Raw genomic sequence first — 230,686 nt, forward strand, 5'->3', positions numbered from 1 at the left:
AGTAAGGTAAATGCCTGATTGCTGGTAGCGGATGATTAAATCTTCCAATTCTTTTTCCGACGATTGACCAACGTTGAAATCCCCATCTGTAGCAAGGATAACACGGTTGTTACCATTGGGTATAAACTGATCTTTTGCCAATTTGTAAGCAAGCTGAATGGCACCAGAACCAGGGGTATCGCCTCCTGCAGTAAGAGAATCAATGATATTTCGCATGTGCGCTTTATGTGCGCCACCAGTAGGAGGGAGTACAATGCCAACACCGCCACCATAAGTGGCAATGGTTACCGTATCACAATCACGCAAATTATTGACCAGCATTTTAAATGCCGATTGCAATAATGGAAGCCTGTTAGGTTTATCCATTGAGCCGGAAATATCTATCAGGAAAACGAGATTGGAAGGAGGGATGTCATCAAGTGGTAAACTCGGTGCTTCAAGTTGAAGGAATAATAATTGATTGTTTTTATTCCATGGGCAACTGGTATGTTTATAATTAAAACGGAATTGTGTTTTATCGGTAGAGTGCTGTTGTTCTGGAATAGGCAGGCTGAAATAGTTAAGCATCTCTTCAATCCTGACCGCATCTTTGGGAACAAACATTTGGTTTGAAATAAACCTTCTTACATTGCTGTAAGCCGCATTGTCGATGTTGAGAGAAAAACCGGTTTCCGGAAAAGTGGCGGCAGTTATAAACTCATTTTCAACCAGGTTGCTGTAACTCTCGCCAAGAGATGAATAAGGGGTGTTATCACCATTTACCGCATTGGTAACAATTGAAGAGCGATTGTTTTTATACAGTTTAAGTGTACCTGGTATTGTTTTGAGTGTTATATGCAGGTACGACTTACTTCCAGCAAAAAGATTAAGTGTTTCATAACCCTCGAAAGACAGATTAATGGAGTCGTTCTGTTGTTTAATGGAAATACCAAATGCCCCGCTATGCCCTGTTGTAAATACTTGTCCTGGTTTAGACTTCAGTTTTATTTTTACACCATCGAGTAAGGTTCCAAATTCGTTTCTTACTTCCCCACGCAAATAGTATTGCGCAGCTACGGGTAGCTGAATGGCAAATAGGCAGCATGATAATATCCAAATGGGGGTACGCATTTGGCAAAAGGGGTTTCTACTACAATATAACGCTTAATAGGCGGCCTTTGTATATAGAATCCGTTAAAGCCTTGTTATGCTTCGGTCTTAAGCTGGTAAATTTCTTTGATATTTCTACCGAGGCCGTCATAGTCTAGTCCATACCCTAATACAAACCTGTTAGGGATGGTAAAACAACAATAATCGATATTGATGGGGTATTTCATTGCATCTGGCTTGTGCAAGAGTACAGCTACTTTAAGTGAAAGCGGTTGCTGGTTGAAGAGCTGGGGCAGAAACTCGCTCATGGTTTTACCTGTATCGATAATATCTTCAAGGATAACAACATGACGGTTATTGATTTCAGTATCTAAACCTATTGCAGTAATAACTTGTCCGGTTGATTTAGTGCCCTTATAAGAAGCGAGTTTAATAAAACAGATTTCCGCTTCAATGCTCAGTTCTTTAAAAAGATCTGCTGCGAACATGAATGATCCGTTAAGGATAGCAATAAATAAAGGCTTTTTACCGGCATAGTCTTTGTCGAGTAAAGCAGCCAGCTCCTTAACTTTTTCACGTATCAAATCTTCAGGTAAATAGGGAACAAATTCTTTATCGTGAACAGTGATCACATTCATGCGGAATTATTTTGTATTTTTTGTTTTTGCTTTCGGTGCTGCATTTTTTATCTCAGCAGGTGAACGCAGGTATAGTTTTTGACCTGCACTGATTTGACTGTCTTTTTTGAGTTTATTGTACTCCATCAGGCTTTCCAATCGAATACCTTCTTTCTGTCCTATGGCATGTAAGGTTTCACCCGGAGCCACTTCATGGATATCAGAAGCACCTCTTTTTTGTTTCTTCTCAATGAAAAGCAATTGATCCGTTTCAAGGATATCGCTTTCTGGTAATTCATTAAAGTCGAATAATTTGCTTAGACTGATATCATACCTATGTGCGAGTGCCAGTAAGGAAGTACCTTCTTTTGCATAGATGGCTTTGGTATGATTAATGGTGAATACGCCTTCCGGATAGGGTGATGATTTTTTATCAGCAACCGTAGGTGTATTTTTCTCTGTAACAACGGTATCATCAGTAGCTTCTGGGGTTACCTCGCTAGCTGTTTGTGCAGGAGTAACTTTAACTGGTTCTTTTGCTTTAACTTCTTCCGTCGTTTTTATTTCGCTTGCTTTATCTGTCAGAGCTTTGTCTTCCTTTTCTTTTATTTCTGCAGGCTTCAGCTCAGCAGGGGCAGGTTTGGCAGGTTCCGCAGTTATAGTGGTTGATTGCTGTGGAATAGGTGCATTCCTGTTATCTCTGATGGCCAGTGCCAGCATCGTGTATTGGTGTAACTTATAATCCTCAATAACCCTAAGTAGTTTCTCCGGATAGGTAGAACTGGTGGCATAACCAGCGCGTTTTAGTCCATAAGCCCATCCGGTAATATCTGTTGGTTCCAGTTTAAAGAGGAAGGCGTAATGAGGCCTGTTTTTAAGAAAATCTGAATGGTCTTTATACGATTGTTCAACTGATGGATAAACCCTAAAGCATTCTCCTTTTGCATCGTCATCCTGGTAAGTTTTATCACCTGTCCATTCAGTTTTACATTTTATACCAAAATGGTTGTTGGCATTTTTGGCAAGTGGACTTTCACCAAATTTAGACTCAAGTATACCCTGCGCCAGTTTAATAGAAGCGGGTACGCCAGTCCGAAGCATTTCTTCGATAGCCAGGTCTTTATAGCTATTGATATATGCTTCTGTTTTTTCTTTCACAGTTAGATCCTGTGCAAAAACCATTGTTTGCATAGAAGCATAAACTGTGATCAATAATATCCATTTTTTCATTGTTCTTTTCCCTGGTTTTTGTTGCATCAAATTTGTCCGCAAACATTTCCTGTTCAAGCAAGTAATGTTCAGCGTTTTTTCAGGCTTCTTTCTTTTTTATCATTAACAAACCGTCTCTGATAGTTAATAATACCTGTTCTGTTCTTTCGTCATTACGCACATGTTCATTAAATGCGTGAATGGCTTTGGCATTTTTCCCGCTAATGGGGTCTTCCAATACTTGTCCATGAAACAGGACATTATCTGCCAAAATGATTCCATTTTTACTGAGTTTCGGAACTATTTGTTCATAGTACCCGATATACCCTGTTTTATCGGCGTCGATAAAAACGAGGTCCCATTCGTAAGGTAAACGGGGTATTATTTCCGCCGCATTACCGATGTGCAAATTTATCTGATGGTTTCTATTGCTTTTGCTAAAATAATTCCGCGCTGTGCTGGCATCCTCCTCCCGACACTCCAGTGTATGCAATTCTCCGTCTGGTGTAAGTCCTTCTGCCAGACAAAGTGCGCTATACCCTGTAAATGTACCTATCTCTAAAACGTACTTTGGGCGCATAATAGTGCTCAGAAAGGATAAAAATTTCCCCTGTACCTGTCCGCTAAGCATATGGGCCAGCGGATGTTCCTTTTGGGTGAAGGCGGCAATCTCCTGTAAGAGTCCCTCTTCCGAAGCGGTAAATGCCTGTGCATAAGCCTCTGCTTCGGGGGAAATAATCAGGGGGGTATTCATATTACAAAGATACGAAAACCCATCTGAAGGGTAGAAGGCGGCAGATTTTAGCTTTTTACTGCCATAGAAAAGGTGTAGTTTGGGTTTAGAGTAAGGTGTTAGGGGTTAGGGGTTAGGTGTTAGGTGTTAGGAAGACATTGCAGCGTCTGGTACCGCACCCTAATACCTAACACCTAATACCTAACCCCTAACCCCTGTATTTACATTCATCTATTTAAAATATAAATGACATGTCACTACCTGAATTTCCAAATGGATTTGATTCATGGCAAAAAACGCATTTTGAAGTAGTAGAAGTGTTGTGTTATATCCGTTCCTTAGAGGAAGCGGAACAGCCAAAAAGTTTTGCCGAAGTGGTTGACCAAACGGCCAGTGAAGAAATGTATCAGCTTGCATTTGACCTCACTAATAAGTACGAGGCCGTGTCTAAGGGTAAAACAAGAACCCGCAGTCTTTTTGATGATATTGAGGAGTTTGTATGGGGTGAGGTAAAGAAAGAGGCTTAATCTACCTGCGGAAAGAATTGTTTAGTGATGGCAGTCTTTTCCTTGTTTATATAAGCCAGAAAAGCAGTAGCAACTGGTGATAATTTTTTCCCTTTTAGCCAGATGAGTTGCCAGGCCGTTTGAATGGGCAGGCCTTTTACGGGGATGATTTTCATATCTCCATTCTTCAACTCATTCTTAATACCGATCAGGGGCATTATAGAGTAACCCAGTCCAGCGAGCACAGCCTGCTTTACAGCTTCATTTGAAGTAAGTTCCATTTTTTTACGAAAAATGAGGTGGTGTTTTTCGATAAATCTTTCCATGGTTTGCCTTGTGCCAGAACCATTTTCCCTGAAAATCAATGGCAGTTCTTCGAATATTTTTTTTACGGGGCCTTTGGCATTTATCTTAGAACCACGGGCACCTACTAGATATAGTTTATTGGGTAATAATTCGATTCTGTTTAATTGAAGGGTGTCGGGGATGATGGAAACCAGTGAAAAGTCGACCTCATTTCTGTCAAGACTTTCAATCACTTTTGCTTTATTGGTTACATCCATTAGTAGGTCTACGCCTGGATGTTGTTTCATAAATCCGGTCAGGAAATAAGGCATCACATATTTGCCTGTTGAAACAACAGAAATTTTAAGCCTGCCTGAAATCTGTCCCTGATAGGCCTGTGTCTTATAATTGATGGCATTTACTTCATTAAGTATAGCCTCGGCAGCACTGGCAATTTCTTTTCCAAAATCTGTTACGTATAATTTCCTGCCTACTACTTCGGTAAGTGGTATATCAAACTGATCCTGAAAATTTTTTAGCTGAATGGAGACCGCAGGTTGTGTAAGGTATAGTTCTTCTGCAGCCTTTGTAACACTTTGTGTTTGCGCCACTTTCAGGAATATCTGCAATTGGTTGAGCGTATAATTCATAAAAATAATTTATGGATAATATTGTAAAGATAAATAATAATATATAATCAGTTCCGCTCATTTTTGCGTCATCAATCACAAAAACCAATCAAGTATGACAAGAATCACAATTGCAAAAGGAGATGGAATTGGTCCTGAAATTATGGACGCTACGCTGGAAATTCTCATGGCAGCCGGTGCACAGATTGAAATCGATGAAATTGAAGTAGGCGAGAAAGTGTACCTGGCCGGAAATAATGCTGGTATCGCCAAAGAAGCATGGGATACCATTCGCAGGAATAAAGTTTTCCTGAAAGCCCCGATTACTACGCCACAGGGAGGCGGGTATAAAAGTTTGAATGTAACCACCCGTAAGTTCCTGGGTCTTTATGCAAATGTGCGTCCATGTATGAGTCTTCACCCCTATGTGAAAACAAAACATCCAAAAATGGACATCGTGATCATCCGCGAAAATGAAGAGGACCTTTACGCTGGTATCGAGCACCAGCAAACGGATGAAGTAGTTCAGTGTTTAAAACTGATCAGCAGACCAGGGTGTGAGAAAATTGTACGTTATGCTTTTGAATATGCAAAACAGTATGGTCGCAAAAAAGTAACCTGTTTTACCAAAGACAATATCATGAAACAAACAGATGGTTTGTTTCACCAGGTATTCGATGAAATTGCGAAGGAATACCCCGAAATAGAAAACGAGCACTGGATCATCGATATAGGCGCTGCAAAAGTAGCCGACACACCAGAATATTTCGATGTGATTGTTATGCCGAACTTATATGGAGATGTACTATCTGATGTTGCCGCACAGATTACGGGTTCTGTTGGACTTGCTGGCTCTGCTAACATCGGAGAATCATGCGCTATGTTTGAGGCAATCCACGGCTCTGCACCCAGGAGAGCAGGACAGAATGCCGCCAATCCATCAGGTTTATTGCAAGGTGCGATAATGATGTTGAATCATATCGGTCAGCCAGCAATCGCTGAAAAAGTTCAGAATGCCTGGTTGAAAACAATAGAAGATGGTATTCATACCTACGACATCTTCAAAGAAGGGGTAAGTAAGCAACAAGTGGGTACAAAGGAATTTGCACAGGCTGTGATTGCTAACCTCGGTCAGAAACCTGTTCAACTGAAAGCAGTTGAATACAATGAACAGGCTGTATTAAACCTGCCAAAGTATACACGTAAAACACCTTCTAAAAAAGAACTGGTTGGCGTAGACCTCTTCGTTCACTGGGATGGGTACAAAGCCGATGATCTTGCTGCGAAGATTAAGCAGGTAGAAGTACACGGTGTTGAATTATCTATGATTACAAACAGAGGTATTAAAGTATGGCCGGAAGGTTTTGATGAAACATTCTGCACCGACCATTGGAGATGCCGCTTTAAACCAGCTAATGCTGCCGGTGTAACTAAGCAGCAAATCATCGAGCTATTGGAAAAAGCAGAAGCGCATGGAATCGATACCATTAAAACCGAAAACCTCTACACTTTTAATGGTAAACAAGCTTATTCACTTGGACAGGGGCAATAAACAAAATCAATAATATGGTACAATTACAATTAATCAAAGGCAGTTTCGATAAGTCAGAAGCACTTGAACTTATCTCGCAGATGGTACATGTGAAAATCAAGTACCATGAAAATAAAATCAAAGGAAGCGAGAAGGAAGAAGATATCAAGATGCGTGAAAAAAGAATCAAACAATTGCAACATGAGTTTCATGAACTCAGGACACAACTGATGTCTGTGGATCAAACCATAAACATCGAATCTGGAATCGGGATAGCTTAAATAATCAATATGAAAAACACAGAAAATATAGTGCTAATCAAAGGCGAGTTTACACCAGCCGAAGCAAAAGAAGTATTGTTTGCAATACTCAACAACAAAATCAACTTCCATCGCATGAAGAACTTCAGCGCAGAGGAACGTTTCGGTAAAGCAGATCCATCATCAAGTAAAAGATTGCTCGAGCTTGAACAAAGCAGGGAAATGATTAAAGACTACCTCTCTGCCATGGAAGCAGGAGGTAATATGGTTGTTATGGAGTCGATGGTTCAGCTTTCAGCAGGTGATAAAATGAAATCGCCCGAGCCAACAGATGAAGTTCCAAAGACCTCTGTAAATACTGAAGCAGATTTAATTCAGCTTTGGTAGTGGGGTGCTGGGTACTAGGTGCTAGGTATTAGGTGTTAGGTGTTAGGCGTTAGTGTTATTTTTTAAAGACTAATTTAAAATACCCAGTACCCAGTACCCAGTACCTAAAACCCACTACCTAAAACCTAACACCTAATACCTAACTCCTAACCCCTCTAACCATTGCTTCTTCGTGAAATCAATAATAATCCCAGGAAGGTAATTAGTCCGTTGATGATCAGGAGTTCTAATCCGATCTCAAAAGAACCGAAGAGTTGTTTCTGGAATTTATCTACCAGGAGACAGAGTAACGGAGAAGCAATACATATTAACGGAACAAGCTTATCGTTTACCGCTCGTTTCATCAATATGCCAAAGGTGAATAGGCCGAGTAATGGACCGTAGGTATAAGCAGCCACTTTAAGTATTACGCCGATCATACTGCTGCTATCGATCCATTTGTATACCATTACAAAGAGTAAGAAAATGCCGGCAAACACCAGGTGAACACGTTGTCTTATTTTTTTCTTTTGCGCATCGGTCCAGTCGTTACGACGCTGTAGTCCGATAATATCAATACAGAAAGAAGAAGTTAAAGCGGTGATAGCTCCATCAGCACTTGGGAAAAGGGCAGATATCAGTGCTATGATAAAAATTACCGAAACCATTTTTGGCATGTGTTGCAATGCAATGGTAGGGAACAGTTTATCGCCAGTTGCTGCAATACCCTGGGCATCTGCATAGAGGTGCAATAAACCACCCAGGAACAGGAACAATCCTATTACTGCCAGCATGATAAAGCCAAGCGTAACCACATTTTTTTGTGAATCTTTCAGTGTCTTAACCGAAATATTTTTCTGCATCATTTCCTGATCCATACCAGTCATGGTAATGGTAACAAACGCACCAGCAAGAATTTGTTTCAAAAAGAAAAAACGGCTTTCAGGTTCGGTAAAGAAAATTTTGGAATAACCTTTATCGCCCATGGCCGCAAAGCTCTCACCGATACCCATATTGAGTTGACTCAGTATATAGACCACACAAATAACCAGACCAATCAGCATACAGGAAGTTTGTAAAGTGTCGGTCCAAACAATGGTTTTCACCCCACCTTCATAAGTGTACAATAAAATCATCAGCAATATAATAAGGGTGGTTGCCCAGAAAGGTACATGAAAGCTTTCGAGGATAGCATCCTGTAATATGCGCACTACCAGGTACAAACGAGCTGTGGCGCCCAGTGTACGTGATAGAATGAAAAAAGAAGCACCTGTTTTATAGGAAGCAAACCCAAGCCTTGAACTCAGGTAATTATAAATGGAAGTAAGGTTAAGTTTATAATAGAGTGGAAGTAATACAAAAGCAATCACCATATAACCAATAAGGTAGCCAAGGGTAATTTGCATGTAGGCGAATGATTCTTTGGCTACGGCACCAGGTACACTTACAAAAGTTACACCGCTTAGAGAAGTGCCAATCATACCGAAGGCAACCAGCATCCAATTACTGTTTCTGTTCCCAATAAAGAAAGATTCATTATTACTGTTTTTACCTGTATACCAGGCTACTACAAGCAGAATAAGGAAATACAGTATTACAAAAGAGAACAGGAGTAATGGCGACATAATAGTAGATTATTTAGTAGCGAAATATCAATCGTTCAGGGTAAAGATAGGGGTACTTTGCGGTTTATTGCGGGATTTTAAACCGAAAACTTTACAATTTTTACACCGTCTAATTTAGCTTGTAATCTTAAAGCTGCTTACATTGCGCCATAAATTGACCTTAATGCAGTTAAAGCGTATTGCAGTTTTTTGCGGTTCAAAGAATGGAAATAACCCACTTTTTCAGGCTGATGCCAGTCGCTTGGGAAAGCTGATTGCTGAATCAGGTATCATACTTATATACGGTGGAGGGAATAAGGGACTAATGGGAGCAGTGGCTAATGGTGTGATGGATCATGGAGGAAAAGTAATAGGCGTGATACCCGAAATATTATTAGAATGGGAGCATCAGCATGAAGGCATTACTGAATTACATGTTGTAAAAGACATGCATATCCGCAAGAAGATGATGTATGAATTGTGTGACGCTGCGATTGTATTACCAGGGGGAAATGGTACACTTGATGAATTGTTTGAAATGCTTACCTGGAATACGCTTAATATCCACAATAAAAAAATTATCCTGCTGAATACAGCAGGATATTATCAGTATCTTGTGGCACATATTGAGCAGATGGCACAGGAAGGTTTTTTATATGAAAACTGGCAAGACCGCCTAATCGTGGCAGCTTCAGCCGAAGAAGCTATCGCTTTTTTCGGTTAAGGTACATGCCAAATCCCGCCCTGAAAACAGGCAAAGGATCATTGAACTGATCACGGTACGGTGAATTGATATTTTGCAGCACATCAATCATCAGGGTAACATAGGAGTATTGTCCACCAACAACCCTGTTACCATAACCAATACCTACAAGCAGGCTTTCTGCATTATAGTTATAACGGGCTGTTTGATTGGTAATCACATTCTTTTGAGAAGAATTAATCCAGTTGTATTCCGGTTGCACTTGCAGGTGTAAGAAATTTACCGGCCAGATGCGGAAAAAAGTACCGGCACCATAATTGAAATTGCGAAAACGGGTGTTGCTGAAATCCGATGCATTTTGTGAGAAATAGTTAATGTTTAACGATACACCTGCATCGAGCCATTTGTTCAAACTATAACCCAGTTCCGGGTTTACACCAATATTAAAAAAGCGATTGCCAAGCGAAAGGTTTAAGCTAGATCCAAAAAACATATTTTCACGCTTAAAACCCTTTGGCTGATCATCTGTTTCAGATTGCTGTGCAAACAGAATGGTGGTAAACAATATTAGAAAAGTCGATAAAACGCTTTTTTTCATAGTCACTGGTGTTTATGCAAATGTACGTTTCATTTGAGATCGAATATTTTACCCGCATTTAAAATATTGTTAGGGTCAAATGCTTTCTTTATTTCGCGCATAATGAACAGATTAGCATCGCGGAATACTGTTGTCATATAAGGCTTCTGAATAAGACCAATGCCATGCTCCCCGCTGATGGTGCCTCCCAAACTTTTCACCAGTTCAAATAATGCTCTCAGGGCTTCAGTCATTTCAGCGTTACCATGGCTGTTTTTAATAGTAGGGTGGTTGATGCGGATATGTAAATTACCATCTCCTGCATGACCATAACAAACCGCATGAAAGCCATATTGTTTGCCGAGTGCTTTTACTCCTTTTATCAAAGCAGGTAATTCGGCCCTTGGCACAACCGTATCTTCTTCAATTGTATAACCACTTGTTTTTACTGCTTCGGCAACACGGCGGCGTAATTTCCAGAGCTCTGCTTTCTGTTGTGCATCATCGGCAAAAAATACCTCGCCTGCTTCAAAGCCAGTAAGTAATTCAGCAATCGATTCCATCTCACTCATCAATACCTCCATATTATTGCCATCTACTTCGATAATCAGGTGGGCTGCAATACTGTCGTCTACAGGCACGGCTGTACTGTCAACCATTTTGCTGACAATTTTCAAAGCATCAATCTCCACCAGTTCCAATGCACTAGGCACAAAACCCGCTCTGAATATGGCACTTACTGCTTCACTTGCTTTTTCCAATGAAGCAAAAGGAACCAGCATCAGTAAATCATATTTTGGAAAAGGAATTAGCTTGAGTACAATTTTGGTAACAATGCCAAGTGTACCCTCACTACCCACTACCAGTTGTGTAAGGTTATAACCAGTAGAGTTTTTCAATACATTGGCGCCGGTCCAGATGATTTCTCCATTAGGTAATACAACTTCGAGGTTTAGTACATAATCTTTTACCACGCCATATTTTACAGCTTTAGGTCCGCCACTGTTTTCGGCAATATTTCCACCAATAAAACAACTGCCTCTGCTACTCGGATCAGGAGGGTAAAAAAGGCCCTTTTCTTTCACAGCATTTTGCAATACTTCTGTAATTACGCCTGGCTCTGTTATTACCTGCAGGTTACGTTCATCAATAGAAAGTATACTGTTCATTCTCTCTGTAGATAATAATACACCTCCTAAGTGTGGCAGTGCACCGCCACTTAAACCAGTTCCGGCTCCTCTTGGGGTTACCGGAATGAGGTCTTTATTACAGATTTTCATGATAGCCGAAATTTCCTCAGCAGTACGTGGTTTTATCACTACTTCCGGCAGGTATAATAAATGCTCGGTTTCATCGTGCCCGTAATGGTTCAGGTTTTCTTCATCTGCCAATACATATGCATCGCCCAATATTGTTTTGAATTGCTGGATATGTTCCTTACTAAGGGTTCCCGCTGCCGACATACACTAATAATTTTGGTAAAAATACTTGTTGGAGGGGAGACAAGTGCAGGATTTTGCGTTTTTAGAAGAAATTTTTATAAAAACTTCAATTTTAGCAGCAGACATTTAGGCATTTTAGGAAGGGTTGTTCTGTTTTTTGAATATCCATCAAAATTTTAACGATAAGCTTAAGAAATAGCAACGTGTAGAACTTACATAAAATATTTTGGGAATAGGTTTATCCAGTATTTTTGCCTTACTAACTAACGATTGTTCGTATATGATTGAATCTATGACCCAGCTAAATCTTCAGCAATTAGTTGCGTTGGGATTAAAACCAATGCAAAATGTTCATTATCAATTAAGTCCGGAACTGTTAACCGAGCAAACCTTGCTTCGCAGTCAAGGCACGTTAAATGATACGGGTGCCTTGTGTATTGAAACGGGAGAATTTACCGGTCGTTCGCCGCAAGACAAATTCATCGTAAAAGATGTTATTACGGCTGATACGGTTCACTGGAATAATTTTAATATTCCGATTGAAGAAAAATATTTCTTTCAGCTCAGGGATAAAATGTTACAGTACCTGAATGGCAGGGAAGATCTTTGGATCAGAGATGCTTATGCCTGTGCGGACCCTGCTTACCGGGTAAATATTCGTGTGATTAATGAAAACCCCTGGAGCAATTTATTTGCTTACAATATGTTCCTTCGTCCAACGGAGCAGGAACTGGATCAATTTGCGCCTGAATGGCATATCATACAGGCACCCGGTTTTAAAGCGGATCCTGCTGTTGACGGAACCAGACAACATAATTTTGCGATTGTTTCTTTTACCCATAAAACCATTCTCATCGGCGGTACTGGCTATACAGGTGAAATGAAGAAGGGTATCTTTACTATTCTCAATTATGTATTGCCACAGGAAAAGAATGTATTGAGCATGCATTGCAGTGCCAATATGGGTGAAGCTGGTGATGTTGCCATTTTCTTTGGGCTTAGTGGTACTGGCAAAACTACCTTAAGTGCAGATCCTAATCGTAAACTGATTGGAGATGATGAGCATGGGTGGACAGCCAATAGTGTCTTTAATTTTGAAGGTGGGTGTTATGCCAAGACCATTGATTTAAGTGAAGATAAAGAGCCGGAAATATTTCATGCGATTCGTCCGGGTGCACTGGTGGAGAATATTGGATTTGTAGCAGGTACAAACCAGATTGATTTTTCTAGTAAAAAAATTACGGAAAATACCAGGGTAAGTTATCCATTGCATTTTATCAGCAATGCTGCTTCGCCAAGTATTGGAGGGTTACCTAAGAATATATTTTTCCTTACCTGCGATGCTTATGGGGTATTTCCTCCCATCAGCCGCTTAACACCTGGTCAGGCTATGTACCAGTTCATCAGTGGGTATACTGCTAAGGTTGCGGGTACGGAGGCTGGTGTAACCGAACCGAAATCAACCTTTAGTGCCTGCTTTGGTGCACCATTCCTGCCATTACATCCTGGTAAATATGCAGAGATGCTTGGACAAAAAATGCGTGAGCATGATGTAAATGTTTGGATGATTAATACCGGATGGAGCGGTGGTTCCTATGGAGTTGGAAGCAGGATGAAACTAAGTTATACACGTGCAATGATTACTGCTGCATTAAAAGGTGAGCTGGATAATGTAGCATTTGAAGCACATCCGATTTTCGGAATGATGATGCCAAAAACTTGTCCTGGAGCACCTGAGGAAATATTAAACCCAAGAAATACCTGGGCAGATAAAGATGCTTATGATGAAAAGGCAAAAGATCTGGCACAACAGTTCATTAATAATTTTTCAAAATACGCTGCTGGTGTTAGCGAAGAAATTTTGCAGGCAGCCCCTAATGTTTAACTGATTATATATCGCCTTAGGCGATATCAACTTGGTCTCTTCGATTGCTTTGTCTGTTTGAATGGAATCCCGTCAATTATGGCGGGATTTCTGTTTTTATAATGTGGAACGAGTTGAGGAAGTATTATAATGTACGACCATGATACTGCTGCCAAAGACGATAATAGTATTCTTTTTTGCTCATTAATACTTCATGCGATCCTTGTTCAACAAGCTTGCCATTTTGCAAAACAACGATGGAATTACAGTTTCTGACTGTAGATAAACGATGTGCAATAATGATGATCGTTTTCCCTTGTAACTGAAACCATAGAAGTGTATCCTGTACCTGTTGTTCACTTATAGGATCGAGATTACTGGTAGCTTCATCAAGAATCAAAATTTCCGGATCTCTGTACAAAGCCCTTGCTATAGCTAAACGCTGTCTTTGTCCGCCAGATAAATTATTCCCCTGTTCATTCAGTGTACAGAAATATCCATCTTTTAATTGCGTGATAAATTGATGTATTCCCAGCAGTTCACATAATTGAACAACGCGGGCTAAATCGGGAGACGAATCTCCGATAGCAATATTATCTAAAACAGTTCCATTGAATAGGTCAATTTGCTGTGGAACAACGGCAATTAATTTTCTCAATGTATGATTGCTGATGTTTTGAATATCGATACTACCGATAAAAATATTGCCCGATTTTATTGGGTATAGATTTTGCAATAATGCAGACAGTGTTGATTTTCCGCTTCCTGTTTCTCCGACAATTGCAGTGGATTGTCCTTTTATGATTTCCAGGTTAAAACCTTCAAATACCACCGATCTTGTACCGTACCTGAAATAAATATTCTTGAAATAGATATTGGCAATCTGATTGCGGTTGAACTGAATGGCAGTGTTTTTTTGTTGTTCAGTTTCCAGATCAATGATTTCAAATAGTCGATTGGCTGCTATTAAAGCATCCTGTATTTGTTTATTTGCACCAATCAGAGCAGATGCAGGTCCGGTGAAGTACCCGATTAAAGCGTAAAAAGATAAAAGTTCCCCAGGTGAAAGTTCATGACTAATTACATAATAACTTCCGGTCCACAGCAGGCCAATGGTGAATATGCGCGTAAAAAATTCCGTACCCGTTCCAATGTATATGCTATAAATACTGCTATTATATACACTTTGTAGTAATTGGAAAAATCGTTCCGAAGTTTTATCATGCGTCACATCTTCGAGTCCGAATTGTTTAATGGTTCCAATAGCATTCATGCTTTCTACCAGTTGCGACTCCAATGCGGCAGCTTCTTCCATTAGTTTTCTTTGCCATTTTTTATTTACCTGATTGCTGATAAAATAGAAGATCAGGTAAATAGGGATAATGGCAAGCATTAGTAAAGCCAGTTTCCAATAATAAATAAACATAACAGCCAAACTGAATAGAATGATAAGTCCATTTACTACAATATTCAGCGCTACACTATTGATGAATTCCCTGATTTTTACCGCATCATTTACCCGACTAATGATTTCACCGATACGCATGGTGTCGAAAAAACGCTGGGGTAGTGATAACAAGTGTTTATAATAGCCCAGTATCAACCTCGCATCAATCAATTGTCCCGTGCGTAGTCCAAAAACTGTTTTGTAGCCTCCGATAATCAGTTGAAATATCAGGATAAATACCATTGCCAGGCTAAGTAGGTTTAACAGTCTTAGATTTCCTTCAACCAGTACATGGTCGATAATTTTCTGAAGATAGATGGATGTCGAAAGACCGAGTATGGTATAAATAATGGCACCTATAAGTGCCTGTATCATGATGAAACGATGTGGTCTGATAAGTTCCCAGCATTTTCTCAATGTACTTTTTTGTCTGTCGTTACTTATAAAGTTTTGGTCTGGTAACATGAGCACTATCACACCACTCCAGGATTCCTGAAATTTATCTATTGTAACTTTATGCAATAATCCATCGGCAGGATCCATATAAAAAATCTTGCTGGCCTTGGCTTTATAAATTACCACATAATGGTGTAATCCATCTTTTAATACCAGATGCGCAATGGCAGGAAGCGGAATCTTTGCAAGGCTTTCCGAATGACCTTTAGCACCTTTTGCCTGGAAGCCCATTTTTTCTGCTGCTTCTATTAGTCCGAGTACGTTGGTGCCTTTTTTGTCTGTCCCTGCATATTGTCTGATACGGCTTACAGGAATGTTGTGATGGTAATATCGGGCAATCGAAGCCAGACATGCTGCACCACAATCAGTGATATCTCTTTGTTTTATGCGAATGTTACGGGTACTCATGGTGCTGTAGGTTCAAAAAGGGTAGGGGCTGTTGGATTAAGCCAGTTGTCGATTTGATCGAAAAGCAGTTGCCAAACTGTTCGCTCTGTTACTATAAATCTCGCTTGCAACGTCAACCCTTTTTTCAGCATACCCCTATATCCATTTTTTAGTAATAATTGCTTTTGGTTGAAACTGCACCTGACTTTGAAAATGGGTTTATTGTCTATTATACTGAAGTCGTTGTCTATGGATACTACTTTTCCTGTTAGTATACCAAAGTAGTTGTAGTCGAATGCATCTATCTGAAACTGGACTTTTTGATGCATTTGTATTAAGCCGATTCTTGATGCACTAATCGGGCATTCTGCCACTAATTCAGTTTCAGGTGAAATGGTACATAATGATTCCCCAGCCTGTATATACCTTCCAATATAGTGATGCTGGCTATTTTGTACAATACCACTCAGTGGGGCATATATTTTGTGTTGTTGTTTTTCTGTTTCAAGAACATGCATTTGAACCTGAATTTGTGAAAGCTCCTGTTTGTAGCGGTTAAGTTCTTGTTGCCAGTTCGATTGCTGATTAAACTGAAAGACTTCAAATTCGGATCTGCGTTTTTGAATTTCTTTTTCTTTATCGAAATATTCTTTCGGGGCTATTGCTTTGCTTGATAGTAAGGTGTAATTTATTTCCAGTTCCTTTTTTAATTTATTTATATCATCTTCCTTTTCCGCAAACTGTGCCAGAAACCGGCTTAGCTCTAGTCGATACAGGGGTGTTTGTAATGCTGATGGTTCAATGCTTTCCTTGCCGGTGAGTTTGGTTAGGTCCGCAATGAAATCCTGTCGTTGTTTTTGTTCATAATGATTCAGGATTATCTTGGGAGTAGTAGTTCGATCCTCTATAACTGCAAGCAACTGCCCTTTTTGAATAAAATCTCCTTCTTTGATTAGTATTGATTCGAGTATGCCGCCGATAGAAGGCTTTATATCTGTTCTTTCTGTTTGAGGTCGTATGATGCCAGTACTTTTTATGGATATAGTTGTTTTGATAAATTGAAGGGAGCCAATAGCAGAGACTACCAGTGTAAGTGTGACTAAATAAATGGCCTTGCTTTTTTTCCATAGGGTCGGTTGATGATTATGTATTGATAGGGTTTGGATTGGTATCATTTGTTTTGAATGAATAATAAAAGCGAATGGTCTTAATTAAGACAGTTAATCCAATTAAGATTGTCATGAACAGATGTTTAGTTGGTGGAGGTATAAATCCATAGATATACACCAGCTTTCCTTTTATAGATAACCAGGGTGGGGATTGCAAATCGATACTCCAGCAGAAATGCTGTTTCACCTGGACATCTAATACTGCATGTTCGCGTAAATATGCAGCGCAATAAGTTGATAAAAGATTGTCTGTTCCAATAAGCAATTTCATAACCAGGTATCCCGCAAATATTGACTTGCACCAGGATAGGATAATTTTTTTCTGAGTTTTTAAAGTTGAATGGGAAGTATGGTTGAGTGCATAAAATATAGGAATACTATACAATGCTTGCCATGCCAGGCAATCTGTGATCAGCAATAACCAGCCACCGTTGAATGTCTGTACTACCCAATTTCCTTCGAGGGAAAGGTCTGGCGACATGATATAAGTACTTATAAGATCATAAGCATTCAATATTGTCATCCATAAAATAATGTACACTTTTTGCTTCATTTTATTAAGAGGGTAAGGTGCAACCACCTTACCCATTTGTTTATTGATGAATAATGGTGTCACGTTTTACGCCATTAGAAATAATGATAGTATCTCCGTGGTGTGTATTCAGATTGTATATATTGGTTGTGTTACCAGTGCCATTTGTAGTATTGGTCTGATTGCCTACACCGTTTCCACAGCTACTAAGCAATAAGCAAGCTCCGATGGCAATAAGCCAGATAAAACCACCATCTGTTTCCTCTAATTCCTGTGCATTTAGCTCAGTTAATTGAAATTGAGATAATTCCATAATGCTTCTTTGTTTAAATGGTTGCAGATTATTTTTTGCCAGGTAAGGGCACTTGTAATGAACCATGTGCGCTTGAACTGTTTTGAACAGAATCCTGACTGAAGTGGCTCGTGTTATTATTATGATCTCCATTGAAACTGTTCACCTGATTACCGCTTCCATTTCCACATCCGGATAGCAGGGCGCAGGCAGCTATTACAAGAAACCACACAAAGCCTCCATCTGTTTCTTCCATATCTGACTGAGACATAGGTATAAGTCCAAAGCGGTTTAATTCTATTGTTTGCATACAAGGTGTTTTAATGGTAAATACTCGTCTGATGTTCGTTGTACATCCGAACAGGGCTTACAGTAAATTTTCCCTTCGACGGCCTCTTTTTCTTTGGGTTAGACCGTACATCATGATCCCGCAATTAGCAGCTGCTGAATGACTGGCTATAGTCGATTACACGACCATTTTAATTGATAGCTGATAGCGCAATGAATAACTACAACCTAATTTGGTGTAGCCTTTACTTTCTGTAGTTGGGGGGAGCGATCATTGAATGATCTTTTATTAATCCATTGTGCTGTTAAGCGTGTGGATGAATGTGGATGTAAAATTAGCTTGAGGGAGAATTCTATGCAATCAAGATTATACACAGATTGAGAAAGAATGAGATGTTGGGTGCGACTGAGGTTAAATAATCAACGAGCGGCGTAGTGAAATCGAAATCGATTGGTGCGAGTGAAGTGGAGTAGGTAGGATAGCTGATTGAGGGGAAGGCTAATGGGAATAATCATATCTTTTAAATGCCACTGAGGGCACAGAGAAACACTGAAACGATTCTGTGCTTCTCTGTGCCCTCAGTGGCATTCAATTAAATGTAACCTATTTAAAAAAGCCCAAATAGCATACCATCAACTTTGCTGATGATTTCTCCAAAATGCTCTTCACTTTCTGCGAACTTATTTTTATCGCAATCGATCACCAGTAATTGGCCTTCTTTGTAGCCATCGATCCATTTATTATAATATTCATTCAGGCGTTTTAAATAATCAAGCCTGATATTTTCCTCATACTCACGACCACGCTTCTGAATCTGGGCCACTAGTGTAGGAACAGATGCCTTTAAATAAATCAGCAAATCAGGTGGTTGTACCATGGTCTTCAGGGTTTGGAAGAACTGGTAATAATTATCGAAATCTCGCTTACTCATCAAACCCATTTCATGCAGGTTAGGCGCAAAAATATTAGCATCCTCATAAATGGTTCTGTCCTGTATCACCGTTTCAGTACCATGGTGAATATCCAATAACTGATTTAAACGACTGTTTAAAAAGAAGATCTGTAAATTGAAACTCCATCTCGGCATGTCTTCATAAAAATCCATCAGGTATGGATTATGATCAACATCCTCAAACTGAGGAATCCAGCGATAATGCTTGCTCAGCATTTCAGTTAGCGTAGTTTTACCGGCGCCGATATTTCCGGCAATAGCCACATGTTTTGGTTTCTTGATTTTCGCCATAAAAATGAAAATACGAAAGTTGAGAGAATTAGGCAGAGAATTTTCAGGGAAGATGATGGTTTGGGGCCGTAGTCCATGGTCCATAGACCATAGTGAATGGTCAATGGTCAATGGTCAATAGTCTTTGGTTAATTTACTATTACTATGGACTATGGACCATGGACCATAGTCTAAGGTCTATAAACCTAATAATCCATCCCTACAGCAGATCGTACCAGTTTTAGGGTAGCTGATGCGCTTTGCCTTGCTTTTTCTGCTCCTTGCCTGATGATTTTTTGCAACAGATCGGGGTTGTTTTGAATATCTGAGGCTTTGGCCCTGATCGGTTGGATAAAGCGAATCATATCTTCTGCCAACTGCTTTTTCAAATCGCCATAGCGAATAATACAATTGCCAGCACTGCTATTATTGAAATCGTCTTCGAATTTTTTTACCGTATCAGCACTACTCACCAGTTTCATAAGTGTGAACAGGTTTTCTATGTAATCAGGTTTTATGGAATTAGGCTCCGATGGTCCCTGATCGGTCTTGGCTTTCATGATTTTTTTCCGGATGCTATCATCTTCATCAGCCAGATAAAGTGTATTCATCTGGTTCTCACTCTTGCTCATCTTTCCAACGCCATCCAGACTTAATATTTTGACCAGTTCCCCTCCATAATTAAATGCATAAGGTAAAGGCAATACATCGCCATAACGATGGTTAAACCTTTCGGCATAATTACGGGCCATTTCCAAATGCTGTTCCTGGTCCTTACCCACGGGCACTTTTACAGCCCTGTGAATCAGTATATCGGCGGCTTGTAAAACCGGATAGGTAAGCAAACCAGCATTTACATTATCTGGCTGTAACCGCACTTTTTCTTTGAATGTAACCGTCTTTTCAAGCTCACCCTTATATGCCATCATATTAAGGTATAAGTATAGTTCGGCAATCTCGGGTACATCACTTTGTACATATAAGGCCACTTTTTCAGGATCTAATCCACAAGCAACATTCTCAGCAATTACCCTGTAAACACTATTTTTTAATTCGCGTGTGTCGGGGTGGGTGGTAAGACTATGCCAGTTCGCTACAAAAAAATAACAGTTAAACTCATCCTGCATACGAACATAGTTACGCATGGCTCCAAAATAATTTCCCAGGTGCAAAAAGCCAGTTGGGCGAATTCCACTTAAAACAACCTCTTTTTCCATCCGGCGAAGATAAGAAAGAGAAACTATAAGCTGCAAGACGCAAGCCATTGCGGTCCGGGAAAAAAAGCTTCTAGCTTCTAGCTGCTAGCTACTGGCTTTTTTAGCTATTAATTTAAGTATCCACAAGCATAAATATGGTAATTAAATATTTATTCTAAGTAGGTTTTACAAAACAAATTCGCAAGCCCTGTCATTTATTCAAATAATTGCAGAAAACCTAAAATATGCACCAATCAAGGCTAGCAGCTAGAGGCTAGAAGCGCGCAGCCTATTTTCCCTTGACAGTTTTGGCCGCAAGCTACAAACTGCAAGGCTTAAAAATTTTCCACTTTTTACTGTTGCCTGTAACTTGCCCTTAGTTTCAAAGATTGAATTTTCTATATCCTTATCAGGGAGGATATTTGTAAAGAAAAAAGGGAAAGGTACATAAACCATAAAACCACCTCCCCAAAATCAAAATTTAAAAACCAAACACAAATCCGACATCAGCCATCCGACATCCTCCATATTATCCACCCCCATCGAGTTCCTCAAAGGCGTTGGTCCGCTACGGGGTGATTTATTGCGAAAGGAACTCGAGATATTCACTTTTGGTGACCTGTTGGATCATTTTCCTCATCGCCATATTGATAAGACAAGGGTCAATAAAATTGCAACCATTAATTATCAAACAGATTTTGCACAGGTAGCAGGAATTTTACAACAGTTTGAAATATTGGGTGAAAAGCGAACCAAACGTTTAGTCGCTTTGCTGAAAGACGATTCCGGCAGCATTGAATTAACCTGGTTCCAGGGTATTAATTGGGTGCAAAAAAATCTGGTGCCGGGACAGAAATACCTTGTTTTCGGGCGAACAGGTTTTTTTAATGGGAAACCTCAAATGGTTCACCCGGAAATTGAACCTTTTGTTGCTGCCAAAGCCGATGGTAAGGAATATCTTGAACCCGTTTATCCAGCCACTGAAAAATTAAAAGCCCGCAGTTTAAATGGTCGTCAAATAGGGAAACTCACTTATCAGTTGTTTTCCCAAATTAAACCAACTGATATCCCAGAAAATCTTCCTGAACATATCATAACTGCACATGGACTAATCAATCGCTATGAGGCCTATGTGAATATTCATTTTCCTGTTTCACAGGATGCGTATAATCGTTCTCTCAAGAGACTCAAATTTGAAGAGTTGTTTATTGCGCAGGTAAGACTTAACCTGATACGATTAGAGCGACATAAAAGCAGCAGGGGAGTACTGTTCGAAAAAGTGGGTGATTTGTTCAATCAATTTTACAATCATTTTCTTCCTTTCCAACTTACCGGTGCACAAAAAAGAGTAATCAGAGAAATTAGAACGGATACCGGACGGGGTTATCAAATGAACCGTTTATTACAAGGTGATGTAGGAAGTGGTAAAACAATTGTGGCTTTACTAAGCATGCTGCTTGCTGCAGATAATGGATACCAAAGCTGCCTGATGGCCCCTACCGAAATACTGGCCCAGCAACATTATACTGGCCTTAAGGAATTGCTGAAAGAAATGCCTGTTGAAATTGCCCTACTTACAGGTAGTGTAAAAGGAAAGGAAAGGAAAAGAATCCTGGCCGGACTACTAAACGATACAATACATTTTGTGGTGGGAACACATGCGGTTATTGAAGATGTTGTTCAGTTTAAAAACCTGGGACTGGTTGTTGTAGACGAACAACATCGTTTTGGCGTAGCCCAAAGGGCAAAATTATGGGAGAAAGCCGCGATACCGCCACATGTGTTGGTGATGACGGCTACCCCAATACCCAGGACCCTGGCTATGACCGCCTATGGCGATCTTGATTATAGTGTAATGGATGAATTACCACCGGGCAGACAACCTATCACTACTGTTCATCGTAATGAAATAGCAAGGGCAAGTGTAATGGATTTTGTAAAAACAGAAATTCAAAAAGGCAGACAGGCTTATTTTATATACCCACTGATTGAAGAAAGTGAAAAATTAAGTTATGAAGACCTGATGCAGGGCTATGAGCAGGTTAAAAGTTTTTTTCCTGAACCAAAGTATCGTATAAGTATGGTGCACGGCAGGCAAACTGCAGATCAGAAAGAAACAAACATGCAACGTTTTGTATCCGGCGACACACAGATAATGGTAAGTACCACTGTAATTGAAGTAGGCGTAAATGTTCCCAATGCCTCGGTTATGGTTATCGAAAGTGCCGAAAAATTCGGATTATCGCAATTACACCAGCTTCGAGGAAGGGTGGGAAGGGGTAGTGAGAAAAGTTTTTGCATTTTATTAACGGGTGCCAAAGTAAGCAAAGAGGGCCGTGAACGGATCAATACTATGTGTGCCACAAATGATGGTTTTAAAATAGCAGAAAAAGACCTTGAACTGCGTGGCCCTGGTGATATTGAAGGCACCAGACAGAGCGGTGAATTGAATTTTAAAGTAGCTAGCATAGTGCAGGATAAGGACTTATTGGAATTGGCCCGGACAGCCGCAGAACAAATTTGTGAGGAAGATCCGGACCTGAATATGGCAAAGAATTTGCTGTTAAAACATTACTTGAAGTCACAGAAAGGTAAAAATGCCTGGAGTAAAATATCCTGATGTGAACTTTAACATGGCAGGAATCGTTTATTATAGTAACTTATTAAAAAATTGAGGATTGGCAGCACTGAAGAAAATAGTTGGTGTAGTGGTATTGCTTATGTCAGGAATAATGACCTTTGCACAGAATTATCTGGAATTTGTTGAAAACAAGGGGCAGTGGGACAAGAAAATACGCTTTCTGGCTAATACAGGCATTGGATCCGTGGCGCTCCAATCTGATGGATACCGGGTTTTACTTTATAATGAATCAGATTTAAGCAGGTTGAACCCTCATGCTGGTACGCACCAGCATAATACGCCAACTCCTACAGTAAAAACTTCCTCAAATGTGGACATTCCCCGAAATCCTGAAGGAGGTGGGGGGACATCTGAAAACGGTATTTTAAGAGGGCATACTTACCAGGTTAAGTTTCTTAATGCAAACCCCAATGCCGAAGTGGTTCCTGATAAAGCACTTTCCGCTTATAACAACTATTTTATCGGAAATGATTCTACGAAATGGGCGCCTAACTGTAAGATATACCAGGCAGTTACGTTTAAAAATATCTATCCCAATATTGATATCCGTTATTACACAACAAGCGGGGTTTTAAAGTATGACCTTATTGTACATCCAGGAGGTAATATCGATGATGTAAACCTTTATTTTGAAGGTGCCGACGGACTTAAAGTAAAAGATAAAAAGCTGCTGATCAAAACATCAGTAATGGATGTTCAGGAGATGGAACCTTATAGTTATCAACTACTACGTAATACTAAAAAGGAAGTTCCCTGCAGTTTTGATGTGAAAGGTAATATTGTTCGTTTTAAGCTGAATGGAGCTTATAATAAAGATGCTACATTGGTCATAGATCCATCTATTGTTTTTATTAGTTATTCCGGTAGTACGGCAGATAACTGGGGTTTTACTGCAACCTATGATGCGCAGGGTAATTTTTATGGTGGTGGTATCGTATTTCAGTCAGGTACATTCCCGGTAAATAATGGTGCATTCCAAAGAACTTTTCAGGGCGGTGTACGAGAAGGCGACTTACCTGCTAACGATATTGCAATTATCAAATTTGATCCCTCCGGATTCAACAGGATTTATGCTACCTATCTGGGTGGTACAGGGAATGAGCAACCGCATAGTCTGGTTGTTGATGGACAAGGAAATTTATTTATAGCCGGACGTTCCAGTTCTGGAAATACCTATCCTACGCGTGGACTTGGTTTATACGGTAGTGGTGGTGGGGCTGATATAATTATTACTAAATTAAATGCCTCTGGCTCTGATATTCTTAGTTCAATTCGTATAGGGGGGACTGGTGATGAAGGTGTGAATGTACGTCAGAACTATACACCGCCTTTTGTAGCAGAAAGTACCCGCAGAAATTATGGGGACGATGCACGCAGTGAAATCATACTTGATGCGGCAGGTAACCCTATTCTGGCATCTGTAACCCAGTCTGTGAATTTTCCAATAACAGCTTCCGCATTTCAAACTACTCCGGGAACAGCTACTCCAACACGTTTTCAGGATGGAGTAGTAATTAAATTAAATGCAGATCTTAGTGCAGTTCAATTCAGTTCATTTCTGGGTGGAAATGGAGATGATGCCGCTTTTGTACTTGCCCTGCACCCACAAAATGGAAATATCTATGTGGCCGGTGGAACCATGAGTAATAATTTACCAGGTGATAAATCCGGCGTATTATTTCCAACTTTTCAAGGTAATGTAGATGGCTTTGTATCAATTATTTCACCAGATGGTTCTCAAATTCTTAAAACAAGTTATTTCGCAACAAACGGTATAGACCTGATCTATGGAATTCAATTTGACCGAAATGGGTTCCCTTATATCATGGGAACAACTACTGTTGCCTGGCCTGTAATAAATGCACCTATAAACGCGAATAATAGTCAGGCAACCGGTAAGCAATTTATTTCTAAACTACAGCCTGATTTATCTGGCTTTATATATTCAACCAATTTCGGAACGGTTACGGGTAGTGTACCCAATATTTCACCAACCGCTTTTCTTGTTGATCGTTGCGAAAATGTCTATGTATCCGGTTGGGGAGGAACCTTACAAACAGGGATGCCCTCATCTGGTACAAGGGGATTGGTTACTGCAGGAACAGATCAATTTAAAACATCAACAGACGGGGAGGACTTATATTTCTATGTAATTGAAAAAGATGCCCGGTCTATTTTATTTGCTTCATTTTTTGGCGCCTCAGCATTAAATGCAACAAACCCTCCTTCACCAGACCATGTTGATGGAGGAACAAGTCGTTTTGATCGCAATGGGACTATCTATCAATCAATTTGTTCCTGCTCCGGCAATTCAGATGGCTCTGGAATGGTAACGGGTACTGCAGGAGCCTGGGCAAGAAATAACCAGAACCAATCTAATGGGGGACGCTGTAATCTATTGGCCATAAAATTATCATTCGACCTTGCAGGTGTTGGTGCGGGTATTCAGACATCTATAAACGGCGTGCCGAGAGATACAGCAGGTTGTGTACCATTAACTGTCGATTTCCGTGATACCATCGCTCAGGCAAAAGCTTACTGGTGGAATTTTGGGGATGGTACACCTGATATTCGTACCACCACTCCATCTATATCACATACGTTTAATAATATCGGACTTTACAGGGTTAGATTGATAGCAGTTGATTCCAGTAAGTGCAATCTTGCCGATACAGTTTATATCAATATGAGGGTAAGAGGCGATGAAGCTGCATTATCATTTACGGCAACAAAAGTGCCGCCTTGCGAATCATTAACTTTTGAATTTAATAATACTTCTGTTGCTCCCGCGGGTAAACCATTCACCAATCAAAGTTTCAGGTGGGATTTTGGAGATGGAACAACCAGGATTGCAGGTACTGGCATTGTAACTCATACCTATGCCGCTGGTGGTACGTTTGATGTAAAACTGGTCTTAATTGACACCAATTACTGTAATCACGCAGATAGTATTATTCAACAGATTCGCATTTCGCCAAATGTAGATGCAAGGTTTACTACACCTGCAATTGGTTGCGCTCCTTATAATGCTGTATTCAATAATACATCATTAGCCGGACAACAATTCTTCTGGGATTTTGGCGATGGAAGCACATCTACGGCAACGAGTCCAACCCATTTATATGCAACCCCGGGTTCTTACACTGTACAATTAATTGCAGTAGACAATGCAACCTGTAACCTGCGCGATACAACCACACAAACCATTACGGTTAGTGGAAGTCCGACAGCAGCTTTTACCTATTCACCTAACCCAACAGAACCCAATACACCAGTTGTATTTAATAATGGCACGGTTGGCGGAACAAGTTTTAAATGGTTATTTGGTGATGGGGATAGTACCATTACCACCGACCCGGATATACAGGTGCCACATCAGTATAATAGAACCGGAACTTATAATGCATGCCTAATTGCGTTTAATGCGGCTGGTTGTAGTGACACAACCTGCCAATCAATAAGCGTAACCGTAAATGCAAATGCTGAAGTGCCCAATGCATTTTCACCAAATGGCGATGGCACCAATGACCGCATATTCGTGAGGGGTTTCGGAATTGGTAAAATGACCTGGCGCATTTATAACAGATGGGGGGTACAGGTTTATATTAGTAATAACCAGACAGAAGGCTGGGATGGTACATACAAAGGAAGGTTGCAGCCTCAGGATGTGTACCATTATACTTTACAGATTGAATTTACGAGTGGAGATAAGGTATCCAGGAAAGGAGATATTACATTACTTCGATAATTGCCAGTTATGCATAGTGTGTTGAAAACAGCAGGGATTATTTTGTTATTGATCATTGGCGTCAATGTTAATGGGCAAGGTTTGCATTTTTCCCAGTATTATAATGCACCATTATTAGTTAATCCGGCCAATACTGGTTTTAATCCGGATTACGATTATCGTATTGGAGGTAATTATCGCAATCAATGGGCAAGTGTGGGTAATCCATATCGTACCATGAGTGCCTGGGGCGATACCAAATTATTCACCAATCGATTTGAAAATGGATGGATGGGGCTTGGCGCAGCATTATATAGCGACAAAGCAGGAAGCGGGAACCTTGTTTCTACCAATGCTTATGCTAGCGTAGCATGGCACCAGATGATCGGCTATAATAGTTTATTAAGTGGTGGGTTTAGTCTTGGATTGGTGACCAAAAGAATTGATATTACAAAACTGAGTTTTGATAACCAATGGAACGGACAATTTTTCGATATCAATGTTCCTTCAAATGAACCATTTGCTTATAGCCAAACTTCCTACGTAGACCTGCAGGTAGGGATGAATTATGCTTATTTTGCTTCTGATAATTTATACCTGAATGCTGGTGTAAGTGTAATGCATCTTAACACGCCGCAAGAGAGTTTCTTTTCTCCGAATGTGGCTGATACACGCGTTAACAGGAGGTATACCGGCTTTGTAAATGCCAGTATGAAAATTGAAGATAGATGGATTGTTAATCCAAATATTTATGTGAGTAAAATGAGTAATGCATGGGAAACCGTAGTTGGTTTTAATGCAAACAGAGATTTGAGTGGCGATGGTGCACAACAACTTATTCTTGGTGTTTATTATCGCCATAAAGATGCAGTGATTCCTCTGGTTGGTTATCAGGTAAATGATACCCGTTTTACGTTTAACTACGATGCAACTACCTCTAACCTGAGTAGTATAAATGGTGCCCGAGGGGCCTATGAAATATCCATAGTAAAGAGTGGCATTTTCACCAATGGTGGAAGAGGGGTGAAGTGCCCTACGGTTAGGTTTTAAGACAATAGACGATAGTCCATAGACCATGGACCATGGACTATGGACTATCGTCAAGCATTAAATTTCGATGTCATCATCATCATCGTCAGCATCCCTTGTTAGGGTATAATCTTCATCTGACAGGTATTGACTATATTTCTTATTAACAGCATCAGACTGCGCTTTGCCATTAATGTAGAGCTTATGGTCCTTCACCTGTATTTTATAACTATCATTTTTGTTAATAAGCCCGTCTTTATCTAAGGCATCAACAAATGATTTCATTCTTACTAATTGTTTTTTTGCGGTATTAATACCTTCTTTAGCTTCAGCCAAACCTTTTTCTACTTCTGTTTTTATTTTTTTAAAGTCAATATCATGCTTGAACTTTTCTGACTTAAGTTCCTTTTTGGCTTTAGCCATTTCCAGGTCTATTTCTTTGAAATCAATTTCTTTTAATGCCGCCGCAACTTCTTTCATAGCCTTTTGTACTTCCACCTGGATTTTGTCTAAGTCTACTTTTTTTATTTCTTCCATGGCCTTTTTGATTTCCACATCCATTTTGTCGAGGTCTATTTTCAGGTCTCGGTTCATTTCAATGGAAGCTTTATCCAATTCCCTGATGGCTTTATCAAGATCGTGAATCTTGTAGTCGCGATCATCTTCATATTTAAACTTGTATTTCTTTTTTGGTTTGAGGGTATCCTGCATAAAATAATCACCATCTGGTGTATCTGCTGTGTTGTTGTTGTCGGATACCTTCCATGCAGTAAAGCTGATGGTTAACAAGGCCAGTACGATGCCTGTTGCCCATTTGTTGAATAAGATTGTTTTCATAATGTTGAATTAGTGATTGACGAATTATTTCGTAGTAAACGTACGATAATATTCGTAAATAGATAAAAAATCTGGATAATCGGTTGTTTTTTAACATTTGTGGTTGTTTGGGTGGGTGAATTGTCTGGTGCTGTCAGCGCTTATTGTTTTATATTGCAGCACTTCAAACGAACCTATATGAAATATCATTCATTGGATCCTAACATCTTCATTACCAATAGAGAACGATTCATTAAGGCTATGTTGCCCAATAGTATTGCCATTTTTGTAAGCAATGATGAATGGCCAATGAATGGTGATGCCCTGCATAAGTTCAAGCAAAACAGTAACCTCTTTTGGCTAAGTGGCATAACACAGGAAGATTCAATGGTCATTTTATTCCCAAACTGTCCGGATCCTAAATACAGGGAAGTACTGGTTTTGGTTCGCCCTAATGAATTGAAAGAAAAATGGGATGGCAAAAGGCTGAGAATTAATGAAGCAACCGCTATTTCCGGAATTCAAACCATCGTATGGCTGGATAGTATTGATGCATTATTACAAACCTGGGTTCATTTGGCCGATAATGTTTACCTGGATACCAATGAAAATGATCGTAAGGCCTCACTAATCAGAAGTCGCGATTATCGTTTTGTTGATGAAATGAAAGCGCGTTATCCTTTACATCAGTATCATCGTTCAGCAAAAATCATGCGTTCGTTGAGGGCCATTAAAACAAAAGAAGAAGTAGCGGTTATCCAGCAAGCAATCAATATAACTGAACATACTTTCCGTCGCTTGCTTGGGTTTATTAAACCCGGTGTAATGGAATATGAAATAGAAGCCGAAATCTACCACGATTTTTATAGTCAGCGGGCTACAGGTCCAGCATACGGAAGTATTATAGCCAGTGGTGACCGGGCACGCATACTACATTATGTGTCGAATAACCAGGAATGTAAGGATGGGGAAATGATTCTGATGGATTTTGGAGCCGAATACGGTGGTTATTGTGCAGATCTGACGCGTACTATACCAGTTAATGGAAAATTCACACGCAGACAAAAAACAGTTTATAATGCCTGTTTACATTTGCATAACTATGCGAAAAGCATCTTAAAACCGGGGATAACGATTGTAGATTATACCGATAAAGTAGGAGAGGAAGCAACACAGCAGTTCTTGAAAATTGGCTTGCTCAAAAAATCTGATGTAAAGAATGAAAACCCTGAAAACAGGGCATATCGTAAATATTTATATCATGGTATTTCTCATCACCTCGGCATTGATGTACATGATTTGGGTACCAAAACCGAACCAATAAAAGCGGGTATGGTTTTCACCATAGAACCGGGCATTTACATCGAAGAAGAACAAATGGGTATACGTATAGAAAATAATTTCTGGATCACCAGGAATGGCAATATTGACCTGATGAAAAATATTCCGATTACAGTAGAAGATATAGAAGCATTGATGAAGAAGAGGTGATAGCAGTTAGCAGTTAGGAGTTAGGTATTAGGTGTTAGGGATTAGTTATAAATTTAATAAACCCCTCTCCTAATACCTAACACCTAATACCTAGCACCTAACACCAGTAACGCATAAACCTATTGATTCGCCTCGTAAGTTTTAGGCAATAAAAAAGTTCCATGAAACAAATTCCGAATTTATTCACCCTGCTTAACCTGATTTTCGGATGTTTGGCCATTGTTTGTATTACGCAAACTGGACTAACTATTACCAGTTCTTCTGCAGGTGAGCCTATTGTTGAAGTGCCGGAACAAATGCAATGGGCCAGTCTATTACTTGCCCTGGCGGCTGTAATTGATTTTTGCGACGGTTTTGTGGCCAGACTTCTCAAAGTACCTTCCGATTTGGGTAAGCAGTTAGATTCTCTGGCTGATGTGGTGAGTTTTGGTGTGGCGCCGGGATTAATTGTATATCAATTTCTAAGGCTATCTATGGCACAGGAACCCGATGGACTTGACACTTCCATTATTTGGCTTTTCCCTGCTTTTTTATTGCCCTGTGCCGGCGCATACCGTTTGGCCAGGTTTAATATTGATACGCAACAAACCTATGGTTTTAAAGGGGTACCGATTCCGGCCTCTGGTTTATTGTTTGCTTCATTTCCACTGATTTACTGGAACACAAGTGAATCATGGGTGATTAATCTGATGCTCAATAAATGGTTTTGGTATGTATTGGTTATCGTGGTTAGCTATCTCATGGTATCTACTTTACCTATGATGGCACTTAAATTCAAAAATATCAGCCTGAAAAAACTGGCACCATTTCTTATTATTGCTGCTGTCGCAGTAGTTGGGGCTTTCTTATTTGGGTGGCTTGCAGTTCCGCTTAGTTTTATTGCTTACGTAGTTTTATCTTTGCTCCTTAAACAAACAGAATCATGACCTATAACGTGCAGATTAAAGTAATGCCTTTAAAAGACCTTCTCGACCCTCAGGGTAAAGCAGTGTTGGGCGGATTAACAAATCTTGGATTAGGATCGGTTACCGATGTAAGGGTTGGTAAACATATTACTTTACAGATCGATGCTGCTACAGAAGCTGAAGCAAAACAAATAGCCGAAGATGCCTGCAAAAAACTACTCGCTAATCCAGTGATGGAGTTTTACGAAATAGAAATGATACAATAATTTGATAATGTCAGATGTCAGATCTCAGATTCCAAATCTGCCATCTGCCATCTGACATCTTACATTCGATTATGCTCTACCTCGTTCCTACACCACTTGGGAATTTAAAAGATGTAACCATTCGGTCTATTGAAGTGTTACAGCAGGTAGACGTAATACTATGTGAGGATACACGCACTTCTTCCCGGTTTTTAAATCATTACCAGATTCAAAAACCGCTTTCTCCTTATCACCAGCACAATGAACATAAAATTGTTGCTCACCTCGTTGATCAGATGAAAGCCGGAAAACAGTTTGCACTCATAACAGATGCCGGTACACCTGGAATTTCTGATCCCGCATTTTTATTGGTGAGGGCTTGTTTACAGGAAGGTATAAAAGTAGAATGTTTACCAGGCGCTACTGCATTTGTACCTGCATTGGTTAACAGTGGCATTCCTTCTAACCGCTTTGTATTCGAAGGATTTCTCCCTATAAAAAAGGGGCGTCAAACGCTCTTTAAACAATTGGCACTGGAAACCCGCACCATGATTTTTTATGAAAGTCCTGTTCGACTGGTTAAAACACTAGATGAAATGGCTGGTTATTTTGGTGATGACAGGGCCTGTTCCGTTAGTCGGGAGCTTACTAAAATGTATGAAGAAAATTTCAGGGGCACTATCAAAACAGTAGCCGATCATTTCAGGGCGAAAGCCGTGAAAGGTGAAATTGTTATTGTAATTGGTGGCATAGAAGAATAAGCAATCACCCTGCATTTTTCTACACTAATACCATACGCTAATCTCATCCAGTTTTTTTCTGGATAAATCTGGCACAAAACATTCTTCTATCGGATATCCCACAGGAATAAGTAAATAAGGCTTTTCATTCTCCGGCCTGTTTAAAATTTTACTGAGAAAATTCATAGGAGATGGGGTATGCGTAAGCGCAACCAATCCTGAATGATGGATTGCGGTTAATAAGAACCCGCAAGCGATTCCACAACTTTCGGTTACATAGTAATTTTGTCGTTTCTTTCCCCTGCTATCGATCTCATAACTTCTCCTAAAAACAATTATTAAATAAGGAGCTGTTTCCAAAAAAGGTTTTTGCCAATCAGTTTGCAAAGGAGCCAGGTCTTCCAGCCACTCTTCGCTCATGCGTTGGTCATAACTCTCTTTTTCTTCCATTTCTGCTTCCAAACGTATCTGGCGCTTTATTGCCGGGTCTTTAACTATACAAAATGTCCATGGCTGCTTATGTGCCCCCGAAGGAGCTGTAGAGGCCGACAATAGTATATTTTCAATGATGGAAGGTTCGATTGGTTTATCTGAAAAGTCGCGAACTGTACGTCTTTTATCCATCCATTCATAAAATTCCCGGGCTCTTTGTTTAGTTTCCCCTGCATTATATGTTTCTTTATGATAAGCAACAAATGGAAAGCCATTGATTATCTTTGAAGTTGCCATAATTCTTTTTTTCTGAAATTAGCATAATAAACGATTCTATCACACATGAAAAAATCATTGTACTTTTTATTGCTCGTAACATCATTCATTGTTAAGTCATCGATGCTTCAGGCACAACCCGATCGTTGGCAGCAACGCATCAAGTACCAGATCAATGTTAATATGGATGTTAATACAAACCGCTTTGCCGGTACTGAGAAAATTGACTATTGGAATAATTCTCCGGATACTTTAACCCGTATTTTCTTTCATCTATACTGGAATGCATTTCAGCCCAACAGCAGCATGGATGTTCGAAGCCGTGAACTGGGTAAAACCGTATTGCGCGAACCTTCCCGCTTTGGTGACGGACTCGATTGGGATCCCAGGGTAAAAGACAGGATCAGTAAACTTACACCTGATGAAATCGGCTATCAAAATGTGGCGACCGTTAAAATCGCTGGTGTTGCACAGGAACTCAAAGTGCATGAAACAATTCTGGAAGTAGTGCTTGCAAAACCCATCATGCCTAAATCAAAGATTCAGTTGGATGTTCAGTTTGAAGCACAAGTACCAAAGCAAATCCGCAGAAGTGGCCGTGATAACGCTGAAGGTGTACGCTATAGCATGAGCCAGTGGTACCCAAAAGTGGTAGAGTATGATTACCAGGGTTGGAATGCAAACCCTTATATAGCGAGAGAATTTTATGGCGTTTGGGGAGATTTTGACGTAAATATTACCATCGACAAAAATTATTTTGTTACTGCTGGAGGCGATCTGGTAAATGCCAATGAAATAGGCAGGGGATATGAAGCACCTGGCGCAAAACCAGTTAGTCCTTCAGGAAGCACCGTTACCTGGAAATGGCAGGCATATAATGTGCATGATTTTATGTGGGCAGCAGACCCTTCCTATCAAATGATTACAAGAAAAACGCCAAACGGTCCATTGCTTCGAATAGTATTTAAAGGAACTGATACGCTGGATGCACGTTGGCAGAAAGTAGCCGATTCTACTGCATTGGCTTATCCGATTATTGCCAAAACCTTCGGCCCATATCCTTATAAAACCTACAGTTTTGTACAAGGTGGCGATGGTGGAATGGAATATCCAATGGCAACACTTATTAAAAGTGCAAGCATTGGAACTGCCATTCATGAATGGATGCATAGCTGGTATCAGATGATGATGGGGACCAATGAATCTTTATATCCCTGGATGGACGAAGGATTCACAGATTATGCGACATCTCGTGTAATGGCTGAAATGCGCGGTAGATCAGGCTTTGCTGCGGAGGGGTCTTACCGTAGTTATTTTAACCTGGCAAAAAGTGGAATGGAAGAACCCGCTAGTACACATTCAGACCATTACAATACCAACTTCGCCTATAGTGCAGCCGCTTATAGTAAAGGGGCAGTATTTATGGCACAACTTGGATATATAGTGGGAGAAAAAGTACGTGATCAGATTCTGCTGGATTATTATTACCAGTGGAGGTTTAAGCACCCCAATCCCAATGACTTTATTCGTATAGCCGAAAAAAGAAGTGGGATGGAGCTTGATTGGTATAAAGAATATTGGATCAATTCAACTAAAACAATTGATTATGCGGTTGGTGATATCAATGTAGAAAATAATAAAACCATGCTGTCGATAAAACGTATTGGTAAAATGCCGATGCCGATAGATGTGCTGGTTACTTATAAAGATGGATCACAGGAAATGCATAATATTCCACTAGATCTGATGTATGGCGTTAAACCGGCTGAAAATGATATTCCCCGAACTGTACATGAGCCATGGCATTGGACGCATCCTGAATATAAATTCTCCATCAGTAAGGGGATTCAGGAAATCAAATCCATAGAGATTGATCCAAGTATGCGGTTGGCAGATTTAAACCGAAACAATAATAAACTGGTGATACCAGATTAATCATCTTCGAAAAAGCATCCTCCGGGATGCTTTTTTAATATTCCATCTTTCTAAGGCTAGGTGCTTTGAACCAGGTAGTAATTACAACGAGTAAAGTCATACAGCCACCAAAAACAACCGAAGGAACCACCCCCAGAAGTTTTGCGGCAACGCCACTTTCAAATTGACCAAGTTCATTACTGCTGTTAATGAACATGGAGTTAACACTCATCACCCTTCCCCTCATTTGATCAGGTGTTTTTAATTGAAGTATGGTACCTCTTACTACCACACTGATGCCATCCAGAATACCACTTAGCATTAATACAAAGAAGGATAACCAAAACCATTTAGACAATGCAAATGTGATGATGCAAATACCAAATCCACCTACGGCAAGTAATAGTTTTTTCCCCTGCTGTTTTTTTAGCGGGAAAATGGTCAAAAGAATTACCACAAGTATGGCCCCAATATCAGAAGCCGCATTTAGCCATCCAAAACCAATTGGTCCGATTTTTAAAATATCCTTTGCAAATACCGGGATCATGGCTACGGCACCTCCAAATAGCACCGCAAATAAATCCAGACTTAAAGCACCTAATACTTCTTTAGTTTTAAAAACAAATCGCAACCCTTCTTTTACACTATCCAGCGTTTTTTTCTCACCCGGTTCATTCAGGGATGGTTTGGGTTTTATGCGGTACATGAAGGAAAAACCGATGGCAACCAGGGAGCAGATGATGATCAGGGATCCTGTATTTCCCAGCAATGCAATCATAAAACCAACTGTTGCATGTCCGGTTACTGATGCGGTGAGCCAAATGCCCTGGTTCCAGGTGGTTGCATTCTGTAGTTGTTCCCTTGGAACAATTGATGCCACCATTGTTCCAAAAGTAGGACCGGTAAATGCCCGAATGATTCCCGTAAAGAAAATGATTACATAGATACTGAAAGCAATCCAATGATTACTTAACTGATCGGATGTATAATTGGTTGATAAGAGCAATAAAAACAGGGCACAGGTAAAATAAAGACTAACACCGCGCAACAGTAGTTTGCGCTTTTCGCTGATATCAATTACGTGCCCGGCATATAATGATAAGGATACAGCCGGAATTACTTCAGATAACCCAATTAATCCGATAGCAAAAGGATCATTGGTGAGCTCATATATCCACCAACCAACAAGTGTACCCATCATTCGCAGTCCCATGATAAATAGAAATCGTCCCACCATCAGGTGGCGGTATTCTGCAATACGCATTGCTGCAAAGGGGTCGTAGCCTGAACTTTTGGTAGTCATCTGCTGTGCTTTAAAGAGCCTTTATTTAGCTGCTATGGCAGACTGAAATAATGTTGGCCACTTTCATAATCTTTTTCCAATGCTTCCAGTACAACATTCAAATGTTTTTCATTGCCCAGAAAATCTGCATTGCTGGCATCAATGAAAATAGTTTTGATATTATGCTGTTTAATATAACTGGTATAGGTTTCCTGGATATTGAATAAGTATTCATCCGGAATCGCCTGTTCGTATTCTCTGTTTCTGCGCTTGATATTCTGCTGTAATTTTTGCACCGGTGCGTGCAGATAAATCAGTATATCAGGGAATACCAATTGCTGGTGTATGATGTCGAATAATTTCTGGTATAACCTGAATTCTTCCTCTGGCAGGTTTACTTTGGCAAAAAGCAGGCATTTTGTAAAAAGGTAGTCTGATACGGTAATATGTTGAAACATATCTTTGGTATGCAGCATATCTTTTAACTGTTTGTAGCGCTCGGCCATAAAGAACAGTTCCAACGGAAAAGCGTATTGTTGGGGGTTATCATAAAATTTGGGAAGGAAGGGATTATCCGCAAACTCTTCCAATATCAGTCTGGAATTAAGTTTTTTAGCTAATAAATGCGCCAGTGTGGTTTTACCTGCTCCGATATTTCCTTCTACTGTAATGTATTGATACTTCATAGTACTTGCTGCGATACCGTCAAAATTAACAGCAGGGCTTAAGTCGATGATTATTTTTTTTGCACATTTAAGGTATCTGAGCATGCTTCCAGCAATTCTGCGATGGTTTTGCCTTCTATGGGATGTACCAATGAAGGGGCAATTTCAGCCAGTGGCATTAAGGCGAAACGCCTTTGTGTCAATGCCGGATGTGGAACAGAAAGCAAGCTGCTTTCAATTATCAGGTCGTCGATCAGTAAAATATCCAGGTCGATGACACGCGGGCCCATCTTTTGGGTCCTGATTCGCCCCATTTCCAGTTCTATTTCCAATAATTTCCGCATAAGCTGGTCGGGAGAGAGGCTGGTTTGGAACATCAGGGCCTGGTTATAAAATGCCGGCTGGTCTGTAAATCCCCATGCGGCAGTTTCATAAATAGCCGATCGTCTGGTAATTTCGCCACAATATTGTTGTATGTACTGCTCGGCCTGCGCCAGGTTAAATGATCTGTTGCCCATATTGCCGCCTGTCAGCAAATACACTGTATTCATAAATTGGAGATATTAGCGGGTTCAAATATCTTTAAATTCACGTAGTCTTGGTGATAAATACCTGAAACTGACAACAAAAAGACAACTGGTTTGTAAACAAAGTATATGAAGACATTTTTCAAAATATTTTTTGCCTCCCTCTTAGCCCTTATTGTGTTTACCGTAATAGGGGTGTTTATACTGATTGGCTTTATCTCAACTGCTACAACAGCAGAAGTACCGGTGGTTGGTTCAAAAGCCGTTTTGGTACTCGACTTATCGATAAATTTCAGGGAACAGGCAAAAGAAGATCCTTTCGGAACTATTTTATCTAACGTAGAAGCAAATAAACCATCTTTATTTGATGTGGTTAGGTTATTAGGAGAAGCTAAATCTGATTCTGCGGTAAAAGGTGTTTATGTATTGGCCAATGACAATGCAAATGGTTTTTCCTCAAGTGAAGAACTAAGAAAAGCCTTGCTCGATTTTAAAAAGTCGGGAAAGTTTGTTGTTGCTTATGGTGAAACGATGACGCAGAAGGCCTATTATGTTGCCAGCGCTGCTAATAAAGTATATGTACATCCGCAGGGTGGATTAGAATGGTCAGGTTTTTCTTCTAATCTTTTTTTCCTGAAAGGCATGCTTGAAAAACTTCAGATTGAACCACAGATTTTTTATGCGGGTAAATTCAAAAGCGCTACTGAACCTTTACGTGAAACAAAAATGACGGAAGCAAACCGTCTTCAAACTGCGGTATGGCTGGGTGATTTATATGGCGCTTTTCTGAAAGCTGCAAGTACTGCCCGTAAAATTGATACTGCCGTACTTCATCAATTGGCAAATGAAGGAGATATTCAAACTGCACAGGATGCAGAAAAATACCAGTTGGTTGATGGTTTGAAATACGACGATGAAGTAAAAAAAGAACTGCTGGAACATCTAAAGAAAGGAGCTGGAACAAGCATCAATTTTGTTACCATCAACGAATATGCCGCTGCTACTTCACTCGAAAATTATTCCAGTGGGGGTAAAATAGCCATCATATACGCACAAGGAGATATTGTAAGTATGGAGGGGGATGATGAACAGGTTAGCAGCGATTTATATAAAAACGTAATTCGCAAAGCAAGACTTGATAAAACCATTAAAGCGATTGTACTTAGGGTTAATTCACCCGGTGGTAGTGCATTGGCGAGTGATGTGATCTGGCATGAGATATCGCTAGCCAGAAAAGCTAAACCAGTGGTGGTGAGTATGGGTGATGTTGCTGCATCCGGTGGATATTATATAGCCTGTAATGCCGATGCCGTTTTTGCAAATGAAACAACCATCACCGGATCTATAGGTGTGTTTAGTATCGTACCAAATTTCGAATCATTCTTAAAGAATAAGCTAGGTATTACAACCGATCGGGTACGCACCGCACCGTATGCAGATATGGGAGCTGGCGACAGGCCGCTGACCGCTATGGAGAAAAAGTTTTTTCAGGCATCTACAGATTCTATATACCATACATTTAAGAGCAGGGTAGCTGATGGCAGGAAAAAAGACATAGTTTATATTGATAGCATTGCGCAGGGGCGCGTTTGGACAGGTAAGCGGGCATTGGAGATAGGATTGGTAGATAAAATAGGAACGCTGCAGGATGCAGTAAAGCATGCTGCAAAACTGGCTGGCATAGAAGATGATTATCGTTTACGTGAATACCCTGAAAAGAAAAATTTCATTGAGCAGATTATGGGTAACTATAAACGATCCATAAAAACCAACCTTATTAAAGACGAAATAGGCTTGGAGCAATGGCAGTTGATGCAACAGTTCCGACAAGTAAAGCAAATGGTTGGTGAACCTCAGGCAAGAATGCCCTATTTCTTAACGGTACATTGAGGGGAATAGTCGTTCATCGAAATGAAAATTTGAAACTTCTTTTAACCTGATCCGGTTATAGTCTTTGTGAGCAGGATTCAATAGGAAATTTTTCTCTTGTGGAACAATGACAGACGGGCATGCTATAGCCAGGGTATTTTTATCCTGAATTATTTCGCTACCCATCCACTGGGTGTATTCAAAATCATGGTGCCAGCTCTTTTTCAGGGTTTTAGTTTCAATGCTATAAACCGGGGCATCATCAGGTAGGGTTAATTGCATTAATTTGAATAATTGTAACACATCGAAACTGCCAGTATTTACTAAAACTTCAAGTAATGCAAGTGAAATAGAACTGCTGGTGTATAAAACGGCCGTACCTGCATTGTTCCATCGGCCACCTTTTAGTTTGGCACCTGTTCCTGATAAATCTTCGGCAAATTGGTGATGTGCAAACCGGTATAGTATCATGCGTATACCCCTTGTTGAATGCGTACCAGTTGGTTAATGGTTTCCTGTATGCCTCTATTAGTAACCAATGATTCAAAGTTGAGGAGATGCCCCATGACCGGTTTATCTTTTTTCAACCAATTATAAAATGCTTCCGGCGAGTTAAAGGTGTTGAGGCCTGTTTCGATAAGCTCTTGTAATTGTAATATTCGGTCGGTATAAATGCCTTCAAATGAATGGTTTGTTTTAGCATAACGCTGTAATGTTCGTTCTGATAAGTGCAAAATGCTTGCCCATTCAGCCTGTGTAAATGGAACCATGTCGGCAATTCTTTTGAATTTGCGATAAGTGAATGAAGCTACATCCGTTAAATACACGGCAACAGGCTCTTCAACTTTTTGTGTGCCCGCAGCAGGATTTTTTTTCGCTTTCGCCATAGGTAACATTTGTCACACAAATATACGACATTTGTCATAAATCAAAGAATTCCCTTTTCTCTTCCTTCAGAATAGGATAGATTTGTTTTTCAAGCAAAAGCCTATGTCTGTAAAGTACAGCCAGTTAAGGGCCATGATGGCCATCACCAAAGGAAGTTTGAAGGCGGTTTTCCGTAGTCCTTCTGCAGTTATTTTCAGTATTGCTTTTCCCTTGATATTTATCCTCGTGTTCGGGTTTATTGGTGGGGGAAGCAGGGTATCATTAAGTATTGCTTTTGCCAATGGTACGGATACGCTTAACCCTGTTTATCCTGCATTGAAAAAAATTGCCGGACTTCGTATTATTGACAAATCAGGCCAGGCATTAAAAGAAGACCTGGAAAAGGGACGGGTTACAGCGGTGTTAGACATACAGAAATCGGGACTTGCAAGTCCTCCGTATACCATTAATATTTCCAGTTCAGAAGCCGTAAATCCGCAGAACCTGCAGGTTTTACAGTCTATTTTAAATGCTGTGATTGCCGGTATCAATCAACAAACTTATAGCAATACACCTACTATTGCGATGGTGAATAATCGTATCGAAAAGATACCTGGCAGGGTTTACAGAACGATTGATTTTATTTTACCGGGTCAATTGGGTTTTTCCTTATTAAGTGCGGGGGTATTCGGAGTAGCTTTTTTGTTTTTTAATCTCCGCCAGCAATTGGTATTAAAACGATTTTATGCAACCCCGATTCGTCGTCCATATATCGTGTTGGGAGAGGCTTTTAGCAGGGTGATTTTTCAGATGATGACTGCCGTAATCATTATCGGGGTAGGGCATTTTGCATTTAAGTTTACCCTGGTTAACGGAATGGAAACATTTCTCACCATTATGTTGCTTAGTTTTATTGCGCTTATTCTCTTTATGGGATTTGGATTTATTGTGAGCAGCCTGGCAAAAAATGAGAGCAGTATTCCTCCTTTTGCAAATTTGATTACCCTGCCTCAATTTTTGCTGGCAGGTACATTTTTTTCAATAGATGCATTCCCTTCCTGGCTGCAACCTTTGTGCAAAGTTTTGCCCTTAACGCATTTTAATAATGCCATGCGCAGTATTGCATTTGAAGGAGCTGCTTTGTCGTCTTGTAGCAAGGAGTTGATGATTCTCGGAGCCTGGACGATTGTGGTATATGCTGTGGCTTTCAAAACCTTTAAATGGGAGTGATATGAAACTGTTGAAGTTAGGGTTGATCAGTCTGGTGGCTTTGTTTGCTCTGGCAACTTTAATCGGAGCATTATTACCATCTCAGGTATTGGTTTCGCGCGCAACTGATATTAAAGCTGATCCGGATTCAATCATGACTCAACTGCAGGATATTTATCAATGGAAGCATTGGGTTGAAGGCATGAATGATTCTTCCGTGCATATACAATCATCCGGGAAGGCAATGATCGGAAGAAGTCAGGTTTCAATAACTCATATCGGCGATACTGTTGTGGTAAGCGAATGGATAACAGGTTCAAGATCGAAGCAATTAAGCACTATGCAGGTGATTTATCAACCTGCCAGACAAATAACCATTGTGCAATGGCAATTTGAACAAAAAGTTGGTTGGCTACCCTGGGAAAAACTGGGGACGATGATGAATGATAAGATTTTAGGGCCAATGATGGAGAAGAATCTCGAGCAATTAAAGACCTATCTGGAAGCTCAAACAGGCAAATTTTAGTCGGTTTCTGCCATTTTATCCCCATTTTTAAAAAAATAATTGCGGTTATTTGCGTTTTTTAAAAAATAGTTGCAGTTTTATACTACAGTTACAACTAATGTTTGTTAGTTTAGGTAAACATTAGATTCAGTTTTGACAACTTCTTATAGGGTATATGGGAGTTGTTGGTTGTTAAATGAAAAAAGCCATCCCGCTTAGGCAGGATGGCTTTATCATTTATAATAGCTTATTGTTAGATGATCAGCAAAGCATCACCATAACTAAAGAAACGATATTTGTCTTTGATGGCTTTTTTATAAGCTTCCATCGCCAAATCATAACCGGCAAAAGCACAGGTCATAATCAGCAGACTTGTTTTAGGAAGGTGGAAATTGGTTACCAGGCTATCTGCCACATTAAAATTATAAGGTGGGTGAATAAAATGGTTGGTCCAACCTTCACTAGGTTTCAGTAATTTTTGTGCGGTAAAGCTGCTCTCCATGGCACGCATAGTAGTAGTTCCGATAGAACAGATTCTATGTCCGCCTTCTTTGGCTTTGTTTACAATTTTGCAGGCTTCTTCAGAGATAGCATAGTATTCAGCATCCATTTTATGTTTACTGAGGTCTTCTACTTCAATAGGGCGGAAAGTACCAAGACCAGTATGCAGTGTTACTTCTGCGAAACGAATACCCAGGATCTCACAACGCTTGATCAGTTCTTTACTAAAGTGTAAACCAGCGGTAGGAGCTGCAACCGCACCTTCATGTTTTGCATAAACGGTTTGATAGCGTTCCTTATCTTCTTCATCAGGTTTGCGTTTGATGTATTTTGGAAGTGGGGTTTCACCTAAGAACTCAAGCATTTTTTTGAAGCTTTCGTCATCATCATCCCATAAGAAACGGATGGTACGTCCGCGGCTGGTGGTATTGTCAATAACTTCTGCAACCAATTCTTCGTTGTCACCGAAGTAGAGTTTGTTTCCTACACGAATCTTTCTTGCGGGATCAACGATAACATCCCATAAACGGTTGGGCTTATTTAACTCACGCAAAAGGAACACTTCAATCTTGGCACCGGTTTTTTCCTTTCTTCCGTACATACGGGCAGGAAATACTTTGGTGTTATTTACTACAAACACATCTTTGTCGTCGTAATATTCCAGGATATCGCGAAAATGTTTGTTCTCCATGTGACCACTTTTACGGTCAACTACCATCAGACGACTGTCTTCTCTTCTTTTGGTTGGATTTTGTGCAATGAGGTTAAGGGGTAAATCGAACTTAAATTGAGATAATTTCATGTTACGGCATGATTTTTTATGAAGTCGGCAAAGGTACTGATTTTTTGCCGTTTTTGGTGCAAATAATGAAAAATTACCCCATTTTCAATCCCGGAATGGCTTCCAGCAATTGTTGGGTATAGGCAGATTTTGGATGGTAGTAAACCTGTTCAGCATCACCTGATTCAACTATACTTCCAGCTTTCATTACCATAATTCTATCACTGATGTACTTAACTACCGATAAGTCGTGTGAAATAAAAATGGCCGTAAAGGAAAAACTGCTTTTCAATTCATTCAATAAATTCAGTACCTGGGCCTGAACACTTACATCCAATGCCGAAACGCTTTCATCGCAAACAATAAAGGATGGCTTCAATGCTAGTGCCCGGGCAATGACAATTCTTTGTCTTTGTCCACCACTGAATTCATGTGGGTAACGGTTATAATGGGCGGTACCAAGCTGTACTTTTTCCAGTAAATCCATTACCTGCTCTTTTTTTTCCGCAGCCGATTTTACCATTCCGTGCACTTGTAATGGCTCACCAATGGCTTCTCCAATGGTCATACGAGGATTCAGCGATGAATACGGATCCTGGAATATCAATTGCATATCGCGCCTGAAAACCATTCTTTCCCGGGCTGTCGCATGCGTAAGGTCATGCCCCTTATAAAGAATTGTTCCGGAACTAACCGGGGTTAGTCCTAATAAGCTACGCCCAAGTGTAGTTTTGCCACATCCTGATTCTCCAACCAAACCAAGTGTTTCTCCTTCTTTAACGGTGAAGCTTACCTGATTAACAGCTTTGAAATAGTCGATCGGTTTTCCCAGGAAATTCTTTTTTGTAGGGTACCATACACAGAGGTCCTGAACGGTTAACAGGTTGTTGTCGCCAGGTTTAACGATAGAAATATCCTGACTGGTGTTGACCACTTTTTTTTCCGTTAAATCTCCTGTCATGAAATCACTCACTACGGGTAATTTTTTTCCTTTAGGATGTAATGCTGGTCTGCATGCAAGTAAAGCTTTGGTGTATGGATGGGAGGGATGTTGGAGCACTTCAGTTGTACTTCCTTCCTCCAATAATTTTCCTCTGTATAATACAGCAATATGATCAGCAATTTCAGCCACAACGCCAAGGTCATGGGTAATAAAAATCACCCCCATTTCGTGATGAAGCTGCAGTTCTTTGATCAGCTTTAAGATATTTTTCTGCACAGTTACGTCCAGAGCAGTTGTAGGTTCATCACATATCAATAGCGAAGGGTTGCAACTCATCGCCATAGCAATCATCACCCTTTGTTTCTGACCTCCACTAAGTTGATGTGGGTATCTGCTACCGATTTTTTCCGGATCAGGTAATTGAACCTGACGGAAGAGTTCGGTTACTTTTTTTGTGATATTTTTTTCCTCAATATCCAGGTGTCTGCGAATGGCTTCCGCCACCTGCTCACCACAGGTTATAACGGGGTTGAGAGCGGTCATAGGTTCCTGAAAAATCATCGCGATTTTTTGTCCCCTCAGATCCTGCATGGCTTTCTCCGAAATGGTTAAAAGGTCTACGGGAGTTTCATCGTTATAGAATAATATTTTTCCGGATGGATAATTAACCTGTTTCCCCTTAAGCAGCCTTAAAATAGAGAGGGCAGTAACGGATTTGCCAGAGCCAGATTCACCAACAACAGCTACTATTTCTCCCCTGCGAACGGTCAGGTTTAAACCGTCGAGGGCACGGTGATTACCGCTGGGCGAGGTAAAATCTACGCATAGCTGCTGGATGGATAGGATGGGATCGGCCATATCGCCACAATATAAGCCCGAATGGCCGAATCTGGCTCAGCCTGTTTTTGGATTTATGTGGAGAGATATTTTACACTTTGCTGGCTTTTATTGGTGGCCTTTCACCTAATTTTGCGCCAAACAGTTGTTAGTTTGACCAGGGTCGGCAGCAACTGTAAAAAACCGATCATGATTCGAAAAGCCTGGTGGAAGATATTAGCCTTTCTGTTACTTATGTATACCTGTTCCTATGGATTCCTGGTAGAAGTTCCCAGGCTGGATGACAGGTTACAGGAATCCATTCGAAATTTCTTCTTCCATGTACCCATGTGGTTTTCCATGATGATTCTACTTGGTGTATCTGTGGTATATGCCATCAAATACCTTCGTGGCGGAAAACTGGTGCATGATCAGTATTCAATGGCCTTTGCCATTACAGGCACAATTTTTGGATTTCTTGGTTTAGCAACGGGAGCAATATGGGCCAATTACCAATGGGGTAGTCCATGGAGCGGAGATCCAAAACAGAACGGTGCTGCAATTGCTATGCTGATTTACCTGGCATATTTTGTTTTGAGGGGCAGTATGCAGGAAGAAGAGAAGAAAGCCAGGATTGGGGCTGTGTATAATATTTTTGCCTTTTTCATGCTATTTCCTACACTTTGGATATTACCCAGATTAACAGAGTCGTTACACCCAGGTGGAGAAGGTAGTGAAGGTAATCCCGGATTAAACGGAAAAGATATGTCGGCTACTATGCGGACTGTTTTTTATCCTGCAGTAATTGGTTGGACATTACTTGGCGTATGGATCAGTACACTGCGTATTCGTTATGAAATGATTAAAGAACAAAGATTAACCCATGAATAAAATATTTCAGAGAACAGCAATTACGTTCGTAGCATTATTGCTAACCACCGTAGTGTCAGCACAACAAACCGAGAATGCTGATTTTATGCGCAGTAATGGGAAAATCTATGTAGTAATGGCAGTAGTGGTCACCATCGTATTAGGTCTGTTCATTTATGTAGCCAACCTGGATCGCAAAATCAGTAAACTGGAAAAAGGCAGATAGTCCATGGTCCATAGAATATGGTCTATCTGCTACACAATAAACGTCAAAAAACAAAAACGATTAGCTCATGTCAGAACACAAACCGTATAGCTTTTTTCAAAGTGTTGAAAGAAGTTTTGATAAAGCGGCCAAATTCACCAAGTGGGAGAAGGGATTGCTGGAACAGATCAAAGCCTGTAATAGTATTTACAGCATGCGTTTTCCGGTAAAAATGGATGATGGCCGCATTGAAGTAATTGAAGCCTATCGCGTGCAACATTCACAACATAAATCTCCCTGTAAAGGAGGTATTCGTTTTAGTGAAGAAGTAAACCAGGATGAAGTAATGGCGCTGGCATCTCTGATGACCTATAAATGCGCTATTGTGAATGTACCATTTGGTGGTGGTAAAGGGGGTATTAAAATTAACCCACGTAGTCACAGTGCGTATGAGTTAGAAAAAATTACCCGTCGTTATACAGCGGAACTGGTAAAGAAAAATTTTATTGGTCCTGGTATCGATGTACCCGCACCAGATTATGGTACCGGTGAACGCGAAATGGCCTGGATCGTAGATACTTATGCTTCACTGAAGCCGGGTGAAATCGATGCAGCAGGTTGCGTTACCGGTAAACCAGTAACACAAGGAGGTGTGCGTGGTAGAAAAGAAGCAACAGGCCTGGGTGTATTCTATGGCATCCGCGAAGTATGTAATATGCCTGATGTAATGCAGAAATTAGGACTTACCGTTGGAGTAGAAGGAAAAACTGTGGTGGTGCAAGGTTTAGGTAATGTTGGATACCATTCTGCTAAATTTTTCCGTGAGCATGGTTCTAAAGTTGTAGCAATTGCAGAATATGAAGGAGCTATTTATAGTGCAGATGGATTAAATGAAGATGAAGTGTTTCTGCACAGAAAAAAAACAGGCTCAATCCTGAATTTCCCTGGAGCAACCAATCTTGCTACAAGCACTGATGCACTTGAATTGGAATGCGATATCCTGATTCCTGCTGCATTGGAAAATGTTATTAATGCAGAGAATGCACCAAGGGTAAAAGCAAAAATTATCGGGGAAGCTGCCAATGGTCCGTTAACGCCAGAAGCTGATGAGATCTTCGCGGCAAAAGGAATACTCGTAGTGCCAGATATGTATCTGAATGCAGGTGGTGTTACAGTTTCTTATTTCGAATGGCTAAAAAACCTGAGCCATGTTCGTTATGGCCGTATGGAAAAGAGGTTTACAGAAAACATGAATAACCATATCCTTGGTCAGATTGAAGGACTCACAGGAAAACAGGTAAATGATAAAGAACGTTCTTTCATATTACATGGTCCGGAAGAAGTTGATCTGGTACATAGCGGTTTGGAAGAAACCATGATTACTGCTACCAGAGAAATCATGGAAATATGGAAAAGCAATCCTGATATTCCTGATATGCGTACAGCAGCTTATGTATGCGCAATCAATAAAGTAGGTACTTCTTACTCTGAACTGGGTATTTTCCCATAACAGGTTTGAAGTGGATATAACGATAATAAAAATGGGGAGCTTTAGCTTCCCATTTTTATTATGTACCTGTTACAGATAATCCGGTAAAGCATCTAAGGATAGAATTTCATTTTCTTTTACTGTCCAACCCCTTGTTTCATTACCATTGGTAATCACCATAAAGCTTGCCTGCAGAGCAGATTGGTACCTTAGCATTTGGTGGAATACCGATTCTTCAACAGGGGTATTCATTTCCTTACATTCTATCAATAACCAGGGTTGGTTATTTTTATACACGAGGATATCAAATCGTTTACGGAGTTCGCCAACCGTTATTTCTTTTTCAACAGCAATAAGTGCTGCGGGATATGCTTTTACCTGTAATAGGTATTGAAGCAGGTTTTGCCTGACCCATTCTTCGGGGGTGAGGCGTACCCATTTCTTTCGCAATGGATCAAAAATATGTTCCCTGCCTTCTTTTTGTTCTATCTTAAAAGGGTAGGAAGGATAGTTTATTTTGATCATAATGCTTGCAGGTGGGATTGTTTTTTTGTATTTTAGCCAATTAACTTGTTCAAAGATACCGAGCAGGTTGACCAAAATAAATATATTATGAAGACGAAAGCCGAAATTGTGAACAACTGGTTACCCAGGTATACCGGTGAAAAGCTAGAGAACTTTGGTAAATATATTTTACTCACAAACTTCAGTAATTATGTTACCATGTTCGCCAAATGGAACAAGGTAAAAGTGGTAGGAGCAGACAGGCCAATGCAATGTGCCACTGCAAATGGCATAACCATCATCAATTTTGGCATGGGTAGTCCGGGTGCGGCAACCATTATGGATTTATTAACCGCCATTGCTCCGGAAGCGGTATTGTTTTTAGGTAAATGTGGTGGTTTAAAGAGAAGGAATAAACTGGGCGACCTGATTCTTCCTATTGCTGCAATCAGGGGTGAGGGCACATCCAATGATTACTTCCCACCAGAAGTTCCTGCAATGCCGGCATTTGCACTGCAGAAAGCTATTTCAACGACTATACGCGATTATAAAGTAGACTATTGGACAGGTACCGTTTATACCACCAACAGACGTGTTTGGGAGCATGATGATGCATTTAAAGCATATCTCACAAAAGTGAGGGCCTATGCCATCGATATGGAAACTGCAACAATTTTTACCGTAGGCTTTTTCAATAAAATTCCAACAGGAGCTTTGTTATTGGTGAGCGACCAGCCCATGATTCCGGATGGAGTTAAAACAGAAGCCAGTGATAAAAAAGTAACTGCGGACTATGTTGAAAGGCACCTGAAAATCGGTATCGACTCACTGAAACAACTCATCAATAAAGGGCAGACGGTTAGACACCTGAGGTTTTGATAGTAGATGTCAGATGTCAGATGTCAGATTTGATAGATGGTGCCCAGAATAAAATCTGATATCTGAGATCTGCAATCTGCCATCTTCTTTAGTCTTTCCAGAGAAAAGGAAACAATATCACAGCAAGAACAACAACCAGTATATCAAAGCCGGCGAGCATTGCGATCATTTGCCACCAGCCTGCCTGGATAACATCAGAAAAACCTGTTCCGGCAATTTTCATCAGTAACAATAACTGGGGTATTATTAAGGGAAATCCCATGATGGCTACCATGGCAGATTGTTGTTGTGCTTTTGCGGCGATTGCTGCCAGAAAAGTAAATACAAGGCTCAGGCTGATTCCTCCCAAACAGGCGATAAAAGTAAATTGTAAGAAATTGTAGAGGGGGTTACCAAGCAGTAAAGAAAAAATGAGCAGGCTTAGTAAGCTCATCACCAGCATAAGTATGAGGTTGAAGAGGAGCTTAGCCAGCACAAAATCTACTGGTCCGGCAATGGTATAAAAATATAACATCCTACCCCGGCCTTCTGCCAGAAAACTTTTAGCTACCGCATTCACGCAAACGAAAAGCTGTATTACCCAAAACAGGCCGTTCCAGACTGTATCTTCCGGCTGCCCCATCGATAGATAAACAACGAAAATGGTAGAAGCTACATAGAGTAAAATCCCATACAAAGTGTACTGTTGCCTCATTTCAAGCAACAGATCTTTTTTTACCAGCGCTAATATGGGACTGCCTGTTTTCAAATAGTTATTTTTTGATAAATGTGGGTACTTTAAACGTAAAGATAATTATTCGTACTGTCCTTTAAAAAATCAGTTATGAGCTACGAGCCATTGTTGTCCAAGGAAATTTAACCGCGAACTGTAAGTCTCGCGTATGATGGAACACAGATCTTCATGATTTTCAAGATCTATCATGATAAATCCTGAAAATCATGAATATCCGTGTTCTATTAATAACTCTTTGTGCAATAGCAGCAATCAAATATTTATTTAACCAACTGATCCAAAATAATCTAATTCGCGGGCTCCTCATTTATTCCATTAAAAGCAGAAAGTCAAAAATGGCACCCATAAGGCATGTAGCTTGCAGCTTGCAGCTTGAAGCCAAATTTATCCTTGCTGGTTCGAATCATGGTAGCATTTTCTACACCTCGGTTCATAGGTTTCTTTTTCTCCAAGCATCACCTGGTTTTCGCCTCCCACTTTCCTGTAAGAAACATTCGCAATATTGCCACATTTCATGCATATAGCATGTAGTTTGGTGATATAATCAGCAATGGCCAACAAATTCGGCATTTGTCCAAATGGCTTACCAAGGTAATCCATATCAAGTCCTGCAACAATCACACGAATACCTCTTAAAGCAAGGGTTTCACAAACATGCATAATTTCGGCATCAAAAAACTGGGCTTCATCAATACCTACCACATCAACATCTTGTGCCAGCAGTAAAATTGTTTGAGAATTTTCGATCGGGGTGCTTTGAATGCTGTTTGCATCATGACTTACAACCTGTGTTTCATCATATCGCACATCGATTGCAGGTTTATAGATTTCAACTTTAAGGTTGGCAATCTTGGCCCTTTTCAGCCTTCGGATCAGTTCCTCTGTTTTGCCACTGAACATGCTTCCACAGATCACTTCAATCCATCCTCTTCTTTCTCCTGATAAATTTGGTTCTATAAACATGTTAATATAAATATAAACGGGCGGGGCAAATTACTTTAAACGAACCTTATTTTCATATTTTTGTTTAAACCGAACCCGGAACTTCGTTTCCATGAGCAAATAGAAACAGTATGAAGGAATTCCTAAAGAAGATAATTATAGTGCTACTGCTCATGGGTTTTACAAATATGGTAACCGCCCGTCCGGGTTGTCATTTTTCATCGGGTTCACTAGCCGATGATGCAGGTGATTTGCGCTTCAATAAGACTGAATCCTTTACTTTACTTGAGTTTTTATTAGAGCAGGTTCATGGATTGCCAGATAATATTCCCAATAATGAGGAGTCGGGTGCTCATTACAGCCTTTTCAGGGTTGTTCAGAAAACCGCTGTTCCCAGAATTGGGATAGCTGCTGCACTAAAGAAAGCAGTGCAGCCCAAGTTGAAGGAAACATCCCCACAAAGAACTACGCAATTATATTACCCTACTCCAGGGTTAGGACATTTCCATGGATTCTTATTTAGGTTAACCCCATTCTGATCATCCTCATTTTTATCGATTGATTGCCTGTCCTACACTGTATAACAGTGTGGGTGTACTTGTATTATATCATCAACAGACATCAAATAGAAAATGAGTATAAAATTACCCCTTGCGTTTTTTCTTTTTATCATACTTGCGTCCTGTAAGAGCAAGAAAAATCAAGAAATAGATCAAAATGCCCATGCAGCTTTGCCTGTTTTGGCCATTCAAAAAAAAGATACCATGCTGCTGACCGAATATGTTTCGGAAATTCAGGCAGTTAGAAATGTTGAAATACGTGCCCGTGTGCATGGATTTCTGGAAAATATTTATGTAGACGAAGGTCAGGAAGTTAAAAAGGGGCAATTGTTATTTCAGATCAATGACCTGGAATATGTAACGGAAGTAGCTAAAGCCAAAGCAAATGTTTCCAATGCAATGGCAGAAGCAAAAGCTGCTGAGCTTGAGCTAGACCGGATTAAAATGCTGGTAGATAAAAAAGTGATTTCTGCTACCGAATATGAACTTGCTTCCGCTAAGTTAAGGGCAACCAAGGCCAAAGTGGAAGAAGCTAATGCAGAACTGGCCAGTGCTCAAAATAAATTGTCGCTAACAAGCATTAAATCGCCTTTTGATGGAGTTATTGACCGGATCCCTTTAAAAATGGGAAGTCTGATTGATCCCGGCGCATTACTTACTACAATATCTGATATACATGATGTATTTGCCTATTTCCATGTATCAGAAAGTGAATACCTGCGTCTGCGAAAAGACCAATCAAATTCATCGGCAAGAAATGAAGCAATACAATTAATACTTTCTGATGGAACTACCTATCCTCAAAAAGGGAAGATAGAAACCATGGATGGAGAAATCAATGAAAATACCGGCGCAATTGCATTTCGGGCCAGGTTCCCAAATCCGGCAAAGCTTTTAAAACATGGCGCATCGGGTAAAATTTGTTTAACCAGTGTAGTAAAGGATGCCATGTTGATACCTCAAAAATCTGTTTTTGAAATACAGGATAAAAACTATGTTTTTGTTGTAGGTAAAGACAATACCGTAAAAATGCGAGGCTTTACTTATCACCATCGGGTGGCTGACTTTTTTATTGTTGAACAAGGTATTCAACCAGGGGAGATGATTGTGTATGAAGGAGTGAAAAACATTCGTGATGGGATGAAGATTACCCCTCAAATGATTACCGAAGCCAACTTTATTGCTTACTCCAAATAGTCAGTCAAATGTTTGAAATATTTATTAAGCGACCGGTGTTGTCGCTGGTGATCTCATTATTGATCACCCTTCTTGGTTTACTGGCATTATTTACATTGCCTGTAACACAATTCCCGGATATTGTTCCCCCATCGGTAACAGTAACTGCAAAATATACAGGCGCCAATGCAGAAGTATGTGCGAAAGCTGTAGCAACGCCATTGGAAAGAGCGATTAATGGAGTGCCTGGCATGACGTATATGTCGTCTGTATCTAGTAACAATGGTACTACACTTATTTCTATTTCATTTAAAGTAGGTACCGACCCTGACCAGGCCGCTGTGAATGTACAGAACAGGGTAACCACTGTACTTGATGAGTTACCCGAAGAAGTAATCAAAGCAGGGGTAACGACAGAAAAAGAGGTAAACAGTATGCTGTTGTACCTCAATATCATGAGTGAAGACACCACTGCTGATGAACAATTCATTTACAACTTCGCCGATATTAATATACTGCAGGAACTAAAGAGGATTGATGGTGTTGGATTTGCTGAGATCATGGGTTCACGCGAGTATGCAATGCGTGTATGGCTCAAACCAGACCGCATGCTGGCTTACCAGCTTTCAACCCAGGATGTAATTAATGCACTGCGTGATCAGAATGTGGAAGCAGCTCCTGGTAAAACAGGAGAGAGTTCTGGTATGAACCCAGGTTCACTACAATATGTATTAAGGTACACTGGAAAAAAATCGGCTGCAGATCAATATGAAAATATTGTTATCAGGGCCGAGTCGAATGGTTCTGTACTTCGGTTAAAGGATGTTGCCGACATAGCATTTGGCTCTATGACCTACAGTATGGAATCAAAAACCGATGGAAGACCTTCTGCCTCTATCATGCTTAAACAAAGGCCAGGATCCAATGCTCGCGATGTAATTGATAATGTAAAGAAAAGGATGGAAGAACTGAAAGCAAGTTCCTTTCCTCCCGGTATGAAATACAATTTTGCCTATGATGTATCCAGGTTCCTTGATGCTTCCATTCACGAAGTAGTAAAAACCCTGTTTGAAGCATTTATCCTGGTATTTATTGTAGTGTATATTTTTCTGCAGGATTTCAGGTCAACTCTTATCCCCGCCTTGGCAGTTCCGGTAGCACTGATTGGTACACTTTGCTTCATGCAGTTATTAGGGTTCTCTATCAACCTCTTAACATTGTTTGCATTGGTATTGGCAATCGGTATTGTTGTTGATAATGCCATTGTGGTGGTAGAAGCGGTGCATGTTAAAATGAGTGAGTATCATATGTCAGCAATGGATGCAACGATTGCTGCAATGAAAGAAATCAGCGGAGCGCTGGTAGCTATTACACTGGTAATGTCGGCTGTATTTATACCTGTTGCATTTTTGTCTGGTCCGGTAGGCGTTTTCTACCGGCAGTTTTCGTTAACACTGGCGATATCGATTGTGATATCTGGCATAAACGCAGTTACATTAACGCCCGCATTATGTGCGATTATGTTGAAGCACCAAAAGTTATCGCCACGGAAAAATCTGTTAGATCGCTTCTTTGCAGCTTTCAATAAAAGGTACGATGCTACATCCGGTAAATACCAGCGAATATTAAAGGCTATCGCAGGTAAAAGAATAATTACACTGGCATTACTCGTGGTATTTTTTGTGGCAACATGGGGCATATCTGCAGTGTTGCCCGGTGGTTTTATTCCAACAGAAGATCAAGGGATGATTTATGTGAATGTTACCACGCCTCCTGGGTCAACAGTAGAACGTACGGAAACAGTAATGAAGCAGGTACAGCAATCAATTGCTGATGTAAGTGCCATCGAAAATGTATCTACACTTTCAGGATATAGTCTGGTTACTGAGGTTGCTGGTGCTTCTTACGGAATGGCCATGATTAATTTAAAACCCTGGAAAGAACGGGAGGAGTCGGTAACTGAAATTATTGACTTACTAAGATTAAAAACGGCACATATCAAAGATGCGGATATTGAGTTTTTCCCACCACCTACTGTGCCTGGTTTTGGTAATGCAAGCGGGTTTGAAATGCGTATTCTGGATAAAACCGGATCGGGTGATTTGAAAAGAACGGCAGATGTAGCACAGGCTTTGATTGATACACTTAAGCAGACAAAAGTCATAGGTTCAGCATTTACGAGTTTCGATCCATCCTTTCCACAATACCTGATTCATGTAGATCAGGATATGGCTGCCAAGAAAGGGGTAACAATTGAGAATGCAATGAGTACACTGCAAACTTTGATTGGTAGTTATTATGCAACCAATTTTATCCGGTTTGGACAGATGTATAAAGTGATGGTTCAGGCCTATCCGCAATACCGGTCGAAGCCGGAAGATATACTTCAACTCTATGTAAAAAATAATAGAGGTGAAATGGTATCGTATTCCACTTTTATCAGGTTGGAAAGGGTATTTGGTCCGGAACAACTTACCCGATACAATATGTATACTTCTGCCTTAATCACGGGAGATGCTGCGCCAGGTTATAGTAGCGGAGATGCGATTAATACACTGAAGGCAGTAGCTGATCGTGCCTTACCCAGGGGGTATAGTTATGAATGGTCTGGAATGACCCGAGAACAGATATTATCGGGAAACCAGGCTGTATTTATTTTTGCGATCTGTTTATTATTTGTTTATCTCCTTTTAGCGGCACAGTATGAAAGTTTTCTATTACCACTTGCAGTGATTTTATCATTGCCAGCCGGGGTTTTTGGCGCTTTTCTTGGACTAAAACTATTTGGTCTGGAGAATAATATTTATGCGCAGGTGGCGCTGGTAATGCTTATCGGATTGTTGGGTAAGAATGCAATACTTATTGTTGAATTTGCCATTCTACGCAGGAAGCAGGGTTTACGCATTATTGATGCTGCGCTGGAAGGTGCTGTGTCGAGGCTCAGACCTATTCTCATGACCTCCTTCGCGTTTATTGCCGGATTAATTCCGCTTTGCATTGCTTCAGGCGCAGGAGCTATGGGTAATCGATCTATCGGTACAGCAGCAGCCTCGGGAATGTTGATCGGAACCTTGTTTGGGGTACTGGTTATTCCCGGACTTTACTACCTGTTTGCCATTCTTGCTGAAAAAACAGGTCGTAATAAGCAACCTGTAGTTGCTGTGACAGACGAGAATGCAGAACAATATATGGATCAATAAAAACAAATTCATGAAACAAATTCATCGATATAAGCATCATTTTATTGGGATTATTTTTCTGGGGATGATTGGATGTGCGGTACCAAAAACCACACAAAATTTTAAAGAACTAACATTGCCCCATACCTATCAAGGCAGCAAGGATACATCGAGACTGTTAGATATGCAATGGAAAAACTTTTTCCATGATACTGTTTTATTGCATCTCATAGAAATTGCAGTGAACAATAATTTCGATCTGCAAAAGGCAATACAGCGTATTCAAATGGCCCGGGCTCAAATGAATATAGCAGCCAATGCAAAATTGCCATCGCTTGAAGCTGTGGCTTCATTAGGGTTCAATAAATACGGCAAATACACTATCGATGGGGTAGGTAATTTTGATACCAATCTGTCGCCCAATATCACTAAAGACCAACGTATACCTGTAGTAACTCCTGATTTATTATTGGGCCTGAGGAGTAATTGGGAGTTGGATGTTTGGGGAAAGTTGAACGACAGAAAAAAAGAAGCTTTTTCTAATCTGATGGCAACAGATAAGGAAAGGCAGTGGTTGGTAACCCAACTGGTGGCACAGGTAGCAAGTATGTATTACGAATTGACAGCCCTGGATAGTGAAATGGATATTTTGCAAAAAAACATCCACTTGCAGGAAGATGCACTTAGTGTGGTTAAAATTCAAAAAGCGGGAGGAAGAGCGAATGAACTGGCGGTTCAGCAATTTGAGGCCCAGTTATACAATACCAAAAGTTACACTGCATTAATCAGACAAAGTATTGTAAAAACAGAGAATGAACTCAATTTCTTACTTGGAAGGATTCCTCAACCAATCAAAAGACAAAAATCAGTGTTTGACCTGAAATTGAGTATGAGGGTTAAAATGGGGGTTCCTTCAGATTTATTGATGAATCGTCCTGATTTACGTGCGGCCGAATTCAAACTATTGGCAGCAGGGGCAGGGTTAAGTGCCTCACAAAAATCCTTTTTACCATCATTCAATATATCGCCCTATCTGGGTTTCAATTCTTTTAGTGCTGCACATTTAATAACACCTGGCTCGGTTGCATATGGGCTGATTGGCAGTATTACCGGCCCAGTATGGAATAGGGGCAGATTAAAAGGAATGTTAAAAGAATCGGAAGCCAAACAGCGTGAAGCCTGGTATGAATACCAGCAAACTATGTTAAGGGCTTTTCAGGAAGTAGAAACAAGTATGGGAGCAGTGGTGAATAATGAAGAGGTTTATGATTATAAAAAGAAACAGGCCCAAACGCTGGAATCCGCAGTAGTAACGGCTCGTGAGCTTTATGTAACCGGATATGCATCTTACCTGGAAGTAATTACGGCACAGCAGGGGTTATTGGAATCACAGCTTCAATCGGTGTTGACCTATAAAACCCTGCTACAATCTCAAATTGATTTATACAGGTCGCTCGGTGGCGGGTGGCAATAAATGAGGGGGAGAAATACTAAAACCTTCTAAAAATCGTTAGTAACTTGTGTTTCTCCCCCCAAAAACTCATGCCATGGAAAGAGTAGGAACTTTAATCCATAAACTGAAAGAGCAGTTTGAACAAGATGCAGATCCGGCAAAACTGTTGGTAAATACCCGTTTATTACTGGCAGAATTACAAACGGTTTTGCAGCAGCAACCCGTGTCTGTAAGCGGTAAAGTCTCTGTAGTAATGCCCTCTGCTTATATGTCTGGTATTAGTCAACCTGTTGCACCAGTGGAAACTCCAGTCGCAGCTATGGTAACACCAGAGCCCGAACCGTTAATTGAAGAGCCGGCTAAAGAAAATAAAGAAGAAGAAACGGAAGAGACTATTCCCTGGATGATGAATATGTCTGTGGAAATACCCACTATGGTGCACCAGGATACCCAAATGGAGAAAGAAGTGTTTGAATTGAATGAAGTACTCATTGCGCAACAGGAACAACCAGAGCTGAACGAAAGATTGAAAGAAAATAAAATAGAAGTAGCCACAGTTTTACAAAGCGCACCCGTTCGCGACCTTAAGAAAGCAGTAGGTATCAACGACCGTTACCTTTTTGTAAATGAACTGTTTCGAGGTGATGAAAGCATGTATGAAAGAAGCCTCAAAACCATCAATGCCTTTTCTATTTACCCCGAAGCCCAATATTGGATCGAAAGGGAATTAAAAGTAAAGCTTGGGTGGAACGAAGGTTGTGAAGCTGCAAGACTTTTTGATCAGTTGGTAAGAAGACGTTTCGCCTGAATATAATCAACGATAGCGGCCGTTGCCCCTGCCTGTGTTTGTACATAATTTCCGGCTCTATCACCTGCTTCTTTCAATAAATGTTGGTTGGATAGCATGAGCTTTAGTTGCGCTTCCAATTCTAATGCATCATTGATACTAAATGCAGCACCTGTTTCTACCAGGTCGATGGCTTCCTGGTATTTATCATAAACAGGCCCGAATACGATGGGTTTACTGAATACCGCAGCCTCTAATGCATTGTGAATACCATCGTCACCAAACCCGCCTCCTATATAAGCGATGGTAGCATAATGGTATAGTTTACTCAACATGCCCATATTATCCATAATCAGTACATTTTTATTTTGACCTGCTGCATTATTTGCAGCGTATACTGAATAACGAATACTATTTGTGTAAAGCTGCTCACATTCTTTTAACCTGTCTTCGTCGATATCGTGTGGTGCTATAATGAAACGAATATCTGCATAGGTATTGGCAAAATGATCCAGGCTTTCATCGTCATCTGTCCAGGTACTTCCGGCAACAATTACCGGGTGGTCGCCACAAAAAGAATCGATGGCTGATATCGGGGCAAACCTTCCAGCAATTTGTAAAACCCTGTCAAAACGGGTGTCTCCTGCCACAGAAAAAGCATCGGTAATATTCAACTGTTTGACTAGTTCAAATGCCGATTGGTTTTGTAAAAACAAGTGGGTGAATTTCTGGAGCATTTTTTTATGAAAACCACCATACCATTTAAAAAAGGGCTGGTCTGGTCGGAATATCCCCGAAACCAGTAATAGAGGGATGTTCCGTTGTTTAATCTCATCCAGGTAATAAAACCAGAATTCATATTTCACAAACAAAACAAGTGAAGGTTGCACAATATTCAGAAAACGGACAGCATTATAGGGTCTATCCATGGGCAGGTAACAAACATGGTCTGCAACGGGGTCGTTTTTCCTGATTTCATATCCCGAAGGGGAGAAAAAACTCACCAGGATAAAATGTTCCGGATATGCTTGTTTTAAAGACTCCAATACAGGCTTCCCTTGTTCAAACTCTCCCAGTGAGGCACAATGCATCCAGATAACCGGTCGCTGATTGGTATGAAAAATGGTAGACAGGTTGCGGAACTGGTTTTTACGACCTTTTATCCAAAGTTTTGCCTTAGGGTTATAAAAAGATAATAACCATGCGGCTTTAGGGTAAAACCAAACAAATATGCGATAGAGTAAACGCAAAGGCAGTTTTTATTGGTACAAAATAACAACATAAACTTCTTGTTTATTCCATTAATAGCGGATAACCTACAATACCCACCGGTCTAAACTTGTAGCAATTGCTGTCCGGGGAGAATAGCTATTAGCCATTAGCTGTTAGCCACTGGCTTTTTTTGCTATGAATTCAACCATTCACAAGCATAAGTGTAGCGTATGATGGAACACAGATCTTCATGATTTTCATGATTTATCATGATATATCTTTAAAATCATGAAAATCTGTGTTCTATTAATAACCGATAGTACATATACCGCAACCAAATATTTCTTTAATCAATTGACTTTAAATATTCTCTCCCTCTTTAATCCCATTAAAAGCAGAAAGCCGTAAATAAGCACCCTTCAAGGCTTGTAGCTTGCAGCCTGCAGCTTGAAGCCTAATTTCCCAGGTCAGTCATGATTCTATACCGGGGCTTAAACTGAACTTTTTTGCAGTAATTTCGCCTCCTAAAGTGAATAGCGTATGAGACCCATTCAGATGGTGGATACAAAAAGGCAGTACGAGCAGATAAAAACGGAAGTAGACGCAGCTATCCAGGAAGTGTTGGATGGTGCTGCATATATCAATGGAAAAGCGGTGCAGGATTTCGCACAGGGACTAAACAACTACCTGGGAGTTAAACATACCATTCCATGTGCCAATGGTACTGATGCACTTCAGATTGCTATGATGGCTCTGGGACTTCAGCCGGGAGATGAAGTAATTACCCCTTCATTTACTTATATCGCTACTACCGAAGTAGTGGCATTACTCAGGCTTACCCCTGTATTTGTGGAGGTGGATCCCAAAACGTTTTGTATGGATCCCGATTCACTCCGCAAAGCCATTACACCAAAAACAAAAGCCATTGTACCTGTTCACTTATATGGACATGCCGCACCAATGGAAGAGATTATGCAGATTGCTAAAGAGCATAATCTCTATGTTATAGAAGATAATGCCCAGGCAATCGGATGCGATTTTACCTTCAGTGACGGAACCACCAAAAAAACAGGCACTATCGGCACAATTGGTGCCACATCTTTTTACCCTAGTAAAAACCTTGGTGCTTATGGTGATGGGGGAGCTATTTTTACCAATGATGATGCGCTGGCTCAACAATTAAAAATGGTGGCTAATCATGGCCAACAGAAAAGGTATTACCATGAAGTTGTAGGGTGTAATTCAAGACTCGATAGTATACAGGCAGCTATATTGAATATCAAACTTAAAAAACTGGATGAATATAATGCTGCAAGACAATCCGTAGCTGCTTTCTACAATAAAGCATTTAAGGGTAATGAGCATATTATTACACCGCATGTTGCAGATTACAGCAAACATGTTTACCATCAATATACCCTGGTATTAAATAATGTAGACAGGGATGGATTGGTTGCGCATCTTGCAGAACATAAAATTCCATCTATGATTTATTATCCTGTACCCGGACATAAACAGGATATGTTCAAATCATTCGGGTTGCCTGACTACCAGTTAACAACAACAGACTGGTTAACCGAAAGGGTTATTTCATTGCCGGTTCACACCGAAATGGATACGGAACAATTGACATATATTACGGAAACGGTTTTAAATTTTGTAAACAGATAAGGTATGAAGATTACAGTTGTTGGAACGGGATATGTTGGTTTGGTAACAGGCACTTGTTTTGCTGAAACAGGAAATAAAGTGGTTTGTGTAGATATTGATGAATCGAAAGTAAGCAGGTTGTCAAATGGTGAAATCACTATTTACGAACCCGGGCTTGAAAAGATATTTTTACGCAACCTAAAAGAAGGTCGCCTGAAATTTACCACCGATCTGGCTGCAGGGGTTAGTGATGCAGAAATCATTTTCCTCGCATTGCCAACACCTCCAGGTGCAGATGGTGCCGCTGATTTGAAATATGTATTGGGTGTGGCTGATCAGCTTGGGAAAATATTAAATGGATATAAAGTTATCGTAGATAAAAGTACTGTGCCTGTGGGAACTGCCGATAAGGTTAAGCAGGCCATTGCGGCAAATTATAACGGAGCATTTGATGTGGTGAGTAACCCGGAATTTTTACGCGAAGGTGTTGCTGTGGATGATTTCATGAAACCAGACAGGGTAGTGGTTGGTACAGATTCTGAAAGAGCAAGAAAGATTATGGGGGATTTGTTTGCTCCATTTGTACGTCAGGGTAATCCGATCATTTTTATGGATGAACGCTCTGCAGAATTAACCAAATATGCAGCCAATTCATTCCTGGCCACTAAAATATCTTTCATGAATGAAATCGCTCAGCTCTGTGAACGTATGGGAGCTGATGTAGATATGGTTCGTCGTGGTATAGGAAGTGATGACAGGATTGGTAAACGCTTTTTGTTCCCTGGTATAGGATATGGTGGTAGTTGTTTTCCCAAAGATGTACAGGCATTGGTACGTTCTGCGGAAGAAGTCGGATATGATTTTAAAATTTTGAAATCAGTTGAGCTGGTAAATGCAAAACAAAAACTCCACCTTGTAGAAAAAATTAAGCGTTACTATAATGGTAATCTGAAAGGGAAACAATTTGCTGTTTGGGGACTGGCTTTCAAGCCGAATACAGATGATATAAGAGAAGCTCCAGCTATTGATATGATTGAATTATTGTTGGATGAGGGCGCAAAAGTGGTATCCTTCGACCCAGAAGCGATGAACAATGTTAAACAGGTATTGGGCGATAAAATAGGGTATGCGGAAAGCCAGTACGAGGCATTGGACAGTGCAGATGCATTGATTATTGCAACAGAATGGAGTGAATTCAGAACGCCAGACTTTGAAGCTATTGAGAGCCGCTTAAAAACCAAAACCATATTCGACGGAAGAAATTTATTTGATGTAAAGCAAATGAAGGATATGGGTTATTATTATGAAAGCATTGGAAGAAGTTAAAGTTTGATTGTTCTTCTTTTATGCATTTCAAAAAGCAAAAATTATGTCAAAGAAAAGAATACTGATAACCGGGGCCGCAGGTTTTTTAGGATCGCATTTATGCGACCGTTTTGTGAAGGAAGGGTATCATGTTATTGGTATGGATAACCTGATTACAGGTGATATGCGCAATATTGAGCACCTGTTTAGTTTGCCGGATTTTGAATTCTTTCACCATGATGTAACAAAATTTATTCATGTGCCCGGGCAACTGGATTATATCCTGCATTTCGCTTCGCCGGCAAGTCCGATCGACTACCTGAAAATTCCTATTCAGACATTGAAAGTCGGCGCTTTGGGAACACATAATTGTCTGGGTCTCGCAAAAGATAAAAAAGCAAGAATACTGGTAGCCTCTACCAGTGAAGTATATGGAGACCCGCTGGTGCATCCACAAACGGAAGAATACTGGGGTAATGTAAATCCTGTTGGTCCAAGAGGCGTATATGATGAAGCCAAGCGATTCATGGAATCTATTACCATGGCCTATCATACCTATCATGGGGTGGAAACAAGGATTGTACGGATATTTAATACTTATGGTCCCCGTATGCGTTTAAATGATGGCAGGGCACTGCCAGCCTTTATTGGGCAGGCATTAAGGGGAGAGGATCTTACTGTATTCGGCGATGGTAGTCAAACCCGCTCTTTTTGTTATGTAGATGATCTGGTTGAAGGTATTTACCGATTGTTGATGAGTGATTATAGTCTCCCGGTTAATATTGGCAACCCCAATGAAATATCCCTACTCGATTTTGCGGAAGAAGTGCTTAAGTTAACGGGTTCAACCGTAAAGATTATTCATAAACCTTTGCCGGTTGATGATCCGAAACAGCGCAGGCCAGATATAACCAAGGCAAAAGAAATTCTGGGTTGGGAACCTAAGATTAACAGAGCAGAGGGATTGGCAAAAACCTATGCTTATTTCAAAGCATTGCCGAAAGAAGAATGGTCGAAACAACCTAAAGAGTTCAACTAAGCATGCCGAAACCACAAATACTTGTTACGGGAAAAAATGGACAGCTTGGATGGGAGATAATGCAACTGGCTGATGAGTATAGTCAGTATGATTTTATTTTTCCAGACAAAACCGAACTCGACCTATCCAATCCATCTTCAATTAAAGAAGCAGTACAAAAGTACCAGCCAGATTATTTTATCAATTGTGGTGCATATACAGCAGTAGATAAGGCTGAGACAGAACAGGATTTAGCTTATCAGGTAAATGCATTGGCTCCGGGCATTATTGCTGAAGCATGTAATAAGATAGGTGCAGTATTGATCACCATTTCTACTGACTATGTTTTCAATGGAAAAGGTACAAAGCCCTATAAGCCAGATGAAGCTACTGATCCTGTTAATTATTATGGTTATAGTAAACAGGTGGGAGAGCAATTGGCTTTAATGAATAATGCATCTACCATTGTTATTCGAACATCCTGGGTATATAGTACCCATGGAAATAATTTTGTGAAGACAATGCTTCGTTTAATGAAGGAAAGGGATAGCTTAAATGTGGTAGCTGATCAGATAGGTTCACCAACTTATGCATTTGACCTTGCAAAAGCTATATTGCAGATCGTAAATGATGTAAAAAACGGTAACAGACATTTTGGATTATTTAATTTTAGCAATACAGGAGTTACCAACTGGTGCGATTTTGCAAAAGCCATTCGCGATGAGGCAGATCTTTCCTGTGCCATTAATCCGATAGCTAGTTCCGAATATCCAACACCAGCCAAAAGGCCAGCCTATTCGGTAATGGATACAGCTAAAATTCAAGACTTGTATGGCGTTGCATTGCGGAGCTGGAGAACAGCTTTGCACGAATGTGTGGGAAAAATGAAAGCCTGATAATTTTTATAGTAAGCCACAGATGCACAGATTTATCTGTGCATCTGTGGCTTACTCATTTCACAATGCAATATGCCGCTTGTCAAATCCTGATAATCCGGCTATAATGGGAATTGTATTTTTGTCTTATGGAAATACAAAACAGTACAATCGAGGATATTGATGTGATTTTCGACTTATACAGAATGGCCGCAAACTATATGAAAGAGCGATTCTGGGTTCATTTTCCTGAATTCAACCGAAATATGGTTATCCGGGAAATTGAAGAAGGACGTCAATGGAAAATGATGATTGATGGTGAGCTTGCCTGTATCTGGGCTATTACGTTTAATGATCCGGAAATATGGGAAGAAAAAGATGCGGATCCTTCAATTTATATTCATCGCATTACAACAGTGCCCGCATTCAGGGGCAGACATCTTGTAAAAGAAATAGTAGCCTGGGCAAAGACTTATGCGAAAACAAAAGGTAAAAAATTCGTACGCTTAGATACAGTAGGAGAAAACCAGCGATTAATACAGCATTACCAGGATAGTGGGTTTAAATTTCTAGGACTCGTTACCTTAAAAGATACCAGTAAATTACCCGACCATTATAAACTCGATAAAGTGAGTTTGTTTGAATTGGAAGTTTAAATTAAGCTGCAAGCTTCTAGCCATTGTTGTTCGGGGAAAATTGGCTTCAAGCTTCAAGCCGCAAGCTACAAGCCTTGATGGGTGCTTATTTTAGACTTTCTGCTTCTAATGGAATTAAAGGTGGGAGAAAATTTAAAGTCAGCTGCTTAAAGAAATATTTAGTTGCCGTAAATGCACTATCTGCTATTAATAGAACACGGATCTTCATGATTTTCAAGATCTATCATGATAAATCCTGAAAATCATGAAGATCGGTGTTCCATCATATGCAACACCTACATCTCGCGGTTAAATTTCCCCGGACAGTAATGACTAGAAGCTGTTTTCCCCGGACAGCAATGGTTTAATTTCTATATTGAAAGCACTGCTTTTTGATCATTGTCCGGAATGAATATTATTTTACAGGTTTCCAGTATGGCGTTTCATTTCTTTTAGGTGCAGTGGTTAATTGTATTTTTTCTTTACTGTTAATATTCATCAGCCATATATCATATTTGCCCTTGGCTCCGGAAGTAAAAGCAATCCACTCGCCATCTGGTGACCAGGAAGGAGAATAATCTTCAATAACATCATTGGTGAGATTGATTGTTTTGCTGCCATCTGCATTCGCCAGAAAAATATCATACCATTTATTTTCTGTAGAACCGTAAAAAGCAATCTTTTTGAAATCAGGAGAAAAGCAAGCACCGGAATCAAAGCCTTTTTTAGTGGTGAGCCTGGTTAGTTTTTTTCCATCTTTACTGATCAGGTGAATATCGCCATTACTTACCATCCCAGAATCAGTTTTATCGTTTACCATCATAGTGAATATGATTCCCGAACCATCTTTCAACCAAACCGGGCATTCGATATATGATTTTTGATATGTAACTCTACGCTGGTTGCTGCCATCGGCATTCATCAGATAAAGTTCCCTTTCTTCACCATCACGGTCAGTAATAAAAGCAATTTCTTTTCCATCCGGCGACCAGGCAGCGGCCCGCTCTGCCGCAGGATGTTTGGTAAGGTTAACAGGATTCTTCCCATCAGCATCCATCTTCCAGATATCTTCATTACCATCCCTGTTACTATAAAAAAGAATATAGCTTCCATCCGGCGACCAGCCCAGACCGTAGTCGGCACCGGGATGATTACTCAGGTTCTGCTGGTTCTTACCATCTGCATCCATGGTATACACTTCCCAGTTGCCATCGCGGGTACTTGTAAATAATAATGTACCCGTAACCTTGACCGGTTTATTTGTAAAAGAAAAAAGGATGAAAAGCAAGCTTGCAAATAAGTGCCTGGTTTTTAATAAACTACTCATTTGATATTGGTTTAACAACCAGTTAAGTTACACATATTTCAACCTGTATTATATTTTTCTTACAGGATTATAGTGTAAAGACATCACCAAAAAGGGCAATCCGGAAACCAGCCGCAATTATTTTACTGTATGGGGCACTCTTTTTGATTAACAAAGGATTAGTATGGTTAAAATGAATAAAATAAATTTTCTTTTTGTCGCTGGCAGATAATCCTAAAAAACGTTGCATGCTTTCTATAACAAAGGGATGGGGAATTTCTTTGATATCTCTGTTATTAATTTCCGATGCATCAAAAAAAGTGGCATCAATAAAAGCATAATCTACGGTTCTTATCAATGAATCAATATTATGGTGCCATTTTTCCCACTTGTCAATGTCAGGGATAAATAAAGCCGTTTTGTTTGGTCCTTTAATCTGGTAACCAACTGTTTCTGAATATTCATCCCTGTGTGGTACAAGCAGGGGGATGACTTCTAAAGAAGGCTGTAGTTTTACTGCGGTTTTATTGGTAAGTGTTTTAACTGAAATATTCTTTTGGGTAACCAGTTGACTCCATGGGCCATTATCGGTTAAATATTGTTTCATCCTTGGCATACAATAAACCGGAACGTTTTGTGCATTTGAGGCTTCTTTGCCCAGGTACATTAAACCCGTATAATGACCTATATGTGCATGAGTAAGGAAAATGCCATCTGGAAGATCGGAATCCTTGGCTGCGTAATTCTTAAGTAAGCGTAGTTGAGCACTAATATCAGGTGTGGCTTCAAATAAATAACTTCTTTTTAATTGCTTATCGAAGACACCCAAGGAAACTACTTTTCGTGTCTTGTCTGGTTTGTAGAACAAATCTTTACAACAATCTTTGGTACAACCGATTTGTGGAGAACCAGCATCCTGAACGGTACCCAATACAACAAGTGAAGTTTGGGCATGCAAACTTCCCATCAGTAAAAATGAGAGTGTTAGTAACCATTTCATTTATGTAAGGTAGAAAATTGTAACAGAATCGTATTTTTTATCATCTTATGATGTACAACCAATTTTACCCTAACTATTTAAACCTCAGTAGCAGCTTTTACAAACCGGTTCCTGTATTCAATAGGTGTTAATCCTGTTATTTTTTTAAAGATGTCTCTAAAAGCCTTTGTATCTGTGTAGCCAACATCAAACATAACCTGGTTTACATTTTTTCTGGTGCTTTCAAAATGTTTTTTGGCAGCTTCTATTCTTACCCGTTGCAGGTATTCGATAGGGGAGTTATTAGTGGCTTGTTTGAACCTTCTTTCAAATGTTCTTCTTCCGGTATTGATTATTTCGGCAAGCTGTTCAATGGTAATTTTCTCTTCATAATTTTTTTCGATAAAGTCCTGCACCTGCTGAATCTCTGTATCTGTATGATTGCGTTGTCCCCTGAAAATGGCAAACTGCGACTGACTGTTACGTCCGATATCCAATGCAAAATATTTGGAAATCATTACCGCAGTTTCTTTATCAGCGTACTTCTCAATAAGGTACAAAACCAGATTCCATAAACTGCTGGCGCCGCCACTGCTGTATATATTTTCATACTCTGTAATGATCGCCCCATCTTCCACGGATACTTCGGGATATTTTTCTCTGAACTCGTTGATATAGGCCCAATGTGTAGAACATTTTTTGCCGTTCAATAACCCTGTTTCCGCAAGCAGAAAAGCGCCGATACAAAGACTGGCCAAACTGCTTCCTTTCTGATACAATGCCTTGAAATAGGGGATGGCTTCTGCATTGGCTTCAATACCCCTGCTGGTATCTCCATAAGTGGGAGGTATGATCAGGAGGTCTGTTTTTTCAACATCTTTTAGTAATCTGTCTGTTTGTATTGTATACTCTCCATTGTTGGCAGGAACATGCTTATTCAGTCCAACATATTCCACTTCAAAAACAGGTTGTTTGCCAAATGCGGTGAGGAATTCATTGGCTGTATTAAAAGACCTGAATGGAGGTGTTATGGCTTCAATGACTCCATATTCAGGTACAAAAACGGAAACACGCATATAATGAGGTATTAAATCCGGTTATAAAATAATGGTTGTCATAATCCACCCTTAAACTTGTCGTTTTCGTGTACCAGAACTATCTGATACATGGTACATCTTTGTGTTAGATGTCAAACCTAAACTTACAGAAATGAATACAAACACAAAAATTACCGTTTCGGCAGAGGTTGCCGTACCTGTTCAAAAAGTATGGGATGCCTGGAATAATCCGGCGGATATTAAATTGTGGAATACTGCTCACCCTGACTGGCATTGCCCCAGCAGTGAGAATGATCTCCGCACAGGAGGTTCTTTCAAGCACAGGATGGAGGCACGCGATGGTAGTTTCGGATTCGATTTTGGTGGCGTATATGATAATGTGAATCCAAACAAAGAAATCAGTTATACCATGGCTGATGGAAGAAAGGTAACCACTCTTTTTGAAGAGCAGGGTAACCATGTAATTATTACTACCACATTCGATGCTGAAACCGAAAATCCCGCGGAGTTTCAACAACAGGGTTGGCAGGCAATTCTCAACAATTTTGTTCAATACGTTACCAATAAATAATCACCTTAAATATTTTACCATGAAACGGAATAAAATAATCTTTTGGATCGCTACTATTATCATTGTTCTCTGGGAGGGCGTGATGCCTTTGTCAACCGTATTGTTTATGCCTGATTATGTTACCCTTGGCACAAAACCACTCGGCTATCCAGACTATTTCGCTTACGCACTTATCTTTTGTAAGGTGCTTGGTGTGATAGCGATTTCCTTTACATCGCTACCCGATAAATTGCGGGAATGGGCTTATGCAGGACTGACCTTCAATCTTCTTTTTGCAGTAATAAGTCATATAGTAGTAGATGGCAACATCGCATATATTCTGATGCCAGTTGTTGTTGGAGCAATTCTATTTGTCTCCTATTATTTTAAACCACAAACAAAACAACATGGCTAAAACCAATTATTTAACTATTGATCAGTATCATGCTGCATTCAGTGGAGAGAGTCTGAAAAGAATGCAGCGAATACGCGACATCATTAATAAAACCGTACCGGAAGCAGAAGAGTGTATCAGTTATCAGATTCCTTGTTTTAAATACAAGGGCTACCTGATATACTATGCAGCATTTGCCAACCACATTACTTTATCCAATCCGTTTAGTCAGGCTTTTCTGGATACTTTTAAAGAAGACCTAAAAAATTATAAAGTAAGTAAAGCTGCGATTCAATTTCCCAATGATCAACCCCTTCCTGAAAAAATGATAAAGCGCATGATATTGTTTCGGAAAAAAGAGAATGAGTTAAAAGGGGCTAAATGAGTATTTCAACTGCATATAAAGGAAGTGGTATTTTTCTCACATTCAGTGGCGACTGCAGGCAAGCGTTTATGCTTTATCATACCTGTTTCGGGGGAGAATTAGTGATTGATGCATATACCCAAAATATAGAGGGGTACTCCGTACAACCTGTAATCAGAGCAGTATTGCATTCTCCTAAACTGGTTATACAGGGGTCCGATCTGGTATATAATGAAGGAAGAAGAGTAGGTAATTATATGGCTGTATTAATAGCCTGTAATAGCTGTGAGGAAAGAACGCGTTATATAGAGCAGCTTTACGGTTATAACCATAGCATAAATTTAACCAACAGCACTGAACCACTTGTTGAAATTGTAGACAGGTTTGATGTACGATGGATGTTTAGTATTTAGCATGTAGAATGGAAATCTGTGTGCTGTTTTTTGAAAAGTTAGCCGCAGGTGCTTATTTCATTTTTTCATTTGCTCTTTTTTCGGCTGTACCATAGCGTAATCCAACTGGCTCCAAATAGTACAAGAAAATGTGCAAGCAAACCGGCTGATTGATGGGAGAGGAGGGTTTGTGTTGTTCCTGTTTTTTCCACCATATTGAACAGCGCCACGTTCCCGCTTTTAAGTCCGGCCAGATTTTGCATCACATTCAACGAGAAGTGAATTCCTGTAGACATAGCAATTCCGCCAGACCAGGAAGCAGACAATACAAAGACAAAAGACCAGATAAAAGGGCCCATGAACGAAATCGCTATTCCCCATCCGTTCAGTATATGATAGAGGGCAAACAATAATGCGAGAAGGAGTTGGGTGATGATGATGCCATAGGCTTTTTCTAATTTGTGTAGCGGGTATGTTCTAAAGCCGATTTCCTCCATCAAGGCAAGGAAAAAAACAGGGATTAGATTAAATAGTATAGCAGTGTAATCAACAGCTTTAACTGAGGTAAGCTGATATCCGGCCGTAAAACAAATGACAGCCACTACAAACAGGAATAAGCCTGTTCCAATCAGTAAACCATAGATAAACCGGGTCGCTGTATTTTTTTGCCATTGCAGTCCAATAGTTGCAAGCGATCGCTTTTCAAATCGTACAAAGAGGAAGGTCGCGATGAAGGAAACAACTGTTCCCAAGAAACCGTAATAAAGCCCCGAATTCTTTATAGACAACATCGAACCAACCATGCCAACAAGCATGAGTAATAATATAAAAATGACCAGGAAAGCAAGGCTTTTAATCAATGCCCCTGTTTTACTCCGGCCTTCAGAAAACTCCGGTTGATGCGCGTTTTTTTGCATGGGTTACGATTTCTTACAAAGTAATTATCTTCGTAGTTCTCACACGGCCGTCATAATGAAATGGCGGTAAAAAGACATAAAAAGTCATATCAATGCAGGATAAACAAGCCGTCGCAATCGCAAAATTGGTGAAAGAAAGACGTGTCGAAAGAAACCTTACCCAACAACAATTGGCTGATTTAACCGGTCTTAGTCTCCGTTCTGTTCAACGCGTTGAGAAAGCTGAAGTTACTTCAAGAGCGTATACATTGGAAGTGGTGGGCAAACAACTACAGCTTGATGAAGCATTCCGGGAGGTAATGGCAGAGGCTGTTACAAATACGCCAGACTATGCTCCATTAGTGAATCGCATTCCGGTAAAAAGACTTACAAGGGCACAAAAGATCATATTCTCCATTAGTGCTGCACTGCTTATTATGTTACTGATTACTGCTTATATTTTTCAATCGGTTACTTTTCCTGAAACGGGGTTTGAACTGTTGGTGCTCTTAATGTGTGCACTCTTGGTGTATACTGCGGTATTATATTTTGTGTGGCGCTAAGCAACGGTCAATATTGGACATGATGTTGTTAAAAATCCAGTTGATAAAACCGGGAAGGCTTCTCCGGTTACCCGGTCTTGAATTATGCCAGCCACTTTATAATTGTACTTATATTTATCCTTCAATTGCCCAAGTATGAAGAAATGGATATTACCACTGGTTTGCTTATTCATGATCGGTTGTCTGCAATCATTTGCTGCGGGTGGAAAAAAAGCCAAGCCTATTCTCACAGGCGCTGAGCAGACGAAAAAGTACCTGCCTTTGTTAAAAGGTAAACGTGTAGCCATGTTGGCAAATCCTACCACGATCATTGGTAAAACACATTTAGTAGACAGTCTTCAGAAGCTGGGAGTAAATATTGTAAAAGTATTTGGTCCGGAACACGGGTTTCGTGGTAATGCGAGTGCGGGGGTAGAAGTGTCAGATGAAAAGGACGCAAAAACAGGTATTCCAATTATTTCACTTTATGGTAAAAAAAATAAACCCAGTAAAGAAGACCTTGCTGATGTTGATCTGATGATTTATGATATACAGGATGTTGGTGTGCGGTTTTATACCAATATCAATGCACTGGTTCGTTTAATGGACGCCTGTGTGGAGAATGATAAAGAACTGCTGATTCTCGATCGCCCGAATCCGAATGCATACCTTGTTGATGGTCCGGTACTGGATATGAAATACAGATCGGGTATTGGCATGTTTCCTATACCTATGTCGCATGGACTTACCGTCGGCGAGTTTGCCCAGATGGCAAATGGGGAGGGGTGGTTGAAGGATAAAGCAAAATGTAAACTTCAAATTATACCTGTAGCCAATTATGATCATGAAATGCCTTATACACTTCCGGTTAAGCCATCTCCTAATCTGAATACACAGCAGGCTATTATGTTATATCCTTCAACCTGTATGTTTGAAGGTGTTTACCTGAATCATGGTCGTGGTACGATGTATCCATTTACAGTCCTGGGTAGTCCAGAATTAAAAGGGATCTATTCTTTTTCCTATACACCCACCAGTATAAAAGGCATGGCGGAAAGGCCTTTGTTTATGGATCAGGAATGTTTTGGGCTTGATCTGCGTAATTACGATGTAGAAAAACTCAGGAAAAGCAAAAAGATTAATATCAGTTGGATCATGGAACTCTATAAAGCCCATCCATTCAAAGAGAAGTTTTTTGAACGACTAAGTGACCAGATGAACTCTATTGAAATACAGATAGGAGTGGGAGAGTTCAGACAGCAGATTATTAATGGTGTATCAGAAGAAGAAATCCGCAAAAGCTGGGAGCCTGGGTTGAGTGCTTATAAGGAGATGAGGAAGAAGTATTTGTTGTATCCGTAGCATCTCACTTAATTCTCATTATAAATACATCCCCATTATATCCCCATCCCATCCCCATCAAGCCCCCATCAATCCCCACCCTTTAAAGGATGGATGGAGATAGGGGCTTGATAGATATTTATTATAAATAATATAACTGTGTAATAGTTTGCATTAGTGTTATTTGTATTAATCTGAACACTACTTAATGCTTAGAAAGCCGTTTAATATTTTACCATGCAAATCCAGGGGATGGGTGTTTATAGTTTATGGATCATTTTTCAGCTCATGCGTGCAGGCTATTACAGCTTTGCCCGCAGCACATTTGTTTGGAGGGAAACCCAGATAGACCCCTCCATGGTTTTTGGCATACCCATGATTGCGAATATTGACGTTACAGAGAAACGACCCTTAGAAAATTTTCAGTTGGAATCCGATATCCGTGCCACACTGCCTTACGATGCGCTGATCAATGGTAAGGATACACAGATAGAAGTAGCGTTGAGGGAGATGTTGAGGGTGATTGGGGAAAAGAAATAAGTAACGGGCTCTCAATAATAAAAACATAGCCATTTGGAATTTTCCAAATGGCCATCTTTTTACAGACAAGGGGCGCTTTTAGTTTTGAGTTTGCTAATTCGTTAGAGAAAAATAGGGATTGATCGTTAATGATTAATTTTCTTATGCGTGAGTGGTCGCAACTTCCCCAGACTTTCATCTGTGGTGATAGAGGGAGGCGATGCGAGGAACGTTCAAGAAAGTAGACCCTTCGGAGAAGGAAGTGGATTTAGAAATTCATCTGGCTGGGATATTGTCCGTTTTTGATAAGATAGTTGATCAGGAAATCTTTCATAGAATCAGTTACCCGAAATTTCCACTTTCCCGTAATGGTATCAAACTTTTCAAGGACAAGATGCTTAATCGTACTTATTGTTTCATCGGTTGGCTCATACTTTTCGAGTAACTGCTTGAACACTGTCCAATCCTTAAAAATTTGTAAGGTGAACGGTTCAATTACAAATTCGTTTTCTTCATTCGGGAGCGATACAGAGCGTATTAATAGTCTCATGTACTGGTCAAAATGATCGGGTTGCTCAAGAAATTGGGCTAATCGCTCACCAGCCTTAGGTAATAGTTCTACTCTATTTGTCCTGTTTGTTGAATCATCATTCAGCAGATAAAAAGAATGCACTTCATTATCATACGTTTCTTTAGTTTTCAAATACCTGTCAAACAGATTATAAATTCTTTCCTGCAATTCGTCTTTTGTAAACAGGATATTATGCTGCCCTTGTATAATCTGTTTTAAAAAATCGTTTGCAACTACTGCACGGTCATACAATGGTAAATCTTCGTCTTCCAAAATATTTATAATAAATGTTTTGTATTCAGGGTCGGTTTTGAAAAACTGCTGGGTGGTCCGGTTAGGTTGCACAAGTATTTGCCTTGCATAAGCAAGGAAATTGCCGCTTGATTTTATATTGTACATATAAGCCTTCGCAAATTTCTCATACTGTTTGACATCTTTAAAATCACGGTAGTTGTCAAGAATACGGTTTAGGTCATTTACTTTTTGTTCACTCGACCATTTATCCATTTTGCTCCGCATTTCTTTCCACCCAAGATTAATTGTTTCATTGAACTCCTTTAATGAAATAAGGTTAAATAACTGGTAGCAGAAATATAGGTAGTAATTGTGTGGGTATCCAATAGCTCTGGAACTTTTAAGACCGTGCGTATCGAAGAGATAGTCTATTGTGGATTTTAAGCTATTGGCTACAGGTTTGTCAAGATTGAGTTTTTCCGCGAGGAATTTCCATGCTTCAGGGTCGAGCGTGTACTGGGGAGGTTCTAAATTGGGTTGAAACTGAATAAGGTCTTTTGATGCGATTCCTTCATAAACCGTATACGATTTTGTTTTGATCAATTCCAGCATAAATAGATCCAGGGTATCCACTTCATCTTTGAGAAGATCGAAGCTAATTTTAAAAGAATTACAGAATCGTTTTACATCCCTGAAATTGTCCAGCATTTCTTCGAGATGGTACTCCTCTTTGACTGACGCTCCAGCAACCCAGTGCATAGGTCCGTATCGCAAAATTGAAATAGCTCTTTCAATTTTCGCCTTATCCTCTTCAGAAGTGTTTTGGCTAATTAACTGGCTATGAATTTCCTTTCTGAAATTTTCTTTTTTGATTCTTGGAAGTGTGATGATTAATTGAAATATTTTCTTTAAATATTGCTCCTCTTTTGAGAGCAAGTTGGTTTTAGAAAGTACACTTACGATATAATCGTGGTCAAGTGCAACAATAAAAAACGTATTGTCAAAACTTGCTGAATTACGGATTAGGCGCAGCACGTCCATCACTTCTTTGCCAGACATCCGATCAAGATCATCTATGAAGATGATCACTCTTCTGCCGGTATGCCTGATGGCATCATTGATCGTATCATATTGCTGTTCAAGCGATTTATCCTTAATGATTTCGCCCATAACTGCATCAAGCACCCGGTATTGAACCTCTTTACCGGCTGCAAAAATTTTCTTGGAATAGGACTTTATTTGAGGAACAATTGATCGGTCAAAGGGCTTTAATCCGTCTGACAATACCTTGAAAAAATCTTCGTTGATGCTTTCTGTCCCTGAAGCTTTCCAGGGATTGAACTCAAGAACAATATTGTCTGCATTATCTTTTAGTTCGCTCTGCACTCGAAGTAGAAAATCTGTTTTACCCGATCCCCAGGATGCGAATACCCCAATTGCAATGGATTTATTGCTGCTACTTTCATTAATCACTCCTGTGATCTTGTTCACAAATCCTTTACTGTGTATCAGGTCATCGATGTTTTCGGGATCTGCCTGATCGGAAATAAGTGAATAGGGAGTGGATTGGTTCAATGGTTTTTTAAATGAGCGAAAATGTAATGCCTGTAAGCAGATGGACAGGCAAAATATGTCCGCATATCTGATCCATTGGATAAAAGGAAGCTGAAAAGTGTAATAGGTATACGACTTGTTAAGTCGGACGATTAAATAAAATCCAGTAATAAACAAAAGAAGTATGACAGAATCTATTGTAGGATACAAGCCTGATACAAATGATTTTAGGATTTTGAGAAATGCCCATATAAGGGCAGCTATAATTAAAAGGTCTATGATGATCGTTTGAGGGAATTTTTCTGCGATGCCATCAACCCAAAAGCTGTCAATTGAGCTTTTGAAAAGCATCAGAAAAACATATGTTAAAGCAAACCAGAAACAGGTTTTCCAAAACTGGGTTGCGGTAATACTTTTTTTATATCTGTCGATATCGTTTTCCCTTTTAATAATGGGTTTCTTAGTCATATATTTTTGTTAAGCCAATAAGTATTTCTTTAAAATCCAGCCTGTCACAGGTAAGCCATCTTTATCAATCATGGTGATTTGCGCCCATTTGTGATGAATCAACAGTACATGCACTTTTTCGCCTGCCATCACCCTTGCAATGGTTAAGCTTCTGGTTGATGGCTTTAAGCGTAGGTTTGCCGCAATCCTCGCAAATGCAGTTGTTACATGATTGTTTAAAGCCGAATCGATCAGCTTTTTTACATCGGATCGTATTGATTCCACCTGTTGAGCGGTACCCGGGGTGCCTTGCTTTTTGGCTGCTTCGATATAAGGCAGTACAAGAGAATACAGACCAATGAGAAAGCTAATAATGGTTAGATGCCAGTTTATCTGTGCACGTCTGCCGTCAAAACCTTCATTAAGTTTTTCCATCAGTGACTGACCAAGTTGCTTAACCTTTTCTTGGATCTGTTGCAGGTCTTCTTTTGTGACGGCATCTTTTTCAGGGATTTCAGCGGTGGTTGCAGCGATCTTTTTGCTCGTTTCATTAAAGTCTTTAAGAAAGCCAATGTCCGTTAAGAAAAAAGCTTTTTTACTGATGGCTTTTAAAGACTCGCTAAGAGAGTTTTCAAGACTAAAAAAGGTTTTGCTGAACAACTCATCCGTAAAATGATTTTTTGTGAAATGCAGGTGATCCAGAACAGAATGATTATAAAGGAACATTCCTTTGATCTCTTTGGACAATTCTGGCATTTTTAGGAACGCTTCTTTCGGAAAGGAATCAATTACAGAATCATTCCACCCAGTCATTTCGCGTATCCATTTATAATTGTCGGCTACTTTAATTACAGGCTCAAAGGATTTATGAATATTATGAAGGTTACTGTACCATTCTGGCATGAAATTATGTTCATTCATAAACTTTGTTTAGATAATTGGTCGTCCGAGTGACTAGCTTTTCAAAAGCGATTGGATTAGCAAGAGGAACAACTAATATCGGAATAAATAATGATATATGCAATCTGCAATACATCTTTTTTCTCCGTAGGGTTTACTTAAAGCAGAGACGTTCGTCGAAGAGTCTCCGAGGCACGAGGTCTAAAGGACTCCTGTGGAGGACTCTTAGTGTTACACCGCTAGGGGGGCCAATTGCTTTGAAACTTACTGATTCTTTGGTGAATAATCGGCAATAAAATTAATCATAAACTTTCTTGTGTGTTAGCGCTCGCAAAGTCCTTAGCGAGAGACGTTTGCGGGGAACGTTCAAAAAAATGAGGCCCTTCGTAGAAGGAAAGACAGTTCAGTTTTTATTCCTCATTTTGCCACTTTTTTAACAGATTAATCGTCTGACTGACTGGCTGGTTAGCCTCATCTGATATTTCGTTAACCCTGATCACTATCGGTATCTGTGCTAAAAGACCGGCTACTATACAAGTACCCGTTGATAGGTTCGGTATGGAATCAGCAGACACCTTATCCAAGTAAGCAATTGTACGTTCAATTGCCATTAGATCATTATTATTAATCAACCTGTGAAGGAAATAGTTATGCAGTTGTGATATAATTGTTGGTGAAATATCAGATGGTCGCTGGCTAGCGATAGTCAGGAATGTTCCGAATTTCCGACCTTCTTTAATAATTTCTTCAAAGGTTTCTAATCTATAATCCTTCCAGCTTTCTTCTTCACGGAAAGATTCTTTGGACAAAATATTATGTGCTTCATCAATTATCAAATGCAGTGATTTATTGCGCTGATTAACAAATGTCATTTTCTGTTCGCCATATAATTTCTTACAAAATAATAATGGCAGAGTCTTTTTTACCTCTAAATTGGTTTCGTTCAGGTTTAAAACTACAATATTCACTCCAGTAGGGAATATGGGCATATTCCCCTGAGTATTCAAAACCTTTTTGATGTCGTTTTTTTTACTTTTTAATTTGTTGACTGCAGGTGCAATGTGTTCATTCTGTGCTTTATCGTTATAGACATCGTATATTAATTGAATATATAAGAAGTGGATGACCTTTGAGAGTATATCATCTGGGAATACATAGTCATCTACCCAATTATACAAATCTGTTTGTTCTATTTCTGTATCTGTTAGCTCTCTTGCCCCCCCCCCTCTTGGCATATAGTGAGAATTCTTATTATTCCACTCTATTGAATCTATCAAACTCGCAACACTTTCCCCTGCGATAATTATTGTTAGGTAATCAACAAGCGTAAATGCTTTATCCTTATTAGACATCTTGAGCGTTGCCCTAATCCGCTCTTTTAAAATATTTCTGAAATGATCGATAGGGTCATTTCCTGCGTTTACCCTTCGATACAAACTCAGCGCCCTTGATATAAATGGACGCTGTGTTTTTTCGGTAGCATCCGACAGAATACTAATTAATTCCAAGTCCGTAAGGTCGTTTTCGGACAATGGTATTTTTTCATCTTCTTTTATTTCCTCAATTTTTTTTCGGGTAGTAAGGTTATATACCTTCTTGCCCGGTACTATCGTTTTTTCTGCAGAATACTCACCATTAAAATCAATAATGAAAAACTTTGCGTTCGCTACAAAAGTTGGGACATTCTTGAATTTCTTGAATAGTTCCCGAAATAGTTTGGCAAGTGTGTAAGATTTTCCGCTGCCAGTATTCCCGAAAATGCCGATATGACTAGCAAATAGACTGTTAATTCCGAATTCCACTTTCTGTCCATCGTCATATTCGAGTTTGCCAATATAAATAGGCCGGTCACTGTCTTTTACGAAATTGTGAATTTCATCGAATTCATCTTTCTGTAACAAGAAACACTTGTTATCAATTAAAGGTAATTCACGAATGCCTCTTTCAAATCTTCCATCTTCTAAGAAGCCTAATATTTTAATGATGAGAACACGATTAATCTTATCTTTGTTACTCTTGTATTTAGATTTAAAGTAATCCTTATCCTCTGTTATATATTCCCCTTCGATCTTGCCAATCATTTCAGCAAAGCCTTTCTTAATTTTTATATATCCCCCCACCGCTATATTCTGAATGATACTGCCCTTGTATAAAATCGAAGAAGTGTTTTTACCTTTATCAACCCTAACTTTTACGGTCTGTCCTTCTACAGAGATCACTTGACCAATCCTGAAAATTGAGTTATTTACTATGTATTCCTCTGTGTTTTGAGCAAGTATTTTCATTTAGATTTTTTATTCTGTAGTGTATTCAGGATAAGGATTTTTGGAAAACTCAACTAGTGGTACTACTTTATCAAATATTTCTGCATTAATAGTCTTTAGATCATACGATTTGCCAGATTCGGGGAGTACAACTTCTATGTTCCTGTTCTTTGCATCATTTTTCATTTTTTCATAGATATCAGAAGTAGCGCTGTGAGCGAATATGTAGATTTTAAGAGTAGGGTTAGAAGCAGCCACCCTTTGCGTCATTTCTCTTATATGTTCATCAGCAAATGAAAAACCCATCACAAACAAAATACTATTCTCCTTTTCTAGTTCATTTGAATAGATCCTGAGTAAATCATAGTAATATTGGTTAATCAGAGTATCTTGAAATTTTTCTTTTGTTGGGTTTACGATAATCAGCTTATCATATTCGGTATCAAATGATTTACTTGTTAAGGTTTTCTTTATTGCCCTTAAAGTATCAAGATTCCTGTCCAAGTATATTCGATTTGATGCTACATCAAGGTGCCAGGAAACTGATCCATGTAGTTTTATAATGTTAAAGACTGGTATTTCGCTAGTATTCTCATAGTGCAGACTTTTCTGATAATACGATTTTTTGAAATTTCCAAGATTAAAAATCGGATTAAATCTGCCATGAAAGCCATCGTTGAATTCAATACCTGTTTCTTCAAGAGACTTCTCAGAAAAGATATCAATATTGGTTGTGAATACATTAACCTGTTTAGTTAGTATGGAGTTTTCTCGTCTTAATAGAATATTGTTCAGAATCTTATAGAAAGTCTTGTAATTTTCAAGTACTTCATCTTTTGTGTTGTCTATTACCTCGTCGACAATATCTATGTTACCCTGGATGCATTTGGTGAAGTATTCCTTTTTTTTATCTTTTTTCTCAGCATCTGAAATATTAGGGTCTGATAATAAAATTTCAATGTCATTTAATACATCTAGATATGGTCGAGATAACCCCGAACCGATTAGAAAGTTAATATTCGCGCTGTCAATAGCTTTTTTAATAGGTTTAATCATAAAAATAATATTTTCGGCAAATTCCAAACGCTAAGATGGGCAGAATAAATATACTATTTTTTACTTATAGGATTGCCTGCTAATCATTTTTGAGATACAACTTTTTTCTCCGTAGGGTTTATTTAAACCAAAAAAGTTCGGCGAAAAGTCTCCGAGGCGCGAGGTCCAAAGGACTCCTGTGTAGGACTCTTCGAGTTACACCGCTAGGGTGTGCCAATTGCTTTGAATCTTACTAATTCTTTGTTGAAGAATCGGGCCACAACATTAATCATTAAATTTCCTATGTATGAGCGTTCGCAGAGTCCTCTACTAGGATGGTTCAAATAGGAGACCCTTCGGATATGAACAGGTGAACAATGCTATTCCTTATTGCCAAATCCTGTTTACATAATTGTATCATCAATCTGCAACCGATACCCCTTTCCATGTACATTCACAATCTGTATCGACGCATCGCCTTCCAGTTTTTTTCTGAGTTTTGAGATGAATACATCCAGGCTCCGTCCTACAATTACGCCTTCATCTTCCCATATTTCTTTTTGAAGCCTCTGTCTTTCAATAAGGTTACCAGTTGAATCGGCAAATATTTTCAACAGTTTGTTTTCCTTGGGTGTAAGTTCTGTTGTAATACCCGAAACAGTGATTTGCCTTTTTCCCGGTTCAAATAATGTATGACCGATCTTCAAAACACCTTCGTCTGTATCTGCTTTTGCACCCCTCGACCGTCTTGTTCTGAATGGACGTGCAGCCAGTAACCCGATAAAGGCGAAAGCAGATAATCCCCCTATCAGGTATGCTTTAGGTATAGTAGTAAAGGACATGTTCTGAAACCTGATGTTTACAAGGTAACAGGCACGTGGTTGCTTGCGGCCCAAGCAGGGTACGATATTGTTCTGTTTTTGCTGAAAAATGCTATATCCGAATAAAATCTCCTTATCCGAACAGTTCAACACATTAACGATATAATCTTTTGCAAGCGGATCTTTCTCCAGTGACTGCCTGATGATCTTAACCAGGGAATCTGTTTCAAAACTAAATTCATTTTCAAACCTTATCTGGTATTCATTCGAGGCTACTTCCTTTATGGGTAATACCCTCGATGTACTGTCGCCCGCATGCAACAGTATCTCATGCCCGATATTCCTCAATAGTATCTGTCGTTTGGCAAGGTCAAAATTTTCATTACCCGTAAATCCGAACGCTGCACAAATGATTGTACCTGTTAGCAGAAATAGGAGCGGCATCATATAATGCCTCTTCTTTTCGGGATGTATCGTATTGTCTTTAATGGCCATTACGCAGAATTTACAATGTTTACATTTTAATTTACCATATTAATACCATCGAATAGCGTGTGTGAAAGTAGTTTGCTGGTTCAAATGTAAATGCTATGATAAACAAACTCACTACCACTCTTGTATTAATGATGCTGTTCCAGACCCTTGCCTGTACACAACAGCCGCAGCCAGGCTGGCAACTCGATGTTAAAAAAAGCAAAGTTTTGTGGAATACCGGAAAGACGATGGGCGGTCATTACGGTTATTTGCTTTTTCAGTACGGCAATTTAGAGTATTCAGCCACAGGCGAACCTGTTCGCGGAACCTTCTATATGGATATGAATAGCATCCGCACAACGGATAACCCCAACGAGGCAGACGGAAAAAAGAAGGATGCAGAGTTAAGAGACAACGATTTTTTTGCCTCAGACCAGTATCCGATTGCGACCATGGTTGTAAAGAAAATCACCCGGATCGGTTCAACCACGGATTATACGGTGGCGGGAGAGCTTACCATCAAAGGGATCACTCAGTCAATCGAATTTAAAGCTACCATTATCACAAAAAACAATACCAGTCACATTACTGCCAATGTTGACATATCGCGCCAGTTATGGAATATCCATTCAAAACCACAAACGGGTTCTATAGATTTTTTAGCGGGTATCAAAGAAAAACTAGTGCCGGATATTCATGTGTCACTGGATATTTTCATGAATCAATAAAGCAGAACCCAGTATGTTTCGCTGTGATTCAACTTTTGGAAAGTTCCGAAACTTTCCAAAAGTTTACTTCGTGGGTGGTTAGCCCTGAAAGAAAAGCGACGCCGTCGTCGGTCGCCTGACCAATAACTTCACGATATTAAACAATAAAAGCGGAAGACTTTCATCTTAGGCTTTGTTGCCCGAAGTGGATTTTTTTCGAACCTATTCTTAGATGATATAAAACTTTTGGCAAATTTTATGGGAACTTAATATGATTCTGAAGAATTGTTGGCGGCTTATTGAAAGTGTTCCAAAAAAAATGGTCATTTAAAATTAGGGTGAAAATCAAACTGCCCTGAATTTTCAAAATTTTATTGGTTATGTAAAGTTTTTCAGGTTTTATGCAACAAGATATTTGGTACATTTTTTCTGTAAATTGTCGCTGATACAGAAGAAATCCTTAATAGTAAGGCATTCGCCTCTGTTTACTTTTTTGTCTTAACACAAAAAAGTAACCTGCCTAATGGTAGACAGGCGAAAAAGTCAACACTTCTGAAAAAAACTAAAATGCATCACATTACACTACGATGGATGAAGTCTAAAGGCAGGCTTTTAGTTCATTGATGAATCGAAGTTGCGCATCATCTTTTGTATATAGCCAAGCATCATCCATTGCTTATCCTGCCTGCTGGCAGTCGCTTGATTCCATGAATTTCTTAACACTTATTTTCTGAGGCCGGTTACAAAGCCAAGTAAAATATGGACTTTGACACTATTCTGCCTAATCCTAGTCTTAATATTTTTTTTATTCCTTGATATTTCTGCTTTTTGTTGGTTTTGCTCCAATCAACAATTTCAGAAATTCCAGATTTACAAATTAGCAAGTGCAATTACAGTAGAATTAGGATAAGAATAAATCTATCTCTTCTGTGTATTGCTGTGTTTTCTGTGGCAATGACAGTTTACTTAAATTCACATAATTTCAGAAAAAACATTATTATTTACCCTTCTTTCGAGTAGAATACACATCGTTAACCTGCGAAAAAACACAGTTGTAATAGTTTGAGCTTCTTCCTAGGTTTATGAATTAATATACTTAAAACTTCTGCTATGAAAAACCAAACAGTCATTAAATCATTCTTGTTTCTGTTATTTCCTGCACTATTGTTTTTCTTATCCTGCAAAAAGGAGCCATCAGGATTTTCGGATAAAGACGCTGCCAACGCCGTCAACCAATGGAAGTCAAAAATAGACTCTTATTCTCTTTCAAAAAAGAAATATGCCAATGATATTATTTCCTCTTTAGATTATTCTACCTCATTTAAGACAAATACGTTTGAAGGTCAAAGTATAATACTTATAAAACTAAAAAAAGAATATTCAGGTAACGTACAGAAATTTTTAGTATTTTCTCAAAACAATGACATTTTTTTATTTGAAGGCATTTATCAGGCCCCTGAAATAAATGAGTTATCAACTTTTTTAGCTTCCAAAACAGCAAAAACTGAAATGGCTATCCTGTTAACTGATCTTGATGGAAAGTTGATAAAAGGGTGGATAAAAAATCCAAATGGTCCTTTAATGAAAATTGAAAGAGTTGAAAGTAAAACGGAAGTAAATACTAAAGCCAAGAATTTAGACCAACAGATTAAACATGAATCTAGTTCTATTGCAGATCCCGATGAAGATGAAATTTGCATTTACACTTATAATGTTTACTACGATGCCTATACTGGTGAAATTTTAAATATAGAGTTTTTATATAAGACCTGTTATAGTAATAGTGGCGGTAGTGGTGGCGGAACCTCTAGTACTGAAGACCCTAACGATGTTTGCACAAACCCCAATCTGGTTCTTGACAGAGCACTTGATTCTTATACCACTCCTGGTACCCATATTTCTGTTAAAGCCCTCCCTAGCGACAATATCAATGAGAGGAAATTTGAATATAAATGGGTCGCTTTTGAAGCCACTTCTATGTTTCAAATATTTAATGTGATTAGCTATGATCGAGGTATTCACACAAATCATTTTATTAATGGGTGGTCATGGAAGGAGTTAACACACAGATCAACTGTTGATGTATCTCCTATATATTTTGGAGTTACATTTGAACACACAGTAGTTAATGAGCCTTCTTCACATTTAAATATTTGGACGGCAACAATGTCATTCGATTTACAGGGCAAAATTTCCGTAATTTGTAATGGTTCGCCTCTGGGCAAGAAGGAGATAAAGACGTGTAGTACCTCATTTGATGTTTGGGAAAGGTAATTGATATTACTCTTAAAAAAAGAAAATGCAATTTTTAAACCGCCTTCTGTACATAAATTTACTCATTTCCTGTTTCTCGATGTGTAAGACCTCGGGTCAAGAAAGTAAAGAGGAAGATATTGGTTCTTTAGTCTTCATTAATAGCATCCCGTTAGTAAATTCTAAAGGAGTCGTTACGTATTATAGAGATAGTATATCGATTTATTATACAAAAAAGGTGGCACTATACAGGATTCAAACAACACAAACCAACAATGTTGTACTAATTGACAAAAATGGTAATCAAAAAGAGGGATCTTCAAAGTCAACTATTGTGTTTGATTATTTTATTCATAAAATCGGTGATTCTGTTGGCTATTATTACAAAAACAACAATCCGAAAGAGGGGCTTATGTATAGTGTAGTTGACTTTTTAAGAGAATATTGCAGTTATAATCCGTTAATGTTTCAGACAGATCGTTTTTCGCTTATATCATCAGGAAAAGGCACAGATTATGAGTTGACTGAGAAATATGCAGTAAAATTTAAAAGTGATGAATCTATATGTGATTCTTTGGAATACTTTTATTCAAATAAATATAATGGTATTCCTTACTCATTTTCGAGTAAAATTGATTCCTTACACAATCTTAAATTGATTAAAGCTAAATTTATTTATACTGAGTCATTTTCAAATCAATACAAAATTATCATGCCGAAACGAGAGTTTATTTTTGAATTAAAAAAGATATCTGAAAAAATTGATCAAGAGATAGTTCAAAGACTTAACTCTCAGGTTGATAAAAACTGATTCAGCAAATCCAATTTCAGACCGAAATTGAAAAGCGGAATGCCTATTTACATTCCGCTTTTTTTCTGATAGGATTTTAGAGGATTGTCATCTATTTCAGTTTGAATACTTTGTATCTCAATAAAAAACATCACTTGATCATAGTGTAAGTGTAGGCTTCCCCTAAAAGTTGTCCATTGAAGCTTGCCGTGGCAATTTATCAGACTGTGTTTGCAGGTCTTTGATCTAATTTTTTACCTTGTCGGTGCCGTTGTCGGTCGACTGACCATCAACTGACGCCATAGTTGGTCGCCTGACCAACTACTTCACGATATTAAACAATAAAAAAGCGGAAGACTTTCATCTTCCGCTTCGTTGCCCGACCTGGATTCGAACCAAGACATACTGAACCAAAATCAGTTGTACTACCCTTATACTATCGGGCAATCCGACCTATTCATTTCTGAATGGGGTGCAAAAATAAGGGGGAGAGGGAATTGTTCCAAATTTTTTAAAGAAACAGGGGAAGGGATGGGAAATAAGGAATAGGAAATAAGGAATAAGAAATTAGTGCTGTTGGGGAATAAGGCCTGTCCAGAGCTTGTTGAAGGACCTGTTCTGAGCTTGTCGAAGGAAATGAAATATATGGAATGAGAAAGGTGAGGGAAATGGGTTATTTTAGCTTCAATATCAAAAAAATGGCCTTGTGTAGGGCCAAAAACCTTTCAAATGAACAAACTCATTCTGCTTGTACTCTTTTTCGCTGCCATGTTTATTTTATCGTCTTACCGCTCCGATAGAAAAAAGAAAGTCGTCTTCTTTGGCGATTCTATCACAGAATTAGGCGTAAAACCGAATGGTTATATCAGGGTAATAGAAGATATGATCAGGAATGAAGACAAAACCACCCAATATGAACTTATTGGAAAGGGTATAGGCGGAAACAAAGTGTATGACCTATACCTCAGAATGGAAGAAGATGTCCTGAAATTACAGCCCGATATTGTCGTCGTGTATATCGGTGTAAACGATATCTGGCACAAAAGCATGATGGGTACCGGAACCGATTTTGATAAATTCGGAAAATTCTATACGGCCTTAATCAAAAAACTACAGATTGCCGGGGCAAAAGTAATTGTATGCACACCGGCTGTTATAGGGGAGAGATATGATAACAGTAATCCTCAAGATGGCGAACTCAACCATTACAGTAACTGGATCCGCAAATTTGCCGGAGAAAATAATATTCCGCTGGTTGACCTTCGTTCAATCTTCTTAAACTATAGCAAGGCCAATAACCCTAATAACCTGGATTCTAAAATTCTTACCTATGATCGCGTTCACCTGAACGATGAGGGTAATAAAGTAGTGGCAACAGCTATGTGGAATGAGATTAAGAAATTAGGTGACGCTAAATAATAATAATACAAGATTGTTTACAGGTGGTTTTTTGCCACTGAATTCACAGAAGACTCTGAAAATAGCAGGTAATGAAAACAGTTCGCATCTTTATCTTTATAACAGTTTGTTTTTTCGGATATTTTGGCTGTAAAACCACGGAAAAAGAAGCAATCCCATCTCAGGAAGGATTTTTGGAAGTTAATGGAGGTAAAATATGGTACAAGGTAAGGGGAGGGAATGGTGTTCCTTTACTGATGTTACATGGCGGACCAGGCTTTACAAGCTATTATTTAACGCCTCTGGCCGATTCACTAGCCAAAAACAGACCAGTTATTATTTTCGATCAGTTGGGTTGTGGTCGTTCTGATAAAATCACTGATACCACTCTTATGGATATGCAACACCATATTGATCAGGTATCGGCACTTTTAAAACACCTGAATATTTCCGAATTCGACCTCTACGGACACTCTTTCGGGACCATGCTGGCGATGGATTTTTACTTGCAACATCCCGAGAATATCAGGTCAATTGTATTGGCTAGTCCTTGCATGCGCACCAAAACATGGGAGGAAGACGCAGACATATTGATGCAGGTGATTCCAGATTCAACCCGCAAAACCCTTCAGGCATTGGCAAAAGGCATGAAGACGGATTCTTTACAATTGGCAAATGCCCTCGATTTATATTATAGCCGGTTTTATAACCGTAAAAAACCATTATCTCCCTTTGTAGATAGTTCTCTCCGTTTTCAGGCGCTAAATGTATACCGGTTTATGTGGGGACCAGAAGAGTTCGTAGCAACAGGCAACCTCAAAAACTACGACCGCACCGGAAACCTGTCCTCCATAAAAGTACCCGTACTCTTCACTACCGGCGAATACGACGCTGCTCGTCCAGCCACCGTAATGTATTATCAAAGCCTGGTGCCGGTTTCTGCTTTTGTTGAAATAATGGATGCAGGGCATTCTACCATGACAGATAATATAGATGAGGAAATCAGGGCCAACAGGAATTTCTGGAGAAGTTTACATACAAGAGAATAGTTATCCGGGTTGATGTTTTTTTAATTGTAATTGAAGATGATGGGAAATCTCTTTCGCTTTCTGAACAATCATAAAATGATTCCCCCTTTCAATAATGATATTTGGATGGACAAAGGTTAATGGTAATAGTCTATCGGCATTGCCATGTAAATGAAATACAGGGGCACTAATGCTTTTGTTTTTCCAGTTTACTATTGCATTCATGGCCCATAGATTAAAACCATGTGTACTATTTCTAATGATTTTTTTTAATTGAGTTTGCTGCGAGGCTGACCTAACCCCAAAGAAAAAACTCAATAACCAGTTATTATTTGCAATAAACTCCAGCGGTAGGAGTCTGTGAAAGGGCATGTAGCGACAGATCCTGAAATAAGGGGGGAGTTCTTGAAAGGTCTTAGCACTGGAAATCAATATCAATTGTTTTACCGAAATCAGTTTTGCTATTTCCATTGCCAACATACCTCCAAATGAAAGACCTATAATTATTGGATTAGGATCCGTAATTCGCTTTGCCATTCTTTGAGCATAGCTTTCTATAGTTTCTGCGGTTTGTGGCGGCATCCAATCAAGAAAGATCCTTTCTATGCCCGGCAATTCTAATCCATGGAAAACTGTTTCATCAGCCCCAAGCCCTGAAAGAAAATAAATTTTCATGCGGATAATTTATTAGAAGTAGCCATTTTTTTCAGATGCTACTCACTACTCACCATTCACAATTGACAATTCACACCTCACGACTTCACCACCACCAGATAATAATTCTTCTTGCCCTTTTGAATCAACAGGTATTTGCCTTGTAAAAGATCATCCGTACTGAGACTGGTTTTATCTGCAGCAATCTTTTCTTTATTTAGTCCAACACCACCTGCCTGCCACATTTTACGGGCTTCGCCTTTGCTGGGGAATATTTGTGTTTCAGCAAGAAAGCTAACCAGGTCGTAACCTGCTTCGAGTTGCGATTTATTGATTTCTACTGACGGCACACCCTCCATTACCTGCAATAGTTGCTCTTCGCTTAAGCTTTGTAGTGTTTCTGTAGTGGCATTACCAAAAAGAATCTCGGAAGCTTTTACTGCAAAATCATAGTCATCGCGACTATGCACAAAACAGGTGAGTTCTTCAGCGAGTTTTTTCTGTAAAGCGCGTTGATGGGGCGCTGCGTCATGTGACTGTATCAGTGCTTCAATTTCTGCAACGGGTAATAACGTAAATATTTTGATCCAGGTTTTGGCATCATCATCGCTTGCATTCAGCCAGAACTGATAGAATTGGTAAGGGGAGGTTTTTTTTGCATCAAGCCAAACATTGCCTTTTTCAGTCTTACCAAATTTTCCGCCATCCGATTTACGGATCAGGGGACAGGTAAAGGCAAATGCTTCTCCTCCTGCTTTGCGGCGAATAAGTTCCGTACCGGTAGTGATATTACCCCACTGGTCGCTGCCACCCATTTGAAGTTTGCAGTTTTTATTTTGATAGAGCCAGTAGAAATCATAACCCTGAATAAGCTGATAGGTAAATTCAGTAAAGCTCATGCCGGTATCACCTTCCAGTCTTTTCTTCACACTGTCTTTCGCCATCATGTAGTTCACGGTAATATGCTTTCCTGCATCACGAATAAAATTCAAAAAGCTGATGCCCTTGAACCAATCGTAGTTATTCAGCATTTCAGCCGCATTGGGCTTTGCGGGATCAAAATCGAGGAATTTCTCCAGTTGCTTTCTTACGCCTTCCTGGTTAAATGCCAGTATTTCTTCACTCAAAAGGTTTCTTTCTTCGCTTTTGCCTGTGGGGTCACCAATCATACCAGTAGCACCACCTACGAGGGCCATGGGTTTATGTCCGGCTCTCTGTAAATGCACCAGTAATAATATAGGCACAAGACTACCAATATGCAGGCTGTCGGAGGTAGGGTCAAATCCTATGTATCCAGAAACCATTTCTTTATTCAATAATTCTTCTGTTCCGGGCATGATATCCTGAATCATCCCTCTCCAGCGCAACTCTTCAATTAAGGTCATTGATCGTTATTTGCGGCAAAGATAGTGAATGGTGAATGGTCAATAGTCAATATACTTGCTTGAATCTTTTTTTGAAATCTTACCAACTATTCACCATTCACCATTGACCATTCACTAATTTTGCTCCATGCGAAAAGTAGGCGAAGGCACCCGTATTTTGAATTTCCTGATCGACACATTGGTCGTTTTTATACTGGCATTTGCATTCAATAAATTCTGGACATTCCAGGTAAAATTCTGGGGATATCCCTACCTCAATTTCGGCTGGATATTTTTCGGGATGCTCTTTGTTTATTATAGCATCTTCGAAATAGTTTTTCAACGTTCACTGGCTAAATGGTTCAGTTATACCAAAGTAGTCAATAAGCAAGGCGGAAGAGCCGCATTCTGGCGTATCCTGATCAGAAGTCTTGCACGTATCACCATCATCGACCTGTTTTTCATCCCATTTCTCGGCAAGCCCCTTCACGACTGGATAAGCGGAACAGAAGTGGTGGAGAAATAACAAATAAGGAATAAGAAACATGAAATAAGAAAGGGGATTTGTCCAATACTTTCTCATTTCATATTCCTTATTTCTTATTCCTCTGTTATCCTCGTCTTTCTTTCCAAAAACGAAATGCTGCTCGGGGGCAATCGCTTATTTTTGTGGATTATCTGAATAATTATGGCAAAGATTGGCATCAATATAGCAACAGGGAGCCTTCAGCAGGCTGAAATGATTGTTGGGATAGATTTGGGAACAACCAATAGCCTGGTGGCTATTATTCACCCGGAAAGTAAGGTTCCTGTGGCATTAAAGGAATTTAATACCAGCAGCCTGGTACCCAGTGTGGTGCATTTTGATGCATTTGGGAACGTTGAAGTGGGAGAGCAGGCCAGACAATACCTTGAAACAGACCCCACTAATACCATTTTTAGTGCAAAAAGATTAATGGGCAAAAGCTACCGCGATGTGAAAGCCCATGCAGACTTCTTCTCCTATAAAGTCATAGATGACGATACCGATAGCCTGGTAAAAGTACAGGTAGGAGAACGTTTTTATTCTCCCATAGAACTTTCGTCGCTGATACTAAAGGAGCTAAAGCAAAGAGCTGAACATATACTCAAGACCCCAGTTACAAAAGCGGTTATTACCGTACCGGCCTATTTCAACGATGCCCAAAGACAGGCAACACGTGATGCAGGTAAACTGGCGGGGTTAGATGTGTTGCGTATTATCAATGAACCAACTGCGGCAAGTCTGGCTTACGGACTGGGAATGAATAAAGAGGAAGAAAAAACGATCGCTGTTTATGACCTGGGCGGAGGTACTTTCGATATTTCAATTCTTCGGATAACCAATGGCATTTTTGAAGTACTTAGTACGAATGGAGATACTTATTTAGGGGGAGATGATTTTGATAATGCGATCGTTAATTATTGGATTGAAAAATCAGGTATCTCTCATAATGAGCTGAAAACCAATAAACAACTCTCGCAATCATTACGCTTAAGGGCTGAGGAAGCCAAGAAGCATTTGAGTGATCATTCGACTTATCGTACCGACTTAAATGGGGATGTGCTGGAGTTGACCAAAGCTGATTTTAATGGATTAATTAGCGGTTTGATTGATAAAACAATGGAATGCTGTAAGCAGGCATTGCATGACGCTGGTCTAAAAGTTTCAGATATAGAAACGGTGGTAATGGTAGGCGGAAGTACCCGGGTACCGGCTGTAAAAGAAGCGGTAAGCCAGTTTTTTGGAACAACATTGAACGACGAAGTAAATCCGGATGAAGTGGTTGCCCTTGGGGCAGCAGTTCAGGCTGATATTTTGGCAGGAAACAATACCGATTTCCTTTTGCTTGATATTACACCGCTTAGTCTTGGAATTGAAACTATGGGTGGTTTGATGGATGTGCTCATTCCCCGTAACTCTAAAATACCCACAAGGGTGGGGCGTCAATATACCACCCAAAAGGATGGCCAATCGGGAATGCGCATATCCGTATTCCAGGGTGAACGTGATTTGGTGAAAGATAACCGCAAGCTGGCAGAGTTTAGTTTAAGTGGAATACCGGGAATGCCAGCAGGTTTACCCAAGGTTGATATTCAATTTTTAATTGATGCAGATGGTATTTTGGTAGTGAAAGCCAAAGAGTTACGTAGTGGAGTAGAGCAAAGTATTGAAGTTAAACCTCAATATGGTTTAACCGATCAGGAAGTGGAGCAAATGCTGCTGGATAGTATAACCCATGCTAAAGATGACATGGTAACAAGGGCTCTAGTAGAGGCAAGAACCGAAGGCGAACAGATTTTAGATGTAACCGAGAAGTTTTTAACGAAGAATCCGCAACTACTTTCAAAAGAAGAGGTTTTAGCGACTGCAAATGCGATGCAGGCTTTACAATTAGCTTTAACTATGGAAGATAAAAACTTGATAAGCAGTAAGATAGAAGAATTGAATGAAATTACCAGGCCATTTGCAGAACGTGCCATGGATCAGGCTGTGGGGCAGGCGTTGAAGGGGAAAGTGGTTTAGGGGGAAGGAAAGTCCGGGGTCCGGGAGTCCGGAAGTCCGAGACAGAGGGGAGTGTGTTGTTGATTTGGTGGGGAGTGGTTTTCTTTTTGCAGGATGTGGTTATTAGTTGTTTCTATATGTTAAATAATAAATTCACTTAAACGTATTAAGTGAATGATTTTCATTCATTTGTGTAATTTAAATATTAATTTGGCAAGTGTAGATAAATGCATTCCGGTAACACAGATAGCGTTCCATCCACACAATACATTATTCCCATAAAACCATTACCTGTTGCCTCTCGGACTACCGGACTTTCGGACTCCCGGACTTTCTCCCCACAGCATTCTCTCCACATATTTACCCAGGACATCATATTCAATATTAACTGAGGTTCCTTTTTCAACAAGTGAAATACTTGTGTGGTTATAAGTGTAAGGAATGATTGCTACCCTGAAACTATGCTGATCTACATCGAAGCAAGTGAGGCTGGTACCGTTGATAGCAATTGAGCCTTTTTCTATTACAAGATGTGCCAATTCGGCAGGAATCTGAAACTTGTATTCCCAGCTTCCGTCCAGTACTTTTTTCTCCATACAGGTTGCTATACCGTCTACATGTCCCTGAACAATATGTCCATCGAGGCGCCCATTCATTATCATGCAGCGCTCAAGGTTAACCAGACTTCCGGGTTTCCAATTGCTTAGGTTTGTTTTTTGGATGGTTTCTGCGATAGCGGTTACCCGGTGTTTACCGGGGGCGAGTTCATCTACGGTGAGGCAAACGCCTTCATGACTAACACTCTGGTCAATCTTTAATTCCCCAGAAATAGGGGATTCGACCCAGAAACTGATATTTGAGCCAGTGGCCTCTAATGCAGTAACGATTCCTGTTGCTTCTATGATACCTGTAAACATAAATGCAAAGTAAACTTTGATCTTTGATTTTTTGATCTTTGATTTGAAGAATGTAAAGGGGGGCTGAATCAAAAATCAAAGATCAAAAAAACAAAGATCAAAGATTTCCTCTCTTCTTTGGATATTTGTAAGGAATCCCTATCTTTGCACTCCTAAAAAAACACCCGAGGAGGTATAATCGTTATGCTTATTATTGATTCAAAAGATTGCGAAAACATCGACAAGGCGCTCAAGAAGTACAAAAAGAAGTTCGAAAAGAGCAAAGTTCTGTTACAACTGAGAGAGCGTCAGGCATTTACTAAGCCGTCTGTAAGACGTCGTGGTGAAGTGTTGAAAGCTATCTATAAGCAGCAAATCGCTAGCGGAAAGATCGAAGGATAATCCCCTTTTATCGAATCAACTATATTCAGTAGCCTGAGTTTTGTAACTTTAGGCTACTTTTTTATGCCCCAATCTACCTACACGGTCATACAGCCCTTTCTCGACCACCTTCGTTTTGAAAAACGATATTCCCAGCATACACTTATTTCCTATCAGACAGACCTGGAGCAGTTTTTTGCTTACCTGGCCAGTCAGTTCGATTCGCCCGACCTCCCTGCTATTTCAGCTATGTTTATCCGTAGCTGGTTGGCAGAAATGAAAGAGGAGGGAATGGAAAGCCGCAGTTTAAACAGGAAGATCTCTGCCCTTAAATCATTCTTCAAATACCAATTGAAAATGGGGGTAATTCAGCAGTCGCCCATGACCACCATTGTATCACCGAAAGTGAGTAAACGGTTGCCTGTTTTTGTGGAAGAGAAAGATATGCATACCCTGTTTGATTATGTGGAATTTTCAGATGACTGGAAGGGGAGAACCGAGAAGCTGGTACTTCAATTATTTTACAGCACCGGTATGCGTTTGAGTGAATTGATAGGGTTGAAAGAAAATCAGTTAGATGGTTCCTTAAGGCAATTAAAAGTATTGGGAAAGGGGAACAAGGAAAGAATCCTGCCACTTTCTCCTGAACTGGTACAATTACTCAAAGCGTATATACAGGATAAGCCCGACAAGCAGGAGGAAAAACACCAGCGTTTATTTGTAAATGAAAAGGGGAAGCCATTACAACCAAGACAGGTTTATAGTTTCGTAAAACAACACCTGGCCACAGTAACCACTGTAACGAAGAAAAGTCCACATATACTCCGGCATAGTTTTGCTACACATTTAATGAATAACGGGGCAGACCTGAATGCAGTGAAAGAGCTGTTAGGACATAGTAGTCTGGCGGCAACCCAGGTCTATACGCATAATACGATTGAGAAGTTGAAGGAAGTGTTTAAGAAGGCGCATCCGAAGGCGTAGGGATTGATAGTCCAGAAGTCAGGAAGTCCGGAAGTCCGAAAGACCGAGGGGATAGGCGGGGTATAGATTTGACTGATTAATATATGTTTTTTATTGATTCGGTGGTGGTTTTTTGGGGGCTATTTTTGGGTTGTTTTATTTCTTATAAATCTTTCTAAAAATTTGGTTTTTTATTTCTTTTTATCGGTGGAAAGGTTTAACTTGTTAATCATGAAAAAGGGGGTAAAACCCCAAGGTTAAACCCTCAGCAAATAAAGTTCTTTCACATAATTTTTTCACCGATTAAACGTGAGTTGCTATGAACGTTAACATTCAAACTGTGCACTTCGATGCAGATGACAAACTGGTAGATTATGTATCACGTAAGTTGAACAAGCTGAACACTTTTCACGACCGTATTGTGAAAGTGGATGTGTTTTTGAAACTGGATAATGTGGTACACACGATTAAAGACAAGATTGCGGAGATTCGGGTGCATGTACCGAGGCATGATTTTTTTGTGAAAGCCTCATCAAAGTCATTCGAAGAGTCATTCGACTCAGCTATGGAATCAATTGTTTCTCAGATTAAACGAAAAAAAGAAAAATTAGCAGCCTAAAAAATTACCAAGCCCTGGCCCAAAAGCCGGGGCTTTTTTTTGGCTAAAAGTCATAAGCTACAAGCCGCAAGCTACATGCTGCAAGCTACATGCCATTGATGTCTGGGGAAAAATACTTTTAGCCAGTACCTGCCAGGTTTTTTTGCTATCAATTTAACCATCCACAAGCGTAAATAGGGTAGTTATATCTTTAATTTTAGTAGGATTTATACAAAACAAATTTGCAAGCCCTCTTATTTATTCAAATAATAGCAGAAAACCTAAAACAAGCACCTATTAAGGCTTGCAGCTTGCAGCTTGTAGCATGCAGCCAAAATTCCTCCGACAGCAATGTCTACAAGCCTCAGGCACGATTTAAATGCTTGCAGCTTGTAGCTTGCGGCTTGCAGCTTTCCCCCCTTGTGAATAACTACCTGAAAAATTTCGATACAAAATTTTGCTGAATTAAGTTTTCCATTACCTTTGCCATCCCAAAAACGGGTAGTTCTTTGTGTTTTGTCGGATGATTTATCAGTTAAATACCTGCTTAAAACAGGTAAAAATTGAAATTGCTGACAACAAATAAGCCGAAGTAGCTCAGCTGGTAGAGCAGCTGATTTGTAATCAGCAGGTCGCGGGTTCGAGTCCCATCTTCGGCTCTGTTAAACCCTGAACAGGAATTTATTCCGGTGCAGGGTTTAAGGGCAGGTTCCAGAGCGGCCAAATGGGGCGGACTGTAAATCCGCTGTCTTTCGACTTCAGAGGTTCGAATCCTCTCCTGCCCACAGGACAATTTGATAGTTTGATCCGCCTTAGGCGGAGAAAATTTGAAAATTGCAGTAGATTTAAAAAGTTCTTTTACAAATATTTGAAGGTTGATATTTGAAATCACGGAATGCTTACCAACATTTTCAAATTTTCAAATTAACTCATTTTCAAATTAACAAGCGGGAGTAGCTCATTTGGTAGAGCGATAGCCTTCCAAGCTATAGGTGGCCAGTTCGAGCCTGGTCTCCCGCTCTTTTTAAGTTCTTTAAAACACAACAGCTAAAGAAATTTGAAAAGCCGTTGTAGCTCAGTGGTAGAGCATCCCGATGAAATCGGGAAGGTCGTGAGTTCTTTTTAGGGAAAGAAAAACACAACAGCTAAAGAGATTTAAAAAGCCGTTGTAGCTCAGTGGTAGAGCACTTCCTTGGTAGGGAAGAGGTCGTGAGTCCGATTCTCACTAACGGCTCAAGCAGCAGCGAGAAATGTGATCCGCAGTGCGGGTAAAAAATAGTTAAACAAACGGCGAAAGCCTTAGATTTTTAAAACACAACTAAAAACCGATAAAAATGTCTAAAGAGACCTTTAAGAGGGAGAAACCTCACGTAAACGTTGGTACCATTGGTCACGTTGACCACGGTAAAACCACTCTGACTGCTGCCATAACGGACATCTTATCTAAGCAAGGTCTGGCACAGGCTAAGAAGTATGATGAGATTGATGGCGCTCCTGAAGAAAAAGAGCGTGGTATCACCATCAATACTGCACACGTAGAATATCAAACAGCAAACCGTCACTATGCGCACGTTGACTGTCCTGGTCACGCTGACTATGTGAAAAATATGATTACTGGTGCTGCCCAAATGGACGGTGCTATTCTGGTTGTGGCTGCGACTGATGGTCCTATGCCTCAAACTAAAGAGCACATCCTCCTGGCTCGTCAGGTAGGTGTACCTCGTATCGTAGTATTCATGAACAAGGTTGACCTTGTTGATGATGCTGAACTGTTGGAACTGGTAGAAATGGAAATCCGCGAATTGCTGACTACCTACGGTTTTGATGGCGACAACACCCCAATCATCAAAGGTTCTGCAACTGGAGCCCTTGCTGGTGAAGAAAAATGGGTTGCTGGCGTTAATGAACTGATGGCTGCAGTAGATAGCTATATCCCACTTCCTCCACGTCCAATCGATATGCCATTCCTGATGTCTGTGGAAGACGTATTCTCTATCACAGGTCGTGGTACCGTTGCAACTGGTCGTATCGAGCGTGGTATCATCAAAGTTGGTGAAGCCGTTGAGATCGTAGGTCTGATGGAATCTCCACTTTCTTCTACCGTAACTGGTGTTGAAATGTTCAAAAAACTGTTGGATGAAGGTCAGGCTGGTGATAACGCAGGTCTGTTACTCCGCGGTATTGAGAAAAAAGATATCCGTCGTGGTATGGTAATCTGTAAGCCAGGTTCTATCACTCCACACACTGATTTCAAAGGTGAAGTATACGTACTGAGCAAAGAAGAAGGTGGACGTCACACTCCATTCTTCAACAAATACCGTCCTCAGTTCTACTTCCGTACTACGGATGTAACTGGTGAGTGTACACTTCCTGAAGGAACAGAAATGGTAATGCCTGGTGATAACATCGGTCTTACTGTAAAACTGATCCAACCAATCGCTATGGAAAAAGGTCTGAAATTCGCTATCCGTGAAGGTGGACGTACCGTAGGTGCTGGTCAGGTTACTGAAATCATCAAATAAGCTTAAAGCTTCCGGCTTTTAGCTACAGCAAATAAGTTTTTTACTATATTTGCAATATATTCTAAAAGCTATCCTGTTAAAGGGGTAGCTTTTAGCTTCTACGGGCATAGTACAACGGTTAGTATAGAGGTCTCCAAAACCTTTGATCTGGGTTCGAATCCTAGTGCCCGTGCGAACAATTTGGAAATTTGAAAACCTGCCTGTCGGCAGACAAGTTTGAAAATTTGAAAATGAAGTTCTTTTGATTGCTGCGCAATTAAAAGGATAAGTTTTCGAACTCAAATTTGATCCCGAAGGGATACCATCATTTCCAAATTTTCAAATTTTCAAATTTTCAAATTGAACAAGTGAACAAGATCGCCACATACTTCAAAGAAAGTTACCGTGAGTTGATGGAGAAAGTAACCTGGCCTACCTGGTTACAACTGCAGCAAAGTACTGTTATTGTACTTATAGCTACAGTTATCATCACCGCGTTGGTTTGGGTGATGGACTTTTCCAGCAACCAGTTGCTGAAGTTGATTTACTCATTATTCAAGTAAACGAATATGGAAGCATCGATAGTTGATAATAATACGGTAGAAACCACAGAAGCCAGTCAGCCAGATAATACCAAATGGTACGTATTGCGCGTGGTTAGTGGTAAGGAGCGTAAGGTGAAGGAATACCTGGATAAAGACATTATCCGTAGCGGATGGCAGGAAGTAATCAAACAGATCTTCCTTCCAATGGAAAAAGTATATAAAGTGCAGAACGGTAAAAAAGTAATGCGCGAAAAAAACTATTTCCCAGGCTATGTAATGATGGAAGTACTGGATGGTAAACTGAACGATGATATGGTTCAGCATATCAGTAATATCAGCAACGTAATGCACTTTCTTACTGATGGCAAAGGCTCTAAAGGAAACATTATTTCTTTGCGTAAAAGTGAAGTAAATAAAATGCTCGGAAAAGTTGATGAAATGAACGATCAGGGTGTAACCATGAGCGAACCATTCATCATCGGCGAAACCATCAAAATCATTGAAGGTCCATTCAACGACTTTAATGGTGTGATAGAAGAAGTAAACGACGAGAAGAAAAAATTGAAAGTAACCGTAAAAATCTTTGGTCGCTCAACACCTGTAGAGTTAAATTATATGCAGGTTGAAAAACTGAGCTAATCAGTGATAAATATTTTCCAAAAGGCAGTTGTATCACAACTGCCTTTTTTTATGCACCTTATTTACCACTGGTGCAACAATTATTTTTAATAGCCTGTCTTTTCAAACATCTTCTGCACCAAACATTTTCTTATGCGAATTCGCAGCATGCATTACTTTTCGGGTCTGTTGATAGCTGTATTTATTTTCTTACACCACATCAACCATCTATACAGCCTCATCGGTATTGATAAGCATCTAGCTTACATGCAACAATTCAGAAAAATTTACAGAAATCCATGGGTCGAAATTCCATTATTGGGCGCTGTTTTAGTACAACTATATTCAGGTATTCAATTAGTAAGAAACAAACCAAAAAAAGTAACCGGGTTTTATAACCGGTTACAAATATGGACCGGACGCTATATGGCTTTTTTCCTGGTAATACATGTAGGAGCAGTTATAACAGGACGACTTTTTTTGCATCTGGATACGAATTTTTATTTTGGAGCCGCCGGTATAAACAGCTTCCCTTTCAACCTGTTTTTTATTCCTTATTATACACTGGCAATTTGGAGTTTTTTTGGTCATATTGCTGCCATCCATTACCAAAAAATGAGCGGAAAAAGCCATTATGCAAATAGACAATCAGCAATAATACTAAGTATAGGTATTGTAATTTCTATAGTTATTTTATATGGCTTAACCGGAGGGTTTAAAGGAGTGCCGATTCCCGCTTCTTATGAAGTACTGATTGGAAAATAATACCTGTTCGAATAGAAATTTGTATGGACGTAAATTTGATTTTCTGAGCCATACCAAATATTATCTTAGTCAGACGCTGTTTTTTGAAAAATAAGGGGTAGATATGGGTATATATCATTTTCTTTGCAATGAATACCCGCTGAACATTTCTCTGCTGCAAATAATGACCGGTGAACTTAGGCCGCGATCTATCTCATCATCTGAATTAATCATTTGTAGTGACCCTTAAACGAAAAAGACTCATTATACGCATCAAAAACTGGCAACCTGTAAAGGTTTCAATGTTGTATGCAAAAGATTTTTATGATAAAGCGGTAGAAACAAGATCGGAATTAAAACTTCAGTTCCTTCAATTCTTCCCATTTCTTATTGCCTCTGTATTAACAGGGGTACTCGCTTTTCTCTATAGCCGGATTTTTTATTACGCAGAACACCTCAGTTATAGCATTTACGAATACCATAAATGGCTGATTTTTATTTCTACACCTTTATGTTTTCTGCTATCATGGTGGGTAGTAAAATATTTTGCCGGTTATGCCAAAGGAAGCGGTATTCCTCAGGTAATGGCTGCAATAGAGCTTTCTCAACCACACAAAAATCACCTGGTCGATAAATTCCTCAGTTTCAGGATAATTGTGGTAAAGATTGTATCAAGTGCAATAAAAGTTATTGGTGGAGGTATTTTGGGAAGGGAAGGACCTACCATACATATTTCAAGTGCTGTATTTAAACTAATTCACGACAGGTTACCGGCCTGGTGGTTATCTGTGTCACAAAAGAATGTATTGATAGCGGGTGCCGCTTCAGGATTGGCGGCTGCGTTTAACACGCCATTAGGAGGAATAATTTTCGCTATTGAAGAATTGTCGAAGTTCCATATCAAACATTATAAATCGCCACTGTTCATTGCAGTGATTATGGCAGGTTTAACAGCTCAGGGACTGGGAGGTTCTTATCTATATCTTGGTCATCCGTCAACAAATTATCAGGGAAGTAAAATATTCCTGGGAATCATTATCGTTTCAATACTTACCGGATATTTCGGAGCAAAAATGTGTAAAATAATGCTTCGCTTTATTACGTACGTGAGCAAACAGGTATCCCTTTACAAACAGGCCGGCATAGTGCTGCTTTGCGGGTTGTATGTTGCTGCATTTATTTATTTTCTTGGAACGGAAGCCATGGGTTCAGGAAAGGAAATCATGGACAGAACTTTATTTACTGCAGATAAATCGGTTGATTGGTACCTGCCATTGGTACGCATCAACGGATTAATTACTTCCTTTAGTTTTGGTGGTGCTGGCGGTGTGTTTGCTCCTTCACTAAGTACAGGTTCTACATTTGGGGCGCTCATTGCACAATGGATGCACCTGACTGCAGATAATGCCAATATCCTTATACTGGTAGGGATGGCCGGATTTCTTACGGCTGTAACAAGAGCCCCGTTTACATCGACCATCATAATCTTTGAAATGACGGACAAACACAGTATTATCTTCCTTTTATTAGCGGGGGCATTGATTACAAACCTGGTAGCTAACCTGGTATCCAAACAATCATTTTATGATGTCCTCAAAGAAATATACCTCCATGAAGTTGAATCAAAGGATGCAATAAAAAAGAAAGATACTTAATGCAGTTTTGCGGATTTGCTGATTAACTTTAGCTAAGCTAAAATCATTGCAATGGCATCATCTATTTATCCCTGTATCTGGTTTAACCAAAATGGAAAAGAAGCGGCAGATTTTTATTGCTCCGTTTTTCCCCATGCAAAAATACTTTCATCCAATCCCATTGTAACAAACTTCGAAATCAATGGCACTAAAATGATGGCATTAAATGGAGGTGATAAATACCAGGCAACACCTGCGGTTTCTTATTTTGTATATTGTAATGGGGATGCCACTATTGATCGTTTGTATGATATATTGAAGGAGGGTGGCACTGTATTAATGGAATTAGGTAAGTACGATTGGAGTCCTCGTTATGCCTGGATAGAAGATCGGTTCGGAGTAAATTGGCAATTAGATGTTGAGGATATCAACAATAGCCAGAAGATTGTTCCGACACTTTTATTTGTCAACGAAAAAAATGCAAAAGTTGCAGAAGCGCGAGAACAATACCTGCATATATTTCCCAACAGCACTAAATTGATGGAGATGGCATATCCCCCTGAGGCAGGTATGCCTGAAGGAGCATTGTTATTTGCACAGTTTAAAATCAATGGATACATTCTCAATGCAATGAGTAGTACCATTAAACATGATTTCGATTTTACTCCCGGCAATTCATTTGTGGTTGAATGTGAAGACCAGTCTGCTATAGATCATTATTGGAATGAGTTAGGCAAAGATGGTAGATATGATATGTGTGGATGGCTTGCAGATCAGTATGGTGTATCCTGGCAAATAGTTCCATCCATTTTATCAGAACTGATGAAGGATCCGGAAAGATCTCAAAGAGTGATACAGGCATTTCTTAAAATGCAAAAATTTGATATCCAGGCATTGCTGGATGCATAAATAAAATCAATACGGGTTAATATTTTCTTCCTTTTTGCGACTGATACAAATTAAGATCGCTAAAAAATTGCCAGATGAAAATTGCACTTATTACCCTTGGCACAAGAGGAGATGTACAACCTTATGCTGTTTTAGGCAAAGCATTACAGGAAAGAGGACATACAGTGGTACTTTGTACGGCCAGAAATTTCGAAGGACTGGTAAAAACTTATGGTATTTCATTTTTACCTGTGGAACTCGATTTCCAGGAACTGATAGAATCGGAAGAAGCAAAAAAGATCATGAAAAATCCATTCCGCATGAAGAAATACCTTCATGATACACTCTTCCCAAAAATGAGTGATGCGTTTCAAGTATTTTATGAACTGGCAAAAGAAAACGATAAAGTACTGTTTCATATAAAAACACTTTGCGACTATTTTGCCGATGCTTTTCCGGATAAAATGATCAGGACAGATGTTATACCTGCCGGAGAAAAAACCAAAGCATTTCCCAACCCCGTATTCAGTGCATTAGGATTGCCAGGGTGGTTGAATAGACTAACCTATAAACTTACTGCACTGGGATTAAAAATGTGGCAGAAACCTATATTGGCTATTCGGGCGCGTGCAGGGTTATCTCCGGTTTTTGTAAGACCTGCATTGCCTTCCATTTATGGGATTAGTGAACTGGTGCTTCCTAAACCGGCAGATTATCCGGCAAATAGTTACTTTACCGGTTTCTGGAACCTTGCTCCGGACGGGGAGCTAGACAAATCGCTCCAGGATTTTCTGCAGGCCGGTGAACCGCCCTTGCTTATAACATTTGGAAGTATGCCGTTTGAAAACAAAGCAGGATTAACTGCCCTGATTAAATCCATACAGTCTATTCCGCATATCCGGATTATTGTGGTGAAAGGATGGGGATTATCAGATACAAGTGAAATAGAAGCTTATGATAATGTAAAAGTAATCGCTTCTGCACCATATGATTTATTACTGCCACAGGTAAAAGCAGTGGTACACCATGGTGGTATCGGCACAACGGCTGCCTGCTTACGCGCAGGGAAGCCAATGTTTATTTGTCCGGTTTTATATCCTTTCGGCGATCAGCATTTTTGGGGAATGATTATTTTTAGAAAGGGGTGGGGACTAAAACCAGTTCCTTTAAAAAAGATGACGGAAAAAATATTTCTTAAGCAGGTTTCAGCATTGCTAACCAATGCTGATTTGTATAAAGCAACAGAAAATATTGGTATACAGTTGCGTGCTGAAGATGGCGTATCCCGTGCGATTGATATTATTGAAGGCAAAAGGGTTGATTAAATGAATCGATTTGGCGGGGCGCAGGTAATCCAACTTCCTTCTTCGATTTCTTCTTCTAGTTGCAGGGCGTCCCATCCGGAATAACCGAGATAAAGTTGAATAGCTACCGGGGCAAGAGATCCATTTTTTAAGTTTGTCAAAGCCACTTTGAAATCGCCACCATAAAACCAGTCTTTGGTAACCTGCATACCTCCAGGTACTAACTCAGGGTCTTTATGCAGCAGGAAAAGATGCTCCTGGTCTACTGGTCCACCAATATTGATCGGCAGAGGAGGGTAGTCCTTAAATTCTACCAGCTCATTAAACCTGCGATGGTATGGTTGGTTTAGTATGAGGCCAACTGATCCGGTTGTATCGTGGGATACAATGAGTAAGATGGTATCCTCAAAATGGGGATCACCAATTGTAGGAGCGCTTTTCCAGAAAGTTCCCGTAAGCGAATACATTACATTGTATTTAAGCGGTAAAGATAGTAGTGTATAATGAAGGTCGGTATTAGTTAACCCGGCTTTTTGATTAGCTGGTCAACAAAGGGTTTATAGTGACTTCCAACAGGAATAATAATTTCTCCAAGTTCAATGAGTTGACCACTGAAAACACTGATTTTGTTTTTATGGACTATGTATGATTTGTGTACGCGTAAAAAATTATTGGATAACTCAGCTTCAAGTTGTCCGATTCTGTATTTGAACATTAGTTTTTTGCCATCCTCAAAATGAACTTGTATATAATCTCTTAAGCTTTCAATATAAACAATATCTGCTTCATTGATTTGATATGTTTTGGCACCGGAATGTAGCTGCACTATTTTTTTTACTTGCTGGGAATCTATTGAACTATTCACCAAGGAATCTGCTGTATGCTTTCTGTAAAACTTTTCAATAGCAGCCATAAATCGTTCAAAGCTGATTGGCTTAACCAGGTAATCAACCACATCTAGTTCATATCCTTCAAGTGCATAGGACCTATGTGCTGTGGTAAATATTACTGAAGGAGCCGGTTTAAGCATTTTAAGGAAATCGATACCTGTTAATTTAGGCATTTGAATATCCAGCAAGAGCAGATCAACCTGGTTTGTTCGTAGAATGTTGCTTGCCTCCATGGCATCGGAACAGCAGCCACTCAATACAAGCATGCCCGAATCTTTTACATGCTTTTCAAGCAGTTGAACTGCAAGTGGCTCGTCATCTACAATTAAACATGTTGCATTCATATAAGAGGTACCTGTAGTTTTACTTCAAAGATTTCAGGATTGGATGTGTTGATGGTTAGGGCGTGTTTTCCAGGATAAAGCATTTGCAATCTTTGTTTCAGGTTGGTTAAGCCGATTCCCGAAGTTTTATTTTCGGTATTGTTATAGTTATTGGTAGCAATTAAAGTTAATTGATTGTTTTCGGCTTTTAAATTTATGTTGAAAGCAATTGTACCCACTGTTTGTTCAGCCCCATGTTTAAACATATTTTCAATAATTGGGATCAACAATAAAGGAGCGATTTGATAAGCCATATCGCTTTTATGTATGAATTGAATACTCAACCGTTCGCTAAATCGGGTTTTCCCAAGGTCTAGATAACTCTGTAAAAAGTGAATTTCATTTTCCAACGATACATGATTATTGTTACATCGATACAATAGGTAATCGAGTAACTGGGCGAGTTTGTCGATTGTGTCAGCAGTTTTTGGCGATTGTTGTACTGCAAGTGAATAAATATTATTAAGCGTGTTGAATAAAAAGTGAGGATTTATTTGTGCCTTAAGTGCTTCAAGCTGGGCGTTTATTTTTTCATTTTCTATTTCGGATTGTTGAATTATTATACGTTGTCTATCGATCAGTAAGTAAACAATGATAAATGGAAGGGTGCCTGAAACAATGCTGATGATATAGTGGGTAAACAATGTAGGTAAGGCAATGAAAATTTCCCATACAGATTCCTTCGCCCCAAAATTTCCTCCAAGCATAGGTTCCAGTAAATAGATAATGGAGAATCTGCTTACTACCGCGATAATATAAATACCCACAGCACATTCGATAATGCCCCGGATCATTTTTTTCTTATCGATGAGTAATGGGAGTATTCTGAGATAGCAGAAATAGCTTGCTGACATTATCGCCAATACATGGAAGAATGTGGTAATAGCCCTGTCATAAAAACTAAATTGATGTCGCTGGCTATCAGTTCTTTCCGTAAACATATACTGGGTAATGTATAACAGGTATAACACTATCCAGTATAAAATATGCCAGCCGTATTTTTTCTCAGGATTGTTTTTTGATCTGTAAGTCATCCCTATAAAAATAGAAAAATGTTAAACGTAAGTATGCTATTGTAGACGAAATAGGGAAAATCGAAGACGAAAACCTGCTATCTACTAACAATATGGCCAGGAAATGTTTGTATCGGATTTACAGCCTTTTGTCGATTAAATGTTCAAGCGAAGCGATGAAAGGAGAGTTTTGAGAAAAATAATGATCAAGGTGAATAAACTGATTTTCCTCCTGTTCGCAGGCTTTGCAATAGCTGCTGTACCCGCCGGCCGGTTAAAAGGTATAGGTAGATCTGCAGAAGGAATCGTAAAAGAAGTTTCCTCAACAAAAAAAATAGTACACCCAGGCATCGATCAATATATTAAAAGCATGGTCGATACAGCTAATTTTCAGGGCGTGGTTTTGGTAGTTAAGGGCGATAAACTTATTCATAAGTCGGTATATGGGTATAGTAACCGTGCGACTAAACAACCCATCCAGATTGCCACACAATATCTTTTAGGGTCTCTTACTAAGTCGTTTGTAAGTGTTGCTGTTATGCAACTGGTGGAAACTGGTAAGCTAACACTTTTGGCTCCGGTATCAACCTACCTTCCGGAATTAAATGCTTCACTAGCCAAGGGGCTTACGATACATCACCTGCTTAAACACCAATCGGGTCTCTCCTTAAATCTCGATGCGGTTACTAAGTACCAGTTAGCAGAGCCCACGCCAGGAGAATTGCTGGACCTGATTAACCAAACAAAACGAAGGCATGAAGCAGGAAATGTTTTTGAAGTGTCTGCCTTGAATTTTATGTTGTTGGGAATGATTATTGAGCGGGTAAGCAAACAATCATACGAATCTTACATGCAAGACCATTTGTTTCGACCACTTAGACTTAAACATACAGGAATCGCAAACCTTTTCGTGCTACCCAAAAACAAAGCAAATGGTTATAGACTTATCAATGGAACAATCAGGCGAATAGAGGACATTGTTTCATATGGATTTGCTACAGCAGATATGTACTCATCTGTTGATGACCTGTTTACCTGGGGCTATGCATTGCAACATGGGTTATTGGTAGGTTCTGAAAGCAGGCAACTGTTGTTTAATGGAGGTGTGAAAGAGGAGGGTAATTATGGGTACGGATTTCGTACGCAGGCCTATTTAGGTTCAGATTCAACCGAAACGCCAGGTAAGCTTATCCGGCATGGAGGAGTAATGAATGGATTTTGTGCAAACTATCACTATTACGACAAAGATGATATGACCATCATCATTCTCAACAATTATCGAAACCTGAAATTATTGGACATTACATTTAAAATAAAGGAACTGGTTTATGGATATAAGCCAGGCCAGAGAAAAAATAAATACCATGAATAAGTATCCTAACTTTTTTCGGAGTTTATGCCTTACCCTTTTTCTGCTGCTCAATTCAAACAGTTGGTTGTTTGCACAGGATAAAGCAATTATTGAATTATTGAATGGATTTATGAAAGCCATTGAAACGCGCGACTCTGTGAAGATGTATGCTTTTTTTGCGGATGTTCCGGTAACCTGGGTAGGTGTTTGGCGGCCAGCTACGCAGGAGCAAAGATTGAAGAAAGACGGCAGTGCACCGGGTTATAAAGTGTCGGACTTCAAAACATGGTTTAGATCGATAGCTGCGAATGGTTTTAAACAAGAGAAATTTCAACATCCTGTTATTGTTTCCGATGAATCGATTGCTGCCGTAACTTTTGAATATAGCTTTTGGGCGAATGGGAGAAAAGGGAACTGGGGTAAAGAAAGTTGGGGGCTTATTAAACTAAATGGTCAATGGAAAATTGCCAGTGTGTTATTTTCCATGGATCTTGAAAGCGTTAAAAAGGAAGCATCAGAGAGGAGTACTGCAACTGAAGTAAAAAATGATCAGATTGAGCAATATATGCAATCGATTATTGGAGATACCCATTTTCAAGGTACTATACTGTTGGCAAGGGGCGATTCCATTATCCATCATGCTGCATACGGAATGTTTGACATTGAAAATGAAGTGCCGAATCGAATAGATACCCGTTTTTTAATTGGGTCTTTAACAAAATCATTTGTAGCAGTTGCCGTGATGAAGCTGGTTGAAGAAAATAAAATTAACCTCGAAGAATCGATTAACTCCTATCTGCCTGGGTTAAAAAAAGAATTGTCAAAGGGGTTGACCATTCATCATTTGTTAAAACAACAGTCCGGACTGGAAGCAAGTTTTGATAATCTGACTAATTATGAAATCATGGATATTACACCTGGTGAATTGCTTGCTATCATCAATCAATCTAAAAGAAGTTTTGAACCGGGTACAAAATACCAGTACACGAATATTAATTATACCTTATTAGCAATGGTTATTGAAACTGTTTCTGGGATGTCCTACCAGCAATACCTTCAAAATATAATTTTCGATAAGGCGGGCATGTTTAATACTGGTATGGAGCGGTTAACGAATATTCCGGCGAACAGGGCAATAGGATATCGGAAAATAAATGGTACTATACGACGTGTTCACAATGTTGTTGCCTATGCATATGGTGCAGGTGATATATATGCTACTGCATTTGATCTATTTAAATGGCGCAACGCAATGATCAGGCAGGAGTTGGTCAGTGGATCGAGTCTAGCCCAAATGTTTCAGGGAGCCGAAAAAGACTGGGGGTATTATGGATACGGATTTAGGATTCAGCCATACAATAGAGGTGGGGAAGCACTTGATCCGGGAAAACTGATTCGGCATGGAGGAACGATGAATGGATTTATTTCAAACTTTCACGAATACCGCGACGACGATTTAACGGTTATTGTACTCTCTAATTATCGTGATATTCCTATCCGACGAATAACTTACCAATTGAAAGAATTGGCGCTTGGGTTTAAACCGGGAAAGCGAAAAAATCAATTTGAAGAATAAACCGAGGTTTAAAAGGGTTTTATACAAGCAGTGTTGATTAACTGGTTTCGCTTTGGGTTTAGCAGTGCAGCATAGCAAAAGATCCGATTATTCAGCTTTTTTACCAGCGGTTTAGTGGATATAATGACTATTAGTATCTTTGTATTAGATGGCTTTATTGTCCATTTTTATTAACCTATAATACGGATCGCATGAAAAAACTATTGTTTGCTGCGTTTGCAATTCTTGCCCTGAACACCTTGAATGCACAACCACCACAGGTACCCGCAGAAGCTGGTGCCAAATTTGGTAAAGCTACTACTGCTGATAATGCAGTATCTATTGATGAATTTGTAAAAGTAATGGCTACCAAAGAAGAGGGAAAGCCTCATGAGGCCAAAATAGTAGGTGTAGTAACCGAAGTTTGCCAAAAAGAAGGTTGTTGGATCAAAGTGCAATCTCCCAATGGAAACATGATGGTGAAAATGAAGGACCACAAATTTGCTGTTCCGGTAGTGCTGAATGGTAAAAAGATTGTTATTGACGGGGTAGCTACCCAAACGACCACTTCTGTAAAGCAGTTAAAACATTTTGCGGAAGATGCAGGTAAAAGCAAGGAAGAAATTGCTAAAATCACTGAACCTAAGAAAGAGATTGTGATACAGGCTGCGGGGATATTGGTGCTGTAGGAGAGCTACAAGCTTCAAGCTGCAAGCCTCAAGCTTCAAGGAATAATTAGAGAAAGCAATTGGCCGAATGGTCGGTTGCTTTTTTATTGATAATCAGTGCATTAGCTGATATTTCTTCCAATGCTCGTAGCTTGTAGCCTGCAGCTTGCAGCTTTTCTGCGCTTTTTCTTTGAAATCCCGCCTATCCTCCTTACCTTTGCCGCCCCAAAAGTTCTTTTTTTGAAAGAATGATTGAGTTTGGGAGTCCAGCCTTAGGCGGGACGTTATAACCAATTAAATCAAAAAGCAATGGCCAAAGAAATCACCGGCTATGTGAAGTTGCAGGTTAAAGGCGGTCAAGCCAATCCAGCACCTCCCGTAGGTCCAGCCCTTGGTTCAAAGGGTATCAACATCATGGAGTTCTGTAAGCAGTTTAATGCCAGAACCCAGGATAAAATGGGTAAAGTAGTACCTGTTTTAATTACTGTTTATGCTGATAAGTCTTTCGACTTCATCATCAAAACTGCTCCTGCTGCGGTTCAATTAATGGAAGCCGCAAAAATCCAGAAAGGTTCTAAGGAAAGTAATCGTCAGAAAGTTGGTAAAGTAACCTGGGATCAGGTTGAAGTTATCGCTAAAGACAAGATGTCTGACCTGAATGCATTTACGCTTAACAGTGCGATGAGCATGGTTGCGGGTACTGCACGTAGTATGGGTTTAACTGTAGAAGGTAAAGCCCCTTGGGAAAACAATTAATCTATTCACCTTTTAATCTGTAAAAAATGTCACTGACTAAGAAAAGAAAAGTAGCAGCGGTAAAGGTGGATAAGAATAAAGCTTATTCCCTGAAAGAAGCCTCTACACTTGTAAAAGAAATCAACTGTACCAAATTTGATAGCTCTGTAGACCTGCATATTCGTCTGGGTGTAGACCCTAAGAAAGCAGATCAGCAGGTTCGTGGTACTGTATCATTACCGCATGGTACTGGTAAAACTAAAAAAGTACTGGTACTTTGTACGCCTGATAAAGAAGCATCTGCAAAAGAAGCCGGTGCTGATTTTGTTGGATTGGATGAGTTCATCACCAAAATTGAAGGTGGTTGGACAGATATCGATGTGATCATCGCTACACCGGCTGTTATGCCTAAAATAGGTAAGCTTGGTAAAGTGTTAGGTCCACGTAACCTGATGCCAAACCCTAAAACCGGTACTGTAACCAACGATGTTGCTGCTGCAGTAAATGAGGTTAAGGGTGGTAAGATCGCCTTTAAGGTAGATAAAGCAGGTATTGTTCACGCTTCTATTGGACGTGTATCATTTGCTCCTGAGAAAATTGCAGAGAACAGTGCTGAACTGATCAATGCAATTATCAAGCTGAAACCATCTTCTGCCAAAGGTGTATACCTGAAAGGCGTAAGCATGGCCAGCACCATGAGCCCTGGTATCGCTTTAGACACCAAATCATTAATGAACTAATTCCCAGTGATCCTCGCGTTACAGTGGGGAAATGACCTGGGTTTTTAAAAAAGATCAGATATGACAAAAGATCAAAAAAATGAGGTGATCGAAATTCTGAAAGAGAAATTCGCTCAATACAATAACTTCTACATCACCGATACTGAATCGTTGACTGTAGCACAAGTGTCTACTTTGCGTCGTAGCTGCTTCGATAAGCAGGTAGAGATGAAAGTAGCTAAAAACACCCTGATCCGTAAGGCGCTTGAGTCTTTGGATGCAGAAAAATATGCCGGTATTTATGATTCTCTGCACAATGTAACTGCATTGATGTTTTCTGAGAACCCTAAAGAACCAGCATTAATTATCAGCTCTTTCCGTAAAGCCAGCAATGGTGAAAGACCTGTATTGAAAGCAGCATTTATCAATGGTGATATTTACACTGGCGATAATAACCTGAAAACACTTACTCAGATCAAGACTAAGAATGAATTGATCGGTGAAGTAATCGGATTGCTGCAATCACCTGCTAAACGTGTACTGGCTGCATTATTGCACCACCACGAGAAGCAGGCTGAAACTACAGCGAGCGCTGAATAATCAATTTGAAAATTTGGGAATTTGAAAATTTGAAAATGGGAATACCAGCTCAAAATTTCAAAAATCAATTTTCAAGTAAATTTTATTAACTGAAAACAAAGAATTTGACATTTTCAAATTTTCAAATTCCCAAATTTTCAAATTAATATAGGTATCAAATTTTTTTAAAACATCCGACGGATTCGCCTGAGGCGAATATGAAGCCGGAAAAAATTGAAACAAAATGGCAGACGTAAAAGCATTAGCCGAAACATTAGTAGGCTTAACAGTAAAAGAAGTTCAGGAATTAGCTGATGTATTGAAAGCTGATTACGGTATTGAACCAGCTGCTGCTGCAGTTGTAGTTGCTGCTGGCGACGGCGGTGGAGCTGCTGCTGCTGAAGAGAAAACATCTTTCGATGTTGTACTCGTTAACGGTGGTGCAAGCAAACTGAACGTAGTTAAAATCGTGAAAGAATTGACTGGTCTTGGACTGAAAGAAGCAAAAGACCTGGTTGACGGTGCTCCAAAACCAGTAAAAGAGGGTATCTCTAAAGCTGAAGCTGACGATATCGTTGCTAAGCTGAAAGAAGCTGGTGCTGAAGTAGAAGTGAAGTAATTTCACAAGCTGTTAAGCAAAAAATATAGCCGCTCCAATTTGGGGCGGCTTTTTTGTAGGGGGTAGGCCATAGTCCATAGTCCATAGTCCATGGTCCATGGTCTATTCCCCCCACTTTTTCTCGAGTACTTTAATGAAATATCCACCGACTACGCTTCTTGCCTGAAAGCCAACTTGTTTGCCGTCTGTTGTTTCGTGCCAGTCGCTGAGTGGAACCCGACTTGGGGTTTCGATGGCATATTTGTATACCGGGTCAATCAAGGCTTTAAAATCTTTCTCTTTAGATGCGAGTACGGATGTCCAAACAATCCAGTCGCTCTTGGTATAAGTTCTGCGACTGTCTAAAGGCAGTCCGTACTTATTTTGTTTGGTGAGATAGTACTTCACTTCTTTTTCATACACTGCAGCAGGAAAGAGGTTCATGTTGAGCAGCTTATCCCACACCAGGTTGTATTTCTGGCTCCAGGTTCCTTTATTGTCAAACGTAAGCGTGTAATGATCTCCATCATCTGCCATCTGCATCCATTTAAGGGCATAGTCTTTTGCAATTTTTTCATACCTGTTTGCTTCAGCTGTTTTACCGAGTTGTCTTGCCATTTGAGCGTAGGCACCAATACCCACAATGGCTTTCATCGATAAATTCGTATTGCGGGCAAGGTGTCCGGCAAAATCATCGGTACACAATTGGTTTGCAGGATCAAATCCATCTTTATTCAAAAATTCAACCCATTGACTTAACAAAGGCCAATGATCTTTTGCAAACGTATAGTTCTTTTCAGCTTTACAAATTGCTGCCGTGAGAATGATCATATTTCCCGATTCCTCAACAGGCATATCTTCCCCATAGGTTTGTCCATTTGCTAATGGATAAGTACCTAAATCATGTGCAGGAAAGGGTTTGGTCCATTTGCCCGATTCGCTATAAGTCATAATAGGCGCTACCATCCCTTTCAATAAAGCCGGATTGTATAAAAGAGTTAAAGGAGCAGAAGGGTAGGTAACATCAACCGTCCAGATAGATCCGTTACTAAAGTTTTCTTTCTGTGGAAATAAGATTTCATCATTTGCGCCTCTTACAAGTTTATGTGCTGCCAGTGATTCGCGATAGGCGAGTACACATAAACGTGCATAATTTTCACCGCCTGCTTTCAATGCATCTGTATATAGCTGTCGGTCGAATTGGTTGCATAGTTTAACTATCGAGGCATATTCCTCGATAGATTTTTTCAACATCTCTTCGGTTGAAGCGAAATTTTTCTTCCACCAGGCTTTAAGGTTTTCATTGAAATATTGGATGGAAAATAGATCATCATAAGCCAATAAAACCGTTTTTGAAACCGGAGTAGCACTAAGTTTTCCATAATCGATTTTAAGTGAACATTTATCAGCAACTGAATTGACTGAAGGATTGTCACTTTGTTCAGATAGCTGAATTCCTTTTTCATCTTTTATCGCGAGATATGCATAGCCCCAATCGATCCGAACATCGTCTCCTTTTCTTTTTAATACCTGCTGGGCATTGGTACCTGTTGTTTGAATAAATAAGGAACCATACTTGCTTACAGTGGTACTTGCAGGTTGATTCGTTTTATTTCGTGCGATGTCTGCACTGCTATTAAAATAAATCTTTACTGAATGCGCTTTACCATCCGTAGCTTTTGCATTGAAATTAATGAAGCTAATTGGACGTGCGTATAAGTCTATATTATTAGCTAGTAAGGGAGATAGGAAGTCAACGTTTAAGTTTACCGGCCCGCAGGTAAATTGGTATTTTGTTTGGGTAGCAGTAATGTTTACACTTGTTTGTAGGGCTTGTGTAACAGGCTCATCTGGTAACCTGTTGTAGAGTCCAATATCAATGATGCCCGGGCCTCCGGTATTTTCACAATACACTGCCAAAGTATTTTTTCCGGCTTTTATTTTTTGTTTGATTTCATTTTGGAGTATGATCTCCTTATTAGAAGAGCAACAGCCGGCTTCATAAATTTTTTCACCATTCAGGAATACTTTGATATTATCGTCATACTTAAGGGTAAGTAATAATTCATTAAAATCATTGTTGGTAACATTGAAGGTTCTTCGAAACCAAATTTCTCTTGAGTTCCATTCAGTAACGGCATCCATATTCTTTGAGCCAAACATGCCCAGTCCATTTTTCCATTGGCTGTCATCAAACTCCGGACTGAACCAGTTTTCAGCAGGTTTTTGTTCAGTATACCTGCAATCGTATCCTTGTAAATCGCTATTGGGTAATAGTGGTTGTAATTTTTTGGGTGGGGCTCCCAGGAATTTATACAATTTGCCATCCACATCAATATAGCCCAGCAATGAATGATCGGCGCCTGTCCAGTGTTTGGTAACCGATTCATTGAGTTTGTCTGAAAAACTCCAGATACTGAAATAGGGGTCGTGGGTAATCAGCGGATAGGCAGGAGCTTTTGAAACCTGGGCAAAAATGGGATGTGTTATTGCAAAAGCAATCAATAAGCTGTACAGTTTCTTCATGGCAAATAAATCAAAGGGTATATGATTAGCATTCAATTTAATAAAAATTGAAGTATGAAGATCAAATAGTACTTTATGTCGTATAAATTATTCTGTACTGAATAAGCGGATCGTATAATCGAGTAACGATTTATTGCCGGGCTCACCATGCCCAGGGATCACTATTTTTACTCCAGGATATTTCTTTTTTATTTGTTTTACTGTAACTGGCCATGCTTTTTCATTTGCATCGCCCACCCAGCCTTTCGTGGCATTTATTTCCTTAATCAGGCATCCGCCAAATAGTATCTGGTCGGTAGGGAAGTAGGCAACTACATTGTCTTTGGTATGTCCTTCACCAAAAAACCGGGTATATATTTTATCGCCACCTACAGTTAGCTCCAACTGATCTGCAAAGGCATTTTTTGGAATAGTAGATTTCTGTTCCCTTGCCAATGCGATGGTTGTTTTACTAGCATAAGAAAGAATATTTAGTTGGTGAAAAACTTTGAGTCCGCCCAAGCAGTCTTCATGATAATGCGTAGGTATAACAGCTTTGATGTTGCATTTTGCTTGTTTTTCAATCCAGTTTATCAGCTCTGTTGTACTGGTATCATTAGCCGGAGTGTCAAAAACGATTGCTTCATTTTTATTGAGCACAATCATGCCATTACAGGGTACTTTACCAAAACTGTTGGTATACAGGTAGCTGGTATGTACATAGCTATGTTTGGCAAGCCGGGTAATAATGAGTTGATCAGATTTGTATACGGTATCTGTACCGGTCATTGAAAAAACCGCAGAAGGCAGAAAGACGAAAACCAGCAATAAATATGGATATAGTTTCCTCATAGTATGTTGTATCATGCAAAGTAAATATACCACACTTGCCCTACATGATCAACAAGGAAAAGTAAGATGAGGTTATAAAGGATATTATTTTTTAAGTGAGCTGATGCCAAGTTGTATAAAGCTCTCATTACTCCATTGAATGGAAAGCGGTTTGCCCGCATCTTTTATGCTTTCTGTATTTACAATTTTGCCACTGCCATAATTTACTTCTGAAAATGGATTCTTATTGATATTCAGAACCAATAATAGCCTGCTGCCTTTCTGTACCTTTTTACTGAACAGGCGGGAGCGGGAAATGGGGATGGACGCTAATTTACCCGGGGTTAATAACCGGCGTGTGGTCATATCTTTAGCATAACTCGCCCTGCCAATATAATAGGTTAGATGAAAGAATGTTTCATCGGGCATTACCTCATAAAGTGTTAACCCAATATCCATGTCACGCTTATTGATAATGGCTTTTAAAACACCTTCAATTTGCCCGCTAACGGTGATGTCTTCATTAAACGTATCAGTCCAAAAAAATAAACCACTGGTAGTATCAATCGATGTTTCTATAATTGGATCAGGATAATACTGGTTTGTCCACTGATCGCGGTTTGCCAGGTTGATCTCCTGTTTGTGATAAGTTATTTTTGAAGGTTTGGTCCTTGAAAGCATTTTATTATCAGCAAGGTAGAATGTAACGATGCTGTCTTCCATTTTTTTTAATGAAGGAGCATGCTTCCAGGTATTTGTCCCCATTTGCTGGAAGTTGATTTTATCTTTTATGAGTGAAGGTTTTTCTTTGCCTTTCAAAATATGATCAAACCATTGAAAGGTAAGTTCTCTTGTATTGATCAGTGCCACGGAATCTACTGTATATCCTCTCAAAACTTTTCTTCCTCCTTGTTGTGCACCAAAATGGTCATAAGGACCAATAACCAGGTAATGTTCAGCATCCGGACGATACCGATAATGTTCCCTGAAATATTCCATCGCGGAAACCTGTCCGTCATCATAATAACCGGTAATGGATAATACGGGGATGTTGATATGGGCATACTCATTTCTGAAAGGGATCATTGATTGCCAGTAACGGTCGAATGAAGGGTGTTTTAACCATTTCTGTAACCATGGATTGGGTAAGCCATCAATACTGTCGATGCGATTAAAAGGTACACCACTATAAAACCAGTTGACGCGTAATTTTCTGAAACGTTGAAAGTCGTTATTAATAGCTGTATCCAACATGTTGCTGGTAGTAACATAAAATGGCCATTGGTAATTTGCTGTAAGGAATATATTGTTTTCCATGGGTACACCTAATCCTGGTATTGCAGCTACGTAGGGTACGATGGTTTTTAATGCTTTGTGTAATTTTTTGGTAGCGGCCCATTGTGCAAAGCCGGAATAACTGCCTCCATACATGCCAACACGACCATCGCTCCAAGGTTGATGGGTAATCCATTCAATCACTGCATTTACATCCTGTACTTCATGTTCGTAGGGTTCAATTTTGCCGTTTCCGAGGCGTTTACCCCGGGCGTCGGCCACAATGCCAACATAACCATGATCGGCCGCAGATTTGGCTTCTTCAATACTTCGCGCTGTATTTGCGTAGATAAAAAACATAAGGGCGGCAGGTTGTTTTGTCTGGACATCTGCGGAGCGAACTACAACTGCTGAAAGCGTTATGCCATAAGATGTATGAATTAATACACTGTCGTTAATGATATAGCGCTGCCCGCTGCCTTGTGAGATAAATAACAGGCAGACAATAAATGCGAATACTTGTTTCATAAATTAGGATGTGTTTTTCGGAATAGGGTTGATTGTCGTTCTGAAAAAATAATTTCTTGTTCATCGGAAAGACGAACATGTAAAATGCCCTGAATTGTTTTGCATTCACTGATGAATTGCAGGTTAATCAGTTGCCACCTGTTTGCCCGGAAGAATAAGTTGGGAGGTAATTGTTCTTCTATTTGTTTAAGTGAATTTTTTAAAAGAGGTTTACCATTAGCAGTATATAACCGAACGTATTGATGGGCAGATTCGATCAGGCTAACATCGGTCCATTGTATAAAATAATACCGGTTCCCTTCTTTGATGAAGAGTGATCTGCCGGTTTGTTGCTTTAATCTTTCCCTTACCTGTAGTATGGTTCTGGTAAGGCGTTCTTCTCTGACTGGTTTCAGCAGGTAATCGATTGCGCTTACTTCAAAAGCTTTAAAAGCGTATTTATCGTAAGCGGTTACAAAAATGGTCAGGGGTACAATGGCAAGTGATTCCAGTAACTCAAATCCAGAGCGGCCGGGCATTTGAACGTCAAGAAAAATGAGGTCGGGTATCAGTTCATTGATGATCAGTTCTGCTTCATCGGCATTTGCAGCTTCTCCGATAATCTGTATATCAGGAAAAACGGAGAGTATCCTTTTAAGTTCCAGTCTGGCAGACCTTTCATCATCTATGATTATGGTTCTGATCATTTTCATCATACAGGTATAATTAAACATGCTTCAACCATACCGTTATTTTCTGTGATGGTAAAGGAAGCCTGTTCATGGTATAATAAATGCAGTCTTTCTTTCAGGTTTCGGATGCCGAGGCCTGTTCCCGATCCTAATATGCCCGGATGTATCACTCGAAAACTATGTGTTTGATTATTTGTGGAGGCGGTTAACTCAATACGGCCGCCATTTTGTTGTACGGCGATACCATGTTTAACAGCATTTTCTACCATAGTTATCAATGAAAGGGTGGGTATGGAAATTTTTGAAAAATTATCATCGATATTAATTGAATACTGTAATCTTTCTTCCATCCGCAGTTGTTCAAGTTCAAGGTAATCTTTAATGAGTGCCAGTTCTTCACCAACAGTAGTGGTTGATTGTTCGGTATTGTATAAGCTTGTTCGAAGTAATTCACTCAATAAGTCGATGGCTCTTCTGGCCGAGTCGGGCTGAGAAGGCACAAGCGATTTAATTGTATTGAGTGAGTTAAAAAGAAAATGTGGATTTAGTTGAGCAGACAAATTTTGTAGCTGGGCATCCTTAATGGCAACTTGTAAGGAGGCATTTTCTTTCAGCAGGTTCATTTCGCGCAGTGCATAATGGTAGCCATGGTATGCCAATAGCCAGATCGACATAAGTCTTGCCCCAGCCATTGAAATGCTTGTAATATTCGGGCGTACAAAATCCATAAAACTGATTTCGAAACCGGGCATGAACCAATGACGTATATAGTAGATTTTTGTAATGGTGCCAATGCAATAGAGTGCGGTTAAAATGGGCAGGCTTAACAGTATTCTCCATATTAAAGGGCGAAGCGGAAGGCTTTGCCATTGGCAGTATCGGGAAAAATTCCGGTAAACATGGGTAATGCCAATGTATAAGACCAGATCTGTACCGAATTGAAGCAAAGCAAAACCGACACTGAAACCAGGTTGTGCGATACCCATTAATGCCCAGTACAGCGCAGCTATACTCCATCCGAGTAGCTGGCAGCGCCAATATAAAGTGATATGCCTGAAGAAGATCATACCGTAAAACAACAATAATGTACCCAATAAACCGAATCAAATAAGCAGAGTGCGGTATAATGATGGTTGAGTGCGGAGGAGAAGGAATGAGAAATGAGGAATAAGGAATAAGAAATAAGGAATGAGAAATTATTGCTGTATGGGAGAAATTGGCTTCATGCTGCATGCTGCAAGCTGCAAGCCTTGATGGGTGCTTGTTATAGACTTTCTGCTTTTAATGGAATATTAGAGGGAGAGAAAATTTTAAGTCAGTTGTTTAAAGGAATATTTGGTAGCGTAAATGCACTATCTGCTATAAATAGAACACGGATCTTCATGATTTTCAAGATTTATCATGATAGATCTTGAAAATCATGATAATCTGTGTTCCATCATACGCGAAACCTAGAGCTCGCGGGTAAAATTCTCCAGACAGAAATGAAGAGAAATAAGAAATAAGGAATAAGAAATAAGGAATAAGGAAGTATGGATGGAGTAGTGGGGGTGGAAGATGCAGGTATGCTTTGCTTGAGTGAACTTAGTGCTTTAAAATTCGCCTCTTGCGTAGTTAATATTTATAAGTTTCCTTCAAGCCGATTTTAGTCGGATATGTCTGGGTAGTGCTTTGTTAGCTAGTTATATTTATGGCATTTGTGGATAAAAATGTTCACAAAAGGAGAACTTTTATAAAAATAATATATACTTTTGTTATGAAAATTCATTTGATAAGAAGGGAAACAATTGAATGTTATAAAAAGGAAAATGCACTTAGCCGTATTTCATTTGATGAATGGCTATACAAATTGAAATTTGCAGATTGGGTTATTCCCGAAGATATCAAATGTAGTTTTGGTAGCGCAGATTTATTAGGGAAGGGAACGAGCAGAGTAGTATTTGATATTGGAGGAAATAAATACCGGCTAATTGCCAAATATGCATTTGGTGATACACAGGTGCATCTTTTTATTTGCTGGATAGGAACACATGCTGAATACGATAAGCTTTGCAAAGCAGGAGAACAATATATAATCAGTAACTACTAAAAATATAAATCATGGAAACACTAAAATATAAAGTCATCACCAGTAAAAGTCAATACAATACTTATTGTAACGTATTGGAAGAACTTGTATTCTCCGGAGCAAAAGATCGCAATACCAAAGATGAAATTGCCTTATTAACACTGCTCATCGAAACCTGGGATGCTTCTCGTCTTTCAACTACTAGTCTTGATCCTGTTGAGTTAATTCAATCTTTTATGAAAGAGCATTACCTGAAAGCAAAAGATATGGTTGAAATTCTCGGAATAAGTAAGGGGTATGTATCAGATATTCTCCATTATAAAAAGGGGCTTTCAAAAGATGTTATTAGAAAACTGGCAGACTATTTCAAAGTTTCACAGGAAGCATTTAACAGACCCTATGCATTAGTGGTGCCGGTACAGATAAACGCTAAGAAGACAATCGTGAAGCAAAAATTGGCGAGTTGCTGATAATAGAAATTGATTTCTTACAAATGTTTATAAACTTAGACATTGCTGCTCTGGAAAAAGATGCAGGCAAGTGAATTTAGATTTCTAAAATTGGTTGAATAAAGAAATAGTTGATTGCAGTTAATGCATTATTTGCTATTAATAGAACACGGATTTTCAAGATTTATCATGATAGATCTTGAAAATCATGAAGATCTGCGTTCTATCCTCCGCACTACTAGCAGATTGCCAGAATTACTCCTTTAGAAAAACTTCAAATTATACCATAAGCCTCCTGTCTTCATTTATTTAGAATGTAAGGGTAAAAAATACCCTTTAAAAATCTTAGATTGCATAAGCAGCAGTATGTTGAGCTATTAGTACTGCATTCTATATAATACCAGGCATTGTTCTACAGCAAATGTCAATCATAAATTAATGCACATGATTCGAGTTTTTTCTACATTGGTTCTTTTATTCAATTTGGTTTTGTTATCCGGATTAACTGCACAGGATAACCCACATTATCAAACGGATTTCTCCAAAGAAGAATTTGCCCGCAGAAGAAATAGTGTTTATAACGCAATTGGTAATAAATCTGTTGCCTTATTGCAAGGCTTTGGCGGGATACCCGGCTTTACAGTGTTTCGCCAGGCCAATAATTTCTTTTACCTAACCGGAATAGAATCGCCGCATGCATATCTTTTATTACGCGGTTCAAATAGATCAGCCACTTTATACCTGCCTCACCGCGACGAAGCTACTGAGAAGAACCAGGGTAAGGTATTGTCTGCCGAAGATGCTGAACTGGTAAAACAGTTAACCGGTATTCAACAGGTAAAAGCTATTGAATTTTTATCTGCAGATCTGGTGGGTACAGGACTAATAAGACCCCAGGCTCCAAAATTATTTACGGAGTTTAGTCCTGCAGAAATTGGCAACGACAGCCGGGATGAATTACTATATGCACAGGCCAGGGCTGCTGCTAACCCATGGTATCCTTCTACCACCAGAGAGGCTGCCTTTATTCAAAAAATAAAAGCACAATTTCCGCAGTTTGAAATCAATGACCTTTCGCCCATTCTGGATACCATGCGACTCATTAAAAGTGCGGAAGAAATAGCTGTGATACGCAAAGCTACACAAATTGCAGGATTGGGTATCATGGAAGCCATGCGTTCAACTTATCCAGGTGTATACGAATACCAGTTAGATGCAGCAGCCAAGTATATGTTTTACCTGCATGGCGCAAGGGGAGATGCTTATCCCTCTATTATTGGTGGGGGCACCAATGCATACATGGGTCATTATTTTCATAAAACAGATGCATTGAAAGACGGTGACCTGGTATTGATGGATTATGCGCCTGACTATAAATATTATTCAAGCGATGTTACACGTATTTGGCCAGTGAACGGAAAATTTAATGCTGAACAGAAAGAGCTCTACAATTTTATTGTGGCCTACAGGGATGCTTTGTTTCGTTATATAAAACCCGGTGTAACTGCTGATGAAGTATTAGATAATGCAGCGAAAGACATGCAACAATACCTGGTTGGAAAAACCTTTGTAAAACCTGAACACCTTAAAGCAGTACAGGATGGGTTAAAATTCAGGGGACATTTTCAACACCCAGTTGGCATGGCCGTACATGATGTAGGCAATGTGCGTGGTGTTCCACTAAAACCCGGTATGGTCTTTACCATTGACCCCATGATCTGGATTCACCCGGAGCGATTGTATATACGCATTGAAGACGTGGCGCTGGTTACGGCATATGGTGTTGAAAACCTAAGCGGTTTTGTTCCTTCTAAACTAGAAGAGGTAGAAGCCACAATTAGAGAAAAAGGACTGATAGAAATTCGTCCTGCTCTTTCATTACCCCTAAAAAAATAACCATGATGCGTTTTATCAGCTATCTGCTTATTTGCTTTGCCCTTCCTTTAATTGCAACCGCAGATAATTATCCCAAAGACCATAGAATTGATATACTCCATTATGCATTTAAAATCAGTCTATCCGATTCAACAGATGAAATATTCAGTGAGGCATCGATTGATGTAAAATACCTGTCAACCGGTGTAACAGTTTTGCGCTTCGATCTGATCAAAGCAGCTGCATCATTAGGTAATAAAGGAATGATTGTAGAAAAGGTACAATCGGGTGGAAAAGCTTTGTCTTTTAAACATGAAAACAATGCGCTGTATATCAGTTTACCCAGTGCTTCACAAAAAGACCAGCAAAGCAGGTATGTGATAAGTTATCACGGAGTGCCCGCCAGCGGATTAAAAATTGCCAATAATAAATATGGTGATCGTAGTTTTTTCAGCGACGACTGGCCGGATAAAGGAAGAAACTGGTTGCCCCTGGTTGATCATCCTTATGATAAAGCTACCTGCGAGTTTTTAGTGACCGCCCCAGCGCATTATCAGGTTGTCTCTAATGGATTAAAAATAGAAGAAACAAGTTTGCCCAATGGAAAGCGAATGACCCACTGGAAGCAATCAGTGCCCATTGCTCCCTGGTTATATGTATTGGGTGTTGCGAGGTTTGCGGTTCAGTATGTGGATGAGTTTGACCACAAATCCATTCAAAGCTGGGTATATCAACAGGATCGTGATGCTGGATTTTATGATTATGCAGAACCCACCAAAAAAGTACTGGCTTTTTACAGCGACCGTGTTGGTCCATTTGCGTATGAAAAGCTGGCAAATATTCAATCTAACAGTGTAAGCGGCGGCATGGAAGCAGCTTCTGCTATATTGTACAGCGAGGGTTCAGTAGTAGGTGATCGCAATGAACGCTGGCGTAATGTCATAATACATGAAATAGCCCACCAATGGTTTGGCAATGCAGTTACTGAATCTGATTGGGACGATGTTTGGCTCAGCGAAGGCTTTGCCACTTATTTTACCCTGCTTTTTATAGAACACCAGTATGGACATGATGAATTCATGAAAGGACTTGCAGACAGTAAAAAACGTGTAGATGATTTTTATGCCAAAAATCCAGGTTACCGTATTGTACACGATAACCTCACTGATATGAATAAAGTGACCAGTTCTCAAACCTATCAAAAAGGGAGTTGGATACTACACATGCTTCGTGGTATACTGGGCGATGAACTGTTCTGGAAAGGGATACGCCAGTATTATGAAAAGTATATGAACCGAAATTGCACCACTGCCGATTTTCGTGCTGTAATGGAAGCTGTATCTGGCAAGGATTTGAAACAATTTTTCGATCAATGGTTATACAAGCCAGGTGCTTTAAAGATCAGGAGTACATGGGAATACAATGAGTCAAAGAAAGAGCTGAAGATAAAGTTGGAGCAGGTGCAGAATGATGGCAGTTTGTTTTCAATGCCCATACCTATAGCTGTTCAGTTGCCAGGTAAAACGAATGCCATCAGGAAAGTAATTGAACTGAAAGAAAAATCGGTTGAGTTTACGCTTCCTGTTAATACCTCGCCAACGGATGTTTTAATTGACCCGGATAAATGGGTGTTGATGGAAGTGGGGAGAGGGGGATAAGAAATAAGAAATAAGAAATATGGAATAAGAAATATGGAATAAGAAATATGGAATAAGGAAGTGACTCATTTATTATTCCCCTCACCACGTCGGACTTCGGACTTTCGGACTCCCGGACTTATTTTCCCCTCTTTCTATCCTGACCATTCATCTTTTGCTGCCATACCAGTTTGCCTTTTTTATCGAAATATTTTATACCGGTAAAAGCCTCTTTGTTCTGGAACCATCCGCCGTCTTTATTAGACATGCCGATCAGCAGGTTTCCGTTTTCGCCGGCAATCATCAATCCTTTGGTGCCGTCTTCCAGCGCTACGATGTGAACGGCTTCGCCTTCTTTATCATCCACACCCATAACAGATCTTGATTTGCCTTCTTTTGTGGTGTTTACTCCGGCGCCACCGAGTTCCCAGCCTTCTTTATCGTTCCATAAAATGCCGGCACTCTGGAACATTCTTTTGCCAATATTGGGGTCCGCCAGTTTATCGCCTAATAATACACGGTCGAAACCGTTTTCATTCATCACCACAATGCCTTCTGCACCATGGTAATAGTTTTTATACCATTCCATATACTGATTGGGATTGCCATATTCTTTAGCCCAATATTTTCTAACCAAAGCGGTATCGTTTCTAACACGATCTTTTGAGTAGGGAATAGGGGAGCCGATCAATATTCTGTCGCGCCCGCTGCTGTCTTCAATGATGATGCCTTTTGCCCTGATGATACCCATGGTTTGCTCAGGGGTGGTGAATGCAAAAAGTAATACCGTGATCAGTACACCGGCACTGATGAAAATATACCAGCGCATCCAGGTAATCTGTTTTTGTAATTGTTGTAGTTCTGTTGTCATAGAGTTTAATAATGGTTTCCATGTTTACGATTGGTGGGGATAATAGTTACAGCTTGATCTTTTTTATGAGGGGAATTCACATGAATATGTGATCAGAGGGGGGATGAGAAAGTCCGGGAGTCCGAAAGTCCGAAGTCCGACGGGGGATTTCAAGAAAAGCAATAATGTAAAATGGGTGTGTAATAATTTTTTCAAATCATTGAATGAATTGCCTCGGTGCAACTTTTGAAAAGTTTCGGAACTATCTAAAAGTTAACGCTCAGTTTTTAAGAGGAAGTTGATTGTACACTTTCTATTCCCAATATGTTAAACGGTTTTGCTTCTCGGTAATAATTTCCCATATTTATCACATTAAAATTTTGCTATGAAGAAAATCATGTCCGTTTTAGCTGGCGCAACACTTTTATTTGCTGCTTGCAAAACCAATACAGATTCAAAAGATTATTTTGATACGGCTGGTATGGATACTACGGTTAATCCTGCCGACAACTTCTTCATGTATGCCAATGGCACATGGATCAAAAACAGTGTGATACCCGACGATCAGAGCGGGTGGGGGAGCTTTTATACGCTCTATGATGAAAACCTTAAAAAACTCAGAACAATATTGGATGAAGTATCTGCCAAAACAGATCATAAAGCCGGCAGTGCAGCTCAGAAAGTAGGCGACTTTTATGCAAGTGGTATGGATACCGTTGCCATTGAAAAAGCTGGCTATGAACCCCTGAAACCCATGCTGGCAAAAATTGATGCGGTAAAAGATTATAAAGAACTGGTTAGTCTGCTTGCAGAAAGTTATATGCAAGGTGATGGCGACCTGATCGGTATTTATATAGGTGCCGATGAAAGAAACAGCAGCAAAAATATACTCAGTCTTTACCAGACAGGGTTGAGCTTACCCGAGAAAGACTACTATACTAAAAACGATTCTACAACAGTAATGCAGCGCCGGAAATTCCTGGAGCATATCACCAACTATTTTGTACTCACAGGGGTACAAAAAGAACAAGCTGTACAACAAGCTGAGGCAATACTTAAACTTGAAACAGCAATTGCTAAGTCTCACCTTGCCCCGGTTGAACTGCGTGATCCTATCCGCAACTACAATAAAATGTCGGTAACCGACCTGGAAAAAATTTCTCCTAATATAGGTTGGAGCAGTGCTTTGCAGAAAATGGGTATCAAAACAGACAGTGTGAATGTGAGTCAGCCCGGCTATTACAAAGCATTAAGCAGTTTATTGGCCAGTCAGCCGATTGAGGCATGGAAAAGTAAAGTGCGTTACGATTATATCGCGTCAAATGCTTCACTTCTGAGCAAGGCATTTGTGGATGAACGTTTTTCGTTCAACAAATTATTCTCCGGTGCCAAAACACAGGAAGCCCGCTGGAAGAAAATGGTGAGTCGTACCGATGATGGCCTGAAAGATTTACTCGGCCAGCTCTTTGTTGAAAAATATTTTCCTGCTGATGCTAAAAAACGCATGGATGAACTGGTGAACAATCTGCAGAGCGCTTTCAGCAAACGGATCAGTGCTCTTGATTGGATGAGCGATACCACCAAACAAAAAGCCCAGGAGAAATTATCTGCCATCATGAAAAAGATTGGCTATCCTGATAAGTGGAAGTCTTATGATGATGTAACAATCAGCCGAAATGATTTCTATAACAACATGCGCAATATTGCCAAACATGATTACAAAGAAAGTATCGACAAGATTGGTAAAGCGGTAGATAAGACAGAGTGGGGTATGACCGCTCCAACCGTAAACGCTTATTATAATCCTACATTCAATGAAATCGTATTCCCGGCAGGTATTCTTCAATTCCCTTTCTTTGAGCTGAAAGCAGATGATGCCATCAACTATGGTGCTATTGGTATGGTAATTGGCCATGAAATGACCCATGGTTTCGATGACCAGGGCCGTCAATATGATGCGCTGGGTAACCTAACCGACTGGTGGACCAAAACCGATGGCGAAAAATTCAATGCCAAAGCCAAAGGGGTAGTGGAGCAGTACAATGCCTATACGGTACTAGATAGCCTGCATGTAAATGGGGCGCTTACATTGGGAGAGAACCTGGCAGATATCGGTGGCCTGGCCATCGCCTATGATGCCTTTAAAATGACCAAACAAGGTCAGGGTGACGAAAAAATCGACGGTTTTACCCCTGATCAGCGCTTTTTCCTTGGCTATGCACAGGTTTGGCGTTTAGTTGACCGCCCCGAGAGCATGCGTACCCGTATTACCACCGACCCGCATAGTCCTGAAGAGTTCAGGGTAAACGGCCCTCTGGCCAATTTCGAGCCATTTTACAAGGCATTTGGGGTTACAGAGAAGAATAAGCTCTATCGTGCGGCTGATCAACGGGCGAGAATCTGGTAAGAAAGTGAGTAGACAGTACTGAGTGATGCTTGATTATAACCCTGCGTAAACTCCGTTACCTCTCGCTCTCTGCGGTGAACTTTCGAGTAAATTCACCGCAGGGAAAGGGGAACGCAGAGATTTCGCAGGGTTTTGTATGTAGGCTGTTACCTTTATAAGTTCCTAATATATTGATAATCATATCTTTACTCACTACTGACTACTCACCACTCACTCCCCATTTACCAGTGACCATTCAGGAATAAATTTGTTTTTGCAATTGCCTGCCTATTTCCTACCTTTGCCATCCTTATTTTTGGGCCAATTAGCGGGTGGACATTTTTATCATTGACGTTTGAATGATGAATGAGCCGATTGTACGTTAAGAGAATCTCACCATTCTCCCCAAATTTTTATCGTATCAAAACCGGTTTTCATTTATATGTCTACAACAACTTTGAACAACAGGGTCGGCTTCGGTAAAACTAAACATTTGGCAGAAGCTCCTGACCTGCTCGACATCCAGTTAGAATCATTCAGAGAATTTTTTCAGTTAGAGACAACACCCGATAAGCGTAATGTGGAGGGTTTGTTCCGTGTGTTTAAGGAAAACTTTCCTATCACAGACACGCGTAACATCTTCGTACTGGAGTTCCTGGATTATTTCATTGATCCGCCCCGTTACACACTAGATGAGTGTATGGAGCGTGGTCTTACTTATGCAGTGCCTTTAAAAGCTAAACTGCGTTTAAGTTGTAATGATGAAGAGCACGTAGATTTCCAGACCATCGTTCAGGATGTGTTCTTAGGAAATATCCCGTACATGACACCACGTGGTACCTTCGTAATTAACGGAGCTGAGCGTGTGGTAGTATCACAGTTACACCGTTCACCTGGTGTATTCTTTGGTCAGTCTGTACACCCCAACGGTACAAAAATTTATTCTGCCCGTGTAATTCCTTTCAAAGGAGCATGGATGGAGTTTGCTACCGATATCAATAACGTGATGTATGCCTACATCGATCGTAAGAAAAAGTTCCCTGTAACAACCCTGTTACGTTCTATTGGTTTCGAAACTGATAAGGATATCCTGGAACTCTTCGGTATGGCCGATGAGGTGAAAGCTGATAAGAAAACCCTTGCCAACCATGTTGGTAAAAAACTGGCTGCCCGCGTTCTGAGAACATGGGTAGAAGATTTCGTGGATGAAGATACCGGTGAGGTAGTGAGCATTGAGCGTAACGAAATCGTAATGGAGCGTGATACCATTTTAGATGAGGAAGCAATTGCAACCATCATCGAAATGGAAATCAAGAGCGTATTTATCCAGAAAGAAGATGTGGGTGGTGATTATGCAATCATCTACAATACCTTAAATAAGGATACTTCAAACAGTGAACTGGAAGCGGTACAACATATCTACCGCCAGTTACGTGGTGCCGACGCGCCTGATAATGAAACAGCGCGTGGTATCATCGACAAACTGTTCTTCTCAGACAAACGTTATGATCTGGGTGAAGTAGGTCGTTATAAAATTAACCGCAAACTGAACCTCGATTATCCGCTGACCAAGAAAGTATTGACCAAGCAGGATATCATCGAGATCATCAAATACCTGGTAAAACTCACGAATGCAAAAGCGGAGATCGATGATATCGATCACCTGAGCAACCGTCGTGTACGTACCGTAGGAGAGCAGTTGTATGCACAATTCGGTGTTGGTCTTGCCCGTATGGCACGTACCATCCGTGAGCGTATGAACGTTCGTGATAACGAGGTGTTTACACCAGTTGATCTGATCAATGCAAGAACACTGTCATCTGTAATCAATTCCTTCTTTGGAACATCTCAGTTGTCGCAGTTCCTCGATCAGACAAACCCGTTGAGTGAGATCACGCATAAGCGTCGTATCTCCGCACTCGGACCAGGTGGTTTGAGTCGTGAGCGTGCCGGTTTCGAGGTGCGTGACGTACACTATTCTCACTATGGCCGTTTGTGTACCATTGAAACACCGGAAGGACCAAACATCGGTCTGATCTCAACACTTTGCGTACACGCTTCTATCAATGATATGGGCTTTATTGAAACCCCATACCGTAAAGTAGAAAACGGAAAAGTAAATATGAAAGAACTTACTTTCCTGAGTGCGGAAGAAGAAGACACTGCGAAGATTGCGCAGAGTAACTCTCCGTTAACAGAGAAAGGTGAGTTCGCAGAAGATAAAGTAGTTTCTCGTGAAACGGGCGACTTCCCGATATTAGATAAAGAAGATGTGGAATACATGGACGTTGCGCCAAACCAGATCGTTGGTTTGAGTGCTTCACTGATTCCATTCCTTGAGCATGATGATGCCAACCGTGCATTGATGGGATCGAACATGCAACGTCAGGCAGTACCATTGATCCGTCCGGAAGTACCTGTAGTAGGTACTGGTCTGGAAGGTAAAGCTGCTCGTGATGCACGTATCCAGATTCACGCAGATGGTAACGGTGTGGTTGAATTTGTTGATGCAAATGAAATTCATGTTCGTTACGACAGAAACGATATCGATCGTTTGATCAGCTTTAATGATGACTTACAGGTGTATAAACTCACTAAGTTCATCAAAACAAACCAGGCTACCTGTATCAACCTTCGTCCGGCTGTTAAAAAAGGACAGAAAGTAAAGAAAGGTGATTTCTTAACTGAGGGTTATGCAACAAAAGATGGTGAGCTGGCATTGGGTCGTAACCTGCAAGTGGCATTCATGCCATGGAAGGGTTACAACTTCGAGGATGCGATTGTAATCAGTGAGAAAGTGGTTCGTGAAGATCTGTTTACTTCAATCCATATCGATGAATATGAACTGGAAGTGCGTGATACCAAACTGGGTGAAGAAGAGTTAACACCAGATATTCCAAACGTTTCTGAAGAAGCTACAAAGGATCTCGATGAGCATGGTATCATCCGTATCGGAGCCACCATTAAAGAAGGTGATATCCTGATCGGTAAGATTACTCCAAAAGGAGAATCTGACCCAACTCCTGAAGAGAAACTCTTACGTGCCATCTTCGGTGATAAAGCAGGTGATGCAAAAGATGCATCTCTGAAAGCACCAAACGGTACAGAAGGTGTGGTGATTGATAAGAAACTGTTCCAGCGCGCTAAGAAAGATAAGAATGGTAAGATCCGTGAGAAAGCACTGTTGGAGAAAGTTGAGAAAGTACACCAGCAAAATACAGAAGCAATCAAAGAATTGTTGTTAGACAAATTGCAGACTTTGCTGAAAGACAAAGCGTCTGCAGGTGTAAGCAACAACTTCGGTGAAATGCTGATCGGTAAAGGTGCCAAGTTCAACCAAAAGAACCTGAGCGCGATTGATTACCAGAATGTGAACCCATTGGGTTGGACTGGTGATGCAAAAACCGACGATCAGATCAATACCTTATTGCACAACTACAGCATCCGTTACAATGAAGAACTCGGACGTTACAAGCGTGAGAAGTTCAACATTTCAATTGGTGATGAGTTACCAGCAGGTGTATTGAAACTGGCTAAAGTTTACCTCGCTGTTAAACGTAAGTTGAAAGTGGGTGATAAAATGGCGGGTCGTCACGGTAACAAAGGTATCGTTGCGAAAATTGTACGTGCAGAAGATATGCCGTTCATGGAAGATGGTACACCGGTAGATATCGTACTGAACCCACTTGGGGTACCTTCAAGGATGAACCTCGGACAGATTTACGAAACCATCCTTGGATGGACAGGTAAACGTCTGGGTGTGAAATTTGCAACGCCAATCTTTGATGGTGCAAGCACCGATGAAATTGAGCAATACTGTAAAGACGCAGGTATTCCAAGAAACGGGCATACATACTTATATGATGGTGAAACCGGAGAACGTTTCCACCAGAAAGCTACTGTGGGTGTGATCTACATGATCAAACTGCACCACATGGTTGATGATAAGATGCACGCACGTTCTATCGGACCATACAGCTTGATTACACAGCAGCCGCTGGGTGGTAAGGCACAGTTTGGTGGTCAGCGTTTTGGTGAGATGGAGGTATGGGCACTGGAAGCATATGGTGCGGCCAACATCCTGCAGGAACTGCTTACACTGAAGTCTGATGATATCATCGGAAGGGCTAAGACTTATGAAGCCATCGTGAAGGGTGATAACATCCCACGCGCTGGTGTACCTGAATCGTTCAATGTACTTGTACATGAATTGAGAGGTTTGGGTCTTGACCTGAAATTTGAATAATAAGCTACAAGCTGCAAGCTTCAAGCTACAAGTTTGAAGATGCAGCTTGCCTGATTTTCTTTGATATAACTAATTTAAAAACAAAGCTTGCAGCTTGTAGCCTGCAGCTTGAAGCTTAAAAATATGGCCATTAAAAGAGACAATCGCCCCAGATCAACATTCTCACAGATCACGATCAGCCTGGCATCGCCGGACAGTATTCTGGAAAGAAGTTTTGGCGAAGTACTAAAGCCTGAAACCATTAACTACCGTACCTACAAACCAGAACGCGATGGTTTGTTCTGTGAAAGGATTTTCGGTCCTGTAAAGGATTACGAATGTGCCTGCGGTAAGTATAAGCGTATCCGTTACAAAGGCATCGTGTGCGACCGCTGCGGTGTGGAAGTAACGGAGAAAAAAGTTCGTCGCGAACGCATGGGCCACATTAAACTGGTGGTTCCTGTTGTACATATCTGGTATTTTAAAAGTCTCCCTAACAAAATCGGTTACCTGTTAGGTATGAGCTCTAAGAAATTAGAGACCATTATCTACTATGAGCGTTTTGTAGTTATCCAGGGTGGTGTGAAAGAAAACCTGAATATGGGTGATCTTTTAACTGAAGAAGAGTACCTGGATATCCTGGATAATTTGCCAAAAGATAACCAGTACCTGCCTGATGATGATCCGCAGAAATTCATCGCTAAAATGGGTGCCGAGGCAGTTCATGCATTACTGGAAAGAATTGACCTTGATGGTCTGAGCTTCTCCCTGCGTAATGCGGCAGCTACTGAAACATCTCAGCAGCGTAAGGCAGATGCCTTAAAGCGTTTGAGCGTTGTGGAATCATTCCGTGATGCAAGCACAAGAATCACTAACCGTCCTGAGTGGATGGTAATGCAATACATTCCTGTTATTCCACCTGAACTTCGTCCGTTGGTGCCATTGGATGGTGGCCGTTTCGCGAGTTCAGATCTGAATGACCTGTATCGTCGTGTGATCATCCGTAACAACCGTCTGAAAAGATTGTTGGAGATCAAAGCTCCGGAAGTGATCCTGCGTAACGAAAAACGTATGTTGCAGGAAGCAATCGATTCACTGTTCGATAACAGCCGTAAATCAAATGCGGTGAAAGCTGAAGGTGGTCGTGCGCTGAAATCATTATCAGATGTACTGAAGGGTAAACAAGGTCGTTTCCGTCAGAACCTACTTGGTAAACGTGTTGACTATTCTGGTCGTTCGGTTATCGTGGTAGGTCCAGAACTGAAAATGCATGAATGTGGTCTGCCAAAAGATATGGCGGCAGAACTGTTCAAACCATTTGTTATCCGTAAACTGATTGAAAGAGGTATCGTGAAAACAGTGAAGTCGGCTAAGAAATTAGTTGACCGCAAAGAAGCTGTGATCTGGGATATCCTGGAAAATATATTGAAAGGACACCCTGTATTGTTAAACCGTGCCCCAACACTGCACCGTTTGTCGATCCAGGCCTTCCAGCCAAAATTAGTAGAAGGTAAAGCCATTCAGCTTCACCCACTCGTTACATCAGCGTTTAACGCGGATTTCGATGGTGACCAGATGGCCGTGCACGTGCCTTTGAGCAATGCCGCCGTACTGGAAGCACAATTGCTGATGCTTTCTTCACACAATATCCTTAACCCACAGAATGGTACACCAATTACCCTTCCTTCACAGGACATGGTACTCGGACTGTACTATATTACCAAGGGTAAGAAAACTACTGAAACAGAGATCGTAAGAGGAGAGGGTAAAGCTTTCTATAGCATGGATGAAGTAATCATCGCATACAATGAACAGCGCGTTGACCTGCATGCTAATATCAAAGTGAAAGTGAATGTGCGGGAAAGTGGTAAACTGGTGAAAAAACTGATCGATACAACTGTTGGTCGTGTATTGTTTAACCAGTTTGTACCTGTAGAAGTAGGTTATGTAAATGCCCTTCTTACCAAGAAAAGCCTGAGGGAGATCATTGGTGATATCATCAAGATTACCGATGTGCCTAAAACAGCTAAGTTCCTGGATGATATTAAGACCCTCGGTTTCCGTATGGCCTTCCGTGGTGGTTTGTCGTTCAACGTGAATGACCTGATCGTTCCTGATATGAGGAATGAATTGTTGGAGAATGCCAAGGCTGAGGTTGAGGAAGTATGGGAAAACTATAACATGGGTCTGATTACCAATAACGAACGTTATAACCAGGTAATTGATATCTGGAGCCGTGTGGATACCCGTATCACTGAAACCCTGATCCGTGAAATGCAGAATGATAAACAAGGGTTCAACTCTGTTTACATGATGCTTGATTCCGGTGCCCGTGGTAGTAAAACACAGGTTAAACAGTTGGTAGGTATTCGTGGTCTGATGGCTAAGCCGCGTAAGAGTGGTAGCACAGGAAGCGAGGTAATTGAAAACCCGATCCTGTCGAACTTCAAAAGCGGTCTGAACGTATTGGATTACTTTATCTCTACCCACGGTGCGCGTAAAGGTCTGGCGGATACGGCCCTCAAAACAGCCGATGCCGGTTACCTTACCCGTCGTCTTGTTGACGTATCACAGGATGTGGTAATTTCTGAAGAAGATTGCGGCACATTACGTGGAATTGCAACAACAGCATTAAAAGATAATGAAGATATCATCGAGCCACTGGCAGACAGAATCGAAGGACGTACTTCATTGCATGATATTTTCCATCCTGTAACAGAAGAGCTGATCATTGTAGCCGGTGAAGAAATTTCATCTGACCATGCAAAAGCTATTGAAGATGCAGGAATTGAAGCAGTAGAAATCAGATCAGTACTTACCTGCGAAAGTAAGCGTGGTGTGTGTGTGAAATGTTATGGTAAAAACCTTGCTACCGGATATATCACACAAAGAGGTGATGCTGTAGGTATCATCGCTGCGCAGTCTATCGGTGAGCCTGGTACTCAGCTTACCCTGCGTACCTTCCACGTGGGTGGTGTTGCGGGTTCTGCTTCAGTAGAATCTGGCTTACAGGCTAAATTCGATGGAACTATCCAGTTTGATGGTCTGCGTACAGTAGATATATTGAACAATGAAGGCGATAAAGTGAAACTGGTAATTGGTCGTACCGGTGAGGTAAGGATCATGGATGTGAAGAACGATCGTCTGATGATTACCAATAACGTGCCTTATGGTGCAACCCTGAATGTGAAAGATGGTCAGCAGGTTAAGAAGGGTGATATGATCTGTACATGGGATCCGTTTAACAACGTTATCGTTGCTGAACAAAACGGTACCATCAAATTTGAAAATGTACTCGATGGTATCACTTACCGCGATGAAGCTGATGAACAAACAGGTCACCGTGAGAAAGTGGTTATCGAAACCAAAGACAAAACCAAAATTCCTACCATCATTGTGGAAGGAAAAGAAATTAAACAATACAACCTGCCTGTTGGCTCACACATCGCTGTTGAAGAAGGTGATGAAGTGAAAGCTGGTCACGTAATGGTTAAGATTCCTCGTATCCTCGGTAAGCTGAGAGATATCACAGGGGGTCTGCCTCGTGTAACTGAATTGTTTGAAGCACGTAATCCGGGTAACCCTGCGATTGTGTGTGAGATCGATGGTGTGGTTGCTTTCGGTAACGTAAAACGTGGTAACAGGGAAATCATCGTAGAATCGAAAGATGGTATGGTGAAAAAATACCTGGTGCCATTAACCCGTCAGATTCTTGTTCAAGACGGCGATTTCGTGAAAGCTGGTACGCCAATGTCTGACGGACAAATTGCTCCGGCTGATATCCTTGCGATTAAAGGTCCATTCGCAGTACAAGAGTATGTAGTGAATGAAATTCAGGAAGTATATCGTCTACAAGGTGTAAAAATCAACGACAAGCACATTGAAGTGATCGTACGTCAGATGATGAAGAAAGTAGAAATCGTTGATGCAGGTGATACCAAATTCTTAGAGGAGGATCTGGAAGATCGCTTCGACTTTATCGAGGAGAACGATAGAATCTATGATAAGAAAGTGGTTACCGATGCGGGCGAAAGCACTAAACTTAAAGCTGGTCAGATCATCACACTCCGTGAATTGAGAGAAGAAAACTCAATTCTCCGCAGATCAGACAGAAAACTGGTTGAAGTTCGTGATGCTAAACCTGCAACAGCTACACCGGTATTGTTGGGTATTACCAAAGCTTCTCTGGGTGTACAAAGCTGGATTTCAGCCGCGTCCTTCCAGGAAACAACCAAGGTACTCAGTCAGGCAGCTATCCAGGGTAAAACCGATGCAATGCTTGGTCTGAAGGAGAATGTAATCACTGGTCACCTGATTCCTGCTGGTTCCGGACAAAAAGAGTTCGAGAACATGATTGTAGGAAGTAAGGAAGAGTATGAAGTGCTTGCAACTACCCGCGAAGCGATGAGCTTTGATGATGATGAATAAGCGTCCGTTAAAATGGATATAAATGTTAAAAGTAGGAAGTGAAAGCTTCCTACTTTTTTTCAGGTACCTATTGAGATACCTTAACAGGGTTTTTAAATTCTGATATTTATTGTTAATCTTGTCGCCGGAAAAAACAACCGGGTATAAAAGGGTTTAATTTTATTATCTAAAATTCTCTTCATGAAAAATTTTACGATTGGTTTGAATATTATTTTATTGATTGCTGTAGGGATACTTTTTTACCTGCAATTCTCTTCGTCCGGAAATAATAAGTCTGGAGTTGTAGCAGGAGGTAAAGCTGTACCACAGGGAGATTTCAGGATTGCATATTTTGAAATTGATTCCATAGAGGCTCATTTTGATTACTACAAAGAAGTAAGTGCTTCTATCCAAACCAAAGCGCAGGAAAATGGTCGTCAGTTAAACCAGCTAAAAGAGGCATTTGCATCTAAATATCAGGAGTTGCAGCGTACAGCACCGGGTATGACCCAGGCTGAGGTAAACAGTAAACAGCAGGAACTGATGCAGATGGAAAAAACATACAATAGCAAAGAGCAGATGATGAACAATGAGATGCAGGATGAGAGTATGAAAAAAATGCTGGATGTGCGTCAGAAGATCAGTGACTACCTGAAAGAGTACAATGCCAGCAAAGGATACGCGTTTATTGTAGCCAATAACTCAGAGTCACTGGCATTTTACTACAAAGATTCAGCTTATGATATCACTACTGATGTGATTAAGGGGTTGAATGAGAAGTATAAGAAGAAGCCGTAGGAGAGATTGAGCTGCAAGCAACAAGCTTCAAGCAACAAGCTTCAAGCAACAAGCTGCAAGCAACAAGTTTTAGCAATATTTTTAAAGACGCATGGACTTTGGTTCATGCGTTTTTTTATCCGCATCGTCTCCCGCTATTACCGCAGGTAAAAGCATGGGGACGTTGCGGTTCTCGACAACAAGTGTGTTTCAATTTCTTTCCCCGCATCGTCTCCCGCTATCACCGCAGGTAAAAGCATGGGGACGTTGCGGTTCTCGACAACAAGTGTGTTTCAATTTCTTTCCCCGATCGTCTCCCGTTATTACCGCAGGTAAAAGCATGGGGACGTTGCGGAAAAATAAATCCTGCCCTTTATTAAATTACCCGTTTCTAAACGGATTTTAGCCAACCCGTTCTTCTTTGCATACCCAACTTGTTGCTCTCAGCTTTTTCCTTATCTTGAACTTCTAACCAAACAACTATATGAGTAATAATAACCCTTCTTTTAAACCAACCCTGAGTTTATTTGATGCGACCATGATTGTAGCCGGAGGAATGATCGGGTCGGGAATTTTTATCGTAAGTTCTGATATCACCAGAAACGTCGGTAGTGCAGGATGGCTGGTGCTTGTTTGGCTGATTACCGGTTTTATGACCATAACTGCTGCTGTTAGCTACGGCGAGTTAAGTGCCATGTATCCCAAAGCTGGAGGTCAGTATGTTTATCTTAAAGAAGCGTATAACAAATTAGTAGCTTTCCTTTTTGGATGGAGCTTTTTCTCTGTGATACAAACGGCAACCATTGCCGCAGTAGGTGTGGCATTCAGCCGCTTTACCGCCTACCTCATACCGGAAGTAAGTGAACAGAATATCATAGCCGACCTCGGGTTTATTAAAATATCAGCAGCGCAGCTATTGGCCATCGCCATGATTGTGTTTCTGACTTATACCAATACCCGTGGTGTAAAAGGGGGGAAGATCATTCAGAGTACATTTACCGTTACCAAGTTGCTTTCCTTATTTGGACTGATCGTATTCGGATTCCTGCTGGCAAAGCAAAGTTTCTGGGCTGAGAACTGGCAAACCGGTTTCTCCGCTATGCAGGATTTTGGTGTGAAAGATGCAAGCGGAGCTTTGGAACCCAGCGGCTGGAAACCTATTTCAGGAGCCGTACTCATTGGTGCTGTAGCTGCAGCCATGGTAGGCTCAATTTTTAGCAGCGACTCATGGAATAACGTAACATTTATCGCTGGTGAAATCAAGAATCCACAACGGAATATCGGTTTAAGTCTATTCCTGGGAACCTTAATCGTTACCCTTATCTATATCACCGCCAACCTCATGTACCTGCATGTTTTACCTTTAAATTCTATTGCTTTTGCTGAGAATGATAGGGTAGCTGTTACAGCAGCCAACCAGATATTTGGAAATGCCGGTACCATTGTTATCGCGATTATGATCATGATATCTACTTTTGGTTGTAATAATGGACTGATCCTGGCTGGAGCCCGTGTATATTATACCATGGCCCAGGATGGGGTGTTCTTTAAAAAGACTGCAGAACTGAATAAGAATGCAGTACCAGCTTATGCTTTATGGATCCAGTGCCTGGTGGCATCCTTACTTTGTTTAAGTGGTAAATATGGTGACCTGCTTACCATGGTTTCTTTTGTCGTGGTAATCTTTTATATCCTTACCATTATAGGCATATTTATTCTTCGTAAAAAACAACCGGATATGCCACGTCCTTATAAGGCTTTTGGTTATCCTATTTTACCTGCTATTTATATCATAATGGCCTCATTGTTCTGTGTAGGACTGGTATGGGCATCGCCAAAGTATTCATTATGGGGACTGGCTATTACGCTGATTGGTATTCCTTTGTATTATCTTGCAGTCAGAAATAAGAAACAGGAAGACTGATGAATTTTGAACAGCTTTTTACTGATTTTACAAATACCCGTGTTGCCATACTGGGTGATGTTATGCTGGATACATATTGGTGGGGCTCTGTAGACCGAATTTCACCGGAAGCACCCGTACCAGTAGTGGTATTAAAAAAGAAGGAATTACGCGTAGGAGGTGCCGCTAATGTGGCGCTGAATACCGCCTCTCTTGGTGCCAAAACCACCATGATTTCGGTTATCGGACAAGATGCAGATGGTGAGGCACTGGTTGGCTTACTGGCCGATAAACAAATCGATACACAATATATTAAGGCTGTACAGGGAAGGGTAACTACCAATAAAACCCGTATCATGAGTCGCAACCAGCAAATGATGCGCCTTGATGCAGAAATTACCAGCGATATTGATACCGCTACCGAAGATATTTTACTCGAACAGGTAAGTAAATGTATCAGGGAACAAAAACCTCAAGTACTCATCCTTGAAGACTATAATAAAGGAGTGCTTACACTTAGAGTTATTGAAAAAGTAATTGCCCTCTGTAAAGAGAACAATATTATTACCGCCGTAGACCCCAAGAAAAAACATTTTCTTGCCTACAAAGATGTAACCATATTTAAACCCAATCTTAAGGAAGTTAAAGAAGGCCTGAACCTGATGGTTGATAAGGTAGATCTTTCCTCCCTCAACCAAATACATACTACATTACAACAACACCTGAACCACCAGATATCTTTGATTACACTTTCTGAAAAAGGTGTTTTCTACCAGGATAAAGAGAACCACCGCATCATCCCTACACATATCAGGAATATTGCCGATGTGAGCGGGGCCGGTGATACTGTTATTGCCGTTACCTCACTCTGTTATGCCGCTACCAAAGACATGCATTTAGCCGCCGAAATGGCCAATATTGCAGGCGGACTGGTATGTGAAGAAGTAGGAACCGCTGCGATTAATAAGGATAAGCTGTTGCAGGAATGCGAGGTCTTATTGGGGTGAAGAATGGAAGACCGGAAGTCCGGGGTCCGAAAGTCCGGTGGTAGAGTTTTATGAAGAAGTTGCCCCAACCAACTCACTATTCACAATTGACCATTCACAATTCACGCCCCTCCCATGTAAAAAAAAGTCAGCCGAAAACGACTTTTTTATCGGTAAATTATTATATTTGGTAAGACTGATACACATGAGAAAAGGAGGGGTTACTTTTGTGACCCTCTTTTTTTTAGAGTAAGCACCATGCAAAAAATTGCTGTTATTGTTGCCGGGGGAACCGGTCAGAGAATGGGGACTTCAATTCCCAAACAATTTCTGTTGTTAAACGGACAGCCGGTGCTGTTCCACACCTTGAACCGCTTTCTTTCAACCTGGCCAGATCTCACGATAATATTGGTTTTGCCTGATGAACACCTTGTAGCCGGGGCATCTATTGTGGAAGAACTGGGAGCGTCTGAGCGCATTTCCATTACAAGCGGGGGTAATACCCGGTTTCAATCTGTAAAAAACGGACTTGCTCTGATTAATGAACCTTCTGTTGTCTTTGTTCACGATGGAGTGAGGTGTTTGTTGAGTAGTGAATTAATCAAGAGATGTTACCAGCAAACAATCGAAAAAGGATCTGCTATTCCAGCAATAGCTGCAACCGATAGTATACGAATAGATCATGGTGCAAAACATGAAGTGATCGATAGAAACAAGGTTCGCATTATACAAACGCCACAAACATTTCTCAGTGAGATAATCATTCCCGCATTTAACAGGGGATATGAAGACAGGTTTACAGATGAAGCAACTGTAGTAGAAGCTGCAGGTCATGAAGTGCACTTAATAGAAGGCGAGTACAATAACATCAAAATCACCCGACCCGCAGATTTGCTGATTGCAGAGCAAATGCTTGCAGGCACTTGGTAGTTAATGGGTCTTTACTGTCAGGGGGGGGAAAGCTTCTAGCCACGAGCTTCTAGCTGCTAGCCTTTTTTTACTATGCCCCCACAAGCGTAAGTTTGGTAATTAAATATTTCTTTTAAGTAGAATTTTACAAAACAAATTCGCAAGCCCGGTGATAATTCCAATAATAGCAGAAAATCTAAACTAAGCACCAATTATCGCTCGCAGCTAGAGGCTAGAAGCTAGTAGCTATATCAAATTCCTCTGAAGGCATTGCGGTGGTATTGAAAATAAGGTTGGATAGTTCCTCCGAACTTTTTATAAAACGATTTTACGCCATCTATTTCCGAACCCTCAAAATCAAAAATCAGGTCCTTGCCAGCAAATTCTTTAAGCACCAGATCCAGTAAATGATGGTTACTGTTTAGTTTTCGTCCTTCGGCCGTAGTAGTATTAAGTAAGTGATAGATTCTTTTATTATCTATTAAAAGCAATGTGTTAGATAAATTTCTTCCGTCATCGGTTGTGATTGATCTGGTTATACACGACCCTTCAAAAGCAAAATGTTTACAGGTGATATTCAGTCTTGCGAAATCTTCTGTACTGATATGTGGCATGCGTTGGCCATACAATGATTTGTATTCGTCAATAATATCCGGTATTGGTTTATTATCTGAATAATGAAAGGAGGTATTTTCTTTCCGGAGTATTTGTTTTAAATCAACACTGTACGCCTCATAAATAGCATTGTACCCTTTTTTCAGATCAATAATGAAATTAGTTTTTGGAATCGCTTTCATTGCCTGGGCAATCAACTGGTTGCTAAAATTCAGGTTCAGGTGACCATACCAGGCAAACTGGCGTATTTTCCTGGTGAACTTTTCTACATCATTAATAACTATATCTCCAATCAGACCAAGTTGTTGTATAAAAGGGGGAGTATAAAAATAACGGATGCCATATTTCTTTCTCCAGGGAAGTGCAAGTACAGCCTTGTAATCGTCTACTACCAGTCCATGCCATTGGTCGCAGATATTATCGAGGTAATCGTACCGGGCGTAGAACAAGCCATTATGGTGTGTTTCAATACAGTGATCCCATTTTGATTGTTCGATTACATGGGAGGGTAGTATGAATATCTTTTCTTTCAATAAGTTTAATTAACACGTGTCCAGGTTTCTGTCCGGCCCAATAAAGATACGCCTACATATCCCCGCACATTCAGTGTTTTTGAATCTTTTAATCGTAGAAAGCATTTGTATTCTTTACCATTTTGTGGGTCATAAATTCTGCCGCTGTTCCATTCTTTATCATCATATACAAAATCCCTGAGTATAATGGAGCCTAGTAAGGGCTTTGTACGTAAAGATGCATTTGGATTTTTTACGTCCAGCTTAGGATTCCCTTGCGCATCATTGGGCTCTTTTAACCAAACCAGTTTGCCGTAATATTTATCTCCCTGTTTATAAATCTGAATATGTCCTTTCCCTGATGCATTAACCCATGTTCCTACTATTGCATCTGGCTGCTGATAGGGATTACTGAAAACGGAAATACTTATCAGTAAGGCGAAGCAAGTAAATAACTGTTTCAAAATTTGTTTCATCATGTTTGTTTTATGGCTTTACATAAAATTTACCATCCTTCATTACCATTACAATATTCCTGATGTCTTTAATTTGTTCCAAAGGATTTCCATCTACTGCAATGATGTCTGCAATAAGACCTTTTTCTAGTTTTCCGATTTTAGATGATAATCCAAATTGTTTAGCGTTTACAGATGTGGCAGATCTAAGTACATCTATTACAGGCATACCATATTCTACCATCAGTTCCATTTCTCTGGCATTGTCACCATGACTAAAAACCCCCACATCTCCACCAAAGCAAATGGTTACTTTTTTGGAAAGTGCGAGCTGAAAACTTTTCATTTTAGCTGCAATTCGTTCCGTAGGAGGCATGTTTTTTTTGTTCCATCCATCGTAAGTTGCTGTTGCTTCAGCTGCGCTTAATGTTGGACAAAGCGCCACCTGATTTTTGAGCATCCAGTCGAAGGTTTCTTCGGTTGCATAATCACCATGTTCAATGGTACTAACACCGGCTTGTGCGGCACGTTTCATTCCTTCAGGTGTGCTGGCATGGGCCACTACTTTTCTTCCCGCAGAAGTACTAACTGCAACTGCTTGTTGAAGTTCTTCCAAAGTAAAAGTGGGGGAAGATTTTTTATCTGAACCCCAACGGTAATCGGCATACACTTTTATGAGATCGGCCCCATTACCAATTTGTGTTCTTGCTTCACGGGAAATTCCTTCTAGGCCATCTGCTTCAGCAGCACCTCTGACTAATTGGTGATGTTCATTGCCGAGTCTTGGTCCATAACTTCCACTGGCAACGATAGCTCTTGTTGCTATCAGCATCCTGGGGCCGGATATGATGCCCTCTTCAATGGCTTTTTTAAGACCAACATCGGCATATCCTGCTCCTTCGGTGCCAAGATCCCTCACGGTTGTAAATCCAGCCATTAAAGTAGCCCTGGCATGCATTACGGCCCTTGCTACCCGCTCAGCTTCCGATTCGTTCAATACCTGATCTGCCCACTTGGTTTCATTATAAGGGTGTAATAGGAGGTGAGAGTGTCCTTCTATTAAACCTGGTAAAAGGGTTTTTCCTTTGAGTTCAATGGTTTTTTGGGGAATGGGTGCCTGTGTATTATTGAGGGGCCCTGCAGCCAGTATTTTATTACCCTGTATCCAAACTCCCCATCCTCTATGCAACTGATAACCATCGAATAGCCTGTCGGCCTTGATCAGGATAATAGAATCAGTTGATTGTCCCGATGCAAACTGCAAACCGGAACACAGTATCAAAAAGCATAAAAAATTACGAATAGCCATGTCTGGAGCTGGATTTCACTGAAAATACCGAACAATCATGGAAAAAAAATTTGTTTGTATAAAGCAACATCCCCATTTTTGCAACACAATGAAACAAATTATCAACATTCAGTGGTGGTGGCATACAAACTCCAATCGGGGATTGTAGCGGCATTGCCAATACTGTATGAATCATATTCAGAAACCCCGACATAATTTGTCGGGGTTTTTTGTTCTTAGCAAGACAGGCATCAAAAGATAACAATGAAAAAGATCCAGATTCAAACCAACGTAAAAAAGCTTTTGGCGGATGTTTATACGCCGGTGGGTATTTACCTGAGGATTCGCGACCGTTTTCGTGACACGATACTATTGGAAAGTACAGATCACCATGCTGCAGAAAATAGCTATTCTTTTATTGGCATCAATGCCATCGCAGGAGTAGAAATAAGGTCTTCTGAAACCATGGAAATAAAATTTCCTGCCCAGCAACCGGAAAAAATCACCATCACGAATAAGTCGCAAGTGCCTTCACTTGTTTGGGACTTTATGCAACGATTTGAAGTAGCTGGTGAAACAACCGAAAAAGCAGCCTCTTTTGCGCAGGGACTTTTTGGATATAGTTGTTTTGATGCCGTTGGATTTTTTGATACCATTCAACTGAAAAAACCTGTTACAGATGGTGTTGTAATTCCTTTAATGAGGTATCGGTTATACCAGTATGTTATTGTGTTCAATCATTTCAAGGATGAATTGTATATATGCGAAAACAGTATCAATGGTGTTGTTTCTGAACTACCACTGGTAGAATCATTGATCAGAAGTAAGGATGTACCAGTGTATCCTTTCAAAATAAGCGGAAAGGAAGCATCTAATATGACAGATGAAGCTTATCGTGAAATGGTTACAAAAGGAGTGCAAAGTTGTTTGCGTGGCGATGTGTTTCAAATAGTATTGAGCAGAAGGTTCCAGCAATCTTTTACAGGAGATGAGTTTAATGTATATAGGGCATTACGTTCTGTTAACCCATCACCATACCTTTTCTTTTTTGATTATGGCGAATATAAATTGATGGGATCCTCTCCGGAAGCTCAATTGGTTATACAAAATGGTAAAGCTATCGTACACCCGATAGCCGGTACATTCAAAAGAACAGGAGATGATGAAACAGATAAGCGAATGGCCGCACAACTGCTGGAAGACGCAAAAGAAAATGCAGAACATGTAATGCTGGTAGATTTAGCCAGAAATGATCTCAGCAGAACCTGTACCGATGTGGAGGTTAGTCATTACAGAGAAGTTCAATATTACAGTCATGTAATTCATCTCGTGAGTGAAGTAGTAGGCAAAGTTCCGGAAGGGCATAACCCATTTGCTATTCTGGCCCAAACATTTCCAGCAGGAACATTAAGTGGTGCACCTAAATTTAAGGCGATGGAATTGATTGATGAATACGAGCCAACTGCCCGCAGTTATTATGGTGGCGCTATCGGTTTTATTGGTTTTGATGGTAGTTGTAATCATGCGATCATGATCCGTAGTTTTCTCAGCAGAAACAATACCTTATTCTATCAGGCAGGTGCAGGGGTAGTTGCAGCATCCAACCCGGAAAGTGAATTACAGGAGGTAAACAATAAACTAAATGCCTTGAAAACGGCTATTGGTATAGCTGAAAAGGTAGGGTAGTAAAGTCAAAATTCAAAAGTCAAAAGTCAAAAAATCAAAGATCCAAAAATCAAAGATCCAAAATCAACCCAATGAATATTCTTGTTTTTGATAATTATGATTCATTCACGTATAACCTGGTTCACCTGGTTGAGAAAATTATTCATGCAAAGGTTACGGTGAAAAGAAATGACCAGATTGCATTGGAAGATGTGTCTGCCTTTGATAAAATTATTCTTTCTCCGGGTCCCGGTGTTCCTACGGAAGCAGGATTGCTTTTGCCACTTATTAAAGCTTATGCTGCTTCTAAATCTATTCTAGGGGTTTGTTTAGGGCATCAGGCAATCGGAGAGGCATTTGGTGGTAAGCTGGTAAACTTAAGTACGGTATATCACGGAATAGCTACACCCATTCAATTAACAAACCAGCGGCAAAACAAATACAATAATGATTTGTTTGATGGCTTTGAAAATGAATTTATTGTTGGTCGCTACCATAGTTGGGTAATCAGTGAAGATGAATTTCCAGAAGAGCTGGAGATTACGGCAAGGGACAAACACAATTATATAATGGCCCTGCAGCATAAAGCTTTCGATGTTCAAGGTGTACAATTTCATCCGGAAAGCGTACTCACTCCAGACGGTGAGAAAATGTTACAAAACTGGTTGAAACGTTGATCATCATTTATTAAAAGTTGCGAAGAAAAATACCATGAAAAAAATATTACAATATTTATTTGAGCATAAAACGCTTCCGAGAGAAAAAGCAAAAGAAGTATTGTTGCAAATGTCAGCCGGACAATTCAACGACTCGGAAATAGCCGCTTTCATTACTGTTTATTTAATGCGAAGCATTACAATCGAAGAACTCCAGGGATTCAGGGATGCACTGTTAGAACTTTCAGTGAAAGTTAACCTTGAGAGTGAAAATATCATGGACATTGTTGGTACTGGGGGTGATGGAAAAAATACCTTCAATATTTCTACCCTTTCTTGTTTTATTGTAGCAGGCACTGGTCAGCAAGTAGCCAAACATGGTAACTATGGAGCATCCTCTGTAAGTGGGGCATCAAACCTTATGGAGCAATTGGGGTATCGTTTTAAAAATGATAATGATAAACTTAAAAAAGAGCTGGATGCCACCAATATTTGCTTCCTGCATGCACCATTGTTTCATCCGGCTTTGAAAGTGGTTGGGCCGGTACGAAAAAATCTGGGGGTAAGAACTTTTTTCAATATGCTCGGCCCGATGGTAAATCCGGCTTCACCAGCCTATCAATTAGTAGGTGTTTACAACCTGGAGATGGCCCGCATTTATAACTATCTTTTACAGGAAACGGGCAAGGCATTTACCATTATTCATAGCCTGGATGGATACGATGAAATATCGCTTACCAATGATACCAAAGTGATCACGAATACTGGTGAGCGTATTATGACACCTATACAATTAGGCAAGCGCATGGTTATGCCTGAAGACATTTATGGTGGCAATACAGTAGAGGAAGCCGCGAAATTATTTATGAAAATTATCAAAGGAGAAGGTAGCTGGGCGCAACATGCAGTTGTACTGGCAAATGCGGCGATGGCTTTATATAGCACGGGACGATACACTGATTACGATGCAGCTTATGCTGCTGCCGTTGAAAGTTTGGAAAGTAAAAAAGCGTATAAGGCATTGGAAAATTTAATCAACCTGCAATAAGATGAATATACTGGAAACCATAGTGGCAAAAAAGCAGTTGGAAATAAAAGAGCGTATGACGGTAAAGCCTATAAAGGCATTGGAACAGGAAACATACTTTGCTAGACCAACCTTTTCACTCACGGAATTTTTATCCGATAAAAACAGAACGGGTATTATCGCGGAGTTTAAACGAAAATCTCCCTCGAAAGGTATCATCAATGCCGATGCAACTGTTGCATCAGTAACTGCAGGTTATGCTGAATATGCATCAGGCATTTCTGTACTAACCGATACCGAATTTTTTGGTGGGTCAACAGAAGATCTGTTAAATGCAAGGTTTAACCAAGTACCCATCTTGCGGAAAGATTTTATGATCAATGAATACCAGGTATATGAAGCCAAGGCAATGGGAGCAGATGTGATTTTACTGATAGCCGCTTGTTTAAGCACCACTGCCGTTAAAGAACTGGGAGCTTGCGCAAAAGCACTGGGTATGGAAGTATTACTGGAAATTCATGATGAAAATGAACTAGGACACATTAACGATATGGTAGATATGATTGGAGTGAATAACCGTAACCTGAAAACATTCGAGGTGGACATTCAAACATCCTTATCATTAATTAAACAGATACCTGCGGGCAAGCCCGCAATTGCTGAAAGTGGTATCAGTAATGTGGATACTATCGTAACTTTGAGGCAGGCTGGTTTTACTGGATTCCTCATTGGGGAGAATTTTATGAAAACTGCCGATCCTTCGATTGCTTTTACTGATTTTATACATCAATTAAAAGCAAAATAATATGCGTATTAAGGTCTGCGGTATGACCAATACCGAACAAGTAATGCAACTGGATAGTTTTGGAGTTGAGTTTGCCGGATTTATTTTTTATCCCAAATCACCCAGATATGCATTCAGGCATATGCCCAGGCTTGAGATCAAAAAAATCAAAGGACAACATATTAATAAAGTAGGTGTTTTTGTTAATGCACCAGTAGAAGAGTTGTTGCAGACGGTTGATGATTGTGGATTGCACCTGGTACAATTACATGGTGATGAAACACCCAAGTATTGTGAGAAAGTTGCCGATTATGTTGGTGTAATCAAAGCATTCAGGCTAAGAGAAGATGATCAGGTATTGTGGAAAATAAAAGATTACCAGGAAATAGCCGACATGTTTCTATTCGATACCGATGGAATGGGCTATGGTGGTACCGGGAAGAAATTCAACTGGTCAATGCTCAAGGGGTTAAATATCGGGAAACCATTTTTCTTAAGCGGAGGGATTGGTCCTGATGATGTTGCCGAGCTCGCAGCATTTGCCAAAGATCCGGTAGCGAAGAATTTATTTTCAATAGATGTAAACAGCAAGTTTGAAACCATACCCGGATTGAAAGATATGCAGGCGGTGGAAAAATTTGTGAAAGAGATAAAACAATTATAATAAGAGCGATCGAGTATCGTACAAAATAAGTACCAATGACAGTAACATATCAGCAACCGGATAGTCAGGGTTATTATGGTCAGTTTGGAGGGGCATATATCCCGGAAATGCTGCACAGGAATGTGGCAGAACTGCGTGAACAATATCTGGGTATCATGAATGATCCATCTTTTATTCAGGCTTTTGAAGCTTTATTAAAAGATTATGTAGGTAGACCAACACCCTTGTTTCTTGCTGAAAGATTGAGCAAAGAATTTGGTGCAGCTATCTACCTGAAAAGAGAGGACCTCTGCCACACAGGTGCCCATAAAATAAATAATACCATCGGGCAGATTTTGCTTGCAAACAGATTGGGCAAAACAAGAATCATAGCTGAAACAGGTGCCGGTCAACATGGAGTTGCCACCGCTACGGTTTGTGCCCTGAAGGGTATGGAATGTATTGTGTATATGGGTGAAAAGGATATTGAAAGACAGGCACCGAATGTAGCAAGAATGAAAATGCTGGGTGCCAGGGTTATACCTGCCACAAGCGGCAGTAAAACATTAAAAGATGCTACTAATGAAGCTATCCGCGATTGGATCAATCACCCGAATGATACCCATTATATAATTGGAAGTGTGGTAGGTCCGCATCCGTATCCTGATATGGTGGCAAAATTTCAAAGCGTTATTAGTAAGGAAATTCGGAAACAATTGCAGGAAAAAACAGGGAATGCATTACCAACACATGTTATTGCCTGTGTTGGTGGAGGAAGTAATGCTGCTGGAGCTTTCTATCATTTCCTTGATGAAACTGATGTACAATTAGTAGCCGTCGAAGCAGCTGGTCATGGTGTGCAAAGTGGAATGACCGCTGCTACAACACAGTTGGGAACACCGGGTATTTTACATGGTAGCAAGAGTTTACTTATGCAGACTGCTGACGGTCAGGTTGTGGAGCCACATAGTATTTCAGCAGGACTTGATTACCCCGGTATTGGTCCTTTACACGCAAATTTATTTGCTTCCGGAAGAGGTGTATTTCTGAGTGCCACAGACGAGGAAGCAATCAATGCAGCGTTTCACGTTAGCAAAACTGAAGGTATTATTCCGGCACTTGAAACAGCTCATGCATTTGCAGTATTGGATAAGCTAAACCTAAAATCTTCAGACAAGGTAGTAATCTGTTTAAGTGGCAGGGGAGATAAGGACCTGGCAACTTACATGCAATATTTATAAAGAACCAAGAAGCAATGAGCCGGATAAAAAAACTATTTGAACAAAAAAAAGAAAGGGTATTAAATGTGTACTGCACAGCAGGATATCCAAATCTAAATGATACTACCAGGGTAATACTGGCATTGGAGGCAGGTGGTGCCGACCTTATAGAACTTGGTATGCCTTATAGTGATCCATTAGCAGATGGTCCGGTAATCCAGGCCAGCAGCACTAAGGCACTGGAAAACGGTATGAGTATCGCTGTCCTTTTTGAGCAGTTAAAAGATTTGAGGGCCAAAACAAGTATTCCACTTGTGTTAATGGGGTATATGAATCCTGTTTTGCAATATGGGTTTGAACGCTTTTGTGCAGATGCTGCGAAGGTTGGGGTTGATGGACTCATATTACCCGATCTGCCAGCTTATGAGTTTGAAACGATGTATGGCGAAATAGTCAAACAACATGGGTTGGATTTTATTTTCCTCGTTACACCTGAAACAAGTAAAGAAAGGCTGATACAACTCGATGCATTAAGCAGCGGCTTTTTATATGCAGTAAGTTCTTCTGCAACAACCGGTAATGATAAAGATTTTGGTGCTGTAGAAACCTATTTGCAAACATTACAGTCAGTGCCTTTACAAAACCCGGTACTGGTAGGATTTGGCATAAAAGATAAAAACACTTTCGATACAGCCTGTAAGTATGCTAATGGTGCCATAATTGGTACTGCTTATATTAAAGCAATTCAGGAAAGTAATGATATCGAAAGCACTACTAAACAATTTTTAGATCAGGTATTGAAATAACTATGAATCTGGTAATCATAAAATACAATGCGGGCAATATTCAATCGGTTCGTTATGCTTTGGAGAGAATAGGAGCAAATGCAACCGTTACTGATGATATTGCGACCATTAAAGCTGCAGACAAAGTGATATTTCCGGGTGTTGGAGAAGCCAGCACTGCGATGCAATACCTACGCGAAAGAAAACTGGATGAATTGATTGTTGGATTGAAGCAACCAGTACTTGGTATATGCCTTGGAATGCAATTGATGTGTAAACATTCCGAAGAAAACAATACAGACTGTCTGAATATTTTTGAGGAAGAAGTCAGGCAATTTAAGCCCGGTGCAGAAACCAGACTAAAAGTTCCGCAGATCGGCTGGAACAATATTTATGATTTGAACTCCCCATTGTTTAATGGGATCTCCGAAGAATCCTATTGTTATTTTGTACACGGTTTTTATGCAGCATTGGGCGAACACACGATTGCAACAACCGATTATGTACAACCATATAGCTCCGCCTTGCATAAGGATAATTTCTACGGAGTGCAGTTTCACCCGGAAAAAAGTGCAGAGACAGGAGAGCAAATTCTTGCTAATTTTTTAAAGATCTGAACCAGAAAATGATGGAAATAATTCCTGCAATAGATATTATTGATGGTAAGTGTGTAAGGCTCACACAGGGTGATTACAACCAGAAAACCATATACAACGAAGACCCGCTTGAAGTGGCACAAATGTTCCAGGATGCAGGCTTGAAAAGATTGCATCTGGTTGATTTAGATGGCGCCAAAGCTGGGGAGGTGAAAAACTGGAAAGTACTGGAAAAGCTGGCTTCCAAAACATCGATGGTGATTGATTTTGGTGGAGGCATCAAACAGGAAACAGACCTTGCTGTTGTATTTGAATCAGGTGCTGCATTGGCTACAATAGGTAGTTTAGCGGTTAAGGCAGAAGCGACCTTTGTGTCATGGATTAAAAAATATGGTGCAGAAAAATTCTTGCTAGGCGCAGATGTTAAAGACGAAAAAATTGCTGTTTCCGGATGGCTCGAAACTACTGATGTCTGGATCTATGATTTTATAGAGAAGTATATGGCTCATGGTGTACAACAGCTTTTCTGTACTGATGTAAGTAAGGATGGAAAACTGGAAGGGCCTTCGCTTTTTTTGTACAAACAGATTCTGGAGAAATTTCCATCCCTGTATTTTATTGCAAGTGGGGGGGTGAGTAGTATCGAAGACCTGGAACTTTTGCGTGAAACGGGATGTTCAGGTGCAATTGTGGGTAAAGCCATCTACGAAAACAGAATCAGTTTAAAAGAATTATCAGAATTGAACAAATAATGAAAGATCAACTACTCTGCGAAATCTTTGCGTACCCTCGTTCTCTGCGGTGAAACTACTAATGTCATCCCGACACAGGAATGAACCGCAGAGAACGAGGGTACGCAAAGATTTCGCAGGGTATAAAATATAAAATGATTAATCTGCAAGATGCTAACAAAAAGAATTATACCCTGTCTTGATATAAAAGATGGCCGAACCGTTAAAGGAATCAACTTCGAAGCCATTCGTGATGCAGGTGATCCTGTAGAGCTGGGGGCACTGTATGCCAAAACAGGAGCTGATGAACTCGTGTTCCTGGATATTACTGCCACAAATGAAAAAAGAAAAACACTCAGTGAATTAGTAAACAGGATATCAAAAAATATCAATATCCCTTTTACTGTTGGAGGTGGTATTGCGAGTGTGGAAGATGTACAGGTTTTATTACAAAATGGTGCGGATAAAATATCCGTAAATACAGCAGCGTTTAAGAATCCTGATTTAATTGCAGACCTCTCCAAAGAGTTTGGTTCGCAATGTGTGGTATTGGCAATAGATACGAAACAGGAAGCGGATGGAAACTGGTATGTATACCTTAATGGTGGGCGGGTTAAAACAGATACATTATGTGCCGACTGGGCAAAACAGGCGGTAGAACTTGGCGCAGGTGAAATATTGCTCACTTCCATGAACCATGACGGAACAAAACAAGGTTTTGCATTAGACATTACAGAAACCCTTGCCAGTAGCTTACCCGTACCCATAATTGCTTCTGGAGGAGGAGGAACGATGGCGCATTTTACCGATGTATTTACCAAAGGCAAAGCCGATGCTGCATTGGCTGCCAGTATTTTTCACTTTAAAGAAATCGGTATACCGGAGCTGAAAGAGTATCTTGCAGCGCAAGGTGTGAGGGTGAGGAAATAAGCTTGCCCTGAGCTTGTCGAAGGGGAATATGAAATAAGCTTGCCCTGAGTTTGTCGAAGGGGAATAAAAAACGGAGAAAGGCCGTTAAATTCTAATTTGAACTCGTGTGACTAATTGCTAATGGCTTACAGCTAAAGGCTAATAGCTAATGGCTCAAAAGTTGCTCGAATTTTAAGGATCTATCAATGACTAATGTATGAAAGTAGATTTTGCTAAATATGCAGATGGGTTAGTGCCGGCAATTGTGCAGGATTTTAGTACACATAAAGTGCTGATGCTGGGGTTTATGAACCAGGAGGCCCTTACTAAAACAGAAGAGTCAGGTAAAGTAACTTTTTACAGTCGCAGTAAACAAAGACTATGGACAAAGGGGGAAGAGAGTGGCAATTTTCTGGAGCTGAAAAGTATTGCGGTTGATTGTGATCAAGATACTTTGCTGATACAGGCACATCCGCTTGGGCCTGTTTGCCATACCGGAGCAGATACCTGTTGGAGTGAAAGAAACCATAGCGAGGATTTTCTTTTATATCTGGAAGATATCATTCGACTGAGAAAACAAGCTTCTCCTGAAGAATCTTATGTGGCGAAATTGTTTTCTAAAGGAATGAATAAAATAGCGCAAAAAGTAGGGGAAGAAGCCGTAGAACTGGTAATTGAAGCCAAAGAAGATAATACGGACCTTTTCCTTAATGAAGCAGCAGACCTTCTTTTCCATTATTTACTTTTGCTTAACGCCAAAGGCCATAACTTAGGGTCTGTGATTGATATATTGAAAAAAAGACATTCCCGATAATGATGAAAAAGATTTGGTTCTTGTTACTGATGCCCGTGGCTTTAATGGCACAGGTAGGAAAAACAGACTATGCTATTTATGGCAAACTGATTGGCTTGCCAAATAAAACAACCGTTTTTCTGGTTAATGGAATTAATGGGCAAACCATATCCACCGCTACCGTAAAAAACGGGCTGTTTGTATTAAAAGGAAAATTACAACACCCCGAATTGGTACAACTTGCTTTTGCAGGCAAAAAGGCGAAGCTTGATATGTTTATCGGCAACGACAGCATTCGTATGACAGGTAATTTTGCCAATTTGGAAAAAGCAAAAATCACCGGGTCAAATGCCCAGAAAGATTATGAAGGTTTCAGGGTTAAATTCAATCCAATAAAAGATAAACTGAATAATCTGGCAGGTGTTATCAATGGCACTAATGAACCACGAAAGAGAGATTCTCTTATCAATGTTTTTAATACCTATAAGGCCTTGGTATTATCAGACGCAGCAGCCTACGTAAAAGCCAACCCGGCTTCACCTGTTAGTCCTTTCGTGTTATTTGCTGTTAGTCCATTATACGAAAGCTTCAATGAACTGGAAGCCAGATTTAATGATATACAGCCCGATGCACAAAAGGGGTTTTATGCGGAAACCGTAATGAAAATGATTGCCGATTCAAAAGTCGGCAGCGTTGGCTCTCAATCACTTGATTTTACACAGAATGATGTAGATGGCAATCCAATAAGTCTTTCATCCTTTAAAGGTAAATATGTATTGGTTGATTTCTGGGCAAGCTGGTGCAGGCCTTGTCGCATGGAAAATCCCAATGTAGTGCTGGCATATAACACCTATAAAGACAAAAACTTTACTGTATTAGGCGTTTCGCTTGATCAGGATAGAAGTAGTTGGCTGCAGGCCATCAAAGCAGACAGCCTCACCTGGACCCATGTAAGTGATCTCCAATATTGGAACAACGCAGCAGCCAGATTATACCGTATTCAAAGTATACCGGCCAACATGCTCATAGACCCCGAGGGAAAAATCATAGCCCGCGACTTAAGGGAACAGTTTCTTTTGCAGAAATTGAGTGAGCTGTTGAAATAGTATGCGTGAATTGTCAATTGTGAATGGTCAATGGAGCGCAAAATCTATATTGACCATTCACAATTGACCATTCACCCAAACAACGTTTCATACTTCCCCGCATCAAACCCAACTGCTATTACTTTGTTATCTTGGGTAATAACCGGTCTTTTAATGATGCTGGTATGTTCTTCCATGATTTTAATGGCATTGGTTGCATTGGTTATGGATGCCTGAACTTCAGGAGCTAATGTTTTGTAGGTGGTTGATCTTTTATTGAATATAGTTTCCCAGCCCACCTGGTCGCACCAGTTTTTCAACTCTTTTTTGCTGATACCACTTGTTTTATAATCGTGAAACTGGTAATTAAACTTCTTTGCTTTCATCCAGTCTAGCACTTTTTTTATAGTGTCACAGTTGGGAATTCCATAAATCGTATACATAAGCATTAAAATGGCTGCGAATATAATGAGGGGAACATTAAAATGGAATATTCCCCGATTTCTAAAGGTTTATAACCAGTTATCGAAATTCCGGCTGAACATCTACCAATTATCTTTATTTTGTTGGCTGCAATCGATAAACCTTGAGAATCTACTTAATATGGGTAATCTTATTGATTACCTCCCCACTTATTGCACAAAAAGCGGAAGATAAACCCCGTGCCCAGCTTGGGCTCATTATCGGCAATATACTTGACGCAAATGCGGGTAAACCACTGGGTTTTGCCAATGTGAGGCTTCAGTTATTAGCGGATACTTCAAAAAATATTGCAACGGTAGCAGATAAGAATGGCGCTTTTGAATTCAGTAAACTGGCATTGGGTTATTACCGGCTTTTGGTAAATATGGTTGGATATGCTGAAACAAGGATCGACAGTATTCATCTTCGTCCGGAGCGTTATGATTTTAACCTGGGCGATGTAAAATTGAATGATGCGGCCAGTGCTTTAAACGAAGTGATTGTTTATGCAGAGAAACCATTGATTGAAAATAAGGATGATAAGATTACTTATAATGTAGGGGAGAGTGCATTGAGTGGTGGAGCAACAACTGCTGAGTTGTTAAAGAATATGCCCCTGATCAATAATGACCCTACGGGTAAAATTTTATTGAAAGGAAAAGAACCTAAAATACTCATTGACGATAAGCCAACAGAACTGAATGCCCAGCAATTACAGGATTTGCTGGAAAGTTTGCCGGGTAGTAGCATTGATAAGATTGAAATTATGACCAATCCACCACCTCAATATGCTACGGAAACGGGAGGGGTTATTAATATTGTTACTAAAAAAGGTAAAATCGGCTGGGTTGGCAGGACCACGGTCAGCGGAGGTACAAGGGGTGAAGGTAATATTGCGATGAATGCCAGTTACAGAACACAACCCTTTTCACTCAATATTACTGCTGGAATCGGGGGAAGTATTTTAACCGGAAACTCTTATTCGAAAAGGGAGAACCTGTATAAGGATTCAACCAATTATTTTAATACAACCGGTTCATTCAGGAATAAAAATCTCAGACCCAATCTTCGTATTCAGAGTGATTTTGAATTGAATAAAAGAAATCAGATTAACCTCACCTACCAGGGTAACCTGAACTTTTACGATAACGAAAGTTTCAGTACCTACACGAATATTAATAAGGATAAACAGGTTTATCGGTACAGTACCAGAACCAATAGCAGCGATGGAGAAGGTTTTGGACATAATGCATCGGCTTCTTATACACATAAGGCCAAAAATCCGGCTGAATTTATTCGGGTAATTTTGAATGCTAACTTCAATAAGAACAATAATGACCGTGGTTTTTTTCAGGAGTTTCTGCGTCCCGATTTTTCTCCGACAGGAGTAGACTCAACCCAGTCGCAGTTCTTTGATAACTATAACAGGTCTGCAACCATTCGTGTTGATTACAATAAGCCATTAAAGCGAAAAGGGAGCAATTTTTCAACTGGTGCTACCTATAACCGATCTTATTTTCATAATTCACTGAACACAAGTTTTCTTCGTAAGTCAGATAGTTTGTTTATTCCCAATGATATTTTGAGTAACGATTTTGAATTCAGACAAGAGATATTTACCATTAGAGCTGGCTTTGGGTTACAATTAGGCAAAGGGTGGAGAATGAATTTTGGTGCACAGGCCGAACAGACGCGAATGGGTTTCACTTTTATTAAAGGCAACAGCAGTAACGTAGATAACAGCTACTGGAATGTATTACCCAATTTCACCTTGCGTAAGGAGTTCAATAAAACACTGAACACATCTCTTGTATACCGCGCAACCATACGCAGACCTGGTATTGGCGAACTGAATCCGAATATCGATTACAGTGATCCCTATAACCTGCGCTTTGGTAATCCATACCTGCGACCTACTTTGTCGGATAATTTCGATTGGAACTTTAGCTGGATCAAGGGTAAATATTATATCAATACTTCTATCGGATACAACAGGCTAAAAAATGTGTTTAATTCTATCCGTAGTCTAATCGGTGGTGGTAAAACAGAAGTTAGCTGGTTGAATATTGCCGACAGAAGAGAATACGAAGCCAGTGTATGGGGCGGATATACTTTTAGCCGGCAACTGCGTGTGAATGCAAGCATGGGTTATACCATGAACCGATACAGCGACGCAGAGAAAACGCTCTATAAATATCGCGATGGTAATAGCTTCTACAGTAGTTTCAATTACACGTTTACGCCAAGCAATGTGCTGACATTTGAAGGAAGTGTACGTTTCAGCAATTTCGCTAATCCACAAGGCAGAAGCAGGAGTAATGTGAACATGAACCTTGGTGTACAGCATCGTTTCTTCGACAGGAGGTTAATAGTGAGCTTCAATGCCATAGATCCATTTACTACACAGCGTTATACAACCTATACATACGGGGCCAATTTTAACCTGGAGAGTTTCAATTCAAGCAATACCCGAAATTTCAGGCTATCAGTAAGCTATCAGCTTAACAGGGTGGTACAGAAATCTAAATTGAGCAGTAAAGATCAAAAAGCGGCTGTACAGAAGGCCAATAAAAAGCAGACTAGTCCGCAGTAATATTCATCCTCGTTTTTAACCAGCTATTCTTAACAGGGATGAGCCATTCATTCAGCAAAGCCTCTTTAGTAGCTACCAGGTTATTAAAATAAAGGGTATCAGGATTGATAAATTGATTTTCCAGCGCGTAGCTAAATTGGGCGAGCGGAATCAATTGAATTTTATCTTTTACAACAAAAGCAAGCTGTTGTCTGTCGAACATACTTACTTTAAAACGTTCTTCAATCATTTTTACCACACGAACAGAACTATCGGTACTACAGCCACTAACACCGGTTGCTGTTTCATCGGCCATAAAAACCAGGAACTGTCCAAAAAGCAGGTTGGCATACCCTTTTACCGGTGTGCCATGACTTAGCCAGTTATCGGTAAATTCTTTTAATATAGATTCAATTTCAAATGCTTCACTAATAAGAAAGAGTCTGGACGACTGATAAACCCACACACGAGAGGTTGCATGAAAATCGGACGGGATGAAAGATTGATAGTTCAGTTCCATACTGCAAAGATAGCAGAATGTAGATTTCAGATGCCGGGTTTTATGGCTGATGTCGGATGTCTGATGTCGGATGTCTGATTTAGATTGGTTGGAGAACTAAACCTCATATCCGACATCAGCCATCAGCGATCTGCGATCTGAGATCAGTTGTCCATGCTTTGTGCCACCATTTCCGCTACATCCAATACTGCAACTTCGTTTTCTTTTTCACGGTTTTTTACGCCGTCGGTCATCATGGTATTGCAGAATGGACAGGCGGCAGCAATAAATCCGGCGCCTGTAGCCAGGGCCTCGTCGGCTCTTTCGATGTTGATACGTTTATCGCCGGGTTCATCTTCTTTAAACATCTGTGCGCCACCAGCACCACAACAAAGTCCTTTTGATCGGCAGCGTTTCATTTCTACCAGTTCAGCATCCAGGGCTTCTAATACCTTCCTTGGGGCTTCATAAATATTATTGGCACGACCTAGGTAACAACTATCATGGAATGAAATTTTCTTCCCTTTAAAGGTTCCCCCTTCTTTCAATTTGATGCGTCCTTCATCTATCAATTGCTGCAATAGGGTGGTGTGATGGATCACTTCATAATTACCTCCAAGCTCGGGGTATTCGTTTTTAAGGGTATTGAAACAGTGCGGACAGGTTGTTACAATTTTCTTAATGCCATATCCATTCAGCACCTGTATGTTTTGGTATGCCATCATCTGGAAAAGAAATTCATTACCAGCCCTGCGGGCAGGGTCGCCTGTACAGGCTTCTTCTTTACCCAGAATGGCGTAACTGAAACCAACTTTATCGAGAATAGTGGCAAAAGCCCTGGTGATTTTTTGAGCGCGCTGATCGAAGCTGCCGGCACAACCTACCCAGAATAATACTTCCGGAGTTTCTCCATTCATTGCCATTTCGGCCATGGTCTTCACTTGCATAGCAAAAGTTTATACGAATGTAAATGAAATGAGCCATAACAAAGCCTACTACTGATAGGAATGTTTGTTTCCATCCAGTCCATGGTCTATGGTCCATGGTCCATGGTCCATAGACCATAGACTTACAGCTTTATTTCATAAACGGGCGTAAATATTCGAAGCCTATTACTATTATTGCAGGGTGACCTATATATTTCTCATAGCTGCATTAATTAGTTTTCTTGGCCAGTTACCATTGGGTAATATGAGCATTACTGCTACCCAGATTGGTATTCAGGAAGGGTTTAAAAAAGCCTGGATGTTTGCCATTGGCGTGGCGATAGTAGAAATGTTGTACCTGCGTTTTGCGCTTACCGGAATGGATTGGGTAGTGCAACATCGTATTTGGTTTGTGGCATTGGGCTGGATTACGGTGGCCTTATTTTTATTACTCGGAATATTGGCATTCCTTTCTGCAAGAAAACAACAGACAGAAAAAAAATCGGTTATTCTGGATAATAAAGTTCATCGGTTTTTACTCGGACTAACCATGAGCGCGCTCAACCCATTACAAATTCCCTTTTGGTTTTTATGGACCTCTACCATGATTCAAACCAAAGTATTACCCGTAACTACAGAAGCATATACCATCTTTACTGTAGGTGCCGGATTGGGAACCATTGCCGGTTTGGCCCTATATATACATGGAGGAAACTGGCTGGTTAAAAAGAACAATACCAGCAATAAAACATTGAACCAGATAATGGGGGTGATATTTATCCTGACGGCCCTCATCCAATTATATCGGATGCTTTACAAACCCTGGATTTGATTAATCTACAATAAACAGGATGCACCCCTCTTTTGAATAGGTGCGGTGAGCATCAGCCTGATCGCCAACTGTATATACCTGTCCTTTTGAAAGCAAGTGTACACTACCATTCTCAAGTGTAGTTTCCATAGCTCCTTCCACACAAAAAATAATATGTCCCTTACTGCACCAATGATCAGCAAGGTATTCAGGTGAATAAATTACCTGTCTTATACGAATATCATCTCTGTAAAAAATACGCCATTCAGCGTGTCCGGTAATCCCCTTGTGTACCTCAGGTTCAATACTGGCGAAGTCTGTAATGGAAAATGGGAAAGGAGATAGTTTCATATAGCGAATTAAAAGAAAAAAATAAGGAATAAGGAATAAGAAATAAGAAATGAGAAAGTAATTCGGTCAAACACTTTCTGATTTCTTATTTCTTATTCCTTATTTCATATTTCTTATTCCTAAGATTGTACCGCCCACTTATCTCTTTCATCGGGTGAAAACTTCCAGGGGGCGAAATTATTTTCTGTGTTGCTGAACATACCGTTCCATTCCTGCGGGGCATTGCTTTCTTCCATGATGAGCGAACGGCGAAGTTCGAGGATGATTTCAAGCGGAGAAATACTTACCGGACATTCTTCAACACATGCATTGCAGGTGGTACAGGCGCGTAATTCTTCAATCGAAATATAATCGTGCAAAAGCGATTTGCCATCATCCACAAATTGTTTATTGTTGTTGATGTTTTTACCTACGTCTTCCAGGCGGTCGCGGGTAGACATCATAATCTTTCTTGGGCTAAGTAACTTTCCGGTTGTATTGGCCGGACATGCTGCAGTACATCGTCCACATTCTGTGCAACTATAAGCATCCATCAGGCTTTTCCAACTGAGATCGAAAATATCTTTGGCGCCAAAACGGGCAGGAGGGGCCGCATCTGCAGGCGCCAGTTCAGGTTGCATCGCATACAATACTTCGTTCTGTACACTGGGCATATTTTTCATTTTTCCAGGCACATCTAATCTGGCATAATAGGCATTTGGGAATGCCAGCATGATATGTAAGTGCTTGGAATATGGCAGGTAATTCAAGAAGGCAAAAATGCCTACAATATGTAACCACCAGCAGCTTCTTTCAATTACTACCAGCGTTCCCTCGCTCAAACCACTAAAAAGACTACTCAACATGCCTGAAAAATAAAATTCACCGGTAGGTGGGTAATGTTCATTGCCATTTACCTGAAGCAATTGGTCGGTAGCATTCATGGTAAGAAAAAGACTCATTAAAATGATCTCGGTTATTAGGATATAATTTGCATCCGAGCGCGGCCATCCGTCCAGGTCTTTATTGATAAAGCGTTTCAATTTGAGTAGATTTCTTCTGATAAGAAATACCACACAAACCAATATTACACCAACGGCCAGGAGTTCAAAGGCATTGATAAGCCAGTTGTAAAAAGGGCCTAGCATATCGGCAAATAAGCGGTGTTTGCCCAATAACCCATCAAGCACTATTTCAAGCACTTCCAGGTTGATAATGATAAAACCGGCATAAATAATAAAATGCATCACAGCAACCAGCGGGTTCGAAAACATTTTTTTCTGTCCAAATGCAAGTAAAATAAGGTTGCGCCAACGGAGGGAAGGGTTATCGTTCAGCGTTTCATCTTTCCCCAATAAAATATTCCGGCGAATTTCACCGGCTTTTTTTGCAAACAACCAGATGGATACCGCCGAAATCAATAAGAATAATATTTGCTGGATATACTGCATATGTAAGGACTTAATAATGCTAAGATAGCCCTTTTGGCAGTTTGCCCGAATGATTGTTGATTGCTTTTATTGTTGTTACATTTGACTAATAAAACAGATACATGCCTGAACGTAATTATATCCTCGATAAATCGGCCTGCTCACGCAAGATAAACCGCATGGCACTTGAACTGGCAGAGCATTTAAATGGCGACCAAACACCTGTTTTTATCCTTGGTATCCGAAACAGCGGAAGTGTAATCGCAGAGAAAGTAGCCACAGCGCTACGCAACTATGTTAGTATCCAGGTACAAACTGCTGTTTTGTCTTTAGATAAATCAATGCCCAAAGATGTTGAAATCAGCGGTGCGTTTGATTTTAATGGGGTACATGTGGTGATAGCCGACGATGTTACCAATAGCGGACGTACCTTACTTTATGCTTTAAAACCCTTATTGCAGTTTCACCCGAAATCGATACAAACCCTTGTTTTGGTGGAAAGAATGCATAAACTATTTCCCGTAAAACCCGATTTCGTGGGCCTTTCAGTTGCCACAACTATTCAAGAGCATATTCAGGTTGAAGTAGCCGATGGCGAAATAGAAGGAGCCTATATATCCTGATCAGATTTAGAGCGAAATTTACAAAGGCATAAAAAATGCCCTTAATTGATTATTTTCAGTTACAGAAAACTTCAAATAACTAAACTATGGATGCTGTCATATTAGAAAAAGTGAATACCTGGCTAAATGGCAATTATGATACCGAAACAAAAGAGGTTATTCGTAAACTGCAGGAAACCCAGCCGGATGAATTGGCCGATGCTTTTTACCGGAACCTGGAATTTGGTACCGGCGGATTAAGAGGTATTATGGGTGTAGGTACCAACAGGGTAAACAAATACACCATTGGTATGGCCACACAAGGTTTTGCGAATTACCTGAAAAAATCTTATCCCAATGCTGAAATCAAAGTTGCAATAGGGCACGACAGCAGAAATAATAGCCGCTTTTTCGCAGAAACTACCGCGCATGTATTTGCAGCAAATGGAATTAAAGTATTTCTTTTTGAAGCATTAAGACCTACACCTGAATTAAGTTTTGCTATCCGTACATTGGGTTGTCAGGGTGGGGTTGTTTGTACAGCATCACATAACCCAAAAGAATACAATGGCTATAAAGCGTATTGGAATGATGGCGGACAACTGGTTCCTCCACACGATAAAAATGTAATCAAAGAAGTGGAAGCTATTACCAGCGTTGATGAAGTTAAATGGACCGGGGGAGAAGCTAATATTACATTGATGGGAGCTGATATGGATAAAGCGTATATTGATATGGTACGTGACTTAAGTGTATATCCGGATATTATCGCGAAGCAACATGATCTTAAAATCGTTTATACACCCATACATGGTACCGGTATCACGCTGGTGCCACAGGTTTTAAAAGCTTTTGGATTCAGCAATGTAACTGTTGTGAAAGAACAAGCTACTCCTGATGGTAATTTCCCCACCGTTGTTTATCCGAATCCAGAAGAAAGTGAAACCATGAGCATTGGTTTACAAAAAGCCAAAGAAATGGATGCCGATATTCTGCTTGGTACCGATCCGGATGCTGACAGGGTAGGTATTGGTGTAAAGAATCATAAAGGAGAATGGGTGCTGATGAATGGAAACCAAACTGCAGTACTTGCCTTTGCTTATATGATGGAAGCAAGAAAAGCAAAAGGCATTGCCGCTCCTAACGATATGGTTATCTCTACCATAGTAACCACTGGTATGATTAATGAAGTAGCCAGGCAAAATGGTGTTGCCTGTTACAATGTGCTTACCGGATTTAAATGGATCGCAGAACTGATCAAAGAAAAAGAAGGAAAAGAAAATTATGTGATTGGAGGTGAAGAAAGCTTTGGTTTAATGATCGGTGATCAAATCCGCGATAAAGATGCCGTTAGTGCCGTTGCATTAATGTGTGAAATGGCTGCTTATGAAAAAGCCAATGGACGAACCCTTTTTGATAAAATGATTGAACTGTATATGCAGTATGGGTTTTATTATGAAAACCTCATCAGCATTACGAAAAAAGGCATGAACGGACAGAAGGAAATTGCTGCTATGATGGAGCAATACCGAAAACAACCACCCGCTACCATCGATGGTGCTCAGGTTACGGAAGTCTTAGACTACGAACTTCAAACAGGTAAAAACCTGGTTACCGGAGAATCTTGGGCCATACAATTACCTAAGAGTAATGTGTTACAATTTATAACTGCAGATGGCAGTAAGATTTCGGCAAGACCTTCGGGGACGGAACCCAAAATCAAGTTTTATTTCAGTGTTCATACAAAACTGGATAATAAAGCCGATTTCGACGAACGGTATGCATTATTGCAGGATAAAATCAAAAGAATCATTGCAGATATGCAACTACAATAATTCAAAAGCCACCTGATCAGGTGGCTTTTTGATTATTCGCGATTTATTGCTGTCCGGTAAAAAAAAAGTATACTGCCTTGAAATGGTTTAACAGCAACCATCTTGTCACAAGTTGGAAACAGTACCGTTTTTTTTAATTGGTCGTAACTATGGCTAAAGCAACTTTATACACATTTTGGCAATGAATAAAACCGAGCACCCTGTTGTTCAAAATTGAATGTTACTCCTGGGCCGAATGGCCCCGTACCTGTTCCCAGACTACATTGGCCTCTGACTAAATCTGCTGCGCATGATTTAGTCTGTCAACGCTGCGCTCGACACCAATGCCAATGAAGGTCTGTACACAGGTACTGATTTTATATATTCATTTTTATCTCCCCTAATCACTTGGCTTCTATTTCTGGCCCTGTTAAATATTTGCTTGTAGCTTGTGGCTTGAAGCCAAATTACCCGGACAATAGTGATTCGCGATTAGTGAAAACAACTGTGGGTAATTTTCACAGAATAAAATTCTTTTCACAGCCCAACGAATTAATTCAGATAGGGAAATGGAAGCAGTATATTCGTACTGCTTATGAAACCCAAGTTCGACGATACCTACCAACACAAAGGACTCCGACGCCAACTGATACAACTACTCCGTGAAAAGGGGATAACAGATGAGTCTGTGCTGGAGGCAATGAATAATATTCCAAGGCATTTCTTTCTCGATTCTGCTTTTGATAAAATAGCCTATGAAGACAGGGCTTTTCCGATAGGAGAAGGTCAAACCATTTCACAGCCCTATACAGTTGCATACCAGACTCAATTGTTGCAGGTTAAAAAACTAGAGAAGGTGCTTGAAATTGGCACGGGCAGTATGTACCAATCATCTGTTCTCGCAGAAATGGGCGCCAAAGTTTATACGATTGAGCGCCAGAAAAAATTATATGACCAACACAGTGCTTTTGTGTTTAAGTCGCGCTACCCTAACCTGAAATTCTTTTTCGGGGATGGCTTTGAAGGATTACCCGCATTTCAACCATACGATAAGATACTGATCACAGCGGCGGCCCCATTTATTCCTCCCAAATTAATTGCTCAGCTGAAAACAGGAGGCATAATGGTATTGCCGGTAGACGAAGGGGAAAACCAGCGCATGTTACGTATCACTAAAATGGAAGACGGAACCCTGCAGGAAGAAGCCTTTGAAGAATTCTCTTTTGTACCCATGCTGACAGGGAAAAACAGGTAGGGGACAGAAGAACAGAGAAACAGAGAAACAGAGAAACAGAGAAACAGAGGAACGTCGAATTTCCAATGTTTAGGTAAATAAAAATGTCCAATGTAAAATATCTATAGATGTTTTACATTGGACATTTTTCTATTGGAAATTCGATGTTCCTCTGTTTCTCTGTTCCTCTGTTCTCTACTGCTGCATCATATCCATTCCACCGCCCTGATCTGCTTTGTTGTTTTTACGTTTAAATAGGGTAGCATCAAATTTACCAAAACGGAAGTTGAAGTTCAGGCGTAAAACCTGAGGGTCTCTTCTGCGCTGGCTGGTTTGCTGGAAGAAATTACTTTCAGAGTATGATTGAAATAATTGTGTGCGGAACACATCGTTCATGGCAAGGGTTAAAGAACCGCTTTTACCATTTTTCCAGGTCCATTCTTTACGGATAGCAATATCGATTCCGTAACGTGGCAGGTTGTAACCTTGTGCAGTTCCCTGCATACCGCCACCCCACATCATTCCACCGCCGCGTCCACCGCCGCCTCCACCTGGAGGTAATACAGTTTTAGCCTGGTAATCGCCGCTAAGCTGGATAGAAAGGGTTTTAGTTACTTTAAAGCTGCTGTTCATTTTTGCGAACCAGCTTACGCGAGCAGTATTGTTGATGTTTTGACCAGGAATGGTTGCATTGATTTTAGCGCTAAATAAGTTTGCACTCAAAGTCAGATCCCACCATTTGGTAACAGGCATTTTATTGCTCAATTCAAGGCCATAAGTAATACTATTGTCGGCATTGATGTAAGAGTTATAGAATACCAGGTTTGTATCAGCAGGGTTCAGTTCATTCTTACCAGTATAAGAGTAACGGGTAATCAGGTTAGTGCTGTATTTAAAGAATGCAGTAACCAGGAAGTTAGCGCCACGCTTATACGCATTGTTATAGGATACTTCAAATGAATTGGTGAACTCAGGTTTCAAGCCAGCATTACCGATGTTGATATTCTGAGGATCAGAATAATCAGGGAAAGGCATCAACTGGAAGAAGTTAGGTCTGTTAACTCGGCGTGAGTAGTTTAACTGCAGGTCTTCCTTATCAGTCATCTTATAAGTGATAAATGCGCTAGGGAAAAGACTCAAAGGAAAATTAACCTTAAACTGTGCAGAATCAACTCCGGTTGTTTTTAACAGAGTACCGGTATAGTTAGAACTTTCAGCTCTTAAACCTAACTGGTAGCTGAATTTTTTCACTTTGAAACTATAGGTAGCATACGCTGCATAAACCTGGTCGTTGAACTTATAACGGTTACTAATTGCAGGAACAAGGGTGTATTTATTAGAACCATAGTCAAAGCGATATTGGTTACTCGTGTTACCAAAATCACGTATAGCCATACGAGCACCTAATTCAAGTTTGCTATCATCGGTTAAAGGGTTCTCATAGTCGGTTTGTAAAGTATAAAACTTGTTGGTACCGTTACCGATAGTCTGCTGTAGTAAAGCAGGGAATTTAATAGTATTATCTGTTTTATAAGTATTGGTGCTTACAAAAGAGTTATTATCGTTTTTGCTTGAGTTGAAATTTGCATCTGCAGAAATGTTCTCTCCATTGCGTGCAAAATTGTGCTTGAAACTGAGTTGTGTACCAAAGTTTTCAAAATTACTGCGGCTGTTATTCAGGATATTATTGTAGCCGGTGAAAGTATTTTGAACTGTTGAGTCAACCCTTTGTTCATTCACATTATCAAACTGACCTTTATTATAGTTGGCGGCTACAGAAATCGTATTTCTGTTATCAACCAGGAAATCAAACCCGCCGCGGAAAAATCCAAAATAACCATTGTTGGTGCTTTTACCAACTGTATACACATTACTTGGCGTAGTGAAGGTATTATCACGATCGGTAAGTGAGTTGGATATTGATTTACGCTGGTTAAAGTTTGCGCTAAGGAAAGCGTTTACTTTATTTTGGCGGATATTGATATCACCGCCAAGGTTAACCCTTGCACGGGAATCGATACCGGTTCTTAGTCCACCATTGTATCCAACCTTTTTATTTTTCTTTAGCACAATATTCAGGATACCTGCATTACCACCAGACGCATCAAATTTTGCAGATGGGTTGGTAATCAGTTCAACTTTTTCAATGATATCAGCAGGTAACTGATCTAATGTAATTGTAGTTGGACGGCCATCAATGAAAATGGTAGGAGAAGCATTTCTAAGGGTAACATTTCCGTCTACATCCACATTCAAAGCAGGGATGTTTTTCATGATCTCAGTAGCTGTCTGACCTGCACTAACCAGGTTTTTGTCTACGTTAAAGATCTTTCTGTCGATACCCATTTCGAATTGTGGTTTGGCGGTAGATGTAACCGTTACGTTACCAAGGTCGGTAGCATCCGGTTCCATTTTGATGTTACCAAGGTCTTTGTCGATCATACCGGCCATATTTTGCATAGCGCCAGCCTGGGCATTTTCACCACGGGCGGGCATTTTGATACCAAAAGTGACATTCTGCTCAAGTTTTGCATAACCTAAAGCGCTGAAAGTCAGCTTAAATTGACCAAAAACGGGTAAGTTATCAAAGCTAAAATCGCCATTAGCGCGGGTAATTTGTGTATTGATAACGCCAGAAATCATTTTTTTGGTAACGGTATCAAAACGATTGCCTGAAATCTGAACCGTAACCCCCTCAATTCCTTTGTTGGTTTTGCTGTCTACAATTTTTCCGTAGAAATGCCCCATATTCATATTAGCGGCACCACCAGCACCCATTCTCATCCCGGCAGGAGGCTGGGCAAAAAGAGTCGCTGAAAAAAGAACGAAAACCAAACTTGTTAAAAATTTACTCATGTTTATTGTTGTATTATATGATGCAAAGTTGCAACGTTGATGTTGTTTGTATTTTTTGTTTACACAGACGGTAGTATGACAATTTTAAAAGGATAAAGTTTGATGCATGGTACCCCCTATGTGATGAGTTGTCGGTGATACCCTGCTTTATTTCGGTGTATTAGGAAAGGAGGGTGAGTAATACCTGTAAAAGGCCAATTATAAAGCCAAGTATGGCGCCCAGTCGCTCAATAAAACGGAATTCCCGCGACATAATACTGGTTAGGATTGATTCTAATTTATCGGTGGAAAAGCCCGCCACTTTTTCAATTACAATGCGTTCAAGGTCTAAATCCTTCTGTAAATTCCCCATATAACGCTGCATAATTAAAGGAAACAGGGTTTCCAGTTCTTTCATAAAAGTGCCTTTGAGCTGTTGTATGGTATTTTCACCGATAAACATGCTAATGATCGGCATTTCATCTGCCAGTTTATGGCGTAAGAACTGATCAATATGGTTCTCCACAACCGGCATCAGTTGTTGGATATTTTTAGGATCGGTGATCTTTTTTTCAATATCAGTAAAAGACAATAATTCTTCACTAACCAGTTTGCCCAGTTTTTCAGCAAATTGTTGCTGTCTTTTCGGAAAGATACCCTGAAAGGTAATACCCAGTATTTTTTTGGGTAAACGCGGATGGAACAGCATTTTAATGGCAATCCAGTTGGTAAACCAGCCAATGAATGCTGCAATAATGGGTATAAGAACCAGGTAATAACTCATGTACTATAAATTTAAAAAACCTATAAGGTACCAGCCTATAGGTTTTACCAGGGAGAACGATGGGTCTCGAACCCACGGCCTTCAGTGCCACAAACTGACGCTCTAACCAACTGAGCTACGCTCTCCGTTTTATTGGGAGTGCAAAAATAGGGGGAAATCGACATTTTTCACATAAGTAGGGGGTGTTTTTTTTCTTTCTACCACTCCTCAAAACCTTTGTTAATTGGTAATAAGATTCGACGTTTGAACGGTCTTTTCAGTTATTTTTGGTAAGTATCATGAAAAAAATCAAGGATTTTATGAAGCGTAGAAAAGGGTTGATTCTTATCGCCGTTGTTTTATTCGGCGCATTGTTTTTTGCATTCAGGTATACAACAGGTGGAATCGATGTATCGTTATCGCAGCGCCAGCGTCTTTTGGCAGCTGTAGGTTCATTGCTTGAAACGCAACACTATAGTCCGAAAAATATCAACAATGATTTTTCCAAAAAGCTGTTCCAGAAATTCCTGGATCAATTAGATAATGATAAAAGTTTCTTTCTGCAGTCAGATATTGATGCATTGAAGAAATATGAGTTAACCCTCGATGATGAAATAAAAGGAGCTGAAATAAAGTTTGCCCCTGCTGTAGGCGTTATTTACGAAAAAAGACTTGCAGAAGTTACCGCTCTTTATAAAGAACTGCTCAATGAGCCTTTCAACTTTACAAAAGATGAATCGGCCATGCTTGATGGTTCTAAATTACCTTATGCGGCTAATGAAGCAGAGCAAAGAGACAGGTGGAGAAAGTTACTTAAATATTATACACTTGAACGTTATGTAGACCTGCTCGATCAGCGTGAGCAAAACAAAGGCAAAAAAGATTTTGAAGTAAAATCAGATGCGGCACTGGAAAGTGAAGCAAGGGCTCAGGTTTTAAAAGCCATGAATAAAAGATTCGACCGAATCAAAAGTACGGTGAAAGAAGAAGAGCGTTTCAACACCTTTATTAATTCTGTTACCAGCTTAATGGATCCCCATACCGACTATTTTGCTCCGATTGAAAAAAGATCTTTCGATGAACAAATGAGTGGAAGATTTTATGGCATCGGTGCTCAACTTACGGAAGATGATTTTGGTGTTAAGATCGCCTCAGTTCAACCAGGCGGAGCTGCATGGAAATCCGGAGAGATTGCTGTAAACGACGCCATACTTAAAGTTGCACAAGGACCCGCAGATCCGGTAGATGTTGCAGGGTATGCAACGGAAGATGTGGTGAAACTGATCAGAGGTAATAAAGGAACTGAAGTAAGACTCACCATCAAAAAAACAGATGGCACCATCAAAGTGGTAACCATGCAGCGCGATGAAATTGTGTTAGATGAAACATTCGCACGTAGTGCTATTGTAAATGAGGGGAACAAAAAAATTGGCTATATCTGGTTGCCAGAATTCTATGCCGATTACGAAAGAGAAAATGGAAATCGTTGTTCTGAAGATGTGGCAAAAGAAATCGTAAAACTGAAAAAAGAAAACATTGAAGGGCTCGTTATAGACCTTAGAAATAATGGAGGAGGTTCTTTATATGAAGTGATCCAGATGGTAGGGCTATTTATCAACCAAGGTCCGGTAGTTCAGGTGCGCGACAGAGATGGAAAAGCAAATGTTTATGGAGATCAGCGCCCCGGTACTTTATATGATGGCCCGCTCGCTGTATTGGTAAATGAATTAAGTGCATCTGCGAGTGAAATATTTGCCGGCGCCATTCAGGATTACAGAAGAGGAGTAGTTATTGGAAGTACTTCAACCTATGGAAAAGGTACGGTACAAAAAACGGTTCCTTTCGGTAATGTGGTTGATATGAATAGTGGAAGAACAGATATGGGAGCAGTGAAACTTACTTTCCAGATGTTCTACCGTATTAATGGTGGCTCCACTCAATTAAAAGGAATAGAACCAGATATCGTTTTACCTGATACTTATGAGTACCTTAAAATAAGGGAGAAAGATGTTCCTAATGCACTGCCATGGGATCAGATCAATAAAGCAACATACCTAACCTGGCATAAAGATTACGGCCATGATCTCGTTATTCAAAATGAGAATGAAAGGGTAAAACAAAATGCTTCTTTGAACCTTTTAAAAGATAACCTTGTTTGGCTTTCTAAATTAGGTGAGGAGCCGGCAAGTTTGAATATCAATAAATACCGCGACCTGCAAAAGCAGATTCGTTCAACCGTTAATCAGAATAATACCTTATTAAGACTTAGTCAGGAAATGAGTGTAGTACCTGCAGAAGTAGATAAGGATAAATTTTTTAATAACCCGGATAAAAACAAAGGGGAACGTTATCAGGCATGGTTGCGTTCACTTAAAACAGATATGCATATCAGTGAAACGATTAAAGTAATTGGTGGGCTAGCCAGCGAAATCACAAAAGCTACGGCTTCAGTGCACTAATTAAGTCGACAAATTATAGTAAATTTGCAGGCGACCCCAAAAAGGTCACCTGTTTTTATGAAGCCTAGCCCCGTTGAGCCAGAAAAAAAATGGTACGCATTATATACTAAGCCCCGTTGGGAGAAAAAAATTGATTCTGTTCTTGTTAGAAAAGGCATTGAAAGCTGGTGCCCACTTCAAAAGGTTGAACGTCAATGGAGCGACCGGAAAAAAATCATCGAAGACCCGCTATTCAAATCTTATGTTTTTGTACGTATCGCACAAGATGAGAAGACAAAGGTTTTGATGACCGATGGGGTACTCAATTTTGTTTACTATCTGGGAAAGCCTGCTATCATTAAAGATGAAGAAGTAGATACCATAAAAAAATACCTGGCCGAAAAAGATGCCAGCATTGCCATTCTATCGGAAGAAGGCTTCCAGAATGAAATGAAAATCAAAGTAAACCATGGTGTATTCATGGGCAATGAAGGGACAGTAATAAGAGGAGGCAAAAAGAAAGTTTACGTAAAACTGGAAAGCCTGGGTCAAATAATGGTAGTAGAATTCCCCGCAGAATATTTGTCGGTTCTATAGAGAAGGGTCCATAGTCCATAGTCCATGGACCATGATACGTTTCTTACAATGCTACAATTGATCTTTGATTTTTTGATTTAAGGAATAATTCAAAAAATCAAAGATCAAAAAATCAAAGATAAAATCAGACATCAGACATCCGCCATCAGCCATTTGCCATCTGCCATTCCACAATCTCATTCGCCCATTCGTTACGGTAGGGGGTAGTAATACGGATATAGTTGTCAGTATATCCCTCCATCATGCCATTCTTTTCAAAAGCTTCAAACAATACCTTTCTTTTTTGTCCATTATGGAGAGAAGTGAAGTATTGCATTTTCATATAAGAAAGATTGCGCAGGGTTTTGTTTCTTTCATTCCTTATTTGAACCGGAATAACAGGTTTGATTTCAAGGGCTTTGGTATGATCTCTTTCAGAATAAGTAAATACATGCAAATAGCTCACATCGAGACTGTGTAAAAAGTCAAAGGTTTCTTTAAAATGAGCATCAGTTTCTCCAGGAAATCCTACAATTACATCTACACCAATTGCGCAATGCGGCATTAATGTTTTAATGAGTGCCACCCTTTCAGCATATAATTCTCTTTTATAACGGCGGCGCATCAGTCCAAGAATTTCATTGCTCCCACTCTGTAAAGGGATATGAAAATGGGGCATAAATTTATTGCTGTTGGCTACGAAAGCAATAATATCATTGGTAAGCAAGTTTGGCTCAATAGACGATATGCGGTACCGCTCAATTCCTTCCACTTTATCCAATTCCTGAATAAGCTGGAAGAAATCTTCTTCATGTCTGCCACCATCCGGACCTTTGCCAAAGTCGCCAAGGTTAACACCCGTGAGGACTATTTCTTTTACACCATCTGCTGCAAGTTGTTTTGCATGCTTTAGTACATTTTCGATACTATCACTCCGGCTCTTGCCACGGGCCATAGGAATGGTACAGAAAGAACAATTATAATCACAACCATCCTGTACTTTTAAAAAAGTGCGGGTACGGTCATTTTGAGAAAAAGAGGCATTGAATCCGCTTACTTCATCTATATCACAACTGCAGATTCGTGCAGGATCACCTTTTGATAGTTCCCGGATATGTTCGGCTATATTAAATTTCTCAGCGGCTCCAAGCACCAGGTCAACACCCGGTATACTGGCTATTTCTTTTGGTTTAAGCTGGGCATAACAACCAGTGATCACCACAAAGCTATCCGGGTTGCGTCTTTGTATACGCCTAACCAATTGTCTGCATTCTTTGTCGGCATTATCAGTTACAGAGCAGGTGTTGATTACATACACATCGGCCTGATCCTCAAAGCTTTTCTTTTCAAAACCTTCCTGTTCCATCATCCTGGAAATGGTGGAAGTTTCTGAAAAATTAAGCTTACAGCCTAATGTATGAAATGCTACACTACGTTTCTGACTCATGGGGCGCAAAGGTAGTAAGGATTTGGGAATTAGGGTAACAGTTAACAGGCGTTACTGTCTGGGGAAATTGGCTTCAAGCTGCAGGCCGCAAGCTGCAAGCCAGAACTGTCCGGGGAAAATAGGCTTCAAGCTGCAAGCCGCAAGCTACAAGCCTTGATGGGTGCTTATTTTATACTTTCTGCTTTTAATGGAATAAAAGAGGGAGAGGAAATTTAAAGTCTGTTTCTTAAAGAAATATTTGATTGCTGTAAATGCACTAGCTGTTATTAATAGCACACCTGCAGTTCGCAGTCAAATTTCTCCAGATAAAAAAGGTTACAGGATGTTTTAAGAGCCATTTAAAGTTGCATAAACAATTGAAATACAATGTTTAACGAAGATAAAAGTACTTAATTCAGATAGGGATAGTATAATCCGGTTAATCCGCCTTTTGTTGTATAACTTAGGATTAAAGTATCCGTTTTTATTTGATATGCTTGTACTGGTGAAAAAACATATTTGGAACTATTGGGTAGGTAGTGCAGAGCAGTTTAATCTGGAGCAACGGATATTTCATGCCACCCTGTTAATCCTTTCCCCCATTTTTTTCATATCGAGCATTTTCGATTTTTTTATTGGGTTGAACGGAATGGCATATTACCTGCTATTTGCTTTGGCTTGCCAATTAACCGCTTATTATTTATCCAGGCATAGGTTTAAAAATAAATTGGCACTATTTGTATTTGCCATTAACGGATATGGCTTTTTGATACTGAACTATTATTTTAATTCAGGAATAGATGGGCCAACTTTATTACTGTTTTTATTGGCAGCCATGGTAATACTTGTGGTATCACCTGAAAAGCTTAACCGGCTCTGGATGCTGATTAACATAATCGCAGTATTGATTTTATTATGGCTTGAATATACCAACCACTTGTTTATACAAATAACCTACGAAAATAGAAGTCTGCGTTTTACTGATATCGCTTTCTCTTATACCTGTTGTCTTGGGGTAATTTATATCACCACAACCTATATTAAGTTTAACTATTTCCGTGAACGGATGCTGGCAAAAAAAAGAGCCGAGATTAATGAGCAGCAAAGGGTGCAACTGGAAAAGATTGATGAACAAAAAAATAAACTCTTTTCAATTATCGGTCACGATATCCGTGGTCCTTTGTCGATGATCAGAGGTTATCTCAACCTGATGGATGAACAGACCATACTTTCTGAAGCTGAAGCCAGAGATTTGAGGCAACAGTTGGCAGAAAGTGTAGACGGAACCATCGAAATGCTGGAACACTTATTGGAATGGTCGAGATTACCCTATTTGCAACAAAGTATTTTAGAACCGGTTAATATTAGTGCAACAATAGACCGTGTACTTCTCCTGCTGGAGAAGCAGGCAGACAAAAAGCAAATTAGAATCGAAAGAAATCAAATTGATCCATCTAAAACAATTTCCGGAAATCCTAAGATTATGGAACTGGTTTTGCGTAATGTAATTCAGAACGCAATCAAATTTACCAAAGCCAATGGAAGTATCCAGATTGATGCCTATGAAACACCAGAATACTTTGTGGTGTCTATCAAAGACAATGGCATTGGTATGTCGGATCAACAACTGGAAAACTTATTCACCTTCAAAGCCAAAACTACCTATGGTACCAATCGGGAAAAAGGAACAGGTATGGGACTTATGCTCTGTAAGGAACTTTTGACCAGCATACATGGCAGTATTACTGCAGAAAGCAAAGTAGGGGAAGGAAGTACTTTTCATTTAAGGTTCCCGCTTGTAAATCATTGATGTCCGGGCAAAAACAGCTTCTAGCCACTAGCTACTGGCTACTAGCCTTTCTTTGTTATCAATTTAACCATCCACTGGCGTGAATAGGGTAATTAAACATTTATTTTAGGAGGATTTTTACAAAAAAAATTCACAAGTCCTGACATTTTTCAAATAATAGCAGATAACCTAAAACAAGCATTAATCAAGGCTAGCAGATAGAGGCTGGAAGCCATTACTGTCCGGGGAAATTTAACCGCGAGCTGTAGGTGTTGCGTATGATGGGACACAGATCTTCATGATTTTCAGGATTAATCATGATAGATCTTGAAAATCATGAAGATCTGTGTTCTATTAATAGCAGATAGTGCATTTACGACAACCAGATATTTCTTTAAGCAAATGACTTTAAATTTTCTAATACCCAAGCCCCCCGTTTAACTCCATTAAAAGCCGAAAGTCTATAATAAGCACCCATCAAAGCTTGTAGCTTGCGGCTTGACGCTTGAAGCCAATTTTCCCCCGACAGTTCTGCTTGTAAATACCGGACATTGATCCATTGTTTCAGGATTTATTCCTATTAATTAATCCAATTCAGGGAGAAAAGCAATGAAGTGTTCTTCCAGGAAAGATATCCTGTTAACTGTTTTTTATTGGGGGAGGCTGGGTGGATAATTATCCAATTCCTGAATAAGCTGGAAGAAATCTTCTTCATGTCTGCCACCATCCGGACCTTTGCCAAAGTCGCCAAGGTTAACACCTGTGAGGACTATTTCTTTTACACCATCTGCTGCAAGTTGTTTTGCATGCTTTAGTACATTTTCGATACTATCACTCCGGCTCTTGCCACGGGCCATTGGAATGGTACAGAAAGAACAATTATAATCACAACCATCCTGTACTTTTAAAAAAGTGCGGGTACGGTCATTTTGAGAAAAAGAGGCATTGAATCCGCTTACTTCATCTATATCACAACTGCAGATTCGTGCAGGATCACCTTTTGATAGTTCCCGGATATGTTCGGCTATATTATATTTCTCAGCGGCTCCAAGCACCAGGTCAACACCCGGTATACTGGCTATTTCTTTTGGTTTAAGCTGGGCATAACAACCAGTAATCACCACAAAACTATCCGGGTTGCGTCTTTGGAAACAAAATTATTCGGGTAACTAGAAATTAGCCGTAGTCATTATTTTTTTACCAATTGGATACGAAGTATTTGGTTCGTCCTCTGCGGTTATAAATATGAGGTTAGGTTTAATAGATGATACAGTTTCAAAAGAAACAGTTAATCGTCTTGATAATAAACTGCCAGAGCTGTTTATCCGACCAATGTTTTTAACGACATTGCTTTCTGATTCCATCCATACAACATAACTTTCTTTAGGCGGATCTAATCTTTTAACCTCAGCCAGGTTCGACAGCTCAAGTTTAATGACATAGTTGTTATTATTGTCTTTGGTTACTTTTACATAACCCCTTGCTGCAGGTACTTCAACCGAGTTCTGGAAATTTATTTTCTTTGAACAACCCTGAATGAGTATTAACGCAATTAGTCCTAATGAAAGTTTACGAAATATCGATAAAAGGGTGATCTGTTTATAAGTAATGTTCATTTGTCTGTTTTTAAAGTATTAATCTTTTGTTGAAACAAAGCCTGCAATTGCCTGGCCTAATTCATCCATGTCTTTACTAAATTCAATTTTAAAAGATGACCAGTTTCCCTGTGTCATTTCATATTGCTCAATCCTGGTTTTCAGGTTTTTATTTTGTAATTCCATGGCATCAATTTTGGCTGTATAAACAGCATCCATCTTTTTTCCTGATTTGGTCATTTTTACTCGCAGCTCAGCAATCCTGATTTTATTGTTTTCAATGGTGGTTTCAGCATTGTTCTTGAAAATTTTCCATTCTGCATCATTGGCCTGTTGCTGTGCATCAGTTATCGTTTCCTGTTTTGCATCTTCAAGATCAGTTTTGGCATTCTCCACTTTAACCTGGGCTTCAGCTTCTTTTTCGGCAGCTGTTTTACAGGCATTTAGAGTAAATAGCAGACTTATCGATAATAGGGAGGCAAATACTTGTGGTTTCATTTTTATGATTGATAGGGTGATTAAATAATTAATTAATGGCTTTAAACAATGGTTGTAAAGCTTTGGATAAACATCTTTCTATTATTCGCGCAAGACAATTTTTGTAGGTAAACTGGTTGAACAGATGTTTTTGATCCTATTCATTCTTCAGTTTGTATGTGTGTAAAAAAGTTTTTTTCGGGTATTACCAAAAGGCATAATGCATGCAGGTTATGTAGGGTTCAGTAACGATCATTATTTTATTGTGGTATTGAATGAACTACAAAGGTGGGTGTTTAAATATTCATACTATTACAGATATCGGGATAAGAGTTACATAATTAATGATCGATATAGGTTTTAAACCTTCACCTTACATTTATTTAGTTCAATATGATGACTGAAAGCAATTGAATCTTCCTTAAACAGTGAGTGGCATAATCAACATAATTGTAGAACCCTAGCTATTATTTACCACCAGAATAACTTAATTATTGTTGTCTGCCCCAACATTTAAGAAAGCAGATGACAACCAGCAGGTAGTTGCCATATTTTCTATCGCCTTCAATTTTTCTCAACCCAACATTTTTTTGGTTTTCACCCTGCCAGCAAATTGTTTTAAACTAATGGGGTGATTACCTTTTTTTGTGTACTGGCAGGTCCATTTTAACCTGGGTTACCATAAATATCCTGTCAGGCCTTACCGATCTGGATTTTAGTATATAACCTCAAATGAACCATTATGGCTATCTAGATAGGCCTGGTACTTGATGCTTCTTTTGTTAAAGCAGGGTGGCTCTTTAAACTATAAGGGATATGGGGCTATTTCAACTGGTATTACCGCGTTGATAACGTTTTCTTAAAAAAAAGGAAACGGGCTGCGGTATTTTCCATTTTAGGATTAATAAGGTATGTTTGCCAGTCTTAAAAAACCAAAACCAATATGCAATTTACCCGTATTAATAATCTGGTGGGTTGGGTAGTATGTTTTATTGCCTGTACCGTGTATGTTCTAACAGCAGAGCCCGGGGGCAGTTTCTGGGATTGTGGAGAGTTTGTAAGCTCCTGTTTCCGGTTACAGATACCGCACCCTCCCGGGGCACCTTTGTTTGTAATACTTGGACGTTTATTTATCGTTGTATTTGGCGATAACCCCATGGCAGCCGCAAAAGCGGTAAATATCATGAGTGCTTTGGCCAGTGGTTTTACCATTTTATTCCTTTTCTGGACAATTACCCATTTTGCACGTCGTATTGTAGGCGTTAAAACTTCGGATACCCTTAATAGCGGTCAACTTTGGAGCATTATGGGTGCTGGTGTAGTAGGTGCACTTGCTTATACTTTTAGTGATTCATTCTGGTATAGCGCTGTGGAAGGTGAAGTTTATGCTTTATCCTCTTTCTTTACCGCTATCGTATTCTGGGCCATTCTTAAATGGGAGAACCATGCAGATGAGCCCGGAGCAGACAGATGGATCGTTTTCATATTCTTTATGATGGGTCTTTCAATAGGGGTTCACTTATTGAACCTCCTTACCATTCCTGCTATCGTAATGGTATACTATTTCAGGAAGAGAGATAATTTCAATTATACCATCATCCGCAAATGGTTCCTGCGTCTAACAGCAATTGGGGGCGGACTGGCATTTATTGGGGCACTGATAATGGCCAATAAGGATGTAACAGAGAGAAATCCTTCTATGGATAGCACCCTCGCAGGTTTAATGATAATGGGTACAGCCGTAGCAATCGGATTGCTATTCCTGGTTGAAGGAATCAACAAACAAAAGAAAGCCGTTTACGGAGGCATCTATATCTTTTTTGTTTTGGCATGTGTTATAACCGGAGCAGTTCAGGTTGGTGTTATTCAATACACCGTTAAAATGGCGGGTACATTCGACCGTTGGTTTGTAAATGGTTTCGGATTGCCTTTCTTCTCGGGTTTTACATTTTTCTTCTTATTGCTGGCTGCACTTATCTGGTATGGACTGAAATATGCAGCTCGCAAAAACTGGGCTTACCTCCGCTTAGGTTTATGGTGCGTGAGCTTTATGCTGGTTGGTTACAGTACTTATGTAACAACCATGATACGTAGTAATGCTAATCCATCAGTGGATATGTATAATGTAGATAACCCAATAAGTCTTGTGGGTTACCTCGGTCGCGAACAATATGGAGATTTTCCACTGCTATATGGTCAAAAATTCACCGCCCGCCCGGTTGACCTTAAGTCGAATGGCATGCGTTACCAGAAAGCAAGGGATAAATACATTGAGCTGGGTGAGGATAGAAAATATGCTTTTGCACCAGCTGATAAAATGGTATTCCCGCGTGTTTGGGATATGAGTAATGATCAGAATCACGCTGATTATTATGCCTATTTCCTTAGAATTAACCGCATGAACGACGGCAGTTGGGAGCGTGATCCTAATCAGGCTGATAATATCAGGTTCTTCTTTCAGTACCAGATGAACTGGATGTATTTCCGCTACTTCATGTGGAACTTTGCCGGTAAACAAAACGATAACCAGGGGCTCTTCGACGGAAACGTAAGAGATGGTAACTGGATTACCGGTATTACTCCGATTGATAGATTTATTTATGGCGATCAGAGTCTGATGCCTGATAGTCTCAAAAATAACAAAGCACACAATACACTATTTGCACTTCCACTGATATTGGGTCTGATAGGCTTATTCTATCACCTCAAAAAACGTGGGGATGATTTTGGTGTGAACTTCCTGATGTTCTTTTTCACAGGTATAGCAATTGTATTATACCTCAACCAACCTGGTTATCAGCCAAGGGAGCGTGACTATGCTTATGTGGGTAGTTTCTACGCCTTTGCTGTATGGATAGGGTTAGGTGTGCTGAAAGTAAGAGACTGGCTGAATAAGGCAGTAAAACAAGCTGGTGCGTCTGCCATGATTGCAACCGTCATTTGTTTATTGGCAGTGCCGGTATTGATGGCTCAGCAGGAGTGGGACGACCACGATCGCAGTAAAAAAGAGCTTGCGCCAGACCTCGCACGCGATTACCTCGAAAGCTGTGCGCCAAATGCGATCCTTTTCACTTTCGGTGATAACGATACCTATCCTTTATGGTACGCACAGGAAGTAGAAGGTGTTAGAAGAGATGTAAGGGTAATTAACTATAGTTTATTGGGTATCGACTGGTACATTAACCAGCTTAGGTACAAAGTGAACGAAAGCGCCCCGATTGATGTAATCTGGACTCCTGAACAAATAGAAGGTGGTAAAAGAGATTATATCGAATACCGCCCTGATCCAAGTATTCCAGAAAACAGGTATTATGATTTATACGACCTGATGAAGAATTATGTGGGTAAAGACAATGAACAAAATGATTACAGTTACCCTGTTAAAAAACTTTCTGTACCTGTAGATCGCGATTTCGTAGTTAAAAATGGAACAGCCAATGCTACGGATAGCATTGTTAATGAATTGCGTTTTGAAATTGCAAAGAATGGTTTGATGAAGAATGATCTTGCCGTACTCAACGTAATTGCGGCCAATAAATGGCAGCGTCCGATTTATTTTACCGCTCCACAAACAGATGGTCTGGGACTTGACCAGTTCCTGCGTAGGGATGGAATGACCTACCGCTTGGTACCAGTAGAAAACCAGCGTGTGAATACCGATTACATGCTCGATAAAGTAACCAATAAATTCAGGTTCGGTAATGCAAATCTGCCAGGCGTTTACTTCGATGAAGAAAACCGCAGACACCTGAACAGTATTCGTACTGCTTATGCTGATCTGGCACTTGATCTTGCTACCAAAAACAGAAAAGAAGATGCCCGTAAAGTATTACATCAGGTAGACAGCATGATGTATGAAGGTAATTTCGCCTATGGAATGGCCAGCAGAGGAAACCTGCATAACCGTAATTCATTGGTATTCCTGGAAGCTTGCTATCTGGCAGGTGATACCACCCTTGCAGAAAAGGTTGCAACATCAGTTAAGAAAGACCTTGAGCAGCAGCTTCGTTTTTACAATTCCCTAACCGGTAGAAAAGCCGAAGGTATGGAGCAGGAGAAACGTGCAGCAGATAATTACCTGCAGGCAATCGGACAAATGCAGACTATGTATAATCCTAGACTGCAGATCCCCGGTAAAATGATGGCGAAGGATTCGGGGGATGATAAGTAGTAAAAAAGTATAATAAACCATAAGGGTCCGGTAATACGGACCCTTTTTAATTTAAGCTGGCTAGCCCGGAATCTGCTATTCCTTTATTTGTCTTACTATCGCTTTTTCTTCTCATTTCGCAAACCATTCAAGGCAATTACTTGTTAAATTGCAGTAGATGATAGGACACCGTTTTATACATTTCGATCCCAACGAAAACAGTCAGCAAAAATTCGATCAGCTTCTGAACCTTTTCATGCAGTTACTTACCTATACCAATGGTGATGCAGGGGAGGCTTTGCAATGGTTGAATGAACTGGATAAACAATACCAACTCACCGATAATGAGTATGGCATGGGCGATTTTATTGAGGAACTTAAACAGAATGGCTACCTCAATGAAGACCCGGCAAGTGGCGATTTTAAAATCACCGCCAAATCTGAACAAACCATCCGCAAAAAAAGCCTTGAAGAGATTTTCGGTAAACTGAAAAAAAGTAAACAGGGAAATCACCAGACATTTAAACCCGGTCAGGGCGATGAAATAAACCCCGATACCCGTCCCTACCAGTTTGGAGATATGCTGGAGCAGATAGATTTTACGGAAAGTATCCGTAATGCACAGATTAACCGCGGTATCGAAAGCTTTTCGATGCAGGAAGATGACCTGCAAATCAGGGAGAGTGATTTCAAAACACAGACATCTACTGTGTTGATGATTGATATTTCACATTCCATGATCCTTTATGGAGAAGACAGAATAACCCCAGCCAAAAAAGTGGCCATGGCATTAAGTGAATTGATCACTACCAAATACCCCAAAGACACATTAGATATTGTGGTATTTGGCAATGATGCCTGGAGTATTGAAATCAAAGACCTGCCTTATTTACAGGTTGGTCCATACCATACCAATACCGTTGCCGGCTTAGAACTCGCAATGGATCTGCTACGTAGGAGAAAGAATCCCAACAAACAGATTTTTATGATCACCGATGGTAAACCTACCTGCTTAAAAATAGGAGGACGGTATTATAAAAATAGTTTCGGGTTGGATAGGAAAGTGGTAAACCGATGCATCAATCTTGCAGCTCAATGTAAAAAATTGAAAATACCTATCACAACATTCATGATTGCTTCTGACCCATACCTGCAGAAATTTGTACAGGAGTTTACTGAAATGAATAATGGCAAAGCATTTTTTGCCAGCCTGGATAAACTGGGCGCATTCATTTTTAAAGATTTTGAAAGCGGGAAAAGAAGAACAGTTTATTAAATATTCCCTCAGCGTAAACTCCTTCTCTCATGTTCTCTGCGGTGAAAAATCGCTTAAAGCAATGAAGTTATTTTTTACCGCAGAGAACATGAGGGCGCAAAGTTTTCGCAGAGGGGAATCAAGCTTGCATAGTATAAAATAATATGATGAAGATGCAGAACATAAATACTTTAGGTCAGCTTAAAAAGAGTGGTTACCAGTCTAAGTCTGTTAAAGAAGAAATCAGGGCAAACCTGGTAAAATCTATCCAACAAAAGGAACAGGTGTTTACCGGAATAATTGGTTACGAAGACACCGTGATTCCGGATACAGAACGTGCAATTTTAAGCAGACACAATATCTTGTTTCTGGGATTACGTGGACAGGCTAAAACACGTATGGCCAGACAAATGGTAGACCTGCTCGATGAATATATACCGATTATTGCGGGCTCTGAAATCAATGATGATCCGCTAAAGCCATTAAGTAAGTTTGCGCGTGATCTTATAGCGGAACATGGAGATGAAACGCCTATCCGCTGGATACATAAATCTGAAAGATATGGCGAGAAACTGGCAACACCAGATGTAAGTGTTGCCGACCTTATTGGTGATATCGATCCGATTAAAGCAGCCAACCTTAAACTGAGTTTTTCGGATGAGGAAGTGATACATTATGGCATTATCCCACGCAGTAACCGCGGTATTTTTGTAATCAATGAATTGCCCGATTTACAAGCCAGGATACAGGTAGCGCTATTCAACATACTTCAGGAAGGAGATATCCAGATCAGGGGTTTTAAACTTCGGATGCCATTGGATATACTATTTGTATTCACCGCCAATCCGGAAGACTATACCAATCGCGGCAGTATCGTAACACCTTTAAAGGATCGTATACAAAGCCAGATTCTGACCCATTATCCTAAAACACTGGAACATGCTTTGTCTATCACAGAACAGGAAGCATTTATCAGTGAAAGTCAGTCGAAACTGGTGGAAGTAAGCGACATGATTAAAAGGTTAATAGAGCAGGTAGCATTTGAAGCAAGGAACAATGAATATGTAGATAAGAAAAGCGGGGTGAGCGCAAGGCTTACTATTGCAGCACTTGAAAATGCAGTTAGCACCGCGGAACGCAGGGCACTGATGTTTGGAGAAACCAATACCCAGGTTTGGATCAGTGACCTGGGGGGAATTATTCCTGCTATTACCGGAAAAATAGAGCTGGTATATGAAGGGGAACAGGAGGGGCCTTACCAGGTGGCACTTAATCTACTTGATAAAGCAATCCGTTCACAATTCATCACCTATTTCCCTAATCCTGAACAGTCAAAACGAAAAAGACCTACAGGCAAGAAATCAATGGAAGGGAAGGAGATAGAAAATCCTTACAAAGCCATTATTCGTTGGTTCGATGGAGGTAACCAATTAGACTTGCTGATAGACAGTAAAGATGAAGCAAGGATTCAAAATCTGTATAAAGTTGATGGGTTATTTGCCTTCGTGAAAAAGTATTACCCACAGGCCAATGAAAAACAGCAGGCATTATTAATGGAATTTGTTTTACATGGCTTGGCTGCTTATTCACTGATTAGTAAAAAAACCATTGAGGGTACAGTAGCATTCAAAGACCTGATAGGAAGTATGATGAATATGGGTGACTTTGAACTTGGTGAAGAAGAGGAAGATGATTTTAATGAAGATGACTACAAATAATACGCATAGGATTAGATAGAATAGTATCAAACCCTTACTTGTAAAGCATTTCCCTCCGTTTACTTTTTTGTCTTGACACAAAAAAGTAACAAAAAAAGTCAAGGCTTCAGAAAAAAAGCTAAAATTCATTTCATTACGCTACAATGGATGAAGTCTAAAGCCAAGCTTTTAGTACATTGATGGGGCGAAGCTGCGCTTCATCTGTTGTACATAGCCAAGCATCATCCATTGCTTTACGCTTCATTACATGAATTTTTTAACGCTTTTTTTCTAAGGCCAGTTGAAAAACCAATTCAAATAAGGGCTTTGGTTCTATTCTACCTAATCCTATAATGCGAATCAAGGATTGAAATTCGCCTAAAATGAAAAAATCATCAATCGAAGGGGCTTTTAACGCCAGTAGACAAAATAATAGCAGGTAATCTTGTTATGCTGCTTAGATGGAACACAGATTTATCATGATTATCATGATAAATCTGTGTTCCATTATCCGCTCTTATCCAATTCCAAAACTTGATTCGTATATAGCAAAACAATGCCTGCTGCTTTGAGAGTGTAAAGAAGCAGCAGGCATTGATTTATTCTTTATTGAAATTAAAATTTAAACCCGGCAGAAATTCCGCCATAGAAAGGAAATACACCTGCACCGGTAATAAGCGGTGAAACAAATACACGGGCAGTAAAACCTTTTTTCTCCGGCTGATAACGGTAGCCAAAATTCAGGTAACCAAAGATGGTTGAGTTACTATTGTCAAAAAACTCGTCTCCATCGGTAATGGTAATAGCACTTAATCCAGCGCCAAGTTCAAGATAATGGCCATCTCTTCCGGACAGGTGGTTGATGCCAACCGGTACGGCAAAAACACCTGAGGTAAGAAACCCAATACCACCCATGCCGGCCCTGAATCCTAAACCTTTCTGTCCTTTAAATCGTTGATCGTAATTAATTGAAAATAGACCTGGACCTCCAATTTCACCAAAAACAGACTTGGCAGGAGGATCGGGTAAGTCATTGCCCCTGTCTTGCGCATATAGGCAAGTTGCTATTGAAAAAATGCATAGTAATGAAAGGATAAATTGCTTCATGGTTCAGTTTTTTTATCTGACACCTGAAGATAAGTTTCCGCTGTCTGGCAGTGCTGCCGTTCATCCCAATCACATAAATATGGGATTAGCAAAAAAGAAGTTTAGATCATCTCTTTCAATTGCGTAATGACTTTGTCGATCTCTTCTTTTGTATTGTGTTTGGAGAAGGAGAAACGAACTGTAACCTGATTGGGATTATTATTAATAGCCCTGATTACATGCGAACCCTGATCTGCTCCACTGGTACAGGCACTACCGCCACTGGCGCATATATTATTGATGTCGAGGTTGAAGAGAATCATTTCACTTTTCTCTGTCTTAGGAAAGCTTACACTTAAAACAGTATAAAGGGAGCGACCCAAAGTATCGCCATTGAAAGCAACACCTTTAATGTGTTTTTTCAACTGCTCCATCATATACATTTTAAGTCCTTTTATATAGGTACTGTCATTTTCATAATTAGCCGTAGCCATTTCCAGTGCTTTGGCAAAACCAACAATACCATAAAGGTTTTCAGTACCTGCCCGCATATTTCTTTCCTGGCTACCACCATGAACCAATGGTTTAATTTTTACATTCTCATTGATGTATAATAAACCAACACCTTTTGGTCCGTGAAACTTATGACTGGCACCAGTAATAAAATGAACAGGTGTATTACGAAGGTCGAAAGGGAAGTGTCCGACTGTTTGAACGGTATCGCTGTGGAAAATGGCCCCGTATAATTTGCATAGCTCACCCACTGCATGGATATCGAGGATATTACCTATTTCATTATTTGCATGCATTAAGGTTACCAGACATTTCTCTTCACTTTCTGCCAATAAACGTTCCAGATCTTCCAGGTCAATATGACCATTAGGTAACAATTTTACATAACTGAGTGCTGCCTCACCTGTATGGTAAAGGTGTTCAACCGTATGAGTGGTTGCGTGATGTTCTATTACAGAAGAAATAATATGCTTACAACCGAGATCGCGAACTGCCGCGGTAATAGCAGTATTACTGCTTTCTGTTCCGCCACTGGTGAAAAATATTTCAGCAGGATGTGCATTAAGGATTTTTGCTACCGATTTGCGCGCATTTTCAATAGCCAAACGACTCTCACGGCCATAGCTATAAATAGACGAAGGGTTGCCAAACTGATTGGTAAGATAGGGCATCATTGCGTCCAAAACCACCGGATCCAACGGTGTAGTTGCTGCATTATCAAGGTAAATCCTTTCCATCCCGCAAAAGTACGAAAAACTGAGAATGTGGGAGGAATTGTAAGGTGTGAATTGTGAATTGTGAATGGTGAATGAGGGGAGTGAATTGTGAATGGTGAATAGTGAATTGTAAATAGTTAGTAGTCGGTAGTAAATCCAAAATACTAAATACTCACTATTCACAACTCACAAATTGACCATTCACAATTGACAATTCACAACTCACAAATTGACCATTCACAATTGACAATTCACATCTCGCAAATTGACCATTCACAATTCACAATTCACATCTCACATCGCCTCCTGTATATCCTTAATCAACTTCCCTGCAATATTTGCTGCTACGGTTTCGGAATTGCTTTCGGCATAGATACGGATGATTGGTTCGGTATTGCTGGTGCGTAAATGTACCCAGTCTGTTTCGAATTCAATTTTTAATCCGTCTTCTGTATTGATAGGGTGTTTGCTATATTTCTTTTTGATGTGCTCAAAAATTTTATTGAGGTCAAATCCGGGAGTGAGTTCAATTTTATTTTTACTCATGAAATAATCCGGATAAGTATTCCTTAATTGCTTAACCGATTTTTTCTCTTTTGCAAGATGTGTTAAGAATAGAGCGATTCCGATAAGCGCATCTCGTCCATAGTGCAGGTCGGGTACAATGATACCGCCATTGCCTTCACCACCGATTACGGCATTTGTAGCTTTCATCTTTGTAACCACATTTACCTCACCTACGGCACTCGGGGTATATGTACCTCCATGTTTCAGTGTAACATCTTTTAAGGCGCGGGTAGAAGACATATTACTTACGGTATTGCCTTTTCTGTTTTGCAGTACATAATCTGCAACAGCCACCAAAGTGTATTCTTCGCCAAACAAAGAACCATCTTCACAAACAAAACAAAGACGGTCAACATCCGGATCAACAGCAATACCCAGTGTAGCTTTTTGTTTCACTACTTCATTACATAGTTCACGCAGGTTTTCTGGTAAAGGCTCAGGGTTATGCGCGAAACGTCCATTTACTTCAGCATTTAGTACACTGATGTCTTTAACGCCCAGCGCTTTTAACAGTGCAGGTACTGCCGTGGCTCCGGTACTGTTTATCGCATCAAGCACTACACTGAACTTTGCTTTTTTAATAGCAGCCACATCTACCAGCGGGTAGGCCAGAATGCTGTCTATATGTTGTTGTAAGGATTGGTCATTTGTAGTATAAGATCCCAGTTTGTCTACTGGCGCAAAAACATATTCATCTTTGGCGGCAATTTCGAGCATAGCAGCTCCGTCTGCACCGCTGATAAATTCACCTTTTTCATTCAATAACTTAAGGGCATTCCATTCTTTAGGGTTATGGCTGGCAGTAAGGATGATGCCGCCTGCTGCTTTTTCAAATACAACAGCCATTTCTACGGTAGGAGTAGTGCTAAGGCCTAGGTCAACCACGTCAAGTCCTAAGGCAATCAAAGTATTAACTACCAGTCCCTGAACCATCGCACCGCTGATGCGGCCATCTCTTCCTATGACAATCTTTTTGTTTCCACCCGATTGCTGTAATAACCAGGTGCCATAAGCAGCGGTAAAACGAACTACATCAAGCGGGCTTAAAGTATCACCTGGTTTTCCTCCGATGGTTCCGCGAATGCCTGAAATGCTTTTAATCAATGCCATGTTTGGGGTTTTAGCGGCTGCAAACATAATTCAAAATTTTTGTAAGCCTGCTTGATGTAATTTTGTGCCATCAAAGTGTTTTTATGCCGGACAAAGCGTGGTTTAAGGATTGGTTTAATTCTCATTATTATCATTTATTGTACCAGCATAGGGACGATCAGGAGGCATTAGCATTTATAGATACCCTTATTAACTATCTCCGGCCTGCTCCAGATGCATTTATGCTCGATGTGGCCTGCGGAAAGGGCCGCCATAGCAAGGCACTCGCCGAAATGGGATATGATGTTACCGGAATTGACCTCTCAGCAGCATCCATTGCCGCTGCAAAAAAAGAAGAAACAGAAAATCTGCATTTTTACCAGCATGATATGCGTTTACCTTTCAGGGTAAATTATTATGATTTTGCTTTCAATTTTTTTACCAGTTTTGGCTATTTCAGAACCAGAAGGGAACATGATAATGCTATAAGAACCATCAGCCAGAGTATAAAAAAAGGAGGGTTCTTTATCATCGATTACCTGAATGTGCATTATGCAGAAAACCATTTGGCAAAATCATTCAAAGCAGATATAGGGGATGTATCTTTTCATATAACCAAATGGCAGGATGAAGAACATTTTTTTAAACAGATACAGATAACCGATCGGACACATACCAGTCCTCATCATTTATATACAGAACGTGTAGCTAAATTTTCGTTGGGTGACTTTACTGATATGATGTCATACCAGGGAATGCAGGTGCAGGAGGTATTTGGTGATTACCAGCTTGGCAGGTATGATGTAAATCATTCACCACGGATGATTATTATTGCAAGAAAAAATTAAGGAATTATTTTTCAGTCTTAGCAGCTTTATCTTCAATTTTTACTCCCACAAAAGTTGCCCTTACTTTATATTTTGATCTGTCAAATGCATGTGTGCCAGGCATATTGTAAACATAATTGCTATCTGGCGACCAAACCGGGATACTGTTTTTCTCCGGTGAATAAAATAAATTGAGATCCGCAAGATTCATTTGCCGCTTCTCAGTTTTCTGCTTATTCAATAATTGAGGAGATATAGTTATTGGTTTGCTAAACTTATTATTTTGTTCAAAGAAAGATTTCCTGTCAAGCACTTTGTTGGCTTCTTTCGATTGACCAATAGCGGTGGTCCCCAAAAGCATTATGGCAATAAGTAGCAGTGTAGTTTTCATAGTAGAAAATTACGCGATTTGTTTGATTCCTGCAAGGGGCTATTTGTTAAAATGGGGCGCTTAATAAATAACAGTCTGATAATGAGTTTGTTTGAATAAGCGTACCTACTCAAACCATTCAGCGCCATAATAGGAGAGTTCCCATAGGCCTTGTTTTTTTGTTAGTAAAGCAGAAGAGCCACCAGACTGAAAAGCATGAAAAAACACCAGACAAAGATCTTTCTGGTCATTTAATAAGATGGTTGTTGATGTTATGATTGGTCAAGTGTACTAATCTCATTAATTCTAATAAAAGCAGATATGCTAAAATAATCTCCAATCCTGGCTAAGAGCTAAAGATGCGAATCAAGGGTTGAAATCTGCCAAAAATTAGAAACTCATCGATAGAGTGGTCTTTTGAAGTCATTAAAGCAGGACCCTATAAAATAATAGCTCCTAATCTTATTTGGCTGCTTAGATGGAACACGGATTTATCATGATCTATCATGATAATCATGATAAATCTGTGTTCCATTGCCCGCTCTTATGAAACTTCAACCTTTGATTCGTATTAAAGGCCAAATGCTAAAAGCTGATTTCTTCCGAAAGTAATATATTAAAATCAAGACTTTATCAATTTAAGACCGCCTAATCGTGCAAAACAGCGATTGTATTATCTTTATCCAATAATGGCCAACTCATTCTTACTCCAACAATTTTTCCAGCGAATACTCGAATGGATACTGGGGCTTGATACCTGGTTATTCCTGCAAATCAATACCGTATTCACTAATCCTATACTGGATACCGTTTTACCACTTTGGCGCGACTCAGAATTATGGGTTCCATTATACCTGTTTCTCATCGTATTCGCACTCATAAATTTTGGTAAACAGGGCTGGAGCTGGATATTATTTGCCATTATCAATGTAACCCTTACCGATCAGGCCAGCAGCTCATTGGTAAAAAAATGGTTTGCGAGGATTCGCCCTTGTAACGAAGAAACCCTGGTTGGAAAAATGCGTTTATTACTCGAACATTGTTCAGGTGGTTTCAGTTTCACTTCATCTCATGCAACCAATCATTTTGGATTTGCCGTTTTTGTGTATTTAACCACCAGGCATTTTATGGGTAAATGGACCAGGTGGTTATTTGTATGGGCCGCTACCATTAGCTATGCCCAGGTTTATGTGGGTGTTCATTATCCAGTTGATGTTTTAGTAGGAGCATTGCTAGGACTCGGCATCGGAACCCTTACCGCAAAATATTATAACAATAAAGTCGGATTGATTCAGATCAATCAACCCTCTATACCTGCACCTCATGAATAACAGATTGTTTGGTTTTATTTTATCCTCCTGCGTGGTGGTGTACATTATCTCCATGTGGCAAATACCCGTTATAGATATTGATGCGGCACAATATGCATCAATGAGCAGGGAAATGCTAGAGAATGGGTCATATCTTAAATTGTATGACCTGGGAATGGATTACCTGGATAAGCCTCCCATGTTGTTCTGGCTATCCTCACAAAGTCTTCGTTTGTTTGGCATTCACGATTGGGCTTATCGTATCCCTTCTGTACTCATGTTGTTACTGGGTATTTATGCCACTTACAGACTGGCATCTATATTTTACCATAAAACCATCGCTCAACTTTCAGCCATTGTATTAGCAGCATCACAGGCTGTTTTTTTAATGGCGCATGATGTTCGTTGTGATACCATGCTGCTGGGTTGGGTAACATTCAGTTTATGGCAATTGGCCGCCTGGTACCAATCCAACCAATGGAAACATTTATTACTTGGTTTTATCGCGATTGCCGGGGGCATGATGACCAAAGGCCCAATCGCTTTAATGGTGCCTGTATTTGCCTTTGTACCGCATTTTGTTTTGAGAAGAGAATGGAAACAGTTTTTTCGTTGGGAATACATTATTGGATTAATCGTAGTGGCAATTTTACTCGTTCCTATGAGCATTGGCCTCTACCAGCAGTACGATCTTGAACCCGGTAAAGTTTTTCATGGAAGGGCCATTCAATCCGGATTGCGTTTTTACTATTGGACCCAAAGCTTTGGCAGGTATACAGGTGAGAATGTTTATAATGAAATGAATCATTTTACCTTCCTCCTGGAAAATATGCTCTGGAGTTTTTTACCCTGGATCATTTTTTTCTTACTTGGATTAATCTTCACCATTCGTAAACTGATACAACAAAAATTCAGGATCGAAAAAGGAGAGGAGTGGATCAGTACCGGAGGGTTTATCATCACTTATTGTATCCTGGCAAGAAGTCAGGCTCAATTACCCCATTATATTTTCGTAGTGCTTCCATTGGCCGCAATAGTGACTGCAAGAACTATTTACCAGCTGCTCTTTGAGAAAAATTATAAAACATTAACCAATATTTTATATTGGGTACATCTCATACTATTTCTCTTATTATGGATTGCTGCTGTGGCATTAATGATCTGGCCATTTCCTGCCACCCACCTGGTCATCAAAATATTGGCCATAGCCGGATTGGTCTGCTATTTGTTCCTGCTGATCAAACCATTTCAGCAATTCCCCAAATTATTGCAAATGGCCCTTTTTACTGTCATTGGTGTAAACCTTTGTTTGGTATCAGGCTTTTATCCGCAATTACTCAAGTACCAGTTAGGTAATACAGTAGCGGCTGTACTGGAGGAAAAGAAGGTGGATAAAACAAAGGTTGTTCAATATAATATCGATGAGAGCCGGGCATTGCATTTTTACGGGAAACGCATTTTTAAGCATATTACAGATAGCGCCCAAATTCAAACTACGGATATCTTACTTACGAAAAAAGAAAGTCTTCCAGCCCTTAAACAGCGGTTTCCCGGCCTGAATACTATATTTGAGGGAACATATTACGGCGTGAGTATGTTAAGTCTTCCATTTCTTAACCCAAAAACAAGGGATAAAGAAACCATACCCTATGTTTTAATAGACATGGATGGAAGATAATTGAACTGATAACATTATGACTGAAATCTTGATCATACTTGGGTTGATAATCCTGAACGGCTTTTTCTCTATGGCAGAGATAGCGCTGGTATCGGCCCGTAAAGCAAGGCTTGAGGCCCAGGCTGCGAAAGGTGATGCTGATGCCAAAAGGGCATTGGATCTTGCCAATCATCCCGATACTTTTTTATCAACCATCCAGATAGGCATTACACTTGTAGGCGTGTTAACCGGTATTTATTCCGGCGATACATTTAAAGAACCATTGAGTAACTGGTTGATGGGGTATGGTGTATCGGTTGATTATGCAGGTACCGTGGCCACCACATTAATTGTAATTGTTGTAACTTATTTATCCCTTGTTTTGGGCGAATTGGTTCCTAAAAGAATCGGTTTGAGTAACCCCGAAGGAATTGCCAAATCTGTGGCTGGTCCGATGAGGATCGTTTCTATAATTACTTATCCATTTATCTGGTTGCTGACAAAATCCTCGCACCTGATCATACGCTTACTCAATATGAAGCCGAATGATAACCAGGTTACTGAGGAGGAAATTAAGGCCATTATCAGCGAAGGAACAGAACAGGGAACAATTGAAGAAGCAGAACAGGAAATCATAGAAAGGGTATTTCACTTAAGTGACCGCAACATTACTTCCTTAATGACGCACAGAAGCGATATTATCTGGTTGGAAGTGGATGATACCGTATTGCAGGTAAGGTCGGAAGTGATGGAAGATATGCATTCAGTGTATCCGGTCTGCGAAAAAGACATTGATCATATAAAAGGGGTGGTTTCATTAAAGGATCTATTCGCTGCTGCGCCCGATAGCACTATCAGCGACCTGATGAAAGATGCCATGTATGTTCCCGAGAATAATACTGCCTACCAGGTATTAGAGAAATTCAAGCAGACAAAGATTCACCATTGTTTTATTGTGGATGAATATGGCTCAGTATTGGGATTAATAACCTTGAATGATATCCTTGAAGCCATCGTCGGTGATATTCCACAGGAAGAAGACGAAGCTTATGAAATAACGCCAAGGGAAGATGGCAGTTACCTGGTAGATGCCCAGATTCCATTTTATGATTTCCTGAGTCATTTCGACAAAACAGAATGGATGATGGAAGGCGATCGCGACTTTGATACGCTGGCCGGATTTATCATCCATGAACTCGAAAAAATTCCAGTTACAGGCGACACACTGGAATGGAAGATGTTCAAGTTTGAAATTGTTGATATGGATCAGCACCGTATCGACAAAATTCTCGTGTCCAATATTGCTTGATATTATGAATGGATGGAGGGAAATAGGCTGTGAGCTTCTCCACAGGAGTCATTCTGACAAGCCTCTAGCTGCTAGCTTTGATTTGTGCTTTGTTTAGGTTGCTATAGAACACTATCATGTTTTTATAGAACGCAGATTATCATGATTTTCAAGATCTATCATGATAAATCTTGAAAATCATGAAAATCCGTGTTCCATTCTACGCTAACCTCATAGGGTGCTACTCTACTAATTTATCTATGCATCGTAACAGTAACTTAGAAGGTAAAAGAAATATCCTGTTTAGGATAATCCATCTTATAGGTTTTCTGAATCCCTTTCGATTTTACATGAATGATATTAACCTGTTTGGTTTCATAGTCGTACAATAAGCTGCAATCAACCGCTACCTGGTTAACTATCGGCTGTTTTTCGATTTCAAAATAGCACCAGGTACTTTCCAATTGCTGCTCAAAACCAACCAGGGTAAAGCGGGTAGCTTTGCCATTTACTTTAAGCTTCAGGTGCTCGGTCATATAGGCCAATAAACTCTTTTCTACCAGGGGTTTGTCTTTGGGGTTCTGGATATCAAACTGTTGTTTACTGAATTTTTCTAACGTTTTTTCAAGGTCATCCGTAAACACCCGTACACTTATTTCCAGTGAGGCCGCATTGTTATTGTGGTTGATGTCTATCACCGACATAAAAAACGGATGAACCATAGAAAGCATGCCTGCCAACATCCATTGAATCAGTATATTTACCATTTATTATTCAGCTTTTCCTAATACAAAGGTCATAATAAATTTTCAAATCAGCCATGGATCAGTTTTTAGCTTATTTCGAAGTAGGATTTGGTCATATAGTTAGCCGCAGTCTTGGAGTTGATCATATTCTCTTTATCGTGGCATTGGCAATCCGTTACCAGTTCTCCGACTGGAAAAAATTACTGGTATTGGTAACTGCATTTACCATCGGGCATTCCATAACACTGGCTTTGAGTGTATTTAATATTGTAAATTATTCGATAGCCTGGATTGAGTTCCTGATTCCCGTTACGATCGTTATTACGGCAATCAGTAACTTTTTTGTGACCAAATTCAATTTTAAGTCCCGTTTCCCGCTTATTTATTTCTTCGCATTATTTTTTGGTTTAATACATGGATTAGGGTTCTCCAACTACCTAAAAAGCATGCTTGGGCGCCAATCATCCATAATCTGGGAGTTATTTGCTTTTAATGTGGGGTTAGAAGTTGGTCAACTGGTAATCGTACTGGCAATGTTGATCATTTCATTTATATTCGTCAATCTTTTGAAGTGCAATCGTAGGGAGTTCCTTCTCTATATCAGCGGGGGAGCATTTGCAGTAGCACTTTTAATGGCAATAGAAAGATTTCCTCAGTAAAAAAAAAAGATGTAATAAGCCTGAATAATGATTGTTTTAAATGATTTTTTGGGCCAATTCCATAAGACCAAAACCATAAATACCAACCGATGAAAAAAATTGCTTTACTGGCGATTGGATCAATTTTCATGGTTTCTGCACAGGCGCAGAATATCATGAATAATCCAACATCCAATCACGGCAACCGCTTTGAACAATTGGGTACCATTTTACCAACACCCAATGAGTATCGTACCGCTAGTGGTGCCCCCGGCCCGAAATACTGGCAGCAAAGGGCCGATTACAATATCAAGGCTGAACTTGATGAGGCCAACTTTAAATTGAAAGGAAGCGAAACAGTTACTTACTATAACAACTCTCCGGATGTACTTACTTATATCTGGCTTCAGTTGGATGAAAATGAACATAATTCTCAAAAAAATGCGGGATTCGATGATCCCAGTTCATTGCGTCAGGTATCGGTAAATGCGCTTGATGCGATGGAAGAGAATAAAACCGATAACGGTTATGGCCATATCATCAGCAAACTCACAGATGCCACTGGCAAAAACCTGAAATATACCATCAACCGTACCATGATGCGTATTGATCTGCCCACAGCCTTAAAGCCTGGTCAGAAATTCGTATTCAACCTCGACTGGTCCTATAAAATATCAGATCGTATGGTAAAAGGTGGTCGTGGTGGTTATGAAATGGTAGATGGGAATGCTTTATTTACCATGGCACAGTGGTTTCCTCGTCTTTGTGTGTATAGTGATTTCCAGGGATGGCAGAACCACCAGTTTACTGGTAGAGGAGAGTTTGCCCTCACATTTGGTAACTACAATGTACAAATTACCGTTCCGGGTGACCACGTGGTATTAAGTACAGGTGAGTGCCAGAACTATCCTCAGGTATTAACTGCGGCTCAACTTGCCCGTTGGAACAAAGCTCAAACTGCTAAAGAACCAGTTGAAATTGTAACACTGGAAGAAGCAAAAAAAGCAGAGCAGGGTAAGAGCACCCAGAAAAAAACATGGATTTACAAAGCGACCAATGTGCGTGATTTCGCCTGGACCTCCAGCCGTAAATATGTGTGGGATGCAATGCCTGCGTATGTAGAAGGCAAGAAAATCATGTGTATGAGTGGTTATGGTAAAGAAGCCTATGGCTTATACCGTAAGTATTCAACTAAGATAGTTGCGCATACTATTAAATCTTATTCTAAATTCTCTATCCCTTATCCTTATCCTGTTGCTCAAAGTATTGAAGCAGCAAATGGTATGGAATACCCGATGATTTGTTTCAACTATGGCCGTACAAATCCGGATGGCACTTATAGTGAAGCAACCAAAAATGGAATGATTGGTGTAATCATTCACGAAGTAGGACATAATTTCTTCCCTATGATCGTGAACAGTGATGAGCGTCAGTGGACATGGATGGATGAGGGTTTGAATACATTCGTAGAATACCTTGCTGAAGAACTGTGGGACAATAAATTCCCATCACGCCGTGGGCCAGCCTGGGGTATTGTGGATTATATGAAAGCTCCTAAAGAGCAATTGGAACCAATTATGACGAATAGCGAAAACATCGTGCAGTTTGGTCCAAATGCTTATGCAAAACCAGCAACCGGTTTAAATATCCTCCGTGAAACCATTATGGGAAGAGAATTATTCGATTTTTCATTCCGTGAATACGCACGCCGCTGGGCATTTAAACATCCTACACCTGCTGACCTGTTCCGTACAATGGAAGATGCAAGTGCAGTGGATCTTGACTGGTTCTGGAGAGGATGGTTTTATGGTATCGAGCCATGTGATATTGCCATAGATACGGTACGTTACGCTGTGTTTGATCCAAATGCAGTTCCACAGGCAAGAGGCGGAGCCCCACGCACAGTGCCTTTGGATAAACCTTTGGTGAATGCTTTTGAAGACATTTCAAAAATCCGTAACAGGGAAGATAAAACCATCGTATTCCAAACAGATGCAGATACTTCGCTCCGCGATTTTTACTGGAGATATGCCCGTGGACTTGAGCCATACGATGCAGATACCAAAGTAACACTGCCTTCATTTGGTACTCCTGAGGCTTTGACTGAAGCAGAAAAGGCAAAATACAAAGACATGCACCTCTATGAAATTACGTTCAGTAACAAAGGAGGATTGGTAATGCCGCTGATCGTAGAATTCACTTTCGAAGATGGTACCACTGAAACACAACATTTATCTGCACAGATATGGCGTAAAAACGAAAATAAAGTTACGCGTGTGTTTATGACCAAAAAGAAAGCTGTAAGTATTAAGCAGGACCCTATGCGTGAAACCGCTGATATCAATGAAGCGAATAACAAATGGCCCGCAACTGCTGAACCTACTAAGTTCCAACTCTTTAAAATGAATGGAGCGGCTCGTGGTCAGTCACAGGGTACCAACCCAATGCAAAATGCTTTGCAAAAAAGAAACTAATTAATTTCAGCTAACACTAAACCACCCTGCATCAAATGGTATTTGACAGGGTGGTTTTTTTATGAAATAAATAATATGAAAAACATGTTCATCCGCAAACTTTTCCTGGTTCTTTTACTGTTGCCCGCAAGCTATTATACTGCGATTTCCGCAACTGTGGATACAATTGATATTAAGAGCAAATGCATGGATAAAAACATCCGTACAGTAGTAATTACGCCAGATGGTTATGATGCAGCAGCCGGTAAAAAATATCCTGTTGTATATCTCTTACACGGACATAGTGGCAATTACCGGTCATGGGTAAAAGATGTACCCACCATTAAAAAAGCAGCAGATGAACTAGGGTTGATCGTGGTTTGTCCGGATGGAGGGTTTAATAGTTGGTATATAAACAGTCCTGTAAATGATTCGGTTAAATACGATACACATATATCCGAAGAATTGATTCCATATATTGATGCGAATTACAGAACGATTGCAGATAGGAAAGCAAGGGCTGTATCTGGTTATAGTATGGGAGGGCATGGAGCTTTATACCTCGCATTAAAACATCCTGATTTATTCGCAAATGTTGGAAGTATTTGCGGTGGGGTAGACCTAAGGCCATTTCCAAACAACTGGCAGTTGAAACGTATTTTAGGAGATATCCAAACATCACCCGGAAACTGGGATGCTTATTCTGTAATCAACCTGGTAGATGGATTAACAAAGGGTCAATTGAATATGATGATAGATTGTGGCGTAGATGATTTCTTCCTTACAGTTAATCGTAAACTGCATGAAAAATTAGTAGAAAAAAAGATACCCCATGAATATATTGAAAGAGAAGGCGGACACACCAGAAATTATTGGGCAAATAGTGTAGACTACCACTTCTTCTATTTTAAAAGAATCTTCACCCAAGCAGGATACTAGAGGATGGCAGATGTCAGATGTCAGATCGCAGATGTTTGATGTTTGATCTTTGATTTCTAATATCCCACATCTTAAATCAGTCATCTGCCATCTGAAATCTGACATCTGCGATCTGACATCTGCGATTTGACATCTAAAAATGTAAAAGCAACCTCTTGCCAAGGTTGCTTTTTTACTGCATTAGATTTTACAGTGAGCCCCGTTATCAGTCACTATATTTACCACCTGCAGCAACCCAGTTAGTGATTTTTTGTTTATCGGTAGCGTTAAGCTGTCCTCCCTGAGGCATGAAAGATGGATTGCCATCTACTGCTCTGGCTTTAATACGAGCCGCAGCATTAACGATATTACAATCAGTGCCGAAATTTTGTCCACCTTGTGCACTAGCGCCCGTATGACAACTATTACAATTGGCAACTATTACTGCTTTTACAGCAGCAAATAATGGTCCACTTGCAGCTGCTGTAACTGTTACTGTACCAGTTTTGGTACAACCTTCACTATCTTTTGCGATGATCGTGTGATCACCTGCTCCAACATTTGAGAAGCTGCCAGAACTTTGAAATGTTCCTCCATCAATATTATAAGTAAAACCAGTACTACCACCTGCTGTTGCTGTTACAGTACCTCCTGTACAACCAGAAGCACTGGTAGAGCCCAATGTAAGGGTCAGATTTTTTGATCCGCATCCCCCTGTTGAAGGTGGGGTAGGAGAAGGACTTGGAGAACTTCCTCCTTTACTACAAGCAACAATAATGATTGATGATGCTGTTAGACAAAGAAAGATGGTTAATGTTTGGCGTATCTGCTTCATAAAATAGCTTTAGATTTTATAGATATACGCTATTTCTTTTCGTAGGGTTGCCTTAATTGTAAAGAAAAATTTAAACCAAAGCTGCTGAGCCTGATACTGCCATATCCCAAACCTGATAAAGGCAGTGCTGCATAAGGTTCTATTAGAATACTGGTACCTGGACCTATTGCTTTTCTCCAGCCGGCCGACAGCTTCAATATCGATAATAAATGGGTATTGCCGGTTGGGTAGTTGCTGTTACGCGTAATTGGTTGTCCGTTCCAGTAATAAGAATAATTATAATTTTCCCTTGTCATGAAATAGGAAGAAATACCTGTGCTGACAAAGAACCCGCGTTTTGCAGTACCATTGAATTTATACCTTAATAAAAGCGGTACTTCCCACATGTTACAGTATCCTTCCACCATTGTTAATTTATAATTTGCCACCCAACTACCTTTTGGTGCATGGAAATCTTGTCCGGCCATACTGTAGTTTTTCTTTGTAAATAATACACCAGTATGAACCGACCATGTTTCATTAAAATGATAGCCGGTTATAAAGCCTGCATTTATTCCGGCTTTACTCGAATAACGGAATTTCACCGTGCTTGCATCCATGCCGCCAACCAATGCAAAACTGAATTTGCTGTCGGTTGATTTATTAGTTTTTGGGATGCTGTTGTTTATATTCAAAGTGTCGGTTTTAACCACTGATTGCTGCACACTGCTGTCGTTCTTTTGTTCTAAGATGCCAGTCACAGTTTTATTGCTGCCTGTATCAGTTGTTATTTTAATTGTATTAAGAGCATTACTGCTATTCTTGTTGGTTTGTGGTAATTCCGATTTATTGCTTTGCGTGGAAGACTGCAATGTTACCGGGTTCTCTGTTTGCTTTTTATCGAATGATGCTGTATTTGTTTTTTTATCTGCAGTTATTACCTGCGCATCGTTACTATTTTTTGAAACAGGAATTTGTGAAACATTTACAGCATTGTTTTTTTGAGATAGCGTAACCTTATTTTGATTAGGTGTAGCTGGTTTGGTGTATGCAGGTTCGGGTATAGTATTAAGAACCTCATCTTTTGTTGTAATGGGCGATTGTTCTGCAATTTCAGTAGTTGTCAGATCGGTTTCAGCCTTTTTATCGTCGACTGACTGGGACTGTTCTGGTGATACTCCAGGTTCTGTATTTGAAATGTTTTTGGTTTTTTGCGTGGAAGATATTTCATTATTAGGCAAGCTGAAATAAATAGCGCCTGCGCCAATAAATAGTAAAGGTAACAGCCACCAGAAAAGAAAGCGACGTCTTTTCTTTTCCTGAACTGGCATTACCTGATCCAGGGCAGCTTCCATTTTCTCCCAGGAAGCTTTGCCCGGTGGGGTATATCCACTGGCAGCATCCCGGCTCCTTTGCTCGAGCCTGATATCGTTCTCTGAATTAGACATAGGTTTTTATTCCACTGCGTTCTGCAATTATTTTTCTCAAATTATTTTTCGCTTTAGATAAGTTGGACTTTGATGCTCCTACACTGATTTGCAGGGATTGTGCTATTTCATCATGACTTAACCCCTCTATTACAAACAGGTTGAATACTGTTCTGTATACCGGGGTTAATTGCCTGATAGCGTCTATGATTTCGTCATAGGCCATTTTGTCAAGTCCGGATTCCTGATGGGTCGTAATATTATCCTGTTCGCCTTGTTGGTCCATGCTGATAATATTCAACTGCACTTTTCTCAACTGATCGATACAGGTATTAATTACAATTCTTTTAAACCATCCTTTTAACAGTGCCTCAACATCCCCTTCGCGGTTAGCTTCGAATTTGTGGATGTTTTTGAAAAGCTTGATGAATGATTCATGCACCATTTCTTCGGCTTCCTCCTGTTGATGGATATAGCGATAGCTGATTTTAAGGGCATAATCAAATAGCCACTCGTATAGCATACGCTGGTAATTACGATCGTTGTTGCAACAACCGTTGATCATACTCATTATTTGATCTGTAACACGGGGCAAAATGAAGCAGTATGTTTAAATATCCTTCCTGTTAAACTACAATTATTCCCCCGTATACGCAAGGAATAGCAATGGGGTTGCCTGGAGGGAAATAAGAAATAAGGAATATGAAATAAGGAATGAGAAAGTAAGGTTTTCCTACTTCCTTATTTCATATTTCTTATTTCATATTCCTTATTCCTTATTCCTTATCCCCCTGTTCTTCCGTCTCTTATTTTGGTTTTTTTCTTGCCGGAGTTCTTTTTTTCGAAGTTGAGTACCTCTTTGGGCTTGTTTTTTACCGATGCACTGTCCTTTTTTACCGATGCGCTGTCCGCATTTTTAAGCAATTTTTCGGGGTTGCCCGGTTCTTTTCCAGGTTCTACAAACTGGTCCAAAAACCAGTTTTCGGTGCGGAGAATTTGTCCGGTGGCCGGGTCAAAAAAGCGCCATCGACCATGTTTTAAAGCGTTGCCATTTATTTTAACGATCACTTGTTCAACCTTTGTTGGGTCGATTACATCCTGCACATCTACCGTATCAAATTGTTTCGCCGGATTCATCGCCCGCCAGCTTTCTTCCCGCTCAATGCCAGTCATAGTAAAGTATTTGCTCGATCCGTCTTTCAATCCCCATCGGTAATTTTCTATGGCAATCATATCACCCATCAGGTTAAATCTGCGCCAGGTGCCTTCTTTTTTACTGTTGATAAAACTGCCTTCTTCTTCATAACCCCGTTCACCTCTGATAGGAGGAACTTCAATTTTCCAGCGACCCTGTTTGAGTCCGTTTTTATCGGTACAGTTAATGGTATCTCTTTTGGAAGTGAGCTTAAAACTAACACATTGTGCCCCTAAACCGGAGGAAAAGAAAATGAACAATGGTAGTGCTATCAAACGCATAATCGTTTAAATTGGGCCTCCCAAATTACCAACTATTTTACTTAGTATGAGAAAATTAACAACTGCTTGCTTCCTGCTATGGACCTTAACCGGATTAGCACAGGTGAAGCCTACATCTGCGGATGTACGTATGAAAGCTGTTCAACAAAGGAAACAGTTACAACAACAGTCACTGGTAAACAATACCAGCTTCCGTAATGTCGGCCCTTCTGTAATGAGTGGTCGGGTAGTAGATATGGAGGTAAACCCGGAAGATCCTACGGAATTCTACGTTGCGTATGCAACGGGTGGTTTATGGCATACGACAAATAATGGCCAGAGTTTTACCTCAATTTTCGACTCGGAAGACATCATGACCATCGGTGATATCGCCATGAACTGGAAAACCAGAACCATCTGGGTAGGTACCGGCGAAGTAAACAGCAGCCGTTCCAGTTATGCTGGTATCGGGGTGTTTAAAAGTAGTAATAATGGAAAAAGCTGGGAATATCTCGGCTTACCAGACAGCCATCATATTGGTGAAATTGAATTACATCCAACAGATCCCAATACAGCATGGGTAGCCGTATTAGGCCATTTATATTCAGCCAATAAAGAAAGAGGTGTTTATAAAACCACCGATGGCGGTAAAACCTGGAAACTAACCCTTTCAAGTGATGCGAATACCGGTGCTGTGGACCTGGATGTAAACCCGAAAAATCCGAATGAAGTTTATGCTGCTATGTGGTATCGCACCCGTTCTGCTTCAAATTTTGAAGAAGGTGGCAAAACCAGTGGTATCTATAAGAGTATAGATGGAGGTGATAACTGGCAGTTAATTTCGAAAGAAGGTTCTGGATTTCCTAGTGGGGAAGGTGTAGGAAGAATTGGTTTGGCAATCTATCCATCAAATCCAAATACCATTTTTGCAGTAGTCGATAATAATTTCCGCCAGCCTGCAGGAACCCGTTCAAATAATACGGATACCAGCAGGTATGCTTTGGCTGATTTTAAAGACCTCAGTAAAGAACAATTCCTTGCACTGAACGATAACAAGCTGAATGCATTTATTCGTTCACCCAGAAATGGTATACCTGCAAAATATACAGCGGCTTCTTTAAAAGAAGCAGTAAATAATGGCACATTTGCCCCTTCTGTGATCTGGGATTATTTATACGATGCAAATACTGCCTTATTTGAAACGCCGATTTACGGAGCTCAATTATACCGTAGTGATGATGGTGGTGCTAGCTGGAAAATGACCCACAAAGATGCTATCCCCAACCTTTACAGCACTTATGGATATTATTTTGGTAAAGTGTGGGTTAGTCCTACAGACGATAAAAAAATTGTACTTACCGGTGTAGGCCTTTTATTGAGTACCGATGGTGGATCTACCTTCAAACAAATTGGTAAAGAGAATGTACACTCAGATCACCATTATGTATGGATCAACCCTAAGCGCGACAGCCACATGATTAATGGTAATGATGGCGGATGTAATATTACCTATGATAATGGCGATCATTGGTTCAAAGCCAATACGCCTGCGGTAGGACAGTTCTACAATATAGCTGTTGATATGGCACGTCCTTACAATGTATATGGTGGTTTACAGGATAATGGTACATGGTATGGTTCCAGCACCACCCGCGAAAATTACGACTGGTACGATGGTGGTCATAACCCATATACTTCTATCGGCGGTGGTGATGGTATGCAGGTGCAGGTAGACTGGAGAGACAACAAAACAGTTTACAGCGGATCTCAGTTTGGCGCATACAGCAGACAAACCATTGGAACCAGAGACAGGAGAGGCGTGCGTCCGGCTCGTGACCTGGGTGAAACTCCTTTGCGTTACAACTGGCAAACACCGATTCTGTTGAGTCGTCATAATCAGGATGTATTTTATTATGGAAGTAACAAGTTTCATCGTAGCATGAATCGTGGAGATAGTATGGTTACTATGAGTGCTGACCTCACTACCAATCCTCAACAAGGCGATGTGCCATTTGGTACACTGGCTACCATGAGTGAAAGTCCGCTTCGTTTTGGACTTATATATGTTGGTTCGGATGATGGTAATATTCAGGTGAGTAAAGATGGTGGTTATACCTGGACACTCATCAATAAAAAATTACCTAAAGGTTTATATGTTAGCCGTGTTACTGCAAGTGCCTTCAGTGAATCACGTGTTTATGTATCTCTGAATGGCTACCGTAACGACCATTTTGAAGCGTATGTTTATGTGAGCGATGATTATGGCACAACATGGCGTCAGATCATGAAAGACCTGCCTGCTGAGCCTGTAAACGTGGTAAAAGAAGATACAGAAGATGGTAATATCATTTATGTAGGTACTGATGGCGGCTTATACGTTAGTATTGACGGAGGTAATACATCTATGATGTGGAACAAAGGAATGCCAAACAGTATTCCGGTTCATGACGTTGTTATTCACCCAAGAGATGGTGAAATCGTAGTAGGCACCCATGGACGCAGTTTATACATCGCTAAACTCGAGGAAGTACGTAAGCTGGCGAAGAAGAAATAATTTTTTATGTCTGATGTCTGATGTCTGATGTCGGATTTGGATCTTATACATTGACTCCGTGCGATACAATCGCACGGAGTTTTTTTATGTTCAAATGATAAAAGGCACCTTAAAAAGTAAAATAATCACTTCATTAAAATCAAAGATCAAAAGATCAAAAATTCAAAGATTTCCTCACAACCCATAGGTCTTGCCTGCCTGCTTTTTCAGGGAACATTGAGCCATCGTAATGTGCGATTAGTTGGAATCTGGTTTTCAATAATGCTGCAAATTTTTCGGGATGGTGGTAGGTGGTCATCATTCTATGACCGGATACGGGGTAATGGGTACTGCAAATACCTTGTTGTTGTATGGCTTGTTTTTTAGCTTCAGGTAGTTTTTCTATAAAGTAGTTGCCATGTGTGGTGATCCAGAGTATGCCTCCTGGTTTTAGCAGGCGTTGCAGTTCTGTGAGCCATACTTCCTGTTCTGCAACAGGTATATGGGTGAATACGGAGAAGCCAATGATCAGATCAAACTGATGGTTACCGAAAGGAAGCGGGGGGTGTTTTGGTTGTGCAACAAAATAAATGTGTGGAATATGTTGCTGGTTCCATTGAATGGTTTGGGCATTGGTATCACAGGCGGTAATCACTGCATCCGGACAAACGGTTGTAAGGTGGCGCGTAATCCTTGCCGGGCCGCAGCCCCAGTCTAATATTTGCGGGGTAGGCGGGATGTATGCTTTTATACTGTCTATTATTTCCTGTGCAGTCAATGCACCGTCTTCAATGTATTTTCTGTAATTGAGCTGGTACGATTCGTATAAGGTATACGCGGCAGGAAAAGCAGTGGTTGGATGCTCTCTTCGGTAGCGCCGGTTACGGCTAAAATACCTGAGCTGCTGCCATCTGAATAGCAGAGGGTCTGTAAAAACAGGGAACAAATATTTCAAGGTATGTACCAACGACATCTGTAAAGAAACTGAACAATAATGAATATCGAACATCCAACTTCGAAATTGGATATTCGATATTCCTCTGTTCATTATTCCTTCACTTCTTCTTCCACGAATTCCAGTATATCTGCAGGCTGACAATTCAACGTTTTGCAAATAGCTTCCAGAGTGCTGAAGCGGATGGCTTTTGCCTTGCCAGTTTTTAATATTGATAAGTTTGAGAGAGTGAGTCCTACCTTTTCCGACAGCTCATTCAGCGACATTTTTCGCTTGGCCATCATTACATCTAAGTTTACAATGATTGGCATGACTTATACGGTTAAATCGTTTTCGGTTTGTAAAGCAACACCCCTTTTGAAAATATGGCCAATAACATAAATTACGGCAGCCATTAAAATAAATGCCTGTCCATCTTCCCAAAACTGGTTCAACTCCGTTACTGAATGACCATAATGCGTAAGGCTTTTGGCTGTTTGTCGACCAATATGGCTAATGATACCGATGGAGAAGGTAGTGTAAGAAATCTTCAAGATTTCTGCAGCAACAAAATCATCGAATGGCTTAGCCATGTCTATTTTGTGCATAAGCATTACCAGTACATAAAACAGGTAAGCTTTTAATCCCGCTATGAACAAAATAAAACTATACATACCATAAAAGGCCCACTGGCTGCGCTGGTACATTTCACTAAGGTCTAGTTTTAGGTAAAGCTTGTCTACCGATTCGGGTTTGGTAATGCTGAAAATAAAATTCACAAGCAAAGCGCCTGCTTCTATACATAGGCCAGCGAAGATGATCCAGGCAATGATGTGTAATACTTTAAAAATGAAGTTGTTACTGGGTGTCATGGTGTTATTGTTTTGAATAATGATACAAAAGTAATAAATATTTATTGAAAAACAATAAAAATCTATCTTTTTTCAAAAAAATATCTTTTGCCCTGTTTGCGTAGCCGGTTGGTGTAAGTTAACCGCAGAGAAAGGGGAAAATGGAGTTTACGCAGAGACTGGAGCGTATTATTATTATTGTATCAGGTGGCTGTATGCACGGTCACCATAGTAGCGGTATCTTCTGTTTTCGGCTGCTGTGCCAATTAATACCGAATGAATAAAGCCATTGTATTCAACCTGTTGGGTATGGTAAATTTTGCGGTCGGGATTCTTTTTCAAATACACATTCATTCTTTTGTTTTTCGATTGAAAATGCATGATAGAATCATCCTTTACTTTAAAGCGTAAAGCCTGCAGATCTTTTATCATCAGTTTGCTTCTGTACCAGGTTCCGCCGGTGGCACTTACAATGGGTTTATCGTTGTACAGGGCAACGCTGTCGTTATAAGCAAAAACAGTAAGAAAATTTTTACGGTTACTACTTAACCATGCCCTGATCTTGTTGGTATAGGATGAATCGTAGCCATAATTACTATCAATAAAAGTTATGCGACGAACAAAACCTGGCAGCTGTTTTTGGGCATCCATATATCCAAAAATAAAACTACCACCACCGCTATGTCCATTCAGGTGAAGGGTGAAGTTTTTCAAAGCCAGTGTTTGAATAATAGTGTCAACAATGGCCGTTATCTGTGTTTTATAATCGGGATAAGCACGTTTCCATTGCGGCCAGGCTTTTTTATCATTTTCCAGATAAGCTACGATAATGTTTTCTTTGCTTGTTTCCCTGATGAAAGCTGTTTGGGCTTTGATGTGTTGAATATCGTAGTGCCAGTCATCGCCTGGTTCCATTTTCTTGCCCATGGTTTGTGCAGTGGTGTTGCCATTCGGAAGGGCGAATAAAATAAGCTGTGTGTTTTTATGTGATTGTACGGCGGGTTTATCAATAGTAATGGTAACATCGGTTCTAAACCTGAAACTTATGGTTGTATCCGACGCACTGAAACCAGTGAAAGCAATCAACAGGCAAATAAGGCAGCAGGTATACTTTAAAGGCATAGTGAAGAAATTGTTGCCTAAGCTACCGCTTTTGAATCAAATAGCACTTATCAATACTTTGGCATTTCTCATCCACCAGATTCACCATTTGTACTGCTATTATTCAGTTGGAATAATTATGCCTGTTGTTTGTTGTATACCATCTATCTTATCGCTCTATAATCTAAACTTAAAGCGTGGTACGATGTTTACAGCATTAAATAAAATAAAACAGCTGATTGTATTTCAGGTATTTACCGTTTACCTGCGTTACCTCATTGGGGGTGCATTTGTTATAGCAGCTTTTGGTATGGGCAAAGTAAAAGGTAAAGCTAACCTCATGTATTCCATGGATAAGCCTATCGAACAACTGGAACCTATCCAGCAGTTTTTCAGGGTGATGAGCGACTCGGGATTGTACTGGCAATTTATTGGATGGAGCCAGATTATAGGCGGGGCCTTATTAATGACGCAAAAACTGGCGAGGTTAGGAGCACTTGTTTTTTTCGGATTAATACTGAATATTTTTATCATAACCATATCCTATAACTTTCAGGGAACTTCGGTAATAACCGGACTGATGTTGTTGGCTACTACTTATTTACTTGTCTGGGATTTGCCAGCATTCCTGCCGCTGATAAAAAATACAGTTGATTATAACCCAATACCCCTGAAGCTGGCTGACCATACCTTCTGGGCAATACTTGGTTTTATAATGTTGCTTACTATTATAATACTGGCTTTTGTTTACCCGAACCCTATATTTCAATTAGGTATTCCTTTTTTGGAAGGGTTGATTGGATTTATTGTGTTTATGGTTAAGATTAAAAATGATAATACAGCATAGTGTATCTACAAGTTGAACATTTGTAATAATCAAAAGAAAAATAAAGTACGGATAATTGCCAGGTGTTATGTTATTACATTTTGCAATCGAAGAAATCTTTATTCGGATGCTTCAATTATCGCTTTTGGAAACTTTCTGAGCTTTCCAAAGTTAATGCTCAACTTGCAAAAGGTGTTTAGGAAAGATATTTTGCATTAATAATAAAATCAGGCTTTTATAGCGATAAATATGCGCTATGTCAAATCAGTTAGTTGTGTTGCCTTTTATTCAACGTGAAACTAAAATCTTCATTGCCGATAAAAAAATGGTTGTTTTTATGCAGAAAGAAAGCAATGTTTTCATCGCCTAATAAGAGCGAGATAGATTTTGTCGGCTGGTCAGGGTCAAGCTTGTAGATAACTGTATTCGGGTTGCCTGGTAGTCCTTTTAGTATTGTCCAGGTGCCAGTAATAGCCGTTTCCCTGCTATTAGTTCTCATAAGTGAGTAGGAGCTTGGTTTCAGGGTAGCTGGGTCTTTGGTTAAGGTAAGTTTCCATTTCAGTTTAAAACAGTCTGGTTGAACAGTGAGCTTATGTTCTGCTGCAAATTCAAGGCAGGGTGTTCTTCCTTCAAAAATAATTTGCGTTGCTGTGTCCTCAGAAATCGCTGATTGTTTAGCAAATGCCGGTAAGGTACTATTTTCACTGAGTAAAGGATTTTTTCTGTTAAGTGTATAACTCCAGCCTCCATTACCTATCATCAGTTTATGTTGAACTGTTAACAGGTGAAATATATTATCGCTGAGCTTTTCGAGTAATATTGTCGCATCTTTTTTGCTACTTTTTAAATGATAAACCCTGCTGCTTGGTCGCTCATTATTTTCTGACACTGTATAGCGGCCTTCAAATTTTTTTTGCAGCCCTTCGCCAATAAATCCAAGTGTGTTTGGTTTTGATTCACCGTACACAATTGATAGGGTGAAAACCTGGTCCCCGGTATTAGGTTCAGAAAGGGTCAGATTCCATCTGATGAAGTCGGCTTTTGTATTAAGCGGAATAGAAAGTTGTTGTTTAATTTCATCATCTGCTGGAGTACAGCCAACAAGATTTATAATATTTTCGGAATTCTTTGGCTTTGCGTCGCATGAATTAAATAGCGACAGAATAGTCAACGCAAACAGTATTGAGTAATTCAAAAACAAACCTGCGATTTTCATGGTATCCCAAATTTAATTAAAACAGGGAGCTTTAATTGTTAAAACTATCCATCAAACCATAGAAATCCGTTAGTCTGTTCCTTGTTTTATAATGTGCGAGCTAAGGAGGTTGACTGAAGGACAAAATGTGCCAATTTGCCTTTATCTGCGTGTATAGGTTATTGCTATGCGAACCTGTTACATTAACGTGCAGGGTTAATGCCAATATATTTCACTTCACTTATTTGTATAATGGGCTGAATATTGGTATAGTTTTTAAAATCATTGATAATCGTTTCCCTCTGTTGACTTACGGCTTTATTGTATTCAGTTATATCTTTTACATAGAAATAACCGATGGCCAGATAGGGAACTTTATCTGTTGGGGTTCTGCCGGCTATGCCTTTGTCGATTTCATAGAATTGTAAATTTTTTCCCAGAAAGCCTGCTACCATTGGCATATGCTTGCGCTCGTAGTAATCCATGTCGAAATTTTTGCCATCACCATTTGGATATAGAATGGCTACTTTAAACAACTCATTGCCGGTTGATGAAGCATGGATTAACTGTCTGGTTTTACAGCCAAACAAGCTTACAAGGATGATTAATAACAGAAGTTTACTTTTCATTTGATTCGCTTTAAAAGATCATCATTATGCCAAAAACACATAGAACTATTTTTGTGTCCAATAATCTATAACAGTTACTTTATCTAAAATACCGGGTAATAGTTCTGTAAATGTTTTATGCGCCGGATGCACTAAATAATCGTCCCGATCTTTTTCGCTGGCAAAACTGAGTAAGAAACAATGGGTAAGACCATTGTTCAGTTTTTCGGGACTATTATTAGTACCCCATTCAAAATTTTTGATGGCTTTTATCTTGGAAGGTAGTTTTCTGAATGCCTCAACTGCCTTGTTAATGGAGACTGTATCGGCATTGTCTTTCCACCCAAACAAAACGACATGTCTGAGTTCTTTACTAACTGTTTGTGATAAAAGACCTGTGTATAGGAAAACAGTAAATAAGCTAAAAAGAAGTATTTTTTTCATGGTCATTTTTATGTTCTTTCAAAAATAGTCATTCATAATTACTTGTGTCGTTGCATAATGGGGCAATCATATTTCCCATTACTATCAACATTGCAAACCTAATGTACTAGAAGCAGGCATAGGGGTGGCAGGGGTGGTGCCACCCCTTTTAACCTATTGAAAATGAAATCATAGTAATACTAAAATTCATATTCTTCAACGTAAAAAACCGGCAAAAGGGTGGCGTTCTTCGGTAGCGCTTCGGGAAAATGGTAGTTTTCTTCGGGATTCCTTCGTACATCCTTCGGTAATCCTTCGAGAAATACCGAAGCCGCTTCGGGAATTGCCGAAGAAATACTGAAGAAAACACAACTGTGATACGAGGAATATTCAGTGACCTTCTGTGTCTTCAGTGGCAATATAAATTGTCTTGTACTGAAAAAACTTTACAGTTGGGTAGGATATTACCAGGATAACTTTACAAGTGTTCTGATCATTGATTTGTTCCCCGCATCGTCTCCCTCTGAAGCCAAAGGCTTAAGAATGGGGACGTTGCGCTGCCGCACATCCAAGTTGTATCTATTGGTTATTAGCTGCGTATGTTGGATAATGATATGCCTGAGTTTTAAGTAATGATTAGCCGGCTTCTGTGTAAGCTCTGCCGCAACGTTCCCATTCTTTCACCTGCGGTGATAGAGGGAGACGATGCGGGGAAGACCCAGCGAAGAAGGAAACTCACCATCCCACATAATCTGGTGGTTTAAGCTCATTTAACCTGATATAAACAAGCATCTGTGCCCGGTGATGAGTTTGATGATCATTTAAAAGATTAATGATCTGTAACTTATTTAAAGGGCCGGCAAAAAAGGAAACAGTAGTTGCCAACTGGGCAGGCTTAAATTGTTGTAAGGTATGTATAGCGTAGTCATAAGCTTTGTTCAAAACTGAAATGGTTGTTGCCTTATCCTGGTATTGAAGTGCCGCTTTTGTTAAAGGGTTTGATGTGCCATCGAGATAGGAAGAGCATAACCAGCCCATATTGGAAGCAAGGTGTAATAACTGTTCTCCAAAACTCATTTCGCCTGCTGTGGGCTTATACATATATTTTTCAGAAGGCATCAGGTTCGCCACTTTCAGGGTATATTCTTTTGCATGCTGCAGTTTGGTAATAGAAGCTGTTAAAAACAACGAATCATTACTTAGCGCTCTAAGTGAAATACTAAAAGATAACAGCAATAGGGTAGTGATACTTAAACATTTCATAAGCTAAAGTTGATAACCAAAAATAGGGAAATAGAAATTGCTTTAGATTACCTCTTCGTCGCAATTTCCGATATAAGTCGGAATGCTTCTTTCAATGCAATCAGTGTCAACCTCGGGGTGAAGGGCACAAACATGGCAGTTTCTCGCAGATGCAGCGTAAATTGGTTGGAATTTAGTACAGCGTCTGTGTGAAACCTTTCCGCCGCAGCGAAAAAAGAAGAACCATGAACAGGAGACTGATAGTATATAGCATCGTTTTTTTTATGGCTGCCTGTGTTAATAAAAAGACAGGGCCTGAAGAAAGTGCTTTTTTTACTTTTTGGATAAAAAAAATAGTGACAGATAGTATTGTTCATGAAACAGGAAGCCTGCTTGCGGAGCGATTTGCTAAACGTTCCAATGCACTTCCTGATATTGTTTATTTGTCACCCAAGAAAAAGTATGCCGGATCTCGTGATAGTAATGTTCGGTTGGTGTTTGGTATAAAAGATTCATTGGTGGTTGAAGAACTTCCAGACAAGGAGATAGGCGTTCTGGAAGAACTAAAGCTTATAAGCAGGGATAGTGCCATTTTTAAAAGCAGTTCTGTAAATGTGTTGGGTACTATTCATATCAACCAGATTTTACACAATAAGGAGCAGACGATTATTTATATCGATCATTCCTATTCCGGGAAATACCCCAATCATTATTTTTCAGCCATCAGTGAACTTCGTTTAAGTGATGGAAAATGGACACTAGTAAGAACTGAAGTGTATGAAATGAGTTAGTTGATTTTATACCAAACAAAGCCAGTTAAATTCTGCTCTACAGCCTGGGTATATTTAACTCTTTTGTCTCTATAAATAGGGTATATGAACCTGCTTAGTAATTAGCAGTTGGTATCACTGTAACCCCTGCCACAACGTCCACAATCTTTTACCTGCGGTGATAAAGGGAGACGTCGCGAGAAATCCTGCGAAAAAAGAAAACCCTTCAGAGAAGGAATCGTAAAATAGCATACTTGTATTTTAAGACATTTCCAGTCTTTCACCTGCGGTAACAGAGGGAGACGATGCAGAAAACTAAATCCTAGCGTATTTTAAGATATAGTATTAAGTGGGCTATTTTTGAATATAATTACTTAGAAAGAAATGAATATTAGAAGTACTGAAAAATTTGAAATATTTCGAAATAGTTGGTTGTCGATTGACAATTATTTTTCAATGCGTAACTACTCTGTGCAGCAAGAAGTTGTCAGGTTGCAAAATACTCGTTACCTGAAAATGGATTATGCTTCGCAAAATGGCACTATCAATGTGTCTTTTGGTTATTTGCCATTGGATGCATTTGGTAATGATAAAGAACTTGTTTTTGGTAATATCTATTGCCCCAATCAGCTATCCATTTCTATATATAAATTTGGAGAAATTGAGTTTGGGTATAAAAAAGATAATTTCTCATTATTGACCTATCCGGGCAGCTTCGAGGAGCGGGTAAGTGTTTTTTGTAAATTCTATTTGTCAATATTACTATCGCCAAAATTGGTATCTATACTTGATGGGAATAATTGGAGTGATAATTATTATGTGCCCTGGTATGACGGGACAAGATATTAGACTTCTTCTACGCATCGTCTCCCTCTCAAGCCTCAGGCTTTAGAATGGGTCCACAGGACTCCTTTGGAGGACGTTGCGTTTCTCGAGAGTAGGAGTGTATCTATTCGTTTTCACTTGCGCGTATTGGTTATTAGCATGCAAGCATATTAAATAATTATTAGCTTGTATCTGTGTAACCTCTGCCGCAACGTCCCCGGTCTTTCACCTGCGGTGATAGAGGGAAACATTGCGGGAAACCGTGCGAAGAAGCAAAAATCTGTTGCTATAATCTAATCTTACAAATGGTCATTCTCTATTTCTATAGAAATAGGGCATCCAGCAACGAACGTACATGGATTCAATTTTTTTGTTAGGGTAAATGATTGTGAAAATTGTATGATCACCATCTGAACAATTGTCGGAACCATATTGAAGTGGGTTGTCTAGCCAGTGAATACCACTACGAATTTTATTAATTATCTCAATATGTTCACTGTTTCTTAATTTATATTCAAAATTGCTGATTCCTGGATCAAATTTTTCGATTTCAACAATATATTTAATCTTTCCGGTGTGTCCCATTGCCTCTGATCTGATCGAGTAGATCGTATCCTTAATTAATATTTTCATCCGATCGCTAGGGCAGTTTATACAAATTTCATCAAAGGTTTCGGTGATAAATATAGTATCCTTTAAATTGGCTGAAGATATTTTGCTTTTTATTAGTTCAGACAATTTTGTTAGTCTAAAATCCTTTTGTGCTTCAACATAGACCAGCGTTCCACGTGCGCTTTGATATTGTGAGCTTATAACAGCGTTTACTTGGGAATTATATATCATTTCATTTAAGCTTTCAAAATCGACGCACCCTGATAAGCACAAAAGAGGGGTTATTAATTTTATCAATTTCATACTTATGTTTAATTTAAAAATTGTCGAAATGAAATTTTACCAATCAGCCCATTGATTAGTATTTTGCGACAAAGGGGCAATGCATTTTTCGTAACCCCCAATTGCAAGATACTAAGTTTCTCAACTGCAGTGAAGGGGGCGCACAATGCAGTTTATCGCAGAATCACTGTGGAATGTTTCGGAAAGTAAATACACTAAGAACGAATGCTCCCATTACCCAGGAGGGGTATCAGATGGTAGCCTCTTGCTGTTTTGATGGGGTGTTAACCGTATATGTTGGTATTGCTTAGCAAGGGAGATAAGTAATCCCTAACACGCTTCAGCGCAACTTTTGGAAAGTTTCGGAACTTTCCAAAAGTAATGCTTACTTATTTTAAAAGGAGATATGTTTGAGTTTGGCCTTTACAATTGCTTTTAATTTTTTTAAAGCCTCTTCGCCAATATCGCTTTCGGAAAAGTAAACTGCCTCGTATAGGTTTTTCTGAGGAAAAAGATAGATAGATGTTTTGTCTTCGTCATAATATGAGTAATATTCCCAGTTTATGTCAGATTTATAGGTATCTGTAATGAATGTAAGTCTGTTGTTGTCGAAAAATAAGTAAGATTCAGCCTCGTTAGAAAGAAATGAGCTGATTGAAGCATCCCTCCATTTTAGCCGCTTGCTCCACTTAAGTAGAAGCCAAAGAGAAAATAATATCATACTAAGCCAGCAAATAGTAATGAGGCTTAAGGATATTACTTTGAAAGTAATGAACCGGTCAGTGTTTGAAAAAAATGAAACTGCAAGAATTAGCAAGGTTAGAATTGATAAATAGAGTGGGTATTTTTTATATCGACCGTATGTTATGGCAAATTCTTTTCGAATAAGGAAGCTTAACTGCTTTTTAAGTTCGCTTTTATTTCTCTTTATAAAAATAGGTTCCATTTACTAAATAAAGGTACTTATTCTAAATTTAAATTGATACCAGGATAACTATTATTCGGTGTTATTCGAGCAGGTTAAGTAATTATTAGTCTGCCTCTATGTAACCTCTGCCGCAACGTCCCCATTCTTTCACCTGCGGTGATAGAGGGAGACATCGCGGGAAACCCTGCGAAGAAGGAAGTTAATGCTCAATGAGATGTTTACGCATATCTAAAAATAGGATACTAATAGTAAAATAGTATGCTTGTTTTTAGCTATTCCATTCTTTCACCTGTGGTGATAGAGGGAAAGCTCGCGGAGCACCCTGCGGAGTAAAAAACTGTTGCTAATTCTTGCATATAGTTGATGTTGTATTATCAAATCCTACTTTTGCAAATACTTTTCTTGTACGTTTGTTTTTAGTCAAGCTTATAAATATTATAAACCCACATAATGTCTGCAAAGTCAACGTACAGCTGTCGTCTACCGTTTCGAGAATTAAGTACTACAAATCTTACAAAGCATTTAAGCCCGTCTTCATTAACACAATGAAATTGTAGTGTTTCATCTCCGTCCCTGTCAGTCTCTTTGTCATAATATTTGATAATGTCATACACTTGTTCTTTTTTGCTAAAAATTCTTATTCGTTCTTTTGTCAGGTCTATAGTGATTAATACCTCTGTTTCTTCAAATGTTGACCAGTTACTCCATCTGTTAGTATACTCGTTTTTAGCCTTAGATGCATAGCTTGTACTTTTAAATTTTGTCACCTGTGCAATTACAATATTTGCTAAGAAAGTGAATAGAATTGCAAAAAGTATTTTCTTTTTCATGCTCGTTACTTAATTATCAATTTGAATTTCATAAATTTTTCCACCCTCGCCTTCAATGGTGCAAGAACCCTCTTCATTTAATTCACTAGGGCTTATGTGGTCACTGTCAAGCCAACCACCTCTTGGAAAATTAATTTGTACAACCTCACAATTTTCAACTTCTACATCCAATATGTAAGTTTGAGTATAACCGGTCTCTGGATTATAATAGTCAACAGCTGCAGAATGTGTTCCATTCTCAAATTTGCAACCATTCTCGTCTGAGCTATTCTCACTTTCTGTGTTGTCTTGGATTGAACTCTCAGAACTATCTGAGTTACTTGCATCTGTGCAAGACAAAAGAAGTCCGAAATACAAGCAAAGAGGAATCGTCTTAAAGGATGTCATAAAATAACTCAAAACTAATAAATTTACGAAAGTGCACCCTTCAAAATGTGTTACGCCAATTGGAATAAATGAACAATAAGGCGATAAAAGAGTTGGCGTAAGCGTACCAATGATTTCGTCAATCCGTCAGGGTATTTATTTTAAAGAGTTTGTTCTTAGTATAAAAATATCCCAAATATTTCATTCCTAAAACGGTTTCCCGTAATCTTTTTGTTCCACGCATCTCCCTCTGAAGCCAAAGGCTTAAGAATGGGGACGTTCGCTGCCGCACATTCAAGTTGTATCTATTCGTTATTAACTGCGTATGTTGGATAGTAATATGCCTGAGTTTTAAGTAATGATTAGCCGGCTTCTGTGTAAGCTCTGCCGCAACGTCCCCATTCTTTCACCTTCGGTGATAGAGGGAGACATCGCGGGAAACCCTGCGAAGAAGGAAGTTTTGAAATTTCCAAAAGTTAATGTTTAAGAGACGATGCGGAGAACAAAACATTCTCGAAGAAGAATTTTTTTATTAAAAAAAGTCTCTACGATACCAAATTGTTGTATCGTATTTTATGAAATCAGTCTTAAGAATTGTCGTGATCAATTCTTGTTTATTAATCCTTTCCCAGAATATTTTTTCCATGTCACGTTGGTTGTTCCCCTTTACCATATTATCTATATAATCTTCAATAGTGGATGAATCAAGATTTTTGTAATTAAATAATCCTGAAATTATACTAACTACTTTTGAAAGAACAATTTTATCCTCACGAGAGTAATTAGTGAATTTATTTATTAGATCAACTAAATACTCATTTAATGCTGAATTTTTTAGAATAAATAATGCATTAGATGATTTAATTGCAATTTGACTAATTGAAGAATCAATTTCTATGTCTAATAGTTGGATATAACATTTATTTGAAACTCGTCTCGAATACTCATCTTCAGTTAAAAATATTTCTTCCCAAATTTTGTCAGATGATACAGCCCATCTTAAATCAACTCGTCGCTGTTCTGCAATAATTTTTATAGAATCTACTTGAAATGTATCATAAATAATTTGATCAAGAATGCTTTCACTATGCGATAATTGATTGCATATTAAATAATCTATATGATCAGTATTAGAGTCTTCGTTACTAAAAATAGTCTTTAAAAGAGCTAACGCCGATGAGTTTGATGATTTAATCTCTTTTATTAGCGAGTCTGCTGAGGAATACGACGCGCAATCAATAGACCAAAAATGACCGATCTCTACTAAGCCATTTAAGCTTATTAATTCTCTATTTTCAGACTTTTCAATTAATATACAGTTGATTGCTGCAATAGCTTTTTCAAAGGATTTTAGATCCCCGATTTTTATTTCCCTGTTAATACTTGATCTACCACTTTTAGCAAATGATTTTAAAAGCCAATTAGCTTCATTGGCTGCCCATGTTATAGAAAATCCTCCCCTTCGTAAACTTGAAAGCTCATTAGTGATGTGGTCAAGATATAATTGGTAAATCGAAAACATTAAGGCTTCTCGTTCGGGAGTAGATTCTATATTTGACCTTGCAACATTTGTTTTTGGGGCATTCTTCCCAGATGTATTTACTAGAGCAAATAGATTTCTACCATTGAACCCTGGGGTATTGAAATCTACTCTAATCCCTTCTATACAAGTCCCAATTGGATGAGATGCTGTTCTGTCAAATTCTCTAAACTCTAAAAAGTCCCATTCTTTCCAATGTTCGATATACCTTAGAGCATATGCTAGGGTTATACCATTTTTAGTTACCTCAAATACTTTCAGGCTAGTGTTATCTACAGTATAACCTAATTCGGTTAAATGTGATTTTAATAATTCAGCTGGGCTAGAATATCCGATTTTAACTTTAGCGCTTTCTGTTTGGAGATATAAATCGCAATTTGGAATTAATATCCATTTTTTTAGCTCATCTTCAATATTGTTCAAGTTTACATCAGCTCTAACATATAATTTAATGATCGTTCCATGATTTTTTAGTGAAGGTGGTATTGAGTCATGAGGTAGATATTTTAGAAGGTATTTACCATGAACTTTTTTGATTTTTAAAAGTATGGCCTTTTCACTTTCTGATGATTTGGTGGTAATATCGATATCATCTGCAATTAAGAAGCATGTGAGTAGCCCTATACCAAATCTGCTTATTGGTGAAAAATCGGGATGTGTTTTTTTGAATTTCTCATCTTGGTATCTTGATGAACCCACCTTTAAAAGGTGGTTCTGAATGATTTCAAGTGTCATCCCTGTACCATTATCGATAAATGCTAATTCTCTCTCGCTTTCCTTCCATATAATGTTGATTTCTGGTTTGTATGAAGTATGAGCAGAGTTCATTTCATATTCATAACTTTTAAGTTTCGAAGCGTCGATAGCATTTTGAGTCAACTCCCTAAGTACAACAGATGAATCATTATATAATGTATGGCCTACGAGTAGATCTAGGATTTTTGTTTGGTCTAGGATAAATTCAAATTGGCGTTTCTCAAAATCTTTGGTTTCGATATTCGAATCATCAATGTTGCGCCATGGGTAGCTGTATTCAATTCCAAACTGCTTAGCAGCAAGTTCATTATATTTATAATTTTCTTTTAATTGTTTGCTAGCATAATTTAAATATGAGATTAGTCCAAAAAACCCCTTTTCATCCTCAAAAAATGCTATGATTTCAAAAGTATCTTTTGGTAAGGAGGTGTCAATTAGTCCTTCTTTTTTCTTTGGTTGAGGTCTTACTGCTTTTACAGCTTTCTGTTTAGCCCATTCATCTTGACTAATTGGGTCATTTGGGTTGATTAAATTATATTCAATAGAAGGAGTCCGGTCTGATGTAATATGCAGTAAATCTGCAGTTCTTAAAATTAAAGCTGCATAATGTAAATTGACAATTTCATTTTCAGAAGGCCCATATTGCTGATTTGGCTTATATTTTTCAAAGTCGTCTAAATCTGAAAGATGGTGACTTTCACAAATTGCTGCTAAATCCCTTATAAATAAGGGATCAATGTTTGATAAGAGATTTTTTATTTCTTTAACTACAGCAAGCTCGCTTGGAAATTTAGGGCTAGCTTCATTTATGATCCATTTTTTAATTCTTTCAGCGTGAGTTTTTCTTACAAATTCTTGATAAAGGAATCTGTCTTGTGCTTCTTGATTCCCCAAAGCAGATATTTTTTCTCTAATTTCTAAACCATAATTTCCTTCAAGAATTGATTGTTTGAAATTAGGGAAAGTAGTTTTGTTTCTGTCTTTAAATTCTTCTTTTGTAACAAGCATACCGAGATCATGGAAATAAATTGCTAAAGTGATCATTAGCCAGTCAGAATATGTCATTATAGACTTTGTCTGATCTGGGATTATCCAATCGAGTGACTCAAGCATATAGTTAATATGGCTAATGTCATGTTTCGTATATTCATCAAATATTCCTTCTTTACCTATTTGCCCAAGAATTAGACTTATTTGTCTTTTAATGTGTAATAGTTTTAATCCACTAAAGGCTTTTAAACTTTCTGCTTTTTCTGCATTTTTTTCAGCATTACTTAACAATATTGTTTGATTCATGATCTAATGGTTTTCGTCTAAGAAAAATAAATAAGGCTATTTACTATTAAAAATGAATTTTAAAATCATCATGGTTATTTATTAAGCATTATCATATAAAAATATTCCAAATATTTCATTTTCCAAAACGGTTTCCCGTATTCTATTACACCAGCCTAAAAGAGATTTAGTAAATTACTCCTCCAAACCAACTCTATGAAAAGATTACAATCCCTCCTCATCCTCCTCATCACAATCCAAATCGCTCAGGCACAAGGCACTATGCTATTGCGCCAGCCGAGTGCCAGTAAAGACCATATTGTTTTTGTACATGCCGATGATCTCTGGCGTGTAGACCGTAATGGCGGACAGGCGCAAAGGCTTACCAGCGCTGTGGGTTCAGAAACCAGTCCGCGTATTAGTCCAGATGGCAAATGGGTGGCATTCTCCGGGCAGTATGATGGTAATACCGATGTATATATTGTACCCATTGATGGTGGTGAACCCAAGCGGCTCACCTGGCATCCCGGTGCCGATATTACACAGGGGTGGATGCCCGATGGTAAAGCCGTGTATTTTACCTCGGGCAGGGAAGGCTATCCTACCGTGAATGCCAAATTCTTTACCGTGCTGGTGAGTGGTGGTACACCCACGGCTATGGCAGTACCCTTTGGATATGTGGGCAGTTTATCGCCCGATGGGAAAACCATGGCCTATCAACCCTATAGTTTCTGGGATCCTGAATGGCGCAATTACCGCGGCGGTCAGGCACAGCCCATCTGGTTATTCAATATGAGCTCTTATGAAACCGTGAAAACCGTGCAGGGCGATCGGGAGCGGCATACAGCACCTGTTTGGTGTAATGGCATACTCTATTTTCTGTCGGAACAGGATTTTCTGAACAATGTATGGTCCTACGATCCGAAAACCAAGCAACAGAAGCAGCTTACTTTTCATAAAGACTTCGATGTTAAGAACCTCACTGCGGGTGATAACAGCCTGGTGTATGAGCAAGGTGGTTACCTGCACAGTCTTGACCTGACCACACAAAAAAATACTCAATTGGTGATAGAGGTTAAAGGTGATCTAAATTGGGGTAGACCTCGCTGGAACGATTTGAGCGCATTTAGCCTGATCAATGCCAGTTTATCTCCAACAGGTAAAAGAGCCTTGTTCGAAAGCAGGGGCGAAGTGTTTACTGTGCCTAAAGAAAATGGCGACTGGAGAAATATCACCAACTCACCCGGTAGTGCCGACAGAGCTCCGGTTTGGTCGTCTGATGGACAAAAAATTGCCTGGTTCTCTGATGCAAGTGGTGAGTACCAACTCATGATCCGCGACCAGTTTGGTTTACAGCCCGCACAGGCATTTCCTATTCCTAATAAAAAATTCTATTACACACCTACCTGGTCGCCCGATAACAAATACATTGCTTTCAGCGATACAGATTATAATATCTGGTACATCGATGTAAAAACGGGTGCTATTAAACTCGTAGATACAGACAGGTACGCTCATCCAACCAGGTCCATGAAACCCGTATGGTCGCCAGATAGTAAGTGGATTGCTTATGCGCAGATTCAGAACAACCAGTTTAAAGCTATTAAAGTGTACAGCCTCGAAACAGGCAGTGCCAAACAGATCACCGATGGTTTGTCTGACGCTATCGATCCACAATGGGATGAGAGCGGTAAATACCTCTACTTCCTTGCCAGCACCGATTATGCACTGGCAACAGGATGGCTCGATATGAGCAGTTACAATTATCCCGTTAACCGCGCCCTCTACATTGCTGTACTCAGTAAAGATGCCCCTTCGCCCTTTGAGCCGAAGAGTGATGATGAACCGGTTAAATCTCCTGCAGACAGTTCGGCTAAACCAGCCAGGCCCGCAGCAGGAGCAGGGGTTCAGGTGAAAATAGATTTCGATGGACTTGACCAGCGTATCATTGCCGCTAATATTCCTTTAAAGAATTATGCAGGTCTGGTTGCAGGTCCGGATGGAACGGTATTCTATTTGGAATCTCCGGCAGATGGACCAGGACTTATTCTTCATCGTTACAGTCTGAAAGATAGAAAGTCGATAGAATTTGTTCGATCAGTAAGTGCCGCGGTAACCAGCTTCGATCGTAAATCAATTTTATACCGTGCTGGTCCGGGTTGGTTTATCAATGGAACTGCTGCAGCTCCGCGTCCGGGTGAAGGAAGACTTTCAACAGATGGTATGAAAGTGTATGTTGATCCATCACAGGAAGCAGAACAAATTTTCAGGGAAGGCTGGCGCTACCAGCGAGATTTCCTCTATGTAGACAATACTCACGGCGCACCATGGGATAAAATTTTTACCTGGTACAAACCCTGGGTGAAACATGTAAAACATAGAAGCGATCTCAACTATATCATCGACATTCTAGGTGGTGAAATTGCTGTGGGCCACTCTTATACCAGTGGGGGCGATTTCCCCAATGTACCTTCTGTACCAGGTGGTTTATTGGGAGCAGACTATAAAGTGCAAAACGGATATTTCGTATTCAGTAAAATATACACCGGCGAAAACTGGAACCCCGAACTGAGGGCTCCGTTAAGTGGTCCGGGTATGAATGTGCAGGAAGGCGATTATTTATTGGAAGTAGATGGTAAGCCTTTAACAGCCGATATGAATTTGTATAGTTTATTTGAAGGCACTGCGAATCGTCAGGTAAAAATCAGGGTAAACAATAAGCCATCACTCGATGGTTCAAGACTGATTACAGTTCAACCTATTACCAATGAAGGCGGATTACGTTCCCGTTACTGGGTAGAAAGTAATCGGAAAAAAGTAGACGCGCTCTCGGGTGGTAAACTGGCTTATGTTTATGTGCCCAATACCGGTAATCCCGGCTACACTTATTTCAACCGCTACTATTTCTCCCAGCAGGATAAAAAAGGCGCCGTTATTGATGAAAGAAATAATGGTGGTGGCTCTGCCGCCGATTATATGGTTGATATCATGAATCGCCAGCTCTTGGGTTATTTCAATAACAGGGTAGAAGGGCACCGACCATCAACAACCCCTATGGCAGGCATTTGGGGGCCCAAAGTAATGGTGATCAATGAAAATGCCGGCTCGGGTGGCGATCTGCTGCCCTATATGTTTAAAAAGGCCAATATTGGTCCTCTAGTAGGCACTCGCACCTGGGGCGGATTGGTTGGTACCTGGGATACACCTCCATTTATCGACGGCGGCCGCATGGTAGCCCCACGTGGCGGTTTCTTTGATACCGATGGCAAATGGGCAATCGAGGCAGTTGGGGTTTCACCCGATGTAGAAGTATTCCACGACCCCAAAGCCATCATAGAAGGCCGCGACCCGCAACTGGAAAAAGCGGTTCAGGAGGCGCTTCGCTTAATGCCTACAAAAGGTATCGAGTTGAAGAAAGAACCTGCTGCGCCGGTGAGGTCGTTTAGGCCGAAGGGGAGATAGTCCGAAAGTCCGGAAGTCGGGAAGACCGAAAGATGATTGATTTAACCCTGCGTAACCTCTGCGTTCCCTTTTCTCTGCGGTGAACTTACTCGAATATTCACCGCAGAGAAAAGAAAAAAATCAAAAGTCAAAATTCAAAATTCAAAAAGAACACCCCCTTTTGAATTTTGAATTTTGACTTTTGAATTTATCCACCCCTCTACCACTGTTTTTCCGCAAAGTTCTGCACACTTCGTTCACAAAACCTAAACTGCGCCTGGATCGTAGCGATTGAAACTACTTTAGGGAATAATTTTTTATTGTTCACTAATTAGTTAACTTTGCAAAGGAAAAGAGAATTCTATTTGTATGAGGACCGGTTTATGAACTGGTATCAGCAACTGGATAAGAAAGTACAGGAAAAGATTGATTGGGTGTTTGAACTGGTAAAAACGGTACCGGTTATACCTCAGAAATACTTTCGGTATATAGAAAATACGGAGGGCCTTTATGAGATAAGGGTTGAGTATGAAAGTAATATTTACAGAATATTTTGCTTTTTCGATAACGGTAACCTGATAATATTGGTAAATGGTTTTCAGAAGAAAACACAAAAAACGCCGATGCACGAAATCAGACTTGCCTTAAAACTCAAGAAACAATATTTCAGCAATAAATAATTTCTTCGATCATGAAAAAAAAGCATGCTGAACTTATATCCTGGGATGCACATCTTGATAAAAAATATGGTAAAACAGGAACAAAAAAACGTACAGCTTTTGAAGCAAATGCCCAGGCATTTATAATTGGAGAATTAATTAAACTGGAGCGCGAAAAATCGCAGCTTACGCAGGAGCAAATGGCTGAAAAAACAGGTACAAAAAAAAGTTATATCTCCCGCATAGAAAATGGCAAAGCTGATATCCAGTTATCAACTCTCTATAAGCTTATAGAACAAGGGTTGAATAAGAAACTGCATTTGGTGATTGGGTAGAGGGTGTGAGTAGTCAATAGTCAATAGGTGAGTTTAGGTAAAAACCCTTTTTTTTATCATTCACTACACCTTCCCACTTCTTCCTTCACTTTCTAATTTCTTATTCCCCTTCGACAAGCTCAGGACAAGCTTTATTTCTTATTTCTTATTCCTTATTTTCTCACCCCGCTTCCACCATATCACGCAGATACTGCTTGCTTTCTTCTTTGAAAGCTTTACGTGGCTGTAGTCCTAACAACTGGAACATTTGATTGTCTTCATCAAATGATGGGTTAGGAGTGGTTAATAATTTATCGCCTGCAAAAATAGAATTGGCACCGGCCATGAAGCACAATGCCTGGTCGGAGATGCTCATGTCTGTACGTCCTGCACTGAGGCGTACCATGGTTTTAGGCATCAGTATACGGGCGGTGGCAATCATGCGTACCATATCCCATACATCTACTTTTGTATTGTTTTCAAGTGGTGTTCCTTTGATGGCCACGAGTGAATTGATGGGCACACTTTCCGGATGTTCCGGCATAGTGGCCAGCGTGTGCAACATACCTATACGGTCTTCATGTGTTTCGCCCAGGCCGATAATGCCACCACAACAAACAGTTACACCTGCTTTGCGGACATTATCAAGTGTGTTCAAGCGATCTTCATAAGTACGGGTAGTAATTATTTCACCGTAATGTTCTTTACTGGTATCAAGGTTGTGGTTATAAGCGTATAATCCGGCATCGGCTAATTTCTGTGCCTGGTCTTCGGTTAGCATGCCGAGGGTACAACAAACTTCCATACCCATTTCATTCACACCTTTTACCATATCGAGTACACGATCGAAATCGCGATTGTCGCGCACTTCTCTCCATGCAGCACCCATACAGAAACGGGTAGAGCCAGCATCTTTGGCTTTCTGTGCATAAGACAGCACTTCATCTTTCTTCATCAATGCCTGTACATCCACACCGGTACTGTATCGTGCAGCCTGCGGACAATATGCACAGTCTTCACTGCAACCACCGGTTTTAATACTCAACAGTGTACATACCTGTACCTCGGCTGTATCATTGTATTTGCGATGCAGTTCTGCTGCACGAAATACCAGCTCGAGTAAAGGCATGTTGTAGATATCGTAAATTTCTTCCTTGCTCCAGTTATGACGGATGTCGTTTGACATAAGTTTTCAGATTTATTGTACAAATATAGAGGAACTGAGAAATAAGAAATAAGGAATATGAAATAAGAAAGTGTGGTTGTTTTATTTGCGTGCCAATAATATGGAGAAGAATAGGACGCAGATTGTCATGATTTTTATGATCTGTCATGTTAAATCATAAAAATCATGAAAATCCGTGTCCCATTAAGAGCTAAGTTTTTTACGGGATTGTTGTCCAACTACTTTCTTATTTCATATTCCTTATTTCTTATTCCTCTGTTTTCCTATGTTGCACATAATTGCGCCACTTGTTTATCACCCCTTGCATATCATCGGGTAATGGTGCTTCGAAGTGCATGGGTTGTTTGGTTACGGGGTGGATAAAGCCTAGTGTTTGTGCATGCAATGCGCAGCGGGGACACATTTCGAAACAGTTGTCTACAAACTGTTTGTATTTAGTGTAGATGGTTCCTTTCAGAATTTTATCGCCGCCATATTCCCAGTCGTTGAAAAGGGTGTGGCCGATATGCTTCATGTGTACCCTTATCTGGTGGGTGCGTCCCGTTTCAAGAATACATTCTACCAGGGTAACATAGTTGAAGCGTTCCAGTACTTTATAATGGGTAATTGCATGTTTGCCTATTTCACCTTCCGGGTATGCATCAAACATTTTGCGGTGCTGTCTGTGTCGGGCAATATGTGCTTCGATGGTGCCGCTGTCTTCCTGTACATCACCCCATACCAGTGCAACATATTTTCTGTTTACGGTATGGTTAAAGAATTGTTTTGCAAGATGTGCGGCAGCATCGCCTGTTTTGGCAAGTACGATTAGGCCCGTGGTATTTTTATCGATGCGGTGTACCAGTCCGAAACGAGGCAGGCTCTCTTCATCGAGATTGGGATTCTGTTTTAAGAAATGATAGGCCACTCCATTAAGCATAGTACCGGTAAAATTGCCTACACCGGGATGTACCACCATATTGGCGGGCTTATTCAATACCATTACCGCATCATCCTCATACACAATATTCAGCGGAATATTTTCAGGCTTTAATTCTGTATGTTCTGGGTTGATGAGGCTCATCAATACAATCTCATCACCCGGTTTAATTTTATAGTTACTCTTTACAACCTGTCCGTTTACGGTAAGGAAACCGGCATCAATACCTTTCTGCACCTTATTACGCGTAGCTCCCTCAATGCGTCCCTGCACCCATTTGTCTATGCGCAGCGGCTCCTGTCCTTTATCTACTTTAAAGGATTTTCGTTCGTATAGTTCTTCGGCGGAGTCTTCGGCTTGTAAATCTTGTTCATCCAGCATGGAGCAAAGAAACAGAGAAATAAGGAATATGAAATAAGGAATGAGAAAGTAGGTCATTACTATTTCACAATTCCCCAACCTATCCCTGATCTTTCATATTCCTTATTTCGTATTCCTTATTCCTTATTTCTCTGTTTCTTTGCATCATGCAGTCAGTATTTTTTGAAGACCTCGGATATCGGTCGTATAAATCGGTATGGGATCGGCAGGAGGAGATGTTGAAGCAGAAAGTGGAGATGAAAGCGAAGCACCGTGAGGATGTTACTGCTGCACTGCCCCCGCATCACCTGTTATTTGTAGAACATTCACCCGTTTATACCCTCGGAAAAAGTGGGAAAGAGGAACATATCCTAATTGCTCCGGAAGAAATGGCGGCAAGGGGTATTGAGTATTTCCATATTAACCGGGGTGGCGATATAACATTTCATGGTCCGCAGCAGATTGTAGGATATCCTATTATTGACCTCGAACAGTTTAAGACTGATCTGGGCTGGTATTTACGCAGCCTGGAAGAAGTAATCATACTTACCATGGCCGATTATGGCCTAAAAGGAGAACGGAGCAAAGGCGAAACAGGCGTTTGGCTCGACCCCGATATACCCGGCAAAGAAAGAAAGATCTGTGCTATGGGCATCAAGTGCAGCCGCTGGATTACCATGCATGGCTTTGCCTTCAACATCAACACCGACCTTAGCTATTTCGATCATATTGTTCCCTGTGGCATCGTAGGCAAGCAGGTAACCTCACTGCAAAAAGAATTAGGAAGAGAAGTAGATTTTGAAGAAGCTAAAGAAAGATTGAAAAAACATTTTGAAGCAGTGTTTGAAGTGGCGCTGAGCTAAACAGAAGAACAGAGAAATATCCAACGTCCAATTACCAATTATTTGGACATTGGACGTTGGATATTTCTCTGTTCCTCTGTTCTCAGCAGAGAGTATGCTACACTACCTCAACATTCAACCCTTGCTATTCCTTTTTGCCAAAAACGAAATCAGTAATTAGTTGTACCAATCTTGTATTTATGGGTAAAGCAGGATTTGTATAAGAAGCATTGTTTTCATTTATATCACCCTGAATTGTTTTGAGTACATGATTCATGTTTTCAATTGTTGCAAAGTTGGCAGTTGGTTGTGCCGTAGCAAGAGCTTTGGCATCATTAATAGAAACCTGCAGGTCTTTTGTGCCTTGAAGAATCAGGATGGGAATATTGAGTCGGGCAATTTCATCAGCAGGATTATATTTAAACCATGAAATCATATAGGGTTGTACACTTGGGCGAAAAAGTGAGTAAAGCATTTGGTTAATATCTTTAACTGTTTTACCCTGCATTAAACTATCTATAATATTGTAAGAAGGGTCTTTGATCATTGCCGGTTGATTAGCTAGTTGTTCTTTGATGACCAAACCGCCTGATCTGCCAGCACCTGCTATAGATATAAAGCCATCTGCTTTTCCCAATGAAGCGATCATACCAATCAGTGATCCTTCGCTGTGTCCGGCTACAATTATTTTTGAAAAGCGGGGATCGCTTTTTAGTAAATCGATCCATTGTTTTGCATCATTTACATAATCGTCGAATCGTAATGCTGTTTCATTCTTTCCTGCAGCAGTGCTGGCTGCAATGCCACGCTTATCATAGCGAAGTGTTGCAATGCCATTCTTTGCCAGCGCCTGTGATAATAGGCGAAGACTTTCGTTTTTCATCATTGGGTTGTTGCCATTCCTATCTGTAGGCCCAGATCCTGCAATGATTAATACAATTGGTAATTTGCCATTTGCGGCAGGCACAGTAAGTGTACCCATAATATTTCCTGTTTCTGTTGAAAGGCTTAAGGGCGATTCGATAGATGATGTATCTACTGTTATAGCAGCTTTAGCTTGAATAAAAACGAATATCAAGGAAATTAAAATGGCTGATCGTTTCACTTGTTTATGGTTGAGATGTGGTAATAATATTGACTTTTCAATATGATAAATATAAAGTATATTATATTCACTTTTGATGCCTGTAGTAGATGCCTCATCAATTTATATCATTCTACATTCAATATTCTTCTGTTCCTCTGTTCATCTGTTCCTCTGTTGCCTCAGTCTTTTTGCAGGAAAAACTTATTCTTCTCCACCAGAACATTGTGTTTGAAGAGTTCAAATTCATACCATCCGCTTTTTTTGAAATTGGCTTTGTCTAAAATCAGTTCTGCTTCTTTCATTTTCTGGATGCGGAAGAGTTCTTTTCCTTGCTGGTCGAAGAAAACAATATGGTAGGCTTGAAAGTCCTGTGCAGGCAGACTTATGTTGAGGTAGCCGTTGTTGTTGGTGTACACATATACCGATGGTTTCCAAACGGGTTTGGGAACAAAGCGGGAAAGCTCTGCGCGGAAGGTAGTGATATTGGTAAGGGTATCTTTTGTGTTGGCGGCAATAGAGTCTTTGAATCTTTTATAGAAGGGGAGTTCAATCTGTACCAGTAATGTGTCTTTTACAAATACGCTTACGTATTCCTTTGGTTTTGGAATGAATGGTTTCCAGTTGATTTCACCCGATTTAATCAATGATAAAGAATCCTGTGTGTATTTGATGATGGAGTCTCTGAAGCGACGGTATTCCTCTGTATTCAATGTATATACAAATTGATCACGCTTGTAAATGCGAATCAATTTTTCTGTTGTACCACTTGCCGTACTGTCTTTTTTAATGATGTCTGCAGGTATGATGATTCGTTCTGAAACATCATCTGCTTTTTTAACGGCTTCTTCAACAGTATTATCGGATGATTTTTTAATATCCGTAAAAAAGTAATTGCCCCCAGCGAGAACATAAAATATGCGGTAATAAACTTTTGGAGCAGGAGGCACTTTAATATCAACATAACCATTACGTGGCAGTTCGGGCGATTGTGCCGAAAAGATGGTTCTGAAATTAATGCTGTCAGTAGAGCGTTGAATGGCCAGTTGATTACAGGTAGGATAGGGGTTGATCCAACTGATGCTAACTTTTCCCTTTCCTAATTCCTGAATGGTAAATCCCGGCAAAGCTCTTTGTGCAGACAGGTGCATGATACTTCCAAGACAAATAATAAATAACAGGCTCCAGTGTTTCATTCATACAAATATATAGTGCATGGGGATTAAAATTCGGGTGATTGCCACTGAATACACAGAAAAGCACTGAATCCTTCTGTGTAATTCTGTGTCCTCAGTGGCAACAAATAGTTAAAATAAAAGCTTGCCGGCGCTTAATGAACGATTTCCCTGTAAGCCGCCGCTATGTATCAGCAGCAAACGACTACCTGGAAGAATTTGATTTGTTTGGATCATGTCCCTGACACCGTAACATAATTTTGCGGTATAGACAAAATCAGTAGGTAATTGATCTGCCAGCCAAAGCTCGTTCATGAAATCGATTAACGATTGGGTATGTTTGGCATATCCTCCAAAATCATATCCCTGCATGGAGCCAAATGCCATGTCTTTGTTAGAATAATTGAGAGAAGTAACCTCACTCATAAGTGAGTGATGATTTTTCAATACGCTGATGCCAAGGATGTTTTGGTTGTCCTGAGCTGATTGTATTAGTCCGCTAAGCATAGTTCCAGTGCCGGTTGCGCAGATGATATAGTCATAACCCGATGTATCTGCTGTACTTAAAATATCGCCCGCACCTTTGGCACCCAGTTTTCCATATCCTCCTTCGGGTATCCAATAAATGCCCGGCTGATGGTATTGGTGCATGATGGCATCTTTGTCTCTGTAAGTAGTCCTGTCAACAAAAACCAATTCCATGCCATATTGCTTTGCTTCGAGCAGGGTGGGAGAAAGCGGGGTTGCTTGATCGCCCCTGATAAAACCTTTGGTGGTAATACCTTTTTCATACCCTGCACAGGCAAGTGCCACTATATGGTTCGAATATGCGCCCCCAAAACTGGCGAGGCATTGCGCGTTCTGTTCAACAGCTTCTTCCAGGTAATATTTTAATTTAAACCATTTGTTGCCACTAATAATGGGGTGCACCTGATCAAGCCGGAGTATGTCGGTTTGAATTCCATTAATGGATAATGCCTTTAGTGACTGAATATAAATATTTTCAATATTTATCAACATCCTATCTTATTGTAGGCCTGAAAGTTATAGTTTCGTTGAATCAAACTGTACTATGAAACCGACTTTAGTGATTCTTGCAGCCGGTATGGCGAGCCGTTATGGCAGTATGAAACAAATTCAGTCTTTCGGCCCTGATGGCGAAACTATCATGGATTATTCAATTTATGATGCAATTCGTGCCGGATTTGGCAAAGTTGTATTTATCATCCGTGAAGAATTTGCGGAACAGTTTAAAGCCATTTTTGAGCCTAAATTACAAGGTAAAATAGCTACCGATTATGTTTACCAGGACTTATCGGCCTTTACCAATGGCTATGCATTTCCCGCAGATCGCTCCAAACCATGGGGTACTGGTCATGCAGTATTGTGCTGTAAAGGAAAAATCAATGAGCCATTTGCTGTTATTAATGCAGATGATTTCTATGGAAAAGATGCTTTTGAAAAAGCCTATACTTTTTTAACTACTGAATGCAATGAGCAGACTTACTGCATCATTGGTTATCACCTCAAAAATACTTTGAGTGATAATGGTACGGTTAGCAGAGGTGTTTGTGAAGTAAGTGCCGATGGTAATCTTACTGATATCAATGAACGTACGAAAATATATGCCCAGCCGGAAGGTGGTATTGTATACGAGGAAGATGAGAAGCTGACCAGCTTACCTGAATCAAGTCTGGTAAGTATGAACTACCTCTGTTTCGCACCTGGTTTTATTGGTCATGCAGAAACATTATTTGAAACTTTCCTCAAGGAACATGGACAAGAATTGAAATCTGAATTTTACATCCCTACCGTAACCAAACATTTTGTGCAGTCAGGTAAAGGTGTAGTAAAAGTTATTCCTACTTCAGCCCAGTGGTTTGGTGTAACTTATAAAGAAGATGCACCGGGAGTGCAGGAGAGCATTAATAAACTTGTAGCTGCGGGAGAGTATCCGGGTAGTCTTTGGAGATAAGATTTGAATGGCGGATGTCTGATGGCTGATGTCGGATTTGGATGGCAGATGGCAGATGTCAGATTTCAGATTTCAGATCGCAGATTTCAGATTTGGTAGAAATAATTTTATAATTAAAATAGCCCCTGCATTCGCAGGGGCTATTTTAATTAATTTCATTATTAACAAAACCAATGTTTAAAACCCTCATTTTCAAATTTTCAAATTCTCAAATTTTCAAATTATCAAATTATTTCGCAAACGCCTTAACATA

The 230,686-nt window shown here is 40.0% G+C and carries 203 protein-coding genes and 7 tRNA genes (2 of these 210 only partly in view); 117 read left to right on the forward strand and 93 right to left on the reverse strand.

What is annotated here, in order from left to right; all coding sequences use genetic code 11:
- The 4 genes from ACH30E_RS11360 to ACH30E_RS11375 all read right to left on the reverse strand — a co-directional run.
- Positions 1-1,110 carry the 5' portion of a vWA domain-containing protein gene (locus ACH30E_RS11360; RefSeq protein WP_490824909.1) on the reverse strand. Its footprint begins 654 nt before the window's first position, so only the first 1,110 of its 1,764 coding nucleotides appear in the window; the start codon lies at positions 1,108-1,110; its stop codon lies beyond the left edge, outside the window.
- A gap of 74 nt (positions 1,111-1,184) precedes the next feature.
- A complete protein-coding gene (gene hpt, locus ACH30E_RS11365) occupies positions 1,185-1,727 on the reverse strand; it encodes a hypoxanthine phosphoribosyltransferase (protein WP_294990678.1) in 543 nt (180 codons plus the stop codon).
- Positions 1,728-1,733: 6 nt separating this feature from the next.
- A complete protein-coding gene (locus ACH30E_RS11370) occupies positions 1,734-2,936 on the reverse strand; it encodes a glucosaminidase domain-containing protein (RefSeq protein ID WP_490824910.1) in 1,203 nt (400 codons plus the stop codon).
- 79 nt (positions 2,937-3,015) lie between these two features.
- A complete protein-coding gene (locus tag ACH30E_RS11375) occupies positions 3,016-3,669 on the reverse strand; it encodes an O-methyltransferase (protein WP_490824912.1) in 654 nt (217 codons plus the stop codon).
- Positions 3,670-3,899: 230 nt separating this feature from the next.
- Between ACH30E_RS11375 and ACH30E_RS11380 the strand changes: the two genes are divergently transcribed.
- On the forward strand, positions 3,900-4,175 hold the full coding sequence (locus ACH30E_RS11380) for a hypothetical protein (protein WP_490824914.1): 276 nt from the start codon (positions 3,900-3,902) through the stop codon (positions 4,173-4,175).
- Here ACH30E_RS11380 and ACH30E_RS11385 read toward each other — a convergent pair.
- Positions 4,172-5,089: a LysR family transcriptional regulator gene (locus tag ACH30E_RS11385; protein ID WP_294990667.1), complete on the reverse strand. Its 918-nt coding sequence runs from the start codon at positions 5,087-5,089 to the stop codon at positions 4,172-4,174. The genes ACH30E_RS11380 and ACH30E_RS11385 overlap by 4 nt on opposite strands.
- A 94-nt stretch (positions 5,090-5,183) precedes the next feature.
- Here ACH30E_RS11385 and ACH30E_RS11390 point away from each other — a divergent pair, with 94 nt between their 5' ends.
- Genes ACH30E_RS11390 through ACH30E_RS11400 form a run of 3 tightly spaced genes read left to right on the forward strand, consistent with a single transcriptional unit; the run spans position 5,184 to position 7,246 of the window.
- The gene (locus ACH30E_RS11390; RefSeq protein ID WP_490824916.1) at positions 5,184-6,620 is read left to right on the forward strand and encodes an NADP-dependent isocitrate dehydrogenase; all 1,437 of its coding nucleotides are present in this window, start codon (positions 5,184-5,186) and stop codon (positions 6,618-6,620) included.
- Positions 6,621-6,634: 14 nt separating this feature from the next.
- The gene (locus ACH30E_RS11395) at positions 6,635-6,880 is read left to right on the forward strand and encodes a hypothetical protein (RefSeq protein ID WP_490824917.1); all 246 of its coding nucleotides are present in this window, start codon (positions 6,635-6,637) and stop codon (positions 6,878-6,880) included.
- Positions 6,881-6,889: 9 nt separating this feature from the next.
- The gene (locus ACH30E_RS11400; RefSeq protein WP_490824918.1) at positions 6,890-7,246 is read left to right on the forward strand and encodes a hypothetical protein; all 357 of its coding nucleotides are present in this window, start codon (positions 6,890-6,892) and stop codon (positions 7,244-7,246) included.
- 155 nt (positions 7,247-7,401) lie between these two features.
- Here the strand turns inward: ACH30E_RS11400 and ACH30E_RS11405 are convergent, their stop codons facing one another.
- Positions 7,402-8,850 (reverse strand): sodium:solute symporter, encoded by a 1,449-nt coding sequence (locus ACH30E_RS11405; protein WP_490824919.1) that lies wholly within the window; start codon positions 8,848-8,850, stop codon positions 7,402-7,404.
- 163 nt (positions 8,851-9,013) lie between these two features.
- On the opposite strand from ACH30E_RS11405, the gene ACH30E_RS11410 reads away from it, so the two are divergent.
- Positions 9,014-9,553, forward strand: coding sequence for an LOG family protein (locus ACH30E_RS11410; RefSeq protein ID WP_490824920.1), 540 nt, complete (start codon positions 9,014-9,016; stop codon positions 9,551-9,553).
- Here the strand turns inward: ACH30E_RS11410 and ACH30E_RS11415 are convergent.
- Positions 9,534-10,130: a hypothetical protein gene (locus ACH30E_RS11415; RefSeq protein WP_490824922.1), complete on the reverse strand. Its 597-nt coding sequence runs from the start codon at positions 10,128-10,130 to the stop codon at positions 9,534-9,536. The genes ACH30E_RS11410 and ACH30E_RS11415 overlap by 20 nt on opposite strands.
- 29 nt (positions 10,131-10,159) lie before the next feature.
- Positions 10,160-11,572: an FAD-binding oxidoreductase gene (locus ACH30E_RS11420; protein ID WP_294990648.1), complete on the reverse strand. Its 1,413-nt coding sequence runs from the start codon at positions 11,570-11,572 to the stop codon at positions 10,160-10,162.
- A gap of 271 nt (positions 11,573-11,843) precedes the next feature.
- Between ACH30E_RS11420 and pckA the strand changes: the two genes are divergently transcribed.
- Positions 11,844-13,436: a phosphoenolpyruvate carboxykinase (ATP) gene (pckA, locus tag ACH30E_RS11425; RefSeq protein ID WP_490824924.1), complete on the forward strand. Its 1,593-nt coding sequence runs from the start codon at positions 11,844-11,846 to the stop codon at positions 13,434-13,436.
- Positions 13,437-13,560: 124 nt separating this feature from the next.
- On the opposite strand, the gene ACH30E_RS11430 is transcribed toward pckA, so the two are convergent.
- The 7 genes from ACH30E_RS11430 to trpS all read right to left on the reverse strand — a co-directional run bounded on the left by ACH30E_RS11430 (position 13,561) and on the right by trpS (position 20,426).
- Positions 13,561-15,726 carry a peptidase domain-containing ABC transporter gene (locus ACH30E_RS11430; protein WP_490824925.1) on the reverse strand — a complete coding sequence of 722 codons (2,166 nt, stop codon included), beginning with the start codon at positions 15,724-15,726 and terminating at the stop codon, positions 13,561-13,563.
- On the reverse strand, positions 15,723-16,880 hold the full coding sequence (locus tag ACH30E_RS11435; RefSeq protein ID WP_490824926.1) for an HlyD family secretion protein: 1,158 nt from the start codon (positions 16,878-16,880) through the stop codon (positions 15,723-15,725). The genes ACH30E_RS11430 and ACH30E_RS11435 overlap by 4 nt, the downstream gene beginning before the upstream one ends.
- Positions 16,849-17,490 carry a hypothetical protein gene (locus tag ACH30E_RS11440; RefSeq protein WP_490824927.1) on the reverse strand — a complete coding sequence of 214 codons (642 nt, stop codon included), beginning with the start codon at positions 17,488-17,490 and terminating at the stop codon, positions 16,849-16,851. The genes ACH30E_RS11435 and ACH30E_RS11440 overlap by 32 nt, the downstream gene beginning before the upstream one ends.
- Positions 17,468-17,719, reverse strand: a complete 252-nt coding sequence (locus ACH30E_RS11445; RefSeq protein WP_294990633.1) for a hypothetical protein — start codon at positions 17,717-17,719, stop codon at positions 17,468-17,470. The genes ACH30E_RS11440 and ACH30E_RS11445 overlap by 23 nt, the downstream gene beginning before the upstream one ends.
- Positions 17,720-17,747: 28 nt before the next feature.
- Positions 17,748-18,008 (reverse strand): hypothetical protein, encoded by a 261-nt coding sequence (locus ACH30E_RS11450; protein WP_294990630.1) that lies wholly within the window; start codon positions 18,006-18,008, stop codon positions 17,748-17,750.
- A 586-nt stretch (positions 18,009-18,594) separates the two neighbouring features.
- The gene (locus ACH30E_RS11455; RefSeq protein ID WP_294990627.1) at positions 18,595-19,230 is read right to left on the reverse strand and encodes a deoxynucleoside kinase; all 636 of its coding nucleotides are present in this window, start codon (positions 19,228-19,230) and stop codon (positions 18,595-18,597) included.
- 185 nt (positions 19,231-19,415) lie between these two features.
- Positions 19,416-20,426 (reverse strand): tryptophan--tRNA ligase, encoded by a 1,011-nt coding sequence (trpS, locus tag ACH30E_RS11460; RefSeq protein WP_294990625.1) that lies wholly within the window; start codon positions 20,424-20,426, stop codon positions 19,416-19,418.
- Between the two features lie 433 nt (positions 20,427-20,859).
- Here trpS and recG point away from each other — a divergent pair, with 433 nt between their 5' ends.
- Genes recG through ACH30E_RS11475 form a run of 3 tightly spaced genes read left to right on the forward strand, consistent with a single transcriptional unit; the run spans position 20,860 to position 27,823 of the window.
- Complete coding sequence (gene recG / locus ACH30E_RS11465) at positions 20,860-23,025, forward strand: ATP-dependent DNA helicase RecG (protein WP_490825183.1); 2,166 nt, start codon at positions 20,860-20,862, stop codon at positions 23,023-23,025.
- Between the two features lie 58 nt (positions 23,026-23,083).
- Positions 23,084-26,794: a DUF7948 domain-containing protein gene (locus ACH30E_RS11470; protein WP_490824928.1), complete on the forward strand. Its 3,711-nt coding sequence runs from the start codon at positions 23,084-23,086 to the stop codon at positions 26,792-26,794.
- A gap of 9 nt (positions 26,795-26,803) precedes the next feature.
- Positions 26,804-27,823 (forward strand): PorP/SprF family type IX secretion system membrane protein, encoded by a 1,020-nt coding sequence (locus ACH30E_RS11475; protein ID WP_294990621.1) that lies wholly within the window; start codon positions 26,804-26,806, stop codon positions 27,821-27,823.
- A 57-nt stretch (positions 27,824-27,880) separates the two neighbouring features.
- Here ACH30E_RS11475 and ACH30E_RS11480 read toward each other — a convergent pair whose 3' ends face one another.
- Positions 27,881-28,639, reverse strand: coding sequence for a hypothetical protein (locus ACH30E_RS11480; RefSeq protein ID WP_490824929.1), 759 nt, complete (start codon positions 28,637-28,639; stop codon positions 27,881-27,883).
- A 177-nt stretch (positions 28,640-28,816) separates the two neighbouring features.
- On the opposite strand from ACH30E_RS11480, the gene ACH30E_RS11485 reads away from it, so the two are divergent.
- The 4 genes from ACH30E_RS11485 (at position 28,817) to rsmI (ending at position 32,020) form a co-directional block, all read left to right on the forward strand.
- Positions 28,817-30,109: an aminopeptidase P family protein gene (locus ACH30E_RS11485; RefSeq protein WP_490824930.1), complete on the forward strand. Its 1,293-nt coding sequence runs from the start codon at positions 28,817-28,819 to the stop codon at positions 30,107-30,109.
- Positions 30,110-30,270: 161 nt separating this feature from the next.
- Entirely contained in the window at positions 30,271-31,035 is a 765-nt protein-coding gene (locus ACH30E_RS11490) for a CDP-alcohol phosphatidyltransferase family protein (protein ID WP_490824931.1), read from the forward strand.
- A complete protein-coding gene (purS, locus tag ACH30E_RS11495; protein WP_294990609.1) occupies positions 31,032-31,280 on the forward strand; it encodes a phosphoribosylformylglycinamidine synthase subunit PurS in 249 nt (82 codons plus the stop codon). The genes ACH30E_RS11490 and purS overlap by 4 nt, the downstream gene beginning before the upstream one ends.
- A 71-nt stretch (positions 31,281-31,351) precedes the next feature.
- A complete protein-coding gene (gene rsmI / locus ACH30E_RS11500) occupies positions 31,352-32,020 on the forward strand; it encodes a 16S rRNA (cytidine(1402)-2'-O)-methyltransferase (RefSeq protein ID WP_490824933.1) in 669 nt (222 codons plus the stop codon).
- A gap of 24 nt (positions 32,021-32,044) precedes the next feature.
- On the opposite strand, the gene ACH30E_RS11505 is transcribed toward rsmI, so the two are convergent.
- Positions 32,045-32,728, reverse strand: a complete 684-nt coding sequence (locus tag ACH30E_RS11505; RefSeq protein WP_294990603.1) for a nitroreductase family protein — start codon at positions 32,726-32,728, stop codon at positions 32,045-32,047.
- A gap of 45 nt (positions 32,729-32,773) precedes the next feature.
- On the opposite strand from ACH30E_RS11505, the gene ACH30E_RS11510 reads away from it, so the two are divergent.
- Complete coding sequence (locus tag ACH30E_RS11510; RefSeq protein WP_294990600.1) at positions 32,774-34,642, forward strand: M1 family metallopeptidase; 1,869 nt, start codon at positions 32,774-32,776, stop codon at positions 34,640-34,642.
- 34 nt (positions 34,643-34,676) lie between these two features.
- Here the strand turns inward: ACH30E_RS11510 and ACH30E_RS11515 are convergent, their stop codons facing one another.
- Genes ACH30E_RS11515 through folK form a run of 3 tightly spaced genes read right to left on the reverse strand, consistent with a single transcriptional unit; the run spans position 34,677 to position 37,119 of the window.
- Entirely contained in the window at positions 34,677-35,924 is a 1,248-nt protein-coding gene (locus ACH30E_RS11515) for an MFS transporter (protein ID WP_294990598.1), read from the reverse strand.
- Between the two features lie 32 nt (positions 35,925-35,956).
- On the reverse strand, positions 35,957-36,589 hold the full coding sequence (locus ACH30E_RS11520) for a deoxynucleoside kinase (RefSeq protein WP_490847343.1): 633 nt from the start codon (positions 36,587-36,589) through the stop codon (positions 35,957-35,959).
- A 50-nt stretch (positions 36,590-36,639) separates the two neighbouring features.
- Positions 36,640-37,119, reverse strand: a complete 480-nt coding sequence (gene folK, locus ACH30E_RS11525) for a 2-amino-4-hydroxy-6-hydroxymethyldihydropteridine diphosphokinase (protein ID WP_294990593.1) — start codon at positions 37,117-37,119, stop codon at positions 36,640-36,642.
- 105 nt (positions 37,120-37,224) lie between these two features.
- Here folK and sppA point away from each other — a divergent pair, with 105 nt between their 5' ends.
- On the forward strand, positions 37,225-38,985 hold the full coding sequence (sppA, locus tag ACH30E_RS11530) for a signal peptide peptidase SppA (protein ID WP_490824936.1): 1,761 nt from the start codon (positions 37,225-37,227) through the stop codon (positions 38,983-38,985).
- Here sppA and ACH30E_RS11535 read toward each other — a convergent pair.
- Both ACH30E_RS11535 and ACH30E_RS11540 read right to left on the reverse strand, forming a co-directional pair.
- On the reverse strand, positions 38,971-39,435 hold the full coding sequence (locus ACH30E_RS11535) for an RES family NAD+ phosphorylase (protein ID WP_490824938.1): 465 nt from the start codon (positions 39,433-39,435) through the stop codon (positions 38,971-38,973). The two genes, sppA and ACH30E_RS11535, sit on opposite strands and share 15 nt — an antisense overlap.
- Positions 39,432-39,851, reverse strand: a complete 420-nt coding sequence (locus ACH30E_RS11540) for an Xre family toxin-antitoxin system antitoxin (protein WP_490824940.1) — start codon at positions 39,849-39,851, stop codon at positions 39,432-39,434. The genes ACH30E_RS11535 and ACH30E_RS11540 overlap by 4 nt, the downstream gene beginning before the upstream one ends.
- Before the next feature lie 103 nt (positions 39,852-39,954).
- On the opposite strand from ACH30E_RS11540, the gene ACH30E_RS11545 reads away from it, so the two are divergent.
- Positions 39,955-41,061 carry an ABC transporter permease gene (locus ACH30E_RS11545; protein ID WP_294990581.1) on the forward strand — a complete coding sequence of 369 codons (1,107 nt, stop codon included), beginning with the start codon at positions 39,955-39,957 and terminating at the stop codon, positions 41,059-41,061.
- 1 nt (position 41,062) lies between these two features.
- Entirely contained in the window at positions 41,063-41,566 is a 504-nt protein-coding gene (locus tag ACH30E_RS11550) for an SRPBCC family protein (protein WP_490824941.1), read from the forward strand.
- A gap of 232 nt (positions 41,567-41,798) precedes the next feature.
- Here ACH30E_RS11550 and queA read toward each other — a convergent pair whose 3' ends face one another.
- Positions 41,799-42,848, reverse strand: coding sequence for a tRNA preQ1(34) S-adenosylmethionine ribosyltransferase-isomerase QueA (gene queA, locus ACH30E_RS11555; protein ID WP_133475510.1), 1,050 nt, complete (start codon positions 42,846-42,848; stop codon positions 41,799-41,801).
- Positions 42,849-42,921: 73 nt separating this feature from the next.
- Positions 42,922-44,628, reverse strand: a complete 1,707-nt coding sequence (locus ACH30E_RS11560) for an ABC transporter ATP-binding protein (protein ID WP_294990573.1) — start codon at positions 44,626-44,628, stop codon at positions 42,922-42,924.
- A 21-nt stretch (positions 44,629-44,649) separates the two neighbouring features.
- On the opposite strand from ACH30E_RS11560, the gene ccsA reads away from it, so the two are divergent.
- The 3 genes from ccsA to ACH30E_RS11575 all read left to right on the forward strand — a co-directional run bounded on the left by ccsA (position 44,650) and on the right by ACH30E_RS11575 (position 47,171).
- A complete protein-coding gene (gene ccsA, locus ACH30E_RS11565; RefSeq protein WP_490824943.1) occupies positions 44,650-45,477 on the forward strand; it encodes a cytochrome c biogenesis protein CcsA in 828 nt (275 codons plus the stop codon).
- Complete coding sequence (locus tag ACH30E_RS11570) at positions 45,470-45,682, forward strand: CcmD family protein (protein WP_294990568.1); 213 nt, start codon at positions 45,470-45,472, stop codon at positions 45,680-45,682. The genes ccsA and ACH30E_RS11570 overlap by 8 nt, the downstream gene beginning before the upstream one ends.
- A 67-nt stretch (positions 45,683-45,749) precedes the next feature.
- Positions 45,750-47,171, forward strand: coding sequence for a Glu/Leu/Phe/Val family dehydrogenase (locus ACH30E_RS11575; RefSeq protein ID WP_294990566.1), 1,422 nt, complete (start codon positions 45,750-45,752; stop codon positions 47,169-47,171).
- Between the two features lie 69 nt (positions 47,172-47,240).
- On the opposite strand, the gene ACH30E_RS11580 is transcribed toward ACH30E_RS11575, so the two are convergent.
- On the reverse strand, positions 47,241-47,675 hold the full coding sequence (locus ACH30E_RS11580) for a type I restriction enzyme HsdR N-terminal domain-containing protein (protein WP_294990563.1): 435 nt from the start codon (positions 47,673-47,675) through the stop codon (positions 47,241-47,243).
- Positions 47,676-47,762: 87 nt separating this feature from the next.
- Here ACH30E_RS11580 and ACH30E_RS11585 point away from each other — a divergent pair, with 87 nt between their 5' ends.
- Complete coding sequence (locus tag ACH30E_RS11585) at positions 47,763-48,533, forward strand: AMP nucleosidase (RefSeq protein WP_294990560.1); 771 nt, start codon at positions 47,763-47,765, stop codon at positions 48,531-48,533.
- An 88-nt stretch (positions 48,534-48,621) separates the two neighbouring features.
- On the opposite strand, the gene ACH30E_RS11590 is transcribed toward ACH30E_RS11585, so the two are convergent.
- On the reverse strand, positions 48,622-49,281 hold the full coding sequence (locus ACH30E_RS11590) for a heme exporter protein CcmB (RefSeq protein WP_294990557.1): 660 nt from the start codon (positions 49,279-49,281) through the stop codon (positions 48,622-48,624).
- Between the two features lie 369 nt (positions 49,282-49,650).
- Positions 49,651-50,229 (reverse strand): thymidine kinase, encoded by a 579-nt coding sequence (locus ACH30E_RS11595; protein ID WP_490824944.1) that lies wholly within the window; start codon positions 50,227-50,229, stop codon positions 49,651-49,653.
- Positions 50,230-50,339: 110 nt separating this feature from the next.
- Between ACH30E_RS11595 and ACH30E_RS11600 the strand changes: the two genes are divergently transcribed.
- The 5 genes from ACH30E_RS11600 to ACH30E_RS11620 all read left to right on the forward strand — a co-directional run bounded on the left by ACH30E_RS11600 (position 50,340) and on the right by ACH30E_RS11620 (position 57,384).
- Positions 50,340-50,747 carry a hypothetical protein gene (locus ACH30E_RS11600; RefSeq protein ID WP_490824945.1) on the forward strand — a complete coding sequence of 136 codons (408 nt, stop codon included), beginning with the start codon at positions 50,340-50,342 and terminating at the stop codon, positions 50,745-50,747.
- 93 nt (positions 50,748-50,840) lie between these two features.
- Entirely contained in the window at positions 50,841-51,965 is a 1,125-nt protein-coding gene (locus tag ACH30E_RS11605; RefSeq protein ID WP_490824946.1) for an efflux RND transporter periplasmic adaptor subunit, read from the forward strand.
- Between the two features lie 8 nt (positions 51,966-51,973).
- Positions 51,974-55,144 carry an efflux RND transporter permease subunit gene (locus ACH30E_RS11610; RefSeq protein WP_490824947.1) on the forward strand — a complete coding sequence of 1,057 codons (3,171 nt, stop codon included), beginning with the start codon at positions 51,974-51,976 and terminating at the stop codon, positions 55,142-55,144.
- 10 nt (positions 55,145-55,154) lie between these two features.
- Positions 55,155-56,597, forward strand: coding sequence for a TolC family protein (locus tag ACH30E_RS11615; RefSeq protein WP_490824948.1), 1,443 nt, complete (start codon positions 55,155-55,157; stop codon positions 56,595-56,597).
- Positions 56,598-56,670: 73 nt separating this feature from the next.
- Positions 56,671-57,384, forward strand: coding sequence for a DUF8457 domain-containing protein (locus tag ACH30E_RS11620; RefSeq protein ID WP_490824949.1), 714 nt, complete (start codon positions 56,671-56,673; stop codon positions 57,382-57,384).
- On the opposite strand, the gene ACH30E_RS11625 is transcribed toward ACH30E_RS11620, so the two are convergent.
- Complete coding sequence (locus ACH30E_RS11625; protein ID WP_490824950.1) at positions 57,357-58,613, reverse strand: 3-deoxy-D-manno-octulosonic acid transferase; 1,257 nt, start codon at positions 58,611-58,613, stop codon at positions 57,357-57,359. The genes ACH30E_RS11620 and ACH30E_RS11625 overlap by 28 nt on opposite strands.
- 502 nt (positions 58,614-59,115) lie before the next feature.
- Between ACH30E_RS11625 and ACH30E_RS11630 the strand changes: the two genes are divergently transcribed.
- The 5 genes from ACH30E_RS11630 (at position 59,116) to ACH30E_RS11650 (ending at position 64,079) form a co-directional block, all read left to right on the forward strand.
- The gene (locus ACH30E_RS11630; RefSeq protein ID WP_490824951.1) at positions 59,116-60,246 is read left to right on the forward strand and encodes a DegT/DnrJ/EryC1/StrS family aminotransferase; all 1,131 of its coding nucleotides are present in this window, start codon (positions 59,116-59,118) and stop codon (positions 60,244-60,246) included.
- Positions 60,247-60,249: 3 nt separating this feature from the next.
- Positions 60,250-61,551 (forward strand): UDP-glucose dehydrogenase family protein, encoded by a 1,302-nt coding sequence (locus tag ACH30E_RS11635; protein ID WP_490824952.1) that lies wholly within the window; start codon positions 60,250-60,252, stop codon positions 61,549-61,551.
- 43 nt (positions 61,552-61,594) lie between these two features.
- Entirely contained in the window at positions 61,595-62,569 is a 975-nt protein-coding gene (locus tag ACH30E_RS11640) for a UDP-glucuronic acid decarboxylase family protein (RefSeq protein WP_490824953.1), read from the forward strand.
- 2 nt (positions 62,570-62,571) lie between these two features.
- Positions 62,572-63,444, forward strand: a complete 873-nt coding sequence (gene rfbD, locus ACH30E_RS11645) for a dTDP-4-dehydrorhamnose reductase (RefSeq protein WP_490824954.1) — start codon at positions 62,572-62,574, stop codon at positions 63,442-63,444.
- 128 nt (positions 63,445-63,572) lie between these two features.
- Positions 63,573-64,079 carry a GNAT family N-acetyltransferase gene (locus ACH30E_RS11650; RefSeq protein ID WP_294990523.1) on the forward strand — a complete coding sequence of 169 codons (507 nt, stop codon included), beginning with the start codon at positions 63,573-63,575 and terminating at the stop codon, positions 64,077-64,079.
- A gap of 394 nt (positions 64,080-64,473) precedes the next feature.
- On the opposite strand, the gene ACH30E_RS11655 is transcribed toward ACH30E_RS11650, so the two are convergent.
- From ACH30E_RS11655 to ACH30E_RS11665, 3 genes are all read right to left on the reverse strand, one after another.
- Entirely contained in the window at positions 64,474-65,385 is a 912-nt protein-coding gene (locus tag ACH30E_RS11655) for a TolB family protein (protein WP_490824955.1), read from the reverse strand.
- A 67-nt stretch (positions 65,386-65,452) separates the two neighbouring features.
- Positions 65,453-66,364, reverse strand: a complete 912-nt coding sequence (locus ACH30E_RS11660; RefSeq protein WP_490824956.1) for an MBL fold metallo-hydrolase — start codon at positions 66,362-66,364, stop codon at positions 65,453-65,455.
- Between the two features lie 77 nt (positions 66,365-66,441).
- Positions 66,442-67,419: a GlxA family transcriptional regulator gene (locus tag ACH30E_RS11665; RefSeq protein WP_490824957.1), complete on the reverse strand. Its 978-nt coding sequence runs from the start codon at positions 67,417-67,419 to the stop codon at positions 66,442-66,444.
- A gap of 133 nt (positions 67,420-67,552) precedes the next feature.
- Here ACH30E_RS11665 and ACH30E_RS11670 point away from each other — a divergent pair, with 133 nt between their 5' ends.
- Genes ACH30E_RS11670 through ACH30E_RS11685 form a run of 4 tightly spaced genes read left to right on the forward strand, consistent with a single transcriptional unit; the run spans position 67,553 to position 69,122 of the window.
- The gene (locus ACH30E_RS11670) at positions 67,553-67,972 is read left to right on the forward strand and encodes an SRPBCC family protein (RefSeq protein WP_294990511.1); all 420 of its coding nucleotides are present in this window, start codon (positions 67,553-67,555) and stop codon (positions 67,970-67,972) included.
- 19 nt (positions 67,973-67,991) lie between these two features.
- Positions 67,992-68,366, forward strand: coding sequence for a DoxX family protein (locus ACH30E_RS11675; RefSeq protein ID WP_490824958.1), 375 nt, complete (start codon positions 67,992-67,994; stop codon positions 68,364-68,366).
- Entirely contained in the window at positions 68,359-68,730 is a 372-nt protein-coding gene (locus ACH30E_RS11680; RefSeq protein WP_490824959.1) for an iron chaperone, read from the forward strand. Before ACH30E_RS11675 ends, ACH30E_RS11680 begins: the two co-directional genes overlap by 8 nt.
- Positions 68,727-69,122 (forward strand): VOC family protein, encoded by a 396-nt coding sequence (locus tag ACH30E_RS11685; protein WP_490824960.1) that lies wholly within the window; start codon positions 68,727-68,729, stop codon positions 69,120-69,122. The genes ACH30E_RS11680 and ACH30E_RS11685 overlap by 4 nt, the downstream gene beginning before the upstream one ends.
- 65 nt (positions 69,123-69,187) lie before the next feature.
- Here the strand turns inward: ACH30E_RS11685 and ACH30E_RS11690 are convergent, their stop codons facing one another.
- A complete protein-coding gene (locus ACH30E_RS11690) occupies positions 69,188-70,018 on the reverse strand; it encodes a CPBP family intramembrane glutamic endopeptidase (protein WP_490839005.1) in 831 nt (276 codons plus the stop codon).
- Positions 70,019-70,110: 92 nt separating this feature from the next.
- Between ACH30E_RS11690 and ACH30E_RS11695 the strand changes: the two genes are divergently transcribed.
- From ACH30E_RS11695 to ACH30E_RS11705, 3 genes are all read left to right on the forward strand, one after another.
- On the forward strand, positions 70,111-70,560 hold the full coding sequence (locus ACH30E_RS11695; protein ID WP_490824962.1) for a helix-turn-helix domain-containing protein: 450 nt from the start codon (positions 70,111-70,113) through the stop codon (positions 70,558-70,560).
- 135 nt (positions 70,561-70,695) lie between these two features.
- On the forward strand, positions 70,696-71,901 hold the full coding sequence (locus tag ACH30E_RS11700; RefSeq protein ID WP_490824963.1) for an exo-beta-N-acetylmuramidase NamZ family protein: 1,206 nt from the start codon (positions 70,696-70,698) through the stop codon (positions 71,899-71,901).
- 216 nt (positions 71,902-72,117) lie between these two features.
- Complete coding sequence (locus ACH30E_RS11705; RefSeq protein WP_490824964.1) at positions 72,118-72,420, forward strand: hypothetical protein; 303 nt, start codon at positions 72,118-72,120, stop codon at positions 72,418-72,420.
- Between the two features lie 247 nt (positions 72,421-72,667).
- Here ACH30E_RS11705 and ACH30E_RS11710 read toward each other — a convergent pair whose 3' ends face one another.
- The 5 genes from ACH30E_RS11710 to ACH30E_RS11730 form a co-directional block, all read right to left on the reverse strand.
- Positions 72,668-75,226 (reverse strand): KAP family P-loop NTPase fold protein, encoded by a 2,559-nt coding sequence (locus ACH30E_RS11710; protein ID WP_490824965.1) that lies wholly within the window; start codon positions 75,224-75,226, stop codon positions 72,668-72,670.
- 9 nt (positions 75,227-75,235) lie between these two features.
- Positions 75,236-76,126 (reverse strand): SH3 domain-containing protein, encoded by an 891-nt coding sequence (locus tag ACH30E_RS11715; RefSeq protein ID WP_490824966.1) that lies wholly within the window; start codon positions 76,124-76,126, stop codon positions 75,236-75,238.
- A gap of 389 nt (positions 76,127-76,515) precedes the next feature.
- Positions 76,516-78,390, reverse strand: a complete 1,875-nt coding sequence (locus ACH30E_RS11720) for an ATP-binding protein (protein WP_490824967.1) — start codon at positions 78,388-78,390, stop codon at positions 76,516-76,518.
- Positions 78,391-78,399: 9 nt separating this feature from the next.
- Positions 78,400-79,425: an SIR2 family protein gene (locus ACH30E_RS11725; RefSeq protein WP_490824968.1), complete on the reverse strand. Its 1,026-nt coding sequence runs from the start codon at positions 79,423-79,425 to the stop codon at positions 78,400-78,402.
- Between the two features lie 383 nt (positions 79,426-79,808).
- A complete protein-coding gene (locus ACH30E_RS11730) occupies positions 79,809-80,720 on the reverse strand; it encodes a winged helix-turn-helix domain-containing protein (RefSeq protein WP_490824969.1) in 912 nt (303 codons plus the stop codon).
- A 95-nt stretch (positions 80,721-80,815) separates the two neighbouring features.
- On the opposite strand from ACH30E_RS11730, the gene ACH30E_RS11735 reads away from it, so the two are divergent.
- The 3 genes from ACH30E_RS11735 (at position 80,816) to ACH30E_RS11745 (ending at position 84,470) form a co-directional block, all read left to right on the forward strand.
- Complete coding sequence (locus ACH30E_RS11735; RefSeq protein ID WP_490824970.1) at positions 80,816-81,427, forward strand: YceI family protein; 612 nt, start codon at positions 80,816-80,818, stop codon at positions 81,425-81,427.
- Between the two features lie 1,089 nt (positions 81,428-82,516).
- Positions 82,517-83,680, forward strand: a complete 1,164-nt coding sequence (locus ACH30E_RS11740) for a hypothetical protein (protein WP_490824971.1) — start codon at positions 82,517-82,519, stop codon at positions 83,678-83,680.
- Between the two features lie 25 nt (positions 83,681-83,705).
- Complete coding sequence (locus ACH30E_RS11745) at positions 83,706-84,470, forward strand: hypothetical protein (RefSeq protein ID WP_490824972.1); 765 nt, start codon at positions 83,706-83,708, stop codon at positions 84,468-84,470.
- Positions 84,471-84,824: 354 nt separating this feature from the next.
- Here the strand turns inward: ACH30E_RS11745 and ACH30E_RS11750 are convergent.
- A tRNA-Gln gene (locus ACH30E_RS11750) sits at positions 84,825-84,895 on the reverse strand.
- 283 nt (positions 84,896-85,178) lie between these two features.
- Here ACH30E_RS11750 and ACH30E_RS11755 point away from each other — a divergent pair.
- Positions 85,179-85,868, forward strand: coding sequence for an SGNH/GDSL hydrolase family protein (locus ACH30E_RS11755; protein ID WP_490824973.1), 690 nt, complete (start codon positions 85,179-85,181; stop codon positions 85,866-85,868).
- A gap of 71 nt (positions 85,869-85,939) precedes the next feature.
- Complete coding sequence (locus tag ACH30E_RS11760) at positions 85,940-86,896, forward strand: proline iminopeptidase-family hydrolase (protein ID WP_490824974.1); 957 nt, start codon at positions 85,940-85,942, stop codon at positions 86,894-86,896.
- On the opposite strand, the gene ACH30E_RS11765 is transcribed toward ACH30E_RS11760, so the two are convergent.
- Together ACH30E_RS11765 and tyrS are read right to left on the reverse strand one after the other, a co-directional pair.
- Entirely contained in the window at positions 86,897-87,550 is a 654-nt protein-coding gene (locus ACH30E_RS11765) for an alpha/beta hydrolase (protein WP_490824975.1), read from the reverse strand.
- A gap of 77 nt (positions 87,551-87,627) precedes the next feature.
- The gene (gene tyrS / locus ACH30E_RS11770; protein WP_490824976.1) at positions 87,628-88,914 is read right to left on the reverse strand and encodes a tyrosine--tRNA ligase; all 1,287 of its coding nucleotides are present in this window, start codon (positions 88,912-88,914) and stop codon (positions 87,628-87,630) included.
- Positions 88,915-89,041: 127 nt separating this feature from the next.
- Here tyrS and ACH30E_RS11775 point away from each other — a divergent pair, with 127 nt between their 5' ends.
- Complete coding sequence (locus tag ACH30E_RS11775; RefSeq protein WP_490824977.1) at positions 89,042-89,419, forward strand: RDD family protein; 378 nt, start codon at positions 89,042-89,044, stop codon at positions 89,417-89,419.
- 162 nt (positions 89,420-89,581) lie between these two features.
- Complete coding sequence (gene hscA / locus ACH30E_RS11780; protein ID WP_490824978.1) at positions 89,582-91,438, forward strand: Fe-S protein assembly chaperone HscA; 1,857 nt, start codon at positions 89,582-89,584, stop codon at positions 91,436-91,438.
- Between the two features lie 266 nt (positions 91,439-91,704).
- On the opposite strand, the gene ACH30E_RS11785 is transcribed toward hscA, so the two are convergent.
- On the reverse strand, positions 91,705-92,334 hold the full coding sequence (locus tag ACH30E_RS11785; protein WP_490824979.1) for a riboflavin synthase: 630 nt from the start codon (positions 92,332-92,334) through the stop codon (positions 91,705-91,707).
- Positions 92,335-92,517: 183 nt separating this feature from the next.
- Here ACH30E_RS11785 and rpsU point away from each other — a divergent pair, with 183 nt between their 5' ends.
- From rpsU to ACH30E_RS11860, 15 genes are all read left to right on the forward strand, one after another.
- Entirely contained in the window at positions 92,518-92,715 is a 198-nt protein-coding gene (gene rpsU / locus ACH30E_RS11790) for a 30S ribosomal protein S21 (RefSeq protein ID WP_133475437.1), read from the forward strand.
- Positions 92,716-92,778: 63 nt separating this feature from the next.
- Positions 92,779-93,678: a tyrosine-type recombinase/integrase gene (locus ACH30E_RS11795; protein ID WP_490824980.1), complete on the forward strand. Its 900-nt coding sequence runs from the start codon at positions 92,779-92,781 to the stop codon at positions 93,676-93,678.
- Positions 93,679-93,976: 298 nt separating this feature from the next.
- On the forward strand, positions 93,977-94,276 hold the full coding sequence (gene hpf / locus ACH30E_RS11800) for a ribosome hibernation-promoting factor, HPF/YfiA family (protein WP_294990441.1): 300 nt from the start codon (positions 93,977-93,979) through the stop codon (positions 94,274-94,276).
- A gap of 565 nt (positions 94,277-94,841) precedes the next feature.
- Positions 94,842-94,914 (forward strand) — tRNA-Thr (locus tag ACH30E_RS11805).
- A 43-nt stretch (positions 94,915-94,957) separates the two neighbouring features.
- Positions 94,958-95,040 (forward strand) — tRNA-Tyr (locus ACH30E_RS11810).
- Between the two features lie 162 nt (positions 95,041-95,202).
- Positions 95,203-95,275, forward strand: a tRNA-Gly gene (locus tag ACH30E_RS11815).
- Positions 95,276-95,417: 142 nt separating this feature from the next.
- Positions 95,418-95,489 (forward strand) — tRNA-Thr (locus tag ACH30E_RS11820).
- Between the two features lie 100 nt (positions 95,490-95,589).
- Positions 95,590-96,777 carry an elongation factor Tu gene (tuf, locus tag ACH30E_RS11825; RefSeq protein WP_294990438.1) on the forward strand — a complete coding sequence of 396 codons (1,188 nt, stop codon included), beginning with the start codon at positions 95,590-95,592 and terminating at the stop codon, positions 96,775-96,777.
- 100 nt (positions 96,778-96,877) lie between these two features.
- Positions 96,878-96,949, forward strand: a tRNA-Trp gene (locus ACH30E_RS11830).
- 175 nt (positions 96,950-97,124) lie between these two features.
- Positions 97,125-97,319 (forward strand): preprotein translocase subunit SecE, encoded by a 195-nt coding sequence (gene secE / locus ACH30E_RS11835; protein ID WP_294990435.1) that lies wholly within the window; start codon positions 97,125-97,127, stop codon positions 97,317-97,319.
- Between the two features lie 6 nt (positions 97,320-97,325).
- Entirely contained in the window at positions 97,326-97,940 is a 615-nt protein-coding gene (nusG, locus tag ACH30E_RS11840; protein WP_294990432.1) for a transcription termination/antitermination protein NusG, read from the forward strand.
- 132 nt (positions 97,941-98,072) lie between these two features.
- Positions 98,073-98,684, forward strand: a complete 612-nt coding sequence (locus tag ACH30E_RS11845; protein WP_490824981.1) for a succinate dehydrogenase/fumarate reductase transmembrane subunit — start codon at positions 98,073-98,075, stop codon at positions 98,682-98,684.
- A gap of 218 nt (positions 98,685-98,902) precedes the next feature.
- Complete coding sequence (locus ACH30E_RS11850) at positions 98,903-100,318, forward strand: chloride channel protein (RefSeq protein ID WP_490824982.1); 1,416 nt, start codon at positions 98,903-98,905, stop codon at positions 100,316-100,318.
- A 51-nt stretch (positions 100,319-100,369) separates the two neighbouring features.
- Positions 100,370-101,206 carry a VOC family protein gene (locus ACH30E_RS11855; RefSeq protein WP_490824983.1) on the forward strand — a complete coding sequence of 279 codons (837 nt, stop codon included), beginning with the start codon at positions 100,370-100,372 and terminating at the stop codon, positions 101,204-101,206.
- A gap of 74 nt (positions 101,207-101,280) precedes the next feature.
- Positions 101,281-102,510 carry a glycosyltransferase gene (locus ACH30E_RS11860; protein WP_490824984.1) on the forward strand — a complete coding sequence of 410 codons (1,230 nt, stop codon included), beginning with the start codon at positions 101,281-101,283 and terminating at the stop codon, positions 102,508-102,510.
- Here ACH30E_RS11860 and ACH30E_RS11865 read toward each other — a convergent pair.
- Genes ACH30E_RS11865 through ACH30E_RS11875 form a run of 3 tightly spaced genes read right to left on the reverse strand, consistent with a single transcriptional unit; the run spans position 102,507 to position 104,796 of the window.
- A complete protein-coding gene (locus ACH30E_RS11865; protein ID WP_490824985.1) occupies positions 102,507-102,956 on the reverse strand; it encodes a YqgE/AlgH family protein in 450 nt (149 codons plus the stop codon). The genes ACH30E_RS11860 and ACH30E_RS11865 overlap by 4 nt on opposite strands.
- 53 nt (positions 102,957-103,009) lie before the next feature.
- Positions 103,010-103,723 carry a LytR/AlgR family response regulator transcription factor gene (locus ACH30E_RS11870; protein ID WP_490824986.1) on the reverse strand — a complete coding sequence of 238 codons (714 nt, stop codon included), beginning with the start codon at positions 103,721-103,723 and terminating at the stop codon, positions 103,010-103,012.
- Complete coding sequence (locus ACH30E_RS11875) at positions 103,720-104,796, reverse strand: sensor histidine kinase (RefSeq protein WP_490824987.1); 1,077 nt, start codon at positions 104,794-104,796, stop codon at positions 103,720-103,722. The genes ACH30E_RS11870 and ACH30E_RS11875 overlap by 4 nt, the downstream gene beginning before the upstream one ends.
- A gap of 190 nt (positions 104,797-104,986) precedes the next feature.
- On the opposite strand from ACH30E_RS11875, the gene ACH30E_RS11880 reads away from it, so the two are divergent.
- The 7 genes from ACH30E_RS11880 (at position 104,987) to rplL (ending at position 111,001) form a co-directional block, all read left to right on the forward strand.
- Positions 104,987-106,147, forward strand: a complete 1,161-nt coding sequence (locus ACH30E_RS11880) for a serine hydrolase domain-containing protein (protein ID WP_490824988.1) — start codon at positions 104,987-104,989, stop codon at positions 106,145-106,147.
- Positions 106,140-107,702 (forward strand): serine hydrolase, encoded by a 1,563-nt coding sequence (locus tag ACH30E_RS11885; RefSeq protein ID WP_490824989.1) that lies wholly within the window; start codon positions 106,140-106,142, stop codon positions 107,700-107,702. The genes ACH30E_RS11880 and ACH30E_RS11885 overlap by 8 nt, the downstream gene beginning before the upstream one ends.
- Before the next feature lie 191 nt (positions 107,703-107,893).
- Positions 107,894-108,370, forward strand: coding sequence for a DUF4920 domain-containing protein (locus ACH30E_RS11890; RefSeq protein WP_490824990.1), 477 nt, complete (start codon positions 107,894-107,896; stop codon positions 108,368-108,370).
- Positions 108,371-108,658: 288 nt separating this feature from the next.
- Positions 108,659-109,105, forward strand: coding sequence for a 50S ribosomal protein L11 (gene rplK, locus ACH30E_RS11895; protein WP_294990403.1), 447 nt, complete (start codon positions 108,659-108,661; stop codon positions 109,103-109,105).
- A gap of 26 nt (positions 109,106-109,131) precedes the next feature.
- On the forward strand, positions 109,132-109,824 hold the full coding sequence (gene rplA / locus ACH30E_RS11900; protein WP_294990400.1) for a 50S ribosomal protein L1: 693 nt from the start codon (positions 109,132-109,134) through the stop codon (positions 109,822-109,824).
- 60 nt (positions 109,825-109,884) lie between these two features.
- Complete coding sequence (gene rplJ, locus ACH30E_RS11905) at positions 109,885-110,403, forward strand: 50S ribosomal protein L10 (RefSeq protein WP_294990397.1); 519 nt, start codon at positions 109,885-109,887, stop codon at positions 110,401-110,403.
- 223 nt (positions 110,404-110,626) lie between these two features.
- Positions 110,627-111,001 (forward strand): 50S ribosomal protein L7/L12, encoded by a 375-nt coding sequence (gene rplL / locus ACH30E_RS11910; RefSeq protein WP_133475421.1) that lies wholly within the window; start codon positions 110,627-110,629, stop codon positions 110,999-111,001.
- Between the two features lie 102 nt (positions 111,002-111,103).
- Here rplL and ACH30E_RS11915 read toward each other — a convergent pair whose 3' ends face one another.
- From ACH30E_RS11915 to ACH30E_RS11935, 5 genes are all read right to left on the reverse strand, one after another.
- On the reverse strand, positions 111,104-113,506 hold the full coding sequence (locus tag ACH30E_RS11915) for a glutaminase family protein (RefSeq protein WP_490847344.1): 2,403 nt from the start codon (positions 113,504-113,506) through the stop codon (positions 111,104-111,106).
- Between the two features lie 87 nt (positions 113,507-113,593).
- The gene (gene bla, locus ACH30E_RS11920) at positions 113,594-114,337 is read right to left on the reverse strand and encodes a subclass B1 metallo-beta-lactamase (RefSeq protein WP_490825184.1); all 744 of its coding nucleotides are present in this window, start codon (positions 114,335-114,337) and stop codon (positions 113,594-113,596) included.
- Positions 114,338-114,421: 84 nt separating this feature from the next.
- Positions 114,422-116,119 carry a CocE/NonD family hydrolase gene (locus tag ACH30E_RS11925; protein ID WP_490824992.1) on the reverse strand — a complete coding sequence of 566 codons (1,698 nt, stop codon included), beginning with the start codon at positions 116,117-116,119 and terminating at the stop codon, positions 114,422-114,424.
- Entirely contained in the window at positions 116,116-116,814 is a 699-nt protein-coding gene (locus ACH30E_RS11930) for a LytR/AlgR family response regulator transcription factor (RefSeq protein WP_490824993.1), read from the reverse strand. Before ACH30E_RS11930 ends, ACH30E_RS11925 begins: the two co-directional genes overlap by 4 nt.
- Positions 116,811-117,884 carry a sensor histidine kinase gene (locus ACH30E_RS11935; RefSeq protein ID WP_490824994.1) on the reverse strand — a complete coding sequence of 358 codons (1,074 nt, stop codon included), beginning with the start codon at positions 117,882-117,884 and terminating at the stop codon, positions 116,811-116,813. The genes ACH30E_RS11930 and ACH30E_RS11935 overlap by 4 nt, the downstream gene beginning before the upstream one ends.
- Positions 117,885-118,546: 662 nt before the next feature.
- On the opposite strand from ACH30E_RS11935, the gene ACH30E_RS11940 reads away from it, so the two are divergent.
- The 4 genes from ACH30E_RS11940 to ACH30E_RS11955 all read left to right on the forward strand — a co-directional run bounded on the left by ACH30E_RS11940 (position 118,547) and on the right by ACH30E_RS11955 (position 122,840).
- Entirely contained in the window at positions 118,547-118,879 is a 333-nt protein-coding gene (locus ACH30E_RS11940; RefSeq protein ID WP_490824995.1) for a type II toxin-antitoxin system HigB family toxin, read from the forward strand.
- An 11-nt stretch (positions 118,880-118,890) separates the two neighbouring features.
- A complete protein-coding gene (locus tag ACH30E_RS11945) occupies positions 118,891-119,328 on the forward strand; it encodes a helix-turn-helix domain-containing protein (protein ID WP_490824996.1) in 438 nt (145 codons plus the stop codon).
- 423 nt (positions 119,329-119,751) lie between these two features.
- Positions 119,752-121,203 carry an aminopeptidase P N-terminal domain-containing protein gene (locus tag ACH30E_RS11950; RefSeq protein WP_490824997.1) on the forward strand — a complete coding sequence of 484 codons (1,452 nt, stop codon included), beginning with the start codon at positions 119,752-119,754 and terminating at the stop codon, positions 121,201-121,203.
- 2 nt (positions 121,204-121,205) lie between these two features.
- Positions 121,206-122,840 carry a M1 family metallopeptidase gene (locus tag ACH30E_RS11955; RefSeq protein ID WP_490824998.1) on the forward strand — a complete coding sequence of 545 codons (1,635 nt, stop codon included), beginning with the start codon at positions 121,206-121,208 and terminating at the stop codon, positions 122,838-122,840.
- A gap of 118 nt (positions 122,841-122,958) precedes the next feature.
- Here the strand turns inward: ACH30E_RS11955 and ACH30E_RS11960 are convergent, their stop codons facing one another.
- Positions 122,959-123,690: a hypothetical protein gene (locus ACH30E_RS11960; RefSeq protein ID WP_490824999.1), complete on the reverse strand. Its 732-nt coding sequence runs from the start codon at positions 123,688-123,690 to the stop codon at positions 122,959-122,961.
- Between the two features lie 364 nt (positions 123,691-124,054).
- Here ACH30E_RS11960 and ACH30E_RS11965 point away from each other — a divergent pair, with 364 nt between their 5' ends.
- The 7 genes from ACH30E_RS11965 (at position 124,055) to ACH30E_RS11995 (ending at position 139,283) form a co-directional block, all read left to right on the forward strand.
- Positions 124,055-126,076, forward strand: a complete 2,022-nt coding sequence (locus ACH30E_RS11965; protein ID WP_490825000.1) for a M13 family metallopeptidase — start codon at positions 124,055-124,057, stop codon at positions 126,074-126,076.
- Positions 126,077-126,497: 421 nt separating this feature from the next.
- On the forward strand, positions 126,498-130,301 hold the full coding sequence (gene rpoB, locus ACH30E_RS11970; protein WP_490825001.1) for a DNA-directed RNA polymerase subunit beta: 3,804 nt from the start codon (positions 126,498-126,500) through the stop codon (positions 130,299-130,301).
- Between the two features lie 123 nt (positions 130,302-130,424).
- On the forward strand, positions 130,425-134,708 hold the full coding sequence (gene rpoC, locus ACH30E_RS11975) for a DNA-directed RNA polymerase subunit beta' (RefSeq protein ID WP_294992949.1): 4,284 nt from the start codon (positions 130,425-130,427) through the stop codon (positions 134,706-134,708).
- Between the two features lie 180 nt (positions 134,709-134,888).
- Positions 134,889-135,485 carry an OmpH/Skp family outer membrane protein gene (locus ACH30E_RS11980; protein ID WP_490825002.1) on the forward strand — a complete coding sequence of 199 codons (597 nt, stop codon included), beginning with the start codon at positions 134,889-134,891 and terminating at the stop codon, positions 135,483-135,485.
- A 463-nt stretch (positions 135,486-135,948) separates the two neighbouring features.
- The gene (locus ACH30E_RS11985; protein ID WP_490825003.1) at positions 135,949-137,388 is read left to right on the forward strand and encodes an APC family permease; all 1,440 of its coding nucleotides are present in this window, start codon (positions 135,949-135,951) and stop codon (positions 137,386-137,388) included.
- On the forward strand, positions 137,388-138,374 hold the full coding sequence (locus ACH30E_RS11990; protein WP_490825004.1) for a bifunctional heptose 7-phosphate kinase/heptose 1-phosphate adenyltransferase: 987 nt from the start codon (positions 137,388-137,390) through the stop codon (positions 138,372-138,374). Before ACH30E_RS11985 ends, ACH30E_RS11990 begins: the two co-directional genes overlap by 1 nt.
- A 237-nt stretch (positions 138,375-138,611) precedes the next feature.
- Positions 138,612-139,283: a 2-C-methyl-D-erythritol 4-phosphate cytidylyltransferase gene (locus tag ACH30E_RS11995; protein ID WP_490825005.1), complete on the forward strand. Its 672-nt coding sequence runs from the start codon at positions 138,612-138,614 to the stop codon at positions 139,281-139,283.
- Between the two features lie 230 nt (positions 139,284-139,513).
- On the opposite strand, the gene ACH30E_RS12000 is transcribed toward ACH30E_RS11995, so the two are convergent.
- The 3 genes from ACH30E_RS12000 to ACH30E_RS12010 are packed head-to-tail and all read right to left on the reverse strand — an operon-like array spanning position 139,514 to position 142,153.
- Positions 139,514-140,410 carry a hypothetical protein gene (locus ACH30E_RS12000; RefSeq protein ID WP_490825006.1) on the reverse strand — a complete coding sequence of 299 codons (897 nt, stop codon included), beginning with the start codon at positions 140,408-140,410 and terminating at the stop codon, positions 139,514-139,516.
- A 5-nt stretch (positions 140,411-140,415) separates the two neighbouring features.
- Positions 140,416-140,868 carry a DUF2147 domain-containing protein gene (locus ACH30E_RS12005; RefSeq protein WP_490847345.1) on the reverse strand — a complete coding sequence of 151 codons (453 nt, stop codon included), beginning with the start codon at positions 140,866-140,868 and terminating at the stop codon, positions 140,416-140,418.
- A 7-nt stretch (positions 140,869-140,875) separates the two neighbouring features.
- A complete protein-coding gene (locus tag ACH30E_RS12010; protein ID WP_490825007.1) occupies positions 140,876-142,153 on the reverse strand; it encodes a metal-dependent hydrolase family protein in 1,278 nt (425 codons plus the stop codon).
- A gap of 243 nt (positions 142,154-142,396) precedes the next feature.
- Here ACH30E_RS12010 and ACH30E_RS12015 point away from each other — a divergent pair, with 243 nt between their 5' ends.
- The 12 genes from ACH30E_RS12015 to ACH30E_RS12070 all read left to right on the forward strand — a co-directional run bounded on the left by ACH30E_RS12015 (position 142,397) and on the right by ACH30E_RS12070 (position 153,047).
- Positions 142,397-143,818 (forward strand): anthranilate synthase component I family protein, encoded by a 1,422-nt coding sequence (locus ACH30E_RS12015; RefSeq protein ID WP_490825008.1) that lies wholly within the window; start codon positions 142,397-142,399, stop codon positions 143,816-143,818.
- A gap of 71 nt (positions 143,819-143,889) precedes the next feature.
- Positions 143,890-144,474, forward strand: coding sequence for an anthranilate synthase component II (locus ACH30E_RS12020; protein ID WP_490825009.1), 585 nt, complete (start codon positions 143,890-143,892; stop codon positions 144,472-144,474).
- Between the two features lie 34 nt (positions 144,475-144,508).
- Positions 144,509-145,501: an anthranilate phosphoribosyltransferase gene (gene trpD / locus ACH30E_RS12025; protein WP_490825010.1), complete on the forward strand. Its 993-nt coding sequence runs from the start codon at positions 144,509-144,511 to the stop codon at positions 145,499-145,501.
- Between the two features lies 1 nt (position 145,502).
- Complete coding sequence (gene trpC, locus ACH30E_RS12030; protein ID WP_490825011.1) at positions 145,503-146,285, forward strand: indole-3-glycerol phosphate synthase TrpC; 783 nt, start codon at positions 145,503-145,505, stop codon at positions 146,283-146,285.
- 1 nt (position 146,286) lies between these two features.
- Entirely contained in the window at positions 146,287-146,928 is a 642-nt protein-coding gene (locus ACH30E_RS12035; RefSeq protein WP_490825012.1) for a phosphoribosylanthranilate isomerase, read from the forward strand.
- 35 nt (positions 146,929-146,963) lie between these two features.
- Positions 146,964-148,148 carry a tryptophan synthase subunit beta gene (gene trpB / locus ACH30E_RS12040; protein ID WP_294992914.1) on the forward strand — a complete coding sequence of 395 codons (1,185 nt, stop codon included), beginning with the start codon at positions 146,964-146,966 and terminating at the stop codon, positions 148,146-148,148.
- Between the two features lie 14 nt (positions 148,149-148,162).
- Positions 148,163-148,933 (forward strand): tryptophan synthase subunit alpha, encoded by a 771-nt coding sequence (gene trpA, locus ACH30E_RS12045; RefSeq protein ID WP_490825013.1) that lies wholly within the window; start codon positions 148,163-148,165, stop codon positions 148,931-148,933.
- Positions 148,934-148,935: 2 nt separating this feature from the next.
- Positions 148,936-149,529, forward strand: a complete 594-nt coding sequence (gene hisH / locus ACH30E_RS12050) for an imidazole glycerol phosphate synthase subunit HisH (protein WP_490825014.1) — start codon at positions 148,936-148,938, stop codon at positions 149,527-149,529.
- 8 nt (positions 149,530-149,537) lie between these two features.
- Positions 149,538-150,260 carry a 1-(5-phosphoribosyl)-5-[(5-phosphoribosylamino)methylideneamino]imidazole-4-carboxamide isomerase gene (gene hisA / locus ACH30E_RS12055; RefSeq protein ID WP_490825015.1) on the forward strand — a complete coding sequence of 241 codons (723 nt, stop codon included), beginning with the start codon at positions 149,538-149,540 and terminating at the stop codon, positions 150,258-150,260.
- A 150-nt stretch (positions 150,261-150,410) separates the two neighbouring features.
- The gene (gene hisF / locus ACH30E_RS12060) at positions 150,411-151,169 is read left to right on the forward strand and encodes an imidazole glycerol phosphate synthase subunit HisF (RefSeq protein WP_490825016.1); all 759 of its coding nucleotides are present in this window, start codon (positions 150,411-150,413) and stop codon (positions 151,167-151,169) included.
- Between the two features lie 196 nt (positions 151,170-151,365).
- Complete coding sequence (gene hisIE, locus ACH30E_RS12065; RefSeq protein ID WP_490825017.1) at positions 151,366-151,962, forward strand: bifunctional phosphoribosyl-AMP cyclohydrolase/phosphoribosyl-ATP diphosphatase HisIE; 597 nt, start codon at positions 151,366-151,368, stop codon at positions 151,960-151,962.
- Positions 151,962-153,047, forward strand: coding sequence for a redoxin domain-containing protein (locus tag ACH30E_RS12070; protein ID WP_490825018.1), 1,086 nt, complete (start codon positions 151,962-151,964; stop codon positions 153,045-153,047). The genes hisIE and ACH30E_RS12070 overlap by 1 nt, the downstream gene beginning before the upstream one ends.
- Positions 153,048-153,118: 71 nt before the next feature.
- On the opposite strand, the gene ACH30E_RS12075 is transcribed toward ACH30E_RS12070, so the two are convergent.
- On the reverse strand, positions 153,119-153,469 hold the full coding sequence (locus ACH30E_RS12075) for a Spx/MgsR family RNA polymerase-binding regulatory protein (RefSeq protein ID WP_294992894.1): 351 nt from the start codon (positions 153,467-153,469) through the stop codon (positions 153,119-153,121).
- A gap of 143 nt (positions 153,470-153,612) precedes the next feature.
- Here ACH30E_RS12075 and ACH30E_RS12080 point away from each other — a divergent pair, with 143 nt between their 5' ends.
- The gene (locus ACH30E_RS12080) at positions 153,613-156,081 is read left to right on the forward strand and encodes a TonB-dependent receptor (protein ID WP_490825019.1); all 2,469 of its coding nucleotides are present in this window, start codon (positions 153,613-153,615) and stop codon (positions 156,079-156,081) included.
- Here ACH30E_RS12080 and ACH30E_RS12085 read toward each other — a convergent pair.
- Positions 156,068-156,580: a hypothetical protein gene (locus ACH30E_RS12085; protein ID WP_490825020.1), complete on the reverse strand. Its 513-nt coding sequence runs from the start codon at positions 156,578-156,580 to the stop codon at positions 156,068-156,070. The two genes, ACH30E_RS12080 and ACH30E_RS12085, sit on opposite strands and share 14 nt — an antisense overlap.
- 143 nt (positions 156,581-156,723) lie before the next feature.
- Positions 156,724-157,506, reverse strand: coding sequence for a (Fe-S)-binding protein (locus tag ACH30E_RS12090; RefSeq protein ID WP_294992885.1), 783 nt, complete (start codon positions 157,504-157,506; stop codon positions 156,724-156,726).
- A 181-nt stretch (positions 157,507-157,687) separates the two neighbouring features.
- Here ACH30E_RS12090 and ACH30E_RS12095 point away from each other — a divergent pair, with 181 nt between their 5' ends.
- Positions 157,688-158,317, forward strand: coding sequence for a LysE family translocator (locus ACH30E_RS12095; RefSeq protein ID WP_294992882.1), 630 nt, complete (start codon positions 157,688-157,690; stop codon positions 158,315-158,317).
- Here ACH30E_RS12095 and ACH30E_RS12100 read toward each other — a convergent pair whose 3' ends face one another.
- Both ACH30E_RS12100 and ACH30E_RS12105 read right to left on the reverse strand, forming a co-directional pair.
- The gene (locus ACH30E_RS12100; protein WP_294992879.1) at positions 158,318-158,647 is read right to left on the reverse strand and encodes a DHCW motif cupin fold protein; all 330 of its coding nucleotides are present in this window, start codon (positions 158,645-158,647) and stop codon (positions 158,318-158,320) included.
- A 119-nt stretch (positions 158,648-158,766) separates the two neighbouring features.
- Positions 158,767-160,077 (reverse strand): 4Fe-4S dicluster domain-containing protein, encoded by a 1,311-nt coding sequence (locus tag ACH30E_RS12105; protein ID WP_490825021.1) that lies wholly within the window; start codon positions 160,075-160,077, stop codon positions 158,767-158,769.
- A gap of 101 nt (positions 160,078-160,178) precedes the next feature.
- Here ACH30E_RS12105 and ACH30E_RS12110 point away from each other — a divergent pair, with 101 nt between their 5' ends.
- The 3 genes from ACH30E_RS12110 (at position 160,179) to ACH30E_RS12120 (ending at position 163,727) form a co-directional block, all read left to right on the forward strand.
- Complete coding sequence (locus ACH30E_RS12110; RefSeq protein ID WP_294992873.1) at positions 160,179-160,679, forward strand: phosphoribosyltransferase family protein; 501 nt, start codon at positions 160,179-160,181, stop codon at positions 160,677-160,679.
- 86 nt (positions 160,680-160,765) lie between these two features.
- Positions 160,766-162,493 (forward strand): phospho-sugar mutase, encoded by a 1,728-nt coding sequence (locus ACH30E_RS12115; RefSeq protein ID WP_490825022.1) that lies wholly within the window; start codon positions 160,766-160,768, stop codon positions 162,491-162,493.
- Positions 162,494-163,067: 574 nt separating this feature from the next.
- Complete coding sequence (locus ACH30E_RS12120; RefSeq protein ID WP_490825023.1) at positions 163,068-163,727, forward strand: protein-L-isoaspartate(D-aspartate) O-methyltransferase; 660 nt, start codon at positions 163,068-163,070, stop codon at positions 163,725-163,727.
- A 174-nt stretch (positions 163,728-163,901) separates the two neighbouring features.
- Here the strand turns inward: ACH30E_RS12120 and ACH30E_RS12125 are convergent, their stop codons facing one another.
- The 3 genes from ACH30E_RS12125 to ACH30E_RS12135 form a co-directional block, all read right to left on the reverse strand.
- Positions 163,902-166,562: a TonB-dependent receptor gene (locus tag ACH30E_RS12125; RefSeq protein WP_490825024.1), complete on the reverse strand. Its 2,661-nt coding sequence runs from the start codon at positions 166,560-166,562 to the stop codon at positions 163,902-163,904.
- 160 nt (positions 166,563-166,722) lie between these two features.
- Positions 166,723-167,325, reverse strand: a complete 603-nt coding sequence (locus ACH30E_RS12130) for a DUF445 domain-containing protein (protein ID WP_294992862.1) — start codon at positions 167,323-167,325, stop codon at positions 166,723-166,725.
- 51 nt (positions 167,326-167,376) lie between these two features.
- Positions 167,377-167,450, reverse strand: a tRNA-His gene (locus tag ACH30E_RS12135).
- Positions 167,451-167,624: 174 nt separating this feature from the next.
- Between ACH30E_RS12135 and ACH30E_RS12140 the strand changes: the two genes are divergently transcribed.
- On the forward strand, positions 167,625-169,763 hold the full coding sequence (locus ACH30E_RS12140; protein WP_490825025.1) for a carboxy terminal-processing peptidase: 2,139 nt from the start codon (positions 167,625-167,627) through the stop codon (positions 169,761-169,763).
- A 57-nt stretch (positions 169,764-169,820) separates the two neighbouring features.
- Entirely contained in the window at positions 169,821-170,339 is a 519-nt protein-coding gene (locus ACH30E_RS12145; RefSeq protein WP_490825026.1) for a UpxY family transcription antiterminator, read from the forward strand.
- A gap of 145 nt (positions 170,340-170,484) precedes the next feature.
- Here the strand turns inward: ACH30E_RS12145 and mtaB are convergent, their stop codons facing one another.
- Positions 170,485-171,765, reverse strand: coding sequence for a tRNA (N(6)-L-threonylcarbamoyladenosine(37)-C(2))-methylthiotransferase MtaB (gene mtaB, locus ACH30E_RS12150; protein WP_490847346.1), 1,281 nt, complete (start codon positions 171,763-171,765; stop codon positions 170,485-170,487).
- A 430-nt stretch (positions 171,766-172,195) separates the two neighbouring features.
- Between mtaB and ACH30E_RS12155 the strand changes: the two genes are divergently transcribed.
- Entirely contained in the window at positions 172,196-173,554 is a 1,359-nt protein-coding gene (locus tag ACH30E_RS12155; RefSeq protein WP_490825028.1) for a sensor histidine kinase, read from the forward strand.
- 629 nt (positions 173,555-174,183) lie between these two features.
- Here the strand turns inward: ACH30E_RS12155 and ACH30E_RS12160 are convergent.
- Genes ACH30E_RS12160 through ACH30E_RS12170 form a run of 3 tightly spaced genes read right to left on the reverse strand, consistent with a single transcriptional unit; the run spans position 174,184 to position 175,626 of the window.
- Positions 174,184-174,657 (reverse strand): radical SAM protein, encoded by a 474-nt coding sequence (locus ACH30E_RS12160; protein ID WP_490825029.1) that lies wholly within the window; start codon positions 174,655-174,657, stop codon positions 174,184-174,186.
- 45 nt (positions 174,658-174,702) lie between these two features.
- Positions 174,703-175,149 (reverse strand): hypothetical protein, encoded by a 447-nt coding sequence (locus ACH30E_RS12165; RefSeq protein WP_490825030.1) that lies wholly within the window; start codon positions 175,147-175,149, stop codon positions 174,703-174,705.
- Between the two features lie 18 nt (positions 175,150-175,167).
- Positions 175,168-175,626 carry a hypothetical protein gene (locus ACH30E_RS12170; RefSeq protein WP_490825031.1) on the reverse strand — a complete coding sequence of 153 codons (459 nt, stop codon included), beginning with the start codon at positions 175,624-175,626 and terminating at the stop codon, positions 175,168-175,170.
- Between the two features lie 922 nt (positions 175,627-176,548).
- Here ACH30E_RS12170 and ACH30E_RS12175 point away from each other — a divergent pair.
- The 3 genes from ACH30E_RS12175 (at position 176,549) to ACH30E_RS12185 (ending at position 182,728) form a co-directional block, all read left to right on the forward strand.
- Complete coding sequence (locus tag ACH30E_RS12175) at positions 176,549-179,776, forward strand: glycosyltransferase family 117 protein (protein ID WP_490825032.1); 3,228 nt, start codon at positions 176,549-176,551, stop codon at positions 179,774-179,776.
- 157 nt (positions 179,777-179,933) lie between these two features.
- On the forward strand, positions 179,934-181,031 hold the full coding sequence (locus ACH30E_RS12180) for a vWA domain-containing protein (protein ID WP_294992846.1): 1,098 nt from the start codon (positions 179,934-179,936) through the stop codon (positions 181,029-181,031).
- A 152-nt stretch (positions 181,032-181,183) separates the two neighbouring features.
- Positions 181,184-182,728, forward strand: a complete 1,545-nt coding sequence (locus ACH30E_RS12185) for a sigma 54-interacting transcriptional regulator (protein WP_490825033.1) — start codon at positions 181,184-181,186, stop codon at positions 182,726-182,728.
- 594 nt (positions 182,729-183,322) lie between these two features.
- Here ACH30E_RS12185 and ACH30E_RS12190 read toward each other — a convergent pair.
- From ACH30E_RS12190 to glmM, 3 genes are all read right to left on the reverse strand, one after another.
- Positions 183,323-183,814 carry a hypothetical protein gene (locus ACH30E_RS12190; protein WP_490825034.1) on the reverse strand — a complete coding sequence of 164 codons (492 nt, stop codon included), beginning with the start codon at positions 183,812-183,814 and terminating at the stop codon, positions 183,323-183,325.
- A gap of 101 nt (positions 183,815-183,915) precedes the next feature.
- Positions 183,916-185,043: a cysteine desulfurase family protein gene (locus ACH30E_RS12195; RefSeq protein ID WP_490825035.1), complete on the reverse strand. Its 1,128-nt coding sequence runs from the start codon at positions 185,041-185,043 to the stop codon at positions 183,916-183,918.
- Between the two features lie 273 nt (positions 185,044-185,316).
- Entirely contained in the window at positions 185,317-186,699 is a 1,383-nt protein-coding gene (gene glmM, locus ACH30E_RS12200) for a phosphoglucosamine mutase (RefSeq protein ID WP_490825036.1), read from the reverse strand.
- An 83-nt stretch (positions 186,700-186,782) separates the two neighbouring features.
- On the opposite strand from glmM, the gene ACH30E_RS12205 reads away from it, so the two are divergent.
- Positions 186,783-187,526 carry a class I SAM-dependent methyltransferase gene (locus ACH30E_RS12205; RefSeq protein ID WP_490825037.1) on the forward strand — a complete coding sequence of 248 codons (744 nt, stop codon included), beginning with the start codon at positions 186,783-186,785 and terminating at the stop codon, positions 187,524-187,526.
- Positions 187,527-187,530: 4 nt separating this feature from the next.
- Here the strand turns inward: ACH30E_RS12205 and ACH30E_RS12210 are convergent, their stop codons facing one another.
- Positions 187,531-187,896 carry a hypothetical protein gene (locus ACH30E_RS12210; protein WP_294992832.1) on the reverse strand — a complete coding sequence of 122 codons (366 nt, stop codon included), beginning with the start codon at positions 187,894-187,896 and terminating at the stop codon, positions 187,531-187,533.
- 668 nt (positions 187,897-188,564) lie between these two features.
- Here ACH30E_RS12210 and ACH30E_RS12215 point away from each other — a divergent pair.
- The 3 genes from ACH30E_RS12215 to ACH30E_RS12225 are packed head-to-tail and all read left to right on the forward strand — an operon-like array spanning position 188,565 to position 192,151.
- The gene (locus tag ACH30E_RS12215; protein WP_490825038.1) at positions 188,565-189,206 is read left to right on the forward strand and encodes a phosphatase PAP2 family protein; all 642 of its coding nucleotides are present in this window, start codon (positions 188,565-188,567) and stop codon (positions 189,204-189,206) included.
- Positions 189,199-190,863 carry an ArnT family glycosyltransferase gene (locus ACH30E_RS12220; protein WP_490825039.1) on the forward strand — a complete coding sequence of 555 codons (1,665 nt, stop codon included), beginning with the start codon at positions 189,199-189,201 and terminating at the stop codon, positions 190,861-190,863. Before ACH30E_RS12215 ends, ACH30E_RS12220 begins: the two co-directional genes overlap by 8 nt.
- Before the next feature lie 16 nt (positions 190,864-190,879).
- Complete coding sequence (locus ACH30E_RS12225) at positions 190,880-192,151, forward strand: hemolysin family protein (RefSeq protein WP_294992822.1); 1,272 nt, start codon at positions 190,880-190,882, stop codon at positions 192,149-192,151.
- Between the two features lie 257 nt (positions 192,152-192,408).
- Here the strand turns inward: ACH30E_RS12225 and ACH30E_RS12230 are convergent, their stop codons facing one another.
- Positions 192,409-192,897, reverse strand: a complete 489-nt coding sequence (locus tag ACH30E_RS12230; protein WP_294992819.1) for a DUF6702 family protein — start codon at positions 192,895-192,897, stop codon at positions 192,409-192,411.
- 53 nt (positions 192,898-192,950) lie between these two features.
- Here ACH30E_RS12230 and ACH30E_RS12235 point away from each other — a divergent pair, with 53 nt between their 5' ends.
- The 3 genes from ACH30E_RS12235 to ACH30E_RS12245 all read left to right on the forward strand — a co-directional run bounded on the left by ACH30E_RS12235 (position 192,951) and on the right by ACH30E_RS12245 (position 196,906).
- Entirely contained in the window at positions 192,951-193,535 is a 585-nt protein-coding gene (locus ACH30E_RS12235; RefSeq protein WP_490825040.1) for a HupE/UreJ family protein, read from the forward strand.
- A gap of 89 nt (positions 193,536-193,624) precedes the next feature.
- Positions 193,625-195,988 (forward strand): M1 family metallopeptidase, encoded by a 2,364-nt coding sequence (locus ACH30E_RS12240; RefSeq protein WP_490825041.1) that lies wholly within the window; start codon positions 193,625-193,627, stop codon positions 195,986-195,988.
- Between the two features lie 75 nt (positions 195,989-196,063).
- Positions 196,064-196,906, forward strand: coding sequence for an alpha/beta hydrolase (locus tag ACH30E_RS12245; RefSeq protein WP_294992810.1), 843 nt, complete (start codon positions 196,064-196,066; stop codon positions 196,904-196,906).
- A 205-nt stretch (positions 196,907-197,111) separates the two neighbouring features.
- Here the strand turns inward: ACH30E_RS12245 and ACH30E_RS12250 are convergent, their stop codons facing one another.
- The 4 genes from ACH30E_RS12250 to ACH30E_RS12265 form a co-directional block, all read right to left on the reverse strand.
- A complete protein-coding gene (locus tag ACH30E_RS12250; protein ID WP_294992808.1) occupies positions 197,112-197,720 on the reverse strand; it encodes a c-type cytochrome in 609 nt (202 codons plus the stop codon).
- 29 nt (positions 197,721-197,749) lie between these two features.
- Positions 197,750-199,147, reverse strand: coding sequence for an outer membrane beta-barrel protein (locus tag ACH30E_RS12255; protein WP_490825042.1), 1,398 nt, complete (start codon positions 199,145-199,147; stop codon positions 197,750-197,752).
- Complete coding sequence (locus ACH30E_RS12260; RefSeq protein ID WP_294992802.1) at positions 199,140-199,697, reverse strand: RNA polymerase sigma factor; 558 nt, start codon at positions 199,695-199,697, stop codon at positions 199,140-199,142. Before ACH30E_RS12260 ends, ACH30E_RS12255 begins: the two co-directional genes overlap by 8 nt.
- A 212-nt stretch (positions 199,698-199,909) precedes the next feature.
- Positions 199,910-200,602 carry a toxin-antitoxin system YwqK family antitoxin gene (locus ACH30E_RS12265; RefSeq protein WP_294992799.1) on the reverse strand — a complete coding sequence of 231 codons (693 nt, stop codon included), beginning with the start codon at positions 200,600-200,602 and terminating at the stop codon, positions 199,910-199,912.
- 46 nt (positions 200,603-200,648) lie between these two features.
- Here ACH30E_RS12265 and ACH30E_RS12270 point away from each other — a divergent pair, with 46 nt between their 5' ends.
- On the forward strand, positions 200,649-203,135 hold the full coding sequence (locus ACH30E_RS12270; RefSeq protein WP_490825043.1) for a VPS10 domain-containing protein: 2,487 nt from the start codon (positions 200,649-200,651) through the stop codon (positions 203,133-203,135).
- Positions 203,136-203,289: 154 nt separating this feature from the next.
- Here ACH30E_RS12270 and ACH30E_RS12275 read toward each other — a convergent pair whose 3' ends face one another.
- From ACH30E_RS12275 to ACH30E_RS12290, 4 genes are all read right to left on the reverse strand, one after another.
- Positions 203,290-204,162, reverse strand: coding sequence for a class I SAM-dependent methyltransferase (locus tag ACH30E_RS12275; RefSeq protein WP_490825044.1), 873 nt, complete (start codon positions 204,160-204,162; stop codon positions 203,290-203,292).
- The gene (locus ACH30E_RS12280) at positions 204,162-204,380 is read right to left on the reverse strand and encodes a helix-turn-helix domain-containing protein (RefSeq protein WP_294992791.1); all 219 of its coding nucleotides are present in this window, start codon (positions 204,378-204,380) and stop codon (positions 204,162-204,164) included. The genes ACH30E_RS12275 and ACH30E_RS12280 overlap by 1 nt, the downstream gene beginning before the upstream one ends.
- Positions 204,381-204,383: 3 nt before the next feature.
- Positions 204,384-204,920 carry a DUF2975 domain-containing protein gene (locus tag ACH30E_RS12285; RefSeq protein WP_490825045.1) on the reverse strand — a complete coding sequence of 179 codons (537 nt, stop codon included), beginning with the start codon at positions 204,918-204,920 and terminating at the stop codon, positions 204,384-204,386.
- Positions 204,921-205,094: 174 nt separating this feature from the next.
- Positions 205,095-206,021: a hypothetical protein gene (locus tag ACH30E_RS12290; protein ID WP_490825046.1), complete on the reverse strand. Its 927-nt coding sequence runs from the start codon at positions 206,019-206,021 to the stop codon at positions 205,095-205,097.
- Positions 206,022-206,205: 184 nt separating this feature from the next.
- Here ACH30E_RS12290 and ACH30E_RS12295 point away from each other — a divergent pair, with 184 nt between their 5' ends.
- The gene (locus tag ACH30E_RS12295) at positions 206,206-206,847 is read left to right on the forward strand and encodes a hypothetical protein (protein WP_490825047.1); all 642 of its coding nucleotides are present in this window, start codon (positions 206,206-206,208) and stop codon (positions 206,845-206,847) included.
- 247 nt (positions 206,848-207,094) lie between these two features.
- On the opposite strand, the gene ACH30E_RS12300 is transcribed toward ACH30E_RS12295, so the two are convergent.
- The 4 genes from ACH30E_RS12300 to ACH30E_RS12315 form a co-directional block, all read right to left on the reverse strand.
- Positions 207,095-208,042, reverse strand: coding sequence for a hypothetical protein (locus ACH30E_RS12300; RefSeq protein WP_490825048.1), 948 nt, complete (start codon positions 208,040-208,042; stop codon positions 207,095-207,097).
- 182 nt (positions 208,043-208,224) lie between these two features.
- Positions 208,225-208,650, reverse strand: coding sequence for an EthD family reductase (locus ACH30E_RS12305; RefSeq protein WP_490825049.1), 426 nt, complete (start codon positions 208,648-208,650; stop codon positions 208,225-208,227).
- A 45-nt stretch (positions 208,651-208,695) separates the two neighbouring features.
- Positions 208,696-209,073, reverse strand: coding sequence for a Dabb family protein (locus ACH30E_RS12310; protein ID WP_490825050.1), 378 nt, complete (start codon positions 209,071-209,073; stop codon positions 208,696-208,698).
- A 714-nt stretch (positions 209,074-209,787) separates the two neighbouring features.
- Positions 209,788-210,315 carry a DinB family protein gene (locus ACH30E_RS12315; protein WP_490825051.1) on the reverse strand — a complete coding sequence of 176 codons (528 nt, stop codon included), beginning with the start codon at positions 210,313-210,315 and terminating at the stop codon, positions 209,788-209,790.
- A gap of 224 nt (positions 210,316-210,539) precedes the next feature.
- Here ACH30E_RS12315 and ACH30E_RS12320 point away from each other — a divergent pair, with 224 nt between their 5' ends.
- Together ACH30E_RS12320 and ACH30E_RS12325 are read left to right on the forward strand one after the other, a co-directional pair.
- Complete coding sequence (locus ACH30E_RS12320) at positions 210,540-211,085, forward strand: hypothetical protein (RefSeq protein WP_490825052.1); 546 nt, start codon at positions 210,540-210,542, stop codon at positions 211,083-211,085.
- A 435-nt stretch (positions 211,086-211,520) separates the two neighbouring features.
- Complete coding sequence (locus tag ACH30E_RS12325; RefSeq protein WP_490825053.1) at positions 211,521-211,913, forward strand: hypothetical protein; 393 nt, start codon at positions 211,521-211,523, stop codon at positions 211,911-211,913.
- A gap of 285 nt (positions 211,914-212,198) precedes the next feature.
- Here ACH30E_RS12325 and ACH30E_RS12330 read toward each other — a convergent pair whose 3' ends face one another.
- The 5 genes from ACH30E_RS12330 to ACH30E_RS12350 all read right to left on the reverse strand — a co-directional run bounded on the left by ACH30E_RS12330 (position 212,199) and on the right by ACH30E_RS12350 (position 218,499).
- On the reverse strand, positions 212,199-212,804 hold the full coding sequence (locus ACH30E_RS12330) for a hypothetical protein (RefSeq protein WP_490825054.1): 606 nt from the start codon (positions 212,802-212,804) through the stop codon (positions 212,199-212,201).
- 373 nt (positions 212,805-213,177) lie between these two features.
- Positions 213,178-213,504: a hypothetical protein gene (locus ACH30E_RS12335; protein WP_490825055.1), complete on the reverse strand. Its 327-nt coding sequence runs from the start codon at positions 213,502-213,504 to the stop codon at positions 213,178-213,180.
- A gap of 623 nt (positions 213,505-214,127) precedes the next feature.
- Positions 214,128-214,541, reverse strand: a complete 414-nt coding sequence (locus ACH30E_RS12340) for a hypothetical protein (protein ID WP_490825056.1) — start codon at positions 214,539-214,541, stop codon at positions 214,128-214,130.
- 9 nt (positions 214,542-214,550) lie between these two features.
- Positions 214,551-214,940, reverse strand: coding sequence for a hypothetical protein (locus tag ACH30E_RS12345; protein WP_490825057.1), 390 nt, complete (start codon positions 214,938-214,940; stop codon positions 214,551-214,553).
- Positions 214,941-215,439: 499 nt separating this feature from the next.
- Complete coding sequence (locus ACH30E_RS12350) at positions 215,440-218,499, reverse strand: HD domain-containing protein (protein ID WP_490825058.1); 3,060 nt, start codon at positions 218,497-218,499, stop codon at positions 215,440-215,442.
- Positions 218,500-218,694: 195 nt separating this feature from the next.
- Here ACH30E_RS12350 and ACH30E_RS12355 point away from each other — a divergent pair, with 195 nt between their 5' ends.
- The 3 genes from ACH30E_RS12355 (at position 218,695) to ACH30E_RS12365 (ending at position 222,913) form a co-directional block, all read left to right on the forward strand.
- Entirely contained in the window at positions 218,695-221,940 is a 3,246-nt protein-coding gene (locus ACH30E_RS12355; protein ID WP_490825059.1) for a S41 family peptidase, read from the forward strand.
- 320 nt (positions 221,941-222,260) lie between these two features.
- A complete protein-coding gene (locus ACH30E_RS12360; RefSeq protein ID WP_490825060.1) occupies positions 222,261-222,599 on the forward strand; it encodes a type II toxin-antitoxin system RelE/ParE family toxin in 339 nt (112 codons plus the stop codon).
- 11 nt (positions 222,600-222,610) lie between these two features.
- The gene (locus tag ACH30E_RS12365; protein ID WP_490825061.1) at positions 222,611-222,913 is read left to right on the forward strand and encodes a helix-turn-helix domain-containing protein; all 303 of its coding nucleotides are present in this window, start codon (positions 222,611-222,613) and stop codon (positions 222,911-222,913) included.
- Between the two features lie 160 nt (positions 222,914-223,073).
- Here ACH30E_RS12365 and bioB read toward each other — a convergent pair whose 3' ends face one another.
- Positions 223,074-224,078: a biotin synthase BioB gene (gene bioB / locus ACH30E_RS12370; protein ID WP_490825062.1), complete on the reverse strand. Its 1,005-nt coding sequence runs from the start codon at positions 224,076-224,078 to the stop codon at positions 223,074-223,076.
- A 247-nt stretch (positions 224,079-224,325) separates the two neighbouring features.
- Positions 224,326-225,435 (reverse strand): RluA family pseudouridine synthase, encoded by a 1,110-nt coding sequence (locus ACH30E_RS12375; RefSeq protein WP_490825063.1) that lies wholly within the window; start codon positions 225,433-225,435, stop codon positions 224,326-224,328.
- An 89-nt stretch (positions 225,436-225,524) separates the two neighbouring features.
- Here ACH30E_RS12375 and lipB point away from each other — a divergent pair, with 89 nt between their 5' ends.
- On the forward strand, positions 225,525-226,220 hold the full coding sequence (gene lipB, locus ACH30E_RS12380; protein WP_490825064.1) for a lipoyl(octanoyl) transferase LipB: 696 nt from the start codon (positions 225,525-225,527) through the stop codon (positions 226,218-226,220).
- Positions 226,221-226,344: 124 nt separating this feature from the next.
- Here lipB and ACH30E_RS12385 read toward each other — a convergent pair whose 3' ends face one another.
- The 3 genes from ACH30E_RS12385 to ACH30E_RS12395 form a co-directional block, all read right to left on the reverse strand.
- Positions 226,345-227,304 (reverse strand): alpha/beta hydrolase, encoded by a 960-nt coding sequence (locus ACH30E_RS12385; RefSeq protein ID WP_490825065.1) that lies wholly within the window; start codon positions 227,302-227,304, stop codon positions 226,345-226,347.
- Between the two features lie 161 nt (positions 227,305-227,465).
- Entirely contained in the window at positions 227,466-228,479 is a 1,014-nt protein-coding gene (locus ACH30E_RS12390) for a hypothetical protein (RefSeq protein ID WP_490825066.1), read from the reverse strand.
- 111 nt (positions 228,480-228,590) lie between these two features.
- Positions 228,591-229,478 (reverse strand): 1-aminocyclopropane-1-carboxylate deaminase/D-cysteine desulfhydrase, encoded by an 888-nt coding sequence (locus ACH30E_RS12395; RefSeq protein WP_490825067.1) that lies wholly within the window; start codon positions 229,476-229,478, stop codon positions 228,591-228,593.
- Positions 229,479-229,530: 52 nt separating this feature from the next.
- Between ACH30E_RS12395 and ACH30E_RS12400 the strand changes: the two genes are divergently transcribed.
- The gene (locus ACH30E_RS12400) at positions 229,531-230,433 is read left to right on the forward strand and encodes a glycosyltransferase family protein (RefSeq protein ID WP_490825068.1); all 903 of its coding nucleotides are present in this window, start codon (positions 229,531-229,533) and stop codon (positions 230,431-230,433) included.
- Positions 230,434-230,662: 229 nt separating this feature from the next.
- Here ACH30E_RS12400 and ACH30E_RS12405 read toward each other — a convergent pair whose 3' ends face one another.
- Positions 230,663-230,686, reverse strand: partial view of a S1C family serine protease gene (locus ACH30E_RS12405; RefSeq protein WP_294992737.1) — the 3' end only. 1,080 nt of this gene lie beyond the right edge of the window; only the last 24 of its 1,104 coding nucleotides appear in the window; the start codon falls outside the window, past its right edge; it ends in the stop codon at positions 230,663-230,665.

The organism is Sediminibacterium sp. FW305-C-61 (assembly GCF_058231065.1).

Excerpts from the sequence above, each read along its gene's own strand:
- ACH30E_RS12295 (WP_490825047.1), top strand. The coding sequence starts at position 206,206 with ATGTTTACAGCATTAAATAAAATAAAACAGCTGATTGTATTTCAGGTA.
- ACH30E_RS11510 (WP_294990600.1), top strand. The coding sequence starts at position 32,774 with ATGAAAAAATCATTGTACTTTTTATTGCTCGTAACATCATTCATTGTT.
- ACH30E_RS12260 (WP_294992802.1), bottom strand. The coding sequence starts at position 199,697 with ATGAGTATGATCAACGGTTGTTGCAACAACGATCGTAATTACCAGCGT.
- ACH30E_RS11435 (WP_490824926.1), bottom strand. The coding sequence starts at position 16,880 with ATGATACCAATCCAAACCCTATCAATACATAATCATCAACCGACCCTA.
- hisF (WP_490825016.1), top strand. The coding sequence starts at position 150,411 with ATGCTAACAAAAAGAATTATACCCTGTCTTGATATAAAAGATGGCCGA.
- sppA (WP_490824936.1), top strand. The coding sequence starts at position 37,225 with ATGAAGACATTTTTCAAAATATTTTTTGCCTCCCTCTTAGCCCTTATT.
- ACH30E_RS12325 (WP_490825053.1), top strand. The coding sequence starts at position 211,521 with ATGCGTAACTACTCTGTGCAGCAAGAAGTTGTCAGGTTGCAAAATACT.
- ACH30E_RS11690 (WP_490839005.1), bottom strand. The coding sequence starts at position 70,018 with ATGCAAAAAAACGCGCATCAACCGGAGTTTTCTGAAGGCCGGAGTAAA.
- ACH30E_RS11655 (WP_490824955.1), bottom strand. The coding sequence starts at position 65,385 with ATGAGTAGTTTATTAAAAACCAGGCACTTATTTGCAAGCTTGCTTTTC.
- ACH30E_RS12355 (WP_490825059.1), top strand. The coding sequence starts at position 218,695 with ATGAAAAGATTACAATCCCTCCTCATCCTCCTCATCACAATCCAAATC.
- ACH30E_RS12375 (WP_490825063.1), bottom strand. The coding sequence starts at position 225,435 with ATGACCTACTTTCTCATTCCTTATTTCATATTCCTTATTTCTCTGTTT.
- ACH30E_RS12335 (WP_490825055.1), bottom strand. The coding sequence starts at position 213,504 with ATGATATTATTTTCTCTTTGGCTTCTACTTAAGTGGAGCAAGCGGCTA.
- ACH30E_RS12190 (WP_490825034.1), bottom strand. The coding sequence starts at position 183,814 with ATGAAGCAATTTATCCTTTCATTACTATGCATTTTTTCAATAGCAACT.
- hpf (WP_294990441.1), top strand. The coding sequence starts at position 93,977 with ATGAACGTTAACATTCAAACTGTGCACTTCGATGCAGATGACAAACTG.
- ACH30E_RS11475 (WP_294990621.1), top strand. The coding sequence starts at position 26,804 with ATGCATAGTGTGTTGAAAACAGCAGGGATTATTTTGTTATTGATCATT.
- ACH30E_RS12290 (WP_490825046.1), bottom strand. The coding sequence starts at position 206,021 with ATGCCTTTAAAGTATACCTGCTGCCTTATTTGCCTGTTGATTGCTTTC.
- ACH30E_RS11380 (WP_490824914.1), top strand. The coding sequence starts at position 3,900 with ATGTCACTACCTGAATTTCCAAATGGATTTGATTCATGGCAAAAAACG.
- ACH30E_RS11420 (WP_294990648.1), bottom strand. The coding sequence starts at position 11,572 with ATGTCGGCAGCGGGAACCCTTAGTAAGGAACATATCCAGCAATTCAAA.
- ACH30E_RS12170 (WP_490825031.1), bottom strand. The coding sequence starts at position 175,626 with ATGAAACCACAAGTATTTGCCTCCCTATTATCGATAAGTCTGCTATTT.
- tuf (WP_294990438.1), top strand. The coding sequence starts at position 95,590 with ATGTCTAAAGAGACCTTTAAGAGGGAGAAACCTCACGTAAACGTTGGT.
- queA (WP_133475510.1), bottom strand. The coding sequence starts at position 42,848 with ATGAAATTATCTCAATTTAAGTTCGATTTACCCCTTAACCTCATTGCA.
- rfbD (WP_490824954.1), top strand. The coding sequence starts at position 62,572 with ATGCCGAAACCACAAATACTTGTTACGGGAAAAAATGGACAGCTTGGA.
- ACH30E_RS12085 (WP_490825020.1), bottom strand. The coding sequence starts at position 156,580 with ATGGAACTGAACTATCAATCTTTCATCCCGTCCGATTTTCATGCAACC.
- trpD (WP_490825010.1), top strand. The coding sequence starts at position 144,509 with ATGAAAAAAATATTACAATATTTATTTGAGCATAAAACGCTTCCGAGA.
- ACH30E_RS11595 (WP_490824944.1), bottom strand. The coding sequence starts at position 50,229 with ATGTTTATAGAACCAAATTTATCAGGAGAAAGAAGAGGATGGATTGAA.
- folK (WP_294990593.1), bottom strand. The coding sequence starts at position 37,119 with ATGAATACAGTGTATTTGCTGACAGGCGGCAATATGGGCAACAGATCA.
- ACH30E_RS12240 (WP_490825041.1), top strand. The coding sequence starts at position 193,625 with ATGAAAAAAATTGCTTTACTGGCGATTGGATCAATTTTCATGGTTTCT.
- ACH30E_RS11710 (WP_490824965.1), bottom strand. The coding sequence starts at position 75,226 with ATGACTAAGAAACCCATTATTAAAAGGGAAAACGATATCGACAGATAT.
- ACH30E_RS11925 (WP_490824992.1), bottom strand. The coding sequence starts at position 116,119 with ATGAAACAAGTATTCGCATTTATTGTCTGCCTGTTATTTATCTCACAA.
- ACH30E_RS12215 (WP_490825038.1), top strand. The coding sequence starts at position 188,565 with ATGGCCAACTCATTCTTACTCCAACAATTTTTCCAGCGAATACTCGAA.
- ACH30E_RS11660 (WP_490824956.1), bottom strand. The coding sequence starts at position 66,364 with ATGAAATGGTTACTAACACTCTCATTTTTACTGATGGGAAGTTTGCAT.
- ACH30E_RS11745 (WP_490824972.1), top strand. The coding sequence starts at position 83,706 with ATGCAATTTTTAAACCGCCTTCTGTACATAAATTTACTCATTTCCTGT.
- ACH30E_RS11960 (WP_490824999.1), bottom strand. The coding sequence starts at position 123,690 with ATGACAACAGAACTACAACAATTACAAAAACAGATTACCTGGATGCGC.
- ACH30E_RS12265 (WP_294992799.1), bottom strand. The coding sequence starts at position 200,602 with ATGCGTTTGATAGCACTACCATTGTTCATTTTCTTTTCCTCCGGTTTA.
- bla (WP_490825184.1), bottom strand. The coding sequence starts at position 114,337 with ATGAGGAAACTATATCCATATTTATTGCTGGTTTTCGTCTTTCTGCCT.
- ACH30E_RS11610 (WP_490824947.1), top strand. The coding sequence starts at position 51,974 with ATGTTTGAAATATTTATTAAGCGACCGGTGTTGTCGCTGGTGATCTCA.
- ACH30E_RS11615 (WP_490824948.1), top strand. The coding sequence starts at position 55,155 with ATGAAACAAATTCATCGATATAAGCATCATTTTATTGGGATTATTTTT.
- ACH30E_RS11705 (WP_490824964.1), top strand. The coding sequence starts at position 72,118 with ATGCAAATCCAGGGGATGGGTGTTTATAGTTTATGGATCATTTTTCAG.
- ACH30E_RS11845 (WP_490824981.1), top strand. The coding sequence starts at position 98,073 with ATGCGAATTCGCAGCATGCATTACTTTTCGGGTCTGTTGATAGCTGTA.
- ACH30E_RS12395 (WP_490825067.1), bottom strand. The coding sequence starts at position 229,478 with ATGTTGATAAATATTGAAAATATTTATATTCAGTCACTAAAGGCATTA.
- ACH30E_RS11675 (WP_490824958.1), top strand. The coding sequence starts at position 67,992 with ATGAAACGGAATAAAATAATCTTTTGGATCGCTACTATTATCATTGTT.
- ACH30E_RS12270 (WP_490825043.1), top strand. The coding sequence starts at position 200,649 with ATGAGAAAATTAACAACTGCTTGCTTCCTGCTATGGACCTTAACCGGA.
- ACH30E_RS11455 (WP_294990627.1), bottom strand. The coding sequence starts at position 19,230 with ATGGCGAAAATCAAGAAACCAAAACATGTGGCTATTGCCGGAAATATC.
- ACH30E_RS11580 (WP_294990563.1), bottom strand. The coding sequence starts at position 47,675 with ATGATCAAAATAAACTATCCTTCCTACCCTTTTAAGATAGAACAAAAA.
- ACH30E_RS12225 (WP_294992822.1), top strand. The coding sequence starts at position 190,880 with ATGACTGAAATCTTGATCATACTTGGGTTGATAATCCTGAACGGCTTT.
- ACH30E_RS11540 (WP_490824940.1), bottom strand. The coding sequence starts at position 39,851 with ATGGCGAAAGCGAAAAAAAATCCTGCTGCGGGCACACAAAAAGTTGAA.
- ACH30E_RS12130 (WP_294992862.1), bottom strand. The coding sequence starts at position 167,325 with ATGAGTTATTACCTGGTTCTTATACCCATTATTGCAGCATTCATTGGC.
- ACH30E_RS11575 (WP_294990566.1), top strand. The coding sequence starts at position 45,750 with ATGTCAGAACACAAACCGTATAGCTTTTTTCAAAGTGTTGAAAGAAGT.
- ACH30E_RS11755 (WP_490824973.1), top strand. The coding sequence starts at position 85,179 with ATGAACAAACTCATTCTGCTTGTACTCTTTTTCGCTGCCATGTTTATT.
- ACH30E_RS12245 (WP_294992810.1), top strand. The coding sequence starts at position 196,064 with ATGAAAAACATGTTCATCCGCAAACTTTTCCTGGTTCTTTTACTGTTG.
- ACH30E_RS11385 (WP_294990667.1), bottom strand. The coding sequence starts at position 5,089 with ATGAATTATACGCTCAACCAATTGCAGATATTCCTGAAAGTGGCGCAA.
- trpS (WP_294990625.1), bottom strand. The coding sequence starts at position 20,426 with ATGGAAAAAGAGGTTGTTTTAAGTGGAATTCGCCCAACTGGCTTTTTG.
- ACH30E_RS11665 (WP_490824957.1), bottom strand. The coding sequence starts at position 67,419 with ATGCGTGTTTCCGTTTTTGTACCTGAATATGGAGTCATTGAAGCCATA.
- nusG (WP_294990432.1), top strand. The coding sequence starts at position 97,326 with ATGGAAGCATCGATAGTTGATAATAATACGGTAGAAACCACAGAAGCC.
- ACH30E_RS11725 (WP_490824968.1), bottom strand. The coding sequence starts at position 79,425 with ATGATTAAACCTATTAAAAAAGCTATTGACAGCGCGAATATTAACTTT.
- ACH30E_RS12110 (WP_294992873.1), top strand. The coding sequence starts at position 160,179 with ATGCCTGAACGTAATTATATCCTCGATAAATCGGCCTGCTCACGCAAG.
- ACH30E_RS12120 (WP_490825023.1), top strand. The coding sequence starts at position 163,068 with ATGAAACCCAAGTTCGACGATACCTACCAACACAAAGGACTCCGACGC.
- ACH30E_RS12210 (WP_294992832.1), bottom strand. The coding sequence starts at position 187,896 with ATGAAAACTACACTGCTACTTATTGCCATAATGCTTTTGGGGACCACC.
- ACH30E_RS12105 (WP_490825021.1), bottom strand. The coding sequence starts at position 160,077 with ATGCAGTATATCCAGCAAATATTATTCTTATTGATTTCGGCGGTATCC.
- ACH30E_RS12090 (WP_294992885.1), bottom strand. The coding sequence starts at position 157,506 with ATGCAAGTGAAGACCATGGCCGAAATGGCAATGAATGGAGAAACTCCG.
- ACH30E_RS11890 (WP_490824990.1), top strand. The coding sequence starts at position 107,894 with ATGAAAAAACTATTGTTTGCTGCGTTTGCAATTCTTGCCCTGAACACC.
- ACH30E_RS11765 (WP_490824975.1), bottom strand. The coding sequence starts at position 87,550 with ATGAAAATTTATTTTCTTTCAGGGCTTGGGGCTGATGAAACAGTTTTC.
- ACH30E_RS11550 (WP_490824941.1), top strand. The coding sequence starts at position 41,063 with ATGAAACTGTTGAAGTTAGGGTTGATCAGTCTGGTGGCTTTGTTTGCT.
- ACH30E_RS11965 (WP_490825000.1), top strand. The coding sequence starts at position 124,055 with ATGAAGAAAATCATGTCCGTTTTAGCTGGCGCAACACTTTTATTTGCT.
- ACH30E_RS11875 (WP_490824987.1), bottom strand. The coding sequence starts at position 104,796 with ATGACTTACAGATCAAAAAACAATCCTGAGAAAAAATACGGCTGGCAT.
- ACH30E_RS12185 (WP_490825033.1), top strand. The coding sequence starts at position 181,184 with ATGCAGAACATAAATACTTTAGGTCAGCTTAAAAAGAGTGGTTACCAG.
- ACH30E_RS11760 (WP_490824974.1), top strand. The coding sequence starts at position 85,940 with ATGAAAACAGTTCGCATCTTTATCTTTATAACAGTTTGTTTTTTCGGA.
- rpsU (WP_133475437.1), top strand. The coding sequence starts at position 92,518 with ATGCTTATTATTGATTCAAAAGATTGCGAAAACATCGACAAGGCGCTC.
- ACH30E_RS12125 (WP_490825024.1), bottom strand. The coding sequence starts at position 166,562 with ATGAGTAAATTTTTAACAAGTTTGGTTTTCGTTCTTTTTTCAGCGACT.
- ACH30E_RS11570 (WP_294990568.1), top strand. The coding sequence starts at position 45,470 with ATGAATAAAATATTTCAGAGAACAGCAATTACGTTCGTAGCATTATTG.
- ACH30E_RS11375 (WP_490824912.1), bottom strand. The coding sequence starts at position 3,669 with ATGAATACCCCCCTGATTATTTCCCCCGAAGCAGAGGCTTATGCACAG.
- ACH30E_RS12070 (WP_490825018.1), top strand. The coding sequence starts at position 151,962 with ATGATGAAAAAGATTTGGTTCTTGTTACTGATGCCCGTGGCTTTAATG.
- ACH30E_RS12330 (WP_490825054.1), bottom strand. The coding sequence starts at position 212,804 with ATGAAATTGATAAAATTAATAACCCCTCTTTTGTGCTTATCAGGGTGC.
- rplA (WP_294990400.1), top strand. The coding sequence starts at position 109,132 with ATGTCACTGACTAAGAAAAGAAAAGTAGCAGCGGTAAAGGTGGATAAG.
- hscA (WP_490824978.1), top strand. The coding sequence starts at position 89,582 with ATGGCAAAGATTGGCATCAATATAGCAACAGGGAGCCTTCAGCAGGCT.
- ACH30E_RS11505 (WP_294990603.1), bottom strand. The coding sequence starts at position 32,728 with ATGGCAACTTCAAAGATAATCAATGGCTTTCCATTTGTTGCTTATCAT.
- ACH30E_RS12115 (WP_490825022.1), top strand. The coding sequence starts at position 160,766 with ATGGATGCTGTCATATTAGAAAAAGTGAATACCTGGCTAAATGGCAAT.
- ACH30E_RS12205 (WP_490825037.1), top strand. The coding sequence starts at position 186,783 with ATGCCGGACAAAGCGTGGTTTAAGGATTGGTTTAATTCTCATTATTAT.
- ACH30E_RS11700 (WP_490824963.1), top strand. The coding sequence starts at position 70,696 with ATGAAGAAATGGATATTACCACTGGTTTGCTTATTCATGATCGGTTGT.
- ACH30E_RS11865 (WP_490824985.1), bottom strand. The coding sequence starts at position 102,956 with ATGTATTCGCTTACGGGAACTTTCTGGAAAAGCGCTCCTACAATTGGT.
- ACH30E_RS11885 (WP_490824989.1), top strand. The coding sequence starts at position 106,140 with ATGAATAAGTATCCTAACTTTTTTCGGAGTTTATGCCTTACCCTTTTT.
- ACH30E_RS12255 (WP_490825042.1), bottom strand. The coding sequence starts at position 199,147 with ATGTCTAATTCAGAGAACGATATCAGGCTCGAGCAAAGGAGCCGGGAT.
- tyrS (WP_490824976.1), bottom strand. The coding sequence starts at position 88,914 with ATGACCTTAATTGAAGAGTTGCGCTGGAGAGGGATGATTCAGGATATC.
- ACH30E_RS11940 (WP_490824995.1), top strand. The coding sequence starts at position 118,547 with ATGAAAATTCATTTGATAAGAAGGGAAACAATTGAATGTTATAAAAAG.
- ACH30E_RS11730 (WP_490824969.1), bottom strand. The coding sequence starts at position 80,720 with ATGGCCATTAAAGACAATACGATACATCCCGAAAAGAAGAGGCATTAT.
- ACH30E_RS12020 (WP_490825009.1), top strand. The coding sequence starts at position 143,890 with ATGAATATTCTTGTTTTTGATAATTATGATTCATTCACGTATAACCTG.
- ACH30E_RS12015 (WP_490825008.1), top strand. The coding sequence starts at position 142,397 with ATGAAAAAGATCCAGATTCAAACCAACGTAAAAAAGCTTTTGGCGGAT.
- ACH30E_RS11995 (WP_490825005.1), top strand. The coding sequence starts at position 138,612 with ATGCAAAAAATTGCTGTTATTGTTGCCGGGGGAACCGGTCAGAGAATG.
- rplL (WP_133475421.1), top strand. The coding sequence starts at position 110,627 with ATGGCAGACGTAAAAGCATTAGCCGAAACATTAGTAGGCTTAACAGTA.
- ACH30E_RS11430 (WP_490824925.1), bottom strand. The coding sequence starts at position 15,726 with ATGAGTACCCGTAACATTCGCATAAAACAAAGAGATATCACTGATTGT.
- ACH30E_RS12035 (WP_490825012.1), top strand. The coding sequence starts at position 146,287 with ATGCGTATTAAGGTCTGCGGTATGACCAATACCGAACAAGTAATGCAA.
- mtaB (WP_490847346.1), bottom strand. The coding sequence starts at position 171,765 with ATGAGTCAGAAACGTAGTGTAGCATTTCATACATTAGGCTGTAAGCTT.
- rpoC (WP_294992949.1), top strand. The coding sequence starts at position 130,425 with ATGGCCATTAAAAGAGACAATCGCCCCAGATCAACATTCTCACAGATC.
- trpA (WP_490825013.1), top strand. The coding sequence starts at position 148,163 with ATGAGCCGGATAAAAAAACTATTTGAACAAAAAAAAGAAAGGGTATTA.
- ACH30E_RS11670 (WP_294990511.1), top strand. The coding sequence starts at position 67,553 with ATGAATACAAACACAAAAATTACCGTTTCGGCAGAGGTTGCCGTACCT.
- ACH30E_RS12165 (WP_490825030.1), bottom strand. The coding sequence starts at position 175,149 with ATGAACATTACTTATAAACAGATCACCCTTTTATCGATATTTCGTAAA.
- ACH30E_RS12280 (WP_294992791.1), bottom strand. The coding sequence starts at position 204,380 with ATGCCAATCATTGTAAACTTAGATGTAATGATGGCCAAGCGAAAAATG.
- ACH30E_RS11515 (WP_294990598.1), bottom strand. The coding sequence starts at position 35,924 with ATGACTACCAAAAGTTCAGGCTACGACCCCTTTGCAGCAATGCGTATT.
- ACH30E_RS11480 (WP_490824929.1), bottom strand. The coding sequence starts at position 28,639 with ATGAAAACAATCTTATTCAACAAATGGGCAACAGGCATCGTACTGGCC.
- ACH30E_RS12275 (WP_490825044.1), bottom strand. The coding sequence starts at position 204,162 with ATGAACAGAGGAATATCGAATATCCAATTTCGAAGTTGGATGTTCGAT.
- ACH30E_RS11370 (WP_490824910.1), bottom strand. The coding sequence starts at position 2,936 with ATGAAAAAATGGATATTATTGATCACAGTTTATGCTTCTATGCAAACA.
- rplJ (WP_294990397.1), top strand. The coding sequence starts at position 109,885 with ATGACAAAAGATCAAAAAAATGAGGTGATCGAAATTCTGAAAGAGAAA.
- ACH30E_RS12100 (WP_294992879.1), bottom strand. The coding sequence starts at position 158,647 with ATGAAACTATCTCCTTTCCCATTTTCCATTACAGACTTCGCCAGTATT.
- ACH30E_RS11715 (WP_490824966.1), bottom strand. The coding sequence starts at position 76,126 with ATGAATGAACATAATTTCATGCCAGAATGGTACAGTAACCTTCATAAT.
- ACH30E_RS11490 (WP_490824931.1), top strand. The coding sequence starts at position 30,271 with ATGAAACAAATTCCGAATTTATTCACCCTGCTTAACCTGATTTTCGGA.
- ACH30E_RS11535 (WP_490824938.1), bottom strand. The coding sequence starts at position 39,435 with ATGATACTATACCGGTTTGCACATCACCAATTTGCCGAAGATTTATCA.
- ACH30E_RS11560 (WP_294990573.1), bottom strand. The coding sequence starts at position 44,628 with ATGGCCGATCCCATCCTATCCATCCAGCAGCTATGCGTAGATTTTACC.
- ACH30E_RS12145 (WP_490825026.1), top strand. The coding sequence starts at position 169,821 with ATGAAGCCTAGCCCCGTTGAGCCAGAAAAAAAATGGTACGCATTATAT.
- ACH30E_RS11740 (WP_490824971.1), top strand. The coding sequence starts at position 82,517 with ATGAAAAACCAAACAGTCATTAAATCATTCTTGTTTCTGTTATTTCCT.
- ACH30E_RS11605 (WP_490824946.1), top strand. The coding sequence starts at position 50,841 with ATGAGTATAAAATTACCCCTTGCGTTTTTTCTTTTTATCATACTTGCG.
- ACH30E_RS11735 (WP_490824970.1), top strand. The coding sequence starts at position 80,816 with ATGATAAACAAACTCACTACCACTCTTGTATTAATGATGCTGTTCCAG.
- ACH30E_RS12220 (WP_490825039.1), top strand. The coding sequence starts at position 189,199 with ATGAATAACAGATTGTTTGGTTTTATTTTATCCTCCTGCGTGGTGGTG.
- ACH30E_RS11635 (WP_490824952.1), top strand. The coding sequence starts at position 60,250 with ATGAAGATTACAGTTGTTGGAACGGGATATGTTGGTTTGGTAACAGGC.
- ACH30E_RS11485 (WP_490824930.1), top strand. The coding sequence starts at position 28,817 with ATGAAATATCATTCATTGGATCCTAACATCTTCATTACCAATAGAGAA.
- pckA (WP_490824924.1), top strand. The coding sequence starts at position 11,844 with ATGACCCAGCTAAATCTTCAGCAATTAGTTGCGTTGGGATTAAAACCA.
- ACH30E_RS12305 (WP_490825049.1), bottom strand. The coding sequence starts at position 208,650 with ATGAAAAGTAAACTTCTGTTATTAATCATCCTTGTAAGCTTGTTTGGC.
- ACH30E_RS12365 (WP_490825061.1), top strand. The coding sequence starts at position 222,611 with ATGAAAAAAAAGCATGCTGAACTTATATCCTGGGATGCACATCTTGAT.
- ACH30E_RS11945 (WP_490824996.1), top strand. The coding sequence starts at position 118,891 with ATGGAAACACTAAAATATAAAGTCATCACCAGTAAAAGTCAATACAAT.
- ACH30E_RS11685 (WP_490824960.1), top strand. The coding sequence starts at position 68,727 with ATGAGTATTTCAACTGCATATAAAGGAAGTGGTATTTTTCTCACATTC.
- ACH30E_RS11390 (WP_490824916.1), top strand. The coding sequence starts at position 5,184 with ATGACAAGAATCACAATTGCAAAAGGAGATGGAATTGGTCCTGAAATT.
- ACH30E_RS12300 (WP_490825048.1), bottom strand. The coding sequence starts at position 208,042 with ATGAAAATCGCAGGTTTGTTTTTGAATTACTCAATACTGTTTGCGTTG.
- ACH30E_RS11600 (WP_490824945.1), top strand. The coding sequence starts at position 50,340 with ATGAAGGAATTCCTAAAGAAGATAATTATAGTGCTACTGCTCATGGGT.
- trpC (WP_490825011.1), top strand. The coding sequence starts at position 145,503 with ATGAATATACTGGAAACCATAGTGGCAAAAAAGCAGTTGGAAATAAAA.
- ACH30E_RS12350 (WP_490825058.1), bottom strand. The coding sequence starts at position 218,499 with ATGAATCAAACAATATTGTTAAGTAATGCTGAAAAAAATGCAGAAAAA.
- ACH30E_RS11860 (WP_490824984.1), top strand. The coding sequence starts at position 101,281 with ATGAAAATTGCACTTATTACCCTTGGCACAAGAGGAGATGTACAACCT.
- ACH30E_RS12140 (WP_490825025.1), top strand. The coding sequence starts at position 167,625 with ATGAAGCGTAGAAAAGGGTTGATTCTTATCGCCGTTGTTTTATTCGGC.
- ACH30E_RS12195 (WP_490825035.1), bottom strand. The coding sequence starts at position 185,043 with ATGGAAAGGATTTACCTTGATAATGCAGCAACTACACCGTTGGATCCG.
- ACH30E_RS11775 (WP_490824977.1), top strand. The coding sequence starts at position 89,042 with ATGCGAAAAGTAGGCGAAGGCACCCGTATTTTGAATTTCCTGATCGAC.
- hisA (WP_490825015.1), top strand. The coding sequence starts at position 149,538 with ATGATGGAAATAATTCCTGCAATAGATATTATTGATGGTAAGTGTGTA.
- ACH30E_RS11785 (WP_490824979.1), bottom strand. The coding sequence starts at position 92,334 with ATGTTTACAGGTATCATAGAAGCAACAGGAATCGTTACTGCATTAGAG.
- bioB (WP_490825062.1), bottom strand. The coding sequence starts at position 224,078 with ATGTCAAACGACATCCGTCATAACTGGAGCAAGGAAGAAATTTACGAT.
- ACH30E_RS12310 (WP_490825050.1), bottom strand. The coding sequence starts at position 209,073 with ATGAAAAAAATACTTCTTTTTAGCTTATTTACTGTTTTCCTATACACA.
- ACH30E_RS12175 (WP_490825032.1), top strand. The coding sequence starts at position 176,549 with ATGCAATTTACCCGTATTAATAATCTGGTGGGTTGGGTAGTATGTTTT.
- ACH30E_RS11405 (WP_490824919.1), bottom strand. The coding sequence starts at position 8,850 with ATGTCGCCATTACTCCTGTTCTCTTTTGTAATACTGTATTTCCTTATT.
- ACH30E_RS11680 (WP_490824959.1), top strand. The coding sequence starts at position 68,359 with ATGGCTAAAACCAATTATTTAACTATTGATCAGTATCATGCTGCATTC.
- ACH30E_RS11855 (WP_490824983.1), top strand. The coding sequence starts at position 100,370 with ATGGCATCATCTATTTATCCCTGTATCTGGTTTAACCAAAATGGAAAA.
- hpt (WP_294990678.1), bottom strand. The coding sequence starts at position 1,727 with ATGAATGTGATCACTGTTCACGATAAAGAATTTGTTCCCTATTTACCT.
- ACH30E_RS12075 (WP_294992894.1), bottom strand. The coding sequence starts at position 153,469 with ATGTATACGATTTATGGAATTCCCAACTGTGACACTATAAAAAAAGTG.
- ACH30E_RS12010 (WP_490825007.1), bottom strand. The coding sequence starts at position 142,153 with ATGGCTATTCGTAATTTTTTATGCTTTTTGATACTGTGTTCCGGTTTG.
- ACH30E_RS11870 (WP_490824986.1), bottom strand. The coding sequence starts at position 103,723 with ATGAATGCAACATGTTTAATTGTAGATGACGAGCCACTTGCAGTTCAA.
- ACH30E_RS11915 (WP_490847344.1), bottom strand. The coding sequence starts at position 113,506 with ATGAAGAAACTGTACAGCTTATTGATTGCTTTTGCAATAACACATCCC.
- purS (WP_294990609.1), top strand. The coding sequence starts at position 31,032 with ATGACCTATAACGTGCAGATTAAAGTAATGCCTTTAAAAGACCTTCTC.
- ACH30E_RS11720 (WP_490824967.1), bottom strand. The coding sequence starts at position 78,390 with ATGAAAATACTTGCTCAAAACACAGAGGAATACATAGTAAATAACTCA.
- ACH30E_RS12235 (WP_490825040.1), top strand. The coding sequence starts at position 192,951 with ATGGATCAGTTTTTAGCTTATTTCGAAGTAGGATTTGGTCATATAGTT.
- ACH30E_RS11450 (WP_294990630.1), bottom strand. The coding sequence starts at position 18,008 with ATGCAAACAATAGAATTAAACCGCTTTGGACTTATACCTATGTCTCAG.
- ACH30E_RS11950 (WP_490824997.1), top strand. The coding sequence starts at position 119,752 with ATGATTCGAGTTTTTTCTACATTGGTTCTTTTATTCAATTTGGTTTTG.
- ACH30E_RS11650 (WP_294990523.1), top strand. The coding sequence starts at position 63,573 with ATGGAAATACAAAACAGTACAATCGAGGATATTGATGTGATTTTCGAC.
- ACH30E_RS11980 (WP_490825002.1), top strand. The coding sequence starts at position 134,889 with ATGAAAAATTTTACGATTGGTTTGAATATTATTTTATTGATTGCTGTA.
- ACH30E_RS11445 (WP_294990633.1), bottom strand. The coding sequence starts at position 17,719 with ATGGAATTATCTCAATTTCAATTAACTGAGCTAAATGCACAGGAATTA.
- ccsA (WP_490824943.1), top strand. The coding sequence starts at position 44,650 with ATGGCCGAATCTGGCTCAGCCTGTTTTTGGATTTATGTGGAGAGATAT.
- ACH30E_RS12400 (WP_490825068.1), top strand. The coding sequence starts at position 229,531 with ATGAAACCGACTTTAGTGATTCTTGCAGCCGGTATGGCGAGCCGTTAT.
- ACH30E_RS12230 (WP_294992819.1), bottom strand. The coding sequence starts at position 192,897 with ATGGTAAATATACTGATTCAATGGATGTTGGCAGGCATGCTTTCTATG.
- ACH30E_RS11400 (WP_490824918.1), top strand. The coding sequence starts at position 6,890 with ATGAAAAACACAGAAAATATAGTGCTAATCAAAGGCGAGTTTACACCA.
- ACH30E_RS11545 (WP_294990581.1), top strand. The coding sequence starts at position 39,955 with ATGTCTGTAAAGTACAGCCAGTTAAGGGCCATGATGGCCATCACCAAA.
- ACH30E_RS12285 (WP_490825045.1), bottom strand. The coding sequence starts at position 204,920 with ATGACACCCAGTAACAACTTCATTTTTAAAGTATTACACATCATTGCC.
- rplK (WP_294990403.1), top strand. The coding sequence starts at position 108,659 with ATGGCCAAAGAAATCACCGGCTATGTGAAGTTGCAGGTTAAAGGCGGT.
- ACH30E_RS12390 (WP_490825066.1), bottom strand. The coding sequence starts at position 228,479 with ATGAAACACTGGAGCCTGTTATTTATTATTTGTCTTGGAAGTATCATG.
- lipB (WP_490825064.1), top strand. The coding sequence starts at position 225,525 with ATGCAGTCAGTATTTTTTGAAGACCTCGGATATCGGTCGTATAAATCG.
- ACH30E_RS11795 (WP_490824980.1), top strand. The coding sequence starts at position 92,779 with ATGCCCCAATCTACCTACACGGTCATACAGCCCTTTCTCGACCACCTT.
- glmM (WP_490825036.1), bottom strand. The coding sequence starts at position 186,699 with ATGGCATTGATTAAAAGCATTTCAGGCATTCGCGGAACCATCGGAGGA.
- ACH30E_RS11620 (WP_490824949.1), top strand. The coding sequence starts at position 56,671 with ATGGAAAGAGTAGGAACTTTAATCCATAAACTGAAAGAGCAGTTTGAA.
- hisIE (WP_490825017.1), top strand. The coding sequence starts at position 151,366 with ATGAAAGTAGATTTTGCTAAATATGCAGATGGGTTAGTGCCGGCAATT.
- ACH30E_RS12320 (WP_490825052.1), top strand. The coding sequence starts at position 210,540 with ATGAACAGGAGACTGATAGTATATAGCATCGTTTTTTTTATGGCTGCC.
- ACH30E_RS11415 (WP_490824922.1), bottom strand. The coding sequence starts at position 10,130 with ATGAAAAAAAGCGTTTTATCGACTTTTCTAATATTGTTTACCACCATT.
- ACH30E_RS11695 (WP_490824962.1), top strand. The coding sequence starts at position 70,111 with ATGCAGGATAAACAAGCCGTCGCAATCGCAAAATTGGTGAAAGAAAGA.
- ACH30E_RS11520 (WP_490847343.1), bottom strand. The coding sequence starts at position 36,589 with ATGAAGTATCAATACATTACAGTAGAAGGAAATATCGGAGCAGGTAAA.
- ACH30E_RS11630 (WP_490824951.1), top strand. The coding sequence starts at position 59,116 with ATGAGACCCATTCAGATGGTGGATACAAAAAGGCAGTACGAGCAGATA.
- ACH30E_RS11985 (WP_490825003.1), top strand. The coding sequence starts at position 135,949 with ATGAGTAATAATAACCCTTCTTTTAAACCAACCCTGAGTTTATTTGAT.
- trpB (WP_294992914.1), top strand. The coding sequence starts at position 146,964 with ATGACAGTAACATATCAGCAACCGGATAGTCAGGGTTATTATGGTCAG.
- ACH30E_RS12005 (WP_490847345.1), bottom strand. The coding sequence starts at position 140,868 with ATGATGAAACAAATTTTGAAACAGTTATTTACTTGCTTCGCCTTACTG.
- rsmI (WP_490824933.1), top strand. The coding sequence starts at position 31,352 with ATGCTCTACCTCGTTCCTACACCACTTGGGAATTTAAAAGATGTAACC.
- hisH (WP_490825014.1), top strand. The coding sequence starts at position 148,936 with ATGAATCTGGTAATCATAAAATACAATGCGGGCAATATTCAATCGGTT.
- ACH30E_RS12315 (WP_490825051.1), bottom strand. The coding sequence starts at position 210,315 with ATGAAATGTTTAAGTATCACTACCCTATTGCTGTTATCTTTTAGTATT.
- ACH30E_RS11410 (WP_490824920.1), top strand. The coding sequence starts at position 9,014 with ATGCAGTTAAAGCGTATTGCAGTTTTTTGCGGTTCAAAGAATGGAAAT.
- ACH30E_RS12340 (WP_490825056.1), bottom strand. The coding sequence starts at position 214,541 with ATGAAAAAGAAAATACTTTTTGCAATTCTATTCACTTTCTTAGCAAAT.
- ACH30E_RS11930 (WP_490824993.1), bottom strand. The coding sequence starts at position 116,814 with ATGATGAAAATGATCAGAACCATAATCATAGATGATGAAAGGTCTGCC.
- ACH30E_RS11395 (WP_490824917.1), top strand. The coding sequence starts at position 6,635 with ATGGTACAATTACAATTAATCAAAGGCAGTTTCGATAAGTCAGAAGCA.
- ACH30E_RS11990 (WP_490825004.1), top strand. The coding sequence starts at position 137,388 with ATGAATTTTGAACAGCTTTTTACTGATTTTACAAATACCCGTGTTGCC.
- ACH30E_RS11955 (WP_490824998.1), top strand. The coding sequence starts at position 121,206 with ATGATGCGTTTTATCAGCTATCTGCTTATTTGCTTTGCCCTTCCTTTA.
- ACH30E_RS11640 (WP_490824953.1), top strand. The coding sequence starts at position 61,595 with ATGTCAAAGAAAAGAATACTGATAACCGGGGCCGCAGGTTTTTTAGGA.
- ACH30E_RS11585 (WP_294990560.1), top strand. The coding sequence starts at position 47,763 with ATGAAGACGAAAGCCGAAATTGTGAACAACTGGTTACCCAGGTATACC.
- rpoB (WP_490825001.1), top strand. The coding sequence starts at position 126,498 with ATGTCTACAACAACTTTGAACAACAGGGTCGGCTTCGGTAAAACTAAA.
- ACH30E_RS12180 (WP_294992846.1), top strand. The coding sequence starts at position 179,934 with ATGATAGGACACCGTTTTATACATTTCGATCCCAACGAAAACAGTCAG.
- ACH30E_RS12250 (WP_294992808.1), bottom strand. The coding sequence starts at position 197,720 with ATGAAGCAGATACGCCAAACATTAACCATCTTTCTTTGTCTAACAGCA.